148 protein-coding genes, 4 tRNA genes, 5 pseudogenes and 1 riboswitch (1 of these 158 cut by a window edge) are annotated in these 230686 nt (G+C 44.5%); of the genes and pseudogenes, 103 read left to right on the forward strand and 54 right to left on the reverse strand.

All coding sequences use genetic code 11. From position 1 onward, the window contains the following. Positions 1–237: 237 nt before the first annotated feature. Positions 238–405 carry a hypothetical protein gene (locus tag C825_RS07180; protein ID WP_154278419.1) on the forward strand — a complete coding sequence of 56 codons (168 nt, stop codon included), beginning with the start codon at positions 238–240 and terminating at the stop codon, positions 403–405. Between the two features lie 193 nt (positions 406–598). Here C825_RS07180 and C825_RS07185 read toward each other — a convergent pair. The 3 genes from C825_RS07185 to C825_RS07195 all read right to left on the reverse strand — a co-directional run bounded on the left by C825_RS07185 (position 599) and on the right by C825_RS07195 (position 877). After that, positions 599–673: transfer RNA gene (locus tag C825_RS07185), tRNA-Val, on the reverse strand. Between the two features lie 28 nt (positions 674–701). Then, a tRNA-Val gene (locus tag C825_RS07190) sits at positions 702–776 on the reverse strand. Between the two features lie 26 nt (positions 777–802). Further along, positions 803–877 (reverse strand) — tRNA-Val (locus C825_RS07195). A 237-nt stretch (positions 878–1114) separates the two neighbouring features. Here C825_RS07195 and purB point away from each other — a divergent pair. The 3 genes from purB (at position 1115) to asnS (ending at position 5492) form a co-directional block, all read left to right on the forward strand. Then, positions 1115–2458 (forward strand): adenylosuccinate lyase, encoded by a 1344-nt coding sequence (gene purB, locus C825_RS07200; RefSeq protein WP_010801983.1) that lies wholly within the window; start codon positions 1115–1117, stop codon positions 2456–2458. Between the two features lie 60 nt (positions 2459–2518). Then, complete coding sequence (locus tag C825_RS07205) at positions 2519–4018, forward strand: pseudouridine synthase (RefSeq protein ID WP_007654904.1); 1500 nt, start codon at positions 2519–2521, stop codon at positions 4016–4018. Positions 4019–4085: 67 nt separating this feature from the next. Beyond that, a complete protein-coding gene (gene asnS, locus C825_RS07210) occupies positions 4086–5492 on the forward strand; it encodes an asparagine--tRNA ligase (protein ID WP_007654900.1) in 1407 nt (468 codons plus the stop codon). A 78-nt stretch (positions 5493–5570) separates the two neighbouring features. Here the strand turns inward: asnS and C825_RS07215 are convergent, their stop codons facing one another. Beyond that, complete coding sequence (locus C825_RS07215) at positions 5571–6041, reverse strand: Lrp/AsnC family transcriptional regulator (protein WP_007654892.1); 471 nt, start codon at positions 6039–6041, stop codon at positions 5571–5573. Between the two features lie 146 nt (positions 6042–6187). Between C825_RS07215 and C825_RS07220 the strand changes: the two are divergent. Further along, positions 6188–6738 (forward strand): annotated as a pseudogene (locus tag C825_RS07220) (GNAT family N-acetyltransferase). 68 nt (positions 6739–6806) lie between these two features. Here the strand turns inward: C825_RS07220 and C825_RS07225 are convergent. From C825_RS07225 to C825_RS07260, 8 genes and pseudogenes are all read right to left on the reverse strand, one after another. Then, positions 6807–7274: an ExbD/TolR family protein gene (locus tag C825_RS07225; RefSeq protein ID WP_044214796.1), complete on the reverse strand. Its 468-nt coding sequence runs from the start codon at positions 7272–7274 to the stop codon at positions 6807–6809. 2 nt (positions 7275–7276) lie between these two features. Further along, positions 7277–7864 carry a biopolymer transporter ExbD gene (locus C825_RS07230; protein ID WP_007654889.1) on the reverse strand — a complete coding sequence of 196 codons (588 nt, stop codon included), beginning with the start codon at positions 7862–7864 and terminating at the stop codon, positions 7277–7279. A 32-nt stretch (positions 7865–7896) separates the two neighbouring features. After that, the gene (locus C825_RS07235) at positions 7897–8370 is read right to left on the reverse strand and encodes a hypothetical protein (RefSeq protein ID WP_007654888.1); all 474 of its coding nucleotides are present in this window, start codon (positions 8368–8370) and stop codon (positions 7897–7899) included. Positions 8371–8379: 9 nt separating this feature from the next. After that, positions 8380–9117, reverse strand: a complete 738-nt coding sequence (locus C825_RS07240) for a MotA/TolQ/ExbB proton channel family protein (RefSeq protein ID WP_007654887.1) — start codon at positions 9115–9117, stop codon at positions 8380–8382. Positions 9118–9197: 80 nt separating this feature from the next. Continuing rightward, positions 9198–9285 (reverse strand) — tRNA-Ser (locus tag C825_RS07245). A 150-nt stretch (positions 9286–9435) separates the two neighbouring features. After that, positions 9436–10221 (reverse strand): TatD family hydrolase, encoded by a 786-nt coding sequence (locus C825_RS07250; protein WP_010801985.1) that lies wholly within the window; start codon positions 10219–10221, stop codon positions 9436–9438. 4 nt (positions 10222–10225) lie between these two features. Further along, positions 10226–11199: pseudogene (locus tag C825_RS07255) on the reverse strand (polyprenyl synthetase family protein). An 80-nt stretch (positions 11200–11279) separates the two neighbouring features. Next, the gene (locus tag C825_RS07260; protein WP_010801986.1) at positions 11280–11969 is read right to left on the reverse strand and encodes an energy transducer TonB; all 690 of its coding nucleotides are present in this window, start codon (positions 11967–11969) and stop codon (positions 11280–11282) included. Positions 11970–12189: 220 nt separating this feature from the next. Between C825_RS07260 and porQ the strand changes: the two genes are divergently transcribed. The 4 genes from porQ (at position 12190) to pfkA (ending at position 15858) form a co-directional block, all read left to right on the forward strand. Continuing rightward, a complete protein-coding gene (gene porQ / locus C825_RS07265) occupies positions 12190–13191 on the forward strand; it encodes a type IX secretion system protein PorQ (RefSeq protein ID WP_007654880.1) in 1002 nt (333 codons plus the stop codon). Positions 13192–13212: 21 nt separating this feature from the next. Continuing rightward, positions 13213–13902, forward strand: coding sequence for a (d)CMP kinase (cmk, locus tag C825_RS07270; protein ID WP_010801987.1), 690 nt, complete (start codon positions 13213–13215; stop codon positions 13900–13902). Positions 13903–13908: 6 nt separating this feature from the next. After that, positions 13909–14781, forward strand: a complete 873-nt coding sequence (locus C825_RS07275; protein WP_010801988.1) for a 4-hydroxy-3-methylbut-2-enyl diphosphate reductase — start codon at positions 13909–13911, stop codon at positions 14779–14781. A 96-nt stretch (positions 14782–14877) separates the two neighbouring features. Continuing rightward, positions 14878–15858 (forward strand): 6-phosphofructokinase, encoded by a 981-nt coding sequence (gene pfkA, locus C825_RS07280; protein WP_007654871.1) that lies wholly within the window; start codon positions 14878–14880, stop codon positions 15856–15858. Positions 15859–15942: 84 nt separating this feature from the next. Here pfkA and meaB read toward each other — a convergent pair whose 3' ends face one another. The 6 genes from meaB to C825_RS07310 all read right to left on the reverse strand — a co-directional run bounded on the left by meaB (position 15943) and on the right by C825_RS07310 (position 26079). Then, positions 15943–17037, reverse strand: coding sequence for a methylmalonyl Co-A mutase-associated GTPase MeaB (gene meaB / locus C825_RS07285; protein ID WP_010801989.1), 1095 nt, complete (start codon positions 17035–17037; stop codon positions 15943–15945). A gap of 86 nt (positions 17038–17123) precedes the next feature. Further along, complete coding sequence (locus C825_RS07290; RefSeq protein ID WP_044214795.1) at positions 17124–18236, reverse strand: DUF1573 domain-containing protein; 1113 nt, start codon at positions 18234–18236, stop codon at positions 17124–17126. 29 nt (positions 18237–18265) lie between these two features. After that, the gene (locus tag C825_RS07295; RefSeq protein WP_007654868.1) at positions 18266–18643 is read right to left on the reverse strand and encodes a DUF1573 domain-containing protein; all 378 of its coding nucleotides are present in this window, start codon (positions 18641–18643) and stop codon (positions 18266–18268) included. A 155-nt stretch (positions 18644–18798) separates the two neighbouring features. Continuing rightward, a complete protein-coding gene (locus tag C825_RS07300) occupies positions 18799–24474 on the reverse strand; it encodes an alpha-2-macroglobulin family protein (protein ID WP_010801991.1) in 5676 nt (1891 codons plus the stop codon). Positions 24475–24719: 245 nt separating this feature from the next. Beyond that, positions 24720–25217, reverse strand: coding sequence for a dihydrofolate reductase (locus C825_RS07305; RefSeq protein ID WP_007654866.1), 498 nt, complete (start codon positions 25215–25217; stop codon positions 24720–24722). A gap of 67 nt (positions 25218–25284) precedes the next feature. Continuing rightward, positions 25285–26079 (reverse strand): thymidylate synthase, encoded by a 795-nt coding sequence (locus C825_RS07310; RefSeq protein ID WP_010801992.1) that lies wholly within the window; start codon positions 26077–26079, stop codon positions 25285–25287. 1763 nt (positions 26080–27842) lie between these two features. Between C825_RS07310 and C825_RS07315 the strand changes: the two genes are divergently transcribed. From C825_RS07315 to C825_RS07340, 6 genes are all read left to right on the forward strand, one after another. Further along, complete coding sequence (locus C825_RS07315) at positions 27843–32960, forward strand: DUF6383 domain-containing protein (RefSeq protein WP_010801994.1); 5118 nt, start codon at positions 27843–27845, stop codon at positions 32958–32960. A 309-nt stretch (positions 32961–33269) separates the two neighbouring features. Then, a complete protein-coding gene (locus C825_RS07320) occupies positions 33270–39953 on the forward strand; it encodes an MBG domain-containing protein (RefSeq protein WP_010801995.1) in 6684 nt (2227 codons plus the stop codon). Between the two features lie 19 nt (positions 39954–39972). Beyond that, positions 39973–43683, forward strand: a complete 3711-nt coding sequence (locus tag C825_RS07325; RefSeq protein ID WP_010801996.1) for an MBG domain-containing protein — start codon at positions 39973–39975, stop codon at positions 43681–43683. A 109-nt stretch (positions 43684–43792) separates the two neighbouring features. Then, on the forward strand, positions 43793–44764 hold the full coding sequence (locus C825_RS07330) for a T9SS type A sorting domain-containing protein (protein ID WP_010801997.1): 972 nt from the start codon (positions 43793–43795) through the stop codon (positions 44762–44764). Positions 44765–44857: 93 nt separating this feature from the next. Beyond that, the gene (locus C825_RS07335) at positions 44858–45982 is read left to right on the forward strand and encodes an aldose epimerase family protein (protein WP_007654855.1); all 1125 of its coding nucleotides are present in this window, start codon (positions 44858–44860) and stop codon (positions 45980–45982) included. Between the two features lie 499 nt (positions 45983–46481). Next, positions 46482–46841, forward strand: a complete 360-nt coding sequence (locus tag C825_RS07340) for a hypothetical protein (protein ID WP_010801998.1) — start codon at positions 46482–46484, stop codon at positions 46839–46841. Between the two features lie 6 nt (positions 46842–46847). On the opposite strand, the gene porE is transcribed toward C825_RS07340, so the two are convergent. Further along, positions 46848–48839 (reverse strand): PorE family type IX secretion system protein, encoded by a 1992-nt coding sequence (porE, locus tag C825_RS07345; RefSeq protein WP_007654853.1) that lies wholly within the window; start codon positions 48837–48839, stop codon positions 46848–46850. Positions 48840–48909: 70 nt separating this feature from the next. Beyond that, complete coding sequence (locus C825_RS07350; protein WP_010801999.1) at positions 48910–50127, reverse strand: S-adenosylmethionine:tRNA ribosyltransferase-isomerase; 1218 nt, start codon at positions 50125–50127, stop codon at positions 48910–48912. Positions 50128–50245: 118 nt separating this feature from the next. Here C825_RS07350 and C825_RS07355 point away from each other — a divergent pair, with 118 nt between their 5' ends. The 3 genes from C825_RS07355 (at position 50246) to C825_RS07365 (ending at position 54183) form a co-directional block, all read left to right on the forward strand. Next, entirely contained in the window at positions 50246–51319 is a 1074-nt protein-coding gene (locus tag C825_RS07355) for a DUF2027 domain-containing protein (RefSeq protein ID WP_010802000.1), read from the forward strand. Between the two features lie 203 nt (positions 51320–51522). Then, a complete protein-coding gene (locus C825_RS07360) occupies positions 51523–51999 on the forward strand; it encodes a CYTH domain-containing protein (RefSeq protein ID WP_010802001.1) in 477 nt (158 codons plus the stop codon). A 24-nt stretch (positions 52000–52023) separates the two neighbouring features. Further along, a complete protein-coding gene (locus tag C825_RS07365; protein WP_010802002.1) occupies positions 52024–54183 on the forward strand; it encodes a S46 family peptidase in 2160 nt (719 codons plus the stop codon). 123 nt (positions 54184–54306) lie between these two features. Here C825_RS07365 and C825_RS07370 read toward each other — a convergent pair whose 3' ends face one another. From C825_RS07370 to hemW, 3 genes are all read right to left on the reverse strand, one after another. Then, on the reverse strand, positions 54307–54477 hold the full coding sequence (locus C825_RS07370; protein WP_007654848.1) for a DUF8506 family protein: 171 nt from the start codon (positions 54475–54477) through the stop codon (positions 54307–54309). Continuing rightward, complete coding sequence (locus C825_RS07375) at positions 54470–55069, reverse strand: ATPase (protein WP_007654847.1); 600 nt, start codon at positions 55067–55069, stop codon at positions 54470–54472. The genes C825_RS07370 and C825_RS07375 overlap by 8 nt, the downstream gene beginning before the upstream one ends. 115 nt (positions 55070–55184) lie before the next feature. Beyond that, positions 55185–56312 carry a radical SAM family heme chaperone HemW gene (hemW, locus tag C825_RS07380; protein WP_010802003.1) on the reverse strand — a complete coding sequence of 376 codons (1128 nt, stop codon included), beginning with the start codon at positions 56310–56312 and terminating at the stop codon, positions 55185–55187. Between the two features lie 181 nt (positions 56313–56493). On the opposite strand from hemW, the gene fusA2 reads away from it, so the two are divergent. Then, complete coding sequence (fusA2, locus tag C825_RS07385; protein ID WP_007654843.1) at positions 56494–58650, forward strand: elongation factor G2; 2157 nt, start codon at positions 56494–56496, stop codon at positions 58648–58650. An 88-nt stretch (positions 58651–58738) separates the two neighbouring features. On the opposite strand, the gene C825_RS07390 is transcribed toward fusA2, so the two are convergent. Next, positions 58739–59221: a YkgJ family cysteine cluster protein gene (locus tag C825_RS07390; protein ID WP_010802004.1), complete on the reverse strand. Its 483-nt coding sequence runs from the start codon at positions 59219–59221 to the stop codon at positions 58739–58741. A 126-nt stretch (positions 59222–59347) separates the two neighbouring features. Here C825_RS07390 and C825_RS07395 point away from each other — a divergent pair. The 3 genes and pseudogenes from C825_RS07395 (at position 59348) to C825_RS07405 (ending at position 64739) form a co-directional block, all read left to right on the forward strand. Continuing rightward, positions 59348–60153: pseudogene (locus tag C825_RS07395) on the forward strand (UDP-2,3-diacylglucosamine diphosphatase). Continuing rightward, complete coding sequence (locus C825_RS07400) at positions 60150–61304, forward strand: glycosyltransferase family protein (protein ID WP_010802006.1); 1155 nt, start codon at positions 60150–60152, stop codon at positions 61302–61304. Before C825_RS07395 ends, C825_RS07400 begins: the two are co-directional and overlap by 4 nt. 408 nt (positions 61305–61712) lie before the next feature. Further along, on the forward strand, positions 61713–64739 hold the full coding sequence (locus C825_RS07405) for a DUF6383 domain-containing protein (RefSeq protein ID WP_010802007.1): 3027 nt from the start codon (positions 61713–61715) through the stop codon (positions 64737–64739). Positions 64740–65028: 289 nt separating this feature from the next. Here the strand turns inward: C825_RS07405 and C825_RS07410 are convergent, their stop codons facing one another. Continuing rightward, a complete protein-coding gene (locus tag C825_RS07410) occupies positions 65029–66309 on the reverse strand; it encodes an O-acetylhomoserine aminocarboxypropyltransferase/cysteine synthase family protein (RefSeq protein WP_007654833.1) in 1281 nt (426 codons plus the stop codon). A 119-nt stretch (positions 66310–66428) separates the two neighbouring features. After that, a riboswitch (cobalamin riboswitch) is annotated at positions 66429–66631 on the forward strand. 131 nt (positions 66632–66762) lie between these two features. On the opposite strand from C825_RS07410, the gene C825_RS07415 reads away from it, so the two are divergent. Together C825_RS07415 and C825_RS07420 are read left to right on the forward strand one after the other, a co-directional pair. Continuing rightward, on the forward strand, positions 66763–69114 hold the full coding sequence (locus C825_RS07415; protein ID WP_010802008.1) for a TonB-dependent receptor: 2352 nt from the start codon (positions 66763–66765) through the stop codon (positions 69112–69114). Between the two features lie 19 nt (positions 69115–69133). Beyond that, positions 69134–70414 carry a DUF4374 domain-containing protein gene (locus C825_RS07420; RefSeq protein ID WP_007654829.1) on the forward strand — a complete coding sequence of 427 codons (1281 nt, stop codon included), beginning with the start codon at positions 69134–69136 and terminating at the stop codon, positions 70412–70414. 293 nt (positions 70415–70707) lie between these two features. Here the strand turns inward: C825_RS07420 and C825_RS07425 are convergent, their stop codons facing one another. From C825_RS07425 to C825_RS07475, 11 genes are all read right to left on the reverse strand, one after another. Further along, a complete protein-coding gene (locus C825_RS07425) occupies positions 70708–71271 on the reverse strand; it encodes an ORF6N domain-containing protein (protein ID WP_007654827.1) in 564 nt (187 codons plus the stop codon). Positions 71272–71352: 81 nt separating this feature from the next. Continuing rightward, on the reverse strand, positions 71353–72684 hold the full coding sequence (locus C825_RS07430; RefSeq protein WP_007654825.1) for an MATE family efflux transporter: 1332 nt from the start codon (positions 72682–72684) through the stop codon (positions 71353–71355). An 87-nt stretch (positions 72685–72771) separates the two neighbouring features. After that, a complete protein-coding gene (locus C825_RS07435; protein WP_010802010.1) occupies positions 72772–74571 on the reverse strand; it encodes a TonB-dependent receptor in 1800 nt (599 codons plus the stop codon). Positions 74572–74580: 9 nt separating this feature from the next. Then, positions 74581–77580 (reverse strand): tetratricopeptide repeat protein, encoded by a 3000-nt coding sequence (locus C825_RS07440; RefSeq protein ID WP_010802011.1) that lies wholly within the window; start codon positions 77578–77580, stop codon positions 74581–74583. Positions 77581–78070: 490 nt separating this feature from the next. Next, positions 78071–78412, reverse strand: coding sequence for a hypothetical protein (locus C825_RS07445; RefSeq protein ID WP_007654819.1), 342 nt, complete (start codon positions 78410–78412; stop codon positions 78071–78073). A gap of 96 nt (positions 78413–78508) precedes the next feature. Further along, complete coding sequence (locus C825_RS07450; protein WP_007654818.1) at positions 78509–80230, reverse strand: SusD/RagB family nutrient-binding outer membrane lipoprotein; 1722 nt, start codon at positions 80228–80230, stop codon at positions 78509–78511. Positions 80231–80267: 37 nt separating this feature from the next. Further along, positions 80268–83708: a SusC/RagA family TonB-linked outer membrane protein gene (locus C825_RS07455; protein ID WP_007654817.1), complete on the reverse strand. Its 3441-nt coding sequence runs from the start codon at positions 83706–83708 to the stop codon at positions 80268–80270. Between the two features lie 679 nt (positions 83709–84387). Then, positions 84388–84966, reverse strand: coding sequence for a hypothetical protein (locus C825_RS07460; protein WP_007654816.1), 579 nt, complete (start codon positions 84964–84966; stop codon positions 84388–84390). Continuing rightward, complete coding sequence (locus C825_RS07465; RefSeq protein WP_007654815.1) at positions 84947–86302, reverse strand: ATP-binding protein; 1356 nt, start codon at positions 86300–86302, stop codon at positions 84947–84949. Before C825_RS07465 ends, C825_RS07460 begins: the two co-directional genes overlap by 20 nt. A gap of 274 nt (positions 86303–86576) precedes the next feature. Continuing rightward, positions 86577–87095: an NUDIX domain-containing protein gene (locus C825_RS07470; protein WP_010802012.1), complete on the reverse strand. Its 519-nt coding sequence runs from the start codon at positions 87093–87095 to the stop codon at positions 86577–86579. An 83-nt stretch (positions 87096–87178) separates the two neighbouring features. Continuing rightward, positions 87179–88144 carry an ROK family protein gene (locus C825_RS07475; protein ID WP_007654811.1) on the reverse strand — a complete coding sequence of 322 codons (966 nt, stop codon included), beginning with the start codon at positions 88142–88144 and terminating at the stop codon, positions 87179–87181. Between the two features lie 248 nt (positions 88145–88392). On the opposite strand from C825_RS07475, the gene C825_RS07480 reads away from it, so the two are divergent. Next, the gene (locus C825_RS07480) at positions 88393–88866 is read left to right on the forward strand and encodes a GyrI-like domain-containing protein (RefSeq protein ID WP_010802013.1); all 474 of its coding nucleotides are present in this window, start codon (positions 88393–88395) and stop codon (positions 88864–88866) included. 28 nt (positions 88867–88894) lie between these two features. On the opposite strand, the gene C825_RS07485 is transcribed toward C825_RS07480, so the two are convergent. Both C825_RS07485 and C825_RS07490 read right to left on the reverse strand, forming a co-directional pair. Continuing rightward, positions 88895–89272, reverse strand: a complete 378-nt coding sequence (locus C825_RS07485) for a VOC family protein (RefSeq protein WP_010802014.1) — start codon at positions 89270–89272, stop codon at positions 88895–88897. A gap of 18 nt (positions 89273–89290) precedes the next feature. Further along, a complete protein-coding gene (locus C825_RS07490; RefSeq protein ID WP_010802015.1) occupies positions 89291–90013 on the reverse strand; it encodes an MBL fold metallo-hydrolase in 723 nt (240 codons plus the stop codon). 617 nt (positions 90014–90630) lie between these two features. Between C825_RS07490 and C825_RS07495 the strand changes: the two genes are divergently transcribed. The 23 genes and pseudogenes from C825_RS07495 (at position 90631) to C825_RS07605 (ending at position 126300) form a co-directional block, all read left to right on the forward strand. Next, the gene (locus C825_RS07495; RefSeq protein WP_044214882.1) at positions 90631–91320 is read left to right on the forward strand and encodes an ABC transporter ATP-binding protein; all 690 of its coding nucleotides are present in this window, start codon (positions 90631–90633) and stop codon (positions 91318–91320) included. Beyond that, a complete protein-coding gene (locus C825_RS07500; RefSeq protein ID WP_010802016.1) occupies positions 91307–92572 on the forward strand; it encodes an ABC transporter permease in 1266 nt (421 codons plus the stop codon). The genes C825_RS07495 and C825_RS07500 overlap by 14 nt, the downstream gene beginning before the upstream one ends. A 12-nt stretch (positions 92573–92584) precedes the next feature. Continuing rightward, complete coding sequence (locus tag C825_RS07505; protein ID WP_007654795.1) at positions 92585–93850, forward strand: ABC transporter permease; 1266 nt, start codon at positions 92585–92587, stop codon at positions 93848–93850. Between the two features lie 45 nt (positions 93851–93895). Beyond that, positions 93896–95014: an efflux RND transporter periplasmic adaptor subunit gene (locus C825_RS07510; RefSeq protein ID WP_007654793.1), complete on the forward strand. Its 1119-nt coding sequence runs from the start codon at positions 93896–93898 to the stop codon at positions 95012–95014. A 22-nt stretch (positions 95015–95036) separates the two neighbouring features. Beyond that, a complete protein-coding gene (locus C825_RS07515; protein WP_010802017.1) occupies positions 95037–96389 on the forward strand; it encodes a TolC family protein in 1353 nt (450 codons plus the stop codon). Between the two features lie 349 nt (positions 96390–96738). After that, positions 96739–97317: an RNA polymerase sigma-70 factor gene (locus C825_RS07520; RefSeq protein WP_010802018.1), complete on the forward strand. Its 579-nt coding sequence runs from the start codon at positions 96739–96741 to the stop codon at positions 97315–97317. A 130-nt stretch (positions 97318–97447) separates the two neighbouring features. Continuing rightward, entirely contained in the window at positions 97448–98440 is a 993-nt protein-coding gene (locus C825_RS07525) for a LacI family DNA-binding transcriptional regulator (protein WP_010802019.1), read from the forward strand. 150 nt (positions 98441–98590) lie between these two features. Beyond that, positions 98591–101284, forward strand: a complete 2694-nt coding sequence (locus C825_RS07530) for a glycoside hydrolase family 38 N-terminal domain-containing protein (protein ID WP_010802020.1) — start codon at positions 98591–98593, stop codon at positions 101282–101284. A gap of 27 nt (positions 101285–101311) precedes the next feature. Next, positions 101312–102376: a uroporphyrinogen decarboxylase family protein gene (locus C825_RS07535; protein ID WP_010802021.1), complete on the forward strand. Its 1065-nt coding sequence runs from the start codon at positions 101312–101314 to the stop codon at positions 102374–102376. 10 nt (positions 102377–102386) lie between these two features. Continuing rightward, positions 102387–103058, forward strand: coding sequence for a cobalamin B12-binding domain-containing protein (locus C825_RS07540; protein WP_010802022.1), 672 nt, complete (start codon positions 102387–102389; stop codon positions 103056–103058). A gap of 1 nt (position 103059) precedes the next feature. Beyond that, positions 103060–104139 carry a uroporphyrinogen decarboxylase family protein gene (locus tag C825_RS07545; protein WP_010802023.1) on the forward strand — a complete coding sequence of 360 codons (1080 nt, stop codon included), beginning with the start codon at positions 103060–103062 and terminating at the stop codon, positions 104137–104139. Positions 104140–104395: 256 nt separating this feature from the next. Continuing rightward, on the forward strand, positions 104396–105391 hold the full coding sequence (locus tag C825_RS07550) for a FecR family protein (protein WP_010802024.1): 996 nt from the start codon (positions 104396–104398) through the stop codon (positions 105389–105391). A 154-nt stretch (positions 105392–105545) separates the two neighbouring features. Further along, positions 105546–108977: a TonB-dependent receptor gene (locus C825_RS07555; protein WP_010802025.1), complete on the forward strand. Its 3432-nt coding sequence runs from the start codon at positions 105546–105548 to the stop codon at positions 108975–108977. A gap of 12 nt (positions 108978–108989) precedes the next feature. Then, positions 108990–110774, forward strand: coding sequence for a RagB/SusD family nutrient uptake outer membrane protein (locus tag C825_RS07560; protein WP_010802026.1), 1785 nt, complete (start codon positions 108990–108992; stop codon positions 110772–110774). 465 nt (positions 110775–111239) lie between these two features. Beyond that, on the forward strand, positions 111240–112823 hold the full coding sequence (locus tag C825_RS07565; protein WP_010802027.1) for a glycoside hydrolase family 43 protein: 1584 nt from the start codon (positions 111240–111242) through the stop codon (positions 112821–112823). Between the two features lie 113 nt (positions 112824–112936). After that, entirely contained in the window at positions 112937–115429 is a 2493-nt protein-coding gene (locus C825_RS07570) for an outer membrane protein assembly factor BamB family protein (protein ID WP_044214791.1), read from the forward strand. Between the two features lie 7 nt (positions 115430–115436). Next, the gene (galB, locus tag C825_RS07575) at positions 115437–117956 is read left to right on the forward strand and encodes a beta-galactosidase GalB (protein WP_010802029.1); all 2520 of its coding nucleotides are present in this window, start codon (positions 115437–115439) and stop codon (positions 117954–117956) included. Between the two features lie 400 nt (positions 117957–118356). Then, complete coding sequence (locus tag C825_RS07580; protein WP_010802030.1) at positions 118357–120621, forward strand: hypothetical protein; 2265 nt, start codon at positions 118357–118359, stop codon at positions 120619–120621. A gap of 98 nt (positions 120622–120719) precedes the next feature. After that, positions 120720–122615, forward strand: a complete 1896-nt coding sequence (locus tag C825_RS07585) for a right-handed parallel beta-helix repeat-containing protein (protein WP_052334419.1) — start codon at positions 120720–120722, stop codon at positions 122613–122615. Between the two features lie 6 nt (positions 122616–122621). After that, a complete protein-coding gene (locus C825_RS07590) occupies positions 122622–123149 on the forward strand; it encodes a family 43 glycosylhydrolase (RefSeq protein WP_228100040.1) in 528 nt (175 codons plus the stop codon). Continuing rightward, positions 123082–123849 (forward strand): carbohydrate-binding protein, encoded by a 768-nt coding sequence (locus C825_RS07595; RefSeq protein ID WP_228100039.1) that lies wholly within the window; start codon positions 123082–123084, stop codon positions 123847–123849. The genes C825_RS07590 and C825_RS07595 overlap by 68 nt, the downstream gene beginning before the upstream one ends. 367 nt (positions 123850–124216) lie before the next feature. Next, positions 124217–124606: pseudogene (locus tag C825_RS27830) on the forward strand (TonB-dependent receptor plug domain-containing protein); the annotation flags it as partial. Between the two features lie 83 nt (positions 124607–124689). After that, a complete protein-coding gene (locus C825_RS07605; RefSeq protein WP_010802034.1) occupies positions 124690–126300 on the forward strand; it encodes a dipeptidase in 1611 nt (536 codons plus the stop codon). A gap of 26 nt (positions 126301–126326) precedes the next feature. Here C825_RS07605 and C825_RS07610 read toward each other — a convergent pair whose 3' ends face one another. Then, a complete protein-coding gene (locus C825_RS07610; RefSeq protein WP_228100038.1) occupies positions 126327–127280 on the reverse strand; it encodes a helix-turn-helix domain-containing protein in 954 nt (317 codons plus the stop codon). Positions 127281–127416: 136 nt separating this feature from the next. Between C825_RS07610 and C825_RS07615 the strand changes: the two genes are divergently transcribed. From C825_RS07615 to C825_RS07650, 8 genes are all read left to right on the forward strand, one after another. Beyond that, positions 127417–130611 (forward strand): SusC/RagA family TonB-linked outer membrane protein, encoded by a 3195-nt coding sequence (locus C825_RS07615; RefSeq protein WP_010802036.1) that lies wholly within the window; start codon positions 127417–127419, stop codon positions 130609–130611. Positions 130612–130635: 24 nt separating this feature from the next. Further along, positions 130636–132579: a RagB/SusD family nutrient uptake outer membrane protein gene (locus C825_RS07620; protein WP_010802037.1), complete on the forward strand. Its 1944-nt coding sequence runs from the start codon at positions 130636–130638 to the stop codon at positions 132577–132579. A 113-nt stretch (positions 132580–132692) separates the two neighbouring features. Next, the gene (locus C825_RS07625) at positions 132693–134522 is read left to right on the forward strand and encodes a DUF6057 family protein (protein ID WP_010802038.1); all 1830 of its coding nucleotides are present in this window, start codon (positions 132693–132695) and stop codon (positions 134520–134522) included. Beyond that, on the forward strand, positions 134519–135985 hold the full coding sequence (locus tag C825_RS07630) for a TolB family protein (RefSeq protein ID WP_010802039.1): 1467 nt from the start codon (positions 134519–134521) through the stop codon (positions 135983–135985). Before C825_RS07625 ends, C825_RS07630 begins: the two co-directional genes overlap by 4 nt. A gap of 286 nt (positions 135986–136271) precedes the next feature. Next, positions 136272–137759: a glycoside hydrolase family 28 protein gene (locus C825_RS07635; RefSeq protein ID WP_010802040.1), complete on the forward strand. Its 1488-nt coding sequence runs from the start codon at positions 136272–136274 to the stop codon at positions 137757–137759. Between the two features lie 16 nt (positions 137760–137775). Then, entirely contained in the window at positions 137776–138528 is a 753-nt protein-coding gene (locus C825_RS07640; RefSeq protein ID WP_010802041.1) for a glycosyl hydrolase family 28 protein, read from the forward strand. Positions 138529–138542: 14 nt separating this feature from the next. Next, positions 138543–141425: a glycosyl hydrolase gene (locus C825_RS07645; protein WP_010802042.1), complete on the forward strand. Its 2883-nt coding sequence runs from the start codon at positions 138543–138545 to the stop codon at positions 141423–141425. Positions 141426–141461: 36 nt separating this feature from the next. Next, positions 141462–142931, forward strand: a complete 1470-nt coding sequence (locus C825_RS07650; protein ID WP_044214789.1) for a glycoside hydrolase family 28 protein — start codon at positions 141462–141464, stop codon at positions 142929–142931. Positions 142932–143035: 104 nt separating this feature from the next. Here C825_RS07650 and C825_RS07655 read toward each other — a convergent pair whose 3' ends face one another. From C825_RS07655 to C825_RS07665, 3 genes are read right to left on the reverse strand one after another with little or no spacing between them, the layout of a single operon-like run. After that, positions 143036–145354: a glycoside hydrolase family 3 N-terminal domain-containing protein gene (locus C825_RS07655; protein ID WP_010802044.1), complete on the reverse strand. Its 2319-nt coding sequence runs from the start codon at positions 145352–145354 to the stop codon at positions 143036–143038. 37 nt (positions 145355–145391) lie between these two features. Beyond that, the gene (locus C825_RS07660) at positions 145392–147044 is read right to left on the reverse strand and encodes a glycoside hydrolase family protein (RefSeq protein WP_010802045.1); all 1653 of its coding nucleotides are present in this window, start codon (positions 147042–147044) and stop codon (positions 145392–145394) included. 11 nt (positions 147045–147055) lie between these two features. Then, on the reverse strand, positions 147056–149377 hold the full coding sequence (locus tag C825_RS07665) for a GH92 family glycosyl hydrolase (protein ID WP_010802046.1): 2322 nt from the start codon (positions 149375–149377) through the stop codon (positions 147056–147058). Between the two features lie 221 nt (positions 149378–149598). Between C825_RS07665 and C825_RS07670 the strand changes: the two genes are divergently transcribed. The 33 genes from C825_RS07670 to C825_RS07830 all read left to right on the forward strand — a co-directional run bounded on the left by C825_RS07670 (position 149599) and on the right by C825_RS07830 (position 202666). Continuing rightward, a complete protein-coding gene (locus C825_RS07670) occupies positions 149599–151422 on the forward strand; it encodes a glycoside hydrolase family 38 C-terminal domain-containing protein (protein ID WP_135033530.1) in 1824 nt (607 codons plus the stop codon). 177 nt (positions 151423–151599) lie between these two features. Continuing rightward, a complete protein-coding gene (locus C825_RS07675) occupies positions 151600–153861 on the forward strand; it encodes a LamG-like jellyroll fold domain-containing protein (protein ID WP_010802048.1) in 2262 nt (753 codons plus the stop codon). Positions 153862–153879: 18 nt separating this feature from the next. Further along, positions 153880–154575 carry a hypothetical protein gene (locus tag C825_RS07680; RefSeq protein ID WP_010802049.1) on the forward strand — a complete coding sequence of 232 codons (696 nt, stop codon included), beginning with the start codon at positions 153880–153882 and terminating at the stop codon, positions 154573–154575. A 186-nt stretch (positions 154576–154761) separates the two neighbouring features. Continuing rightward, on the forward strand, positions 154762–156105 hold the full coding sequence (locus tag C825_RS07685; protein ID WP_250690566.1) for a hypothetical protein: 1344 nt from the start codon (positions 154762–154764) through the stop codon (positions 156103–156105). Beyond that, positions 156084–157010: a hypothetical protein gene (locus tag C825_RS07690; protein WP_250690567.1), complete on the forward strand. Its 927-nt coding sequence runs from the start codon at positions 156084–156086 to the stop codon at positions 157008–157010. Before C825_RS07685 ends, C825_RS07690 begins: the two co-directional genes overlap by 22 nt. Position 157011: 1 nt before the next feature. Beyond that, entirely contained in the window at positions 157012–158505 is a 1494-nt protein-coding gene (locus C825_RS07695; RefSeq protein ID WP_250690568.1) for a hypothetical protein, read from the forward strand. Positions 158506–158510: 5 nt separating this feature from the next. Next, a complete protein-coding gene (locus tag C825_RS07700; protein WP_250690569.1) occupies positions 158511–159305 on the forward strand; it encodes a hypothetical protein in 795 nt (264 codons plus the stop codon). A gap of 126 nt (positions 159306–159431) precedes the next feature. Then, on the forward strand, positions 159432–161696 hold the full coding sequence (locus C825_RS07705) for a GH92 family glycosyl hydrolase (protein WP_010802052.1): 2265 nt from the start codon (positions 159432–159434) through the stop codon (positions 161694–161696). A 120-nt stretch (positions 161697–161816) separates the two neighbouring features. Next, positions 161817–162470: a glycoside hydrolase family protein gene (locus tag C825_RS07710; protein WP_250690570.1), complete on the forward strand. Its 654-nt coding sequence runs from the start codon at positions 161817–161819 to the stop codon at positions 162468–162470. After that, a complete protein-coding gene (locus C825_RS07715) occupies positions 162467–163552 on the forward strand; it encodes a discoidin domain-containing protein (protein ID WP_250690571.1) in 1086 nt (361 codons plus the stop codon). The genes C825_RS07710 and C825_RS07715 overlap by 4 nt, the downstream gene beginning before the upstream one ends. Positions 163553–163580: 28 nt before the next feature. Continuing rightward, positions 163581–165059 carry a glycoside hydrolase family 2 protein gene (locus C825_RS07720; protein ID WP_250690572.1) on the forward strand — a complete coding sequence of 493 codons (1479 nt, stop codon included), beginning with the start codon at positions 163581–163583 and terminating at the stop codon, positions 165057–165059. Continuing rightward, complete coding sequence (locus C825_RS07725) at positions 165032–166024, forward strand: DUF4982 domain-containing protein (RefSeq protein WP_250690573.1); 993 nt, start codon at positions 165032–165034, stop codon at positions 166022–166024. The genes C825_RS07720 and C825_RS07725 overlap by 28 nt, the downstream gene beginning before the upstream one ends. A 13-nt stretch (positions 166025–166037) precedes the next feature. Then, complete coding sequence (locus C825_RS07730; RefSeq protein WP_010802055.1) at positions 166038–168254, forward strand: glycoside hydrolase family 3 C-terminal domain-containing protein; 2217 nt, start codon at positions 166038–166040, stop codon at positions 168252–168254. 372 nt (positions 168255–168626) lie between these two features. After that, on the forward strand, positions 168627–169175 hold the full coding sequence (locus C825_RS07735; protein WP_010802056.1) for an RNA polymerase sigma-70 factor: 549 nt from the start codon (positions 168627–168629) through the stop codon (positions 169173–169175). 67 nt (positions 169176–169242) lie between these two features. After that, positions 169243–170253 carry a FecR family protein gene (locus C825_RS07740; protein WP_010802057.1) on the forward strand — a complete coding sequence of 337 codons (1011 nt, stop codon included), beginning with the start codon at positions 169243–169245 and terminating at the stop codon, positions 170251–170253. Positions 170254–170587: 334 nt separating this feature from the next. Then, positions 170588–173737, forward strand: coding sequence for a TonB-dependent receptor (locus tag C825_RS07745; RefSeq protein WP_228100037.1), 3150 nt, complete (start codon positions 170588–170590; stop codon positions 173735–173737). Positions 173738–173755: 18 nt separating this feature from the next. After that, positions 173756–175543 (forward strand): RagB/SusD family nutrient uptake outer membrane protein, encoded by a 1788-nt coding sequence (locus tag C825_RS07750; protein WP_228100036.1) that lies wholly within the window; start codon positions 173756–173758, stop codon positions 175541–175543. 125 nt (positions 175544–175668) lie between these two features. Further along, positions 175669–179268: a glycosyl hydrolase gene (locus C825_RS07755; protein WP_010802060.1), complete on the forward strand. Its 3600-nt coding sequence runs from the start codon at positions 175669–175671 to the stop codon at positions 179266–179268. Between the two features lie 158 nt (positions 179269–179426). Then, positions 179427–181691, forward strand: coding sequence for a glycosyl hydrolase family 95 catalytic domain-containing protein (locus C825_RS07760; protein ID WP_010802061.1), 2265 nt, complete (start codon positions 179427–179429; stop codon positions 181689–181691). Between the two features lie 219 nt (positions 181692–181910). Beyond that, positions 181911–182522, forward strand: coding sequence for an RNA polymerase sigma factor (locus tag C825_RS07765; RefSeq protein ID WP_010802062.1), 612 nt, complete (start codon positions 181911–181913; stop codon positions 182520–182522). A gap of 10 nt (positions 182523–182532) precedes the next feature. Next, positions 182533–183489, forward strand: a complete 957-nt coding sequence (locus C825_RS07770) for a FecR family protein (protein WP_010802063.1) — start codon at positions 182533–182535, stop codon at positions 183487–183489. 206 nt (positions 183490–183695) lie between these two features. Then, the gene (locus C825_RS07775) at positions 183696–186947 is read left to right on the forward strand and encodes a SusC/RagA family TonB-linked outer membrane protein (protein ID WP_228100033.1); all 3252 of its coding nucleotides are present in this window, start codon (positions 183696–183698) and stop codon (positions 186945–186947) included. A gap of 11 nt (positions 186948–186958) precedes the next feature. After that, a complete protein-coding gene (locus C825_RS07780) occupies positions 186959–188668 on the forward strand; it encodes a RagB/SusD family nutrient uptake outer membrane protein (protein ID WP_010802065.1) in 1710 nt (569 codons plus the stop codon). Positions 188669–188872: 204 nt separating this feature from the next. Then, entirely contained in the window at positions 188873–189826 is a 954-nt protein-coding gene (locus C825_RS07785; protein WP_010800331.1) for an IS110 family RNA-guided transposase, read from the forward strand. Further along, positions 189823–190131 carry a hypothetical protein gene (locus tag C825_RS07790; RefSeq protein WP_007657317.1) on the forward strand — a complete coding sequence of 103 codons (309 nt, stop codon included), beginning with the start codon at positions 189823–189825 and terminating at the stop codon, positions 190129–190131. Before C825_RS07785 ends, C825_RS07790 begins: the two co-directional genes overlap by 4 nt. Before the next feature lie 287 nt (positions 190132–190418). Continuing rightward, on the forward strand, positions 190419–192308 hold the full coding sequence (locus tag C825_RS07795; RefSeq protein ID WP_010802066.1) for a glycoside hydrolase family 97 protein: 1890 nt from the start codon (positions 190419–190421) through the stop codon (positions 192306–192308). Between the two features lie 15 nt (positions 192309–192323). Then, entirely contained in the window at positions 192324–194168 is a 1845-nt protein-coding gene (locus tag C825_RS07800) for a heparinase II/III domain-containing protein (RefSeq protein ID WP_010802067.1), read from the forward strand. A gap of 31 nt (positions 194169–194199) precedes the next feature. Next, positions 194200–197523: a right-handed parallel beta-helix repeat-containing protein gene (locus tag C825_RS07805; protein ID WP_010802068.1), complete on the forward strand. Its 3324-nt coding sequence runs from the start codon at positions 194200–194202 to the stop codon at positions 197521–197523. A 232-nt stretch (positions 197524–197755) separates the two neighbouring features. Continuing rightward, positions 197756–198211: a hypothetical protein gene (locus tag C825_RS07810; protein WP_010802069.1), complete on the forward strand. Its 456-nt coding sequence runs from the start codon at positions 197756–197758 to the stop codon at positions 198209–198211. Between the two features lie 360 nt (positions 198212–198571). Beyond that, a complete protein-coding gene (locus C825_RS07815; RefSeq protein WP_010802070.1) occupies positions 198572–199048 on the forward strand; it encodes a helix-turn-helix domain-containing protein in 477 nt (158 codons plus the stop codon). Continuing rightward, on the forward strand, positions 199045–200472 hold the full coding sequence (locus tag C825_RS07820; RefSeq protein ID WP_010802071.1) for a replicative DNA helicase: 1428 nt from the start codon (positions 199045–199047) through the stop codon (positions 200470–200472). Before C825_RS07815 ends, C825_RS07820 begins: the two co-directional genes overlap by 4 nt. Positions 200473–200476: 4 nt before the next feature. Further along, a complete protein-coding gene (locus C825_RS07825; protein ID WP_010802072.1) occupies positions 200477–201964 on the forward strand; it encodes a CHC2 zinc finger domain-containing protein in 1488 nt (495 codons plus the stop codon). 249 nt (positions 201965–202213) lie between these two features. Next, positions 202214–202666, forward strand: coding sequence for an HU family DNA-binding protein (locus C825_RS07830; RefSeq protein WP_007654699.1), 453 nt, complete (start codon positions 202214–202216; stop codon positions 202664–202666). A 24-nt stretch (positions 202667–202690) separates the two neighbouring features. Here C825_RS07830 and C825_RS07835 read toward each other — a convergent pair whose 3' ends face one another. Continuing rightward, entirely contained in the window at positions 202691–202942 is a 252-nt protein-coding gene (locus C825_RS07835; RefSeq protein ID WP_010802073.1) for a DUF4248 domain-containing protein, read from the reverse strand. A 100-nt stretch (positions 202943–203042) separates the two neighbouring features. On the opposite strand from C825_RS07835, the gene C825_RS07840 reads away from it, so the two are divergent. Then, positions 203043–203501: a glucosaminidase domain-containing protein gene (locus C825_RS07840; RefSeq protein ID WP_010802074.1), complete on the forward strand. Its 459-nt coding sequence runs from the start codon at positions 203043–203045 to the stop codon at positions 203499–203501. A gap of 359 nt (positions 203502–203860) precedes the next feature. Here C825_RS07840 and C825_RS07845 read toward each other — a convergent pair whose 3' ends face one another. Next, a complete protein-coding gene (locus tag C825_RS07845; RefSeq protein ID WP_010802076.1) occupies positions 203861–204751 on the reverse strand; it encodes an AraC family transcriptional regulator in 891 nt (296 codons plus the stop codon). Between the two features lie 143 nt (positions 204752–204894). Between C825_RS07845 and C825_RS07850 the strand changes: the two genes are divergently transcribed. The 7 genes from C825_RS07850 (at position 204895) to C825_RS07880 (ending at position 212250) form a co-directional block, all read left to right on the forward strand. Further along, positions 204895–205083: a hypothetical protein gene (locus C825_RS07850; RefSeq protein ID WP_010802077.1), complete on the forward strand. Its 189-nt coding sequence runs from the start codon at positions 204895–204897 to the stop codon at positions 205081–205083. Between the two features lie 25 nt (positions 205084–205108). After that, positions 205109–205459, forward strand: a complete 351-nt coding sequence (locus C825_RS07855; protein WP_228100079.1) for a lipocalin-like domain-containing protein — start codon at positions 205109–205111, stop codon at positions 205457–205459. Between the two features lie 29 nt (positions 205460–205488). Then, entirely contained in the window at positions 205489–208383 is a 2895-nt protein-coding gene (locus C825_RS07860; RefSeq protein WP_010802079.1) for a glycoside hydrolase family 38 C-terminal domain-containing protein, read from the forward strand. Positions 208384–208653: 270 nt separating this feature from the next. Next, the gene (locus C825_RS07865; RefSeq protein ID WP_010802080.1) at positions 208654–209910 is read left to right on the forward strand and encodes a uroporphyrinogen decarboxylase family protein; all 1257 of its coding nucleotides are present in this window, start codon (positions 208654–208656) and stop codon (positions 209908–209910) included. Positions 209911–209928: 18 nt separating this feature from the next. Then, positions 209929–210564 (forward strand): cobalamin B12-binding domain-containing protein, encoded by a 636-nt coding sequence (locus tag C825_RS07870; protein ID WP_010802081.1) that lies wholly within the window; start codon positions 209929–209931, stop codon positions 210562–210564. Between the two features lie 4 nt (positions 210565–210568). Next, positions 210569–211246, forward strand: coding sequence for a vitamin B12 dependent-methionine synthase activation domain-containing protein (locus C825_RS07875; RefSeq protein ID WP_010802082.1), 678 nt, complete (start codon positions 210569–210571; stop codon positions 211244–211246). Further along, a complete protein-coding gene (locus C825_RS07880; RefSeq protein ID WP_010802083.1) occupies positions 211246–212250 on the forward strand; it encodes a uroporphyrinogen decarboxylase family protein in 1005 nt (334 codons plus the stop codon). Before C825_RS07875 ends, C825_RS07880 begins: the two co-directional genes overlap by 1 nt. 62 nt (positions 212251–212312) lie before the next feature. Here C825_RS07880 and C825_RS07885 read toward each other — a convergent pair whose 3' ends face one another. The 3 genes from C825_RS07885 to C825_RS07895 form a co-directional block, all read right to left on the reverse strand. Beyond that, positions 212313–214502 carry a glutamine synthetase III family protein gene (locus C825_RS07885; RefSeq protein WP_010802084.1) on the reverse strand — a complete coding sequence of 730 codons (2190 nt, stop codon included), beginning with the start codon at positions 214500–214502 and terminating at the stop codon, positions 212313–212315. Between the two features lie 159 nt (positions 214503–214661). Next, positions 214662–215831 (reverse strand): DUF4934 domain-containing protein, encoded by a 1170-nt coding sequence (locus C825_RS07890; RefSeq protein ID WP_010802085.1) that lies wholly within the window; start codon positions 215829–215831, stop codon positions 214662–214664. 107 nt (positions 215832–215938) lie between these two features. Continuing rightward, positions 215939–218143: a sodium-translocating pyrophosphatase gene (locus C825_RS07895; protein ID WP_010802086.1), complete on the reverse strand. Its 2205-nt coding sequence runs from the start codon at positions 218141–218143 to the stop codon at positions 215939–215941. Between the two features lie 160 nt (positions 218144–218303). Between C825_RS07895 and C825_RS07900 the strand changes: the two genes are divergently transcribed. The 3 genes from C825_RS07900 to C825_RS07910 all read left to right on the forward strand — a co-directional run bounded on the left by C825_RS07900 (position 218304) and on the right by C825_RS07910 (position 221993). Continuing rightward, positions 218304–219143 carry a patatin-like phospholipase family protein gene (locus C825_RS07900; RefSeq protein ID WP_007654675.1) on the forward strand — a complete coding sequence of 280 codons (840 nt, stop codon included), beginning with the start codon at positions 218304–218306 and terminating at the stop codon, positions 219141–219143. Between the two features lie 59 nt (positions 219144–219202). Continuing rightward, complete coding sequence (locus tag C825_RS07905; protein ID WP_044214785.1) at positions 219203–220897, forward strand: alpha-amylase family glycosyl hydrolase; 1695 nt, start codon at positions 219203–219205, stop codon at positions 220895–220897. 154 nt (positions 220898–221051) lie between these two features. Next, positions 221052–221993, forward strand: coding sequence for a ribose-phosphate pyrophosphokinase (locus tag C825_RS07910; protein WP_007654670.1), 942 nt, complete (start codon positions 221052–221054; stop codon positions 221991–221993). An 83-nt stretch (positions 221994–222076) separates the two neighbouring features. Here C825_RS07910 and C825_RS07915 read toward each other — a convergent pair whose 3' ends face one another. The 7 genes and pseudogenes from C825_RS07915 to mnmA all read right to left on the reverse strand — a co-directional run bounded on the left by C825_RS07915 (position 222077) and on the right by mnmA (position 227696). After that, positions 222077–222364 (reverse strand): winged helix-turn-helix domain-containing protein, encoded by a 288-nt coding sequence (locus tag C825_RS07915; RefSeq protein ID WP_007654669.1) that lies wholly within the window; start codon positions 222362–222364, stop codon positions 222077–222079. Continuing rightward, positions 222349–222978, reverse strand: coding sequence for a hypothetical protein (locus tag C825_RS07920; RefSeq protein WP_010802088.1), 630 nt, complete (start codon positions 222976–222978; stop codon positions 222349–222351). Before C825_RS07920 ends, C825_RS07915 begins: the two co-directional genes overlap by 16 nt. A gap of 80 nt (positions 222979–223058) precedes the next feature. Further along, the gene (locus C825_RS07925; RefSeq protein ID WP_010802089.1) at positions 223059–225437 is read right to left on the reverse strand and encodes a TonB-dependent receptor; all 2379 of its coding nucleotides are present in this window, start codon (positions 225435–225437) and stop codon (positions 223059–223061) included. A 3-nt stretch (positions 225438–225440) separates the two neighbouring features. Next, a complete protein-coding gene (locus C825_RS07930; RefSeq protein WP_010802090.1) occupies positions 225441–225818 on the reverse strand; it encodes a DUF2141 domain-containing protein in 378 nt (125 codons plus the stop codon). Positions 225819–226139: 321 nt separating this feature from the next. After that, positions 226140–226310 (reverse strand): annotated as a pseudogene (locus C825_RS27835) (type II toxin-antitoxin system RelE/ParE family toxin); the annotation flags it as partial. A gap of 46 nt (positions 226311–226356) precedes the next feature. Further along, positions 226357–226566 carry a hypothetical protein gene (locus C825_RS07940; RefSeq protein ID WP_007654662.1) on the reverse strand — a complete coding sequence of 70 codons (210 nt, stop codon included), beginning with the start codon at positions 226564–226566 and terminating at the stop codon, positions 226357–226359. 53 nt (positions 226567–226619) lie between these two features. Continuing rightward, positions 226620–227696, reverse strand: a complete 1077-nt coding sequence (mnmA, locus tag C825_RS07945) for a tRNA 2-thiouridine(34) synthase MnmA (protein ID WP_007654661.1) — start codon at positions 227694–227696, stop codon at positions 226620–226622. 138 nt (positions 227697–227834) lie between these two features. Between mnmA and C825_RS07950 the strand changes: the two genes are divergently transcribed. The 3 genes in view from C825_RS07950 to C825_RS07960 are tightly spaced (at most 57 nt apart) and all read left to right on the forward strand, a layout consistent with a single transcriptional unit that may run on beyond the window. Beyond that, a complete protein-coding gene (locus tag C825_RS07950; RefSeq protein WP_010802091.1) occupies positions 227835–229892 on the forward strand; it encodes a dipeptidyl-peptidase 3 family protein in 2058 nt (685 codons plus the stop codon). Between the two features lie 4 nt (positions 229893–229896). Beyond that, complete coding sequence (locus C825_RS07955; RefSeq protein WP_010802092.1) at positions 229897–230580, forward strand: DNA alkylation repair protein; 684 nt, start codon at positions 229897–229899, stop codon at positions 230578–230580. Positions 230581–230637: 57 nt separating this feature from the next. After that, positions 230638–230686, forward strand: partial view of a Fur family transcriptional regulator gene (locus tag C825_RS07960; RefSeq protein WP_007654655.1) — the start only. The gene runs 425 nt beyond the window's last position; 49 of the gene's 474 nt are visible here — the first part of the coding sequence; the start codon lies at positions 230638–230640; the stop codon falls past the right edge of the window.

Consider the following 230686-nt stretch of genomic DNA (forward strand, 5'->3'; position numbering starts at 1 on the left):
CTCCGGTGAAAGACTCCACTCGAAAATCCGAAACTCGCTACGCTCAAACAACGGATTTTCTTAACCGTTCCGTCTTTCACCTACGCGGACGTTCACCCGCTTAGGCCTTTCCAAGGAAGCTATGCTTCCTCTTAGGATGGCTGACACCGATACTTATAAAACAAAAACTTTCGGATTTAACAGGTAGTATCAGCAATCCCAAGAGAATGCAAAGCGTTCTATGAAAGGCCTCAGCTGATGAGCGTTAAACGAAGCATCCGTAGAGAGCGCCCGGAGGCTGTGCTGTTTGAGCGCAGCGAGTTCACAGACGACAGCGAACGTAGGATGCGAAGTAGCGAAGCAGGTGTAGCCTTGATCTTTTGCCTACTTTTCCATCAAGGGAAAAGTAGGTTCAATTATTTCTAGATTTGAATGTATTAGTGTCTGATAAGCCTGTAAGTTATTGAAGTATTGTTGGGTAGGTGAAAAACACATGAATCTTTGTTGTCATCGAGAAATTTTGGTTAGTATTCTTGGATTAATTAAGCAGATGCGTCTATAGCTGAATTATATAGAATAAAAAAAAGACTTACAATTACTTGCAAGTCTTTTTTTTTAGTGGGCGTTGACGGATTCGAACCGCCGACCCTCTGCTTGTAAGGCAGATGCTCTGAACCAGCTGAGCTAAACGCCCGAATTGAAATCAAATTGGTATAAATGAGTGGGCGTTGACGGATTCGAACCGCCGACCCTCTGCTTGTAAGGCAGATGCTCTGAACCAGCTGAGCTAAACGCCCAAGTTGAAATCAATTGGTATGAAAGGTGGGCGTTGACGGATTCGAACCGCCGACCCTCTGCTTGTAAGGCAGATGCTCTGAACCAGCTGAGCTAAACGCCCTTTCATTACTTCAGTAAATTTTGTATGCCTTATCTCTCTAAAGCGCTGCAAAGATACGGCTTTTTTTATTACCTCCAAACATTTCAGCAAAAAAGTCGAAAAAAAATTCATTACTACCATTTAATCTGAAGAAATGTAGTAACTTTGCGTCTCTATATTATTAATGTATATAAGTATTCGATATCATTGGTATATCGCCCGGACACTCAGGGATATAGGTGTATAAACTAAATGAGTATGGTATTTTCAACACTAACTGCCATATCGCCCGTAGATGGTCGATATAGAAATAAAGCCGAAAACCTGGCGGCTTACTTCTCAGAATATGCACTTATCAAGTATAGAGTGCAAGTCGAAATAGAGTATTTTATTACTCTGGCTGAGTATCTTCCACAGCTGAATAATCTGGCTACAGTGGAAAACAAAGAAGCGTTGCGTAAAATTTACAAGGAATTTAGTCTGGAGGACGCAACCCGTATTAAGGAGATCGAGAGCGTAACCAACCATGATGTAAAGGCCGTTGAATATTTTATCAAAGAAAAATTCGATCTGCTGGCTTTGCAGGATTACAAGGAGTTTATCCATTTCGGATTGACCTCGCAGGATATTAATAATACTTCGGTTCCATTGTCTATAAAAGATGCTTTGAACGAAGTTTATTATCCGGGTATCCAGGAAGTGATCGACATGCTGCAAAAGTATGCGGAAGAATGGAGCAATGTTTCCATGCTGGCAAAAACACACGGACAGCCTGCTTCTCCGACCCGTCTGGGTAAAGAGATCATGGTGTTTGTGTATCGCCTGGAACAGCAGGTCGCTTTATTAAAAGCTATTCCCGTATCTGCCAAGTTCGGTGGTGCGACAGGTAATTTTAATGCGCATCATGTGGCTTATCCGCAATATGACTGGAAGGCTTTCGGAAATAAGTTTGTGAATGAAGTGCTGGGCCTGAGCCGTGAGGAATGGACTACACAGATTTCCAATTATGATAATCTGGCTGCCATTTTCGATGGTTTGAAACGTGTTAATACAATTTTGATAGACCTGAACCGTGACTTCTGGCAGTATATCTCTATGGAGTATTTCAAGCAGAAGATCAAAGCGGGCGAAGTAGGTTCGTCGGCAATGCCTCATAAGGTGAACCCGATCGACTTTGAAAATGCAGAAGGTAATCTGGGTATGGCTAATGCAATCCTGGAACACCTGGCTACCAAATTGCCGATCTCCCGTCTACAGCGGGATTTGACAGACTCTACCGTGTTGCGCAATGTCGGTGTACCTTTGGCACACATCGAAATCGCATTCAAGAGCTTAACAAAAGGGCTGGGTAAATTGTTATTGAATGAGAACGCCCTGTACCGGGATCTGGACAATTGCTGGGCTGTCGTTGCCGAAGGTATCCAGACGATCTTGCGTCGTGAAGGTTATCCGAAGCCCTACGAAGCTTTGAAAGCCTTAACCCGGACAAATGAGGGAATCACTGAAAAATCAATCAGTGACTTTATTGGAACGCTGCAGGTCAGTGATGCAGTGAAAGCTGAATTAAAGGCGATTACGCCGCATAATTATACAGGTATTTAGTGTGAAAATAAACGTAACCGTGAGGTTACCAATTAGTTAATTATTTATTAATTTACAACAATGAGCACAGAAGAAAGAGAAGAATCTCAACCGCGTCCTAGAAAGGTGATACCAAGTATCAGACGGGAAAACACAGATCAGGAAGGTGAAAGAAGACCTTACAATCAAGGTTACAACAGACCTGAGGGAAACAACTATGAACGGAGACCATATGACCGTCCGAGCCGGGATGACCGCGGCGGTTATAATTCTTACGGGGATAACCGCTCTTCTTACGGAGATCGTCCGAGCCGTCCTCGTACGTATGACAACCGCGAAGGTGGTGGTTATAACAGCAGACCATCTTATAACAACCGTGGCGGTTATGGAAATAATCGCGAGGGTGGTTACGGTAACAATCGTGAAGGTGGTTACAACTCAAATCGCGAAGGTGGCTACAACAGCCGTCCTTCTTATGGCAACAATCGCCCCTCTTACGGCAACAATGACCGTTCGTATGGTGGTGGCGGTTCCTACAACCGTCCTTCTCGTCCTAACTATGACGAAAGACCAAGCAGACCTTATACTCCTTCGCAGGAAGGTGCAGCTGCTGGTGACGGCATGAAGAAAAGAAGACCGAGAGTGGGTGATACTCGCGTAAATTCGTATGACTCTCGTGATAATCGGGGTGGCGGCAGACCTTCGTACGGTAATAATAACCGTGGCGGTGGATATGGCAACAACAACGGATACGGTAACAGACGTCCGGGTGGCCAGCAACGCCGTACAAACGATTACAACCCGAATGCCAAGTACAACTTCCAGAAACAGTTGAAGTATAAAGAAGTACTGGCTGACCCTAACGAACCGATCCGTCTGAACAAGTTCTTGTCGAATGCAGGTGTTTGTTCACGTCGTGAAGCTGACGAATTTATCACAGCCGGTGCTGTGAAAGTAAATGATGTAGTGGTTACTGAACTGGGTACAAAAATCACCCGCCAGGATAAGGTAGAATTCAACGACAAACCGGTACAGATCGAAAGCAAGGTCTATATCGTGTTGAATAAGCCGAAAAACTGTGTAACTACTTCCGACGATCCTCAGGAACGTCTTACCGTTATGGATCTGGTGAAGAATGCTTGCCAGGAACGTATTTATCCGGTAGGCCGCCTCGACCGTAACACAACTGGTGTATTGCTTCTTACTAATGATGGCGACCTGGCTTCCAAGCTGACTCACCCGTCATTCAAGAAGAAGAAGATCTACCACGTATGGTTGGATAAGAATGTATCTATCGAAGACATGGAAAAGATTGCTAACGGACTGGAGCTGGAAGACGGCGAAATCCATGCAGATGCAATCAGCTATGCCAGCGAAGACGACAAGAGCCAGGTGGGTATCGAAATCCACTCGGGACGTAACCGTATCGTTCGCCGTATCTTCGAATCATTGGGATATCATGTGACGAAACTGGATCGTGTATATTTTGCCGGACTTACAAAAAGAAACCTGGGAAGAGGAAAATGGCGTTATCTGAACGAACGTGAAGTGAACGCGCTCCGAATGGGTGCTTTTGAATAATACAAAGATTAGCCGGTTGACAATACCGGCTATCTTGTTTTGATTATCTAAGAATAAACATATAAACATGGAAACAATTACTAGAACAAAAATTGTAGATGTACTGAAAAGCGAAGCTTACGGTACAACCGTTAACGTGAAGGGATGGGTTCGTACCCGTCGTGGTAGTAAACAGGTTAGCTTTATCGCGCTGAATGACGGTTCTACAATCAATAATGTTCAGATCGTTGTGGATGTGGAAAAATTGGGTGAAGAATACCTTAAACCGATTACGACCGGTGCTTGTATCAGTGTGAACGGTGAATTGGTTAAATCTCTGGGACAAGGTCAGAATGTAGAGATCCAGGCTACCGAAATTCAGATTTACGGTACGGCCGATCCTGCTACTTATCCGTTGCAGAAGAAAGGTCACTCGCTTGAATTCCTACGTGAAATAGCTCATTTGCGTCCCCGTACCAATACGTTTGGTGCCGTGTTCCGCATCCGTCATAACATGGCGATCGCTATCCACAAGTTCTTTCATGAGAGAGGTTTCTTCTATTTCCATACACCGATCATTACAGCTTCAGACTGTGAAGGGGCCGGACAGATGTTTCAGGTGACGACAATGAATCTGTATGACCTGAAAAAGGATGAAAACGGCTCTATCATTTATGATGACGATTTCTTTGGAAAGCAGGCCAGCCTGACTGTTTCGGGCCAGTTGGAAGGTGAATTGGCTGCCATGTCTTTGGGAGCTATTTATACGTTCGGACCGACATTCCGTGCCGAAAACTCCAATACTCCGCGCCACCTGGCCGAGTTCTGGATGATCGAACCGGAAGTTGCTTTCAATGAGATTGCTGAAAACATGCAGTTGGCGGAAGACTTTATCAAATATTGTATACAGTGGGCGTTGGATAACTGTATGGATGATATCCAGTTCCTGAACAATATGTTTGATAAAGAGTTGATCGAACGTCTGCAATTTGTCCTGAAACATGATTTTATCCGCCTGTCTTATACGGAAGGTGTTAAGATTCTGGAAGAGGCCGTAGCCAAAGGACATACCTTCGAATTCCCGATATATTGGGGTGCTGACCTGGCTTCCGAACACGAACGTTACCTGGTGGAAGAACATTTCAAATGTCCGGTTATCCTGACTGATTATCCGAAAGAAATCAAATCTTTCTATATGAAGCAGAATGATGACGGAAAGACTGTTCGTGCCATGGACGTATTGTTCCCGAAGATCGGAGAAATCATCGGCGGGTCACAGCGTGAGGAAGATTACGAAAAGCTGGCAAGACGTGCCTCTGAAATGGGAGTACCCGAAAAAGATATCTGGTGGTATATGGATACCCGTCGTTTCGGTACGGCGCCTCATTCCGGCTTCGGTTTAGGCTTCGAACGTTTGTTGCTGTTTGTTACAGGTATGACAAATATCCGCGACGTGATTCCTTTCCCGAGAACTCCGAACAATGCGGAATTCTAATAAGGGACTTTCGAAAGTAAAAGATATAACTTTCATACATAAAATAAGGGACTTTTGATTTCAAAAGTCCCTTATTTTTTATTCGTCATCCAGGTCGATCGGTATCTGTCTTTTAAAGGCTTCTTTGAAAGATATCAGCGACTCTGTCCGTGCCAGTCCTAATGGCTGGAGTTTGTTATGGATGATATTCAGCAGATGCTGGTTGTTCTTCGCATATATTTTGATGAACAGATCGTATTGTCCCGTCGTGTAATGGCATTCCACTACTTCCGGAATTTTCTTTAATGCTTCCGTAACAGAGGGGAATTGTCCGGGTGATTTCAGGAATAATCCCATATAAGCACATGTTTCGTAGCCAACTTTAGTGTTATCCACAATGAATTCAGAGCCTTTGATAACGCCCAGATTAGTGAGTTTCTGTATTCTCTGGTGTATAGCGGCTCCTGAGACATTACATTCTCTGGCAACTTCCAGGAAAGGCATACGGGCATTACCTATAATCAGTTTTAATATTTTTTCATCCAATTCATCCAGTTGATGGTGTGCCATAATTTCTGTATATTTGTATTTCTGTTATTCTATATAATTACAATTAGATACAAATATAGTCAAACTATAATAATTAGACGATATAATTCGCTCAATTATTTTATTTCGTAAATTTTCTTTTATTAATCAATCAATATTATAAGAATATGAGTTTAAGTGCGGTAATCGAATGCAGGCCGGTAAAAGATTTTTCCGATCCTTTGTTGGATAAAGTAGAAAATACATATAACGATTCCTTTCCGGAAGCGGAGCGACGGGCATTCTCTTTGGTGCGGGAGTTAGTTAAAGATGAGCCTCGTTTTACTGTTTATACCTTATTTAAAGATCAGGTTTATGCAGGTTTTATTACTGCCTGGTCTTTCGGGACGTTTATTTATGTGGAACATTTTGCAATTGACGCCTCTGCCCGTAATGGCGGAATAGGAGGGGAGTCGATGAAGCAGTTTATGGCGCTTTGTGACGCTCCTGTCGTGCTGGAAGTGGAAATGCCTACCGAAGAGATGAGTAAGCGTAGAATAGGCTTTTATGAGCGTTTGGGATATGTGTTGGATGATCATGTTTATTTTCAGCCTCCCTATCGTCAGGGGAACCTTTGCTGGAAATGCGCCTGATGACTTACGGAGCTATCGATCTGAAACAATCATTCGAAGAGGTGAAGAATTGTATCCACCGATATGTATATGGTGTTAATGAGTAAGTGCTGAATTTACTCCAATAAAAAAGGCAGAACGGAAGTCCTGCCTTTTTTTATTATCGTTGAATTAGTTAATCAACAGCTTGTCTAGCTGAGTAACTGATCTTCAATGCGTATGCTTCACGAAGCGCCTGCTTTACGTCTGTGATAACACCCATCTTAGTCTCTTTATCGGCTTTGATGGATACAGTCATAAACGGCTGGTCTTCCTCTTTCATACTTGACTTTTCCTGAGCAATGTAAGTTTCGATTTCGCTTACTTCAGCAAACTGGTCGTTCAGTTGTAAGCGAGTTTCAGAACCCATTTTTGATCTTAATTCCTGAGTCGGTTTACCCACATAAATGAATGTTACCAGTGATTTCTTTTCCAACTTCTGAAGCTCTGTTGCCTGAGGAGCCTGGAAAACTACTTTCAAAGTAACTTCACGCATAGAGGTTACCATCATGATGAAGAACAGGAAGGCAAATACCAAGTCAGGTAATGATGAGGTATTCAATTCAGGCATCTCTCTGCCGCCTGCTTTACTAAATTTTCCCATTATTATTTGCCTCCATAATTTTTAGGTTCTGCTTCTGATATCTTTTGCGGATAAATCATCTGCACAGCCTTTTGTTGATCTTCATCCAAATCAGCGAAAGCTTTACCGAATTTCTTTCTGGAAACTTCATCTCTCAGTTCATTATAGGCTGCTGCCAATTCGTTCTGAACATCGATGTAAGCCTGATATTCAGTACCACGGTCGTTCTGCAAAGAGATAACATGATTTTTTGTTACCATTTGCTTTCCGAAGAATGGTACGTCTACTTCAGTCTTTTCGGGCATATGCTCGTCGTTGTAAGGATTCTCAATGAAATTTCTAACCTTTTCTCTTAGTTGCTTAATATCAATGAATTCATTATTACAGAGAATCTGGTTGTTACTGTTGATCAGTACGACCAGGATATTTCTCTTTTTGATATCCATTTCTTCATTTTTCTTCTGATCTTTGGGTACAGGAGGCGGCAAACGTCTAGCCAAACCTTTATCTGTGTCCATTGATGTAGTAATAAGGAAGAAGATAAGCAACATGAAAGCAATATCGGCTGAAGAAGAACCATTGATTCCCGGTGTCTTTCTTTTTTTACCCATTTCTTTCTTGTTTTATCGATTCGTTATTACTATTATCTATTAAGCATTCTTTTTACAGAACCCCAAACTACTGCTGCAACGATCAAAACCATCAGAACAACAGTGGACATAATCCACATGTCTGTTACTTTCAACCACAAAGGAATGTTGTATTTCTGAGAATCAGCATTCATTCCTCCCAGCGGAGTTGCATCACCCATAGAATAAGTGATGAATAAAATCGCAGCGAAAACAACAATAACGATCAAAGAAGTTATAGCTGATTTTGCATTCGTCTGGAGTAAGGTTATAAATTGCCACACAGCAAATAAAATTGTACTGATAATTGTGACAAAGAATAATACAGATGTCCAGTTAATCAATAAACCGGTGTAAATCGGTTCTTTCATTTCAACAGAAGGGTCAACAACTCCTCCTGCGTAGAACATACCCAGCACTACGAGACTGATAATCGAAACGATTAACAGTGTCCAGCTGGACATTTTTCTTATTTTAGTAACTGCCATAATTCTAAATTATTTTTTGAATTTAAGGTTGTATTTGATAACCATGTCGATCAATGTGATTGAAGCATCTTCCATCTGGTTCAGGATAGCTTCCAATTTGCTCAACAAATAGTTATAGAATACCTGAAGGATCAAAGCTACGATCAAACCACCTACAGTTGTAATCAAGGCCACTTTCATACCACCGGCAACAACCGTCGGGCTGATATCACCAACCTGTTCGATTTTATCGAACGCCATGATCATACCTACTACAGTACCCAAGAATCCTAATGACGGAGCCATAGCGATAAACAATGTGATCCATGACATGTTCTTTTCCAAAAGACCACCCTGTACACCACCGTAAGAAACGATTGATTTTTCAACAACGTCGATACCCTGGTCGATTCTCATCAAACCCTGATAAGCGATAGATGCGATAGGACCTCTTGTATCACGAGCGATAGCTTTTGCTCCTTCTACATCACCTTTATCAAGTGCATCTTCAATACCTTTTAATAATTTGCTTGAATTAGTTTCAGCCAAGTTCAGGTAAATAATTCTTTCAAGGCAGAAAGCCAAACCGAAAATCAAAGCGATAGCAACCAAACTCATGAAGTCGGCACCACCTTCGATAAACTTAGTTTTTAAAGCCTGATACATGCCACCTTCAACAACTTGTTCAGTAGCGTCTTGAGCAAAAGCTACAGTAGAAGTTCCAAGGGCGCAAATACCCAAGAATGTTTTTGCAAAATACTTTTTCATTGTGTGTTTAATTTTTAAGATTAATAATTCTCTTATTTGTTTTTATTTTTGTTGTTAATAATATCCTCATGGTATTTAAGCGGAGAGAGCGGGATTCGAACCCGCGATACACTTTAGGCGTATACACGCTTTCCAGGCGTGCCTCTTCAACCACTCGAGCATCTCTCCAATTTTCAGCCTTCGTCTCCTCTAAAACGAGCGCAAAATACGAAAAAATTCCCATATGCAAACGTTTCAGTGCACAAATCTAAAGTTTTTGCTTGACATATACACAATATCTGAGGGAATAAATTTTGCATCTGACCTTAAAATTTGAAACTAAGCCTTTTTATTTGGAATTTTGAATAAATCCAAGGCGTTTTTTCTTGTTATTTGTACGGTTTCATCAAGCGTAAGACCGAATGTGTCCGCTACCTTCTCTACCGTCTTCCATATATATACAGGCTCATTTCTTCTCCCTCTGTAGGGCACCGGAGCCAGGTAGGGAGCGTCGGTTTCCAGTACTATATGATTCATGTCGGTGCATTGAATAGTTTCCGACAGTTTCGAATTTTTGAAAGTTATGACACCATTGATTCCCAGTTTGAAATTTTTTAGCTTTCCGATCTCCTCCAATTCGTCTGTTGTACCGGTAAAGCTATGAAAAACACCCTTTAATTTGTCCGCACCGACTTTATGGATACTGTCCAATACCTCGGAATAGGCTTCACGGGTGTGGATGGCAACCGGCAAGTCCAGGTCGATACTCCATCGCAACTGTTCTTCAAAGACTATTTTTTGTTCTTTCAGATAGGTTTTATCCCAGTAGAGGTCGATCCCGATTTCCCCGATTCCACAGTAAGCCCGTTTCCCCAAATAGGATTCTGTTGTTTTTAGATTTCCGGCATAGTTTCCGTCCACACTGGTCGGATGTAACCCCATCATTGGATAGGCAAAATCAGGAAAACGATCACATAGGTCATGCATCCGGCCGATAGTTTCGACATCTACATTGGGGAGCAGGAGTGTATCGATGCCCGATTCACGGGCAGCGTTTACCAGTACATCTTGTTCCGGATCGAAATCTTCCAGATACAAATGGTTGTGCGTATCTATTAGTTTCATCTTTTTAAGACTGGCGGTACATTAAACGGTTACTGACCTCTTTTAATATGTTTAATTTCTCCGGGGCAACGTTCAATCGGGATAAATGCTCCATTGCCTTATCGTAATATCCCTGCATTTTTGCTATGGTAATATCTTTCAGATGCAATTCATTATATATAGCTGTGACAGCTTCGATCTTTTCTGCCGCTACAAATGTCGTTTTGCCGATCCAGTCATTCAGGACCGCTTTTTGTTCGGGTGAAGCCAGTTCAAACGCATGTATCAGCAGGAATGTCTTTTTATTGCAGGTGATGTCGCCCCCGATATTTTTCCCGAAAGTGGCAGTGTCTCCATAGACGTCCAGCAAATCATCCTGTAGCTGAAAAGCCAGTCCGATGTTTATGCCGAAGTCATACAGGTTGGCAGCGTCTTCTTTGGATGCACCGCCTGTAATCGCTCCTATTTTTAAACTGCAAGCCAGTAAAACTGCTGTTTTTAACCGGATCATTTCTATATATTCGGGCTCGGTAACATCCATGCGGGATTCAAATTCCATATCATATTGCTGTCCTCCGCATATTTCGAGTGCTGTTTCTGTGAACAGGTCGAATACTTCTTTTAAATAGTCCGGTTCTGTTTTTCCGATCAGTTGGTAAGCTGCAATCAGCATGGCATCTCCCGAAAGGATGGCCGTATTGTCGTTCCATACTTTATGGACGGTCGGTTTATTTCTTCTTTTATCAGCCTTATCCATCAGGTCATCATGAAGTAGGGTGAAGTTGTGGAATACTTCAACGCCCAATGCCGGGTTGATGACGTTATCAATATTTTCTTTATATAAATTACAGGCCATTAAAGCCAGTGCCGGACGGATCCTTTTTCCTCCAAGCGACAGGATATACTCTATTGGATCATATAAACTTTTGGGGGGTATTCAAAACTCAGTTGGGAAATTTCATGTTCTACTTTTTCCAGGATCTCATTGAAAGACAACATATAGATTAAAATTACGGATAAGACGAAATAAAAAAGGCTGCAAGTTCACAGCAGCCTTTTTTAGTATGTTTAAAAAAATATTATTGCAATCTGAAGGTAACAGGTACTGTATATTTAACACGTACTGGTTTACCTCTCTGCTTACCAGGAGACCATTTCGGCATGGTGTTGATCACACGGATAGCTTCTTTATCCAAAGAAGGGTCTACACCGCGGATAACTTCTGCGTCAACGATTGAACCGTCCTTATTAACCACGAATGAACAAGTAACACGACCTTGAATACCGTTTTCCTGTGCAATAACCGGATATTTGATGGATTTGGCGAGGAACTGAAGCAGTGCTCCCTGTCCACCCGGGAATTCCGGCATTGTTTCTACAACGGTAAAGATCTGTTGAGCGGATTCTTCTTCTTCTTCAACGACTGCCGGAGCTACATAGGCTTCTACCTGTGCAGAACTTTGGTCGTCCTCAGATGAGATGATATCCACTTGGTCCAGTTCCACGTCGTCATCCACGATGTTCAGCTGTTCTACGGCAGCCGGTGCAGGGGGTGGCGGTGGAGGCGGAGGAGTGTCCTCCGGTCTTGTAATTTCAATTTCTTCTTCAGCGATGATATCAGCTACGCCTTCATTCTTGACGATTTCGATATCACGGGTTCCCCATTCGAACCCAACGAACAGAACAGCCAAACCCACAACCATACCCATCAGGATACCGAGTGTTTTGCCTCTTTCCAAGTCCGCTTTCGGTGATTTCTTAACTTCCATACTCTTATAATGTTTAAAGATGTGTTTTCCTGTACTGCAAAAATACAAATTATTTTATATCCAAATATAAAAAGGGAGAAATACTTCAATATTTTCACTTTATTTTTGAACCAAAATAAAAATAATGGTGTTTATATACCTTTTTCTTGTTTTTTCCGTTTCTCTTTATGGAATATGTTATAACTGCATTTTATCTTTGTACGCATTTTGTTAAGAAAATATGAGACATACATTAATTATATTGTTCTTTTCTTTCGTTTTACAATCGGTCGCGGCACAATCCGGAGATCAGGTGTTTGAATTTCTGACTTTACCTTCATCTGCCAGAGCTAATGCTTTGGGGGGGCATACCGTGTCATTGGTAGAACGTGATCCGTCCCTTATCTTTCACAACCCGGCGCTGCTTGGAGGTGAAATGGACGGGATGATCAATCTGGATTACATGAACTATATTGCAGATGTGAACGTGGGGAGTGCCCTGTTTACTAAAGCATTTCGTGAACGTGGAGCCTGGGGAGCAGGAGTCCATTATTTCCATAACGGAAAATTCAAGGGAATGGATGAGAATAATCAGTCGACAGGTGACTTCACAGCCAGTGATATCGCTGTGAACGGTTTCTTTTCGTATGATCTGTCCGAACGCTGGCGGGGCGGTGTCTCTATGAAGTTCCTTTATTCCAATTATGATATTTACACCTCGTTGGGGGTATGTTTCGATGCCGGGCTGAGTTATTACAATTCGGAAAAGGAGTTTTCATTCGGTGTCGTACTGAAAAATATCGGGGCACAGTTGAAGCCTTATTATGAAGACCGCCAAAAAATGCCGTGGGATATCCAGATGGGGATTTCTAAAAAGATGAACCATGCCCCTTTGCGTTTGTCACTAACGGCTATGTATCTGAATCGTTGGAAATTTGATTATATAGATAATGCGGATAAAGATTATAAAGGTGATAATTTTGCCAAAGCATTATTTAAGCACCTGGTAATCGGTATCGATTATATACCCAGCGAAAACTTCTGGATTGGGGTGGGATTCAATCCGAAGACTAAAATGGATATGAAACTGCAGGGAGGCGGAAACGGGTTGGCTGGCTTTTCTGCCGGGGCCGGCGTGAAGATAAAGATGTTTGATGTCGGTGTCTCTTTTGCTAAATATCATCCGTCGGCTATGTCGATGATGATGAGTGTTTCGACTACGCTGGCCGATTTTAAACCTTAGGAAATATAAATAAATGTAAGAATGAAAAAGATAGTAATCGCTATAGACGGTGTTTCCTCTACGGGGAAAAGTACTATGGCAAAAGATCTGGCAAAGGAAATTGGTTATACATATATTGATACCGGTGCCATGTATCGTGCTGTTACATTATATTGTATACAGCATAATTTGTTTAAAGGGGATCAGATCGATGAAGAAAAACTGCAGGAATCGATGAATGATATCCATATATCTCTCCGGTTTAATCCGGAAACCGGTCGTCCGGATACTTATCTGAATGGCGTGAAGGTTGAAAAGGAAATCCGTGGAATGGAAGTAGCCAGATGGGTTAGTCCGGTAGCGACTTTGGGTTTCGTTCGCCGTGCACTGGTTGCCATGCAGCAGGAAATGGGCAAGGAGAAGGGTATAATCATGGACGGAAGAGATATAGGTACGGTTGTATTCCCGGAGGCAGAGTTGAAAATTTATGTGACAGCCAGCCCGGAAGTACGTGCACAGCGCCGTCTGGATGAACTGAAAGCAAAAGGTGAGGCCGCTTCTTTCGAAGAAGTACTTGAAAACGTGAAGACGCGGGATCGTATCGATTCTACCCGTAAAGAAAGTCCGCTGCGCCAGGCCGATGATGCTGTGGTGCTGGATAATTCGCATATGACTATCGCTGAACAAAAAGCGTGGCTTCTTGTTCAATTTAATAAAGCTGCGGTGGAATAAATAATCATGATTGAAGTCGAAATAGATAAAGGTTCCGGATTCTGTTTTGGAGTTGTTACAGCTATTGAAAGCGCTGAACGTGAACTGGATAACACTGATATCCTGTATTGCCTGGGTGACATTGTACATAACAGCCTGGAGGTAGAACGTCTTCAGGCACAGGGATTACGCACTATCGATCACCATGAATTTTCGAAGCTGAAAGGAAAAAAAGTCTTGCTTCGTGCACATGGAGAACCTCCTTCTACCTACGAGATTGCAAAGCAGAATGAGATAACGATCGTCGATGCAACGTGTCCGGTCGTGCTCCAGTTGCAACGGAAGATACATAAATGTTATCAAGAGACGCGTGAAAATAATACACAGCTGGTGATTTACGGTAAAAAAGGACATGCCGAAGTAAACGGCCTTGTCGGCCAGACTGATGGTACGGCCATTGTGGTTGAAAAGATAGAAGACCTGGACCGTTTGGATTTCAGCCGTGATATTTGTCTTTTCTCCCAGACGACAAAGTCTTTGGACGGGTTCCGTAAGATCGTGGAAGAAATATATAAACGGAAAACGGAGGATGCCCGTTTTGAATACCACGATACGATTTGCCGTCAGGTGGCAAACCGCCTTCCGAATATAAAGGCCTTTGCTTCCAGCCATGACTGGGTTTATTTTGTGGCGGGAAAGAAAAGTTCGAACGGTAAGATGTTGCTGGAAGAATGCCGGAAAGCAAATCCGAATACTCTCTTTATTTCTGAGGTAAAAGAGATAACCGAACCGCTGCCTGCCGGTGTCCGCCGTGTAGGAGTCTGCGGCGCCACATCAACCCCTAAATGGCTGATGGAAGAGGTTGCCGTGCGTATTCGGGAGTTGAATGCAAGCCGATGATAAAACGGTTAAGATTTCATGAAGTTTAAGAGAAAATGAAAGAATGTTGGTAAATAATTACTATTTTTGCCGCGAATAATTTAAAATAAAGACGCTATGTCTACAATTAAATGTATTGGCATTTTAACGTCCGGAGGTGATGCTCCCGGAATGAACGCTGCCATCCGTGCAGTGACGCGTTCCGCTATCTATAACGGGATGAGAGTTAAAGGTATTTTCCGAGGATACAGAGGATTGATTACAGGTGAGATTGAAGAGTTCAAGACACAAAATGTAAGTAACATCATCCAGCGTGGTGGAACAATATTGAAGACAGCTCGTTGTTTGGAGTTCAAGACTCCCGAAGGCCGTAAGCAGGCATACGACAAGTTAATGGAAGAGGGGATCGACGCCCTGATCGCTATCGGTGGTGACGGAACGTTGACCGGTGCGCGCATCTTTGCACAGGAGTTCAATTATCCGATAGTCGGTGTTCCCGGTACGATCGATAATGACTTATATGGTACGGATGTAACGATCGGTTATGATACGGCATTGAACACGATCATGGAATGTGTGGATAAGATACGTGATACAGCCACTTCCCACGACCGTCTGTTCTTTATCGAAGTGATGGGACGTGATGCCGGTTTCCTGGCTTTGAACGGTGCGATTGCTTCAGGTGCCGAAGCGGCTATTATCCCGGAAATCTCCATGGAAAAAGACCAGTTGGCAGAAATGATCGAAAACGGTTTCCGTAAATCGAAGAACAGTAGTATCGTATTGGTTGCAGAAAGTGAAGTAACCGGCGGTGCCATGGGAGTGGCCGAACGTGTGAAAACTGAATATCCGCAATTTGATGTCCGTGTATCTATCCTCGGACACTTGCAGCGTGGCGGATCTCCGACTGCCCAGGACCGTATTCTGGCTACCCGCATGGGAGTTGCAGCCGTTGATGCTTTGCTGGATGATCAGCGTAATGTCATGATGGGTATCCAGAATGACCAGATCGTATATGTTCCGTTCTCAAAAGCGATCAAAAATGACAAACCGATCAACCGTGATCTGCTGAATACACTGCGTGTGTCTTCTATCTGATCCGGCATTGAAAAAGAGAATATAAAAAGAAAGCCCGTTGAATCATTTGATCCGACGGGCTTTCTTTTTATATATCAATTAAGTTTATTTCTTTGACAGGTTTTCCAGGAACAGGTCCATCATTCTTTTGGCAGCTACGAATGAACTGATCTCATTTTTCAGCACCTGTTGTTCGGTGGAAGACAGCATGCTTTCCACAGCCGGATTGTGATAGAATGTTTCCCGTAATGTATCATTGATGCTTTCGTACATCCAATATTTGGCTTGTTCGTTCCGCTTATAGTCGAAATAACCGTTCTTTTTAGTAAATTCCATATATTCGCCGACCATATCCCAGATTTCCTTGATACCTAAATTATAATATCCGGAGTAAGTCAGCACCTTAGGAAACCATCCGGAATCAGCGGGTGGAAAAAGGTGCAAAGCATTCTTGAACTGGGCAGCAGCCAGCTTTGCCTTATCGATATTGTCGCCATCCGCCTTATTGATGATGATCCCGTCTGCCATTTCCATAATACCACGCTTGATGCCCTGCAACTCGTCACCTGTGCCGGCTAACTGGATGAGCAGGAAGAAGTCGACCATCGAGTGAACAGCCGTTTCACTCTGTCCGACACCTACCGTTTCAACGAACACGGTATTGAAGCCGGCAGCTTCGCACAAAACGATCGTTTCGCGTGTTTTGCGGGCAACACCTCCCAATGATCCTGCCGAGGGGGAAGGGCGGATAAACGCATTTTTCTCACGTGACAGGGCTTCCATACGGGTTTTGTCACCGAGAATACTACCTTTGGATCGTTCGCTGCTCGGATCGATAGCCAATACAGCCAGTTTGCGTCCTTCTTTGATCAGGTGCATGCCGAAAGCATCGATAGACGTACTTTTCCCGGCTCCGGGAACACCCGTAATACCGATACGGACTGATTTGCCTGCATGCGGAAGACATTTTTCAATGATTTCCTGGGCTATTTGCTGATGTTCATATTTCGCACTTTCAACTAGCGTGACAGCCTGGCTGAGGATGGTTATATTACCTTTCAGTATCCCTTCGACGAACTCGGAAGGGGTATATTCTCTGCGTAATTTTTTTTTGAGGTATGGGTTTACAGTCGGTACGTCGGCTACTCCCTTGTTTACCTTTAATCCTCTGTAAAGATCGTCGTTTTCGGGATGTTCCATGATGAATAATTATTTAATGTGCTAATGTGCCAATATGCCAATCGAAAAAGACATTGGCATATTGGCACATTGTTTTAATTGGCTTATTATTTCTCTGCTGTTACCTTTATCAGGCGAACAGGACCGTTCGGGTCGTTACAAACAATATTTACTAGTGCTTCCAGTTTCGTCTTGATCTCTCGCGGACGGACTGATATTTTAAATGTCGCCGTTGTTCCCGGTTTTACTTCTCTTTTTCCTCCTGAAATATCAACCCGTTCATCGTCGCTGGTAAAGCTGTGGATGATAAGCGGAGATTTCCCGGTGTTGGTTACTTCGACAGTACCGGTCACTTTTCCACCGATCAGAGGAATGAAACCTCCTTTTTCCGGTAATTTACCGAAGTCAAGTAATGTGCCGGACAACTGTGCAATCGGTGCCTGTGCCTTTTCCGCAGCCGAAAGTTTACCGAAGTTGTCGATGATATTGGCTGCGACGTGTACTCCGCCGGAAACTTCTTTCTGACCGATACTTTCGATCGTTAAAGGTATTTCTGTTGTAACCCGGCCTTTTCTTTTGGTTGCTTTGGCATCGAGAAGTAAAGTTATTTCACCGACTTCATCCGGTGCCAGTTGGGTTGGACGTACTTCGACAGTCAGGAAATGAGGCACTTTTCCCGGATGGATTGTCAGGGTCGTCTTTCCTTCATTCTTTACGCTGATCTTTTCACCCAGTGTTTCGTCGGGGCGGATACTGCTGTACAGTACCGTCTTGGTCTGCATCTTCAGGTCGCCTATCGAATACGGGTAAATTAGAACCGGTGTAAGCGGTTTCGGTGTCACATTCCCTTTGATTGCCAGTGTATAACTGCCTTTCTTACCATTGCTGAATATGGAAATAGTTTTATAAAAAGGGCCGGGACGACCTTTGGGGTTGTAAGTTACTTTTACATTGCCCGTTTTTCCCGGAGCGACCGGCTCTTTTGTCCATTCCGGTTGCGTACAACCGCAAGACGCTGTAACACGGGTGATGACGAGTGGGCCGTCTCCCGTATTCTTTATTTCAAAAGTATGACTGGCCAATCCGTCAGCTTCAGCGATTGTACCGAAGTTGTACGTCAGTTCGTCTGCACTTATCTGAGCTCCGTTCTGTGCTGCCATATGCACAGCAAAGAATAATATGCTGCAAAGGATAAAGCTCAGTCTTTTCATATTCAGCATTCTTTGTTTTTAGTTTTGCTTGTTGGAAATCAAATTACCTCTCCCCGTATCGTCAGGATAAAACTTCCGGTTTTTCCGTTGCTGTAAACTGAAATTGTTTTTGAGAACGGACCGGGACGTCCTTTCGGATCGTATGTTATCTTGATGTTTCCGCTTGCTCCCGGAGCGATCGGTTCTTTTGTCCATTCCGGGGTGGTACATCCGCAGGAAGCGATGACGCGGGTAATCGCCAACGGCGCATCCCCTGTGTTTTTTACGACAAATGTCGCGGAAACTTTTCCATCAGCTTCTTTTATCTGTCCAAAGTCATGAGAGGTTTCGTCTGCTGCGATAACAGCTTTTTTCTGAGCTGAGGCCATTCCTGTAGCAAGCAGGATTGCCATAAAAATAAAAATAATCTGTTTCATTTTACTTTTTATTTAGCTATTGTTTATTCTACAAAGATAGACAATTGAATTGAAAATTGAGAATTGAAAATTGAAAATTACCTTTGGACGGATATAAGAACATTCTGCTACTCTTCATATTCAATCCCTGATTTTCAATTTCCAATTTTTAATTTTCAATTAACCGTGAGATTATTCCCTTCCGTATGTGACACAAATTCAGGTGCGTACAGGCATTGGATGGAACTTAGTCCTCCGGCATATTCACCGGTGCGGGACACGTAAACCGGATATTCGATCACGAAAGTTCCTTCCGGCAGGCGGCTGAAGAAGAAGTTTTCGGAAACATCCGTAGGCGACTGGTAATAGGCGACTCCGTCTCTGAACTGTGTCCCTGATAGCTGGTTGGCAGGTTCGAAACAGCCGGCGCGCAGGTCTTTCAGGAATACGTAATCCATTTCGCGGTCTGTCCGGATAGTCAGGCGTATGATTACTTTGTCTCCGACGCGGAGTTTTCCGTTTTCTACCGGTACAATTTGTAAACCGCTGCCGCTGTTGTTTTCGATGAATAATTTCTTTTCAACATTGAGTACACCTTTCTGTTTTTCTACTTTGTCGATGTTTTCGAAATACTGTTCGTAAACGGCTCCCCAGGCAGGCGTATTTCCTTCCTTCCGAATGGAAATGGAATTACTACCGGAAGAAATTTCTTTTTCATCCAGTACCACCTTCAGATAACCGGTTGCTGTTTCATCTTCAGCTGTGCTGTATGTTTTGCCGCCCCATGTTACGGTGCAGGTATTATTTTCATTCAGCCAGTCGTTTCCGGTCAGAATTAATGCGTAGATGGCATTCAGCGTTGCAGGAACAGATTCCCAGTTCTGCGTACGTTTCTGGTTCAACAGCCATTGTTTCATACGGTCGGTCTCTTTCTTGTCTTGCGATAAGGTATTGAACACTTTCATCAGCAGGCAATGAGTGTCGATCGGCGAAGTGAAATAACTGTTGCCTCTCCGGTTATTGGCCCAATACATTCCCTGTTCGGCGGTCGTGGTGGCTGTTTTGCGCAACCAGGCCAATATCGTATTGGCAACTTCTTTTTTGCCGTTGCGGTACATCAGCAGGGCGATTTCGCCTTTTCCGTAAAGGGATTGTTCGTTCCAGGTCTTTTCTGCCTGCGTTGTATAGAAACGGATTGCTTCGCGGGCATCACCCAGTTCCGGAATGTCGCGGTAAGCGCTGCGGACATAAAGAAATTCGAGTTGCAATGCGTTCGGAACGCTGCTCTGCCATTTCTTGTTGTTCTTTTGCAGGCTTTCATAATCGGACTGCATTTGTTTGTCCAGGTATTTGAGCGCTTTCATCTGCATTTCCTTTTCCTGCTGTCCGTATTGTACGGCACTCATTTCAACCAATTGTGACATACCTTTCAGGATAGACAGTGTTATTTCGCGGCTTGCCGGGAAACCTTTGAACCAGCTCCATCCGCCATCTTCGTTCTGTAGCTTTACTATTTGTTGCATGGCTACTTCGCGTTGTTGTGCAGCCCGGTTCATATCAAACAACAGGGATAAACGCTGCTTTTGTTCCGTTTCATTCTCGGCAGCCAGCACCCAGGGAGTTTCTTCCAGCAGGATATTCTTCAGCTCTTGATTCTTCTGGAGATTTGAATAAAGGGTAGAAGCGGTTCCGCCCTGTGCCTTCCACTGGCTGATTACTTTTTGGATGCGCGGATTGGCTGTTGCGATATAATAAGCCAGCGTATTGCTATAATAAGAGGCGAACCAGGAAATGACATTGTCATTTGTCGGTTGGGTAAGCGTAGGCAAAGCCTGTACGGCGTACCAGATAGGATTGCCTGTCAGTTCCAATGTCATTCTGAACGGATTGCGGCTGTCCGTTCCATTCTTTCCTGACAACCGGATTCGTTTTTCTCCGTTCTCCATCAGGTAGAAAGGTATGCTTTCCGTTACCAGTATTTGGTTGGAGAGAACCGGAATCAAATGTTGTTCACCGTCACTGCCGGATTCGGAATCTGCTACGATGCGGCAACCAATCAGATTGGTGGTCTCCGGTACGCGGAAGGTCCATGAAGCGGTGGTGATGCTGTCGGCAGACAAGGTAAACGGCTTTTGCGATTTTGTCAGGCAGATAACCGGCTGGTCGGTTGCCGGGTCGAACAATTCAAGGCTGACACGTCCGTTGATAGTCGCTTTTGAATTGTTGATAACCTGTGTGCTGACGGATACTTCGTCACCCTGGCGCATGAAGCGTGGCAGGTTCGGCAATACCATCAACGGTTTGCTGCTGATGACTTCTTTGGTCAGCATGCCGTATTTCATGTCTTCCGTATTGGCCAGTGCCTGGAACTTCCAGGTCGTATTGCTTTCCGGTAACGTGAACTGTACCATGACGTCTCCCTCCTCATTCGTCAGTAATGACGGATAGAAGAAAGCGGTTTCGTTGAAGTTTTCGCGTATCTGGACAACTTGCTGCTCTGACATTCCCTTTTCAGCCGGAGCACCGTCTGCCAGAGAGAAGACAGCCATGCCTGATTCCTCTACTTCATCGTCTGCAACCATTTCTACATTTCCGGTAGCGGTTGCAGCGTCATTCGTTCTGTAACCGATAACCTGTGCTTCAGCAGCGGCCATAGGGGCTGCCGACTTCATCATGATACCTCCGGCATACATTCCCCGGTTTCTGAAATTCATGATTCCTTGCCAGTTCAAACGGTCATATTGATAATCCGGAACATTGACATTTTTCGACTCTTCTGATTTATAGGCTGTCCTGTCATCCATGCCGATACCTCTGTTGAAAGAGGGGGCAGACAAGTAGAAATATCTTCTCAGGTCGAAATTCCATCTGAAGGAACCGGACGGTAATATTTTATCTAATGACGCGTCGTACATGCTGGCCAGCATTTCTGCCATAACAGGCATGGAGTCTGCATCTAAAATCCTGAATTTCCATGTCTCCTTATTGCCGGGTAGCAAGTGGTCACGGAAGGTAATCGGTTTGATTGCCAAAGAGAGATTCGGTTGTTGGCGTTTAATATCAGTTCGTGATGTATATAATTTGCCGTCTTTTACAAAGGTAAATTGTGCCACGACTCCTTCTCCGTAGCTTTCCATGAATGGGATACGGAAGAGATGATTCTCATTACTCAGTACGATGCGTTTGCGTGAAATACATTGGTTGTCCTGGTAAAGTTCATATAAAATATGTGCGTCTTTGTCGGATGTGCCAAACAATATCTTCGCCTCTTCACCGGGAAGACACCAGACTTTTTCATCTAACATCCAGGTATGCATGAATACCGGCGGTCTTTTGTCGCGTAAACTATATAGGATGAAATCCTGCTTTGTAGTAACCGGGCGTCCTTGTGAATCATTTGCATCCAGCTTGATCTGATAACGGCCGGAAGCTAGTTTGGCGAATACATTTTTATCAATCGTTTTGCCGGATGTAAAATTACCGGTTGCCACCTGTTCTTTTACTTCGTATTCAATGATTCCGTATTTGGATGGTTTTTCGGTGTCGCCCAATCTGTTTATCGTATAAGTTCCATTCACTGTTATTTTTTCACCGTTCAGTGTTTGTGCCGATACGGAAGCTTTTACAGAATCTTTGTCGAGTTGTCCGGAAAGGTCGGTATTCAGGACAATACTAGATGTCCCGACAGAGAATACGGAAGTCGCTTCCTGGGTTTCACCATTGCTGTCGGTTAATGTGGCTGTGACCAGATAACTTTGATAGGCAGGGAGATTGCTACTAGATTTTTCCGGACGGAAACTGAAAGAGAATGTCCCGTCGCTGTTCACAGTAACCTGTCCTTCTGCTACTTGTTCATTAGAAAAACTACTGATGTAGCTACGTAACCAGAAGGGACGTTTGTTGATACGGTAAGTAATCTCTCCGCTTTGCAGGGAGATACCGGAAAAAGTCTGTGCCTTTCCCTGGATTGTCACCAGGTCGCCGAACGTAATTTCACCTTTTACGGGAAGTAAATCAATGAAGAAAGTGGGACGTTTGTATTCCTCTACACGGACATTTACACTTTGATATTCGGTAGACAGCGTGAACATTCCTCCAAGGGTTTGCTGAGGCAAAGTGAATTCACCGTTGAAAGAACCGAATTTATTCGTCTTGAACTCTTTGGTGGCCACTTCTTTCCAGTTCGCATCCCTGAGAGTTACTTTGAACGTTTCGCCTTCGATGGCATGAGGCTTGTCGGTCGTATTTGTGTAAGCGATTCCTTTGAAATACATATTTTGTCCCGGGCGGTAAAGTCCGCGGTCTGTAAACAAGGCCAGTTCCGGACGTTTTGTCTGGCTGATTTCCCGTCGTCCGTTCGGATAAACGGCTGTCAGCATTGTTTGTGAATCTCCCGGACGGGCCACTTGATAAGCCATCATATCGCGTTTATGTGGAAAGACAGCGATGCCGTCTTTATCTGTTTTTACGGTTCCCTGTGGTTGCATCTCACGGCGTTTTCCCGAATAATAAGTTACTGAGGCATCAGTGATTGGTTTGCCACTTAAATAATCGGTCACCAATACCTCCGTATTTCCATTTTGCATACTGCGCGAAACGGCAGCCAGGCGGCTTACCTCGAATAGATTGTTCGTTTTCAGCGCCGTTCCGGGAGCAGTAATAACACATTCATACAATCCTGTCTGGTCCATCGGGATGACGAGGCTCGTATCCAGCTCGGTATAGGTATTCGGTACTTTTAATGAAAAAGTAACTTCTTTGACCAGGGTTCCCAAATTGTTTGCAGTATCCTGGGCATTATAATTAAGTGTCTGTTGCGGAGTTTTCAAACTCTTGTATATGCGGGCGGTAATCTGCCGGATATTTTGATATGTGAGTTTTAGAGTCAGTTTTTTCCCCGGATATACAGTATTGTCTGTGTTGACTTGCAGGAACGGGTTTTGCATATTGGCCAGCCTGTTTTTTATCAGGCCGATCCGTTCATAGTTCGGAAAGCGGGCAATTGTTTCTTTGCAAAGTTCGTACTCGGCAGCTTTCAGAGAATCCATATTGGCTTCTGTTCCATATCCGTAAAATCCGTTATTCAGTTTAGCGGCAATAATTTCCACAGAATAGTCTTTATTACCGTAGATAGCTAACAGGCTATCCAATGCGGATGTATAATTTTCTCTTGCCTGTTCGGAATAGCGGGTGGTATATTTGAATCTCAGATAGTCCAGGTTGGCAAGCATGGCTGCTTTTTTGTCCGGTTGCGTGTTCAGATAGGCAATAAGTTCTTCATATATCTCTGTGGAAGGAGCGATATCAAGAGCACGGAACGCCAGAAAGTCATATAATGTAGGGCGTAGGGCTGGCGTGTCTTTTCCAGTCTCCAGTATGGCTTTGAAATCGGATACCGGTGTTTCCTGCAACAGCTTCGCCGGTTGCAGGGATGCAGTCAATTCTTCCTTTATCTTATTCGTGAAAAGGTTTGAAGTCCATTCGCGGATATCTTCGGGAACGTATCCGGCCAGGTCGGTCCGCTGATTAATCTTCCAGCGGTTCATCGTATAATACTGATTGTACATTTCGGCAACCATCGAATGGAGTACGGCTGTAGAAGCCGGTTCTTTACATTCGGCCGCATAGTTTTCCACTTCCTTGATAAGTTTGGGGAAGTCATCGTCATTCACATCCAGTTGTTCTTTCATCCGGCTGATCAGCGCTTTGATGAGTTGCGGTGTATTTTTACCTTGAATAGCCTCGGTAATCATTTTGCTTTCATTTTTAGGTTGTGCCGCATTTGTATACATGATAACCGCTGAAATACAGCATAGTATCAGGGCGGAAACAATAATAGCTTTTATCTTCATATCTATATGGGTTTACATGTTAAACAACGTTCTTTGCTATATAGATACAAAGAAAGGGTAAAAAGATGTAAACTGTTTGTTAATAAGGTGTAATAATGAATTGGCGTGGTAATAAGCAATGAGGAGGTGTAAGGTTCAGGATTTCTATAGGAAGGTTATTGTTTTCGACGTCCTCATAAACATTCACGAGGGCGTCAAAAACATTTATGAGGCCCTCGTGAACAGGAAACTATCTGTACTTTCTTTTATTTCTTGCGAACGTAAGTCAGGAATGTGTACGGATAAGCATGTTTTGCATCAGCCGGGAATTCCTGGCGTTCCACTTCTTCCCATAAATCCCAGTTTACGACCGGGAAGAAAGTATCGGCATCTTTAAACTCACCATGTACACGGGTGATGTACATTTTGTCTGCGATGCGTAAAGCCTGACGATACACCAATGCACCGCCGAGGATGAATATTTCATCTTCTTTTTCACAGATATCCAGTGCCGAACCCATTGATTCGCAGGCGAAGCAGTTTACAAAACCTGCTTCCGGCAAAGTGGTCAGGACTACATTCTTCCGATTTGGAAGCGGTCCTTTGGGCAGAGATTCGAACGTTTTACGTCCCATGATTACGGCGTGGCCGGTTGTCAAATCTTTAAAACGTCGCATATCGGCAGGCAGACGCCATAACAACTTGTTGTTTTTACCAATCGCATTGTTCTCTGCAATAGCGGCAATGATTGAAATAGTACTCATAAACTTATCGATTTATTAGTAATGTGTATACTCTCTCTTTAATTTTCAATTCTAAATTTTCAATTCCCTATACCGCCACTTCTCCTTTGATATGGGGATGCGGGTCATAACCGGTCAGGTTGAAATCTTCGTATTTGAAATCGAAGATGTTTTTTACGTCCGGATTTATTTCCATCCGGGGAAGAGGACGCGGTTCGCGGGTAAGCTGAAGCTTTACCTGTTCGAGGTGATTGCTATAGATATGAGCATCCCCCAGCGTATGAACGAAATCTCCGGCTATAAGTCCTGTCGCTTGTGCCATCATTTGTAATAATAATGCGTAAGAAGCAATATTGAAAGGTACGCCCAGGAATATATCCGCACTGCGCTGATACATCTGTAAACTCAGGCGTCCGTTCGCCACATAAAACTGGAAGAACGCATGACAAGGCGGGAGGTTCATATTATCCAGGTCACCCACATTCCAGGCACTGACAATGATCCGTCGGGAATCCGGATTATGTTTGATCGTTTCGACAGCTTCGCTGATCTGGTCGATAGAACCACCTTTATAGTCCGGCCACGAGCGCCACTGGAAACCGTAGATATGTCCCAGGTTCCCGTCGGGGTTTGCCCATTCATTCCAGATACGCACTCCATGTTCCTGCAAATATTTTGCATTGGTATCCCCTTGAAGGAACCAGAGTAATTCATAAATGATAGACTTCAGATGCAGCTTCTTCGTCGTAAGCAGAGGAAATCCCTCTTCCAGATTGAATCGCATTTGATGGCCGAAAATACTTTGTGTACCGGTACCTGTACGGTCTTCCTTCCTCACTCCCTCGGCTAATACGCGATTCAGCAATTCTAAATATTGTTTCATTTTTATCTCTATAGTAGCTTACAAAAGTACGAAAGTGATTTGTATAAAACAACAGGTAATTTTTTTTATGTTCTTTTCTCCTGGTTCTTTAGTAAGAAAATATAGCTCACATTTGATAATAAATGAACCATTCATAGCTCGTATGTTTGCCAACAGTTGTGCATAACAGTTGTGTCAGCGTGGTGAAATTGTCATCGAATGTTCTCTCATAGGTTACTGGCTATTATATTAAAAGCTACTATCAACTAGTTTATTAGTAGTTAGTTAGTGTTACTGGCCTGTACGGAGGAATTGAATACGGTGTATAGGGTAACCAACTACGGTGTACAGGGTAGCGGGATGAGGTGTACACCCTAACCGACTAGGGTGTACAGGGTAACTTTACAGGGTAAGCACTTAAGAGACAATAGGTAAGGAGGTATGTAACAGTACCTCCTTTGTCTATTTATAAGAGATGAAAGAACTAATTTAAAAAGTCACATTGCCGGATGACAGGTAACGATAACTGATGCCGGCATTGCCGGAACGGAAAGAGATTCATTTTTAACCTCCATTGAGCGAGTCCATCGTTCTGTAAACTGCCCTCCAATAAAGTTTTCAAACTTCACCTTTCAGATTTCAGGATAGATAACTGATTGAAAAATAGCGGATCCGCCTGAAGGATGCCTTACACAGGAAGTTGATTCCGATAAGTAGGTATCCGTTCGCCAACGAATAGTTATCTGTTGGCCGGCGGGAAGTTATCCGTCCCAAAAGCATAGATGTTCCGAATTGTCAAGACTGCTTTTGGGATAACAAGTGTATATATTTGAAGACAAAAGTCTTCTATTTTGCCGGCAGCTATTTAACCTTGAATTCTCGTATACATTTTTTAGCAGTTTCCTCCCTTCAGCCGGACATATTGAAAAACATTCTATCCAGAACATCTGAAAGCTGAAGGCAATAGTCTGCAATTCATAAGGAGGGCGAATCGGATAACAAACAGACTTGTATTATAGACTCTTGTATTTGATTCCGGGAATAGTTGTTTTCCGATTATAGAAATCGTTGAACCTACTTTTCCCTTGATCTTTTGGTTACTGACAAATCTTGAACCAACCCGTATCTCTGTTAGCATGTTGAACTGATTTATTTGATGGGAGGTGACAAAATGATAATCGGGAGATGTAGTCATAGTGTGCATATTACATTTATATAAATGCAAATAATTTTTTATTATACTGCTTGGAGGTATGGATAATTTTGGATATATATTTATTAATATTAAAGTACAGGTACGTTAGTTTTATGTACTTACAGAACACTCCCGTTGAGTAAAAAAAGATGCTTTAACAAATAGGCTGAATCCTTTGTGTGGAATATGAATCAAGGGCGGAGGTCGAATTTCGAATGACTAAAAAAAACGTTCCTTTTTTTCTTGCAGCAAAAATACGCATTCCTTTTGAACCTGCAATTCTTTTCAGAACTTTTTTCACTTTTCTATCTGCTTTCTTATCAGTACGATACGAAAACAAGGACAAAATACCCACTTCCTGTTACAAAAGTAAAAGAATCTTAAACGCGTGGCGAGAAAAAAGGAACGTTTAAACTCGCCAAATCGGTAATCGATGAGTAAAAAAGATGCCTGTATACAGGCATTTAACAGTTCCCCTGAAATGCTTTTTCTTGTGTCCTACGGGTTTAGGCGGTTGAAATGAGCTAAATGGACGAAAAATAGTCAATTTGAGTATAGATCATAATTTTATTAATTAAATGTTTTACGTATGAGAAAAAGTACTTTGGTAAAAGGCGGGTCGGCCGCTCTTTTATGTGCTATGGCTTTTTATGGCTTGTCTCCGATGCTGAATGCAGCAGATGCGGACTATGCTAATATAAAAGCGAAATGGTATGATGGTGTGAGCACCGAAGCTGCGTGGGATGACGAATCGACACTGGTTGGTGAAGGTTTGTATAATTTCAAGCCACTCGACAAGGTGAATGTACACAATCATTGGGAAGCTAATTCAACTTCTTATGGTAACTATGAGTCGTTGATCGATTTCACAAAGATGAATGCAGGTTTAATGAACGGTGCTTTCGTGACCTTCTTCAATCTGGATGACAGTGATACTCCAAACTATTTGAAGCCTTTTACCGGAAAGTATCTGGAAATGGCTTATTCGGATATTAAGAATCACGAAGAAATGAACACTGCCGAATATCTGAAATTTACAGATGATAAAGGCAATACGGGTTTGGGTATTTATCAGAATCAGACAGCCAGTTCACGTGTAGACTTCCTGTATAGCACTAAAGGCTTGACAGGCGTTGAAAGCGTTGAAATGGACGTTCGTGCTTTTGGTAATGTTGATTTGGTAAATCGTAAGATCGACTGGACATATGACGTATATGTTTATGATATGTCTGGTGAATATGTTGGTCAGATGGTTAGTGACCGTGCAATTTTCACGGCAAGCAATCATGAAGTAGCTACAGCGCATACACATCATATTAAAGCGCATGTTTCTGATGCTGATAATACAAATGCTAATTCTTGGCAACAAGGTTCTCTGGATAACAAGATCATTCTTGTTATGTTCAAAGGAGCTAAATCGGTTGCTGACGATGCAGTTTCTTCTACAGGCTCAAAGAACACAGAACCGTTGACAGTATTTACAAATGCTCGTTTGGCGTTCAATCGTCCTGATGTTGCTTTTGGTGCTGCAAATACGAAAGTGTTTGAAGCGGGTGCCGGACGTAATACAGCTTGTGCTGCTGACACGTTGGTTACAAATGTGGAGTTCTGGAACACATTGTATGAAAATAATAAGACTAACAATGAATATACGGCTACTTTCAGTGGTGTTGATCGTGATGGTCTTTATGCAGCAGACAGAGATCCGAAAGAAGAACTGGCATATTACGAATTGAATGTTGAATATCCATTTATAGCTGATGAAATGGAAATTTCTCAGGAAGGTGATTTGACAAAAGTTCAGGGTTGGATTTCTTTGGATCAGATGGTTGCTGACGGTAAGATCGGTAGAACAGGTACACCTGGTAAGGATAAGAAAGTTACTTATCTGATTCCTCGCGAATTCTTCGTTCAGACGGATGCTACAGAAGACCGCGATTGCAAATCAAGCGCTCGTTTCACTTACTACTTTGCTCCGCAAGAAGTAAAAGCATTTGACAAGGATAATTATATCTGGTCTACAATCACAGCTGAAGCTTCAGATACAGCTCGTTACGAACTTCAGGGTTCTTCTATTCCTGAATATAGCGAGTTGAACGATCTTCATTTCGACGAATATCTGGACTTTAAGACTGCTAAGGTTAGCTTCAAGAACTTGCCTTACTTCAATTCGGTAATCGGTCGTACAGACAATTATACTTTATCGGAAGATCTGTTCGGTGGATTGACGTTGGAAAATCGTACCAAAGCTCCGAAGCATTCAACAGGCCGTTATGATGACGACGTGAATCTTAAGGGTTGGAAGATCGTCTTCATAAATGAAGAAGGTAAGAAGGATTCAACTTATTACGAAGGACGTTTCTTGCCTATGTCTCTTTATGGATATAGCTATACCGATTGGAAAACATGGTTGGAAGCAAATGGTTGCCCTGACTGTTGTATCGAAGACGGTCCTGAAGAAGTTGGTAACTATGCAGAAGTCGATGTAATTGATTGTGACGGTAATATCAACAAGAATATCATCAGTATCAATGCAATCTTCAAATATCACCGTGGTGATGTAAACATCGGTGACGACGAGTCTAAATATGTAAATGAAACATATACAATCGCTCCGCGTCTGGTTTACGATGCTTCTGTTGCAAGATATAATGTAAATGAAGATGTACTGTCTGGTACGACTTATACTTACAGCGGTCAGGATCTGATCAACAAAGTAGGTGATGCAGTTTACTCAGGCCCGATCAAGATCTTCGGTAACAATACATTCGTATGGTTCCAGGATACCGACCAGTCTCTGTTAAGCCACGCTATGGGCGTAATGAGCTCTGAATTATTGAAATATTTTGAAAAGATCGACCGTAAGGACTTCTTCTTCGCTCCGTACGATGAGTGGGATGGTTACAAATATGAGTCAAGACCTCACACTGTGAAGGTATTTGCTACAGGTTTGAAACCTGATGTAGAAGGTGGTACAGTTGCTTCTATCAAGATCTTCAAAGAACAATTCTCTAAGACTGAAGGCATTGACGATGCAGTTTATCATACAAATGCATTCATGTTCTCTGCAGAAAGCCTTGATTTTGCAAAAGTATATGTGAAGAAAGGTTCTCAGGAAAAACCGATCGAAGAATATAATGGTGCCGTATTCGGTAAGTTTATCGGTATGAGCGTTGGCGATACTCTGGTTTACAAGGTTGACCTGGATGACGACTATGCAGTACAGTATGTAGAAGAAACAGGTCTTGACATGACTGTTAAGTATGTTCCTTACAATGACGTGAACCTGGTTCCGATCGTTACTGAAAGCTGGAACGAATGTTTCGAAGGTACTCCTAATATCTTCCACCATGTAGCTCAGTTCGGTGCAACTACAGCTAACAATAAGGGATGGAACGAATTCTATACATTCGGTACTACCGACAGAGGTTTGGTAACCACAATGAATGCAGATAAAGTGATCGGTTCTTATACCAGCTTCTATTCATTCCTGACTCAGCAGTTCGGTTCTTGCAACACTTGTGGTGGCGGTAGTCTGCCAACTTTGAATTCTTCCAGCAGTTCAAGTGAAAACTGGGTTCCTGCTCCTAACTTCATCTATAACGAAATGTTCCGTAAGGATTACAAGACTCGTTATGTAAATACTTGCTATCCGGTACGTGACGGTCAGTTCATCATTGCTGGTTTGAACATCGTTGACCCGGTTGACATGGAAGTATTCTCTAACAAGAAAGGCGCATTCGAATATGAAGTAACAGTTCTGGGCGACATGAACGGTGAGGCTTATGGTAGAGTAGATACAGTAGGTACTATGGTTCAGATTTCTCCGAACAAATACGGTGAAGTATTGGCTCTCGTTTCTGCTAAGTTCGATCCGAAAGATCGCAATGGTCTCGAAATGACTATCGATACAATCACAAGTGGTTCTGAAAAGGGCATGTGGGCTCGCTACTATGCGAAAGACTCTATCCGTTTGGCTCCGCAGCAGCATGGTGCTGACGTGGAAAAATACAACCGCGTATACTTCTTCGACCTGGATGATTACAAACATAATCTGACAGTTAACGACCAAAGATGGGCTGATCTGGGTGTTTGGGCTCCTTACGGAATCAATGTAAACGATACGCTGACAGCTGGTATCAAGGGTGACGTGAAAGTTCCTGAAGTATGGTTCAGTTCTGACGCTGCCGGTAAGAATAAGATCGACGCATTCCAGTTCGGTGTTGTAAATGGTGGTGCTTCTAAAGATTCTGTATTCTATATCCAGGGTCGTGACCTGCCTCATTACGGTACTACTGTAAGTGGTGAAGAATCTAAGATAGAACAGGAAATCAACTTGTTGAGTGCTTCTGACTTGTTCACATTCGGAACAAACAAAGCAAAAGAAGTAAAACTGTTCATCCGTGAGAAATCTATGGAACTGGCTGCAACAGCAGAAGAAAATCCTTATACATTCAAGGGTGGTGAAAACGACCTGGTGAACAATGTTCTTCGTGGTGACGTTGCTGCTAAGATCGATGTTCGTGCAACTCCGAATGTAGAAGACCTTTGCGATGTAGAAAACGCATTGTCTCTGTCGGCTGTATGTGATGTACAGAAGGATCTGCCGCTGGCATTCACTGCCGGTCTTGAAATGCCGTATATTAAAGATATGGAACCAGGTGACGTAGGTGGTAGCGATGCTCGTATCAAGTGGACAGCCACTCCGGGTGCTCAGTACTATCAGGTTGCTGTAGGTCGCTTCACTCCGAAGTACACTTCTGAAGATGTATTTATGTCTGAAGTACGTGCTGACGATGCAAGCAAGACTATTTGGGTTGAATTGTTCAACGCAACAGGTGATGTTATCCACCGTGATAACAAAGTTAACTACTGGTTGGAAGTAACTAAAGAATATACAGATGCAGCAGGTAAACCGCAGAAAGAAGTAACTAAGGTAAGTGTAGACAACTTCGAATTGCAGGGTAATACGCAGCCGATCGACAGAAACTGGGGTTATGCTCCGATTGCCCACCAGATGGACAACATGGAACTGACTACAGACATCACGAAACCGGTTAAATATACGATCCGCCTGATGGAAGGATTCCAGACAGATGCACATCAGATCGATATCTATCTGTTCGATACTCCTGCAACATGGATGGTTAGAAAACCTGTTCCGGGTATGCCTATCAACGGTGGCGAGTTCAATACAGGTGACTGGAGAACAGAAGTAGGTTCATTGCCTACAGCATATTACGAATGGCAGGATGATATCAACTTCGACGGTGAAGAATCGTTCAAGGTTTCTGCAACATCCACTTCAATAGCTGTTCATAACCTGATCCCGCAAACTGCTTACACGGCACGTGTACGTGCATTCAACGAATGTGTAGGTGGTGAAGAAATGATTCCGTCGGAAGATTATTATGACTTCGCTACATCTAAGACTGCTACCTCTACAGGTGACATCTACTTCGATGAAGCTGACGAACATGATCCGGTATCTAACGAATCTATCAATACAACTGACGTAACAGTTCTGGGTGGCCAGGGTAAGGTAACGATCCTGAATGCTGCTAACAAGAATGTTGTCATCAGCAACGTATTGGGTCAGACAATTGCTAACACGACAATCAATTCCGACAATGTTACATTCAATGCTCCGGCAGGAATCGTAGTTGTAGTAGTTGATGGAACAACAGTGAAGGCTGTCGTTAAGTAAGACAATGAATAACTATTGATATAAAGAAGTTTATAATCAATAATTTAAAATAGATAACCGCGCGGCGGCAGTAGAGGCGTTGCTTGCAATGCCTCTACCTGGCACCAACTAATCCGTGAGGACGAAAAAGCGGGTATTAATACTAAAGTAATGAAATATAAATTCTTCCGCCCTAGCTCTGTGAAGAATGAAAGCGGATATAAACCTTGGCGGAGTTTCTTTTGTCAGGGTTTATATTATGTTATATAACTTGATTATAAGCACTTACTATCTATTGATTGAAGTATAAACTAATAAAAATAATAGCGTATGAAAAAAGTATACTTGATCGATGTGAGTAGGCGACTACTTATATTCGTGCTACTATTGGGAGGGTATATTACACAAGCGGCTGCAGCAGACATTTATGTCCCCGTAAAAGATGTCCTGTCATATTATGAAGGAACCAGTGACGCTAATGCGGAGCAGTTAAAATCCCATATCCAAAGTTTATTGCAGGGAGTTGTCGATCAGAGTGATCAGGCAGCGATTATATCCGATGTTACTATCAGAGGTAACGGTGGGGATCAGACCGGTGATTTGGTGGCAGGAAGTTATAACTACACTTTTAAAGTGACTTCCACCAGTTCCATTACGTTAAATTTTGAACGGACGATCGGTACAGGGAATATAAATCCTGCAACTCTGTTCGGCGAACTGGATCATGATCAGGTAGTTGTATCAAATGCTATCGAGATCAAAGCCCGCCAGGCAGTCGGTGATTTGAAATTCCCGGCTAACTGGGGTAATTATGTGTATGGAACATCTGTTAGTGATTTACATTCTAAAATACAGGTGCTCGATATGCCCGGAGTTTCATTTAATGATGCTTCGGTTTTTCTGGTTAAAGACGGCGTTTCCGCTCAATATACCGGAAATAATATGTTGGAAGCCGGAAAGTATGATGTGGTTATTACATTTCCTCCGACAGATCAGTTTGCTTATGAACCCGGTTTGACCAATTGTACCAAGCAGGCGACAGGTTCTTATATTTCAACCAAGCAACTGATTGTAAAGGAAAAGCCGATCGATAATACGGTATTCCCTGTGTTTGCGGAAAAGGTTGGAGGCTTAGGCGAACTGGATCCGGCATCCAATCTTAATTTGAACCGGATAAAGAATCTGATCAGGAATAATATAACTTCATCCGATGATTTTATTTCCGAGATAAAAATATATTCAGGTAATGGTTTCACCAGTGAAATAACTACGGGGCGGTTAGTTCCGGGTAATGTATATAGTTATCGCGTGGTGCTTCTACCGAATTATGGTGCAGGCAGCAATGTCTCTGCCGGCGTAGGTGGAGCAAGCGTTTCTTTAAATACTACTGAATGGAGCTATGATATTGTAAGCGCGATTGCGATTGGGAAAAACACGTTACAGGTGAAGTTACCCGATTTTGTTTCAAGCCCGATCCGTATTGGCGACTATGCTGATAACACTGCTACGGCTACGATGCTGAAACGTCTGATTCAGGATATTAATCCGGAGATGGTGGACCAGAACCTGGTTCCTCTGGTTGAGGTAACTGGTGGTACGGTATCTTCCGGTATGGCAGATAACACCTATTTGGGTTATAAAGTGACAGTCCAGGGTGATCTTGTTCAGACAAATTTGAATTTTGTAACAAATGGGAATGTCTCATCTGCTAATCTGGTTGTAAATGGAAATGTTTGTACGTTTAGTAACTCTCTGTTATTCGTAACAACATTGCCAACCACCCATTCATTGATTTATCCGGGTAACTATCAGATCGACTACGAAAAAGATATGCTGCCGAATGCGGTCATCCGCCGTATCAAGAGCGATCTGTTGGTTCGTAATGCCGGCGTTTTAGGAAATGAAACGTTCGTTGTTCGCCTGATCAATAATGACCTGAGCAATAAAAATGCGATAGCGGAAACAGACGATTCGTTCGGTTATAAGATCATCATCACGAAGAGCGCAACCTTGCAGGAAATAGAAACTCCGACTAATCAGCGGATCAATATCGTTGATAAAGGTACGACAATCGAGATCACTTATTCTAAAAGCATTGCTATCGTTCCCCGTCCGGCGATCAATTTTACATTCGGTGAATATACCGTTCAGTATGTGAAGGATATGACCCGGGAACAGGTTGCGGATAAGGTTCGCGAATATATCTATATGGCAAATCCGTACAATATTGAGTACATAGAAAATGTACAGATCACGAACTCCCGTATCAGGGAAAATATGGGTACGGCTATTTACCGGGTAACATTAAGTGGAGACCTGGATGCCCTGTTCTCTGAAGTAACAGTGAACGGACAGCCGCATAGCCCGACAACGTTTGAAGGTACAGTAAATATCACGCCGCGTCCGATCGCAAAAGTGAAACTTTACAAATATGAGTTCAAGAAAGAAGGCGCTTCCAATGAAATGATCGAAAAAGCGATCATGGCTGACCTGCTTTTGAAGAACCCGGATATGAAGGGGGCTTATATTTCTAGCGTAACATTGGTGCCGGCAATCGGTAGAGATCTTTACTCTTATACGGTAGTATTCAATCCGAATGATAATATTCAGAAGATTGAAGTAACGAATGAAGATGGAGGTCTTATCATCCCGATAGAATTGTTCGGTTATACAACAGCTACTTATCTCCGTTCCGTACGGTTGACCGATAACGGCCAGTCGCTGGCTGAATATCCGCTTCCGATCAATGTGCAACTGCCATTGTGGGAACGTCCGTTCGGACAGACGGCCGATGAGTATGCACTGGCTCTGCTGAGTGACTTCAGACTGACTCCAGGTGCTGACCGTGTAACGGTTCCCGACCTGAATAACTGGGGCGTGAAGACCTATCTGATCAACAACGAAACTTCTACAGGCGATGTTCCGGTGCGTATTGCCGGCGAAAGCTATCCGCAGGTTTCCGACTTGTATGGTTACGAAGTGGTGACAAGTTCAAATACTCAGTTCTCGGAATACTATACATTAAATTATACAGCACCAAGCAGTATCCATCTGACTAAAGACGGTAATGATGTAATTGCGAAACTGGCTCTCCGCATCGTGAAAGCGAAACGTACGCTCACTTTGCCGGAAGTAAATGTGACTTATAGGGATATCAATACAAAAGTCGTTTTACTTGACTCTGTAAAGAAGGCTGTATTGGAAGACCCGGCAAACGAAGAGTTCTTTGAACTGGTAACAAAGACGGGTGTTAAGCCTCTGAAGAGTTTCACCGTTACTATTAATAATATAGAAGAAGGAACAACCGCTGTTAAGACATATACTTATTCGGTTGCATTCGTTCAGAAGGTAACTGATAATATCGAAATAAGAGAAACCGGTGCGAAGACATTGGTCGTAAATGCAGCTCCGGTTGTATTCACTTTCCCGACGGATATCTCTTATCGTTACGGAAAACGCAAGGTTGCTATCGAAGCAGACATCCTCAGTCAGTTCCTGGCTGCCAACGAAGGTTTGTTGAGTAGTTATGCTTGTTTTGAAAATCCGGCCGACCTCTTCAAGGTAATGCTGACAACAGCTGATTGTCAGGCTGAGGCAACGGAAACGATGCCGAAGAACGGTGATTACGGTTATAGGGTGGATGTGCTCGACCCGGCATTGTTGTCAAACTTCCTGCTTGACAATCAATTCGGAAGCAACTTCCATAACGTACAGAATTCTGTGCAGATCGGTCAACGTAAACTGACTATTACTTTGCCTACTTATCTGGCTGCAACAGCTGAAGAAGAAACTGCAGCGAAAGCTGTGTTCACCTTCGGTAAGGCGACAAAAGCCCAGATCGTTCAGCAGATCTATGATGATATCGTGGCTCTGAACGGAAGTAAGATCAAGAGTGACTATACATTGGTTGTCGACCTGGTGACTGCCAAAGCTCAACTGGATAAACAGAATCCGGTAATCGGCGAATATGACTATACGGTAGATCTGACATCTGCCGACTATACCTTCGTTTATGCAATTGAAGGTGTGGAAGTTACAACAGAACCTGATACCGAGGTTATTACTGCCGTTAAGGCTGTGAAAGTCGTTGCTCCGGGTATTGTGGTGACATTCAACGAGAAAGAGCTTAAGGGTATCTGGACGATTATGAGCGGTGCTCCTGTTTACGATCTGACTAACCTGACGCTGGCGACTGATGATTACGGTTTTAGCCTGGTTTCCCTGGTGGAAGATCCGGAAATCCCGACCGCTGCAATGACGAAAGCTCGTTGGGATAAGCTGTTCAGTACGAATAAACTGCACTGGGCATTGTACCGCAACGATAAACTTCAGTTCCACGGCAATACGTTGAACAGTGTATTGGTTGACTCAATTAAAAATAATGTAACTCAGGGAACATTCAAACTCCGTATCATAGACGCTTCTACTTTGAAGGCTGCTATCGGTAACTTTGAAATCCAGCTGGATACCGATCTGGCTAACCTCAAAGTGACTCCGGCAACTGTAGAAGTGAAAGCTGCAAAGGATACGTATACAAAAGTATATGGTACAGAGGTAACAAAAGACTCCGACCTGAATGCAAAACTTGTATTTGCAACAGAACCGAAGCTGACTGCTGCAAAATTGCTGGCAGACAAGAATGTAATTGACTTGTTCGAAACGCTTCTGCCGAGTGAGGTTAGTGTCTACGCAGCTGATGCTCCGGTAGGAGACTATCTGATCCGTGCAGTCGATGCAATGGTGAAAGAGATGCTTACTCCGGTAACAGGTGTTAAGTTTACCGCCAGCGAAACGCAGGCAAAAGTAACTGTGACTCCGGCTCCGTTGACAGCAGCAGATTTGACTATCACTCTTTCTGTAACCCGTGAATATGGGGAAGATGCAACAGATGCCGACGTTTATGCCGCTGTGACAGGTGAATTATCTGACGCATTTCAGGCAGAGGTCAGCAAATTGCTGAATGCAGAAAATGTGAACCGTACAAGCTGGCTGGATTTGTCGGGTGTCAATAAGAAAACAGACGTTGGTACGTATGAATTACGTCTGACTTCTTCGGCTGCCGCACAGATTGCAGCATTGCTTCCGAACTTCGATATCACAGGTGCTACTATTGTTAATGCAGGTCTGACGGTTACGAAGGCTCCGCTGACAGTACGTGCGAAGAGTTATAGCCGTCCGTATGGCGGTGGTAACCCGGATCTTGAAATCGAATATATCGGTTTGAAGAATAATGAATATGAAAATCTGGCAGACGTATTCTCGGTAATGCCGAAGATCGCTACGGATGCAAAATCTGATTCACGTGGTTCTTATGATATCTATTTCACAACAGAAGGTGTTGCACGCAACTATACGGTAACGCATGAAAACGGAACATTGTCTATCGACAAGATCCGCCGTACGATCATCTGGCCGGAAGATCAGCGTAATCTGGTTATACCGGTTGGTGAAACTGTTGAGTTGTCCGCTTACCTGAAATCGGAAGCTGACGGCAAGCCGTCTATCAATGATATCCGTTATGAACTGTCGGGCAACGACCGCGAACGTGTTATCCTGTCTGAAGTTGCCAGAGGCAAGTATGCTGTAACAGGTCATGTACGTACGGAAGGCGACGATTATGTAACCATCACGGTATATGCAGACGGTGACGATACATACGAAGATGCAACTCCTGTAACAGGTACGATCAAAGTGATCGCTCCGGAAGGTGACGCAGCTAAAGTAAACGTGATCGTTTCCAACGTAACAAGTATTTACGATGGCAATCCGAGAACTGTCAGCGTGAAGGTGACCGACGTAGAAACAGGTGAAGAAGTGAAAGACTTCAGTATCTATTATGAAGGCGACCAGCTGGGGTCGGTACCGACAACTTATCCGTCATCACAGGATGCTCCGACAGATGCCGGCGTATATACTGTAACGGTGAAGGCTACACTTGGTTCTGTCACTTATGCTTACACAGCTAAGAATAAGATGGTGATTGCTCCGAAAGCTGTTACCGTAACTGCCCGCAGTTTCGACATTAAGTACGGCAATGAATTGCCTTCTTATGCGAATGCTTACGATTACAATAAGAATGACTTCCTGAATGGCGAAGACTTCAAGGTGGGACAGGCTCCGGTTGTACGTATTGAAGCATACAACGGCAAGGCCGGTTCTTATAAACTGACTCCGTATTCGGCACAGGACTTCGGTCGTAATTATGTGGTTACTTATGTTTCCGGATTCCTGAAAGTCAGCAAAGCTGCTTTGACGATCCTGGCAGATAATAAGGAATCGGTTTACGGCAAGGAGCTGGAAGAACTGACTTATACAGCTACAGGTTTCGTGAAAGGTGAGACGTTGAAAGATATTGGTTTCGCTCCGCGTATCAGCTCGACTGTTACAAGAACATCAGATGCAGGAGTTTATCCGATCACATTCTCTGATAACTATACTTCAGACAACTACGAAGTTTCTTACGTGGACGGTAAATATTCTGTTATCGCCGCTTCGCAGAAGATTACTTGGAATCCGGAAAGCGTGATCGACGTAGAAGGTGGAGATGTTATTCTGACCGCTTCTGCTTCAAGTAAACTTCCTGTAACATTCAATTCGTCTAACGATGCAGTAGCCTATGTGAACCAGATTGGAGATGCATGGATTCTGACTCCGGTTACTTCCGGAACCGTAACGGTTACAGCTATGCAGCATGGTAACAAGAACTATAACGCAGCTGAACCTGTAGTGGTAACATTCCTTGTAGACGACGAATATCTGTCTGTCGATAACGAAAAGATCACAGTAACAGACTACATCGAAGTATATCCGAGACTGTTTACCCATTCTGTAACAGTGGCCGCTCCTTCTGAAATCAAGCAAGTTGAATTGCTGTTGATGAACGGTACGTTACAGAAAGTAATTCGCAAACCGGGATCTGTTATTGATCTGTCATCGTTTGGATCAGGTATCTATCTGCTCAATGTAACATTGGAAGACGGAACCTTCAAATCAGTGAAGATCATTAAGAAGTAACCTGTAAAACTAATTTAGTATGAAGAAATATATTAAATCAATATTAACATCGAGGAAGCAGCTTATGCTGCTTCCCCTGATGCTTGTTTCAGGCGGTATCATGCAGGCGCAAACGGCTGTTCCCGATACCATATATGTAAGTTTCAATGCCGCAGATCCGGTAACGATGACATATGGACAGGACATGAATACGGTTGTTTTCGATGCCGGCTTGACAGGTAGTAGTTTTAGTTATCTGTATGTGAAAGCAGAGGACGGTACGGCCAGCGGTTTGAATGGAACCGTATCTTTCAAGGACGGTGCTACCGTAGCCAGTGTATTGAAATTTTCTGCGACGCCGACAGTCGGGGGCGGACAGGCTCTTGGGTTTGTAGCCGATAATCTTTCGGATTATTTTAGCTATACGGCAAATGGTGAGAATGTAGTTTTCTTTACCAGTAATCGGAGTGATGCTACTATAACTCGAACATTGACAGTGAATAAGGCTACATTGAGCATTGCAGCCAAAGACACCAGCCGTTTCTACGGAGACGAAAACCCGGCGACTCCCTGGTCTGCCAAAGACTTTGTGTTCAGCGGGTTCGTAAATGATGAAACGGAGGCTATTTTTACTAATTCACAAGTGAATGTATTGCCGAATGTATCTTTCCCGACTGCAACTAAAACGGCAGCAGCAAATACCTTGCATGTCATTCAGTTGGAAGGTGGACAAGCTCAGAATTATGAGTTGAATCTACAGATATCTACCGGTGGAGCTTCTCTCGGAGGTGTTCTGACGATAAAACAATCTCCGCTGACACTGGCTGTTCCCGACAGCGCACGTTTGTATGACGATGCGAATGTGAAGAACATCTTCGGAAAAGAACTCCTAATCACAGAAGGTACTTTGAAGAACGACCAGACGCTGGAGGCATTATTCGGTACAACCAAACTGCAGGTAGTTCATACGGCTACTTCGGCTGCATTAGGTCAATCAAAAAGTGATGTTGGAACATATAGTTATGAGTTAAATGCTGCAGCAACAACTACAGTGTCGACTACTCTTTCTAACTACGATATCCAGGCAATCGCTGCAGGAAAGTACGAAGTTAAGCAGGATACCATTACAATCACCGTATTCCCGGCTGATGCTGAAGTTATTATCAATGATAAACCGGTCAAGGTAATGCAAAAGATTTACGGTGAACCTAATCCTGACGGTTATTTCTATCTGGCTAAACGTCTGGAAACTGGTAGTGCTCCTTCTTATGCTTTCTCGAAAACAGCTGAGGCAGTAAATTATATTTCTGCGACAGCTGAAGGCGACAAAGGCTTCAAAGTCGCTCCGCTTGCCGGATACTTCGATTATGAAGGCAAGAAAGCGACTGAAAAGACCGAGGTAAACCTGAAGCGTGAGAAACCGAATCAGAAAGAAGACAGCCTGTATGCTGCCAAAGTGGATAACATCGACAAAGTATCTTCATTGAACTACGCATTCAAAACCGTTGACGGTTCGTTCCTTATCAACCAGCGTCCGCTGGCTATATGGAAAGTAATTGTTGACCGTGTATATGGTGAAGCCGATAAGGATACGACCTGGACGTTCGAACCGAATGACGCTGACAAAAAGCGTGGCTTAGCCATCTTCGATGCGAAATATCAGACAACAACAACTCCTGACGATATCATCGACTTCATGCCGAAAGTTGTCGTTAAGCCGGTTGCTGCCGATAATACGTTGCATGCAGGTTCTTACAACGACACACTGCATATCAAGGTGGTTACTGAAGATAAGTCCATCCAGCCTCCGTTCCAGGCAAAGGACCGTAACTATAAGTTGATTATGAACACGCTGGTTCCCGGAACAATGACCAACGACAGTGTCCGCTTGGAAGTGGCGAAAGCTCCGTTGATCATCCGTCTGGATACAATCAAGAGAGCATACGGTTCAGCCGATCCTGAATTTAATAAGGCGGAAGTTCAGAAAGAGTTTATCTCTTACGAAGGCTTCAAGCTCGACGAATCGGCTAACAGCCTGGATTCGACTGCTACCGTAGCTGTCGGAAACCGAATCAAGAATCTGGTTCTAAATAACCGTCCGGCGGGTATCTTACCGGTAGGCACCTATGAACTGACCGGTATCACCGATATCAACAAGGAAAATCCGAACTACGAAATTACAATTGTAGGAAAGGCGCGCTATCAGGTGTATCCGGATAACAGTTATGTCATGGTTTGGACTCCGATACAGAATGAATTGATCGTGGGTGACCTGGTTCGTCTGAATGCCGTTGTAAAACAAGGATCGACCGTGATTGCCGAAGGTTCACAGATTATTTACGAATCATCCGATCCGGCTCTGATCCAGGTAGAGAAGGTGGAAAGCATCTGGTATCTGCGTGCAAAAGCGCTGACAGAAAACGACGGTGTTACCATTACCGCCCGCTACAATGCTGAATCCGGACAGGAAGAAGCGTTGAAGTCGGAAGTATTTAAAGTAGTACGCCTGAAAAACGAAGCAGATTATAATGTTGTATTGGGTAATATGGTCTTTGATTACGATGGTAAAGGTAAAGCTGCCGATGTAAAACTGACCGATCTGAAGGGTATTACCGAATACACTCCGATTGTCACTTATAACGGTGATTACGATCTGCCGGTCGATGCGGGAATCTATAACATCTCCATCTTTGTGAAACATAACGGTTCCGAACTGCTTGTCCGCAAGGAAAAGATGCAGATCAATCCGCGTGAAGTATATGTGAAACCGAAGGATGCACTGATTGCTTATGGCGAGGCTTTGCCGTCTACATTCGAATATACTTATTCCGGCTTTATCGGTAGCGATGACTTCAAGGCGGCTTCTGCTCCTTCTGTAAAAGTTTCCGGCGACATAACCGGTGCCGGTAGTTATACATTGTATGTAGAAGGTGGCGATCCGGGTGCGAACTATACAATCGTAGGAGGTACGGGAACACTTTCTGTATCGAAGGCTTTATTGAAGATCAGTGCCGGAACCGTCAACATCGTTTACGGTGATGAAATACCGGAATTCAAACCTGTATATGAAGGCTTCGTCGGTAACGATAATCCGGATGCCCTGAACTTCCTTTACACGGTGAAAACGAATGTGAAACCGGTCAATGCCGGCACTTACGATCTGGTTATCGACTGTCTGAGTTCAGATGAAGACAACTACGCCGTGACACTGGTTCCTGGCAAGTTGAATATAGCGAAAGCAGCAGCAGGATTACAGTACTCAGTCGAATCGACAACGATTACAGTTGGTGATTCCGTTCTGCTGTATGCGAACTGCGAATCTCCGGCAAAGATATCTTTCGCCGCCGAACGTATCGATGTTGCCGGCCTACGTAACCATGTAGAAGGCGTACACGTTATCGGTAAATCCGAAGGTGTAACCAAGGTATATATCACTATACCGGAATCTACAAACCACTTGTCACATCGTGATTCTGTGACTTTCAATGTGAAGATGGGCGCAGTAGGCAATGAGTCGATCACTTTACAAGGTGTCGGTTTGTATCCTACAATCGTAGAATACAATGCGACAGTCGTTTCCGAAATGCCGGTAGAAGCAATCTATGTGATTGACGCATCCGGTAAACTTCAGAAATTGTTCAGGAATCCTGAGCAGGTTATCGACCTGAGTCAGTTGCGTAGCGGTTACTATCTGGTACGGATCGTCCTGACGAATGGTGAAGCGAAGACTGTGAAGATTGTTAAGAAGTAATATTTCCTGTCTCCCTTTCGGGAAGTGGATAAAAAATCGGAGCCCCTCGGATATTATTCCGGGGGGCTTTTGTATATTTGTCATGTAAACTACTATAAAATAATGTATTATGAGTAAATTTCTACTAAGGATTTTGTGCTGTGTCCTGATTATTAATGGAGCGGCTTTTTTTAGTTATGTGAGTGCCCAGTCTGTTCCCAATGGCGATTTCTCTGCTGAATGGGAGACCGGCTATAATGGAGTCGGCAAGCAACCGGCTTTCTGGAAGGCATCGAATGTCAGTCAGATGGGTGTAAAGAAAGAGTTGGTAACCCGCAATTCGGATGGCTCCGTGCAGTTGACTAACCAGTTTGTCGGTTTGTTTGGAATCGGGTCGAATGCACCGGCTTATATCTCTCTGGGAACTCCCTGGGTATATGCCAATATTTCGGATATATCCAAGAGTGACGGAGGAACAACCGGAGGAATAGAATTTACCCATCGTCCGGATTCTATTGTCGGTGTATTCAAACGTAAAGTCGTTGCGGAAGAAACTGCCTGGATGGTCCTTTATCTCTGGAAAGGAACAGTCGTTTCCCAAAGTCCGGATGGCAAAGAGTTGATCGATAATGAGAAAGACGTGCTGGCGGAGAATGGTTCTGTTACCCTGATCGGTAAAGCTGAATTTGAAATAAAAGACGAGTTATCCGACTGGACGCGTATCTCGGTACCTGTCGACTACCTGTCGGAAGAAGCCCCGGAGAAGATGAATATAACCATATCCAGTGCCGATTACCGTAATCGCAGCCTGATAAAGGAGAATAATACCTTATCGGTGCAAAGTGTGGAACTGATCTATAAAGACCCGGTTTCAACAGAAAAAGTACAATTGCCATCCGATTTGATTTCCGTCGTTGATAATATCCTGTATCTGAATGGTAATTACAAAAACCTGACAGTCTATGCAATGAGTGGAAAACAGGTCTACTATTCTGCCCGTCCGGGAGAAACCGTTTCCCTGTCCTCCCTTCCTGCTGGAATTTATTCCTTGAGAGTCGAAGGAGAACAAGGTGTACAGATGATGAAGTTCCGGGTTCGTTAAAAGATATTATTATTCGGAGGATGAAGGAGATTCTGACTAGAATGGCGTATATTTGCCCTATATCCAACAAACACTTTAATTTATCAATTTGAAATGAAAAGACTATGTATGGCTGTTATGGCAATGTGTTTATTGCTGTCATGCGGCGAAAAAAGAGAAGAGGCTACACTCTCCGGGTTAATGAAGTCTGATTTTGTATCGGAAGTGGAAGGTAAGCCGACCGCCTTGTATGTGTTGAAGAATAAGAATGGGGCAGAGGCTTGTATTACAAACTACGGTGGACGCCTGGTTTCTGTAATGGTTCCGGATAAGAATGGAAAAATGACCGATGTCGTGCTGGGTTATGATAATATCGGGCAGTATGTGCAGTCGGACGGAAACTATGGTGCTTTGATCGGACGTTACGGAAACCGTATCAATCAGGGTAAGTTTACTTTGGATGATATTGAATATACGCTTCCTCAAAATAACGGTGCGCATTGCCTGCATGGTGGTCCGCAGGGTTATCACGCTCGCATGTGGGATGCTAAGCAGCTGAACGACCAGGCGCTGGAGTTAACTTATCTTTCAAAAGACGGTGAAGCCGGCTTCCCCGGAAATCTGGATATCAAGGTTACTTATACGTTGACGGATGACAATGCTGTCGGTATCAAATATGAAGCAACAACCGACAAGAAGACGGTTGTGAACCTGACAAACCATAGTTACTTCAATCTCTCTGGTGTTCCCGGTTCCGATGTGTTGGACCAGTTGGTTATGATTAATGCAGACAACTACACTCCGGTTGACAGCACTTTGATTCCCGTAGGTATCAGTCCTGTTGATGGTACTCCGCTGGATTTGCGTACTCCGGTAGCTATCGGCAAACAGATTAACGACCCGTTCCAGCAATTGCAGTTTGGGCGTGGGTATGACCTGAACTGGGTGCTGAATACAAACGGCGATAAGAATGTTCTGGCAGCCAAGGCGTATTCTCCGACCAGCGGTATCGCTCTGGAAGTATATACCAATGAACCGGGTATCCAGTTCTATACCGGAAACTTCATGGATGGAAAAGATACCGGAAAACATGGTGTCTTATATCCGCATCGTGGTGCTTTGTGTCTTGAAACACAGCATTATCCGGATTCACCCAACCATCCGGATTTCCCGAGTGTAGTGCTTAATCCGGGAGAAAAGTACCTCAGTGAATGTATCTATAAGTTTACGGTGGAGTAAGTAGTTCCAGTTTGTAGTAAGGAATGCAGACGAAGCGCAGAATAACGCAGATACTATTTTAATTAATAAGTCTGCGTTATTCTGCGCTTTCTGCGTCGTCTGCGTCCGGTAATATCCTTTTGGTATATCTTTTTTTCTTGTTAATAATTCTTTGCAAAGAATATATATTCTTGCTTTTAGCTATCTTTGCTTCGTTCAATGGGGAAGCCGTCCTTTGAGTTTCGGTTGCTCTCCTTGGGAACGATATGTAAGCGTTTAAGATATTATCTTTGGAACTGAAAATCGCCAAGTTTCTAGTCGGACAAAGATGATAGACAACTGAACGCTCACGCTTGTTATATATACTCCTGTATGTAGAATAGAGCGTGGGCTGTTGTCTTATTATTTGTTCGATGGGTGTTTGGCGATACCTCAGTTCCGAATAATGGATTAACAGTTTCCACGCTTCTTTATGATATAAAAATGCCAAACGAGGGAAACGGGGCGGCTTGATTGACGTATGAACCCAAAAGAAAGAGAACGGATTGCTGTTTGCCGTGTTTTACTGGATATCGCCGAAGGAACGGATGGCTATGCCTCCGTATCTGATTGTCCCCATTATCAAAAGTTGCAGAATAAAATCCTTTTGACGGAGCAGGATTTTGAGAAGGCACGGGATACTTCGGTCCTGGAAAGCCTGGTAGTCCTGAAAGGGGCGCATTACAACATCAAGATGATGCTGGCACTGACCGTATGTGACCTGTATTCAGAGTATATGGTTATTCCGCTTAACTACCGCTTGGTTTTCGAAACATTGATGAGCGCGATTGACTGGCCCATCTCTTTTTCCGAAGTGCTGGCGAAGAGTAAAACGGAATAACGACTTTTAGAACAGGTTATAGTTTGTTCTGAGTACTTTAAATTCTGTGCGGCGGTTTATCTGGTCTGCTATTTCCTGTTGTTCGGGAGTCAGCGTCAGGATAAACTCTTCCGTCAATACATCTCCTTCATTCAGGAAATCGTAGTTCTTTGCCATCTTCTTATTGATAACTTTCGGTACGCTTTCGCCATAGCCTTTGGCCTCCAGGCGTTCTTTTTCGATACCTCCTGCTATCAGGTAATCCACTACTGATTGGGCACGGCGTTGTGCCAGGCGTTCGTTATACTGGTCGCTTCCTTTACGGTCAGTATGCGCTCCCAATTCGATTGTTACGTTCGGGTTGTCGTTCAGCATCTTAATCATTTCATCCAGGGCCTTCTGTGATTCGGGGCGCAGGGTCGCTTTGTCGAAGTCATAGAAGATGTTTTCGATAACTACCGGTTTGCTTATCGGGGAGAGGTAGAAGTCTACGATATACGTCTCGTTCTTTTCTTCCGGTCCGGTTTTCAGTTCGAAATTTTGGTTGAGGTAACCGCGGGCGCTTGCCATCATTACGTAACGGATATCACGTTCCAGTTCTACGCGGTAGGTACCGTCTTTTTTTGCCAGTACTTTTTCGTTCAGCCCGTCTTTTCCGACGATGCGGACTGTTGCGTCTTCAATCGGATTCTCGTCCACATCAGACACGATACCTTCGATAAAGATGGTTATGACAGGAAGCTCGAATGAGTACAGGTGGTCGTAGCCGCGGGCGTCATTGCGGTTGGAGCTGAAAAAGCCTTTCTCCTTATCTCCTTCGAAGGTGATGCCGAAATCGTCACCCATCGAGTTGATGGGTGCTTTCAGGTTCTCGACATGCCATTTGCCGGTGCTGTCCTGGGTTGCTTTGAACAGGTCCAGTCCGCCCATGCCCGGATGGCCGTTCGAGGCGAAATAGAGTGTGACGGAGTCGCGTACGTACGGAAACATTTCGTCGCCGGGTGTATTGATGTCCGGCCCTAGGTTTTCCATGGGGCCGAAATCATTACCTACGAGCCGGGAGCGGAAAATATCTTTTCCTCCGAAACCGCCGACAGCGTCCGATACATAATACAGGTATTTTCCGTCGGGCGAGACTGCCGGGTGTCCCAGGGCGGTAACCGAGTCTTTCACGATGCTGGCACGCGTCCCTTTTCCCCATTTGGCGCTGCTGCGGGTGGATACATATATTTCTGACGTCCGCGGTCCTTCCGGGTCCTGTGCGCAATAGGTGTAATACATGGTGTTGCCGTCTTTCGAGAAAGAAGGGGTTCCTTCATCAAATTCGGTATTTACTTCATCTTCCAGTTCGACGGGGGCGAGCCAGTTGCCCTGTTCATCCTGTTTGACCAGGAAGAAATCGTTGTTTCGCTGGCCGGTGATGGCACTGATCGTTTCGTCTTTGTCTTTGTTGGCTCCTTTCGGTGTACGGGAAGAGGTGAAGTAGAGCTGGTCGTATTTCTCACCGTAAAGCATCGGGCAGAATTCGCCGCGGCGGGAGTTGAATTTCTCCATCCGCTTAACGATATAACGGCTCGGGTTTTGTTTCCATTGCGGGGCCAGTTCGCTTCCTTTGATACCGTTGAGGGCCAGTTGGCTTTCCGGGTTTAATAACAGGAAGTCGTTGTAATGGCGTATGGCGTCCATATATTTTCCGCTTTTCTGGTACATCTGTCCCAGACGCAGGCTCACGATACTGTCGGGATAATCATAGCGCAGCGCATTCATATAGGCACTGGTCGCCCTCGGAGTGTTATTGATAAGCCGGTTACATTCAGCCATCCGGTAGGCGATATACCCGCGTAGATCCCGTTTCTGCGGAGACGTTTTCGTATACACTTTCCGGTAAATAGCCGCCGCCTCAAAGTATTCACCAATCCGCTGCTTCTCTTCTGCATCGCTCAGCTTCGCCGATTTGCAGGAAAACAGCAGTAATGCGGTTAAAAACAGTAGTATATAGGGAGTAATCTTCTTATTCATCACCGGATAATCTTTATATTATGTAATAACGAACGGATTGATAGGATATTGCCCGGACCGGGATTCATTATTATAATAGCAGCGAACTATCCCCATAACTCAAAAAGCGGAAATCATGTCCCAGGGCATAATCATAGATGTTCTTCCAATCGCCTTTTACGAATGCTGAGATTAACAGCAGCAAAGTGCTTTTCGGCTGGTGGAAGTTGGTGACGATTCCCTTTACAACTTTGAATTCATATCCCGGGGCAATGATAATCTGCGTGGCTGTAATCAGCGTATTCAGCTGGTGTTTGTCCAGATAATCGAGTATGTTTTGCAAAGCCTCGGTCGGTGTCAGACGGTTATTGGCGTCCTCATACGGCATCCATTGTCTGACAACCAGCTCTTCGGAAGTCGCATCCGGATGGGTGGCAAGCGTGACGCCGATATAATACAGGCTTTCGAGCGTGCGGACGGAAGTTGTGCCGACTGCAATGATCTTGCCGAAATTCTGCATCACCCGTTCGATGGTGCTGCGGCGTACGGAGATATATTCGGTATGCATCTCGTGCCCTTCTATCGTTTCGCTCTTGACCGGTTTGAATGTCCCGGCCCCGACATGCAACGTCAGTTCTTCACGGCCGAAACCTTTGGCATCCAGGTCGGCCAGAACTTCCGGTGTGAAATGAAGTCCGGCTGTTGGTGCGGCAACCGAACCTTTTATTTTGGAGTAAACAGTCTGATAAGTCTTTAGATCACTTTCTTCCGTTTTCCGGTGAAGATACGGAGGTATCGGAAGTTCTCCCGCAGCATCCAGTACTTCGGCAAAGCTGAAACCGCCATCCCAACTGAAACGTACCTGATGCGTCTCTCCGTAACTCTGCACTTTTTCGGCAGATAGTCTGACCGTCTGGCCAGCGACGGTAATTTCCCGGGAAAGAACCGGCTCTTTCCATTTTTTCGCATTCCCTATCAGGCAAATCCAGTTACATGCTTCTGTCTGCTGAAAGATAAGTTCATAATCGTGCGGGGCGGCTGGGTCGAGGCAGAACACTTCGATTTGTGCCCCTGTTGCACGTTGGAATAACAACCGTGCCTGGATTACGCGGGTATTGTTGAATACCATCAGTGAGCCTTCCGGCAGATAATCCGTAATATGCTTGAAGACGCTTTCGCTGACCTTTCCGTCACGGTAAAGTAACAATTTGGACTCGTCCCGCTTGGGTAGGGGAAACTTGGCGATTCGTTCATCAGGCAACGAATAATTATAATCTTCAATACTTATCTGTTGAGTTTTTGTAACCATTGCTATCTCTGTTTATCAGGCACATTCTTGTTGAACCCGGGTGCAAAAGTACAAATTTGTATGATATTATGGTATAATGAAGTATCTTTGTCGATACGAAATATAAACGACAAAAGCTATGAGTAATATAAAGGTAGGTGATAAAGTCCGCTTCCTGAATACAACGGGAGGCGGTATCGTGCGTGGTTTTAAAGGAAAAGACCAGGTACTGGTGGAAGATGAAGACGGATTCGACATTCCGGCGCTGATTCGTGAATGCGTTGTGGTTGGCGGAGAGAATGAGATGCAGGTGCATAGTTCGAACCGTCCGAAAGTACAGCCGCAACCGCAGGTGCAACAGTCGGCTCCTAAACCGCAGCCGAAACAGGAGGAAGTGAAAATTGAAGAAACAGCCGAGGGGGAACGGATGAATATCTACCTGGCTTATCTTCCGCTCGAACCGACAAAGGTCATGCAGCAAAGCGGTTATGAAGCTTATTTCATCAACGACAGTAACTACTATCTGTTCTTCAACTATATGAACCGCCATAACAACAGCTGGGTCAGCCGTTACAATGGCCTGATAGAACCGAATACGAAAATCTTCCTGGAAGAATTCGGCAAGGAAGACCTGAACGACCTCGAACGGATATGCGTGCAGCTGATTGCTTTCAAGAAGGACAAACCTTATTCCCTGAAGAACTCCATCTCCGTAGAGTTGCATCTCGATACGGTCAAGTTCTATAAGCAGCATTGTTTTATGGAAAACGATTTCTTTGAGGAAGACGCAATGGTATATCCCATCGTTCGTAACGACGTGCCGGAAAGGGAATTGCTTGTTTCTGCGGCTGACCTGAAAGAGGCGATGTATCAGAAAGTACAGGAAGACCGCCGTGCTCCCCAGACTATCGTGAAGAAGAAATCGGACAGCGCCGTATTGGAAGTCGATTTGCATATCACGGAACTGCTGGACAATACAAACGGATTGAGCAACGCGGATATGCTGACCTACCAGTTGGATAAATTTCATGAAATACTGGGTAAGTACGCAAATCATAAAGGACAAAAGATTGTCTTTATCCATGGCAAAGGGGATGGCGTTCTGCGTAAAGCGATAGAAAAGGAACTGAAAACAAGATACAAACAATACTATTATCAGGATGCATCTTTCCGTGAATACGGTTTTGGTGCCACTATGGTGACTATCAAATAAGAATTACCTCCTGATAAACAGGCGATAACAACCGGGTAAATCTTATTTACCCTTGCAGGAAATCTGTTGCCGACAGTGTCGAAAGCTTTGCCGACAGCGTCGACAATTTTGCTGACAGTGTCGACAATATTGCCGACGTCGTCGGCAACAACTTCCCTGCTGAGGAAAAAGGTATTAGCTCCGGTTTATAACAGCAACAAGCTATGGCAACCGAAATAGAAAGGAAATTCATTGTAAAGGGAGACTTCTCTAAAGAAGTCTGCGATTCACAGCGTATCGTGCAAGGCTACATTTGTTCGCAGCCCGGTCGTACGGTGCGTATCCGTATAAGAGGTGAGAAAGGTTTTCTTACCATTAAAGGCCCTTCCGATGATAAAGGCCTGAGCCGTTACGAGTTCGAGCAGGAGATTCCTTTGCCGGATGCCGAACAGCTTCTGACCCTCTGCGAACCCGGAGCTATCGACAAAGTGCGCCATCTGGTTCGCGTCGGCAAACATACCTGGGAGGTCGATGTCTTCCACGGAGCCAACGAAGGCCTGGTTATGGCCGAAATAGAACTGGCTTCCGAAGATGAACCGTTTGAGAAACCCGACTGGATAGGGGAAGAGGTCAGTGGAGACCGTAGATATTACAATTCGATGCTGACTAAGGAACCCTATTCCCAATGGACAAAGAAATAATAATAATTTAAACAATAAAACACCATGAAGAAAATCTTATTATCCGTTCTGGCCGCCGCTTTGTCATTGCCCGCTGTTGCGGACGAAGGCATGTGGTTGCTTCCGTTACTCCAGCAGCAGAAGTTTCCGGAAATGCAGGCGCTGGGACTTAAATTGCAGGATTACGATATCTACAGTCCTGATTCCGCATCCCTGAAAGATGCGGTCGTTATCTTCGGCGGAGGCTGTACAGGTGAAATCGTTTCGCCGGACGGCCTGTTGCTGACAAACCATCATTGCGGATACGGCCAGATACAACAACACAGTACGCTGGAGCATGATTATCTGACCGATGGCTTTTGGGCGACAACCCGTGAGCAGGAATTACCGAACCCCGGACTGACCGTCACCTTCATCGACAAGATAGAAGATGTAACCGATTATGTAAAGAAAGAACTGGAGAAAGATACAGACCCGCAAAGCATGAACTTCCTTTCCCCGAAATACCTGAACGGGTTGGCGAAAGCCAAAGTCGGAGAAAAGTTCCTGCAGGATAATCCCGGTACGGAAGTAGAGATTAAGGCTTTCTACGGAGGTAACGTATATTATATGTTCACGAAGAAAATCTATTCCGACATCCGCCTGGTCGGTGCTCCTCCTTCATCTGTCGGTAAGTTCGGTGCGGATACCGACAACTGGATGTGGCCGCGTCATACCGGCGACTTCTCCGTCTTCCGTGTCTATGCCGATGCGAACGGTAATCCGGCGGAATATTCCGAATCGAATGTCCCGCTGCGTCCGAAGCGTTGGTTTAAAATATCCGTCAAAGGTGTTGAAGAAGACGATTATGCCATGATGATGGGATTTCCCGGCCGCACAAACAAGTACTATACCTCCTGGGAGGTGGCCGAACGTCGCGACATAGACAATACAGTTCGTATCAATATCCGTAACCTTCGCCAGGAAGTCATGTTGGACGAGATGCTGAAAGACCCTTCTGTCCGTATCCAGTACGCCAGCAAATATGCCGGTTCGACCAATGCCTATAAGAATGCTATCGGAAGCAACTGGGCAATAAAGAAACGTAACTTCGAGCAGGTAAAAAAAGAAGAACAAGACCGTCTGATTGCCTGGGCGCAAAAGAATAACGAATCAAGCTACCCGGAAGCCTTATTGACCCTCGAACAGATAGTTTCCGACCGGAAAGACCTCCGTTTCCGTAGCTGGATGCTGGATGAGGCTATCCTGCGTGGGATTGAATTTACAAAAGTACCGACAGAGGTGCAGTCCGTCAGTGATGCCCTGAAGGGAAAAGACCGCAACGAGCAACAGAAACAAATCCGTCTGCTGGATATGGCTTACCATCGTTTCGCCGATAAGGATTATGCCCCGGAAGTAGACAAGAAGATTGCAAAGGTCATGCTGAAAGAATACCGCCGCCTGGTTCCCGCAAAGTCCCAGCCTGCTTATTTCTCTTTGATTGACAAGAAATTCAAGGGTGATGTAGACCGTTTTGTCGATTACCTGTTCGATAAATCTATCTACGGAAGCGAAGAGAACTTCGACAAGTTTAAAACGCGTCCTTCCGTGAAAGCTCTGGAGCAGGACCCGATGATCTTGTTTGCCAAATCCGTGCAGGAGGAAAAAGCGAATCTGAATGCCGCCCTGGCCGATTTCGACTCCGGATATGCGTTGGCTCATAAAGAATATGTAAAAGGATTGCTGGCAATGTATCAGGATAAAGCCAATTTCCCCGATGCCAATTTCTCTCTGCGCCTGACTTATGGACAGGTGAAAGGCTATCGTCCGAAGGATGCCGTTTATTATAACTGCCAGACCACTCTGGACGGTGTGATGGAAAAGGAAGATTCTACGAATTGGGAGTTTGTTGTACCGTCCCGCCTAAAAGCGCTTTATGAAGCCAAAGACTTCGGCCGCTATCAGATGCCCGACGGACGAATGCCGGTAGCCTTCAGTGCAACGACCCATACTACCGGAGGTAATTCCGGCAGTCCTGTCCTGAATGCGAACGGCGAACTGATCGGTATCAACTTCGACCGTAACTGGGAAGGTGTAGGCGGCGATATCCAGTACTTACCGGACTATCAGCGCAGTATCATCGTCGATATCCGTTATGTCTTATTCCTGATCGACAAATATGCCGGAGCCGGCTATCTGCTGGAGGAGATGGATTTGGTAGAATAATAGGAAAGAAATCTGAATTCCAGATAGCTGGATGTGAACGTCTGGCTATCCGGGATGGGATTAAAGCCATAAAAAAAGCGAATGATTGATACAATCACTCGCTTTTTTTATATTCTGATATAATTAAAACATGCCTTTTTCAAGTTCAGCTGCTTTTACGCGGAAAATATATCCGTTACGTGAGAATACTAATTCTCCGTCTTCTTTCTTTTTCTGGTTAACTAAGCGTTGAAAAGCTATATTGGCTCCTTTAACTATATTCTCTTCAAATTCTCTTACTTCTTGTTCACTCATGATGTTCAAGTTTAGTGTAAATATCCGAATTATATATCTCTTTTTTTTCATTCTTGAATCCTTTGGCGATTACTTCCATCGGAGACATAGAATTGTCTGTTACCATCCAATAATCACTAATGGGGATATATAGTTCAAAAAGATTGTGAATACCCGCCTCGTATCTGCGACGGATAGTACTTTCCGGTATGTTATGACCACCGGCAGCCACTCTCATTTTTACCCGTTCCACTGCCAAATCCGGCGTATTCAACCAGAAATATAACAATGTCACATAATATCCTTCCCTTTGTGCTTCCCTGATCAGGTTTGCGACTGATCGGGTGGCGAGCGTAGTTTCCATTGCAAAAGTCTCACCGGCTGCGATGAGTTCTTTGATGCGCTTATACATAATACGGCTTGCTTCTACAGCTACGGCGATACTATCTGCATTAAAAGGGGAAAGCCCCTTGGCTATCTCGTCGGAATTCACGAACTCCTTACACTTCAACATTTCTGGAAGTATTGTAAAGGAAGCCGTTGTTTTCCCTGCTCCGTTGCAACCTGATATTATATATAAATATGGCACTATTTGCTGCTTTTGACAGGGCAAATATAGATAATAGTTTTATATGTTGTACAATTTATTTCTCAAAAATCGTGAAAATGTGCAGAATTTGTACGAATAACCCCGCATTTCGTTGTTTCGGAGGGCTGTTTTGTTAAAATTAGACCCATAAAAGGTCGCTCATGATACCATCGGAGATAAAAATCCCTTCCCTGGAAAGGAGTAAAGTTTCGCCCTTTTGAATAAGCAGGCCCTGTTTAAGGTAAGGGGCTGCCTGCTTTTGACAGTAGGCAAGTTTCTCTTTTCCGAACTGTCTTTGAATTTCAACTAAACTGACACCCCACATGGTGCGAAGTCCGGTGATAATGAAGTCGTTGTAGCGGGTGTTTAAATCCAGTTCCTCTAATTCTATGTCGGGTGAACCGCTATCGATTCCCCGGAGATAGGCCGGGAGTGAGGATATATTCCATTGTCGACTTATTCCGTTATAGGAATGGGCGGACGGACCTATCCCCAGGTATTTCCTGCCGGTCCAGTACGAACTGTTATGGCGGGAGAGCATTCCGGGACGTGCAAAGTTGGATATTTCATACTGCTGATATCCGTTTGCCGTCAGCCGTTCTATCAGTGAGGTGAAAAGGGCCACGCTGATCTCTTCTTCTACGGGAGAAATCTTTCCGGCTTCCTTTAGTTTATATAAAGCCGTACCTTCTTCATATATTAAATGGTAAGCGGAGATATGTGGAATGTCGAGCCGGATAGTGGTGTCGAGATTGGCTTCCCATTCTTTTACAGTCTGTCCGGGCAGGCCGTATATCAGGTCGATGCTGATATTCGATAAACCATTCTCCTTGCATAACTCGACTGCTCGCAAGGCCTGTTCCCGGTTGTGGCGACGGTTCAGGAAGCGGAGGTCCTCTTCCTTGAAACTTTGTACTCCCATACTGACACGGTTAAAGGGGAGTGAGCGCAGGGAGGCCACATATTCGGGTGTCATATCGTCCGGATTGGCTTCCAGGGTGATTTCCTGACAATGGCTTACATCGAAAAGCCGGTGGATGGCATTGAATATACGGTCGAAATCCTTCGCCTCCAGTTGGGAGGGTGTCCCGCCACCGAAATAAATGGTTTCGACAGGTTCGCCATCCGTATACTCCTTGCGTAATTCCAACTCACGGATCACGGCGGCAAGGTACGGTTCTTTGTACTTCATCTCCGTATTGGAGAAAAAATCGCAGTACAAACAACGTTTTGCACAAAAGGGAATATGGATATAAAGGCCTGCCATACTATACATATATTTAATGGCAAAAGTAGTGAATCTATCTCTGATTTCATAGGCCTGTTACATAACATAGTTCTCAAACACGGGGCAGATAATTGTTTTTTTCCTGTACATTCTCTAATTTGCGGCCTCGTGAGTAATTCACGTAATGATATTTATTGTTAAACTCAAAATACCTGATATCATGAAAGTATACCAAACAAACGAAATTAAGAACATCTCTATCTTGGGAAGTTCGGGCTCTGGGAAAACCACTCTCGCTGAAGCAATGCTTTACGAGGGTGGAGTTATAAAACGTCGTGGCTCTGTAGACGGAGGAAATACAGTGAGCGACTATTTCCCGGTTGAGAAAGAGTATGGATACTCAGTGTTCTCAACCGTTTTCAGTGTTGAGTGGCAAGACAGGAAGCTGAACTTTATCGATTGTCCGGGTTCGGACGACTTTATCGGTGGAGCTGTTTCAGCCCTGAACGTTACCGATACGGCACTGATGGTGTTGAATGCCCAGTATGGTGTGGAAGTGGGAACAATGAACCAGTTCCGGTATACAGAACAATTTCATAAACCCGTTATCTTCGTTGTCAATCAGTTGGATAACGATAAAGCGGACTATGACGGAACAATTGCCCAGCTGAGAGATCAGTTCGGTAGCAAGATTGTTCCTATCCAGTATCCGGTTAGTACAGGAGCATCTTTCAATGCCGTTGTCGATGTATTGAAAATGAAGATGTATCGTTGGAAACCCGAAGGCGGTGTGCCTGACGTTCTGGAAATCCCGGCAGAAGAAATGGACAAAGCCATGGAACTTCACAAAGCGCTCGTTGAGGCAGCTGCCGAAAATGACGATATGCTGATGGAAAAGTTCTTCGAAGAAGGCACATTGAGCGAAGACGATATGCGTGCCGGTATCCGTGCCGGTTTGGTTATCCGCGGTATGTTCCCGGTATTCTGCGTTTGTGCTGGACGTGATATGTGCGTTCGCCGTACATTGGAATTCCTTGGAAATGTGGTTCCTTGCACCGACAAGATGCCTCGTCCGGTAACAACTGACGGCGTGGAGGTTACTCCTGTAGCCGATGGCCCGACAAGTCTGTTCTTCTTTAAGACTACTATAGAGCCGCATATCGGCCAGGTTTCCTATTTTAAAGTGATATCAGGAAAAGTAAAAGCAGGAGACGATTTACTGAATGCCGACCGTGGTTCGAAAGAACGTATCGCACAGTTATTCTCCGTAGCCGGACAGACTCGTAACGAAGTGTCTGAAATGGTGGCAGGTGATATCGGTGCAACAGTGAAGCTGAAAGATGTACGTCGCGGTAATACCCTGAATGGTAAGGGATGTGATTATAAATTCGACTTTATCAAATATCCGGACCCGAAATACCGCCGTGCCGTTAAGCCGGTTAACGAATCGGATGCGGAAAAGATGATGGAAATCCTGAACCGTATGCGTGAAGAAGACCCGACATGGGTTATCGAACAGTCTAAGGAATTGAAACAGACTATCGTTTCCGGACAGGGAGAATTCCACTTGCGTACGTTGAAATGGAGAATTGAAAATAATGATAAGCTGCCGATTGAGTATCTTGAACCGAAGATTCCGTATCGTGAAACCATTACAAAGGCTGCCCGTGCTGACTATCGTCATAAGAAACAGTCCGGTGGTGCAGGCCAGTTCGGTGAAGTTCACCTGATTGTGGAACCTTATTACGAAGGTATGCCGGCTCCGGATATGTATCGTTTCGGCGGACAGGAATATAAAATTAGCGTACGTGATACGCAAACTATTGATTTGGACTGGGGTGGTAAGCTGGTATTTATTAACAGTATCGTTGGTGGAGCCATCGATGCCCGTTTCTTACCGGCTATTCTGAAAGGTATTATGGCACGTATGGAACAGGGACCGTTAACCGGTTCGTACGCCCGTGATGTGCGCATCATTGTCTATGATGGCAAGATGCATCCGGTAGACAGTAATGAAATTTCTTTCATGTTGGCCGGTCGTAATGCCTTCAGTACTGCCTTTAAAGAAGCTGGTCCAAAGATTCTCGAACCTGTTTATGATGTAGAAGTTTCTGTTCCGGGTGATTATCTGGGTGATGTAATGAGCGACTTGCAAGGACGCCGTGCCATCATTATGGGTATGAACAGTGAAAAAGGCTTTGAAAAGTTGTTGGCTAAAGTTCCTTTGAAAGAAATGTCCAACTATTCAACTTCTTTGAGTTCTATTACCGGTGGCCGTGCTTCATTCACAATGAAGTTCTCTGCTTACGAACTTGTACCGTCAGATGTACAGGATAAGCTGTTGAAGGCTTACGAAGCTACTCAGTCAGAAGATTGATTAATAAATTAGTATCTAACTATAAGGCATCCTCTTTGGGGGATGCCTTTTTTGTTTCTTTTAGCTGGTATCGCAAGTTTCTTTTTCCTTAAAACTCTTGTTTTAGCTGCTCTAACGTATGGAATACTGCCGGGCAGGTCTCTGCATTCTTAATTGTCAGTGCATATATCTGGTAGAACTTTTTCCGGTCCGTATGCGGATATTCTCGGCAGGCTTTCGGACGGTCCTCATAAATACTGCAATAATTGTCGCTTCCCAGGAAGGGACAAGGCATTGAACGGAATACATACTCCTTATCTTCATCGATATGCAAATGTCGTTGAACAACTTCATGTGGTTTGATACGCAATGCCTGTGCAATACGTTCGATATCACGGTCCGTGATGCGCGGTCCCAATGTCCGGCAGCAATTCCCGCAGTCCAGGCAATTGATTGAATCGAATACCTCCTGGTGGATGGCATGTATCGTGTCGTCCAGTTCCCGGTGACGGTTCTTCTTGATAGATTTGAAAAAAGTCTTTGTTTCCTTTTCTACTTTTTTAGCTCTCTCAGGGAGGGAGTTAATATCCATAAAATGATTATGTTTTAATTTGAAAGGGCAAATGTAAGCATTTACGGTGGAAAAAGTATCTTCATACGGTTGTTGCAATGCTGTAACAGCGGTTGCGTTTCTTTGTGTAGTGTAAATATCTTACGTATGAAACTAAGAAAATATTATCCGACCGTTGTGCTTTCTGACATTCACCTGGGTTCTGAACACTCCAGGACGAAAGAAGTAACCAAAATTTCCTTAAACATATTGACTGCGACCGTCTGATCTTGAACGGTGACATCATTGATGGCTGGCAACTTCAGAAATCCGGCAAGCGATGGAAACAGGCACAAACCGATTTCTTTAAAGTTCTGATGAAAATGATGGAGAAGAAAGGGACGCAAATCATTTATATCCGTGGTAATCACGATGATTTCCTCGATAAACTGGTTCCTTTCCGGTTCTCCAATATCTCTATCGTAAAAGACTATTTGCTGAACAGCCACGGGAAGCGTTACCTGGTGACCCATGGCGATATCTTTGATACGATAACAACGAATATGCGTTGGCTGGCGATGCTGGGCGATATCGGTTATACCTTCCTGTTGTGGCTGAACAAGATTTATAACAAGAATCGGGAAAAGCATGGTAAACCATATTTTTCCCTCTCGCAGCATGTGAAACACCGGGTGAAGAGTGCCGTCTCTTACATCTCCGATTTTGAAAAGGAACTGGTAAAACTGGCACAAGTCAAACGGCTTGACGGAATTATCTGCGGTCATATTCATCAGGCGGCAAATGTCCGGTACGGCAATGTTCATTACCTGAATTCCGGCGATTGGGTAGAAAGTATGACCGCTTTGGTTGAAAATGAACAAGGAGAATGGAATATTCTGACTTACAATAAGGCAGAGTATGATATGGAGGAAGAATCTGTTTCAAAACCTGTATTATATGCTGAAGTGATATGAAAATGCTGTTTATCATACAAGGGGAGGGTAGAGGCCATCTGACACAAGCCTTGTCTCTCCGGCAGAAGCTGGCAGACGAAGGCCATCAGGTTGTCGGTGTGCTTGTCGGGAAAAGTCCGGCTCGTCGTATCCCTGATTTCTTTATGGAGAAAATCAATGCACCGGTCTATTCTTTTGAAAGTCCGAACTTTCTGCCTACGGCAAAGAATAAACAGGTTAATTTGCTGAAAAGTATAGGATATAATGTATTGAGACTGCATAAATATACGGCTAGTATACACTATATTAACCGGATGATAAAGGAAACAGGTGCAGATGTGGTAGTCAATTTTTATGAGTTGTTGACGGGGCTGACTTACTTGTTTTGCCGTCCGAAAGCGATGATGGTTTGCATTGCTCACCAGTATCTTTTTCTGCATCCTGATTTCTCTTTTCCCAAGCTGAATGCAGTCTCTTTATCTTTGTTGAAATTTTTCACCCGTGTAACGGCTATCGGTGCTACGAAAAAGCTCGCCCTGTCATTTCGGAAAATGCGCGAAGTTCCGGCAGATAAGATGGTGGTAGTACCTCCTTTATTGCGTAAGGAAATAATAAATAAGACTCCCCGAAAAGGTAACTATCTGCATGGCTATTTGTTGAATAGCGGATTCAGTGAAGAGGTGAAAGAGTGGCATACTGCTCATCCGGAGGTTCCGATGCATTTCTTTTGGGATAAGCGGGGAGCCAAAGAAACCACAAAGATTGACGATACACTTTCTTTTCATCAGTTGAACGATATCCGTTTTGTCAAATATATGGCAAATGCCAAAGCGTATGCAACGACAGCTGGTTTCGAATCTGTTTGCGAAGCAATGTATCTGGATAAGCCTGTCCTGATGGTTCCAACCCATATTGAACAGGCCTGTAATGCTCATGATGCCTCTTTGTCGGGAGCGGGTACGGTAGCCGAACACTTCGATTTGGATGCTTTGCTGCATTTATCGGAAACCCACCAGCCAAATCCTGTATTCCGCCATTGGGTACAGCAGGCGGATTGGTTAATCCTGCGTGAATTCCGTGAAGATTTGCTGATGGAGGAGATGCCGTCATCCGTTTGGCATCGCTTGTCTATGCATTGGGTGTATAGGGTGGCGAAGACATTTTCGATTTAACCGGTATCGCATTTTGTTATAAGTTTTTATTGCGTTAAAGCGGTAATGGCTCTTCGCCATTATTTATTCCGGTTAGTTTATATATAATATAATGTACGTGTACATTTTATAATGCTTGCTTATAGCTTTCCTTATCAGGGTTCCCTTTTCATGTTCCTGGTTATAATCCGGAAATGGGAAGGGAAAATAAGGTTTGTCATTTTTATCCCCGATTTTGTACAAACTATCGTATTCAATTGATAAGAAAGGATATGACCTGATAAAAAAATCAATAAAAATAATTGTGGATAAAAAACTATTGTTTACTTTTGCTGAAGTATTTGACGATCGTATGAAAAGCCGGTAGATAAGGCCGGTATTATTAGATAGAACTTTAAATTACTTAGTATTAATATTAAATTTTTGATTATGAACAAAAAGTTTTCTACTTTTTTGGCAGGTGTTGCGTTACTAAGCGCTATGTCTGTTTCTGCTGCTCCTGGTGATGCAGTTCAGTCATTGAAGCTGGGCAAAAATGCTGGCTTATATCAACTGACTGTAGCAGGGGATAAAGTACTTTCTATGGATGCAGATGGTAAGTTGACAGTTGTTGCTGCTCCTACTACTTCTACAGGTTTGGCTAATACTCTTTGGTGTGTTGAAGTTGCAACACAGGTTCAGGGTCAGGCTCCTAAATTCGATTTCGTAAATAAAGGAACAGAACGTCGTTTGGATATTACGATGGCTGGTTTGGAAGGTTTAGCTGAATATGAACATTCTAGCTCTCCTATCGAAGTTGGTGGTGAAATTTCAGGTTGGGCATTTTCTAAAACTTATGAAGAACTTGTACCAGACATGCCTCTTTTCTCTTATTTTAAGGCAGACTCAGTTGTTGGATTTGTTTTAGATGGAGAGAAAGTTGCTGTTGCTAAATCTAGCGCTAAAGATGCTAGTGTAACTACTGCTGACTTTGCAAAGTTTACTTTGAAGAGTTCAAAAGTTGTTACTCTTAATGCGGAAGAATTGAATACAATCTTAGGTATTCAGACTGCAGATAAGGGTGTTAAGTTAACTTTCAAACCGGATACATTGGGTACTTCTTTAGAAAACCCATTCAGCTCACAGAAATTTGTTGCTGAAGATTCTGGTGATCCTACTTATTTGAATGTTAAGAGAGGCGATAACTATTTGAGAGTTGATACCACTTTCACAAATGAAAAGGGTGCTCGCTTCCTTGCATATAAATGGACTACTGCTGCTGTTAAGGCTACTTCTACTATTGCTGAACAGTATAAATTCAAATTTACTTACAGTCCTTCAAATGACAGCTTGACAATTCAGGTTAAGAAAGCTAAATTTGATAATGGGCGCGTTCTTGAAGCATTTGTTTCATTGCAAGACTTGATTAAAAACGAAGCTCGTATCTTAACTGTTGATACACTGGCTCAGAATACAATGATCTCTTTAGGCTTTAAAGGTTGCAATGAAGTATCAAACAGAACTTCAATTGCTTCTGATCTGTATGTTATCAAAAATGCTGCAAATAAATATTTGGCAGTTCCTTTGTATGGTGATAGCACTGCTCAATGGGTAACTCTTGATAAGAATATGGATCCTTGGCACATGCCTGCATTCCAGTGGGTTGTAGAAAAAACTCGTACAAATGCAGAAATGGCTGAAACTTCTCCTATCAAGATTACTAACCGTGAATTTGAAAATGTAGTAGTTGACGCTTCTTTACAGTTATATACTGATGGTCCATCTACAGTAGTTGGATCTGAAATTTCAGCTTCTAATTTCACAAAAGACCCTGCAAATGTAAAAGCTAATCCTTATGTAGGTTACAGATTCCTGGATAAAGATTCTTTGACTGTTACTACTTACAAATTGAGATATTTACATGAATTTGCAGATGACAAATACATGGGTACTTCAAGTGATGCTGCTGATTCAGTTTTATATGTAGGTGCTAAATCTACTTTCGAACTGGCTGCTATGGATGAAGATGGTGTAGGATATGGTTATACTACAAGTGCTATCGCTTCAATGAAAAAGCTTGTAAGAAAAGCTTATACATTGAAACTGAAATCTACAGGTAAATATATCATGGCTGATGCTGAAAAGAGATATGCAGTATCTGCAACAGGTAAACCAGCTGTATTCTATCTGAAAGAAAATAATGACAAAGCTACTCATTACTATGCTTTGATCGATACAGCTTCTTACACTGATGTTCGTAAAGTTGGTGTTGATGATAACAATGTTTATCTGAAAGTTCAGAATTTGAAAGAAACTCGTACTTCTGCATTCTCTGTAGAAATTGATGACGCTCCTTTGTATCGTCGTTTCAACAATGTTGCATTAGGTGAAAGCGCTGTTGATGGTCCTGATAGCTTGAGATTCTACGAAAATATTCGTCACGAATATCTGATGGATGAAACTAACAAAGAATTGAAGAATGAAGGTGTTGCTTACTTAGGTATCTGGACTGCTGATAAGGCAGAAGCTGGTTTGTCATTCCGTATTGATGCAGTTAATATAACAAGCGGTCTTGGTTATATCAAACCTCAGTATTTGATTTCTGTATCTCGTCAGGATCAGGAAGCAGTTGAAGGTACTCCTTGTACTGAAAATTCTCATCACGTAGATGCTGATGGTAATCCAACAGATGCTGCACATTGTGTTCATGCTACTCCTGGAAAAGCTGGATTCGAATATGGTAAATATTTGGTAAGCTTTGCAGATTCTGTTGCTACAGTAGGTCAGGATAAACCTTATACTGATGTTAAAGCAGGTTACACTCGTGTTGGTTTTGTAAAAGCTATCAAGACTGGCGACAGCTTGATCATATTGGTTAATGGTTTTGAAAACATGGATCCGAAAGATCTGAATGTAGAAGAAATTGTTAAGGCTTATACTAAAGCAGGTATTAATACGAAATACATCAATAGTCTGAAGGGTGATAACCATAAGAACTATACTTGGTCATTCCGTTATACAAATCCTGATGGTGCTTCTACTGTAACAGAAGAAGGTGTTGGAAATTCATTCTTGATTGAGTCTAACAATTATGACGGTAAAATTATTGCTCCTGAAAAAGCAGCATGGATCAAGATGCAGAATGGTTGCATTGTATTGACAGACGAAAAATCTGAATTCAACAATGCTAAGACTGGTGGTGACGGTGCTCTTATTTTCAATGTTGAAAACATCGAAAATGATGAAATGGCTACAGATACTGAAGATATCACAACTTCTGCTGTAACTGTAATCGCTGGTAACGGTGACATCACAATCAAGGGTGCTGCTAATAAGACTGTTACTATCAGCAACGTTCTTGGTCAGACAATTGCTAGCACAGTTCTTTCTTCTGACGAAGCAACTATCTCTGCTCCTGCAGGTATCGTAGTTGTAGCTGTTGAAGGCGAAGCTGCTGTTAAAGCAATCGTAAAATAAGAATTAAAGAATAATTAAACAATATAAAGCTTCTCTGCCTTTCCCCTATGGGGAAGGGCAAGTAGCCTGTGAAGGCGAACAGATTGGAAGCGTAATTTTAGTAATAAAAATAAAATAAAGTTCATCCATGAGTATCCCTGTGAAGGGAGGAAATGGACAAAAAAACAACCCCGGCGGTATTTAATACCATCGGGGTTTTGTTTTTAAGGAGCTCCTGGAAATGGAGTTCATTATGTTTAATAGGAAACCGTATTCCATACAATACGATTTCCTGTTGAATAACTATTGATTACTGATTTAAAGCCTGCTCGATATCCGCTATGATATCATCCGCACTTTCGATGCCGACAGAGAAACGGATCAGGTCCGGAGCGATACCGGCTTCCTTCAATTGTTCGTCGGTCAACTGGCGATGCGTATGGCTTGCCGGATGAAGCACACAAGTACGGGCATCGGCCACATGAGTAACGATAGCAGCCAGCTTCAAGCTGTCCATAAACTTGATAGCTACCTCGCGTCCGCCTTTCAGTCCGAATGACAGGACACCGCATGAACCGTTCGGAAGATATTTCTTTGTCAGTTCGTAATATTTATTTCCTTCCAGATCCGGATAGTTTACCCAGGCTACCTTGTCGCAATTCTGAAGCCATTTAGCTACGGCCAGTGCATTTTTACAATGCTGCGGCATACGCAGATGCAATGTTTCCAGTCCGAGGTTCAGCAGGAAAGCATTTTGCGGAGACTGGATAGAACCCAGGTCACGCATCAACTGGCTGGTAGCCTTGGTGATATATGCCAGTTTCCCGAATGTCTTTGTGTAAGTCAGGCCATGATAGGAGTCATCCGGCTGGCAGAGGCCCGGGTATTTGTCTGCATGCGCTTCCCAGTCGAAGTTACCGCTGTCGACGATACAACCTCCTACGGCAGTCGCATGTCCGTCCATATATTTGGTCGTAGAATGCGTAACGATATCGGCACCCCATTCGAACGGGCGACAGTTGATCGGTGTGGCAAATGTATTGTCGACGATCAATGGTACGCCATGTTTGTGAGCGATACGGGCAAACTTTTCAATATCCAGTACCATCACTCCCGGATTGGAGATCGTTTCGCCGAACAATAATTTTGTATTCGGACGGAACGCCTTGCTGATCTCCTCTTCACTGGCATCCTGGTCGATGAATGTACATTCGATGCCCAGCTTTTTCAGGGTAACAGACAGCAGATTGTATGTTCCGCCATAAATACCGGTTGCACTTACGATATGGTCGCCGGCTTCGCAGATATTGAAACAGGCAAAGAAGTTGGCAGCCTGTCCCGATGAAGTCAGCATTGCTGCCACACCACCTTCCAAAGCGGCGATCTTGGATGCTACGGCATCGTTGGTCGGGTTTTGCAGACGAGTATAGAAATAACCACTCTCTTCCAGATCGAACAGTTTCGCCATTTGTTCGCTGGTCTCATACTTGAAGGTAGTACTCTGATAGATAGGCAGAACGCGAGGTTCTCCTTTTTTAGGCTGCCAGCCACCCTGCACACACAAAGTTGCCGGCTTGAATGAATTGCTCATATTATTAAATGTTTGCTATGTAATTATATTCTGCTGACAAAAGTAAAGAATAGTTCGTTCCATTAATACAAATCTATGATCATTTATAAAAAATAGGGTACTGTTTAAAAATAATCTTTACCTTTGCCTCCGGTTTTGGTGTCACAAATCCAGTTCTACGGAAAAGTGATGAAAAGGGAATCAGGTGAAAATCCTGAACAGACCCGCTGCTGTAAGCTCCGCCAAAGTCGTTGAACACAACTCAATCCACTGTTCGCAATGAATGGGAAGGACGTTCAATGACGGAGTAAGTCAGAAGACCTGCCAGAATCAGTAGTTTTAAGCTTTCGAGGAATAAGGCTGAAAAACATGTAAGTAAGGACTTGACTGTATTTGGTAGGGAGTTCCGGCTGTTCATGTGTTCCATTCTGTTTTGTCGAAAGCCTGTCGTTAATATATAATGTTTTTGATGGGATGAGAGGTTTCATACATGTATTTTTGTTGTTTATTTGTTTGTTTCCTGTAAGTCTGGCGGCGCAAGACAGGGTTACGCTGTCCGGAGAGGTGAGGGGAGAAGATGGTGCTCCGCTTCCTATGGTTACTGTTGCTATCGAAAATACGACGGCAGGGACATATACCGACGACCGGGGGCGCTATTCACTAAGTCTGAAACCCGGAAAGCATACTCTTATAATTACCTTGTTGGGTTATAATACAATAAAAACAATTCTCGATATCCGCAGGAACAAGACGCTCGATTTCGTTATGGAAGAAAATTCCGTAACCCTGAACACTGTTGAGGTGTATGGCAAATCGAAAACACAGAAGGTCAAGGAAGGTGCCCTGACCGTCAATGCGTTGGATATAAAACCACAGATCAGTTCCTTGAAGAACCTGAACGAAATGGTTAACCGGACAGTTGGCATCAAGATCAGGGAAGAAGGAGGGGTAGGTTCCGATTTTGACCTCTCCATTAACGGGCTGTCGGGTAATTCGGTGAGATATTTTATTGACGGTATGCCGCTGGATGCAAAAGGTAGCGGTATTTCACTGGCCAATTTGCCTGTAAATATTATTGACCGGGTCGAGATATATAAAGGAGTAGTTCCTGCCAGCCTGGGGGCCGATGCTTTGGGAGGAGCTATCAACATCATCACCAATCAAGACAAGAAAAATTATCTCGATGCCTCTTACGGCATCGGCTCGTTTCACACGCATCGGGCTGATCTGAATGGTCAGTTCGTAGAGCCGAAGACTGGATTGATCATGAAACCGACTGTCGGTGTCAATTACTCGAAAAATGATTATATGATGAAAGGTGTCGAGGTCTGGGATGCAGATAGCCGTAACTATATTGAAGTCAACCGCAAACGGTTCCATGATGATTATTTTTCCTTGCTGGGGCAACTTGAAGCCGGCTTTGTCGATAAGTCCTGGGCAGATGCTTTCTTTGTTTCCGGCTCTTATTCCAAAGTAGATAAGGAGTTGCAGACCGGTTCTATCCAGACTAAGGTCATCGGAGATGCAGAGCGTCGCGGCAGTGCTTGGAATATTTCAGCCCGTTATCAGAAGCGTTTTGATAAGATCAATACCAGTGCATCGTTATCCCATACCTGGGATCGCTCGCTGACTGTTGATACTGCCTATCGTATTTATAACTGGGACGGCGGTTTTACCCCGTCGTCCCGTAATGAGATCAACGGTCGCGGACGATCCATGCGTCATTATGACCGGCCTCTGACAATTTTCCGCGGAGGTGTTGATTATACTATCAACCGCCATCATTCCTTCAGCCTGAACTATTTACTCAACCGTACCGGAAACAATCGCCGCGACGATATTGATGAAACATTTGAACCGACCAATGATGTTTTAACCAAACATATCCTCGGGTTGACCTACAACCAGTCGTTTTTCGACGGAAGATGGGAGAGTACGTTATTTGTCAAGGATTATATCAACGCAACATCTGTCGAGCAGAATGATCTTTCATGGATAACAGGTTCGGATGAGGTTGACAGGAATGCGACTAAAAATTACTGGGGAGGCGGATTCGGCTGGCGTTTTATATGTTGGGAAGCGTTGTCTGCTAAAGCCTCTTTTGAACATAGTGTGCGGCTGCCTCTGTCTCGGGAGTTGCTTGGAAACGGAACGACTATCTATCCGAATCTCGCCCTTAATCCGGAAAGCAGTGACAATATTAACTTCGGCCTTTTTGGTAATTGGCATCCTGCTTCCGGTCATTCATTTTACTATGAGGCGAATGGATTTTTACGCTTTGTAGACGATTTCATCCAGGCAACGGTTTCTGAAAAAGAGGGGATGATGCAATATGAAAATATACCGGCGGTACATATCAAGGGAGCTGAAGGCGAAGTCCGATATAACTGGAAAAACAGCCTCCGGATAGTGGTCAATGCCAGTTACAATGAAGCCCGCGACCAGAAAAAGTACAAGACAGACGGTAAACCTTCGGCTACTTATAAAAACCGCGTACCCAATCGCCCCTGGTTTTATAGTAATGCGGATGTCAGTTATACATTTCATGATCTGGCCCAGAAGGACGACGATCTCCGTATCGGGTATTCCTGGCAATGGATACACTGGTTTTATCTTTCCTGGGAGGCTTATGGTGCTATCGAGAGTAAATCGCGTATCCCGACCCAGAATATATCGAATGTAAATGTGACCTATTCGTGGAATAAACAGCGTTACAATATATCGTTGGAATGTAGCAATCTATTTGACTCTACCGCTTATGACAATTACAAACTCCAGAAACCTGGACGTGCGTTTTTTGCCAAATTCAGATTATTCATTAATTAATAATTAAATATTCATACAAATGAAAAAGTTTCAGTTACTATTTTATGCATTCATTATGGCAATGGTTACATTGTCTTTCAATGCTTGTTCTAACGATGACGATCCTAAGCCGACCCCGGAACCTACTCCTGAGCCAAAGAACTATCACTTTGACATCTGGATTGCTCTGGATAAACATGGTGGCATGGGACGTGATGTTCAAACGCTGGTTAAAAGTATAGATTCTCTTACTGTTGGCTCAACTCCCATTGACTTTAAAGGAGATGGCACTGAGGTTCACTCGGTAATGTCTCTGGAAACCATTGTCAAAGGGAAATATTATTATCAGGTACCTGTATCAGGTGATCGTATATCAAAGTACATATTGTCTGATAATACCATCAAGAATATTCAGTCTTATCCTTTTAGCGAAGGTACGAATACTTATGATACCCGTAAATATACACATGCCTGGATTGACGACAATACGCTGGTGATTATGGCTTCTAACGGGGATGGAGACAAGATTATCTGGACGAAACTGAATACTACTAATATGTCTTTAATTGAAGAAGGTATTCTTGATATACCTCTTCCAGAAGGTGATAAGTTGTTCTCGACTTCCGGTATTTTGTCTTATCGTAAAAGCGATAATAAGCTGATATATTTCTATTTGGGTAAGAAAAGTAAACGTGGCGATACAACACCTTTCTTCTTTACTACTGTGATTAATGCAGAAACAATGGCAGTAGAAAGCAATATCCGGAACACGATAGCTCACCAGATGGTAGGTAGTGCCTATGGTGAATTATTGCAGAAATGTACATTGGTTGATGAATCCGGAAATCTTTATCTGGCTTGCTTCTCTGAAAATGAAGATGGGGTGGAAAAGAGCCATCTGATTCGTATTAAGGCCGGTGAGAAAGACTTTGATCCTACATACAATGCTTTCACCAATGCCGGAAAACTGATTTCTCTTGAATACCTGGGAGACGGTAAAGTGCTTGCTTATGCCCGTCAGGATGATCTTGGCATGGATATTGACAGCTATAGCCATTATTATACAGTCATCGACCTTAATACGAAAACCAGCAGCCGTGTACAATACAACGGAAAGGATCTTCCATACAGTGGTGGCCGTTTCTCTCAACGTACGGCAATTGCTGACGGTAAGGCTTATATCGGTGTTAATCCGGAAAACACCAACCCTTGTATCTATATTTATGATATAAAGACAGGTAACGTTGAAAAAGGCGCTGATATTGCTGAAGGCTATTACTTTGAGCAGATCCGTGTACTTGATAACGAAGATGCTGAATAATTATCTTTCAGGTTCAGCCGGTAGTCATCCGTTGGAAAAAGGGTAACTACCGTTTCCAAGGTATAGGTGTTTTGATTTGTAAATAAGGGACTTTTGATTACAAAACATATATGTTTTGAAGTCAAAGGTCCTATGTTTTTTTCGGGGGTGTCCTGATCCGGCATACTACAAGTTTAAATGTAGGACAGTAGTGTTGTAGATAGCACACCGTGTTAGTCATAGTGATACTATAGTGCTGTTATAGCCAGGTCTATAGTGTTAGAGAGAAAATGTTCGAAATGACTGCACCACAATCACTTCGGCTTTACGAATCCTACCGGATTGCGCGGTTTATCAGATAGCTTCTTTTGTACCTGCAATTCCGCCAGTGTTTTATTGATCAGATCCAATTGTATCCGGGTATCTTCATTGATATCATTGTAGTCGGTAAATACCTCTTCGATGTATTCTTTGAGTTCATTGACTTCCTGTTGAAGTTTTGTTGTTTTATCGACTGTAGGATTGGCTATCATTTGCCGGACAGCCACAAAAGCACGCATAATGTTAATATTGACCTGTATGGCTATATCTGAATTTAACACACCAGAGAGCATTGCCAATCCTTGTTCAGTAAAAGCATACGGCAGTTTGCGGGTACCTCCCCATCTTGATGTCGCAAATTGCGATTTCAAGATTATCCACTCATCGACATTGAGTTGGAACATAAAATCTTTAGGGAATCGCTTTATATTCCTTTTCACAGCTTCATTAAGTCTTCGTGTTTCTACTTGATAAAGTTCAGCTAAATCAAAATCCAGCATGACTCTTTGACCTCTTATTTCATAGATCTTACTTTGAATAATTCGTATTTCATTCATAGCAGGTTTATTTTATGATTATTACTAATCGCAAATGTAATGATATAAATCAATATTACTTCATTTATCAAAATAAACTTCTCACTTCAATATCTTCTTTTGTAAGGCCCTGAACCAGATAAAGGAAACGATTCCTTTCAGCATGCTGGAGATACTGATTGCCCACCATACACCGACGATTCCCAATCCCATGGCGGATAATACAATAGCCATCGGTATACGCAGCGAGTTGAAAGTAATGCTGATGATTGCAGGAGGAACCGTCCGTCCTGTTCCGTAGAACAAGCCCTGCATAGTGATCTCCAGCATCATGAACAACATCGAGTATCCGTCTATCCGCAGGAAAATACCTCCGGCCTCAAAGGCTTCCTTCTGGGGGACGATCAGTGAGAAGACTTCGCTGCCGTAAAAGACGAATAATAAGGTACAAAGGATACCGAATACGGTGGTCATCTTCAATGTCGTGTGATAGGCTTCCAGCACCCTGTTCTTTTCGGAAGCTGCATAGTTCTGGGCGACGAAAGCACTCAGTGCCGTGCTGAATCCCTGGGAAGTGTTCCAGGCTATCGCTTCAATCTGTCCTCCGGCGGTGAGTGTCATCAGGCCGATATGTCCACCGTAAGTGGAGGCTGTGCGTGCCATGAAAATGTTGATGATGGCAAACAGCGTGTTCAGCATGGCTACCGGCAGGCCCAGTTGCAGAATTCTTTGTGAATAGTTTTTCTTTAGTCTGACGAAGAAGGAGAATCCTCCCAGTAACCTGCTTCTCCATTTTAACTGATATACAAAAATGGCACATACCGTTGCTTGCGATAACCAGGTTGCCCAGGCGGCTCCGGCTGTTCCCATATCGAATACAAAAATGAATACCGGGTCGAGTATCATATTAATGATAAGTCCCGTTCCGCTGATGTAAAAGGGTATTTTACTTAGCCCTGCCGCATTATGGATGCCGGTGAAGGCTGCCGAGAGGAATATAAAAGGAAAGGCGGTCGATACGATCCGTAAATATTCGACAGCACTATCTGCAATAGGAGCTTCCAGTTTATAGACACCGATGATCGGATGGGCAAAGACAAAAAGAAGCAATCCCCAGCAAACGGAGATGATCAGGGCAATGGTAAGGTTGTGGGATGAATAGTTCCGTGCATCCTCTTCATTTCGTGCACCTATACTTTGCCCCACACTTACTTCCGAACCGACTTTATTCAACAGAGAGATCGAATTGGTCATCCAGGTCAGGATGCCGACAGCTCCGATAGCGGCAACGGCTTCACTGCCCAGACGCCCTACCCAGGCCATATCGGTGATGCTGTAAGCCATTTGAATAAAAGAAGTACCCATGATCGGCAATGCCAGATTGAATAGCTGCCGTTTGATAGGGCCTTGTGTCAGGTTTTTTGTTCCTTGCATGTTCTGTCTTATTTGGGTGCAAAAGTAGGAATAAAAAAGGAGAACCCGATATTGGATTCTCCTTCTGATCTATGTTTCTTTATCTGATTAGAAATTGATGTTCACTCCGATCATCGCACTGAACTTCTGCAACGGATAACCGTAGTAAAGTTCGTATTTCTGGAACAGTACGTTGTTCAGTTTCAGATACAGGCCGAAGGTATCGTTGATGTTGTATGCTCCGGTGAGGTTCAGTTCGTTGATGTTGTCCATCTTTACGTTCTTTTCTCCTAATCTGGCTTCACGTCCGGTGGCCAGGTAATAGTCCAGGGAAGCAGACAGGTTATTGATCGGGCGGACTGTCACGCCGGCTGTGATCTCCATTTCGGGCATACCCCAGGCTGTAGCATCTTTACCGGCTAAATCAGTCTCTGAATATTTATCACTGTATTCGGCTGTCCAATTATTATAAACACCTTTCAGGGAGATTTCAAATAATTGCTGGTAACTATATTTCAGGTTGGCACCGACCAGTAACTGTTTGGTGTCTATTTCATTCATCATACCGCAAGCGGAACCGAAGTAATCTTTGTCACCGTAAGCAAGTGTCGGTACAAAGAAATAGTTATTGCTGACGATTTTATATCCTCCGAAAACGTCGAACCAGAAACCGGGAGCAACGCCGCTCTTGATACCCAGGATACCATCCAGCCAGTTGCGGGAAGGTGTCAGTCTCTCCAACGGATTGGCATAACGGTTGATCCGGTTCACATCATACATACTGTTGGATTGCAATTTACCATTGGCATTCAGGTATAGTACGGTTTTGTCGGCAACTTCGACGTCGGCAGAGATGTTGGGGGAAGCCATAAACTTCTTCTGCTCGCCGCTGAAGAACATTGCATTTACCCCTAATTTTACATGCCAGTTGTCTCCTTCTATCTTGTAGTAAGGATTCAGGGTGGCAGCAGCAAAGTTGTCGAAGTAGGTTGACGGATCTTTTGTTTCAGGTGATTTTAATTCTGAGGGTAAGCTGTAATTGAAATATTGGAAATTACCGTTCAAGCCAACACGCTGATTGCCTCCGAAACCAGAACTTAACCCGAAGTCAAGATTGAATGTCCCTTCCGACGGTGCATCGTGCTCTTTTGAATATCCGTATTTGTAAGAAAAATTGGTGTAGCAGAGATCGAGCAGGTACCCGACAGGAGCATCAGCTTTGGACTCTACGCCTACGTTCGCCTTAATGGTTTGGGCAACTTGGTTGGTTTCCATGTCAGCTGCGGGGAGAGTAGGGTTTGAGGAGGTGATAGGAGTAAGGCTTTCTATTGGCAATCCGTAATAATTAAATCCGGAATAACCATATTTAACTCCCATCTTCAATGCCAGCTTATCGAAGTTATGTTTGAAGTTTAATCCACCCATATTATCGTTCAGCTTCGCCTTAACCTTTTCATCCACTTGCAGGTATTTTACTTTTCCATTCGTTGAACGGTGCGAGAACCAGATATTCAATTGATCCTTGTCCGTGCTGAGGATATGATATCCCAGGTCGCCGTTCAGATTCAGATAGGTACCGCCGCCGAAGTTGAAATAACCGCGGCGCTTGTTGTACTGAATATCTGTCATGATATTACCTGAAGGAAGCAGGCTGATCTCTTTTGCCGGGTCGGCTGCAATCGTGAAATTGGCATAGTCGATCGGCATTTTCTTTACTTCCGGTTCCTTGATGACCGGAAGGGTGTTTACTTTGCTTGCATCCTGTACGGTCGGGTCGTACTCGCGTTCGAGCGTCATCTCCCGTTCCAGATTCTGTTTCTTCGAAGTATCTTCTTGTGCACTTATTGTGGCGGTAGTCCCAAGCAAGGCTACGACACACAGCGCTTTTACATTATATATAGTCTTCATTGTATTCTATTATTGCTTTAGTTTACCTAATCTGTCCTCAATCATAGCGGCGATTTCGTCATCACCCTTATAGTTGTTCTTCAGGTTGTTCAGATAAGCACGTGCCTGAAGGTCGTCTCCCTGGCGGATATAAATATCGGCCCAAAGGATGAAACCGCGTGCCAGCCAGTACTGGTGAGGCGTGCCGTTCTTGGCGAAGTCTTCCAGGATCTTTTCCGCATTCTTATCGTCGTTGGTATCGTAGAAGTACTGGGCCAGCAGGTATTTAGCTTCGGCACCGTGTACCGTACGGGTGTCTTTGCTGAGAATTGTCAGGTCTTCGACGGCTTTAGCCGGCTGTTTGTGGTCGATGTAGGCTTTAGCACGGATATAACGGGCTTCGGCTTCCACTTCGGGTGACAGTTTCGGATCTTTCAGCAATTCGTTGGCTGCCAGTTGAGCTTCCTCCTGTTGTCCGGTCTGTAAAGCACAACGCATGATGCCTAAACGGGCAGCTTGCTTGTTCTCCGGATTTTCGGCTATGATCTGTAAGCGCTTGAAGCTTTCCAGCGCAGCAGGGAAGTCCTGAGTGAGGTATTGCATTTCTGCCGTGCGGGCCACCGATTCTTCAAGGAATTTGGTATCTCCGCTCTCGATAACCGATTTGAAACGCTGAAGTGCTTCGTCGTATTCTTTCTTGCTAAAGGCGATGCTTCCCAGATAATAGTTCGCATTCGAGCTGAAAGCGCCTTCGGGGAAGGTCTGCAAATAGTTGATCAGGCTGCGGCGTGCTTCTTCGTTGTTGCCACGGTTGAAGAGTTTCTCGGCGGCAATATAGGTAAGCGAATCCTGTTCGCCGACTTCCAGACGGATATTTCCACCCAGTGAGTTGACGTAGTTGGCATACGAATTGATGTCGTTCAGGTCGATGTAAACCGACTTTAAGTCTTGTAAAGCCACTCTGGCTTCTTCGCTACCCGGATAATTGCTGATCACTTGCTTATAGGCTGTAGCCGCTTTTTCGGGTTGGTTGTCGTTGAAGTAAAGCAATCCTAACTGGATGCCGGCTTTACGGGCAAGGCTGCTTTGCGGGAATTGCTGTATCAATGTCTCGAATGCCTGTGCAGCTTGTGAACTGTTTTCAAGCAATACATAGGTACGTCCTTTTTCGAACAACGCATCGTCCACATATTGTGATTCCGGATAATCGCGGAGCAGGCGGTCCATTGCGCTGATCTTCCCCCGGTAATCTTTCTGCAAGCCCAGCAGGAAGCCTTTCTGGTAAACGGAATAGTCGCCGGAAGACGGTTGCAATTGGGCGGCATGTGTATAGTTTTCTTCAGCCTGTGCAAACTGGCGGTTCTGGTACAGGCAGTCGCCGATACGGTTGTAAGCATCTGCCAATGCCGGTGCCTGCTGGTTGTTTTCCAGATTGATATACTGGCGGAAACGGTTTTGTGCCTCTCCGTATTCTTTGAGTTTGAAATAACAATATCCCAGGTTATAATGGGCCAATGCGTACATATCTGTATTCCGCTGGCGGGTGTTGTTCAGATAAGTACGGTAGTCTGAAATAGCTTGGCGATAATCTCCTTTGCGATAATAGGATTCGCCGCGCCAGAAATAAGCGTCATTGCGCGATTCCATATTATAAGAACCAAGGTTGATAGCTTTTGAGAACAGGTCGACCGCTTCATCCAGCTTCATGTTGGTGAAAGCCTGTGTTCCCAGCTGGAACAGAATGTCCTGTTTGGCTTCCAGTATCTTGGTGCTCGGATGATTGATCTTATTGATAGAGTTGAGGGCTGCCTGGTAGTTCTTGGTTGTCAGGTAGACTTCCACCAGGTAGTCGTTTACTTTGTCGGCATATTGAGAGTTCGGGAAATCATTCAGGAAATCTTCGAAGATCGTAACAGATTCGCCGAATCCGGTAAAGGCAGTTTCATGGATCAGCAGCGCATAATTGAACATGGCTACTTCCTGAATCTGTTTGTCGAATGAAGAGGTTGCCGCAGCCTCGAAAGCCATACGGGCATTGTTCTTGTCTTTCAGTTTCAGGTAAGACTGCCCGAGATAGAGGTAGGCATTCTGCGAGAGTGCGTCGTTTTCGCGTACTGTCTGCGACAAGGCGTTTACGGCACTGCTGTAATTCCCTTTATTGAAATAGCAAACACCCAGAATGTACAAATCTCCTCTTAACGGGCTGTCGGTCGACGATACATATTTGCTCAACATGTTGGTCGCCTTGTCCTGGTTGCCCAAATGGTAATAGGAATTACCCAGGATACGGTACACTTCGCTGTTATTCTTGCTGTTCGGATAGGAGGAGAGAAGTTCTTCCCCTTCGCTCACTACCTTTTCATATTTATTCTGTATGAAATAGATCTGTGTAATATAGTACAAGGATTGCTCGCGGTAATCCGGCATCTCTTTCAGGCGGCTGAACTCTACCAACGCGTTATTGTATTTGCCGGTTGCATAATCGATATAGGCCACATAATAGGTGGACGCTTCACGGTACTTGGTACCGATTTGCTGTATCCGCGAAAAATATCCGCGTGCCTTATCCATCTCGCCGGTCTGCAATAATGAATAGGCCAGCCGGAAGCTGTAAGCCTCCTGTTGCTCCGGACTGAGCATGTCTATATCCGATTCGTTGAACCAGAAAATAGCTTTCTGGTATTCCCCGCGTTCGAAATGAATGGAACCGATCAGGAAATTCACTTCATCGCTATGGCGTGAAGCCGGATAATCTTCCAGATAATCTTTCAATAGTTCGTCGGCATTAGGACGTCCCTGTTCATAAGCTGCATATACGATCATATAGTCAGCTTCCTGGATCAGGTCGGCATCTTTTGCATGCTGTTTATAAGCTTCCAGCTTATCGATACAACCCGGATAGTTCTTTAAACTAAACAATTCTTTACCTTCTATGAACAAACGGTCCGGTGCCTCAAACTGGTACGACCGTTGCCCGCTAGCCACATGACTTCCTACCACCAGGCACAGTGGAATAAGTATTCTTTTCATCGCTCCTTCGCTTTAATATACAGATAATAAACAGTCTCTGTTAGTTCTAAGTTGCAAACTTACATAAAAAACACCGATTTATATGCTTGCTTGCTAAAAAAGGGGAATATCCCTACACTCCTTATAACAGCACCTGAAAAAAACGTGTTAAAATCGCGTTAACATAAACCGTCCTTGAAGGCCCCTTTTGTTAAAGTTTTACCTCCATTTTAACACCAATCCCAGGGAGTGGAGTTTAAGTGGAGGTTAAGTGGAGCTTCACTGGAGCTAATACGGAGGTAAAACGGCGATTTTTGTGTTAAAATCGATAAGGATATTTGTGTATATTTAACTGGTTTCCCGTGAACACATTTTTGGCTGAAGGGGGCGTTTTGCGCTTGGTGGGTGGGAGGGATCATAAAAATAAAACCGCCGCGAATCACTTCGGGGCGGTTTCGGTTTCCACATTTACCATCAATTATGTTTTATATAATTATAGTGGAAAATATCGTTATTTCTTGATGAATTGTATTCGGATGTAGCAGTTGTATATATGACCGCTGCTTTCTACTTGAATGGGTAGATCGTAATAACCGGTTTGTTTATTCTTAAAATAAAGAATTTCTATTTCTGTGTCAGAAATAGTTATGCTTTGTGTGTAACCATTTACGATATTAGGTGTTACAAATGAGCTATAAATAGGCAGAACATTATTATTATTGAATTGATAATATAGACTCTGTGTCGGATCTTGTTGGATAACATCAATACAAGCTCCTTCATAGATATATTGTGCTTCTGTTTGTATTCCTATTATTAGGATAAGGGAAAGAATAAAAACAATTCTTCTCATAATTAACTGTATTTAAAGTGTTAATAAAGTTTTTATAAGAGGGTGGCGTGTCAAAGTGAAGTGACACACCACCTTTTTTATTAATGTACTAGTTGTTTATCTAACCATCTTATAATAAGTCTTCTTAGCCCAGAAGAGGTTGGTGTAATAACCACTTGGCTCTTCATAGTTTTTAGCGATAGCAGCTTGGCAGTTTTCGCTGTTGTAAGTCAACTCATTGTTCGGATAAGGCAAACGGTTAGGCGGTGTCGGATAATTTGATATCTGATTGTCTGTTGCAAATTCAACAACTGGATAACCTGTACGGCGTACTACATTCCATGCTTCCAACTTGTTTATGAAACCGAAGTTCAGCCATAACTGTGTACAGATAGCTTCCTGTGTCGGTTTCCAGATGCTTTCGGCATAGGCTGCAATCGCATCGTTTGTCGGCCTTACCAATGGACGGAATCCTCTGTAGCTATCGTTACCATCTTTATGAAGCGAGCTGTTTTCCTTCAAGTTCCAATAGTATTCGGTAGACTGTTTCACTCCTTCAATGAAATTTGCTTTCGCTTTGTTGGCATCGGTTCCTACGCCATATCCCATCAAATAGGCTTCTGCTTTGCTGAAACTTACTTCGGCTGCACTCAGCCATAGACCGAAAAAGTTTTCATTACCCTGGTATTCGGCCCAACCGGCAGCTGCGATTGTGTCGATTTCGCAGAAATAGTTGGCTTGAGGCATGCCTCTTTGTACATATTCTTTCCGTTTTTCGTCTGTTAAAGTTGTGATTTCAGCTTCAGTCATCATAACATCATAAGCGATGTATTGACCGTCAGGATTACAATCGTACATAACTTCCAGACGAGGGTCAGTGTTTTCATCAGGAATGCCGTTTGCCGGCAAGTTCATAGCATCCAGAATAGTTTGTGAACAAGCTGCCATACCGCTTGAACGAAGTGCCTGCGAGAAGCTTTTACCGAAATTGAAATCATCCTTTTGTGTATTAGCTGTTACACCCATGTTTTCTGTATTGTTGTCAATCAATGGGTATTGGCTCGGATTGTTCAGAATTTCAGCAATGGCTGCATGGGCTTCTGCTGTGCAATCGCCGGCAGTAGACAAATGAAGCGCAATACGCAGACGGAGCGAGTTGACATATTTTTGCCATAATGTAGCATCGCCGGCCGCGATTGTGTAGTCTTGACGGCTTAATGAGGTAAGACCGACTGTATTTACATTGCCACTGGCAAAATAGTCTCCAACTTCTTTTAGGTCGACAAGGATCTGCTTGTAAAGTGCTACATCGTCATCGTAAACGCATTTTTCTTTGGCAGCATTGTAGTCACCATCTTTCCAAAGTGTACCGGCGCCATTGTAAGGAACATCGCCGAATATGGACAGCATTTCATGCAATTGCGATTGTACCAGCGTACGGCCCAGATAATAGAATATAATGTTTGAGGGTTTTTCTGTTTCGGAAAGATTTTCATAGTTGTATTCCAACAAGCGCTGCTGGGTTAACATATCGTAAAAGTCTTTCCAACGGTCATCGTAACGTCCTTCACCGGAACCCATATAGCGGGCACGCGAATTGGTTGTACCGATAACTCCAGAGAACAGACCGGAGGTAGTTGATTGTATCCAATGACGATAATAAATTGGGTTCATCCAAGTATTCCCTTTAAACATTACACCGGTAAATACTTGAGGTACACCTACTGTTGCTGTTTGAGAAGGATCTGCATACTTATCGTCATACGCTGAATCGGCGCATGAAGAGGCAAGCGATACTAGTGCGATTCCTCCTGCTAACAATGAAAATATCTTTTTCATAAATTCTTCTTTTTAATCTGATTTAATAAAATGTAAATTAGAAGTTTGCACGAACAGAGAAACCGAATGTACGTGCACTGGCTGTTGAACCGCCTAATTGTGCCTGATAGATCCAGTTAGTACCGTCTGTCGCTTCCGAATCGAACAATTTTAATGTACGATATACATAGAATGGGTTGCGTACGAAAGCAGAGACTGTCAGGTTATTGCAAGCGAACTTCTTGGTCAAGTCTTTCGGCAGTGTATAGCCCAAACTGATTTCACGACATTTGATGTAGCTGTTCTTTTGGATAGCATCTTGATAAGTTTTGGTTGCACTGGTACCCCAACCATATTGGGAGATGTATGCTTCCATCTGGGTTACAACGATGTCGTTCGGAGTACCGTCTTCTTTTACACCTGGTAAGATCAGACCGTTGTCCCAAACGTAATGGCCGTTAATCATTGTTTCGCCGCGTTTGTAGTTGCTTATTTCGCTCGGGTTAACCACATGGATGGCACTTTTGTTGTCCATATTTTCAGCGTCGCTGTAATAGAACAAACCTCCTGTTGTATGGTCGCGAACCCCAACGGCGTCGGTAATATTACCTGCACACATCATGTATTGCCAAGGAGTGTTCAGTACATCGCCACCGAAACGGAAATCGAAAGCCATATCCAAAGTAAAGTTCTTATAGCTTAAGCTTGTACCGAAACCTCCGGTAACTTTCGGCATGGCGTTACCTACTTTGTGGCGTTCAGATGTGTCTGTTATGTACAGACCGTTGCTGCCAACGATATAGTTACCGTTTTCGTCTGTTTTCCAAGTATAGGTGTACCAGTCACCCATAGATTCGCCTACGTGTGATTCAAGAACAGCGGCTCCACCATCAACATCTGAGTGATTTAATACATCCAGACCGTCAGCCAGTTTATTTACTGTATTTTTGTTCCAAGCAACATTGGCACGCAAATCCCACTTCCAGTCTTTGTTTTCAATTGGAGTACCGTAAACGCTAAATTCAACACCCTTGTTGCTCAACTCACCTACGTTCATCAACATGCTTTGGGCACCCATAGATGCGGCACTGGTTGTTTGAAGAATTTGGTCTTTAATAGTATTGCTATAGAAGTTGAATTCCATACCTAAGCGGTTTCCAAAGAATTTGTTTTCCAAACCGATTTCAAATTCATACTTGGTTTCCGGTTTGATACTTTCATTGCCGATTTTCTTGTCAATGTAATTATAGCTATAAGTAGATCCTCTCAGTAACGATTCTTGTTTGAATGCCAAAACGGCGCGGTAAAGTTCAGGGGCATTACCTACAATACCGTAAGAAGCACGTACTTTACCATAGTTCCACCAAGTTGGCATTTGATCTTTAAATAACTCGGTATAGAGTATACTGGCACTAGCAGAAGGATACCAGAATGAGTTATTGCCTTTCTTCAAAGTAGAAGTCTTTTCCTGACGGATAGAACCTTCTAAGAATCCCCAGTCGTTGTAGCCGTAGCTGGCAGTCAGAAAAGCTCCTGTTTTAAGTAAATCTTCTCTGCTCATACTTGCATTCTTTGTTCCGACAGAGGCGTTCAAGTGGAACCAGTTTTCTTGTGTCAGACCTTGGCTGGTGCTAACATCCGATTTGTAATAAGATTCCTGGCGAGCTGTCCAACCCAGGTTGGCTGTTACATTATGAAGCTCATTGAATGTTCTATCGAACATCAACATCACATCGCTATAAACAATCTGGTAGCGGCTGTTATTCAATCCATAAGAGTCGCTATACTGACCGTTGGTAGAGAATACATGTGCGTTGTCTGCACGGTTTTTGTTTTCAATTTTGTCAACAGTCAAGTCGGCAGCTACACGACCGTTCAATGTTAATCCGGGGATGATTTCCCAAGTCGGGTTGACTGCACCAATGAAACGCTGGTGTTCTTCCAGCTGCTCTTTACCCATGATGTTCCAGAAATATTCACTTATTAATGAGGTAGAACCCATTGGGGTGTAAAGGAACTGTTCATCTGGCGTCAATGTATCGCTTGTTCCGCCATTACCGACATAGGTGCTGTTTTGGTAACCGAGACTTGTCACTGTATGGTCGCGCATGTAAGCCACATCGGTAAAACCTCCGAACATACCACTGAAGTTATTGGTCAATCGGCTGATACGATACGGGCGGTTCTTGATAAACTGGTTCTGATATGTAGCCGTATAATTCAACTTGATGGTATTGGTTACATTGAATGTTCCGTTCAGGTTGAAATTATGCTTATGGTTGTTAGAGTTGAGCTGCATAGCCTTCACGTCGTTGTAGGTGTAGGAGAAACGTACGTTGTTTTTCTCGGAACTGTTGGTCAACGACAGGTTGTAAGTTTGGTTTACACCGGTACGGAAGATATCTGCCCATTGGTTGTGGTCAATCGGTGCGAATGCACGCTGTGTACCGTCAAAGTAAGTAACCATTTTGCTGGGATCGTATTTAGCACCCCACGAATAAAAAGTTTCACGGTTAGGTGTAACAATGGTATTGCCGTTGCGATCTACACGTGTTTGGCGGAAACCTGTTAAAGCTTCCATGCTGCTGTTTCCTAATTGCGAGTTGTCGTAACCCGGTCCATATTCCTTTTGTATTTCAGGCATATAAGCGACTTTGTCGAAACTTACGTTTGCACTGAAGTCAATCTGTGTACCAGAACCGGCTTTGGCTTTTTTGGTAGTAATCATCACAACACCGTTGGCTGCTTCCGATCCGTATAGGGCAGAAGCGGCAGCTCCTTTTAGGATAGAGATATTCTCAATATCTTCGGGGTTGATATCTACCATACCGTTGGAGTTGATACGTTGGTTACCCCAGTAGCCATCGTTGTTTGTATTACTGTTATGTACAGGAACACCGTCCATAATAATCAGCGGCTGAGTGTTACCTGTAATAGAAGAAAGACCACGAACGGAGATAGAAACAGCAGATGTACCGCCTCCAGGTGCCGCCTGAATACGTACACCGGTAGCCTTACCATAAAGTCCGGTTGCGATGTTTGAACCGCCAGTTCTGGTTAATTCTTCAGATGATACATTACTTACGGCATAACCTAATTTCTTGGCATCTTTCTTGATACCCAAAGCTGTTACGACTACTTCGTCCAGCTTCTGAGTGTCTTCTGCTAGTTTAATGTTTAATGAAGACTGGCCTGTGTAGGTGACTTCCTGAGTAGCATATCCGATAAAAGAAATCTGGATAATGTCTCCGTTTTTTACTCCTTCCAGGTTGAATTTACCATCCATATCGGTAATACTACCGTGGGTGGTTCCTTTGATCACTACTGACGCTCCGGCAACAGGTCCGAAATCATCTTCTACAACACCGTTTACTTTACCACTTTGTTGGGTAATAGCGGTTTCTTGCTTTTCTGGCGCTGAATTAGCATATACACTTGTAGGAAGTGTTATTGCTCCTGCGACAAGAATTAAGCTGACAGGTTTGAAGTGTTTCAACATAATTAATGAGTTTATTGATAATAATACTAGTGTTAGTGGAGTTACTTTAGATTTGACGTTTATTGATGTTTTTGATCTTAGTTCTAAAAGAACTATGTTGAAACAAGAATAAAAAGACTATAATTATCAATAGCATCGCCATGGTTAAGTAGAGTTAAAAAACTTTTTTTATAAGATTGTTTTTTCAAGTGTTCTATATGTTGCTTTTTGTTCTATTAATAAATATTGCTTAAATAATCTAGGGGATATTACATAAAACCAACTAGTTTATGATTCTATTAAAATATACAATATGAGTGTAATCAAAGGGTGAAGTTTACGTTAAAGTATAGAGGGCATTTATATATACCTTGTTATTGTAAATGTTAAAAATAAAGCATAATCCTTCTTTTGTTGACGTAAAATAACAGTATGTAATAAATTATTAATACATTTGTGCCGAATATTTAGTATGGAGTTCTTTTAGGACTATGATGTTTTTTTATGATTGTATATTCTCTTTTTATAAAAAATAACAAAATGGCTATGTCAGAATATGCTATTCTGTCATCCCGGATCTGATGCGGGATCTCGCTCTACACTAAGATGTATAAACACAGATATAAGGATTGATACCGAACGACTCAAAGAATAACGTCCATTTCTTCTTCCCGTTTATGTCGATAATCTTTTCACAAAGTTACACGTCCAGAAAGTATTGGTCTTTAACTTTAGCAGAATTAATACCTTTGATGATTATGTTTTTGCTTCTTAGTTTTGTCAGTTTAGATTGTGTCAAACTAAAATTTTTAAAAGGCGTATTATTCTGTTTAGGTAATGAAAATATCAAATAAACCAGGTGTCTATTTCCAATCACGCCTTTGTCTTTGTAGTATTTATATGTGTTCCGAACTTGGTTTATAGCCTTATTTGAATTTTTTACCGCATTTTTAAATTCGCAATATTTTAATTCCAGAAACATAATCCATGAAGAGTCTTTTGCTTGTGACGGAAAAACTACACACTCACATTGTGACAGGGACTTTCCTTCTACATCTGTGAAGCTCGATTTATCAAAAATTATGGTCCCAATATTTAATAATTGGTCATTCTGTAAAAAGAACGATTCGATATCAGCCGGTTTTTTTGTATGTATTTCAACCGACCTTTTAACAGATTCTTCCTTCGTTTGATGAGAATAATCGGATATATATATGCTTTGTTCGAAGTTCCTTATCTCATGTTCAGGAAACTCTTCTTTAATCTTCGTTGTTATCATCTCCGTAATAATTCAGCATCTTGTAAAAATCATCCATTACCTCTTTCATATTGCAGTCAAAATAATTGTCGCCTATCAAACCATCTTCTTGTTGAATCGTAGTATTTAATTCTCCATTTAGTCCTTTCAAATAACCATCTTTTATTTCCCACACGGATACTTGTTCCGGATTAATCCATGAATTATGGCAATCAATCTCGTTCCGTGTATCATCCGGTATTCGATCTTTTACTAAATATCCCATCATGCAATTATTTAATGCATATAGAATATAAGGACTATGGGTCGTAAGGGTCAGGCAATCATTTTCTCTTGTCGAAATTAATTTGACCAGTTCATAAAGCAAGTCTCTTTGCGCCAGAGGGAATAAATTCAATTCGGGTTCCTCGATATAAAGGTTTATCGATTGAGTTTTGAACGTATGGTTAATGACAGATTCGAATATTTTCTTCTTTTCTTGAGATTCAAACAGCCGTATTTCTTTTGCATCTGTTTTGACTATGATCTTATTGTCTTCTATTTCGACAACAGGATCTTTCTCACCCGTGTCGATGATGATGGATTTAGTTCCTCCTTCTGATGGAAAATCAAGGTTCTTCAGTTCGAAATATTCTTCGTAAATCTTTTGGATCACTTTACTTTTGGATTGCTCGTCTACAACACTGCTTTGCTTGTCTATCTCCTTCAAATGAGTAATCAGATAGTGGGTTAATACCAGCAATGGGATCAAAGACTGTAATCCGCTGGAAGTATTTGTCAGATCCAACGACTTGGCATCATTAACAGTTACGATGTCCCTGCCTGTCGTATCGTCGAAATAATACTTCATATTCAAATTTATGACATTGAGAGGATTTTCTTTCCGGTAGTTCTTGCGGGAATCATCCCAATCTATCATGAAATTAAGGATATTCGTATTCTTGAAACGAACCTCAAACCAGTTGTTTATGACCGAAACGATATTTCTTTCTCCCGGAATATAAGCTATCTTCGAACGGTGATATCCACACCTGTTTTTCCATGTAATTCGGGGAGCCTCTTTAAAGTCATAAGTCAGCACGAGCGTGTCTGTTTCGTATTGGATATAACTCTCTTCCGATGTATATCCGATTAGTTTATGAAATTCGATTAATCGCTCGTTGAAAAAGGAGGAAGACAAAAAAGGATCAATAGTATGGGATAAACAGCATTTTTTCTCCATCCACATGCAAAAAGAAGTTATTTTACAAATAGTGCTCTTGCCGGAGCTTTGGGGACCCATGATCATGTTCACTTTCTTCAACTCCATTGAAGCTTCTTTTATGGCTCCTATATTTTTTATTGTTAGATTTTTCATTTATCCCAGGCTTTAATTCTTTATTTGCAAAGATATATGTATTTTCGCATAAAACTTAGTCATTAGATGACAAAATCAGTCAACGAATGCTGCTAATCTTTATATGTTTTCCGGATTATCACCTCGATAATGATAGAATATCATAGGGATGACATTTCCTAAAAGCTATAGGTTTCGGGGATAAAATAATAGACTTTAGACGTTGGAAACTATTATCTTTGAGGTTAAAGATATTGTCTTGGGCGTCAAATGAAGATGTCGCCTTGTTGGATTCTTACCTTTTTTTGTAAAGTCTAATAGCCTTCTTTATCGACATCAACCCGAACTCTTCCGCTTTCAACTCTTCCTTTTTCACGATAACGATTTCGGCTGCATCGTCTTCTGCGTGGACACCTGTGAAATCCTTTACATGGCATTCAAAGAACATATCTACCGTGTGCACTTCGAAACCGCAATACATATATAAATTAGGAATGGAAAAAAGATAACGGCATTCGGTAATATCCAGTCCCGTTTCTTCTTTTACTTCGCGGTGTGCCGCATCTTCTGCTGATTCGAACATATCGACGAATCCGCCCGGCAGGTCGAGCGTCCCTTTGGCTGGTTCTTTAGCCCGGCGCACCAGTAGAATCTCTCCGGCGGTATTTCGGATGAAACAGGCTACTGCCGAAGAAGGATTGAAATAGTATACGAAACCGCACGTTGTACACTGTTTCGCTTTTTCATTACGTTCGATGAAAGTGTTGGCTCCACATTTGGGGCAATAGATAAATTGATGCAAAGGATGGTTCATGTCTCTGATAATTAAGTGATATATAAAAAAGAAGGGCGACCTCAGGCCGCCCTTGATCCGGGGCAGAACCCCAGTGAATACGATTACTCTTTCACTTCCCAACCCAAAGCGCTGGCTCCCAATACGGCAGCATCGCTTTCTTTCAATTGAGAGAAAAGAAGTTTTGTTTTACCTTCGTAAACCTTCAGCATGTTCTTGTCCATAGAACGTTTGATCGGATTCATGATCAGATCGCCTGCCTTGGTAAGACCACCGAACAGGATAATGGCTTCCGGGCTTGAGAATGCAACGGCATCAGCAAAAGCTTCACCCAGGATATTTCCTGTAAATTCGAAGATTTCAAGTGCCAGTTTATCATTCTTCATGGCTGCATCGAATACATCTTTTGAAGTGATTTCATCCGGATCCAGATCGCGCAACAGACTTTCGTCTTTGCGGATTTCGAGGTATTCACGGGCTGTACGTGCTACACCGGTAGCGGATGCATATGTTTCAAGGCATCCCTGACGACCGCAACCGCAAGGACGGCCATTGTTACGACGCATAATCACGTGTCCCAACTCACCGGCAAAACCGTCATGTCCGTAAACCAGATTACCTCCGATAACGATACCGCTACCTACACCTGTTCCCAAAGTGATAACGATAAAGTCTTTCATACCACGTGCTGCTCCGTAAGTCATTTCACCGATTGCAGCAGCATTGGCGTCGTTAGTCAATGCAACGGGAATACCGCCGATTTGTTCGCTGATCAACTGTGCCAAAGGTATTTTACCTTTCCATGGAAGGTTCGGGGCAAATTCGATACAACCGTTGAAGAAGTTGCCGTTAGGAGCTCCTACGCCGACACCTTTGATTTTGTCCGGACCTCCGGCCTGGTCGATTACTGATAAAAGACCTTGTCCCAGTTCCGCAACATATTCTTCTATATCAGTATATTTACCAGTTTTGATTGATCCACTGTACAAGATTGTTCCTCTTGCATCTACTACGCCGAAAACAGTATTGGTACCACCTATATCAATACCTACTACATAAGGCTTCTCCATGATTTTATATTTATGATTAATAATGAGTCTTTCTGGATAGCAAATATAAGAGGAATATGCTTAGCTGCAATGATTTTATTAAAAAAAATGCTGAATAGTATCAGTTTTCAAATGTGACAATAAATGTAACTTTACTTAATAACCGGATCAAAATACGTCATTTTCAACTTTTTTCTTTCCGGTGACAACCGTTCTTTAGGTGTTTTTTTTATATTTGGTAGATTCTTAACCCATTAATGAATAACACTATGCCACAGGTTTCAGACATACGGCTTATGGTCCGGGCGGAACAACCTGTTTTATCGACCCGTACGAAAGTCAGTTACAAGGATTTAGAGTGGACGTTTGCCCGAAAACGTCAGGATGCACTGGCCCTTCTCCGGAAAACAGGGGAATATATGACGGATGTGCCTTTTATCATTTACTACGATTATCTGAATATGGATATATATGACCTGGATGTGGAAATTTGTTTCCCTGTGTCCTGCCTGATGGAAGGAGACGAAAACGTCCGGTCACGCGTAATACCGCAATCCAAAGTCGTGCATTGTTTATTTAAAGGCGATTACGAAGAAATTAATTATTTATATGGCGAGATGACTTTCTGGATGATGCAGAAAGGATACGAGCCGGAAGGTACGGCCTATGAATTTTATTACCGGCGGAAAGAGGAACCTTTCGATGACGGGTTAACCAAAATTGTATTGCCGGTGAAGAGCTGATACAATTTTGGTTAAGGTATTACCTTTTTTATTTAGCCGGTAGTATTTCGATCCAGTAATCGTCCGGGTCGTTAATGAAATACAATCCCATGGCGGTATTTTCGTAACATACGCAATCCATTTCCTTATGGAATTTGCGTACTTCATCGTAATCGCCGGCTGCACGGAAACAGAGATGGCTTTCGTTATCTCCCAGTTCGTACGGCTCGTTACGGTCTTTCAGCCAGGTCAGTTCCAGCAGGAAGCCTGTCTGGTCGTCTGTCAGGTAAACGAGAACGAAAGAGCCGTCGGCTGCTTCCTTGCGGTGATGTTCCTTCAGACCCAGCGCTTTGTTATAGAAAGCAATGCTTCTTTCGAGGTCGAGGACGTTGATGTTGAAATGATCAAATCTACTTTTGATTTCCATACTTGTTTTCTTTATAAATTAAAAATCAGTGCTTTCTCCGGGATAGGACAACAGGATATAACGGCATCCCTTCGATTCGGCATAAGGGCCGAATGCTACTACTTCGGCGGGACGCTCCCAAAAGTGCATAGGGACTAAAACGTCAGTCTTTATCCGGTCGACAAACTGTTCCGCTCCCCGCATAAAATCAGTTCCGATACGCGGATCGACCGGAAACATGGCGAGATGCAGATGTCCGGTTGCCTGAGCCAGTATATCCAGTTCCCGCAAATAATCGCCTTCGGCTTTAGCCACTTCCTGTGGTGTCGATTCGTCTTTCCAGTGCCAGTTATTCAGGTCGCCGGCATGAAACAGCAGTTTGCCTTCCGCTTCTATCAGGAAAGAAATGCCTACATCAGTCGAACCGAATGCCCGGATACGGATATTTTCATCTTCAAAAACGTCCCCTTTCTTAAGGTAAACAGCATCTTCGGCTGTCGCCCGGTGGCGTTTCAGAATATCTTTGGAGAAAATATATTTGATATCCGACTTAATCTCTTTCCATTTCAGGACGTCCGGGTTGAAATGATCCGGATGGAAATGGGAGGATAATATATATAATGTACCCGCGCGTCGGAGCAGTTCATCGTGGACAAATCCCGTATCCGGTGTTTTCCCCGTATCTTTAAAATAATCGATCAGGATAGTATATCCTTCTGTTTCGATCGCAAAGCCACTGTGATAAATATATGTAAGTCTCATACTGTATTCTTTTATTTTCATGTAAATAAAACATGATACGGTGTGATTAAGTTGTTTTTGGCGATACAAATATACAAAAGGATGAATGAAACAGATAATAGTTACCGTACGAATGTAAATAATATAGGATACTGGTTTTGGTTTTCTGCCGAACAAACTGATTGTCGATAGCTGTCAGTAATGTTGTTGATAGCTATCGGTAATTTTGTTAATAACTATAAGTAATATTGCTGATAGCTGTCGACAATAACTTACATAACTGTATAAAATTGATAACATATTGTGGGTTAGTCTTGTAGGTAGTGTAAGTATAGTTTGCAAATGTAATATTGTTTTTGGTTATTCCCTGCTATTTTATTTGATGAATTTATAAATAAAATGAATGGGGCAATGCAGTATATTTCGTAGTTGTCGATTTATTTAGTAAGCATTCCTTGATTATTTGTGTTTATCTGATAACAAAACGATAGTTAATATCTTGTAAAAATTAGTACCTTGTGATACAAGGTATCTTATATAAATATATATTTGTTGCGTCAGAGGGTAAAAAAGTTTCTTAAATGTGTAACATTTTTTACAAAGTGTACGTCTAATAAAGAAAAGTAATGACAAATATGATGATTCAGCTGAAAGGAATTAACAAAACGTATTTCAATGGTGCTCCGCTGCATGTCTTGAAAGGCATAGACCTGGAGATCGAAAAAGGTGAGATGGTTTCCATTATGGGGGCATCCGGTTCGGGGAAATCGACGCTATTGAACATACTAGGAATTTTGGATACTTACGATACTGGTACCTATCATTTAAACGGACAATTGATTCAGAACCTCAGCGAAAGCCGTGCAGCTGAACTTCGTAACCAGATGATCGGTTTCATTTTCCAGTCATTTAATCTGATCTCTTTCAAGAATGCGGTGGAGAATGTCGCCTTGCCACTCTATTATCAGGGTATAAACCGTAAGAAACGAAATGCGATGGCAATGGAATATCTGGATATGGTCGGACTGAAAGACTGGGCGGAACATATGCCTAACGAAATGTCGGGTGGACAGAAACAACGTGTAGCCATTGCCCGTGCCCTGATTGCTAAACCGCAGGTGATTCTGGCTGATGAGCCGACCGGTGCACTCGACAGTAAAACGACGGTCGAAGTAATGGAACTTCTGCGTAATGTAAATAAAGAAGGTATGACTATGATTATCGTGACTCACGAGCAATCCGTAGCCAATGTGACCGAAAAGATTATCCGTGTAAAGGATGGTTTGATAGAAAACATCGAAAAAGGAGAAGGATATGTTCGACTTTGATAATTTCCGGGAAATATGGAGTACGATTCAAAAGAATAAGCTCCGTACGTTCCTTACCGGCTTTTCCGTAGCATGGGGGATCTTCATGCTGATCGTTTTGCTGGGAGCTGGCAACGGACTGAAGAATGGTATCATGCACAACTTTGACCGTTGGGCGGGGAACCGTGTGGAGACATGGCCTCGTTATGCCAGCAAACCCTATAAAGGGATGCAGACCAACCGACGGATCGAATATAAAGATGATGACTTGGTGGCCTTGAGACAGCAGAATCCCGAAGTGAACCTGGTATCAGGTGTCCTTTACCAAAGCGATACGCTTTCGTATAAAGAAGAATATAACTCTTATTCTTTACAGGGGGTACATCCGGATAAAGCTATCATCGACAAGATTAAAATGACGGTTGGTAACGGACGTTTTATTAATGAAGTAGATATACTTCAGAAAAGAAAAGTGATAGTTATAAGTCCCCGTATAAAAGAAGTGCTTTTCCGTTCGGAGGATCCGTTAGGAAAATATGTGAATGCTGGCGATGTTCCTTATCAGGTGGTTGGAGTTTATACGGATGAGGACAACAATAATAATGCTCCGGCTTATATTCCTTTCTCTACGGCACAGCAACTTTACCGCTCCGGTTATGGGTTGGATAATATTATTTTCTCCCTGGATGGTATTAATACCAAAGAGGAATACGAAGCATTTGAGAAACGTTTCCGTCAGCAGATGGGGAAACGGCATATGTTTGATCCGGAAGATCTGCGGGCAATCGGTATGTGGAGCACGATTGAAGATTTTGCCATGTTTAACGGGATGTTGAATGGTATAGCTCTGTTTATCTGGATAATTGGTATCGGAACTTTGGCCGCAGGTATTGTGGGAGTCAGTAATATCATGTTGATTACTGTTCGGGAACGAACCCGCGAGTTTGGTATCCGTAAAGCGATTGGAGCAACTCCTTTTTCCATACTGAAACTGATCATCGTAGAGTCTATCCTGATAACGGCCGTCTTCGGTTATGTCGGCATGATTGCCGGAGTTGGACTGACAGAAGGCATTAACTTCATTATGGAAAATGCCAAGATGGGACAAGCCTCTTCCAGCGATGATATGAGTACCTTTTTGAATCCTACGGTCGACCTGACCGTAGCTTTGATGTCAACGTTGCTTATTGTTGCTGCAGGAGTGCTGGCCGGTTATTTTCCGGCTCGTAAAGCAGTGAAAATTACGGATATCGAAGCCATGAGAAACGAATAAATACAGATAGATATGTTCGATATAGACCGTTGGGTAGAGATATGGGTGACTATCACCCGCAACAAGACCAGAAGCCTCTTGACCGGGTTCGGGGTGTTTTGGGGAATCCTGATGCTTGTTATCCTGTTAGGGTCGGGTACCGGCTTCAAGAACGGAGTATGGAAGAATGTGAATGGTTTCGCTACTAATTCAGCTTTTTTCTTTTCCGAACGTACCGGCGAGCCTTATAAAGGCTACAAGAAAGGACGTTACTGGCAGATGCGTAACCGTGACCTGGAAACAATCCGTAACCGTGTGAAAGGTGTGCGTTATTTGTCGCCGATGGCTATGTCATGGGGCGGACAAAATAATGTGGTGAGAGGACAGAAAGCCGGTACTTATAATGTGCGCGGTGTACATTCCGAATATTTTAATATAGAAACGCAGCACGTACTGGAAGGGCGTTTACTGAATGAGGTAGACGTAAAAGAAAAACGTAAGGTTTGCCTGATCGGTAGTATTGTGCGCGAAGTGTTGTTCACTCCCGGTGAAGATCCGATCGGAGAGTATATCCGTGTAAATGGCATTTACTATCAGGTCGTGGGCGTTGTGAAACCTAAGCCACGTGTACAGATCGGAGGACGTACGGAGGAAAGTATCATGTTGCCTTTTACTACCTTACAGCAGGTGGCCAACCAAGGGGATAAGTTCTGGTTCCTGTGTGCAACCGCCGATGACGGTTATTCATGCGACAGGATGGTGGAAGATATAACGGATGTTTTGAAATCACAAAATGAAATATCGCCTACCGACCCGCAAGCCGTCAGCAGTTTTACGATTGCCAAGCAATTCGATAGTTTTGAAACACTATTTACCGGGATCAATATTCTGGTATGGTTGGTTGGAATGGGTACTTTGCTGGCTGGGATCATTGGGGTCAGTAACATTATGATGGTGACGGTAAAAGAACGTACCCGCGAGATTGGTGTACGCCGTGCAATCGGGGCTAAGCCGTTCGATATTATATCCCAGATCATGAGTGAGAGTTTGTTGCTTACGGCTTTGGCCGGACTGATGGGGTTAAGTTGCGGAGTTTTTCTGTTGGATGTAGCTAATAATTTATTGGCAAGCAGCGGATCGGCAGATTCTCAGGGCACTTTCTTCAGTAATCCGGAAATACATATCGGAGCCGCCGTAGCCGCAACCGTTGTTTTACTTATCAGCGGACTTATGGCTGGATTGATTCCGGCCTGGCGAGCCATGCAGATTAAGGCTATTGATGCTATCAGAGAAGAATAAGGGGAATTGAATATTATAAATTGGAAATTGAAAATTAAGATAGTTATGAAGAATCGTATCGTTAAGAAAATCCTGCGAATCATCTTTTTAGTATTGGTGGGAGCCGCCGTGGTCGGCACTTTCTACTTCTTGTGGAAAAAAGCACAACCTGTCATCACCATGTATGAAGTGGTAACTCCCAAACGCGACTCGGTAGAGACAAAGACTGTGGCGACAGGAAAGGTAGAACCGCGTGATGAGGTACTTATCAAACCGCAGATGTCCGGTATCATCTCCGAATTGCTGAAGGAAGCCGGTCAGATGGTGAAGGAAGGCGAGATCATTGCAAAGATTAAGGTAATCCCTGAAATGGTTCAGCTGAACAGTGCTGAATCGCGTGTCCGTGTGGCGAAGATCAGTCTGGAGCAGATAGAAGCTACCTACAAACGGGATGAAGATCTGCACAAGCAAGGAGTCATATCTAAAGAGGACTATGAAACCTCACTGGCTAATTATAAGAAAGCACAGGAAGAAGCAGAAAATGCACAGGATGCATTGGAGATTATCCGTGAAGGTATTTCACGTAAATCGGCATCGTCTAGTACGACACAGGTTCGTTCTACCATTACCGGTATGATTCTGGATGTTCCTATTAAAGTCGGAAACTCGGTGATCCAGTCGAATACATTCAATGACGGTACGACAATTGCTTCCGTAGCCGATATGAACAATATGATCTTCAGGGGAAAAGTGGATGAAACAGAAGTAGGACGTATCCATGAAGGCATGCCTATCAAACTGACAGTCGGTGCTTTGGATAGCCGTACGTTTGATGCCACCCTGGAATATGTAGCTCCGAAAGGAGTGGAAGAAAACGGTGCCGTCCTGTTCGAGATCAAAGCGGCCGTTCAGATGCCGGAAGATGCCTTTATCCGTGCCGGTTACAGTGCCAATGCCGAGATCGTGCTGAAACGTGCGACCGATGTCCTGACCGTTCCTGAAAGTTGTGTTGAATTCAGCGGAGACTCTACTTTCGTACAGATTGTAAAACAGGAAAAGCCGGAACAATTATTTGAGAAACGTGCTGTTACGGTCGGTTTGTCTGACGGTATCAAGATCGAAGTGAAAGAAGGTTTGTCTGAAGGTGACAAGATTCGTGGTGGTATTGTAGCTGCTAATAAGTAATAGAAATAAAAACGAATAAGCGATGAAACAAATCATATCATCCGTAGCGCTGGCCTCATTCCTTTTCTGTCTGCCCGCCGGGGCACAGGAAGCGGCAAAGCAATGGTCGTTGGAGGAATGTATCCGGTACGCTATCGAGAACAATATAGATCTGAAACAAAAGGAATTGGAACAGAAAAGCCGCGAAGTGGACTTACACACCAGTAAATATAGTTGGTTGCCCAGTGTGAATGCCAGTGTGGGGGAAAACTTTGGTTTCGGCCGCTCCGAATCGAAAGATGGTTTGATCGTAGACCGTAACTCGGCCAATACGACAGCCGGTATTCAATTGAGCATGCCTATCTTCGACGGTTTGAAAATACCGAACGATATTGCTGCCCGCAAGCTGGACCTGAAAGCATCTATCGAGACTTTGAATAAGGCAAAGGAGGACTTGTCTATTAATGTGGCTTCTTACTATCTGCAAGTTCTTTATAATAAGGAAATGTTGAAGATTGCCCAATTGCAGGTAGACCTGAGCTCTGAGCAGGTGACAAAAACCGAGGCACTCTATAATGCCGGTAAAATCCCTGTTTCCCAGTTATACGATATGAAAGCCCAATTGGCAAAAGATGAAGTCACATTGACAGAATCGCAGAACAATGTGAAACTGGCTTTACTGGATCTGGCACAAAGTCTGGAACTGGAACGTGCCGGTGAAAACTTCGATGTGCTGGAACCGGAAAACGGTGATGCCATTGAACGTTACATGAGCAGTATCATTCCTCCTGACCAGGTCTATGATCATGCCGTGACATTCAAACCGCAGATCAAGGAACAGCAGTATCTGCTGGAGAGCCAGAAGAAAGCGCTCCGTATAGCCCAGGCGGGATATTATCCGAAACTGAATTTAAGTGCCGGTTACAGTACCGGTTACTATCATAACTTCGGTGACGGCGATTATAATAACGCTCCGTTCAGTGATCAGTTGAAGAATAACGGACAGAAATCAATCGGTTTAAGTCTGAGTATTCCGATCTTCAACCGTTTCCAGGTACGTAACAGCGTCCGTACCGCCCGTCTCTCCATAACTAACCGTGAGTTAATGATGGAGAACAGCAAAAAATCACTTTATAAGGAGATCCAACAGGCTTATTATACTGCGACGGCAGCACAGGAGAAATACATCTCTTCCGATAAATCAGTCGATGCAAGCAAGGTCGCTTTCTCATATGCTGAAGAACGGTATGGTGCAGGAAAAAGTACAGTATTTGAGTATAGCGAAGCAAAGACGAAGTATGCGCAGAGTCTGGCTGAACAGACACAGGCAAAGTACAACTTTATCTTCCGTACCAAGATCCTTGATTTCTATAATGGAACACCAATCACTTTATAGTAATATCGACAATAAGATTAAATCCTATTTTTTAACATAATTGATTAGACACACCAAGGAGGAAGGAAGTTTCCGTGAGGAAACTTCCTTCCGTTTTTGTAAATACACATCAAAGTGAGTGAATAAATATTATATTTGTCGCAGAAAAGGGATATGAAACCTCTAAAAATACATAGTTCATGAAGAACTATGATGTTTTTTCGAATTTTTAATAATCAGAAGTAATATGAATGATAATGTTTTAATTTTTCGCAAAACGCAAACGTATTGATTCTTATAGATATTAAAATTGAAAAGACATAGTTCTTCATGAACTAATATAGATGAAAAAGCGACAAGGAGATGTATTATGAATATAAGCCGTATAAATGAAGATATAATAGAACAAATCAGAAAAGGTTCGGAAAAGGCTTTTTCTGATTTGTTCAGTACTTATTATAGCTACTTGAATGCCGTTGCTTTATGTTACCTGGTCGATAAAGAGGCAGGTGCAGAAATTGTAAATGATGTTTTTATTAATATCTGGAATAGGCGGGATACCTTATCGTATCCGATTCATTATTATTTAGTACGTTCTGTTCAGAACGGGTGTCTCAATTACATTCGGGCACAAAGGAGTCAGCAAAATGTTTTGGATGAACACAAAGAACAAATGTTGGCTTTTCAGGAAAATTATATCCAATCGACTCCGGTTCCATTACAATATGTAGAAATGCGCCAGACGGAAGAAGAGATACGTTTAGCGGTAAATCAATTACCTTCAAAGTGCAGGATTGTTTTTGAAGAGTATTTCTATGCCGGCAAAACTGTGGATGTAATTGCCGATAATATGGGTTTGACTGTTAGTACAGTACGAGTTCAGTTGAAGAATGCGACTGATCGTTTGAAGCAAACTCTTAAACATCTGCTTCTTTTCTTTATCTGTTGAAATCTGTTTACTCCAGCCTTTTTTATTCCTCTTCCCGGAAAAGGATCTTTCATCACTATTGTAGAGTATCGAATTAAATAATATATTTGCATGTATAGTTGATCGGTTAAGTTGTTCAAATTAAAAACAGATGGGAAAATCTCTTAAAGATATTGCAGAAGCTCTTAAGGTCTCAAAAACAACAGTTTCATGGGTGTTGTCAGGGCGTGGTGATGAACAAAAGATAAGTTCGGCTACTCAGAAAAAAATAATAGATTATGCTAAACAGGTAAAATATAGACCAAATTATCTTGCTAAAAGTCTTAGTTCGGGTAAAACGAAAACAATTGGATTGGTTGTTCCCTTCATAGGAGATACTTTTTATGCCCAAGTAGCTATGGAGGTTGAACTCGTGGCAGAACAACTGGGATATACCGTTACTTTTTGCAGTTCCGAATCTAATCCGGTAAGAGAAAATAATATAATCCAAATGTTACGATCGAAGAATATTGATGGATTAATCATTGCTCCTACTAACTATGCCAAAGGTGAATTGGAGAATTTAATACAAGAAAAATATCCGTTTGTTTTAATTGACCGTTTTTTTCCGGAATTGAATACTAATTATATTATTATAGACAATATCGGGTGTAGTTATAATCTGGTTAATAAACTGATAAATGAAGGCCGTAAAAAAATAGCCATTATAACTACGGCATCGGCTCTTTTTACCATGAGTTTAAGATATGAAGGATATAAGACCGCTTTGATCGAACATGATTGTTTTATTTCTCCTCACTTATATGGAGAGGTGTCACGCAATGAGTATGAGTTAGATATCATTCGTGTATTGGATACTATTTTTGATGCGGTCCCGGATGTCGATGGATTCTATTTTACTACGCATTATTTAGGAATGGAAGGACTACGCTATTTTTATAAACGGAATATAGATGTCAGTAAAATAGGTTTGGCTTGCTTGCATAGTACTCCGAGTTTTGAACTTTTGGCTCCTAATATGCATATAGCGTATCTTCCTATAAAAGAGATTGGTCGTGAGTCTGTACGTGTATTAATAGAGAAATTAGAAACTACCGATAATGAAGACGAAAAGGTAAAACTGGTTTTGCCTGTATGTGATTAAAAACATATCGATCGTAAGATAGTATAAGAAAATCGGAATAAATGTCATTGTTTATCTCTGATAAGACACATATGTTTGCAAAATAATATTTTTTTCTTAGTTTACTTAACCGGTAAAGTTGATTAAGAGAGAAACATAATACCATGAAATATGAGAAGGCAATTTATTCTTTCAGTATGGATTTTCATACTATCATTAAGCTCGTTAAAAGCTCAGATTGCGGCTATAGATGTAGACAAAGGAGCCGAAAAGGTTGAAGTTGAAGACATAATCATTGTTTTCAAAATGCATTTCGACATTGGTTATACGGACTGGGCAGAATCTATTCTACAGAAATACACAACCTCTATGATGGATGAAACATTACGTTCAGTAGAGGAAACGGGTAAATTACCTAAAGAAGACCAATTTGTTTGGACTCTTCCTGGCTGGCCGATGAAATATATTATGGAAAATACCTCTGAGGCTTATAAATCCGGAATAGAAAAAGCATTAAAGGATGGACGTTTCAAAGTGCATGCACTTCCATTCACATTTGAGACTGAATCGAGTGATCTTGAAACATTGGTGCGTGGTATGTCCTATTCTTCGCAGATAAATAGAAAATATGACCAACCGTTGGTACGTGGAGCTAAACTTACCGATGTCCCTAGCCATTCCTGGATACTTCCTACATTATTGACACAGGCTGGTGTGAAGATTTTGCATATTGGTTGTAATCCCGGGTCCGTATCACCGGATATACCAACCCTGTTTTGGTGGGAGGGACCGGATGGTTCGAGGTTACTCACTTTTAACTGGGCGGAATATTACGGTTCCGGTGTACTTCCTCCGGCAACCTGGAAATATAAGACATGGTTAGCAATGATACATACGCATGAAAATACGGGTGCTCCGACACCGGAAGATGTTGCTGCTGTATTGAAAGAAGCTCGTGAAAAAGCACCTAATGCCCGGATACGTATCGGTCAGCTGGAAGATTTTTATGATGCCTTGATGAAAGAAAACCCATCATTGCCTGTAGTAAAGGGGGATATGCCGGATACCTGGATTCATGGATATATGTCGATGCCTAAAGAAGTAAAAATCAATAAGGCTATGCAGCGTGTCATTTATAATACGGAAACGTTGAATTCCTTACTCAAACAGTGGGACATAACTCCCGAACCGGTTGAACCTTATGTTGAAAAGGCTATTGAACAATCTTTATTGTTTGATGAACATACTTTTGGGCTGGCAATGAGTCATGGACACCAGGATTTTTGGAAATATGGGGACGATTTTACAGTCAGCAGGGCGCAAGGGCTGTATGATTTTATAGAAACATCCTGGAATGAAAAAGGCAGTAGGGCACACCGCGCTGAACAATATATTATTCCTTCTTTACGAAAGGATTTGAAGAAACTGGCTCAGAATGTAGCTGTTAAAGGACGTAAAGTTGTTGTCTATAACCCGCTTCCCTGGAAACGTTCGGGTTTGGTCAGTTTCCATATGGGAGTTTATAAAAAAAATTACCAGGTTTATGGTTTGAAAGATGAATTGACAGGTAAGATTCTGCCGGTATATAACGACTACAATCACCTGTCTTTTCATGCGGAAGATATTTCATCCCTGGGGTATAAGACTTATACGTTGGTAACATCTCCTATATCTGAGGATTCCCGAAGTTCCCGTATTGATGAAGTAAAAGCTGTGTTGGAAAACAACTATTTCAAAATAGAAATAAATAAGGAAAACGGTGCATTACTTTCTGTTTGGGATAAGCAACAACAGAAAGAAATGGTCGATGGGAAGAATGAATATGGATTCGGAGAGTATATCCACGAGAAATTTGGTCAAGAGGAAATCAACCGTTATAATGCGAATTATGTGAAGCCCGGACATCATGGCTGGGCTGATCAGGAGATGGGGCGGCCGGAAAATCCAGATCTGAAATATGAAATGATAAAGGGCAGATTAAATAAAATCAAATATTTGCAGACCTCTCATTCAGTTAGTGCTACCGCATTCTGTCAGACAAGTGCTGGTGATGGCTATACATTAACCTATACGTTAGAAGATAACTCCCCTTATCTGGAAATTTGTTGGGGGATACGGAATAAACCGGCTGAATCCCAACCGGAAGGTGGTTGGCTTGCTTTTCCGTTTAATCTGTCGAATCCTTCATTCCGGTTGGGAAGAACCGGCGGTGTTGTTAATCCGGCCACTGATTTTGTAAAGAACACCAACCATGATTATTTCTTCCTGAATACCGGTATGGCTATTATTGATAATCAAGGGAAGGGGTTTGGCTTAAATACACCGAATGCCCCGGCTGTCAGTCTGGACCGTCCCGGTCTGTTCCGTTTCTCCGGAGAGTTTATACCACAACGGCCTAATGTTTTTGTCAATCTGTTTAATAATCAGTGGGGTACTAATTTTACAGAATGGATAGAAGGAGGTTTTTCCGCCAAAGTATATCTGTGGTCGATCGATAAATACAGTAATGAGACTTCTCTGATTACACCGACAGAAGAAACGCGTGTTCCTCTGATGGCAACGTATACAGAGGATGATGGAGGTGAACTTCCGTTCTTTTCTGAAGGGATTACATTGTCCAAAAAAGGAATTTTAGTTACTGCTTTCGGACCGAATACAGATGGTGAGGGAGACTTGTTGAGACTTTGGGAACAAGCTGGTAAAAAAGGCAAATGTACTGTTACATTATCCGGAAAATCATATCGGTCTGCTCAATTCTGTAATCTGCGCGGTGAACCGTTGGGAGATTCGTTTCCAATAAAGAATAATGAACTGTCCGTCGAGATGCATGCCTATCAGCCTGTATCGATCATATTAAAAAGGTAATAAGGAATGTAATTAAATTAAGAAAATATGAATACGTTTGAGCCTGACTACAGAAATATTCTAAAGGTATTGTATAATCAGAAACCTGATTATTTGCCTTTGTATGAGCATAATATCGATGCCCCTTTTGTTTCTAAATGTATAGGGGAGGAATTGTCGTTAAATGGCCGTAAAAGCTGCTCTGATTTGGATGAGTATTTTAGTAAATATATTTCTTTCTGGAAAGAAAATACCTATGATGCATTCAGTTATGAAGCTGCGATTTGCGAAATCCTTCCCGGTCATGGGGCCATATTAGGGGGGATGCTCGGTCCTATTCAAACCCGCGAAGATTTTGACAGATATCCGTTTGACGATATTCCCCGTATTTTCTGGGAAACATACAGGCCTCGGTTGGAGTCTATCCGGAGAGTGATGCCTGCCGGGATGAAAGCCTATGGTGGTTGCGGATACGGCATTTTTGAAACAGCTCAGGATCTGGTGGGTTATGAAAGCCTTTGTGTCATGCAGTATCTCGACCCGGAACTTTTTGCCGACATCTTCCGGAAAATCGGTGAACTCTACGAAACATTGTGGACTAAGATGTTGGAGGAGTACGACGATCTTTTTGTCTTCTATCGCATGGGAGATGATTTGGGGCATCGTATGGCAACTATGCTCGAACCGGATACGATCCGTCAGTTTATTTTACCGCTGCATAAGAAAGTGATCGATATCGTACATAATAAGAATAAGAAGTTCTTACTGCATTGCTGTGGGAATATCAAAGAGATCATGCCTGATATTCTTCAGAACGGGATAGATGCCAAACATTCGAATGAAGACCAGATATGTCTTTTTGATGAATGGATCGATAACTATTCGGATAAAATCGGCCTGTTCGGAGGATTCGATATGAACTATCTGATCCTGAATTCGTATGACCAGGTCTTTAACAAGGTTTTGGAGGAAGGTACCCGGTTCCGTAAAAAAGCGAACGGATACGGTCTGGGATCCGGTAATTCAATACCTGATTACATGCAGATAGAGGGGTTCTATGCAATGGTAGATGCCGTAAAAGAGATAAGAAGAAGGGAACAATTGACTAAATAAATAGAATAGTATGGAAAACACATTAGAAAGAATAGCACTTTGTGTCGAAGTGGGTAAGATCAATGCAAAAACTCCTTATCCTCCGGCAATGAAAGGGGAAGACGGAGCAGATGAACTGACACAGAAGGCTTTGGAGCAGGGATATTCCCCCAATGATATTTTAACAAAGGGATTGATCGTTGGAATGAACAATATCGGTGTGAAGTTCAAAGAAAATAAAGTGTTTGTGCCTCAGGTTCTGATGAGTGCAAAAGCTATGAGCGGTGGCATGCAACATCTGAGAAGATATTTTAATGACGGTTCGGTCAAACGTAAAGGTAAATTGATTATCGGTACGGTAAAAGGAGATTTACATGATATTGGTAAGAATCTGGTATGTATGATGGTGGAAGGAAATGGTTATGAGATTATCGACTTGGGGGTAGATGTTACCGAAGAAAAGTTTGTGGACGCTGTCAGAGAAAATCCGGATGCTTTTGTCGGAATGTCTGCTTTGTTGACAACCACAATGGTCAATATGGAGTCGATCAATACAGCTATAAAGGCAGAATTTCCTCAAGTGAAAACATTTATAGGCGGAGCACCTGTGAGCAGCGATTTTGCTCAGAAAATAGGTGCAGACTATTATACAGAAGAGCCTCAGCGGTTAGTAGAGATTTTAAACCAGTTAACATCTAATTGATATGACATCAAGAGAACGTTTTTTGACAGCATTATCGGGTGGTGTACCCGACAGAATTCCTATTATGGAACATCTTTTCAGTTTGAAACTTATGCAGGAGCTGTTGGGATATACAACGGTTTTGTATGATGGTAAAACACAGGCAAAGCTGGCTGCCAAGCTGGGTATTGATGGCATCTGGACGCCGATAAACGGTTTTTGTGGTATCGAAGAAACCCCTCATGAACCGAATGAGATATACAAAGATGAATGGGGCGTTACCTATCAGAAAAACGGCTGGCCGATCATCGCACAAATCGATACGCCTGTAAAATGCCGTGAAGATTGGGAAGCGTATACTTTGCCTCCGGTCGATACGCCTTATCGTCTCAAAATTTTCAAAGATGTGAAGGCTGCTAATACGGAAGACCTGGCAGTCGTGTTGGGAACTTTGGGACCATTCACCATGCTATCCTGGTATATCATGGATTTCGAGACATTGGCTATTACCATGTATACGGATCCGGAAATGGTACATGAAATAAATGAAGCAGTGTTGGAATGGACGTTGGGGGTTATCCGTTTGGCTATAAAGGAAGGGGGAGTCGATTGTGTACAAATATCTGATGACTGGGGTGGTACGAATGCTTTGTTGATTTCTCCGGATGACTTCCGTACTTTCTTCATCCCTTATTTCAGGCGTTTGGTTGCCGGTATCAAAGAATTGGGAGTGCCGGTTATTATGCACAACGACGGGAGAATCTGGGATATCCTCGACGATCTGGTAGATTGCGGTATCGATGGACTTCATCCGGTGGAAAGAGCTGCCGGGATGGATTTGAAAAAAGTGAAAGAGAGATACAAAGGACGGTTGACGCCTATAGGTAATATCAATAACAAAGTAACGATGGCATCTTCCAATCCGGATGATGTTCGTAAAGAAGTTTTGGAATGTATCAGGGAGGCTGCTGCTGATGGAGGATATATAATTGCGACAGATCATAGTATTCACGATCTGATCCCTACGGAAAATGTGCGATGTCTGATAGATACAATCAATAAGTATGGAAAATATCCTATAGACTTGACTTTTTCCCGCTGATTTCAGGGGATAAAAGCCACTTTGGAACAGTCTTTCTAACAATGCCCATTCAAGCAACCTTATAATGCCCATTGTAAGGTTGCTTGAATGGGCATTGTTATGACCTTAGGATGAGCATTGTTAGAATGCGCCAATGGGGGTGGTTGTAGAAATTGTTTCTATTTCTTTTGTTAAAATCAAAAAAAGTTCGATTTTATCTAAATGTTTTTCGGTTGAGATGTGTATTTATTTTAAACAACCGGAAATTTAGCAGTATATGCAAGATAAAGATATATTATTTGAAGAACTAATGAGTAACTATATTTCAGGTTCCATAACGGACGAGGAGAAGGTTTCTTTGTTCGCTTTGGTAGAGGAGTCTGATTTATACAGAGAGCGGTACAACGAGATGGTAAAGTTGTACGCACTTCTTCATATTCCCGCCTTCGAATCTCAGAAAGAAACCAGATATGCCTATTTGAAAGAATGGTTGCATCTAACCTCCGGAGTTACTTTCCGGCGCCGGTGGTTTATCTATACACGAAACGTTGCAGTAATCCTTTTATTGATGGTTTCTGTTTCCATCGGTTCTATTTTTATATATAATGAATTGGATGAATCAGGCGAGCAGCTATATAATGAAATGGCTGTTCCTCTGGGTTCGCAAACCAAAGTAGTTCTACCGGACGGTTCAACGGTAGTCCTTAATTCCGGCTCTGTCTTGAAGTATCCGTTATCATACGGGAAGAAGGAGCGAAACGTTTATTTGGTAGGTGAGGGTTATTTTGAAGTGGCAAAAAATGTCGAAAAAGTTTTTCAAGTCTATGCAGGTGGTATGCAAGTGAGAGTGACTGGAACAACATTTAATCTTCGTTCGTATCCGGAAGACTCGGAGACGGAAGTGGCATTGATCAATGGTGGGGTAGATGTATTGGCTAATAATAAACAAGTCCGTTTGAAACCGGATGAAAAAGCGATATATAATCGTGAAACAGGTGCCTTATATAGCGAAACGACGGAGTCTCATAAATCATCTTTGTGGACAACCGGACGGTTGAGTTTTGTGAATGCTTCTTTTCTGGATATATTGAAAGATATAGAACGGAAATACAATGTAAAGATTTGGGTAGAGAGTGATAAAGTTGCAAATGAATACTTTACCGGAAGCATTAATCTGACAATGTCACTTCAGGAAGTGTTTAATTTTATTGATGTGGATAAAAAGTATCGTTTCGAACAGAGTGGAAGCGTAATCATGTTGAAAGACAGGTAAAACTGCGATTAAAATAGGATGTTTAACTTTAAAAGAGAATATATGGAAAACACAGGTTAAAAAAAGAATCGGAGATGGTTGGCACTTCTCTCCGATTCATTGAATGATTTTTTTGAATTAATTAGTTGTTAACTAACGAAATCGTTACAAAAGTATGAAAAGAAAGTATTTTTCAATCAAACAATTGGGTTTATTTTTGGCGATGGGTGTAATATCCACTTCTGTATATGCCAATACGGCATTACAAAGCGTAAAGGTTACCGTAAATCACAAAAATGCCCCTATTAGTAAAGTTCTTGATGACATAGAACAACAAACAGGTTATTCAATCCTGGTACGTAATAATGATATTAATATCAAACAGAAGGTTACGGTAAATGTAACCGATGAAAACTTAAACCGAGTTCTGGATGATGTTTTTAAAGGAATGGAGGTTAAGTATGATATTGAAAACAAGACAATATCTATTTACAAGCCGAAAGTAACATCTACAATTACTTTAGCTGTAGACCAGAACAAAAAAACAATTTCCGGTGTGATCGTTGACCCGAATGGTGAGCCGGTTATTGGAGCTAACATTTTAGAGAAAGGGACCAAAGATAATGGGACGATTTCTGATATTGATGGAAAGTTTTCATTAAATGTAGAAGACAATGCAACTTTGCTTGTATCTTTTGTCGGTTTTAAAAATATGGAGATTCCGGTGAAAGGGAAAAATTCACTCAAGATAACGATGGCAAATGATACAGAGTTGTTGGATGAAGTGGTTGTAGTCGGTTATTTGACACAGAAAAAGACATCGTTGACGGGAGCTGTTTCTAATATGAAGATGGAAGAAAATCTGACAACCATTCCAACAGCTTCAGCCGCAAACTTGCTGGCAGGAAAAATGGCAGGTGTCAATATCTCTTCTAAAAACGGACTTCCCGGTACAAATCCTAGTTTGAAAATTCGTACCGTTTCTTCCTGGAAAGAGGAAAAATATAATCCGCAGCCGGTAACTTATGTTATTGATGGTGTCGTAAGGGATGCTACTTCCTTTAATGCGATGAGTGCAAATGAAATTGAGGATATTTCCGTCTTGAAAGATGCGGCTTCTGCGGCTATTTATGGATCACGTTCGTCTGGAGGTGTTGTTATTGTAACGACCAAGAAAGGTAAGATTGGCAAACCGACAATCAATTATTCGTATGGTTTCTCTGTTGATACTAGAACCAAAAGTTATGATCTGACAGATGGTGTACAAACTGCTGAGATATATAACCGTGTCAATCCTGAAGCAACTAATAAATGGACGCAGGAAGAAATAGATCATATTGCTTCTATTAATGGTGGATATGGATATAACCAGTTAGATGAAGTATATCAGAATCCGACTACGCAAACGCATAATTTGAATATCTCGGGCGGTAATGACCGGATCCATTATTTTGGTGCGGCATCTTATATGAAGCAAGAAGGATTCTTGGCGCCATTGGGATACGATAAATATAATATCCGTATGAATGTGACCGCCAATGTAACTGACGATTTTGAGTTATATACGGGCTTCTCTTTGACAAATGACAAGATCAGTCGTATTGCTAGTGATGGTACGGATTGGGCATATGATACGTATGGGAAATTGCGTATCTGGCAACCGGAGCAGCCGGTATTTACAGATAGTGGTAAATTAATTGATTATGGTTGGATTGCCAATGTCGGTGCCCGTGTATTGGGATATGACGGATATCGTTATGACAAGCGTTTGAATCCGACTTTCACTGTAAAAGGTACTTATAAAATGCCTTTCTTGAAAGGATTAAGTGCAAGTATTCAATATAACAAGACTTGGACACATAATACGGTAAATGGGTATTATACTAATTATGACATGTATATTACCAAACATACTGGTGCTAACGGACGTATCATGTCTACACGTGATGAAGACATTGTTGGTATCCATCGGTCTGCCCAATATGGTAGGGATTATTTGCGCAAAGATTCTAAGTGGGGAGATACTCAACAGTTGAACTTCTATTTGAATTACGCTAATACATTCAACGAAGTCCATAATGTAGCAGCAGTATTGTTGACTGAGTGGTCAGAAGGGTTTAATGACAGCGTGTATGGTTTTAGAGAAACTTTCCCGACTTATATGACTGACCAGTTCTGGGCGGCAGGTAACTCGCGCGAGTTTACTTCCGGTGGTGGGGATGCTTCCTCAAAGAACGGACGTATGTCATACGTAGGGCAGTTCAGTTATTCGTATGCCAATAAGTATTTGTTAGGATTCTCTTTCCGTGAAGACGGTTCCATGAACTTTGCTCCTTCCCAGCGTTGGGGATTCTTCCCTGCAGGTTCGGCAGGTTGGGTATTGTCTGAAGAAAGTTTCTTTAATAAGAAGTGGATTCAGTATATGAAATTGCGTGGTTCTGTCGGTTTGACCGGTGACGACTCAGTCGGCGGATGGCAATGGCAAGAATCTTATACGGCTGTCAAACTCAATGATAACAATAATGTCTTACCGGCTTACTTCGGCAAGAATCCTTCTAAACATGTCGGTTTGAATTACGGAAATGTAGTCAATCCGAATTTGACATGGGAAAAGGCGTTGAACTATAATGTCGGTTTGGATATGAACTTCTTGGACCATTGGAATTTGAGTGCGGATTATTGGTTCCGTAAGTCATACGATATCCTAGATAACCGCCAAGCGACATTGCCTACTACTTTCAGCCGTGACATGCCTGCTGAAAATTACGGTAAGATGAATGCGCAAGGTATTGACTTACAGTTAGGGTATAAGGGAGCAAGCCACGACTTCAACTACTATGGTAATTTGACTATGTCGTATGGTTGGAATGAAATCAAGTACAAAGATTATGCCGAAAATGCACAATGGATTGATATTCCAATCGGAACATCTACCACTCGTTGGGTCGGTTACGATTTCGACCGTATCATCCGTACCCAGGATGAATTGGACGCTTTCAATGCTGAACATCCGAATTATACGTTCAAAGGTATAAAGCCGGAACTTGGTATGCTTGTCTATAAAGACCATTCCGGACCGGATGGTAAACCGGATGGTGTTATTGATAGTTGGGACCGTGTGGTACTGCGTAGTAAGAACTTTCCTGTACAGTATGGTCTGAATCTGGGCGGCAGTTGGAAAGGTCTTAGCTTGGATATGATGTTCTCCGGTGAACTGGGTAGAGACCGTTCTTTCCGTGATTTGGCTGGTAACGTAGAATGGAACCGTGTTTGGGCGGAATGGTATGATAACAGTTGGACTGAGGATAATCCGAATGCTATGCTGCCGAAACAGGTGAGTGCAAATGCGCCAAGTTCTTATCGTAATGATGATAGCCAGTTCTGGATGAAGAAGACTAATTTCATGCGCTTGAAATATGTAACATTAAGCTATGATCTTCCGAAAAACCAGTTCTATAACAAATTGTTCGATAATGTACGGCTATTTGTAACGGGATCTAACCTTTTTGTATGGAGCAGCTTCAAATATTATGATCCGGAATTGGAACATGGTAACGCTTATCCGATCATGCGGTCTTTCAATTTTGGTGTTGATGTGAAATTTTAAATCTGAGTAACAATGAAACGATTCAAATTATTAGCAGGTTTGTTGTGTGCATTTTTTATGTATGGATGTAGCCTGGATTATGAAAATACAAATGGTATCACACCGGATGGGGTATGGAAGGATGCCAAAATGATCGATGCGTTTCTGTCTAATATATATGGTAATATGATGCCCGGTTGGCCTATCGCTGCCAACAATACGGATGAGGGTATGAATGGACCGACAGAAATGAATCAGTACGTACGTGGAGAATATTCCGTAGATATTAGTGGGCAAGGTTTGGATTATCGGTTTATAGATCGGATCAACTTCTTTCTAACCAATTTGGAAACGGTAGATGCTTCTGTTTTGACTCAGAAAGAAAAAGACCAAATGCGTGGGCAAGCCTTGTTCTGGCGTGCGTGGAATTATTGGGATAAAGTGTTTACATTAGGCGGTGTCCCTTTGATTCTGGAAGTACAAGACGTATCGGACATCAATTCTTTATTGGTTTCCCGTAATTCAACAAGCGAATGTATGGCACAGATCGTAAAGGATTTGGACGAAGCCATCTCTTTGTTGCCCGATACTTGGGATGATGCCAATTATGCCCGGATTGACAAGGGGTGTGCGATGGCATTGAAAGGACGTATCCTGTTGGCATACGCTAGTCTGTTGTTTAATCCGAACCATGATTCTGATCGTTGGCAGAAAGCATACGAAGCCAACAAAGCCGCAGTCGACTTCTTACAGGGCGTAGGTAAAGGTTTATATCAAGGTAAATATGCTGATATCTGGTATGACGAACAGAACTGTGAGGTGATCATGGTGAACCAGTTCTTTGGTCCGGATCATTATCTGGATCAGAAGAATATCCGTCCGCTTCCTTTGACAAGGGATATGGCTGAACAAAACCAAGCGATCTTACCTTTACTGTTGGCTTTCCCAAAAGCCGATGGAACACCGTTGGAGTTGGATGTGAACCGTTTGGCTAACGATATGGATTATAACCAAAAATTTGTAAACGAGTTCTACAATAACCGTGACCCGCGTTTCCATCAGACGGTCTTCTGTCCGGGTATGGAGTATCCATGTGACGACGTACTTTTGGGTGAAAACAAGTATTGGAACGGTTGGCATATACTGGATGATGGAGCTTATGCACACCTTACCATGGATGAATTTGGAAAAGCGGCAGGGGCTAGTTCGAATTTCTATCAACGCAAAGGTCTCGATTATAACATCAATGCCAGCAAGGTTTATGAAGCTCAAGTCGATTGGGTTGAAATTCGTTTCACGGAAGTGTTAATGAATTATGGCGAGTGTGCCAATGAAGTGGGCAAGAGCGGTGAAGCGTTGCAGGTGTTGTATGATGTCCGTAAACGTGCCGGTATAGAAAACACAACTGGTAACTATGGTATTACAGCTACTTCACAGGGTGATATTCGCGAAGCTTATATGACTGAACGTTATATTGAATTCGCTTATGAAGGTAAGCGTTGGAACGATTTGCGTCGTTGGAAACGTTTCGATATCTTGAACAACATAAAATACCGTTCATCCCTTTGGTTGGTCATCAACGATTACAGCATCGTAGAAAAGGGAAATTTCGATTGGACGAAAGACATGCTCGATCCGGAAGTGAACAAATTGTTCCGTTTCAATTACATCGAATGTGTGGATGGCGACAAGGCTCTGTGGCGGTTTAATCTGGATAACAACCATTGGTTCTATCCGATCAAAAAGGATGACTTAGATCGTAACTCTAAGTTGGAACAAAATAATGAATGGGGCGGCACTTTCGACCCGTTGAAATAAGTGTTTGATTTGAATTTCAGTACTTCGGTCACACGTTTGAAACAGGCGCGTCTGATTGACTATCTGGTGACGTTGTATGTCGGTGCGCGTCCGGACAACGGAGAGAGCGACAGGCCTGAGATAGAATAGACTTGGATGAGATAAGCTCCGATACTTAAGCAGGGTATGCTTGGGTATCGGGGCTTACTTTGTTTCTGAGGAGTATGTTAAGGTGGTTAAATGCACTAATAATCCACAGAAAAGGCAGTTTTTTGCTATGTTTTGGCAAATAGCCAACCTTTACTTTTGTTCGGTTGGGAACGTTCCGTTATCCGGCTGTAATTCGAATACGTCTCAATCTTTTCAAACCGATTATTTCGGTATTGATGTTGATTCGTGCGGTTGTTTCAATAAAAGTTTTTGCGAATGACTAAAGTAATAAGTATTGGGGTATATATTGATTAAAATTAACAAGTAATAGAATCTATGAATTTGAAATCAAGTTTAGCCATTGTTTTATCATTGATGGCTAGTTATGTTGTGGAAGCGCAACAGGTTTGGAATCCCGACAACGGCAACGGGACTTTTACGAATCCTATCATGTGGGGTGACTGGCCGGACCCGGATGTTATTCGGGTGGACGATAAGTTCTATTTCGTGTCGACAAGTATGAATTATGTGCCCGGATGTCCGATTGCCGTGTCGAAGGATTTGGTCAATTGGGAAATGGTCGGCTATGCGGTCGATCGTTATGATGAGGACCCGCGTTTTGACATGCAAGGGGGAACAATGTACATGAATGGTTCGTGGGCAGCAACGATACGCCACCATAACGGTAAGTTTTATGTCGGTTTTTGTACGCCTAAAGGGTGGGGAAACAAACAAGGTCATTTCTCGATTTGCATAGCCGATAAGCCGGAAGGACCGTGGGAGCGGACGATATTTCCGGAGTATTTGTATGATCCGGGATTGTTTTTCGATGATGACGGTAAAGTATATGTAGTCCATGGCCAGCACCGGTTGTTCATTACAGAACTGAATGAAGATGTGAAATCTGTTAAAGGTAAACCTGTAGAGATTTGGGAGAAAGGATTTAAAAATAGCCGGACCTGGGGGCCGAATTTCGGCATGGAAGGTGCTCACATGTATAAGATAAATGGCATGTATTATATCACCTGCCCGGCAGGAGGTACGGAAGGTTGGCAGGTCTGTCTCCGTTCGAAGAATATTTACGGTCCGTATGAACATAAGGTGATTGTGGAGGATGCGACCTCTTATCCGCCCAACGGACTGCACCAGGGGGGAATGGTACAATTGAAGAATGGCGATTGGTGGTTTATCATCATGCAAGACCGTGGTCCTATCGGCCGTGTACCTCATTTGCTGCCGGTGAAGTGGGTAGACGGATGGCCCATGTTGGGAGTCGACGGTAAGGATGTGATTACCTATCCGAAACCGGAAGTGGGAAAGAAACAACAGCGGTTGGCATCTCCGGCCACGACAGACGAGTTTAACGGTAAACAGTTGGGATTACAATGGCAATGGAATCACAATCCTGACAATACGAAATGGTCGTTGACGGAATGTCGCGGATATATGCGTTTGAAGGCCTCGCAAGCCCCGAAGTTATATGAAGCCCGTAATACATTGACCCAGCGTGTGCAAGGTCCGTCTTCGGAAGGTTCGGTGGAGATGATCGTGTCGGGAATGAAAGATGGCAATATGGCAGGACTGGGAGTTTTCCAGCTCCCTTATGCTTATGTGGCAGTGAAGCAGGAAGGCAGCAGCCGTAAGATTGTCATGTATGACGGTGACAAGGAGATTGAATCGGTGGATAACTTTAAAGGCGACAAGATTTGGTTCAGGGCACGTGTCATGGACAAGAATTTTACGGCACGTTTTTATTACAGCCTGGATGGGGTGAATTACTCTCCAATCGGTAAAGAACACAAGATGGAGCTGGGATTGCCTTGGACCGGCAATCGTTTCGCTTTGCTCAACTTCACCACGAATGCGGAAGGCGTGGATGGATATGTTGATTTTAACTGGTTCCGGTTTACGAATAAATAGCAAAGGTGACGTTTAATTGCAATAATAATCCACGGAAAAGGTAGCTATTTGTTATTTTAAATAGCGATAGCCGTTTTTATATTTGCATGGACTAATTTGTTAATATTTAAAGCATGAAAAAAATAGTATTGGGAATGTTGTTGGCATTCCCTACCATCGTGTCGGCGCAACATACCGGCAAAGTTTTTGTAGACGCGAACCATAATGGGCGTTGGGACAAAGGTGAAACTTTGATGAAAGGAATATCGGTTTCCGATGGATTAAACGTAGTTTTAACCGATGAAAAAGGATGTTTTTGTTTGCCGGGGCACGAGAAGGAGCGTTTTATTTTTATTACGACTCCTTCAGGGTATAAGACCGAGAATGCGTATTATCACCGTATTGAAGAGGGGCAGACCACCTATGACTTCGGATTGTTGCGCTATGATGCGGTGAAAAGTGATGGAAGCCATAAGTTTATCCATATATCGGATACCGAGATCGGTGAGGAACAAGGGCAAGACGAATGGACGGAAGGAATGCGCGAATATGCCGCCAATGAAAAGGTAGCTTTTATTATCCACACGGGCGATATTTGTTACGTAGGCGGTTTAAATAACCATATCAAGGTGATGAATTCATCGAATATGCCCGAAACACAAGTGTTCTATTCGGTAGGTAACCATGATCTGGTTGCTGGAAAATACGGGGAGGAATTATTCGAAAAGATCTATGGACCTACGTTTTATTCGTTTGAGGTAGGTAACGTGCATTACATTGTCACCCCGATGCCGGGAGGCGACCATGCGCCAAGCTACCGGTTGGATGACGTGTTCACTTGGATGGCGAACGATTTGAAGCATGTCGGCAAGGATAAAGCGGTTTATGTGTTCAACCACACCATCCCCGGCGAATGCAGGTGTCCTGACTTTAAATATACGTTGAAGAATAAAGAAACGGTTGATTTGTTGGCTCATAACCTGAAGGCATGGCTTTACGGGCATTGGCATGTCAACCATATGTATACCCATCCGGATAATGGGGTTGGTGTGATCTGTTCTTCTACGCCGGTTTATGGCGGTATTGACCATGCTTCATCCGCTTTCCGTGTCATGAACATTGATGGCAAAGGCGACTTTACTTCTGATTTCCATTATTCCTATATGGACAAGCACATGGTCATCGCTTCCATTCAGAACCACCAGGCGGCCATTACCCCAGAAGGGACTATCCCCTTGGTTGTGAATGCCTATTCAACCGCTAGCCCGGTAACCAAGGTACGTTATTCTTGTACTTTCGATGGGAAGACTTTATTGACTGGTAAGCCGATGAAACAACAAAGCGATTTTGCCTGGACGGCCGAGATGACTTTGCCGCAAATAGCCGAAGGGCATTATGTGACCGTTATTACCGAAGCTCATTATGCAAATGGGGAGATCGGTAAAAAGACGGCCTCTTTTTTGTATGACAAGCAAAATACGTCCCGGATTGTAGCCGGTGGGGATTGGACGAATCTATTGGGAAATCCGGAGCATATTGGTATTGTGAAAGATACGCTTCGTGCTCCTCGCTTGGCTTGGACGAAAAATGTCGGTTCCAACATTTATATGTCGGCACCGGTAGTTAGCGAGGGCTTTGTTTATGTCGCTTCAATTGATGATAACGAAACAGGAAAAGCGTCTCTGACCAAAATGGAGGCAACTACCGGTAATATCGTCTGGAAATGTTCGCTTAAATCATCCGTTCGCAATAGTATTGCTGTAGAATCAGATTTGATATTTGCTCAGGATGTACAAGGTATCGTGTATGCAGTGAAGAAATCTGATGGTTCTATAGCCTGGCAAAAGGATTTGAAAATTGGCGTGACTCCAGCTTTGAACGATGGGCTAATTGCTAAAGATGGCATTGTTTATGCTGGTACTGGTTATCAACTGACTGCATTTAAGGCTACGACTGGTGAAATCATTTGGCAAAATAAGGACTGGGGACGTGGAGAGGGCTGTGTGGCTACTTTGGCGTTGAGCCAGGATAATGTAATAATTGGTAGCAGACACTGGGGAGGCTTGTTCGGCAACGATGCGAAGACTGGTGAAATGCTTTGGGGCGATTGGGATTCTGATTTGCGCTTCCGTGCGGCTACTCCAGCCGTATGGGGAGATGTCATGTATGTTACCTCCGCCAATTCGTTGTTGATGGTAGAGAATAAGACTGGGCGTATCCTGATGCGTAAGAAATTGGGTGAAGGGGTCGAGGTGGCTTCTACTCCTTTGGTGACGGACGATGCGATCATCTTCGGTACTTCTACCAATGGGGTGGTAGCATTGGATAAAGAGACGTTGGAAGAAAAATGGCGTTTCAAGACCCGTGAAGCGATGATTCTCTCCACCCCTTACCAAGGGAACCATCCGGCAACGGTGGAAGCCAGCCCGGTCATTTGTGGGGATCAGGTCTATATAGGGGCTTCCGATGGGACACTCTATGCAATCAATGCCAAAACAGGACGTTTACAGTGGCGTCATCATATGGGAGCTCCAATCTTTGCAACTGTTGCCGTGTCGGGAAATGGCCTTTTCGCAGTGGATTTTGGGGGTAATGTGTATGGATTTGTCGGAAATTTAAAACAATAGAATCAATATGAGGAAATTTTATTTAATTATTGCATGTATAAACATGTTCGGATTGTTGGCTTGGGGCCAACGCTCCGAATTGAATTTTGATAGAGACTGGCGGTTTGCCCGGTTTGGTTTGCAGGCAGATGGTTCGCGTGTGGAGGAACCGGATTCTTTACAGTCATATTCGTATAACGATTGGGATTGGAGGAGGCTGGATGTTCCCCATGATTGGGGGATCGAGGGGCCTTTCCGTATCGACTTGGATGGGTATACCGGAAAACTGCCTTGGCAGGGGATCGGCTGGTACCGTAAATACTTTGAAGTATCGTCGAAGGATAAGAAGAAACGGTTTTATCTGGATTTCGATGGTGCGATGGCGAATGCCGAAGTGTGGCTTAATGGGAATAAAGTGGGTGAATGGGCTTTCGGATACAGCTCTTTTCGGGTTGATTTGACTCCGTATCTTTTGTATGATAAAAAGAATGTGGTGGCTGTCCGGCTGAATACCGAAAAGTTCGGTTCCCGTTGGTATCCCGGTGCCGGTATTTATCGGCATGTACGGTTGGTGAAAACGAATCCTGTACATGTGGGGCAGTGGGGTGTTTTTGTGACAACACCTGAAATCACAGACGAACAGGCCAATGCCTTGGTCCGTGTCGAAATACAGAATAATTTATCGGAAGCGGTAGACGGACAGTACATGGTCGATATTTATGAACTGGATAAGGATGATGTACCGGGTGCGAAAGTTGCAGTCGGTTTAAAGAAACAATTACTGTTGAAACCAAACCAATTGACTGGCGATACGGTCTCTTTGCTTGTGAACTCTCCTAAACGATGGAGTCTGGAGAATACTAACCGCTATTTGGCCCGTGTGTCGGTTTATAATAAAAACAAACTGGTGGATGTGTATGATGCACCATTTGGTTTCCGGACTATTCAGTTCACGCATGATAACGGCTTTCTGTTAAACGGCAAGCGCGTGCAGATAAACGGGACATGTAACCATCACGATTTGGGGGCTTTGGGGGCAGCAGTGAATAAGGTTGCCATGGAGCGACAATTGCGCATACTGAAGAGTTTTGGTTGTAATGCAATACGTACCTCTCATAATCCTCCGGCACCGGAATTGTTGGAGCTGGCAGATAAGATGGGGTTTCTGGTTATGGACGAATTGTTCGATAGTTGGACAATAGGAAAGAAAGAGTATGACTATAGTTCTTTATACGAAAAATGGCATGAAAAAGATATAGAAATGCTGATTTGCCGGGACCGGAACCATCCATCGGTTATCCTGTGGAGTACGGGAAATGAGTTACCTGAACAATATAATCCGGAACTGGGCATTGTCCGTCATTTGACAGAAGTGGTTCATCGTTTCGATACGACCCGTCCGGCTACGTTTGGAGCTTCTTATCCGAGTAAGTCTGCCGTGAATGGAACGGAATTACAGGTGGATGTCCATGGAATGAATTATGCGGCAGGCGTATATGGAGGACCTGATTTTTATGGAGAGTTTTTGAATAAGAAAGGACATGAGCATTTGTCGGGTTATTCGAGTGAATCCAGTTCGACAATGAGTTCCAGGGGCGAATATTTTCCACGCCAACTCCATGTTTCATCTTATGATTTGACGCAACCCGGATGGGGAGGACTACCTGATTGGGAGTTTGCTGCATTGGATAAATATCCGGCCATTTGTGGTGAATTCGTATGGACCGGTTTTGATTATTTGGGCGAACCGACTCCATTTAATAGTGATGCCAGTGTCTTGTTGAATCACTCGGCTGCCATGACAGAAGAAGAACTGGCTAAGCAGCGTGAAGAATTGAATAAGATAGAACGTAACCGCCCTACGTCGCGGAGCAGTTATTTCGGTATTGTCGATTTGGCTGGTTTCCCGAAAGACCGCTATTACCTATATAAGGCACGTTGGATGCCAGATACGCCGATGGTACATATCCTTCCACACTGGAATTTTCCCGATCGGGTAGGTAAAGTGACACCTGTTTTTGTATATAGTTCGGGGGATGAGGTGGAACTTTTCTTGAATGGCAAGTCGTTGGGAAAGAAACAAAAGCAACCGTATGAATACCGTTTCCGTTGGGATAGCGTGGTGTATCAGTCGGGAGAGTTGAAGGCTGTAGCTTATAAGCAGCATAAAAAGTGGGCGGAAGCTCGTGTGCAGACTACCGGTGATCCCGTTCGTCTGAAAGCCGTACCGGATAAAACATTGATCAAAGCAGATGGCGAGGACTTAGTCTTTGTTAAAGTTTCGTTGGTGGATAAAGATGGATACGATGTGCCGACAGCCGAGAACCGTATCTTCTGTAGCTTGGAAGGTGACGGGGAAATTGTTGCAACTGATAATGGTGACCCGACTTGTTTGATCACCTTTTCGGAACCGTCCCGTCCGGCGTTTAACGGTTTGTTCCTGGCTATAGTCAAAGCTAAACGAGATGGAAATAAACCGCTTCGTTTGACTATCGAGGCGGATGGTTTGGAAAAGGCGACGGTTGATATTGAGATAGATCATGAATAATAAAATAAGAACATATATGGGTTTGAAATTATGTTTAGCTATCGTTTTATCAATGATGGGCTGTCATGTTGAATACGGATGTGAAGTCGGTTAAAGATAATCCGTTGGAAGAAAAGCGTACGTTTTTTTCCAACGGATACGTACGTTATAGGGTGGGTGTGCCATCATGTCAGCACTACTATGTCGTCTGGCTAGCATAGTAGTATCAGTACCATTAGCACTACTTGCAATAATAATCCACGGAAAAGGTAATTATTTGCTATTATAAGGGAAAGCCGAAACCTGTAATTTTGTACCTCTCTGTTTCTAAAAAGGAATTTTTTAACTAGTTTATCTAAATGTTTTTGGTACAAGAAGTGTATTCTTATATAGACAGTAAATAAAACATATAAATTATATCATGAAGAAAACATTATCTTTTGTAGCTGCAACTCTGTTGTTATGTAGTTGCGAGTCGGGTACGCATCAATCGTTCAAAACAGATCGTTTCGGTATCGATATAGATAACCGGGGATATATCACCGGTATGTGGAACTTGACACGCGAAAGTCGTAATTTCAGTCCGGCGGACCAACCGTCGCCCCTGTTGTCTCTTTATGACGAAGACCTGAAACGGTATTATTATCCGCAAAAGGCTCATTACAGCGGAGGCAAGTATCGGTTGGAATACGAGAACGGCTCTGTGGCAACGGTTGCTTTGGATGAGAAGACAAAATATTTCAAGTTGAAGTTGGAAAGTTTGGAACCTCGTAATGGAATCGATGGTATACAGTGGGGTAATTATTATACGAATATTACCAATTTATTGGGGGAAATGATCGGGGTGGCCCGTGATACTTCGGCTGCGGTAGGGTATGCTATCGGAGCTTTGGCGTTGGATGATAATACGATTGGCGGAGAATCACGTTTTACATCCGAAACAGGTCCTTCGGGTTATATTGCCCATACGCCTGATCCGGTGAATCATCCATTACCGTTAACATTGCATGAAGGGCAACAGTTTACGATGGGAGGCGACGGAATCAACGATGTGGCTTTTTATAATCGGAAAGAATCGTATTTCCGTATTCTATATGGTAATACGGCTTTTGTTGATTGTAACGGACGAATTAATATACGCTATCATTCGCGTGATCGCCGGAAAGGTAAAATGATCTATTCTCCGGAAGGTAATCCTATCTTCCAAAACAATGAACCTAACCACATGATGCGTCAGGATGTTCCGGGAGTGGATTTCATCGGTTCGTCTATCGCTTTGTGGGGTAGCCCGGATAGTACGGCTTTGATGGAAGTTATTCAGGATATCGTTTTGAATGAGGGCTTGCCTTATCCTACTTTCCAGGGTAAGTGGGTAAAAGATCCTACAACTTTCATGCCGGATCTATGTACATACGGAGGACTTATGGACAGTGTGGCGTCGTATGCTAAACAGATGGGATTGAAAGTGATTCATACGTACGACCAACCTTTCTTGCATGCCGATAGGGGAAATGGCGGTTTCATTGACGGTCCGCGACATGAAAAGAAACGCTATCATTTCACAGATAAGGACTTGTCTACTCGCGAGTATGCCGACCTGTTGGCTAAAGAGGGGTTGATTTTGGGGCGTACCTCCATATCTAACTCAATGGCACCCGGAACGAAGGATTGTAGTCCGGTACCATCGGACAGTATCTGTATTTTGCACCGTCGTTTTCTTACGGAAAATTTGAACGAGACGGATACGATGATTTATATCGATGATCCTACTCATTTGGAAGAAGTAGCTTGTTGGGAAGGACATAGTCCGGAATTGAATATGGTTAAGATCGGTAAGGAATTGATTCACTATATGGGTGTTACAAAGGAAAAACCATATCGACTCATGAAAGTGACACGTGGTTATTGGGGGACTCGACCTGCTGCTCATGTAAAGGGGGATGCTGTGGATAAACTTCAACCTGCGGTAGGGGGAGCATATGCCGGATTGATTCCTAACCTGGAATTACAAGATGAACTGGCACGCCATTATGCCGATATTTGCAAGAACAGCGGATTGGGCATGTTCGATTATGACGGACAGGAGTTTTATTTCCACACTGGTTTTGGCGGTTATGGCGTGAAATGTTTCTTCCGCAATATGTTTGAGCAAGCGAAGAAGCATGGTTTACCTGATATCCGTTTTACGGGAGCGACTTTGTCGGAAGGCTCCTGGCATTATCAAAGCACTTGGAATGTAGGAGGCGGTTTGAATATTTATGATGTGAAGAAGCGTGTATGGGGAAGTACGACCAGTCAGGGTAAAGACCTTCGCGATGTTACTTACGCCAACTTTTTCCCGTCTTCATTTGGTGGTAACTTCCCGATTACGGCTGAGTCGACGGTGGAAGATTATGAGCATATTGAAGCTACGGCTATCGGTTATGGTTGTACGTATGCGTTCAGGATCGGTCAGAAAGATGTAGAAAGTTGTCCGCAAAAATATGCGATATTCAATGTGGTTCGTACCTGGGAAGAAGCTCGTAGGGCAGATGCTTTTCCGACGCATATTCGTAAGATGTTACAAAACCCGGCATTGAGTTGGCGATTGGAGAAAAAGGCGGATAACAGTGGTTGGACTTTGTATCAGATGGAGAACGGACAAAAAGGACGTTCGTTTGATTTGTGTGAGAACAGTAAGCAATAATAATCCACAAAATAGGCAGCTATTTGCTATTTTAAATAGGAATAGCTGCCTTTATATTTGCGTTATCTAATTAATTGTAATATTATAATTTTTAAACCATGAAAAAAATACTATGCTTGATTTCGATGTTCTGTTTGTGTGGGAATGTGTTATCAGCCAAAGAATATCATGTATCGGTAAAAGGGAGTGATGCTAATAACGGAGATATTTCATCTCCTTTTAAAACTATAAATTGGGCTGCTCAGAAAGCGTTGCCGGGAGATACGGTTACGGTACATAACGGTGTTTATCGTGAATGGGTGAATCCGTTGAGCGGTGGGGAACGGGAAGGAAAACGTATCCTGTATCGAGTGGCCGAAGGTGAGAAAGCTGAAATAAAAGGTTCAGAGTTGGTGACTGGTTGGAAAAAGGAGAAGAAAGCAAAGGGAGTATGGAAGGTGGTATTGCCTAATTCATTCTTTGGAAATTACAATCCGTTCAACGACCGTCTGTATGGTGACTGGCTATGGTCTGAACGGGTTCATCATACGGGAGATGTATATTTGAATGATGTTTCGCTTTATGAAGAATTTAGCCTGGATAAGGTATTTGCACCGGATACGCTCCGTACAATACGTGATCCCCAAGGATGTACGAATGTATGGTTCGCAGAAGTAGATGCGGATAATACGACGATTTATGCAAATTTTGGAGATATTGATCCGAATAAGGAAACGGTTGAGGTCTCGGTTCGTCCTACTTGTTTCTATCCGACACGTGAGGGACTGAATTATATCACGATTCGTGGTTTCCATATAAGTCAAGCCGCCACGCAGTGGGCTGCTCCGACAGCTGAACAGGTGGGGATGGTTGCTCCCCATTGGTGTAAGGGATGGATTATCGAGGATAATGTTATTAAGAATTCCCGAGCCAACGGTATCACTTTGGGAAAAGAACGTGCCAGTGGACATAATCTGGAATGTAACGACAAACGTCTGGACGGTACATTGCATTATGTAGAAGTAATATTCAATACGCTACGTCGCGGATGGAGCAAAGATAACGTCGGTTCCCATATCGTTCGGAACAACGTCATTTCAGATTGTGAGCAAACCGGTATCTGTGGTAGTATGGGAGCGGCGTTCAGCGAGATTTACGGAAACCATATCTATAATATCCTGGTAAAACAACAATTTGGTGGAGCTGAAATGGCTGGTATCAAATTACATGGTGCGATAGATACTTATATTCATCATAACCGGATTCATAAGTCGGGTAATTATGGAATCTGGCTGGACTGGATGGCACAGGGAGCACGCGTATCTTCCAATTTATTGTATGATAACCTGGCACAGGACTTGTTTTTCGAAGTGTCCCACGGACCTTATGTAGTAGATAACAACATTTCCCTTTCACCTCGTACGATACAGGAGAATACCGATGGCGGAGCCTATCTGCATAATATCTTTTCCGGAGACATCAACCGTTTGGACGACCAGCGTTACACTCCGTATCACTTGAACCATTCTACCGAAGTGAAAGGCATACGGACTATCACCGAAGGCGACCATCGCTTCTTTAATAATATCTTTATTGGTGGTGACAACAGTAAGTTAAAATATGGAATGATCGTATTCGATGTATCACAACGTCCTATTTATGCAGAGAATAATCTGTTCCTGAACGGTTCTCTTCCGATGACGAACAAGACGCAGGATTGGGTGGAGAAAGCAGTCAATCCGAAATTGAAAGTAGAGGAAACCCCCGACGGCGAAGTATATCTGGTAAGTGACATTAATCTGCAAGAATTATCTTCATTTAAAGGAAAAAAGATAGATGCCGAACGTTTAGGTATCACTCAACTAACAGGATTCCCGTTTGAGAATCCAGACGGAACACCTTTCAAACTGGAAAAAGACTTTTTCGGTAATGAACGTTCTGCTACTCCGGTTGTTGGGCCGATAGAAAAATTATCTTCTACCAAACGGATAAAAGTATGGCCTAATTTAAAATAGTAATTTATGCTTTATTTATATATGAATTATTTTTTCCTGGTAAGTAGTCTGTTTATAGCAGGGGTGTTTACGGGGTGTCAATTCGATGGAAAACGGCAATCGAACGATAAGGTTACAGTTGTTTCGACTAACAGAATGCTAAATCCTATCGCTCCTCCCGGATTGTATATTGCAGATCCTGAGGTAAGGCAGATGCCTGATGGACGTGTTTATGTCTACGGATCGCGCGACGAACCTGGTAACGCCTGGTGCTCTCGTTCTTATAACGTATTGTCTTCGTCCGATCTTGTGAACTGGAGTGTGGAGCAATTTTCTTTTGCTACTGATGGTCCGGGCAAACAAGTAGATTATACAGATAGGATTTTATATGCTCCGGATTGCATCCATCACAACGGGAAATATTACCTTTATTATTGTCTTGCCGGAGGTGGAGACGATGAAGGTGTGGCAGTATCCTCTTCTCCTTATGGTCCGTTTAAGGAACGGCATCTATTATTTTGTATATGGAAGCCATTCTCAACATGGAGAATCTAACTGTGCAACATTAGATTATGCGACTTCGATATCTCCACTGGGTCCCTACACTTACAGAGGTGTTATTATTGATAACTGGGGAAGCGGAAGGAACCTGGTGAATAACCATGGTTGTATTGTCGAAATCAACGGACAATGGTATATCGCTTATCATCGTCCGACGCATGCGAGTGCGACCATGCGAAAAGCCTGTTTGGAACCAATAACATTTAATCCGGACGGTACTATTCCGCAGGTGGAAATGACCACGCAGGGTATCGGTGGACCTATTTCGCCTCTTTATCGGATGGATGCAGCAAGAGCTTGTCTGATGTCAGGAAATGTTATGGTTGCAGTGCGTCGTCCGGATAACGATATTCCGGTAGAATACTTAGCGAACATTCGCGATGGTGATTATGTCTATTGGAAATATTATGACTTTACAGATACAAAAGTAAATCATTTTGTTTGTAAAACATGGGATAGGAACAAGGCTGCTCAGATAGAAATACGGCTGGATAGCCCTGAAGGGGAATTGATCGGGACGTGTGATATAACTCCAATGGAAGGTGAAACAGCTTATGCTATTCACGAAACAAATATTCAACCAGTTACGGGAAAACATGCATTGGTATTTGTGTTTAAGGCTGTTGATCCTGCTGTTAAAGGGCTGGATTTGATGAATCTGGAGTGGTTTGTTTTTGAGAATAGAAAAGAATAGATGTTTTTGAAAATAGTAAGATAGTGCATCTATTTCGTAAGATATGTCAAGTTCAAATGGTACTTAATACAATATCTTTGTGTTAATATTATGTTGATTTTACGAAAATAGTCTTTTGACGTATAAATGTTTGAAGTACAAGTGATACATTATGTTGATTTTATTGTCTTGATAATAAGTTTATTGGTGTTTCACTTGTGCTTGAATATAGAGTTTTGTTTACTTTATTTTAAGTTCTGTAAGAACTAAGCTTTTTTAATTAAACCAAAACATTAATAATTATACTCTCCTGTTTTTTCTCTAAAAACTTTATTCTAAACTTGTTTTGCTAATGTCTTGATAGACAAAATATAATCCGCAGCCGGTAACTTATGTTATTGATGGGGTCGTAAGGGATGCAACTTCCTTTAATGCGATGAGTGCAAATGAAATTGAGGATATTTCCGTCTTGAAAGATGCGGCTTCTGTGGCTATTTATGGATCACGTTCGTCTGGAGGTGTTGTTATTGTAACGACCAAGAAAGGTAAGATTGGCAAACCGATAATCAATTATTCGTATGGTTTCTCTGTTGATACTAGAACCAAAAGTTATGATCTGACAGATGGTGTACAAACTGCTGAGATATATAACCGTGTCAATCCTGAAGCAACTAATAAATGGACGCAGGAAGAAATAGATTATATTGCTTCTATTAATGGTGGATATGGATATAACCAGTTAGATGAAGTATTGTATGGTTATCGATTGTCAAATTAATAATGAATAATATCAAAAAATAAGGGGTGGTTTTTACATATGCAGATTATTTTTGTCCTATTAGATAAAAGTTTTAAAGGAAAATGAAGAAAAAAGTATATACAGTGTTTGTATTCTTTTGTTGTGCCATGGTGTCTCTCTCAGCTCAAGAGCGCGTAGTAGAATTAACAAATTCGGATGAAAGCTGTACAAGTATCGCTGCTGGTAAATTAGCGACGACCGATGGTTCGGTTATGACTTCCCAAACTTGCGACGGAACTTCGCGTACTTGGATGGAAGTTGTGCCTGCGCAAAACTGGCCGGACACGGCAAAAGTCGACATTTACTGGGATATTCGTCACACGGAAAGTAAAAGTGATCGGTTGGGTGTGATGTTGAAAGGGTCTATTCCGCAGGTCCCTTCTACATTTGCCTATCTGAATACCGGTTACCCTTGTATGAATGAGAAACAATTGGCGATGGGAGAAACGACTATCGTCGGGCGGAAGGAACTGCGTAATCCGAAAGGTCTGTTCCATATCGAGGATTTGCAAGGGATTGCTTTGCAACGTTGCAGTACGGCACGCGAGGCGGTCTTGCTGATGGGACGCTTGGCAGAACAATATGGTTATCGTGATGGGGGGGAATGCCTGACGGTTGCCGATAAGAGGGAACTCTGGTTTTTCGAGATTACGGGTGCGGGTCCGGAAGATATGGGGGCTTTGTGGGTTGCCCGGCGCATACCGGACGACCATGTGACGGTTTCGGCCAATACACCTCGTATTTCCGATGTCGATTTCGGGGACAAGGATAATTATATGTATAGTGAAGGACTGAAGGAGAAAGCACGGAAGTTAGGGTATTGGGACGGGAAAGAACCTTTTAAATTCTGGAAAGTAATCCATGAAACGAGGAAGAAGCCTTTTACCGTCCGGGATTTTTTTGTTTTGAAAACGCTGGCTCCTTCTTTGAACCTGACGATGGACATGGAGGAGTTGCCTTTGTCGGTTAAGCCCGAACAGAAAGTTTCGTTAGCGGATATGAACCGTCTGCTACGTGAAACATATGAGGGAACGGAATGGGACATGACGAAAGATATGATAGTAACGAAGAAGATTAAGGATAAAGACGGAACTGAGCGCGATACGATGTATAAAAGCCCCTTGGCTCAAAATTGGATGACGAATGATATGTTTGAATTCCTGAATGCACAGCGAGGTAAAAAGAAGATAGAGAAACAGCGGACGATATCGGTTGTCTGGTGTGCTTATTCATTTGTGATACAGTGTCGTGATTGGTTACCGGATGAGGTGGGTGGTGTTTGCTGGTGGTCGGAAGATAATCCGGGCGAAAGTCCTAGGGTCCCCTTGTTTGCCGGGATGACGGATGTTCCCGAAAGTTTTAAGGTTTGCGGACATAAGCGTTACCGTCCTGATGCTGCTCTTTGGACTTATCGACGAACGAACCGCCTGGCTCAGGTAAGTTGGGGGCATGGACGTAAATTGATCGAACCTGCTGTCCTCTCTTTCGAGCAGAAGGCGGCAGATGAGATGCCTCTGATAGAAAATAAGGTATCGGCCTTTATTCGGGAAGGCAAGAAAGACGAAGCCCAAGCTTATCTTACCCGTTATTCCTTCGATTTTATCTATTCGACCTTGCGTTGTTGGGAAGAAATGGAAGGACTGCTTTGGCATAAGTTCGGGAGAGGATTTTAATAACTCCTCTCCGATGTCTTATTTAGTTATAGGATCTTTTTCCTTTGCGTTTCTACATGCTTTCTGTATGCGATGGGACTTATGCCTATTTTTTTTCGAAAGAAGTAAGAAAAATAGTCCGGAGATTCGAAATTTAGTTTGGATGAGATGTCTTGAATGGACATTTCCGTACTGTCTAACAGCTCTTTTATTTTGTTTATTTTCAGTTGTAACATATATTGGTGCGGAGCGATTCCTACATGTTTTTTAAAGGTCTTTCTGAAATTGGAGTAACTCATGTTGATTGCTTTTGCGATATTTTCAGGCGTATAATTTTCGTATATATTTTCTCGCATGAGCATGCAGGCTTTTTGTATTTTTTGTGTCTCTTCTGTGCCAAAGTCTTTCGTTTTGTTTATTGAATAGATCAAACTTATGATGTGTAAGGCCGTTCCGCTGAGTAGTTCTTGGAAACCGGGTTTTTCTGCCATGGCAGAATCAATCATTTCATTCAAATGATTGATTAATAATCCGTTTATACCAATATGAAATATAGGATTCGTATCATTTATAATTTTGCGTAACAAATTGTTGCAATAAAAGCCTGTGAGAGTGAAGTAATATTCATCCCATCCGGTTTCAAATGTTGGATGATGGGTGTGCCATTGTTTGGGAAAAATAAAGAAAACATCTCCTTCAGATATTTGGGATATAGGACAGTTTGAAGATACAAAAACTCCTTCTCCTCTGGTTACGTAGACCATTACAAATTCATCAATAATTCTTCCTCTTTCAGGATTGAAGGTATATTTAGCAGAGTGTCCTTTGAGAGGATAATTTTCGTTAGGGTTGATAGATTGGAAACCTATACTGCTAATGGATATTCCCCACGTCGTTTCGTCGTCGTTTATAGGCAAGTACTTGATAATGTTGTGTTTGTTGCGGTTTGAATACATAAAATAAAAATAATAGTATGTTTTTTTTACTTGTTTTTGTTGCAAACAAGCCCTTAAATGTACAGAAATTTTCTTTTTGTGACAAAACTATACAAAAAAATATCATATTTTCATGTTAAGGTTGAAGCTAAAAAATGACTTTTGCAATAAATTTTGTTAAACATAAATAATATATGGTTTTATGAAAAGTCGTATTCTGCTTTTGCTATGTTTCCTTTTATGTGGGATACAAGCTTTTGCCCAGATTTCAGTGTCGGGGAAAGTGGTCGATGCCGGTGGTTTTGAATTACCGGGAGTGAACATTTCCGTGAAAGGGCAAACGATCGGTACTATGACTGGTGCCGATGGTACGTTTACACTTCCTGGAGTTCCGGGAAGTAATTCTGTGTTGGTCTTTTCTTATGTTGGTTTTAAGACACAAGAGGTGACGGTCGGTAGTCAAAGAACAATCAATGTCACGCTGTTGGAAGATTCGGAACAATTGGAAGAGGTCGTTGTGGTTGGTTATGGTACGGCACGCAAGAAGGATGTGTCGGGAGCTATTTCCAATGTGAAGTTTTCTGATAGCGATATGACTGCTTTACCGAATCCGAATGCGATTGCTGCATTGTCAAGTAAAGTGGCTGGTCTGAAATATGCTCCGACAAGTAGTGCAGGTGCCAATAATATGGAGAGTATGACTTTGCGCGGTAAGAATGCAATCCCCAGTTCAGTTGGTGCGAGTAATCAAAGTGTAAACTCGCCTTTGCTTATTGTCGACGGTGTTATTTCCTTTGGTGGAATCAATGAAATCAATACAAACGATGTACAGAGTATTGATGTATTGAAAGATGCTTCTGCGGCAGCTATCTATGGTTCTCGTGCGGCAAATGGTGTCATCATTATTACGACTAAAAAAGGAGCAAGCGAAAAACCGACCATTAATGTTAATACGAACTGGAGTTTTTCGGATTGGACACGTCAGCCTAAAATGGTATCTAATGAAGAAAAGTTCATGAGAAACCGTTTCTATTCGAAACAGGCAATCGGTGAGATTACGGGAGATGCAGTCTGGTCTTCTTCTTTTGATAAAGCACAATTACTGAATACTGTCGAATTGGATGCTTATAACGAAGGTATTTATACAAATTGGATCGATGAAACATCTCGTATTGGTGTCGGACAGAAATATGATGTTAGTGTCTCAGGAAAATCCAAGGCGGTGAATTATTATATTTCGGGTGACTATTATCATCAGGATGGTATTATGAAAGGAAATAAATATGAAAAGTATAACATTCTTTCCAAATTAGATATCAAAGCTAAAGAATGGTTAACCTTCGGGTTAAAAGGGAACTTTCTGAGTTCAAAAGGTGGTGGCATTTCTCCACGAATTCAGAATGCGACTTGGATGTCTCCGTATTCTTATATCCATGCACGCCAGCCGGGATATGAAAATTGGTATAACTCGAATCCTGACGGCAATACCGCAAGCCCGTATTGGGGATCCGGATCAAGTGATTCGTACCTGTGGACCGACCAAGAAAGTCATGCGTTCAATGTCAACGGTGTGTTTTATGCTCAGGTGGACTTCCCGTTCGTAAAGGGGTTATCCTATCGTATTTCATTGAATGGGCAACGCAATTCGTCAACTGCTGATCTTTTCAACAATCCTGAGATGTGGGTAAATACTAATAACACAGCCCAGATGGATAATCCTTCACAATTTGGAAATAAGGCAGGTGGATATTCTTCTACTTCTCTCACTGCGACTTGGAATGTCGATAATATTTTTACCTATACAAAAGATTTTGGAAAACATCATGTTGACTTGACAGTCGGTTACACACGTGAAGCATCTAACAATGAATTTCACCGTACTGACTTTTCTAATTTTTCCGTACCTACAGTTTTAGGGGTTTACAAACAGGATTTAGCAACAACAAAGACAATTCGCCGTGAACGTACTTCGAGTTCGGCTATCGGTTATTTAGGTCGTGCCAGCTATAATTACAAAAACACCTATTATGGAACGTTCAATTTCCGTCGTGACGGTTATTCGGCATTTGCGGAAGGACACAAGTGGGGAAATTTCTATGGCGCATCCGCAGCGTGGGTGATTAGTAATGAAGAGTTTATGAAAGAAAGCACAAACTGGCTTGATTTCTTGAAGTTTCGTTTATCTTGGGGACAGAACGGCAGCCGTTCGGTGAGTCCTTATGCTACGGTTGCTACGGTCAGTACGACTTATACATGGTTCGGAGATACCGCTTCTGGCAGTACTTTAGGCCTAGTTCCAGGGGCATTACCAAATAGGAGTTTGACTTGGGCTACTGTTGAAAAGTATAACATTGGCATCGACTTCGGAACTATGAATGGACGTTTGAATGGAAATATCGATCTGTATACAGGTAAAACAACAGACATGCTGATGAACCGTTCGGTTCCTTATCCTACCGGTTTCCAAAGTGCAAAAGATAATGTTGGAAAAGTAACGAACAAAGGTATTGAGATTTCTTTGAACTCTGTGAATATTGACGGTGATGGTAAAGATAAATTCCGTTGGACATCCGATTTGGTGTTCGACCTTAACCGCAACAAGGTAAAGAGTCTTTATGGGAAAGATTACGAAGGCAAAGAAGCTGACGATGTCGCTAATGCCGTAGCATACGGCTTCGATAACTATTATGCTTTAATGATCGGGCGTGCCATCGGTTCTGCCTATGATTTGAAGAAAGTTGGTATCTTCCAAAGCCAGGAAGAAATTGACAATTATACTTGGACCAATCCGGAGACTGGAGAGGTAAGCAAGATACAACCCAATGCAGCTCCCGGTGATCTGAAATTCCTTGATTATAACAATGATGGTCAGATTTCAGATAAAGACCGCCATTGGATTGGAGATATGGATCCGCTTTTCACTGTTAATTTCGGCAATACCTTGAGTTATAAGAACTTCTCATTATACTTCAATTTCCGTTGGATGCAGGGTAGTGATACACACTTCTTAGGTTTCGACCCGAACGCTTTCGGTACGAACATGGCAAGCGGTGCACAGCTTGATGCCATAGAACCGTGGACCGTTGAAAATCATTCAGACAAATATCCTCGTTACGGTTACAACAACTCGTTGAATTATCTGTATTGGAACTCTCGTACATTCTTGAAGTTGAAAGACCTGGTACTCTCCTACAATGTGGATCCGTCTTTCCTGAAGAAATTGGAAATCTCTTCTCTGCGTGTTTACCTTTCAGCTACCGACCTGTTCACGATCACCGGTTGGTCTGGCTTGGATCCTGAAAACGGAGGTACGATCGCATCAAATGCTGCTTCAAGCCGTTACGGAAGCAATGGTACCTATAAGACGGTTTCTGTAGGACTTAATTTGTCTTTCTAATACTAACATCAAAAAGAAGAAAATATGAAACTCAAAAAATATCTATTATTCGCATTTGCCGGTACATCCTTGGTTGCGAGCTTCACTGGATGCCAGAGCGAGGATGAGTTTTTGACCGAACATTCTTATAAATTTGACGATCAGACGTTCTATAGAAGCCAGTCCGACATGGAAATGGCACTGAATGGTTGTTATCGTCAATTGCAGTCCCTGATGATGGGACAAACTCATGGCGGACACTCTTGGATGATCATGGGCTTGGGATTGGATACTTTCGGAGAAACTGGGGGAAATAACCGTTTTGCTAACTGGGACAATTTGAACTCAAGTGAAGGTCTGACCCGGCACTGGTATGATAACCTTTATACGATGATCAACCGTGCCAACACTGTCATCGACATGATGGACGAACGTAGCGAGATCGCCTATTCGTCTGCCGAGAAAAAAGCGCAATTACGTGCGACTGCCATTTTCTTCCGTGGATGGTCTTATCGTGTTTTGGCAGGTATGTATGGAAATGTCCCTATTTTGGAACATCATGCTACGGAAATCACAACCGGTTATGTTCCGGCCAGTCGCCAGGAAGTTTGGGAGTTTTGTAAAGAAGACTTGACTTATGCGGCACAAAATTTGCCGTTGAAAGCCGAAAAGCCTGGACAGATCGTCCGTGCAGCTGCTGATCACTATCTGGCGGAAATCAATCTTGCCTTGGGTGATTTCAATGGGGCTGTGGATGCTGCTTCTCGCGTGATTGACGGGACTGATGGTGACTTCCATCTTATGACGACTCGTTTTGGATCACGTGCAGGTGAAGCTACCGACCGCTATGGCAACTCTTTGGCTGCTCCTGCTGGTGCTTACTGGGATCTGTTTCGCGAAGGCGGTAATCAGAATTCTCCGAACAACAAGGAAGCCATATGGGTTTGTCAGTATAACTATAATACTCAGTCTACGGGTGGCGGTGGCGACGAATGGTGGCGTATCGCAGCGTGTACGACTGAATCCAACTGGTTGAGTAACCAAGTCCGTGTAAATAAGACGAAAAGAACATTAAAGGATGGTACCGAAGTTTATCTTTGGGGTGATAATGTGGCTTGTTTCCAGCCTGGGATTGTCGGAAGTGCCAAGTCAAGTGTTCCCTCTGCCGAAGGACGTTACGAAGCAGACATCATGCGCGACTCCATCGGAGGAAACGTACCCTACAGCGGTAATATCCTGTATCCGACAAGATACGTTTACACCGATCTTTGGAAGAATTCCAAACAAGGAGATAAAGAAGATATCCGTGGATCGGAAATCATGATCCAGCGTAATTGGTACACACCGGGCGGGACACGTTGGCTCGACGAGAAAGCGGCAGCTTTCGAACGGGCAAATGCTAACGGTTACGAAATTACGGCTGCCGACACGATCGGTATCTTCCCGCGTTTTTGGAAGTTTTCGGACGACAAACACCCGAACGGAGACAACAAAGCATACGATTGCGACTGGTATATGCTTCGTATTGCGGAAACCTACTTGGTTCGTGCCGAAGCTTACCTCGCTTTGGGAGATCGTGCAAAAGCAGCTTCTGACATCAACGTGCTGCATGATCGTGCCAACGCACCGCTCTGTACGGCCGCTGATGTGAATATTGACTATATTCTAGACGAACGTACTCGTGAGCTGCTTGGCGAAGAGCACCGTTGGATCACCTTGAACCGTCTGTCTGTGAACCCGAACGCTACTTATGTGACAGAACTTTATCCCATACAGGATGAAACGACCTCCAACACGGTCTACGAACGTATGCGCAGGTATGGTCTTGGATATGAGAACCTGTCCGGCTCCAACCAACCGCGTGAATGGAATGAGGCGGAACACCGCTATATCTCGAATTTCCACCCATACAATTATCAGTATCCGATACCGATTCAGGTCATCCAGTCCAATACTGGAGTGAAATATCCACAAAATACTGGTTATTAATATAGAAAGTTGTTTTTTATCTCAGAGAGAGGACAGCTGCGTCGCTGCCCTCTCTTGCTATATAAAGATTATTTCTGTACGAATGTTACAAAACCATCATCTGTATCGATATCATGAGCAAAAAAAACATCATATTATTTTTGATAAGCATTTTCTGCTTTCTACTTTTCGGATATTTCCTTCAGGAAACACTTCAATATGCTTTGTTTTGGCGCGAACAACAGCAGCTCTTCTTGTTCGACAAGTCCTATATAGCTGAGATCTTGTGCCGTCCGTCTGGATTAGTTGTCCTGTCCAGCAGTTTTTTGGTCCAATTCTTTTATTCTCCCGTCTTGGCGGTTCTCTTGACTTTGGCTCTCTTGGTTCTTATTTCCTTGTTTGTATGGCTTGCTGTCCGCAAGATGGAGGTATCTTCGCTTATATATCCCCTCTGCCTGTTACCAGCTCTGTTTCTGGTCCTTTCACTTTATGACAGTTGCTGTCATTACGAAACCGTGACCGCTTATCTGTTTTCCGTTTTTTCCCTTTTCGTTTACAGTCGGTTGGGATGTCTAGGTTGGCAGTCGAGGCTGGTTGTCGGAAACTTTTTTGTCACGGTGCTGTCCTACGCTGCCGGATCGGTTGCTATCCTGTTTTCCGTTTCGATCTTTTTATACGATATTTGGGTGAAACGTAATCACGCTTCATGTTCCTTGTTCTATCCTCTACTTTCTTTATTCATTGGCTATGTCGCTGTACGCAAAGGAATGGTTGGTACCTATATGTATGTTTATTCTCCTCTTTGTTACTATGAAATGGGCGAGAGCATGCCTTTTATACATTATCTTTCTTGGCTTATGTTGCCGCTTTGCTTGCTGGCAGCAAGGATATTCCGATCGGTAAGCGACGGTCATCGCCTCCTTTTGGCGATGACCAGCCTTGTTCTTTTCGTATCGGCCTTGTTCTTTTTCCGTAACAAGTATCGGGAGATCTGCAATCCAGATCTCCACGACAGCTACCGCTATGAATACCTTGCTGTCAACGAACAGTGGGGCAAACTTGTCGAAGTCGCCTCGGCAAACCTCCATACCGGCACGGCCCTGAACTACCTGAACCTTGCGTTGGCCCAGCAAGGTGTGCTTGCCGAACATCTGTTTCGCTATCCGCAATACGGGCCTAATTCCCTTATCTTCATACCCAAAGACAAAACCCCGGATGTGAAGCTCGCCCGTATCCTCTTCGCGATGGGCAATATGGCGGCGGCACAGAATGTCGCCTTCAACGCCTGTTTCACCACAGGCGGCTACAACCCCTCCATGTTGAAGATGATATTGCAGATCGATCTGATGCGGGGCGCATACCCCGTCGCCCAGAAATATATCGGGCTGCTCGAAAAGAGTTTCCGCTATTCCCGATGGGCGTCGGCCCAGCGGAAGTTCCTCTCCGACGACCAAGCCGTCGAAGCCGACCTCCTTTTGGGAACCGGCCGGCGGGATTTCCCCCGCGAAGAAGCTTTCGTTCTGACCGGTCCCCCCCTGGACGATCTCTACAGGACGCTCGAAGCCAATCCCGCCGACCGCATTGCCCTGCAATACGCTCTCGCCTACCTGCTCCTGTCGAAAGACATCGACCGGATCGGTCCCTTCGTTTGGCAATATCACGGCTCGTCGGCGCTTCCCGTCCTGCCGCTTCCCGTACAGGAAGCTCTACTCTTCTGCCAGGACTATTACCGAGCGATGGATGACGACTATGCTCACCGGCACGGCCTCTCGGAAAGGCGTCAGCTTGCCCTGCAGCTCCTGACCGATGATTTCCTGCACCGGCATGGCGTATCCGGCGAAACGACCGCCCGCTTTTCGGCCTTCAAGGCCGCCTACGGTAAGGCGCGGCAAAACCCTGAAGCGCTTTCGGCCTATAAAAACACCTTCTGGTATTATTTACTCTTTATACGAATCGACGCATGAAAAAGAACCTTTTGCCCCTTCTCCTTTCCGCCGCCCTGGCCTTCGCTGCGGCCTGCGGAAAGACCGACATACGGATCGCGGAAGAAACAACCAGGACAGCCGACATCTTCCCCGACTATCGGGACGTGACGATCCCATGCAACATCGCCCCTTTGAATTTCTCCTATCAGGGCAAGGAAGAATGTCGCCTGATCGTTTCTGGTACGGACGGCGAGACGCAGCTGGAGGCCGAAGACGGCCTTATCGTCTTCCCACCCGCTTTCTGGCGGCAGCTGACCGGGCACAACAAGGGAAAGGACGTGAAGCTGACGCTCGCCATCCTGAGCGAAGGCAAGTGGAAGGCCCTCAAGCCCTTCCATTTTCATATCGCTGCCGATCCGATCGACCCCTACCTCTCGTACCGCCTCGTACCGCCTGGCTATGAGGGATGGAAAAAGATGGGAATCTATCAGCGCGACCTACAAACCTACGAGCAGACCCCGCTCTACGAAAACCATCTGACGGACGGCAATTGCGTGAACTGCCACGCCTATTGTGACCGCGATCCCGGCCGGATGCTGTTTCACGCACGGGCCGGCTTCGACGGGACAGTCGTCATCCGCGGCGGGGAGGCTGTCCGGCTGGACACGCAGAGCGATCCTGTCTCCGGCCCGCTGGCCTATCCCGCCTGGCATCCCTCCGGACGCTATGTCGCCTTTTCCGTCAACCGCACGCGCCAGAATTTCCTCAACAGCCATCCCGACCGGATCGAAGTCTACGACACCGCCTCCGATGTAGTCGTCTACGACCTTGAGACCCGCCACCTTGTCCGCTCGCCACTCCTTGCCTCGCCCTCGGCTTTTGAGACTTTCCCTGTGTTTTCACCTGACGGGAAAAGCCTCTATTTCTGCTCGGCACGCGCCGTCGAGCCGTTGCCGGCCCGTTATAAGGAAGTCCGCTATGACCTCTGCCGCATTGCTTTTGATCCCGCTGACAGCTCTTTCGGGCCAGTGGTCGACACGCTCTGCAACGCTTCCTCCCGGGGCAAGAGTGTCTCCTTTCCGCGCGTCTCTCCCAACGGTCGTTTCTTAGCCTTGGCCTTGCACGACCACGGGACCTTCTCCATCTGGCACAAAGACGCCGACCTCTATATGCTGGATCTCCGGACCGGCGATTTGAGCCCGCTTGCTGAGGCCAATTCGGACGATGTTGAAAGCTACCATTCATGGAGCGACAACAGCCGTTGGATGGTTTTCAGTAGCCGGCGGACGGATGGCCTATACACGCGCCCTTTCATCACGTACATTGACAGCTGCGGTCGGGCATACAAACCGTTTCTTCTTCCTCAAAAGGATCCATTGGTTTATTACATGCGGTTGATGTATTCTTATAACATCCCGGAGTTGACTTCGGGAAAGGTGGAAATAGACAAACATGAGATTGTTCGTCTGTTGAGGAATTGTACCCCGAAACGGCTTAAATAGTTTTTTGGGACCTGGAGGTAAGCAGCACGGACACTTAGGTGTAAAAGGTATACAGATCCGGATCTCAATGGAGTCCAAGTGAGAATGTACGGTTGTTTATCTGTCTGGTCTGGAAAAATTTCATGTTTTATGAAGATAATGTGGTCTTGGATTGCAATTTTGCCAAAATTTTAATTATAAATATCAAAAGCATAGATAATATTTCCATCGGGGTAAATATTTTTGTCAAACATGGAGAACGCATAAAAGCATGGATGAACTTTATCCATGAAAATACTATATAATGATGAACAGATACAGACTTTCCTTTTTTGCTCTTAGCTTGGCGTATTGCTTGTGCGCCTCGGCTAAGGATTATTATGCCTCGGATTTCGGTGTGAAAGCAGATGGCAAAACGTTGAATACGAATTCCATTCAGAAAGGAATCGATTTTGTGAATGAACAGGGTGGCGGACGTTTGGTTTTTACCGCCGGTAATTATCTGACAGGTTCTATTTATCTCAAGTCGAACGTGACGATCCATATCGAAGAGGGAGCGGTTTTACTCGGTTCGACCAACCCGTGGGATTACGAAAAAGATCCCTATATCCGCTGGATGGCCATGATTTTTGCAGTTAAACAGAATAATATTGGTATAACAGGCAAAGGAACGATCGACGGGTGTGGATTCCAGACCGCTAATAATATGGTAGACTATATCCAGCGGGGTATTTATGAAGATCCTTTGAAGCTGGGCCGTCCGAATGAAACGAACCGTCCGCAGAACATCACTTTCCGTGAATGCGAAAACGTGACGATCAAGGACATAACCTTGCGGAATCCGGCAAGCTGGAATCAGACTTACGATCAATGCAAGAACGTGTATGTCGATGGCATACACGTTGATAGCAAGTCTTACTGGAATAATGACGGTATTGATATCGTGGATTGTGACGGCGTTGTGTTGAAAAACTCTTTCATTGATGCGGCGGATGATGCCTTTTGTTTCAAGTCGCACGATGCTAAGTGTATGTGCCAGAATGTGGTAGTTGAGAACTGCGTAGGTCGTTCGAGTGCCAATGGATTGAAATTCGGGACGGTATCACGCGGTGGTTTCCGCAATTTTAAGGTGAAGAATATCAAGATATATGATACGTATCGTTCGGCCATAACGTTTGCTGCGGTCGATGGTGCCTTGATTGAGAATATCGAAGTAGACGGAGTTCGCTCTATTCATACCGGAAATGTGATCTACCTCCGTATCGGTGATCGCTGGAGTGCGGGGAAGAGACCAGTTATGAAAAACATCATGATCAAGAATATTTATGCTGAGATCCCGATGGATAAACCGGATGCTGGGTATAATTATGAAGGACCGATCGAGGATCTCCCACGTAATATCTCGCCGGCCAGCATTATCGGACTGTCGGATTATAAGATTAAGGACGTGACGTTCCAGAATATCGAGATTGTTTCTCCTGGTGGCGGTAATCCTTATTATGCATATCGAGGATTGACTCCTGTTGATCTGGATAGCATTCCTGAAATGAGGACTTCCTATCCTGAGTTTTCGCAATTTAAGGAATTACCTGCCTGGGGTTTCTATATCCGTCATGCAGAGGGGATCACGTTTGACAACGTGACGTTCAAAGCTTTGAAAAAGGATTACCGTCCTGCTGTCGTGACGGACGATGCGGAAGGGGTGACATTTAAGAACGTCCGCTTTGTGGAGCCGGAGAGCGAGGGGAAGGAACAGATATTCCCATATAAGTCTAAAGTAATGAAACTAGATTAGAACAAAAGTAAAAAATATGAACAGAAACAAGTTATTTGCAGGTGTGATAGGATTGCTGTTTTTTGCGACGGGGCTTTCCGCTAAGGATTACCAGGCTGTGATGTTCGGCATCAAGTCAGATGGGGTGACGCTCAACACTCGGTCTATTCAACGGGCTGTCGATTATATCAGCGAACAAGGGGGGGGACGGTTGATCTTTTATGTCGGTCGCTACCTGACTGGTTCGGTCGAGTTAAAATCCAACGTGACGATTCGTGTCACAGAAGGGGCCGTTCTTGTGGCTGCTCCGTCAGTTTATGATTTGAAGGGTACGGATGGATGCAATGCGCTGTTTTATGCCGTTAAGCAGAAAAACATCGGGATCGGCGGCAAGGGCATCATCGATGGCTGCAATGTGGCGGTACGGGCCAGTATCGAAAAGCAGTTGCAGAAAGGGCATATCAAGGGGGCAGTTTCCGATTATGAACCAGCACTCGTCTGCATGGTGGGGTGCGAGAATGTAAAAATTGAGCAGATCACCTTGCAAGATGCGGGCAATACGGCCGAGGTGTATAAGGATTGTCGGAACGTAGCGGTCGACGAGGTAGTTGTGCATGGAGGAACGTCTCGGCGGAAGGCGGTGTCACTCTCCGGTTGCGACGGGGTGGCAATGACGGACTGTTATTTCGATATGGAGGCAGAACCGTTGCAAACGGATGGCACGTCGCGGCGGCTTTCGTTTGTGAACTGCGTGACGCTGGATGGCAAAAATGTTTCGTGTGAAAAATAAGGGGAGGAAAAACGATGCAAAGAAGAACTTTTATCAAACAGAGTGTTTTATGGACGGCAGCTTGTGCTGCGGGTAGTCGTATGCCGTTATGGACGTTTACGGATGCGGCAGGTGTGAAGGCAAGTGTCGGTTTGCGTTCCGGCGAGTTATATGGATTGTTTCGCGATCCGCAATCAATTTACCGTCCGTTCGTGCGTTGGTGGTGGAACGGAGATAAGGTGGAGGCCGACGAGCTGAAGCGCGAGCTGCATATTTTGAAGGATGCCGGTATCGGTGGTGTGGAGATCAACCCGGTGAAGTTCCCCGGTAATGATACGGATGACTTGGGGAAGCGGTCTTTGTCTTGGTTGAGTGATGAGTGGATCGACATGCTGAAGGTGGCGTTTGACGAGGCAAAGTCGCTTGACATGACGTGCGACCTGATCGTCGGTTCTGGCTGGCCTTTCGGGGGCGAGTTCCTGGAGGGGGATGAGCGGGCGGATCTTGTGGTGAATTATTCCCGGAAGTTGACGGGGCCGATTGATTATGAGGTTTCGCGCGACGGACTGTTCAGTACGGCGGACCCTGCCATCAGTTCACCGTTCCTGGGCAGGAAGATGGAGTTGCTTTCCTTGCAGCTGGTGCCCGAGCCGTTCGGAAGCCTTGACCAGGCCATCGACTTGATGGGCAAGGAGGTTGACGGATCGTTCAAGTTCCGGGTGCCCGACGGCAAGTATGTTCTGTTTGCGCTTGTCAAGATACGGGGGTTCCTGGAGGTGATCAATGGGGCTCCGGGAGCGACCGGTCCAGTGTTGAACCATTACAACAAACCGGCCGTACAGAAATATCTGAACAATATGTCGGACAAGATCCAGCAGCGTCTGGGGCCGTTGTCGGGTCATATTCGGGCGTTGTTTACCGACAGCATGGAGCTGGAGGGGGCGAACTGGTCGTACGACATGGCGGATGAGTTCAAGCGGCGTCGCGGTTATGACGTGCAGCCTTACTTGCCGTTTATCCTTTTCAAGATGGGCAGCATGGGGAATGTGTTGACTTATGAGCCGAAAGTGAAGTTTACTCCGGAATTGGACGACACGATCCAGCGTGTACGGTATGATTTCGAATATACGAAGGCCGAATTGTTGCTCGAACGTTTTACAAAGACATATTTAGACTGGTGTAAGGGGTTGAATGTCAAATCGCGTGCACAAGCTTACGGTCGTGGGTTATTCCCGCTCGAAAATAGCTTGGATTATGATATTCCCGAATGCGAGTCCTGGACGATGACTTGGCTACGGCATCGCTTGGGTGAAGAAATGTCGGAAGAGGATTATCGTCGGGGTCGTGCCTACACAATGGTCAATAAGTATGTGTCATCTGCCGCCCATTTGCGTGGAAAACGCTTGGTGAGTTGTGAGGAGATGACGAACACTTATACCGTGTTCAATATGACATTGGAGTTGTTGAAGATCGGTGGCGACCAGACGGCTATCTCTGGTGTGACACATTCTATTTTCCACGGTTTCAACTATTCTCCAAAAGAAGCTCCGTTCCCCGGATGGATTCGTTATGGGGCTTATTATAACGAGAATAACAACTGGTGGCCGTATTTCAAGTATTATACAGCCTATAAAGGACGCTTGGCTTCTGTTTTGCAACATGGTTCCATGTATGCCGACATTGCCGTCCTGCATCCTGTGGCCGATATGTGGAGTACGTTGGGGATGCAGAACGAACCTTTCCCCTCGACCACCAACGTGATGTATAAGACATTGGTATGGGAAGCGATCCATAAAAACGGCAGCGGTTGCGATTATGTTTCCGAATCGATCATCCGGGATGCCGAGATGAAAGAGGGGTGCCTGTGCTATGGTCCACGTAGATATAAGACGCTTTTTCTGATCGAAGTGGAAAGTATGGAACCTGCTACCGCGCGTAAATTGTATGATTTTGTGGTCTCTGGCGGGCGTATCTTCTGCATTGAGGCTTATCCGCATAAATCTGTCGGCCTGAAGGATCATGACAAGCACGATAAGGAAGTGCAGGAATGGGTGGAAAAGATGAAGCAGATGGACGGACGTTTTATATTGCTTCATAAGCCGGAAAAAGACTTTGTTGGTTGGTATCAGGATGTTCAGAAAGAGTATGGGCTGACTCCGTATATGACGATCGAAAAACCTGATCCTTATCTGATGCAGAACCGTTATCAGGGGGATAACAGGGAAGAAATGTTCTTTTTCAGTTATGCGCATCGTTATAATTCGCATCAGACCCGTATTTCCTTCAGCAACGAAATTGTAAAAGGTCGTCAGGGGTGGGTGTGGGATCTGGAAACGGGCAAACGGTACCGGTTGCCGTTGGATGCTGCCAACAGTTTCCTGTTCGACTTCGGTCCGGCTGATTCTCTCTTGATCATGTTCGATAAACAGAAGAGAGGGAATGATTATAAGCCACTGCCCGCTTCTGGCGAGGGTTTAAAAGATCTTTCGTCCGACTGGGATGTTGAGTTCCGTCACAGCCGTGAGAATACAGTACAGAATACTCATTTCGACAAACTGAAGGATTTGAAGGATACGGACTATGTGAACTTTTGTGGAACGATTGTTTATAGAAAGAAAATCAATGTATCTTCACCTGCCGGAATGGTGCTTAACCTTGGGTTGGTGCATGGCGTGTCGGAAGTGTTCGTGAACGGGCAGAGTTGTGGTGTCAAATGGTATGGTCGCCGTATCCATCCGGTTGCGGCCAAGTTGAAACAGGGGGAGAATTCGGTTGAGGTACATGTAGTAACTGTTATGGGAAACTATATGAAGACGCTGAAGGATAATAAGATTGCTCAGGCGTGGACCCGTAGGCAGGATGTTGTGCAGTCGGCGGGATTGGTCGGACCGGTTACTGTTTATAGTATTGAAAGTTGAGAATTAAAAATTAAGAAATTAGGAATTTGAAGAGCTATGAATGTGATTAAAAAAATAATGATCCTGTGCTTACTGACGGGAATGGTGATTCCGGTGTGGGCAAAAGATTACCAGATGACTATGTTCGGGATCAAGTCGGATGGGACGACCATGAATACCCGTTCCATACAAAAGGCGATCGACTTTATTTCCGAGAGCGGGGGTGGACGTCTGGTGTTTACTGTCGGACGTTATCTGACCGGCAGTATTCATCTGAAGTCAAATGTGACGATCCATTTGGGAGAGGGGGCTGTGTTGGTCGGTTCCACTAATCCTTATGATTATGATATGGAACTGAATGCTTGGTATGGCTTGATCCTGGCGAACAAGCAGGATAATATCGGTATCACTGGCAAAGGGGTGATCGACGGTCGTGGACGTGAGCTTGCCAATAACTTTATCAACCAGGTTTATTCAGGGGTGATCAAGGATAAGTTGCAGTTGGGACGTGTTGCCAACCGTCCGAAGCTGGTTTATCTGCGTGAATGCAAGAACGTGGAGATAAAAGGAGTGACGATGATGAATCCGGCTTTCTGGACACAGACCTATGACCAGTGCGAGAATTTATTGATTGATGGGATCACGGTGCATAGCCGTGCTTACTGGAATAACGATGGGATGGACATTGTCGATTGCAACGGCGCGTTAATCCAGAACTGTTATGTAGATGCGACCGATGATGCAATCTGCTTGAAATCCCATAGTGCCGATGCCGTTTGCCAGCATATCGAGGTGCGCAATAATACTGCTTGTTCAAGCGCAAGCGGTATCAAGTTCGGAACGGCTTCGACGGGTGGCTTCAAGAACATAAAGATCATCAATAATACTGTATTCGACACGTTCCGTTCGGCCATAACGATCCAGGCGGTTGATGGCGGGCAGGTTGAAAATGTGGTAGTGGATAGCCTTCGTTCCATCAATACCGGAAATCCCATCTATTTGGTCGTGGGAGAACGCCGTGAGGGACGTCGCAGCCGAATGGACAACGTGCATATCTCGAATGTCTATGCCGAAGTTCCGGCGACAAAACCGGATGCCGGGTATGAATATGAGGGGCCGACGGAAGATAATCCGCGCAATGTCTCACCTTCCGGTATTGTCGGCTTGCAGGATAATATGATTACGAATGTTTCCATCGAGAATGTCGAGATCGTCTATCCGGGTGGTGGCAATCCGTTGTATGCCAAAGTGGGTTTGAATGAATTGGACAAAGTACCGGAAATGCCGAAGGCCTACCCGGAGTTCTCTCAGCATAAGGAGTTGCCGGCCTGGGGATTCTATGTCCGTCATGCCAATAGGGTCGTTTTCAAGAATGTAAAGTTGACGGCTTTGAAGAAAGATTATCGTCCAGCCATTGTGTTGGATGATGTGCATAATGGTATCTTTTCTAAGATTAAAGTGAAAGAACCATCTGTTGGCAAAAAAGAAAAGATTTATGTTTATAAGTCGACAGAGATCAAGAAGTAAATAAAGCATACTTGTAAATTTGAACAAAGCGTAGCGAATCAGGAAACATCTTCGTTACGCTTTGTTTTTCTATGTCATCGAACCAACAATACCGGGTATGGACGTTATTCTACTGTCAATGTTAGTTTCTGTAAATCCTCGTCTGCGGATGAAGAGCCGACCATAATTGTAAAATCGCCGGGTTCGACCTCCCATACTTTACGGCTCGTATAAAATTTCAGGTCATCTGGGGTAATCGCAAACTCGATGTTCTTGGTTTCACCTGCTTTCAGAGATACGCGTTGGAATCCTTTCAATTCTTTGACAGGCCGAGTAACGGATGCATATTCATCCCGGATATATACTTGTACGATTTCTGTTCCGTTCATCTCCCCCGCGTTTGTTACATCGAAAGAAAGTGTTATCGACTCGTCTTTTTTGATTCTATTTTTCGAAAGAACGGGTTTCCCATATCGATAAGACGTATAACTTAATCCATATCCGAATGGGAAAAGATAACCGGTATGTGTCAGAGCGAACTGACGGGAATATTGGGAGGACTTGTGGTTGTAAATTGTCTGGACTTGTCCGACATTATAAGGAACTGTTACCGGTAGTTTACCGGAAGGATTCACATCGCCGAACAGCACTTCCGCAATAGCCTGTCCGCCCATCATGCCTGGTTCCCAGGCTTCGAGGATGGCCGACAGATGTTCGTTCGCCCAAACTACGCTTAACGGCCGACCGTTAAGCATTATCAGAACAGTTGGCTTCCCTGACGCGTAGATTTTTTCAAGTAACTCCTGTTGTAGTCCGGGGAAATCCAGATTATCCCGGTCACAGTTTTCGCCGCAGGTACGTCCTTTACTTTCATAACGTTGGGCGTTTTCACCGATCACGACAATGTTCAGATCTGCTTCCTTTGCCTTGTGTCCAGCTATTTCGATGTCTTCCGGCTGGATGTTTGTGATTACACCAGAGAAACATAGTGAATCGATAGCAGCATCCGGACAGGCGGCGCGAATGCCTTCATAAACTGTTATCACGTTATCGTCCGGTTGCGGCATTACCCAATCACCCAAAATTGTCTGGCTATCAGCATTGGGGCCTGTGATGAAAATCTTCTGATACACTCCTTTTTTTAGGGGAAGCAACCCGTCGTTTTTCAATAAGACGAGTGACTGCCGTGCTGCTTCCAAAGCTGTCTGTCGGTGCTTGGAGGGGGCAATCAGGGCACGAGTACCCGGAATGTCCACTACTGGATTTTCAAACAACCCTAACAGGAATTTCGCTTCTAATATTTTATGGACAGCCTTGTCAATCCGTACTTCCGAGATGTGACCGTCTCGTACGGCAGTCAGGATTGTTTCGAAAAACTTGTCACCTTGCATGTGCATATCGATACCGGCCTCTACCGAAACTCGAAAAGCCTCTTCTTCACTTGGCAGATAATGGTGCATGGAGTACATGCGCTCAATGTCCATCCAGTCGCTGACGATAAATCCCTTGAAACCTATCTCATCGCGAAGCAGATCATTCAGCAACCAATAATTACCGTGGCAAGGGATACCGTTCAACTCGTTATGAGCCGCCATCACAGTAAAAACGTTTGATTGGACCGCCGAGATGAAAGGTGGCAGGAAAACTTCGCGTAATTTTTGTTCCGACATATCCATCGGAGCAGCATTGATGCCTCCCATGGGTTCACCACCGCCTATCAGGTGCTTGGCACATGCTAGTACGCGTTCTGGTTCTACACCGTAACGGCCCTGTAAACCATAAATCAAACTTGTCCCCCTTTGGGTAACCAAATATGTATCTTCGCCGAACGTCTCCCCGATACGCCCCCAACGGGCATCGCGTGCCACATCCAGATTCGGATTGAAAGCCCAGTGCATACCGCTGGCACGCATTTCACAGGCAGTTTCCTGACCGCTTTTTTCTAATAGGTCGGGGTTGAAAGTCGATGCCATACCAATAGCGGTCGGATAGATTGTACAGCCAGCATGAAGCCCATTGCCGTGAATTGCGTCAACACCAATCAGAAGAGGTATTTTCAGCCGAGTTTGTCGGGCAACCTGCTGCAAGGCGTTCGCTTCTTCCACTGAGAGGACATGAAGGAAAGAGCCGATTTCGCCTTTCCGCACTTTGTCTATGATTGTCTGAAATTTTAGTCCGAATGCGTTGGAGTCGATATTTCCCATGTCATTGCTGTTTTGATCGGACTTTTTCTCGTTCTGTTTGACATGACCGGGACCTACGTACTGGCACATTTGTCCGATTTTTTCTTCTAGTGTCATCTCTTTCAGCAACAAGGCTGCACGTTTTGCAGGAGGAAGAGATGTGTCATGATAATTTTTTTCAATAGAAGCGGACATCAAGAAGAAACTTCCCGCAAATACTGCTCCACAAAACAGGGAGTGACTGACAAGCTTTGTATTCATGTTACTGAATTTTTTTATTTTCGTGATAAAGATAACTTTAGAAATATCCGTGTGTTTTCACATCTCCATATTTGAGAGCAATCTCAACCCGTTTAACAGTGAATATTTTATCTTTTTCAGACTGGAAGCCGATGCGGTTATATCCTTGCTTGAGAACTTTTTCTGGCAAGATAAAGGCATAATCTTTTTCTTTCCCTTCTAGGCCACGTTCTTTGTCGTACAAGTGAACGTAGGTTGGCATTTCTTTTTCAACCGTTTTCCCATTTACTGTCAGTTTGCAAGTTATCGGATGACTGGTACGGATGAATAGGATTACTTCTTCCGGATAGCCTTCTTCTACAGCGTCACCAATGTAAATATCTACATCTTTTTGTTCTCCATTCTTTATTTTTAGAGGGAGTGGGGAGTTGTGATTTATTTTATATTCATTACCAACGTTTGACAACATATAGATTTTATTACGTCCTTTCAATGTCTCCAGTGAACCTAATTCCTGAAGTAGCTCCGGCATCATGACTCGGCAAACTTGGTCGCCATCTTCTAAGTACAGTTTCCCATCATGTTCGGTATTAAACGCGCCGAAATAATAATTGAACAGGTAGATTCCGTCTGCCCCTTGTGAGAGAATGTGAGAACACATGCCCCTGTGCATACCGTGTGACCAAGGTTCTCGGGGACGGTATCCTCCATCGTCGATCGAGCTATAGAACGGAATATTGAGGTCTTCCCCTAATTCTTTTCGGAATTGGGCTACCGGCATGGCAGGGTCTCCTCTCCAATGAACACCTGTACTGATGAAGTCCAGTAGTCCGAGGCGAAGCCATTCACGTATATCCAGTCCTTTCATCATGTTTTGTTCGACCGTAGGCGCTACACGTGCAGAGAGCAGGATTTTTCTACCTTGTTTAATCGAAGTTTCATCCACTTTTTGTCGGATATCTTTTACTAATTGTGTCATAAGTGGTGCGTTCTGAGGTCCGGTTCCTGATTTGAAGTAAACGATAAAACGCATGAAGTCGAGATCATATCCGTCGATTATATCGCTATAGTTTTCCAATTGTTCCGTAATAATTGCTAGTTTACGATCACGTACTTCTTTTATTGTGAAGTCGAGAGCTCCAGCACTGTTGTAACCTTGTGTTGTGTCGTTCAGCCAGTATTCCGGATGTTGAATCCAGAAATCGGTGTATAAGATAGGGCAATGTGTTGTCGTATCATTGAAATGAAGGTCGTTCATTCGGTAAGTAATAAATGTTTCCATTCCTTTTGCCTTGGCTCTTCTTAGGGTGTGGTCAATAATATCTGTACCTTCTTTTTCCAAAGCCAGGTGATTCAGATAGTATTGGCGGAAAGAGTTATATTGAGCCGTGTCACAACCGCAATCCAACGTTCCGTTTAGATCGTCTCCCATTACGTGCCCATATTTGGATCGGGTATAGAAGAAATCGCTACCAGAACACATCATATAGGTTGTGACCTGTGAGTTTGCTACCATGTCAACACTGGAGTCCAGATCGGCGAGCGTAAGTGGACGGTATTTGAACCAACGGTTTCCTAAAAGATCTGAACCATCATTGTTGTGGATAATTCGAAATGTCCGTTCTGATGTTTTTTTTACATCGGGTGTACAGGCAAAGAATACTTGTACACAGAAAAGAATTGAGAGATAGTTAATTATAAGTGATTTCATATGATATGTAATTAATTTTTCAGTGAATATGCTTTTTCATCTTCCGTAAACAGCCTTTTCTTATTAGGGCTCGATGCCATCTGGAAGACAAGTTCGCCTCCGTTCATGATGTCTTGGTGGGTGATATACGCCTTTTTGTAAGGTTTACCGTTCAGGGTGACAGATTTGATGTAACGGTTCTTGTCGTTGACTTTATCCGCTCTGATTGTAAATGCTTTTCCGTTTTCCAGGTTTACCTTCATATAAGAGAGGTAAGGAGCTCCAATGACATACTGGTCGGTTCCTGGACATACCGGATAGAATCCCATAGCCGAGAAGATGTACCAAGCGGACATCTGACCGCAGTCGTCGTTGCCGCATAAGCCGTCGATATTGTTGCGGTACATACGGTTCATGATCTCACGAATCCAGTATTGTGCCTTCCACGGTTCGGTAGTCCAACTATATAAATAAGGAATGTGGTGACTTGGTTCGTTGCCGTGAACATAAGTGCCGAGTAGACCTTCGCGTGTCACATCTTCAGTTTTGGAAAAAAACTTATCCGGTAGATGCATGGTGAACAAGGAGTCCAGTTTCTTGATAAAGCAGTGGTTACCTCCCATCAACCGGATCAGATCGGACGGAGCCTGCGGAACATAGAAAGAATAGTTCCAGGCATTTCCCTCGATAAAACCTTGTCCGTGTGTGCTGAGTAGGTCGATATTCTCCTTCCAGCTACCGTCTTTGTATCGTGGACAAGCGAAACCAAGACTGGGTTTAAACACGTTCTGGTAGGAGAGGGCACGTTTCTTGTAAGTATTGGCAATCTGTTTGTCTCCTAATAAGAGAGCTGTATGATAGATCGTCCAGTCTTCATATGCATTCTCCAACGTGATGGAGGCGGAAGTGGAGGATTTGTCGAAAGGAACATATCCTAATTGTTTATATTCATCCGTGTGATCATAATACGGGATGTTTGAACTGCTGACCATCGCCTTGATTGCCTCTTGTTTGTTGATCGGTAAACCTTTGGTGATGGCGTCGGCTAGGACTGAAACTGAGTGATAACCGATCATACACCAGTTTTCGTTTCCCATGTGCGACCAGACTGGAAGCAGGTGATGCACACTTTGGTTGTAATGGGTGAGCATCGATTTCACAAGGTCCGTGCTGACATCTCGTTTGATGATGTTGAATAATGGATGCAAAGCTCGGTATGTGTCCCAGACTGAAAATACGGTGTAGTTTGTAAAGCCTTCAGCCTGGTGTATATTGTGGTCGATCCCTCGGTATTTTCCGTCGACATCCATATAAATAGACGGGTTGATCATCGTATGGTACAAAGAGGTATAAAGCATGGCTAGCTGGTCGTTACTGCCCTTCGCATCAATGATGGACAGTGCGTTTTCCCATTTTTCGTTCGTTTCCTGGTGGATCGTATCAAATGATTTACCGCTAACCTCTGCTTGCAGGTTCTTTACGGCTCCGTCTGTTCCGACAGCCGAAAGTGCCACTTTGATTTCAAGTGGGGTATTTCCTTCTTTGAACTCGAAATAAGAAACAACTTTGCGTCCGCCGATTTCGGGAAAGTTTTCTGCTGTCTTGAAACGTCGGAAACCACCTGGGTAGTTGACCTTTTCCCGATCTATATATCCGTAATGGATGATCGGCTGGGAGAACGAGATTGCAAAATAGGTATAGTTTACACGGCTCCATCCATTAGTGATGCGGTAACCGGTAACCAATGTGTCGTTTTCGACCCGTAGATTCGCCCACAATACCTTACCGTCGTAATTGTAGATACCGTGATTGAGGTCGAGTATCAGTTGCTTCTTTTGATCGGTTGGATAGGTGTATTTATGAATACCGGTCCGTTCGGTTGCCGTCAGTTGCACTTTGATCTGGTTGTCAACCAGTAACACTTCGTAGTAGCCCGGACGGGATATTTCGGTATCATGGCTGAATCGGGAACGATAGCCGCTGTCCGGATTATCGGCCGTACCGGGATTGATCTGCAATTTCCCGGTGAAAGGCATCAACAGGATATCGCCGAGGTCGGAATGTCCTGTTCCACTGAAATGCGTATGGCTGAAGCCGACGATGGAACTGTCCTTATGTTGGTAGCCTGCACAGTATTCATACACGCGAGGTTGATAGACACCGTTGATGTTGTGAGGAATGGTATCGGTATCAGGACTTACTTGTACGATGCCGAATGGGGCGCAGGCACCAGGAAATGTATGTCCCATCCCGTTTGTTCCGATGATCGGGTTTACCAGATCGGTCTTTTGCGCCATAACCGGCATAGTCATGCAGGTAAGAGCGATAATCAGTGATTTCATTTGTTTTTGCATATGTGTTTTTCTTATTTTCTGGAATATTCAAAAATAAGCAAAGTCGCAAATATGTAAATGTATTTTTTGTCAGATTTATTTAGATATTTGGCTAAATGGCGGAAAACTATAACATATCTGTGAATCGACTCATAATATATGATTTAGTTTAGCTGGTATAAGAATAGGGAAATAATGCTGATTTTGCAGAAGCTGTTTTTGCTGAGAATCCCGAGTTGCCGGTGGTACGTGGAGATATGTCTGACAGTTGGGTACATGGCGTAATGTCTAATCCGCAGGCAACCCGGACTGCAAGAAGAGTACGTCCCCTGATGCCTTTGCTGGAAACTTTGCATACACAGGAAAAGGAATGGGGAATCATGCCTTACGAAATTGATGAAGACTTGGCTTATATATATGATAAAAGCCTGATGTACGGCGAACATACCTGGGGACTTGCCAACCAGCATTTTGTTCCCGGCTTAACCGGCAAAGACTGGTATAAGATGTATGTTACCGGTTTGGACCCTGCGTATGCCCGGATGAAAGAGTCATGGAAAGAACATATCGGGTATATTGAAGATGCTGAGCAGGCTTTGCGGCCGGAACTGGAGAATGAACTTGCTACGTTGACAGAGAATGTTGCTCAGGAAGGTTTCCGTTTCGTTGTATACAATCCGCTTCCATGGGAACGTGGAGGGATGGTGAATTTTGTATTACCGTCACAAGGTTCTATCAAAGAGGCTTATGTGAAAGAAGTGGGGACCGGTCGTATCTATGACCTGAAAGTGTATGGTGCCGATTCAAAACGCCTGGGTACTTTCTTCGCCGAAGGTATACCGGCAAATGGCTATAAGACATATATCCTGACAGATGAGTCACCTGCCCAAGTCGAAAACTCATTAAAAGGGGAAGAACAGGCTAATTATATAGAGAACAAATGGTACAAAGTCTCATTTGACAAAAAGAAAGGATGCATCAGGAGTATCTGGGATAAGACAAACAAGCGGGAATTAGTGGATGACCAGTCTGAAAATGGTTTTGGCTCTTATGTGTATGAAAGATACGACAAAGAGCAATCATACCGCTATCTGAAAGAATATATATATGACAAATACAAAAATTCTCATTATCAGATAACAGGTAAAAGTACCTATTTGGATGAACGGACAAAAGGCATACATGAATCTCCCCGGGATATGGAATTTCATGTGGAGTACCATAAGTCATCCATCCGTGGCGTGTTAACTCCTTCTGCATTTGTCGGAGAGGAAAAACATACGGCTGGCCTGACCGTGACGCTTTACGAGAATATGCCTTGTATAGATGTGAAACTTTCCGTAATCAATAAGCCGGCAACGGAAGAACCTGAAGCCGGATGGATTGCATTGCCGTTTAAAACAAAATCTCCGGAATATCGGGTTGGACGTATCGGTTCGGTTGTCGATCCGGCCAAAGATTTGATAGAAGGCAGCCAGTTTAATTATATCTGGTCCAATTCGGGAATAATGATAAAAGATGAGGAGTATTCCGTTGGTGTTTGCCCGATAGATGCACCTGCATTTGTTTTGGGCGATTTGGATTTTATGCATTATGCCGATACCTATGAAAATCCCCGGTCGCATGTGTACTTCAACTTGTTTAATAATCGTTGGAATACAAACTTTGCTTCTTTTTGGAATGGCAACCTGACTTCGGAAGTCCGTCTATGGGTGAACCCGAAGAATGCAGATGATGAGTCCGGTTTAATAACTCCCGCATGGGAAACCCGTCTGCCTTTGCAGGTCGGAATCGCCACCTGTCCTGCCGGTAAATTGCCGATAATGAACGAAGGCGTGAAAATATCCCGTAAAGGAGTACTGTTAACGGCTTATGGCAATAATCCTGACGGTGGTGGCAAATTATTGCGTGTATGGGAACAAAGCGGTGAAAGTGGTCTCTGTGAAATCTCTTTGCCGGTAAAGAGAGATGGAGTGGCACAACCTGTGAATTTGAGAGGCGTTCCCAATGGAAATCCAGTCAAGATACAAAATGGTGTATTTAAACATAGAATTGAGCAAGTTTGAACCTGCCAGTTATTTGATCTATTAATTAAACTACCGTATCGGGAGAAATGGGATATTTTCAAGTGTGACATCAGTAAGCAATAATAATCCACTGATTTAGCAGTTATTTGCTATTTTTTAATAGAGATAGCAACTTTTATATTTGCGTTGTTAAATCTGTACATAAAGTATATACCAATGAAAATAAAGAGAACAACATTAACAGTAGCATTAGTCGTCCTATGTTTTTTCGCAGAAGCGAAGGTCAAACCTGTCGTACATTATAATTTCGGTAAATCGGGAAATGTGACCTATGCGGTGGCTCCCGATAAATTAAAACCGGTAACCGGAACGGGAGAGCTAACCGCTTTAGGCCGTCCTGTTTTCTATGCCGATGCTCCCGGTAACAAAAAAATGAAGGGAGAAGGAGGTCTTTTATTCAATGGTGACGGGGATGGTTACAGATTGGCGAATCCATTTGGAACACCTGCGGAGAATCAAATGCTGGAAGTGTGGGTGAAGCCGCGTCATAATAGGCAAAGAGAGCAGAAGAAGCATTCGTCCCAGGTTGTTGTGGCTAATGGTAACGGAAAAGAAGGATATGTAATTGTCCGAAAAGGAGATAAATGGCAATTAATCTCCGGAAGTTCCGGTGTTGTGACTATCGGCGAGGTTGCCGAAGATGTATGGACCCATCTGGCAATGGTAGTGGATGGCGAGAAAGGTTCCGTATGGCTGAACGGAAAGAAGACCGGTATCTTTAATCCTACCAAGGCGATTGCTTCCAACTTCTCGATTGCTGTATCTGAAGAAGGAAAGGAGGCATTCTATGGTGAAATATATGAGGTCAGATATAGTACGTTTACCGCAGGGAAGTTTGACCCTGACTCTGATTTTTTATTGGATTACAAGAAGATAAAGGAACAAAGCAAACAGCGTCTGGCTGAGCGACAATCCCTGGTTCGCCAACTGGAACAAGAGGGGGCGGGTAAGGAAATCGTATCGGAATTGCCGAATCTCCGCCAACAAAAAGATTGGTTGATTGAACCCGTAGAAAGCCAATGCCGTAGGTACGTGCAGAAGTCGGACGATGGAGTGACTTCGATGTTTCAACTGAACAACGGACTGATTTCCCGTACTTTTTATGTCGGTGAGAACCTGGCTTGTGTGGGGTATAAGAATCATTCCAACGAAGCGGAGTATCTTCGGGCCGTAAAACCCGAAGCCCGTGTATGTATCGACAGTGTATGGTATGAAGTCGGAGGGCTGAAAGAACAGCCGGAGTTATCCTATTTACTGGATAGCTGGTATCCGCAACTGGAAGCATCCGACCTGGCATTTACATTGGAAAAGGTGGAAACAGGAATGCCGCTGGAACGTTACCCATGGACCCGGAAGTTTAATGCTGTTTCTACCGATTGGCCCGCCAAAGGGTTGCGTATGGAAATGACATTTGTCCCGACAGGGAACATGCCCGCCGTAAAGGATGTAAAAGTGAAAGTCATTTATGAGATTTATCAGGGTTTGCCGGTTATGGCAAAATGGATTGAAGTTATCAACGAAAATGATACGAATATAGTGCTGAATGATATGGAATGCGAGGTATTGGCTGTTAATCAGGACCAGGTAAAACGCATCCATGTCGAAAGCGATTTCTCTTTTGCACTGGTGAATGCCGATATAGAAGGCAGTGCACTGATGCATTATGCCGGAACTCCCAAAATCTACCATGTCGGCAGTTCTACGACCAGATGGATGGTGGATAAGGAGTATAATACCTGGGCCAGCCACAATCAGGCGGAGGATAAGTTTTTAGGATTTCCTCATCATAATCTGTTGATAAGCACATTGCCGATGGGGCCCAATACCCGGATAGGCAAGGATAGCCCGTTCAAATCTTATATCACTTTCGAGTTGTTGCAGGATAGCGACGATCGTGAAAGGCAATCGTTGGGACATCGCCGGATGTATAAGAAACTGGCTCCCCAGACAACCGAATCGTTGATTGCGGGAGGTATTACCTCTCACGATGAGGAGAAACTGAAGTCTTTCATCGACCAGATGTCGGAATTGGGACTTGAACAGCTGGATATTCAGGCGTGGCCGGGTGTCAGCCATGATAATCTGGATTCTGCTTATGTGCAATTATGGCGTAGAGTCGCTTCTTATGCCAAAAAACGGGGTATTGTCATGGGTGGTTATGAGTTGCAGGTCGCTTCCCGCGGACGAGGAAAAGAGGTGGATTGCATCCATCCGGAGACGGGAAAACCGGGTAGTCTTTTCGGACAAAGTGTTTGTATTGCCAGCCAGTGGAAAGATACCTATTATCCGAAGATGTGGGAGTTCTTCGATAAGACGGGTTTTATGACTTACAATATGGATGGCCCGTATCATGGCGACCCTTGTGCTTCAACCGTCCACCTGCATCATGCCGGCTTGGAGGATTCACAGTGGCAATAGTGGAAAACGCAGGTGGAAGTGATCCATGAATTACAGCGCAGAGGCATGTATATACCTATTCCCGACTGGTATTTCCTGAACGGACAATGTTCGACAGGAATGGGATATCGTGAAGCGAGTGCTAACCTGACTCCGCAACAGCAGTTATTATTAGGACGTCAGTATATCTATGACGGAACCTGGCATAAGATACCGCCTATGGGGTGGATGACCTTGCAGTTAGTCGGTTTCTATACGAATGATCCGCGTGTCGGTCTGGAACCGTTATGCGAAAATCTGGACCGTTATGAGCAACAATTGATTCAGTTTCTGGGAAGTGGTTGCCATCTGACTATCCGTGGAAATCGTTTATACGATACCCCGGAGACAAAACAGTTGGTATCTAAATGGATTAACTGGTTTAAAGAGTACCGTGATATTCTTACGTCGGATATTATTCATGTCAGCCGACCGACCGGACGCGATTTGGATTGCATGATGCATGTAAATCCGTTTATCAAACACAAAGGGATGGTTATCGTCTTTAATCCGACCGACCGCGATATAACGAAAGAAATGCGTCTTCCGTTGTATTATACCGGATTGAAAGGAAAAGTAACGATTATAACCTCCGATGGCTCTAAAAAGAATTACCCGTTGGATCAGAACGGAAATTTACTTCTTCCGGTATCTGTAACAGCACAGGGTACTTCTTGGTTTTTAATAGAGGAGTAATGTAAATAGCCGAACAAACGAAATTAGGTCGGTTTGAACCTTAAAAATGTAAAAAAAGACTGTTGCATATAAATCTTACCGGAGTGGTAGGTGTATTTATTATAGAATGGTAATCTTATTGGGAGATAGTTGTTAGTCGATAAGTGGAATTTGTAAAATGCGTTTAAAGTAATAATCAGGTTTGATATGAATCTATACAAGTGTGTTTTTATATGTGCTCTTTGTCTTTTGTCGGGAGCTCATGTTGGTGTCATTGCACAACAAGCTTCATGGCTTCCGGAAGTAAAGAATGCGAATAAGCCTATTCGTTTACTGGAGTGTACATACAATGAAGCAGAGTTAAAGCAAAGTAAGGAGGTTAGTACGACCACCGATTGGGATGTCCGTACGGAACAGACTGCGGTGAAAGATGGTAAAACGTATACCTTCACCTTTACCGCCAAACAGGATATGAAAGATGCCGGAGTGGCCGTTGCTTTCGACCAATATGGCTGGACGAGCGATAATTACGTGATGATTCCCTCTTCCGTGTACAATGGAAACCGGCAGCGTATCGTCAACCGTGCGTATGCGACCGGACTGGATAATACCGATTACCGTCGGAAAGATCTGGCACTGACCTCTAACCCTATTCCTCAATTGTCCCCGGAATATGGTGCCGGTTCCCGCCTGGAAGTGAATATAAGTAATACGGCAACTCCGGCTATCACGATCCTGGACCGGGCAAAACAAAAGGGTATATTCCTGTTGACCGACCAGGGTATAGACTGGAATAACCAGGTGTTGGACCATGCCCTGATCGTGGAGGAAACTCCCGACAGAAGTGTGGCTTCATTTATCATCAGTGCTCCGGGGGTACGTGAACGGAAGCCTGAATTTATCGGTTTCAGCAAAAGTCCCGACCGGGGCGTACAGGTAAAGAAAGGCGATCAGATCGTTATCCGGGTAACGGAAGTGACTTTCCCTTGTAAAGATGTACCTGAACTGCTGGCCCGTTTCATGAAAGACCGTAAGTCGCATGCGGGCGGAGAAGCGCCCCGCAACCTGATGCCGATGAGTGAAGTGTTGACCCGTATGGTGAAAAATATCGATGACCGTTACTATATCGGCGACCAGTGGCAATACTATTGCCCGGAAAATGCCAATTGGATGTCGTACGGTTGGATAGGCGGCCTGATGAATACGTATCCGATGCTGGCTTTGGGTGATGCGGAACATCTGCAAAAAGTAAAGAACACATTCGATTTCGCCTTGCCGCGTGCCAAAGGGAAAAGCGGATATTATTATGATGTGCTGGGAGCAGACGGAAAGCCTTTTTCCCGGGATGCCGCCGCCAATCATCCGGGAGTCGGACTGACCCGTAAGAACGGGGATATCCTGTATTGGATGGTTAAGCAGTTTATGTTGCTGAAAGAACAGGAAAAAGCCAATGCTATCGACCCAGAATGGGAAACCAATGTACGGCTTCTGGCGGATGCCTTCGTCAATACCTGGAAGAAACATGGGACATGGGAAATTACCTGGACGTAGAATCCGGCGATATCGCTGTTTACAATACGACCAGTGGGGCCATGGCGGTGGCCGGCCTGGCATTGGCCTCCGGCTATTATAATAATCCGGATTATCTGAAGGTCGCTTGTGAAGCGGCAAAAGATTACTATGATAGTTTCGCATTGGTCGGTTTTACTTCCGGTGGTTGCGGTGATATCCTGCAAAATGCGGATTCGGAGACGGCAGTTGCTTTGATGACTTCCTTGATGACATTGTATGAAGTAACCGGTAAGGAACAATATCTGAAACAGTCGGCCGACCTGGCAAACCTGTGTGCCACCTGGACTGTCTCTTTCCCTTACCGCTTGCCGGAGAATACTCCCCTGGCAAAGTTGGGGGCAAACCTGACCGGAGCCGTATGGGCCAGTACGCAGAATAAGCATGGTGCTCCCGGTTTCTGTACCCAGTCCGGCGATGCCTTGTTCAAATTGTATCGCTCGACCGGCGATGCCTCGTATGCCGAACTGTTGCGTGATGTCATCCATGCGCATGCCGAAGGTATCCAGCCGAATGGAAAGATTACGGAACGTCTGACCTATTGCGATGCCGACAGCCGGGGTTCACGTGGCGACGGCGGACAGACGGGTTGGAACGAGACGAACGGTGCCCTGATGGCGTTGGAAATCCCCGGTATTTATGTGCGTACCGACCTCGGTTCGTTGTACATCTTCGACCATGTGGAAGCGAAAATAGTAAAGCAAAACAACAAGCAGACGGTTCTTCAAATTACAAATCCTACTGCCTATGACGCCACCGTAACAATCTTTGCCGAGAATGCGGAACAGGCTTCCCGCCCTCTGGGTGATAACGCTTTCCTGCAATGGAAAGACAAGGTGACGGTAAAGGCCGGTAAAACGGTAAACTATAAAATGAAAACAAATTAATATGATACCTTATATGGATAATATGTGTAAGAAATGTCTCTCTCTCCTGGCTGTATCCTTGACGCTTTTCGGTTGTACGACCGAAAAGACATGGGATTTTCAGACCGATTATTTCAGTATCGGCATTAACGACAAGGGGTATATCACGAGTATGAAGAATACGACTGTCTCCCCGAACCGCGAGTTCAGTCCTGCCGACAAACCCTCTCCGTTGTTGTCGCTCTATGATAGTGAAAAGAAAGTGTATTATACGCCCCAAAAGGCCGTTTATAATGCAGAGGCTGATTGCTTTACCCTCGAATACCCGAACGGTTCGGTAGCAACGATAACCCTGCAACCGGCCGATAAATATTTCAAACTGACCCTGAACAGCCTCGAACCCCGGAATGGCATCGACTGCATCCAATGGGGTTCCTATTATACCAATATCGACAACCTGTTGGGCGAAATCATCGGAGTGGCCCGCGATACCAGCGATGTAGTCAATTACAGCATCGGTATGCTTGCCCTCAACGACAATACCATTGGCGGTACCGCCGATATAGAAGGGGATGCGGCTCCATTCCAATATATCATTCACACGCCCGACGCGAAACGTTTCCCGTTGCCGGATAGCCTGCATGAAGGACAGGTGTTTACACTGGGCGGAAACGGTATCAGCGACGTCGCTTTCTATGCCAATAAAGAACCTTATTACCGCATCATGTACGGAAATGCCGCGATGGTCGATAGTCTGGGACGTATCTTTTTGAATTATCAGTCGCGCGACCGTACGAAAAGCCGTCAGGTTCATTATTCCCTGATACCCAATATGCCGGCCAATATTCCGAACCATATCGATGTGGAGCCGATTCCGGGAGTCGATTTTATCGGTTCTTCCATCGCCTTGTGGGGAAGTCCCGACAGCACGGCTTTGATGGACGTGATACAGGATATCGTCCTGTCCGAAGGATTGCCTCATCCGACTGTCAATGGGAAATGGATTAAAGACCCAGCTGCCTATTCGCCCGATGTTATGACCAGCGGAAACCAGTACGACAGCATCATTTCCTATACCGCCAAACTCGGTTTCCCGGCTATCCATGCCTACGACCAGGGCTTCTTGCGTCCCGACCGTGCCAATGAAGGTTATCTGGACGGCAGGAACCAGGAAAAGAAACCTTTCCGCTTTCACTCTGGTAACAAATCCCACCGTGAATTTGCCGACATGGCGGCCGCGAAAGGCATCATGCTGGGACGTGTCAATATAACGAATTCACTGGCACCGGGCACGAAGGATGCCAGCCCTGTCCCGAGCGATAGCCTGTGTTATCAGCAGAAACGCATCTTGATGAAAGACCTTTCTCCCGAAGATACCGTTATCATTGTGGACGATCCTACCTATCTGGAAGAAATAGCCAGCTGGGAAGGACATTGTGAAAATCTGAACATGGTAAAGATCGGCGGCGAACTGATTCATTACCTGGGTGTCTCCGAAACGGCCCTTATACCCTGAAGAATGTGACCAGAGGCTATTGGGGAACCAAGCCAACCGCACATAAGGCAAATGATACCGTCTATAAATTGCAGGTAACCATCAATTACGGTTACGAAGGTATCATCCCGAATCTGGCCCTCCAGGACAAGATCGCCGAATATTATGCCGATGTATCCCATCTGTGCGGTTTGACCCTTTACGACTTCGACGGGCAGGAATTCCTGTTCAATAACGGTCACGGTTACTATTCCGCCAAACGTTTCTTCCGGAAAATGTTCGGTCGGGCGAAAGAGTTGGGAGTCCCTTATATCCGTTTCTCCGGCGCTACCCTGTCGGAAGGTTCGTGGCATTACCAGAGTGTATGGAATGTCGGTGGCGGACGTAACCTCTATGACATCGATACCCGCGAGTGGGGTAGTGCCACCAGCCAGGGAAAAGACTTGCGCGATGTCACTTATTCCAATTATTACCCGGTCTCTTTCGGTGGAAACTTTGCCATTAAAGATACCTCTACCGTTGAGCAGTATGAGCATGTACAGGCAATCTCGGTCGGTTACGGGGCCACTTACTTCTTGGCGATCAACCAGAAAGACGTGGAAAGTTGTCCGCAGAAAGATCAGATATTTGCTGCGATCCGCACCTGGGAAGATGCCCGCCATGCCAACGCTTTCCCTCGTGCGATAAAGAAACTCCTGCGCGACCCGTCCTATGATTGGCGGCTGGAAGCAGGCGCAGACGGTAACAGTTGGACGCTTCATCGGCTTGTCGATGGAAAAAGTGTGGAAACCTTTGATCTGAAACGGGCGAAGGGTTATTAAAATAGCACAGTAGTGCCACTAAGGATAGCATTATAGTGTTACATATAGTAGCTCTATAGTGCTATGCATAGTGGCACTATTGTGTTATTTGTCGTTTGAATCTTGAATCTTTTTAAATAATAATCTATGTATATTTCTTCATCATCTTTTAGCTATCGTCTGTTAAGCGGCTTGCTTTTCTGCCTGCTGATTGCCTGCCGGAATGAGGCAGACAGTAATAATCAATATGTAAATAAATGGATTGGGACCGGTTTGGAAGGAAGGGTGGCTCCTGTAGCGTCTGTTCCGTTCGGGATGATGCAGATAGGAGCGGATACGCGTCCGTATGGTGCCGGCTATCATTATGACGATCCCTCTATCCTGGGCTTCAGCCATCTGCATAAAAGTGGCGGAGGATGTGCCGATTTTCTGGATATCTTATTTATGCCCTTACCTTTGAATAGCGGTATGGCGGACGAAGAACTTTATTCAAAACAGTATCAGGCGGTATTATCCCATAAAGACGAGAAGGCCGAACCCGGATATTATTCTGTCGGTTTATATGATAAACAATTGACGGTTGAACTGACGGCTTCCCGGCGCTGTGGCCTACAGCGGTATACGTATGCCTCTGAAGGTGAGATACCGGTGATTGTCGATTTAAAATATGGCTCGGAAAGTGCTTGTACCATACAAAGCGAGCATGATGTCGATACGGTGTATGCGTCGGCTTTTGAATGGGTTGATCCGTATACCGTTCGTGGATATCGTTGCTCGAACGGGTGGACGCCGGGGCAACAGGTTTATTTTTATTCCACCTTTTCTTCCCCTATTAAAGAGTGCGTTTTATATGTCGACGACCGGCGATTGGAAGGGATGACTTCGGCGGAAGGAACGAACATAAAGGCTTTATTGACTTTTGAGAGTAATACGGGCGAATTGGAGGTCCGGACGGCACTCTCTTCGGTGGATACACAGGGAGCTGCCAAGAATCTTTGGGCAGAGACAAAAAATAAAACATTTGATGCCATCCGCGAAGAGGCCGCCGGCAAGTGGCACGATGTGTTAGGGCAGATAGAAATCGAAACGACAGACCGTAAGAAGAAAGAACTGTTTTATACTTCTTTACACAATGTGATGCTGTATCCGTTTTTATTTTCTGATGTGGATCATTGTTTCAGGGGACCGGATTGGCAGGTTCATCAGACGGACGGGTTCGATTATTACGGGGGAGTCATCGGTTTTTGGGATACGTTCCGGGCGGCCTGCCCGCTTCTTTCGGTGCTTCATCCGGAGGTGGCCGAAGACTATGTAAAAACATTGCTGGAACATTACAAGTATGCCGGTCAATTGCCTATCTGGACGTTGTGGGGCATTGAGAATTATCAAATGACCGGAATACATTCGCTTCCCGTAATTACCAACGCTTATTTGAACGGTATTATCGGTTTCGATACGGAACTGGCTTTCAAAGCAATGACCGAATCGGCGATGAAGGATACGTGCGGGTATTCGATGGGCTATTTCGTCGGATTGGAAAATTATAGGAAATACGGTTACGTACCTTGTGATATGGAAATGGAATCGGTGGCCCGCACGCTCGAATATGCTTTCGACGATAGGGCGCTGGCACGTTTTGCCGAACAGATAGGAAAAAGCGAAGAGGCTGCTTATTTCAATGAACAGTCTTTCAATTATAAAAATGTATTTGATGCTGATATTTGCTTTGTCAGGGGAAAGACAAAAGAGGGTAAATGGCGTACACCTTTTGCTCCGTTGGCCTCTTCGCACCGTAAGGATGATTATTGCGAGGGGAATGCCTGGCAGTGGTCTTTCTTTGTTCCTCACGATGTGGAAGGGTTGGCGGCTTTGATGGGCGGAAAGGAACGGTTGGCTGCCCGCCTGGATTCGCTTTTCACGATGTCTTCTGCATTGGAGGGCGACGATGTATCCGGTGATATCTCCGGCCTGATCGGACAATATGCCCATGGCAACGAACCCGGTCATCATACGATTTATATGTATAATAAAGTGGGGCAGCCATATAAAACCCAGAAGTATGTCAATCAGGTACTGACAACCTTGTATAATAATACGCCGGATGGCATATGCGGGAATGAAGATACGGGGCAGATGAGTGCCTGGTATGTCTTTAGTGCTTTAGGTTTATATCCGATGGACCCGGTTTCCGGCCAATATGAGTTGGGGGCTCCTTTGTTTGAATATGCAAAGATCAAATTGCCTTCGGGTGCGGATTTTATTATAAAGGCCAGGAATCTATCCGATAGCAATATCTATGTCGATAAAGTCTTTTTGAACGGGGAGGAATTGAAGCGAACCTATATTACTTTCGAAGAAGTATTACAGGGAGGAGAACTGGTATTCGAAATGAAGGGAGAAGATACGTTATAGATGTTGTTGTGTGTACAATAAATGTATGTGTTTTTATTGCTTATATAATTGATAGTCTGTATATTTGCAGTAGTAGATGTTTGAAAAACATAATAATAAGATGTAATTTATACAAGAAGTATGAAAAGTTTGTTGCTAACCTTTCTGATTGCACCGTTATTGATCGGTTGCCAGGATACTCATCCGATAAAGGCAAAGATTGCCCAGTCTCCGAAAACCTTTTGTAACCCGGTCAACCTCAACTACCGGTTTATGAAAATAGATGGAGGTGAGGGGATTCGCGAAGCTGCCGACCCTGTTGTGGTGTCGTTTAAAGACAAATATTACCTGTTTGCCTCTAAGTCGTCCGGCTACTGGTATTCCGAGGATTTTACGGATTGGAAACATGTCTTCATCACCGATTCCGTGTTGCCGATAGAAGATTATGCACCGGGGCTTTTTATACATAAAGACCATCTCTATTATGTCGGTTCTACACATGGAAAAGGCATGCTGTACCGTTCGGCTGCACCGGAAACGGGCGAGTGGGAACCGGTGAAGGAAATCTGGTCTTACTGGGACCCTGCTTTTTATGTGGAAGGGGATAATCTCTATATGTACTACGGCTGTTCGCCCGTAGACCCTATCTATGCACAGGTTTTGGACCTGAACACCCTGGAGGCCCGGACAGAAGTGATTACCTGTTTCAACAGTAATAAAGAAGAATATGGCTGGGAACGGACAGGCGAGCACAACGAATTGCCCGCCGCCCTTATATCGAAGGAGCCTGGATGACGGCTCATCAGGGGAAATATTATTTACAATATGCCGCTCCCGGAACCGAATGGAAATCGTATGCCGACGGAACGTATGTCAGCGACTCTCCCTCGGGTCCTTTTACCTATATGGAAAACAGTCCGGTCTCTTATAAGCCGACAGGCTTTATCGGGGGAGCCGGACATGGCTGTATGTTTACCGTAGGCAGCGAAAATTACTGGAAGGCGGCGACCAATTCCATTTCCGTCCGGCATATGTTCGAACGGCGCGTCTCTTTCTATCCTGCGGGTTTCGATAAAGACGGCTATCTCTATACGGATACTTATCTCGGCGACTATCCGATGTTTTTACCTACGGAAAAAAGACAGGCTTCCGATAGTTTCCAGCCGGGCTGGATGCTGCTTTCTTACGGTAAGACGGTTACGGCTTCCTCTACGTTGGATGGTTTTCCGGCAGAGAACATCGTGGATGAGGATTCGCGTACGGCCTGGGTTGCCGCTACCAACAACGATACGGAATGGTTGCAGGTGGATTTGCAACATCTTTCGTCTGTCAATGCCATTCAGGTCAATTTCGATGAATATGGGGCCAAACAGAAGGGCTTCGTTCCGGGTGTTTACCAGAGTTATGTGATTTATGCCTCGGTGAATGGGGAGGACTGGTATCCGGTAGTGGATTACAGCACGAAAAAGACGGATACCCCGCACGATTATATCGAGTTTGAAGAACCGTTCAAAGCGCGCTATATCAAACTACAGAATAAAGAATATACCGTATCGTCCAACCTCTCGGTCCGCGATTTGAGGATATTCGGAAACGGTTTGGGTAGCAAACCCCGTCCGGTGAATGGCTTTACGGTTAAGCGGAATGAAGAAGACCCGTGTATAGTCAGCCTGGCCTGGAACGAAGTGCCGCATGCCCAGGGGTATATTGTCCGTTATGGCATTGCCGAAGACAAGTTGTATAGTAATTTCCAGGTGATGGGAGAGACCTCGCTGGAGATCGGCAGCCTGAATAAAGGTGTTACTTATTATTTCACGATAGATACTTATAACGAAAACGGTATTACCCGGACCGAACAGGTGGAGGTCTGCCGTTAATCCATTTAAGAAACAATAGATCAGAGAAATGAAAAGATTGATTTTTACAGTGATGTTATTACTCCCCTGCCTTTGGCTGGGTGCCCAGTCACAGCGGGAGAGAGAGTTGTTGAATCAGGATTGGCTTTTTGCTAAAGGGCATGCGGCTAATCCGGAGAAGGATTTTAATTACGGGCAGGCATTGTCGTTCTCTAAGATTGCCTTTTTGCAGGAGTCGACTATGCTGGATGCAGACCAGGAATCACGTTTGGCTATTCCTCATACGCAACGGTTTGACGACAGCAAGTGGGAGAAGATCTCTTTGCCTCATGACTGGGGGATGGCTTTGGGATATAGCCAAGAGCAATTCAAGATGAAAGGATACCGTAAGTTGGGCGGACGTGCACCCGAAAACAGTGTGGGCTGGTATCGGAAACGGTTTACTCCCGAGTTGGTAAAAGGGAATCGGTATACGCTGGAGTTTGAGGGTATCTTCCGTGATGCACAGGTATGGATGAACGGTGTCTATTTAGGACGCGGTGAGAGCGGTTATGTGCCTTTGGTCTTCGATGTAACGGAATGCCTGAATTATGAAAAGGATGCGGAAAATGTGATTTCCGTCCGTGTAGATGCGACTCATTCCGAATTATGGTCGTATGAAGGTGCCGGTATCTATCGGAATGTATGGTTGACCCGCACGGCTCCCGTGCATATCCCGCAATGGGGGACGTTTGTCACCAGCGAAGTGGATTTGCAAAAGAAGGAAGCCCGTGTGAAGGCACAGATAGAAGTGACGAACCAAAGTGGTAAATCGGTCGATCTTATTGTGCAAAACAGTATAATCGACTGTCAAGGGAAAGAAGTAAACAAGTCTGGTACAACCCTTACCTTACCCTCGTTGGAAACGAAAGAGGTGGAAACATACATGGATGTACGGCAGGTTGACTTATGGTCGTTGAAGACTCCGACGCTTTATACGTTGCATACTGATATTTTGTTGGATGGGGCAGTTGTCGATAGCTACGATACCTCTTTCGGTATCCGTGACATCCGTTTCGATGCCAACGAAGGTTTCTTCCTCAATGGCGAACGAGTACAGATTCAGGGGGTATGCTGCCACCAAGACCATGCCGGTGTGGGGATTGCTGTTCCGGACCAGCTGAATGCGTGGCGAATCGCCCGTCTGAAAGAGTATGGAGTAAATGCATACCGCGCCTCCCATAATCCTCCGACGGAATCTGTCTTGAATGCTTGCGACACGCTGGGTATGCTGGTCATGGATGAACTGCGTGTATTGAGCTCCAGTGATGAAGGTCTGAGCAAGCTGAAGACAATCATTCGCCGCGATAGGAATCATCCGTCTGTTATCATTTGGTGTTTGGGAAACGAAGAACCTGCCATACAGGGAACAGAGAAGGGGCGTATGATTGTTGAGCGCATGAAAGCCGTTCAGCGCAAACTGGATCCTACTCGTCCGTGCACGGCTGCCATGAACGGTAGTTGGGGGAAGGTTTTACCTATGCCGTAGATGTACAAGGTTCTAATTATTATAAAATAGGCAATATCGACGCAGTTCATGAAAAGTTCCCGAATCTGCCTTGTATCTTCACCGAAGAGGCAAGTACGGTGATGACGCGTGGTATTTATGAGACTGATGCGAAGAAGGGTTTCCATCAGGCTTACGATCGTGATGTTCCGGGATGGGGAGCACGTGCACAGGAATGGATGCGTTATGTCGATGCACGCAAGTTTGTCGCCGGTGCTTTCGTATGGACCGGGTTCGATTATGGAGGTGAGGCACAGTTGCATTTCTGGCCGGGTGTAGTTTCTCATTTCGGCATATTAGACTATTGCGGTTTCCCGAAAGATGCATTCTGGTATTACAAGGCTTGGTGGACGGAAGAACCGGTGTTGCATGTGCTTCCTCATTGGAATGGAATCGGTACGGATTCGGTCGATGTACATCTGTATACCAATATGGATGAGGTGGAATTGTTCCTGAATGGCAAAAGCCTGGGTAAAAAGACGGTTGAAAAGTTCGATATTCCTGCTTGGCGTGTTAAATATACCCCGGGTAAGCTGTTGGCCAAAGGGAAGAAGAACGGAAAGAAATACACCGAGTTGGTGGAAACTACCGGAAATCCGGCTTCCTTGCAACTGGTCAGTGAAAACGGAACTTCTATCCAGGGCGATGGTAACGACGTTGCTATCATTACCGTAAAAGTGTTGGATGCCAAAGGACGTGTAGTACCTACTGCTGAAAACGGAATTCATTTCGATGTCCGTAACGGCAAGATTCTGGGAGTGGGTAATGGTAATCCTTGTAGCCAAGAACCGGATGCCTTCCCTGCCGGCAGCGATGTACACCGGAATGCATTTAACGGCTATGCCCAGGTACTTGTCACCAGTGACCGTTCCGGACAACCGATCGAATTGACTGCTGTATCGGAAGGGTTGAAAGAGAGTAAGATTATTGTAGAAGTAACTAAATAAAATAGGCAATTACATGAAAAGCAAACTGAAAAGTATCGTGTTACTGGCCGCTCTCTCTTTGGGCGGCCTGATGGCACAAACGTACGACTATCCGTTTCGTAATCCGGACCTTCCGTTGGATGTCCGGGTACAGGATATCATTTCCCGTCTGACGCTGGAAGAAAAAGTCCAGTTGATGAAGCATGCCGCCCCGGCTGTTCCCCGTTTGGGTATTCCTGCTTATAACTGGTGGAACGAAGCGTTGCATGGCGTGGCTCGTACGAAGGAAAAGGTGACTGTTTTCCCGCAGGCGATCGGTATGGCTGCCACCTTCGACACGGAAGCCCTTCAAAAGATGGGAGATATGACCTCTTCGGAAGGACGCGCCCTGTTCAATGAAGACCTGAAAGCAGGCAAGACCGGCGAAATCTATCGTGGACTGACTTATTGGACTCCGAATATCAATATCTTCCGTGATCCCCGCTGGGGACGTGGACAGGAAACCTATGGCGAGGACCCGTACCTGACAGCCAAAATGGGTTCGGCGATCGTTCACGGCCTGGAAGGAAATAATCCGGAGTATCTGAAGTCGGTGGCTTGTGCTAAACATTATGCCGTACACAGCGGTCCTGAACACAACCGCCATTCTTATGACGCCCGTGTTTCCATGTATGACCTTTGGGATACTTACTTGCCCGCTTTCCGGGAACTGGTGACTAAAGCGAAGGTACATGGTGTGATGTGCGCCTATAACCGTTTTGAAGGAACTCCCTGTTGCGGGCATAACGAGTTATTACAGGATATTCTTCGTAACCAGTGGAAGTTCGACGGATATGTGACGTCCGACTGCTGGGCAGTCAGTGATTTTGCCAAGTATCATAAAACACATAGCAACGATACGGAAGCCGTAGCCGATGCCGTTCTGAACGGTACAGACCTTGAATGCGGTAATCTTTATCAGAAATTGCAACAAGGGGTGGAGAAAGGCTTGATCTCCGAGAAAGATATCAATGTATCTTTGGCTCGCCTGTTCGAAATCCAGTTTAAGCTGGGTATGTACGATCCTGCTGACCGGGTGCCTTATGCATCTATCGGTCGTGAAGTGATCGAATGTGATGCCCACAAAAAGCATGCCTATGAGATGGCGCAGAAATCAATGGTGTTATTGAAGAATAATAAGAATATCCTGCCGTTGAATGCCTCCAAGATCAAACGTATCGCCCTGATCGGTCCGAATATGGATAATGGCAGCACGCTGTTGGCTAACTATTTTGGTACGCCGAGCGAAATCATTACCCCGTATAAGAGTTTGCAGAAACGCTTTGGTAACAGTATTCAGATCGATACGCTGACAGGTGTTGGTATTGTTCAGAAACTCGAAGGCGCTCCTTCTTTTGCTCAGGTGGCTGCTCAGGCTAAGAAAGCAGACATTATCATTTTCGTGGGTGGTATCAGCGCTGATTACGAAGGCGAAGCCGGTGATGCCGGAGCTGCCGGTTACGGTGGATTTGCCAGCGGTGACCGTACAACGATGAAACTGCCTCCCGTGCAGACCGAACTGATGAAGGAATTGAAAAAGACGGGCCGTCCGCTGATCCTGGTCAATATGTCCGGTTCCGTGATGAGCTTCGACTGGGAGAGCCGCAATGCCGATGCGATCCTGCAAGCCTGGTACGGCGGACAAGCTGCCGGCGATGCCATTACCGATGTTCTCTTTGGCGACTATAACCCGGCCGGCCGTATGCCGTTGACTACCTATATGAATGACGAGGATCTTCCGGATTTCGAGGATTATTCGATGGCAAACCGTACGTACCGTTATTTCAAAGGCGATGTAAGATATCCGTTCGGCTATGGTTTGAGTTATACTACCTTCGGGTATGCTCCTTTGCAGAATGCCTCCACCGTCAAGACCGGAGAAAGCATTCAGGTAACCACAACCGTAACGAACACCGGAAAGCGTGCCGGCGACGAAGTGGTTCAGTTGTATGTATCTCATCCGCAGAACGGCAACACCCGTGTCCCCTTACGTGCCCTGAAAGGTTTCAAACGTATTCATCTGGATACAGGTGAAAGCCGGCAGGTAACCTTCACCCTTTCTCCCGAAGAACTGTCTTTGGTGGATGAAAAGGGTAACCAGGTCGAGAAAGAAGGCACAGTCGAATTATATATCGGCGGCGGCCAGCCTTATAAATCGGAAGGTAGCTTCGGGGAACTGAAGATTGAAGGGGAGAAATATGTAGTTTATTAATTTCTATTGCATATCACAACTGTGCTCCTTTCATATCACAGTTGGATTCCGTTTGTTTCACAGATGGATTTCTTTTGTATCACAGCTGTGATATGCAAAAAGAATCAGATGTAAATAACAAGGGAAAGCAGGCAAACAGCACTGCCTCCCTTGTAATAACCAATAACCGGAAGGGAGATAGAACACTCCGGTATACGAGCTTGCAGGCGATTGATCCGTTTTCATATCTGTTGGGATCAATTACTGCAAGCTTTGTTATTTTTACCCCGATATTGGTTGTATAATTATTTATTTACTTATTTTTGCGCGGGGATATTAGGAGATGAGACATCCGCTTTTTACTATTATATACAGAGAAAAAACTATATTGCTATGATTATTAACGAGAGTACATTCAAAGATGCATATAATGATTATTTTGAAATTATATGCCGCTTCCTGAATTATTATACCCGTGATTATCAGGTGATAGAAGAAGTTGTGCAGGATGTCTTTGTAAACCTTTGGGAAGATTATGAAGGAAAGGATGTTCAGTACATCAAGACCTTTCTTTATAATAGTGCCCGTAATCGTATGTTGAACTACCTGCGTGATGAAGAAAACCACAATGTCTTGTTAGAGAAATGGGCCCGCATCGAGTTGGAGAAGAACGAATCCATAGATTGTGTTGACCGGGAGTTATTCTATCAACTATTGCAAGCCGCCGTTGAGTCTTTGCCGGAGAAATGTAGAGAAATATTCATCTTGAGCCGCGAAGAGCAACTAAGCTATAAAGAAATAGCACAAGTAAAAGATATATCCGTAAAGACTGTTGAAAATCAGATGGGGATAGCACTTAAAAAGATCCGGGAGTATCTGGCTGCACACTCTGATGAAACCATTGCCCTTCTCTTCCTTTTACTGAAACTGACAGAAGAATAAAAAAATATTCATATCCTTTTGGGGGTTTTGTCCCTGCCCATGTGTCTACTGAATAAAATAGCAGAACATGGATAAAAAACAGATACCTTACGAACTATTGGCGAAATACCTCTCCCGGCAATGTACGACCGAAGAGCAGGAACAGGTTATCCGCTGGCTTGATGAAGAGCCAGGACATCACCTTTTACTGGATAAGTTAAGAAAGCAGTGGGAAGCTGTCCGTTTGGACACTTCTGCTTATGTGATACCGGATAAGAAAATGGTTTGGGGAAAGATACAGGACCGTATCCGGCATAAAGTGAAACAGGTTCCGTTGTATTCACGTTCCCTGTTGATCCGCGTCTCTTCCGTAGCGGCTGTCGTGGCGTTGGTTCTGGGTTTTGCTTTGTCTTCTCTGATCAATAACCCGGAAAAATCCTGGCAGGCTACTCAGTTTGAAAATGTGATAATAGCTCCTCCCGGACAAAAAACACAGCTTGTCTTGCCCGACGGGACGCTTGTCTGGTTGAATTCCGGTTCCCGTTTATCTTATAATTATCAATATAGTACATACGATCGTGTCGTCAATCTGGAAGGAGAGGCATTCTTTGATGTAAAGAAAGATACTCAATATCCATTTATTGTGAAAGCCGGGGAAGTAGATGTCAAAGTGCATGGCACGGCCTTCAATGTCAGTACCTATGCGGATGAAGAGAATATTATGGTTGCCCTGCTTCGTGGTAAAGTAAGTCTGTTATCGGCTACCGGCCAGAATTTACTGACTTATTTATCTCCTAATCAGGAGGCCATAGTTTCTAAGAAGAATTTGTCTTGTCGGGTTGAATCCTGTGATGCGGAAATCGAAGCTAGTTGGCGGCATAACCTGTTAAAGTTTGATGGTGCTCCAGTAGAAGAAGTATGGAAGAAATTGGAGCGTTGGTATGGAGTGGATATTACATTATCTAATGTGGATACCCTTAAGTCTTATTGGTTTACAATTAAGACGGAATCATTGACGGAATTATTAGAGATGATCAATAAGATATCTCCGATAGAGTATAAACTGAACGGAAAGGAGGTGACGATCAGATATAAATAGAGAGTCTTTTATCAGACGTGTTTTGCCTTATGCGTAAAAGGCACAGAGACCCCTAATCTCCATGCCTTTTGAAATATATATACCTGTACTTTTATCCTGCCGAAAATTAGACAGAATAACTAATTGATATATAAAGGCAAAGATATAATATATTTTATAATCTTAAAGCTATTACATAATGTTTAAATTAAGAAGGAAGTTAATTCCGTTATTACTTGCGTTATTTATATTCAATTCTACTTATGCCCAAAGTGAAAAAATTGATTTATCAATAAAGAATGAATCGCTTCGGCAGTTAATTAAACAGATAGAAACAAAAACTGATTATTCCTTTATGCTGGATCAGACAGTAGATCAGTCACAAAAGGTATCAGTGGAGGCTCGCCAGGAAAGTCTGGATGCTATTTTGAAAAAAGCCTTTGCGGGAAAACAAATCAGCTATGAAGTGGTAGGGAAACAGATTATTCTGAAGATATCGCGTAACAGTCAAAGTAGTCAATCCCGAAAAATTAGTGGTACAGTCAAGGATCAGAATGGGGAATCTGTTATCGGGGCGAATGTCTCTGTAAAAGGTACGACAATTGGAACCATCACTGATATTGATGGAAATTTTATACTGGAAGTGCCGGATAATGTGGTAATTCAAATTTCCTATATAGGATATATTACCCAGGAGATCAGTTTGGGAAACAAAGAGCATTTGGATATTCTGTTGAAAGAAGATTTACAATCTTTGGATGAGATCGTTGTGATTGGTTATGGAACAGCTAAAAGAAAAGATTTTACAGGTTCCGTATCTTCCGTCAAGCTGGAGAATTCTCCTATTTCTTTGGCGACAAATACAAATGCATTGGAATCCCTGAAAGGAAATGTGACCGGACTTGATATTGGTGCTACAAATACGGCCGGGGGAACTCCTTCTATGCAGATTCGGGGACAGAATTCCATATCTGGTTCAAACGATCCGTTGGTGGTAGTAGATGGAGTTATATTTATGGGAAGTGTTAATGATATTAACCCTAATGATATAGCTTCTTATGATGTCCTGAAGGATGCTACTTCAGCTGCTGCATATGGTTCCCGTTCTGCTAACGGAGTAATTATTATTACAACTAAAAAAGGTAAGCAAGGTAAGCCGGTTATCCATTTTAATGCAAAAGGAAGCATGCAGTCGTGGCATCTTAAACCGGAACTGATGAATGGCGAACAGTGGCTTGATGCAACTTCTGCGGCAAACGGATATTCTGATTATAGTTTTTTGGTTCCCCAGGAAGAACTGAATTTGAATTCAGGGAAAGAAATCAATTGGCTGGATGAAATCTCACGGACAGGATGGACCCAGGATTACCAAGCTGCCGTATCCGGAGCAGGGGATAGAATGAATTACTATTTGTCTGCTTCTTATACTGAGAGTGGTGGTGTGATAAAAGGAGATGATTATGAACGTGTTTCAGTATTAGCTAAGATAGATACCGATATTACAAGTTGGCTGCAGATCGGTCTTGATGCTGCATATACCCGAACAGATTATTCCGGCCTTGGCGCTAATATCTGGTCTGCTACAATATTATCTCCGTATGCAATGATGTACAGACCGAATGGGATGCTTGAAGCTATACCTGACGGTACACGTGGTAGAGGTAATCCTTTGTGGGGGATCGATGATGAGTCGAAGAAAGAAAATGTAGACTTTCGTGATAATCTTCGTGCAAATGCATATGCCGTAGTTAAATGCCCATGGATTTCCGGTTTAAGTTACCGTTTCAATTATGCAGGAAATCTTAATTACAGGAAGTCCGGTGACTTTACGCATGAGTCATACAATGTTCCGGTCGGATCGTATGATGATGATTCGCGTTACTCTGTTGCAACTCAAAATAGTTATTTAAGTAGTGCCGGAGGTAGTATGGCAAACGAAAGAACAACCAGTTATGTGATTGATAATATTTTAAATTATAACCAGGTATTTGGAAAACATAGCATTGATCTGACAGCTGTAGCGACTCGTGACTATCAGAAGTATGAATCTCAGACTTTGTCGGGTAGTGACTTTGCATCGAACGGGAATACGGCTTTAGGGTTGAACGGCCTTCATTACGCTTCTACACAGAAAATTTCTTTGAATAATTGGAAAAGAACGAATATCGGATATTTTGGACGAGCATCTTATTCGTTTGACGACACTTATTATATGACAGCATCTTATAGGAGAGACGGTTCGTCTGTTTTTGGTGCAAATAACAAATGGGGTAATTTCTGGGCCATAGGAACAGCCTGGCGTATCACCAATGAACCGTTTATAAAAGGTGTGGCTTTTCTGGATGATATGAAGATAAAACTTTCATGGGGTAAAAACGGGAATCAGGGTTTAACACAATATTCCACATTGTCACAGGTTGCAACCGGCCATTCCGGGGGAATATATTATCCTTTTGGTAATTCTGGAAAACCGTCATACGGTATTAACCAGAGTACTATCGGTAATTCAGACTTGGGATGGGAAACAACCGAAGCATGGAATATGGGATTTGAATCAACCTGGTTGAATAGCCGTTTGTTTGTCGATGTAGATGTTTATTTCTCTAAAACATATGACCAGATCTTCTCCCGGTCGATTCCTGTTATGACGGGATTTGCAAGTATGTATTCTTCTATGGGAGAAGTCAAAAACAGAGGTGTGGAAGCTACTGTACGGACTGTCAATATTCAGAATAAGGAATTTAACTGGACTACGGGACTAACATTCTGGTTGAACCGTAATAAGTTGGTTCATCTGTATGGTGAGGATCTTGATGGTGATGGAAAGGAAGATGATGATATTGGAAATGGCCTGTTTATAGGGGAGTCGATACATTCTATTTTCGGATATGAACAGGATGGAATTGTTCAGACGGATGATACTGAATATATGAAAGCCAATGGTGTTTCTGCCGGAACTCCTAAGTATGTGGATAAAAACAACGATGGAGTGATTAATGAAAAAGATCGTTCTATCATAGGGAATAAAGCTCCTAATTTCAAACTAAACTTAAGTAACACTTTGCAATATAAAAACTGGGAATTATATGTTATGATTGCCGGTGTATTCGGAGGTAACGGTTATTATCAGGCCGGAAATACGAACGCTTATATAACAGGCGGGGATAGAAAGTGGTTTGCCTCCAACGGTCTGTATATTCCTTATTGGACAGAGGCGAATCCGAGTAACAAATATCCGTCTGCAACTTTTACAGGAGATAGCTATTTCCTGGGATTACAAAGCCGAGCTTATGTTCGTTTGCAGGATGTAACACTTTCATATACATTCAACCAACCATGGGTGAAGAATATGGGAATTAATAATTTTAAAATGTTCATTACAGGGAAAAACCTGGCAACGATTACCGGCTGGGACGGTGGTGATCCGGAAACCGGTAGCACTGCATTGAGTCAGACATATCCGATAATGACGAACGTTTCTTTGGGTTTGAATTTAAGTTTCTAAATTTTACTTTATAAAACAATGGAAAGAACATATATATATAAAACGTTATTGCTATTAATGACAATCTTTACTGTCGTTAGTTGTGATTATAATAAATTTCTGGAAGAAGATCCTGAAACATTTTACACAATCGACAATGTATTTACTACCTCCGAACAGGTAGATCAAGTACTTACTACTTGCTATATCAAAGTACATAATATATATTGTCCTTATAATAACTTTGGGGAATTGAATTTGTGGTCGTATGGAATGGGAAACGGAACTGATGTGCTGGATGTACCGACTATACGTTATTCTTACCGGTTTAATGATTATAGTATAATTAATTCGGAATATGGGGTATTCAAAGATACATATGCCGCATTTTATTATCTGATTAATGCTGCCAATACCGCCATTTATGCCACAAATTTAGAGCATATAATGTGGAATTCGGAATCCGACAAAGCTTATATCATTGCTCAGGCCCGATTCTTCAGAGCTTTTGCTTACAGAAATTTAGGAGAACTATTTGGAGGAGTTCCGTTGGTAACAGAAATAACTTCTACTCCTAAATATGATTATAAACGTTCGACACGTATGGAGACCTATCAATATGCTATCGATGAAATGGAAGATATCATAAACGATTTGCCTGTTACGACAGCGGAAGCCGGACGTTTGGTAAGGGCGGCTGTTCAGCATAATCTTTGCCAATTGTACATTGATAAGGGAGTGTTGCTGGAAGCGGAAGGCGGTGATGCTGCCAGTGCATATAATAAGGCTATTTCGTATGCCAATGATATTATAGATTCTGGTACTTACAGTCTTATGACAGAGCGCTTCGGTGCACGTAAAAATGAAGGTCCGGAGTTCTATTATGCAACTTCGGCAGTAGAACAGACTGCTGACCGGACTTATTCATCAGCAGGTTATCCTATAGAAGGAAATGTTTATTGGGATCTTTTCCAGGTAGGAAATCAGGATTATCAGGATGGGAACACTGAAGCTATATGGTGTGCTCAATCAGATTATGAGGTATATAAGTCCGACGGAAGTTTGGCTTGTTTGGATTACCCTGCTATTTATGGACCTGTTTTCAGAGATCAGGGAGGAGCGCATATCGGTGGTCAGATGGAAGACGTCGGGGGTTTTGGTTGTAGCCAGGTAACTCCTACTCCTTATTCTCGTGATGGTGTTTATGAAGGAAAATGGGGTGAAGATATACGTAATTCGGAGGCTGTTTTACGCCGTGTCTTTTTGGGAAATATAAAAACATCCGAATACTATGGAAAACAGATTCCATGGGATGTTCTTTATAAAAAAGATCAAAATGGTAAATATGACGATGGTGCTTACACCTTGATATATCCGATATCATGTAAAATAGGTCCTGATTTTTATACATTGGCGGCTGATGGTAGGGTATTGCGCAGCATTTTCCGTGATGATTATCTGATACGTTTACCCGAAACCATTTTATTGCGTGCCGAGGCTAAATTGAGAGTCGGAGACAAGTCTGGTGCCGCATCTGACATAAACATGTTACGTTCACGGGCAAAATGTAGTTACCTGGTGACTGCTAATGATGTTAGTCTTGATTTGATCCTTGACGAGAGAACCCGTGAATTGATGTATGAAGAGAGTCGTTGGAATACTCTGCTGCGCATGGGAGGAACAGTTGCTGCCGATCGTATAAAAAAATATTCATATTGGGACTATCCGAGATTAACATTGACAAAACCCTTTAATCTTTGGCCTATTCCTCAAACGGTTATTGATACGAATAAAGATGTAGTACTGGAACAAAATCCCGGTTGGTAATAATCTTGTCGTCATTTAAAGACAAGAATAAATTAGTAAAGAGGTTTCCCGTGGTAAAAAGGGAAGCCTCTTTATATGACCAGATGTTTATGATTTCGAATAAAATACAAAATAATAATTTATTTATGAGGAAGATAGTCGTTCTTCAAATAGTTGCTTTTTACTTTTTTTCCTGTCTGGTAACTTATGCTCAGTCACAAAGATATAAGGGATATCCGAAAAAAGATACGGATATCTTTTCTGAATTTGCCAACCCTCCGAAGGGATATGGAAACGTTCCTTTTTATTGGTGGAATGGTGATAGTTTGAATAAGGAAAGAATGAAAGAACAGCTTGACATTTTATCTGCATCTGCGACAGATGGTTTTGCTGTAAGTTATATACACATGGACCCTGAAGTGGATGTTGGGGAAATGAAAGACGGATATGGACTTTCCGGAAAAACAGAAGCAGGAAAGCCTAAGGTGTTCTCCGGAGATTGGTGGAATTTCTGGAATTGGTTTGCCAAAGAATGTTCCCGGAAAAACATCGGTTTAGGTATGGATGATTATACCATAGGATGGATTGGCAATGGATATTATACGGATGAGTTGTTGAAAGAAGAAAAATTTCAGAATTATCAAGGTGACTTGGAGATTGTGTCTGATTCTGTTCGGGGAGGGACCACTTTTATTCATGACATTCCGGAAAGATTGGTCGGTGCTGTTGCCTGGCCAGGGAAAATAGATCTGACAGAATATATATCAGGCGGAAAACTTTTGTGGAGAGCTCCGGAAGGGAAAGACTATAAAGTATATATTCTTTCAACGAAAAAAAGTCATTTGTTGCATCCGGATATCGGAAGAGAATATGTGAACGTGTATTTCGATCGTTTTGAAAAGAATATGGGAGATGCAGCTTCGGGGGGGATGAACTATTTTTTTCAGGATGAATTGTCTTATCCTATTAAAATAGGGTCCTGGTCGGAGGACTTTAAGGAAGAATTTGAAAAAAGGAAAGGGTATGATATCACACTTTATCTTCCTGCTTTGAAAGAAAGTATCGGAGATATAACGCCAAAGATACGTTTGGATTATTGTGATGTATTAATGGATTTGGCGGAAGAACGCTTTTTTCAGCCCATTTATAATTGGCATGCTTCACGCGGTTTGATTTATGGAAGCGATAATTTTGGACGTGGAATGGAACCATTGGCATATATTGATTATTTCAGGGCTAATTCTTGGTACACAGCTCCGGGGAATGATGCTCCATCGACCGGCTCTAGTTTTTTGCAAACGAAAGTATCCAGTTCAATAGCTCATTTATATGAACGTCCGCGAACATGGCTTGAGGCTTTTCATAGTATGGGATGGGGAAGTACGGGCTCATGGCTGACCAAACAAATGGACCATCATTTTATGGCAGGTGGAAATTTAGTCTGTATGCATGGATTATATTATTCCACACATGGTGGTTGGTGGGAATGGGCTCCGCCTTGTTTTCATTTCAGAATGCCTTATTGGCCGCATATGAAACAATGGCTTCAATATACAGAGAGATTGAGTTTTCTGATGAGTCAAGGTACTCATGTCTGTGATATAGCCTTGATGTATCCTACGGAATCGATGCAGGCCTATCCGGATGCTAGCACAAAGATTGCGTTTGAACAGGCAATGAAACTTAGTAATTCCGGTTTGGATTATGATTTTATGGATTACAGGTCCTTGCAAAAATCAAAAGTAGAGAACGGCTGTTTGAATATCTCGGGAGAAAAGTATCGTATATTGATTTTGGCAGATATGAAAGCGATGCATTATTCTTCTTTATTAAAAATACGGGACTTTTATCGTTCGGGAGGGATAATAATAGCAACAGGCGAGTTGCCGAAGGCCAGTACCTGCATGGGAGAAAACGATTCGAAAGCGGATGCAATAATCCGGGAAGTATTCGGTGCGACATCCCTGGAAGTTTCTCAAGGAAAGAAAGTAAAGAAACAGGTTCATGATTCGGGGGGAGTAGGATTGTATATGTCGGAGGATAAGGTGTCGGAGCAGATAAAATCTTTGATTGTTCCGGATTTTATATCAGGTACCGGAGAAGGGAAGGTTTTACATAGATATGTGGGAGAACGTGATGTCTATATGGTTATGGACGTGCCTGAAGGTACAGAATGTTTTTTCAGAGCTACGGGTAAAGTTGAACTTTGGAATGCTTCTGACGGAACAATCTCCGATTATCCGGTTGTTCGCCAAACAAAAGAAGGAACATGGCTCCGATTGGATAAAGAGTCGGATAATTCGTATTTGTTTGTCTTTTCAAAAGGAACACCCATTGTAATGCCTGAAGGCAAAAAGGAATCGAAGTTGATATACCGATCCTTAATTACAGGTTTGTGGGAGACGGAATTGTTGCCGACATTAGATAATAAATGGGGGGATTATCGTTTTCCGGTTTCGGATGTTATCGGTGCTGAGGCGCGTTCTTTTAAACATCGACCGGCTGCTTTTTCTCCTCAAAACTGGATGTCGACAGATTTCGATGATTCGGAATGGCCTGAAAGTGTGTATGGGTTTGGACCTCAATTTGTCACAGAATGTACGTCCACGGATATCCCGTTGGATAATGTGTTACAAGGAAATGAATCGTCAGGAGAGATGTTGGAGTTTTCATGGCAATATGGTGTTTTTGACAATCCGGGATCACAAGGATGGCATGGTTTGAAAGGTAAAGTCAGCGACGGCTTTTTCATTTTGGACCAGGGAGCGCATCAAATATACAAAAGTAAAGTCTATGTCCCTGTAACAGGCTCATATAGGATCGAAATAGATGGTGTTCAACCTGATTCTCTTTTGATCGACCAGAAGCCTGCGAATGAAAATGTCTGGTTGGAAGAAGGATGGCATCCATGTACTGTAGCATATGCAAATACAGAGAAAGGTAAATTCAAGTTTCAGAAAGGTACGTATCGGGATTTTAGAAAGAGAAGTTCCGTTGTATTTTTTCCTGCATCATCCGTTACCCCGGCAAAGCCGTCTTCATACGACAAAATAATTTCTACACGCTGGGCTTTAGGAGATCATTTGTTGTATGATCCTTACGGAGGAGAGAATCTTACTTGGAATTATCGTTTTAATTCTGTTCCGGGAATGCAGGAAATGGACATGATGATAGCCGGAAGCGATTTGAAAGTATGGTTTAATGGGAAAGCAATAGAAAAAGGGAATATCCGATTTCTATCTGAAGATTCTTCGGGGATGAGAAAGTATCGGGTAATCTTTCCTGAGACCCGGAAGAAAGTTGGCCTGGTCGCTTTTTCGATCAAACGAAAACCCGGTTATCAGGGGACTGGTGTGATTTGTGAACCCGTTAAAATAAAAACAGGGAAAGGGCTTTTGGATGCCGGTAATTGGTCGGAGACCGGAGCCTTGAAATATTATTCAGGTGGAATGTATTACAGAAAGCAGATAACAATACCAAAAGCCGAAGCATCCGGTAAAGTCATTCTGGACCTGGGCAATGTAAATGCTTCCTGTGAGGTAAAAGTTAATGGTAAAGAGGTGGGCATACTGATGAGACCGCCATACAAAGTTGAGATAGGCAAGTATGTTAAACAAGGTGATAACCAATTGGAAGTCTTAGTTTATAGCACATTGTCGAATCATTATCAGACGATTCCGACTCCATATAGGGGAGATGGGGTTGCCGGACTTTTAGGCCCTGTCTCGTTGAGTATATGTGAATAATCAGAGAGCTTGTTATTATTGTAAAAGCAATAATAATCCACACAATAAGCAGCTATTTGCTATTTTTTATAGCGATAGCTGCTTTTATATTTGTGTTTGAAATGAAGAGACACATAATTGAACAGCATATCCCTTAGCGGAGCACAATTTATTTACAAATGAAGAAGATTTTAATACTATCCCTGTCCGTATTGAGTACACTCTTATTTTCTGCTTGTACGGATCAAGCTAATCAGCCGGAAAGTCAGGCAGAAAATATCATAGGAAAACACACCATCCGCTTTACGGAACCTCCTAAACGTATACCCGCACCGCATTCGGTCGATGCACCTTTGTTGGGGAATGGTTTTACCGGGGTAGCCTTGTCGGGAACACCGGAGTCGCAGGTCTTTTATGTCGCCAGGAATGATTTCTGGAGACTGAAGTCTGCTTTGGACGAATCATTTCCTCTTGTCCTGGGTAAGATAGAGCTGGATATCCCTCAATTGAAAGATGCCTCCTATCTGGTGGAACAACAGCTATATGATGCCGTATCGACCGCCCGTTTTACCAAAGGGGATATTTCCGTTTCCTACAAAGCCTTTGTTCCTGCCACGGAAGATATGCTGATAGTGGATTTGAATATGGAAGGGAATGGGGCTGTAGAAGGTTCTGCCGGAATATCTTTCTTGGGAAAAGAAGAACAGATTGATAAACCGCCTCTTGAACGGATATTCCCCGATGTCAGGGAGCATGAGATGAAACCGAATGGTATTGAGTATCTGTCCCGTGCCTTCGTAGACTCTGTCGATATACCGACTAAAGGTGCTATGGCGTTACGGGTAAGCGGATCTACGGATGGCAAATTTACCCTGGAACCGGAAAAAACGGTCCGTTTGGTGTGTGCCTTCTCCAGCAATTTCAAGAGTGACGATTGTGTGGCTACTGTCATAAAAAAAGTGGAAGACTTTACTCCGGCACGACAGGCTGAGATAGAGAAAAGCCATAAAGAATGGTGGCGGAACTATTGGGAAAAATCGTATGTCAGCATACCGGATAGTGTAATTGAAAAACAATATTATCTCTCTCTTTACGGTATGGGTGCCTGTAGCCGGGATATGGATTTCCCACCCTCTATTTTTGGTACCTGGATCACGAAAGAACGTCCTTACTGGAATGGGGACTATCATCTGAACTATAACCATATGGCCCCTTATTATGCGCTTTACTCAGCCAACAGGATCGAGCAGGCTGATCCCTATATTTCCTCTATGCTAGCACAGATAGAGAGAGGAAACTATTACTCGGAGAAAGTCACCGGTATTCCGGGAGGCATTTTGCTGCCTGTAGGTGCGGGACCTTTGGGTGTTGAGACGACTCGCAGGACTCCGTTCATGGATACCTATTATTATGACTGGATTAAAAGCGGAAATATAGAAGACGAAGGTATGTTCTGGGGACAAAAAAGCAACTCTGCCTATGCTGTCGTTAATATGTCTATGCAGTTTTATCATACCTGGGATGAAGCCTATACCCGGAAAGTGTATCCTTTCGTAAAAGGGGTTGCCACCTTTTGGGAGAATTACCTGACACGTGAAGGTGACCGCTATGTCATTTATAATGATGCGATCCATGAAGGTACGGTCGGGACGATGAATCCTATTCTTTCATTAGGACTGGTGCGGATGGTGATGCAGACCGTTTCTGACATGAGCGCTCTTTTAGGAGTCGATGAAGAAAAGAGAACGCAGTGGCAGTTTATCGAAGAACATCTTCCTGATTATCCGTTGCAGGAGCGAAACGGTAAGACAGTCTTCCGGTATACGGAAAAAGGTTGCGACTGGTGGGACGGAAATACACTGGGAATCCAGCATATTTATCCCGCAGGCCAGATCGGTCTGAACAGTGATCCCAAGTTGCTGGAGGTCGCTTATAACACAGTCGATGAAATGCAACGTTGGCTGGATTCTAATGGAAGTAACAGTTTTTTTCCGGCAGCCGTGCGGATCGGTTATAAGCCGGATAGCATCCTGGTTCATTTGAACACTTATTCAAAACATACCTACCCGAATGGCTTCCAGTTAAATAACCCGCATGGTATTGAAAACTGGAGCACGGTACCCAATACAATCAACGAAATGCTCTGTATGGGACATCAGGACATTGTCCGTGTCTTTCCTGTATGGCCCCGCGGTAAGGATGCCTCGTTCCATCAGATCCGGGTAGAAGGTGCCTTTTTGGTTTCCGGCGAACAGAAAGGCGGAGCAGTCACATCTTTGACTCTTGTCAGTGAGAAAGGCCGCGATTTAACTTTGCAGAATCCGTGGAAAGGTAAGAAAGTTGAGATTACAGACCCGGTTGCCGGTAAGAGAACCGTGGACGGTGATTTTATAAAAATGAAGACAGAGGCCGGTCAGACGTACTTGTTTACCATGGGGAAATAAAGGTCTGCAATAATAATCCACTTAATAAGCAGCTATTTTTTATAGTAATAGCTGCTTTTATATTTGTATGGTAACGCCACCATTTTCCAGTCCGTTACCTCGCTTATGCAAAACAATGTTAAATAACTGTACTCGAATCACGGAAACTATAACGGTATAGTATCCTTAATATAGATTCGGTAATAATGCAATGTATCATTTATAGAAAAAATACCACGAATGCACAAAATTGAGCAGTTATCAGACCAACAGTTAATGAAAGAGATTATGTCTGATAACTTTAAAGCTTTTACAGAGCTTTACAATAGATATAAACATACTCTCTTTCAGTTTGTCATCCGGCTTTCGCACGGCGATTATTCGATGGCAGAGGAAGTTGTGCAGGAGACATTTATCATTATCTGGGAGAACCGGAAGAAGATTGTGGTTGAATTTTCATTTCAGGGTTATCTGAAAAAGGTATCTCGTAACCTGTTCCTGAAAGAAACGGCAAAACGTATTCAGGAACAGTTGATGATCTCACAGATTGAGAATGTCAGGGAAGCCGAGAATTGTGTGGAGGATGAAGTCGAGTTGAACCTGTTGCTGGAGGAAGTGGAGCGTATCATCTCCATGTTGCCACCCGCCAGGCAAAAAGTCTATCGCTTGAAACACATCGAGCATCTTTCGCAAAAGGAGATAGCCAGCCTGTTGGATATTTCGGAAAACACGGTGGAGAGCCATCTGAAACAGTCGACAAAGTTCCTAAGCCAGATGCTGAGAGCGAACAGGGGTGACTTGCTGAATGGCATAGCTTTATTACTTTATCCTATTTTTTCATTCTTATTTTAAAGGAATAACTATGAGCAGACAAATTGAATTATTAGATAAATTCTACGATAATAAAGCTACTGAAAGTGAAAAACGTCAGTTAGCCGGGCTGTTGAATGACCCGGACAGGTGGACGGATGATTTTGATAAAATATGGGATCATTCCTTCGGTCATATGCCTGATTCGACAGACGAGCGGATTTTTAAGGCTATCACTGCAACGGCTAACCCAACAAAGATAAATATCAGAAAGTTTTTTATGCGTATGGCTACCTGCGCGGCTGTTTTCGGTGCCGTCGCCATATCGCTATTCTATTGGAACGAAAACCGGTTGTTAACCAAATATAACGATATGACCGTAGAAGTAGGTCACGGACAAAAGTCGGATATTTCCTTGCCGGACGGCACAATAGTCCATCTGAATGCCGATTCCAAACTGCGTTACGGCAGTCATTTTAACGGGAAACAGCGTCAGGTCGAACTGACCGGCGAAGCCTATTTTGATGTAGCAAAAGATGCCCAATCTCCTTTCATCGTAAAAGCCGGCGATATCCAGGTACGTGCTTTAGGAACTTCATTTAATGTCCATGCTTATCCTGATGATGAAAATATCACGACTTATCTGGCAGAAGGTTCGGTTATAGTTTCATCGCCGGACCAGTCCCTTCATTTAAGTCCGGGGGAAGTGGCTGTCTATTCGTTGGCAGATACCCGGATGACAAAGAAACAAGAGGAGGATGACCGGTTGTTTATCGCCTGGATGAATAATGAAATGGTATTCAACGATGAGCCGATCCTGAATATTATCAAGCTGCTGGAGCGTAATTATAATGTGAAGTTTGAGATTAAAAGCGATAAGCTGAATAGCATAACTTTCACCGGTACACTGAAAAATGCCAGCTTGCAATCAACGTTATATGCTTTGCAATTTACCTCTTCTGTCTCTTATAAGAAAAAAGAGGACGTGATAGAACTCTATAGTGATTAACCCTTTAAATATTATCAATATGACATAGAAAAAACACATGTACGCAAAAAGGGAAAGTGCTTGCAACACCTTCCCCTTCATTAGTCAATCAAGAGAGTTGAATATTCGCAAGTAGTCACTCTCTGGTAATTAACCATTTAATACTACACAAAAGTATGAATAAAAAATCAGAAACTATTTCTTCCTTTCCGGAAAAAGGAAATATTATGAAAAAGATAGGAGCTATATGTATAGCAGGCTTTCTATCCACTTCGGTTTTCGCACAGGTAACAGTCAACGTAAAGCAACAAACGATCAAGCAGGCGTTACGTACTATTGAGAAAGCCACAGATTACCGATTTTTTTACAGTAATCAACTTCCTGATTTGGATAAAACAGTATCCTTTGAAGTCAATAATCAGTCGATAGATGCAGCTATGAGCCGTCTGCTGAATGGGACTGGACTAATCTATGAGAAGAAAGATAACAATCAGATTTATCTTGCTGTAAAGAAAGCTGGTGCTAATCCCATAAGAGTCTCCGGAGCTATCGTCGACGATAATAACGAACCGATTATCGGTGCCAATGTCTCGATAAAAGGGACTACAACCGGAACAATAACGGATGTGGACGGAAAGTTCAATCTCGAAGCTTCTCCGGGCATGACTTTGCTGATTTCATATATCGGATATGCAACCAAAGAAGTAACGGTAAGTAATCAGACTGTCTATAAGATAAAAATGCAGGAAGATACACAGGCCCTGGATGAAGTGGTCGTAATTGGATATGGTACGCTAAACAAACAAGCGATAACCGGTTCTGTTACTAAAGCGAATATTGATACCTACCGGGATGTACCGACAAACAATATTATGGAAACGCTTAAAGGTTCGGTTCCCGGTCTGAATGTCGGAGGTGTGAATAAAGCCGGTAGTGTGGCAGGATTCAGTATACGTGGCCAGAATTCAACCCGGGACGGTGGTAATAATCCGTTGATCGTATTGGATGGAGCTATCTACGACGGTTCGTTGGCAGATATCCCCTCTGAAGATATCGAGAGTTTTACGGTTTTGAAAGATGCCAGCGCTGCGGCTGTTTATGGTAGCCGTTCGTCGAATGGGGTTATCCTGATTCAGACGAAGCGGGGTAGAAGCAAAACTTCTAAGCCGGAGTTCTCTGTGAATTTGTCGTATGGGATAAGCAATGAATTGAAACGTTTGAAAGTCTATGATGCGCAGGGGTATCTTAAAAAATTGTTAGACGTGCGTGAGGCTAACGGATTGGATGCCGATCCTGAGAAGATAGCTATTTATCTCCAACCGGAAGAAGCTGACAACTATAATGTCACTTCGGACCATCGTCCGACCTTTAGCGATCCTTATGAATTGTTCCGTCAGAATGCTTATAACTTAAAGGCTAATGTCAGCATATCAAACAGTTCGGATTTTGCCAATTATTATATTTCAGCGGCACTGACCGACCAGAAAGGTGTTGTCATGAACGACCGTTATAAAAACTTTTCCGGACGTGTCAATATCGACAGCAATTTGACAAGCTGGCTGAAAGTAGGAGTAAAAACAAATTATAGTATTCGCGATTATTCCGGCGACTCTCCTTCGATGACTAAAGCGGCACAATTCAGTCCGTATGCCTCTTTATATGATGATGAAGGCCGTTACCTGCAATATCCGCAAACAACGACTTCTTTTGAAAGTCCTTTCTGGAGTATGAAGACCGATGATACGGAAAAATACAATATCCTGGGAGCTATCCTGAATGCTAAGATAACCGTTCCCTGGGTAAAAGGATTGTCTTATGAAATGGTTTATTCGAATACGTTACGCTGGTCGGAGAAATACTATTTCTATGACGAATATACAACGGCCGGCCAGGGGAAAAACGGTAAAGGTGAACGGAAGCATGAGAACAACTACAACATGTTGCTGGATAACATGATAAAGTATAATAACACCTTTAATCAAAAACATAATGTCGATGCAACCTTCCTGTACTCGCGGGAACGTCGCACCTGGGAAAGTACAACTGCCTATGCTGAAAACTTCGATAATACGGTCCTGGGGGATAATAAACTGGAAGACGGTAAAACGCAGACGGTAAATACCGGTGCCGGCGAAAGTGGCGCGATAGCTTGGATGGCACGTGGTACTTATACTTTCGACGGGCGTTATTCAATTACGGGAACGGTTCGTCGTGACGGATGTTCAGCTTTCAGCATTAACCGGAAATGGGCGACATTCGCTTCCGGCGGTTTGAACTGGAACATTTCCAATGAGTCTTTTATGAAAGATGTTGAACCTATTAATAATCTGGCTCTGCGTGTTTCATACGGCTCAAACGGTAACCAGTCGATTGACCCTTACAGTACGCTGGCTAAAGTGGGTACTAATAAGTATATTTTTGCCGGAGACCCTTCTTATTCGATTACACAGGGTATCAGTTCGTTTGCCTTGAATGATTTAGGATGGGAAAAAACAACCGGATTTAATGCGGGAGTAGATTTCTCTCTGTTGAAGAACCGGCTTTCCGGTACTGTAGATGCCTATTTCACCAACACGACAGATTTGTTGTTTAGTTTATCGTTGCCGTCGGTTTCCGGTAAAACGTCTATGTTATCTAATTTAGGAAAGATCAGGAACAAAGGTGTGGAGATTGGATTACATTCGGTAAATATAGAATCGAAAGACTTCAGATGGACTTCTGATTTTGCTTTCTCCCTGAACCGGAATAAAGTGGTTACTATTTATGGCGAAGATAATGATGGTGACGGAAAAGAGGACGACCTGATCAGTTCCGGTTACTTTATCGGAAAAACATTAGGTACTATTTACAATTATAAAGTAAATGGCATGTGGCAACAGAAAGATGTGGACAATGGTACAATCATGGAAGGTATGCGTCCCGGTGACTACAAATTGGAAGATGTGGATGGTGATGGGAAAATCAGTTCTGACAAAGACCGTCAGTTCCTGGGTACTTCTAAAGAAAATTTCCGTTGGAGTCTGACGAATACGTTTGATTATAAAGGATTCTCCCTGATGATTTATATTAATTCCATTTGGGGTGGAAACGGTTACTTCCTGTCAGGCAACAATACGCCCTATTATGATGAATATATAAACAGCGGAGCCCATAACCGGACTGTTTTCGACTATTGGACACCACAGAATACGGGAGCGAAGTACCCCCGTCTGGACTATAATTCAAATGCACGATACAAGGGTACCAAATATATGGACCGCAGCTTTATTAAATTGCAGAAGGTTGCTTTAAGCTATGATTTGTCTCCTTACGTGAAACCGTTCGGATTTAATAACATGCGTTTGTCCCTGAGTGCAGACAACTTGTTCACATTCGCGCCTCATTGGGATGGATTGGATCCTGAGACGGATTCCGGATTGAAGATTTCGTCTTCTCCTTCTATCCGTACATATCAAATGACTTTATTGTTTAACTTCTAATCTGATTAAAAATGAAAGTAATAAGACAACTATTTATAGGATTGGTACTTGCCGGGTCCATGACTTCATGTTATGATTTGCTGACAGAGGTACCTAAGGACTTCTTAACACCGGAAAACTCATATACGGATAGAAAAGGTTTTGAGGCTGCCCTGGCGAATATCTATCTGAGCATACGAAATGATTTTTATGCTAATTCAGACCAATGGCAGAATTTTGACCTGATGGGGGTTGATGTTGATTTGAATAATCCGCGAACGTCGAACGATGTATATACGGAATATTTCTATTGGAATACCCTTAATGCGGATAATGGAATTGCAAAGAAATGGTGGCAGCGGTTATACGGATATATTTACAGTTGTAATGTGATTATCGACCGGGCTGAAAGTTCTCTGGTAAAATGGAATACCGAAGAAGAGAAGAATGCGATTGTCGGAGAAGCTAAATTCTTGCGTGCTTTTGCTTATCGCTTTTTGGGTAATATGTGGGGAAAGGCACCGATTGTGTTGGAAGAGACTACGTCTCCCCAATTCAATTATCAAAGTGCTACCCAGGAGGAAATTTATAAGCAATGTAAGGAAGATTTATTGTTTGCAGTTCAATGGATGCCGGAAATAGATAATCAAAAAGGAGGGAGAGCCTCCAATGTTGCAGCCCGCCATTTGTTATCGGAGATTCTGATTTGCCTGAAAGATTATAACGGAGCGGTGGAACAGGCCACAGCTGTTATAAACAATCCGTCTATGTCTTTGATGACGGAGAGATTCGGCAAACTGAAAGATTTTACATTTGAAGGTTATGACTATCAGGGTGAAAAAGAACCTTGGGGAGATGTCTACTGGGATCTATTCAGGGAGAATAATTTCAACCGTATCGATGGAAATAAGGAATGTATCTGGAATGTACAGTTTGATGTTGAACTGCAAGGGGGTGGCAATACAGGTGTTTCTGGCGGTAATTTCGGATTGGAACGTTGGTTTGGTGCCGCGTGGTGGTCGCAAAAAGATTTGGACGGCACACCCAATTGGTTGAAGGATATTTTGGGAGGACGACCGGTCGGTGCTGTTTCTCCTACGAAATATGCAGCCGAGCAAATCTGGCAATACAAAGATAGCTGGAACAAGGATATCCGTAATTCAAAATACAATATGAAGCGGGAATATTACTGGACGAATCCTAACGGCCGTTTTTACGGTCAGCTTATGACTGAAGAGACTCTGGGAGATAAAGCCACATCTTTCCAGGTTACCGATCCTACTTATATGAAGATAATTGCTGCCCAGCATCACGGACAGTTCAAAGATGCCACGAGTGGAGAAACCCATGACAATGGCCGTATTTATAAAGACTGGTATATTATGCGTCTGGCAGAAACCTATTTATTGCGTGCCGAAGCAAACTTGCTGGCCGGAAAAGCAGATGCTGCTGCCGCAGATATAAATGCGGTACGTAATAGAGCAAACGCAACTCCGGTAACAGCTTCCGATGTAAATATTGATTTGATTCTGGACGAACGTGCCCGCGAACTTTATCTGGAAGATTTCCGTCTGAATACCTTGATGCGAATGAATAAGCTGGTCGAATACCTGATGAAATATAACCCGAAGGTTATCCAGGCCGGGTATAAATTAGATGATCATCTGAATAAATTACCTGTCCCCAATTCTGAAATAGAAGCAAACAAGGAAGGTGGTCTGGTTCAGAATGACGGATATTAAAATTTATTCGTTCCTTTGTAATACATATTGAAAGAGGGTGTTGTGACAGCGTCCATTGCTTGTACAACACCCTTTTAATTAGGCAGATGTTGGTAGTATGAAAAGAAGTATCATGAAACATCCATGAAATAAATTTCGTCCAAGAGAATGTAAATAGGGGGGTATTGTTTACTTTAGTGTCATTCACTCGAAAAAACGAATGCAATGAAAACAGTACCTTTTGAACAAGTCATCCTCCGGGGTTGTGGAATAGATGTCCACAAGGACATGGTAGTTGCTACGATAAGTGGCGAAGGTCTCAAAACTGAAACCCGCAGTTACAAGACCTTCAGTAGTTCTTTGACAGAATTAAAAGAATGGTTATTATCCAGTGGCATTACGCATGTAGCCATGGAAAGTACCGGTGTTTACTGGAAGCCGGTTTATAAGATTCTTGAATGTCCAGATATGAAAGTCTGGATCGTGAACGCACGGCACATCAAGTATGTTCCCGGGCACAAAACGGATAAAAAGGATAGTGCCTGGATTTGCAAACTGCTTTTAGCAGGTTTGTTGAAACCGAGTTATATCCCGGAGCGTGAACAACGTGAGCTTCGTGATTTAACCCGTTACCGTAACAAGTTGATCCAGCATGTATCTTCTGAGAAAAACCGTATTGTTCGTATCCTGGAAGATTGTAACATCAAACTTTCCAGCGTGGTGTGCAGCCTGGACGGAGTCGTGGCGAACAAGCTGATAGATATGTTGATCGATAAGGGTCATGTAACAATGGATGAGATAACTTGCATCTATCATAAAAAACTTGAAGCCAGTCCGGAACTTCTTTATCAGGCTTGTGAAGGCTTTATAGAACCGCATCACATCTATATGTTGCAGACCATCCGTAAAGATATGGAACAGACGAAAGCCATCATAGCTGACCTTACCTGCCGTATAAAAGAGGTTTTATCTCCTTATGAGAATGTGATGGAACTCTTGCAGAAGATCCCCGGACTTAGCCGGAAAACGGTTGAAGACCTGATAGCAGAGATAGGTGTGGATATGGAAGCCTTTCCAACCGAAAAGCACCTGGCTTCGTGGGCCGGTGTCTGTCCAGGCAATAACGAGAGCGCAGGTAAAAAAAAAGTGGTAGAACCACCCATGGCAACAAACAGTTGAAAGCCGTAATCACGGAGGCTGCGTGGGCAGCCACCCGTACCAAGAACACCTTTTACAGTGCACGTTATCACCGTTTAGCCGCCCGTCGAGGGAAAAAGAGGGCTTTAGTAGCAGTAGGACACTCGATCCTGAAATCGGTATGGCATGTACTGAAAGAGGCTTGTGAGTATAAGGAACTCGGTGCGGAATATCTCAACCAAAGGATGGAGCAGAAACGGAAAAATTACTTGAAGAAAGAGCTGGAAGCACTTGGCTATAAAGTTAAAATCAGCCGTGATGATGGTCCAATCCCAGAAGTAGGTTAAAAACATAGAGAAGGTCGATTTTTACTGGCTTGTTGTCGTAAGAAACAGCAAGAGGTCGCTCATGAAACTGATCTCAACTGCTAAGCGGTCAAGACTGCGAGTCCTTTAACGCGTGTATGAAATTTTTTTTCTTAGCTGTTGTAAAATTATAAAATGCCCAAAGATAATAGCCAACCGCATTTGTATCTATACAAGTGCTCTCTTTTGTTTTGTCTGAACTCTAAAAAAATCAATTTATTAATGGTTTAAACGGCTCTCTTGAGATAGGGAGCGCAATTTATTTACATATGAAAAGAGTAAATTTATTATTGTGTGCCTTATTACAACCCTTATGGATTTGTGCACAAACGATGTTGCCATTGACAAGCCCTTCGGAAACATTGAAGGCGGATATCCTGGTGAATGAAAAGTCTGTACGGATTGCATTGTCCGACAAGGGGGAGAAAGTCATGGAAGCGAAAACATTACAGCTGGAGCTGAAAGAAAACATGTTAGCCGGAAACTGGCAGGTAACCGGTCAGGCGAGAACTTCGGTCGACCAGACCTGGCAACCGGTTTACGGGGAACGTTCGCTGGTGACAAACCGGTATAACGAACTGGAACTTTTATTGCGCTCCGATCAGAACCAAAAAGAAATGACCCTGTTCGTTCGCTTGTATGATGAAGGGTTGGCTTTCCGTTATGCCTTCGATAAGCTTGATTTCTGGAATTGTACGCTGACTGCCGAAAATACGCAGTTCCTCTTCAGCCGCGATTGCGATACCTGGGTGACCGGTATGGCACAAGGCGCTTATTCTAAAACGAAACTGAGTGCGCTGAAAGGTGTAGGAGACCGTCCGCAGGTGATACAGGTAAACGGCCGAAAGTTCGTGGCAATCGGCGAAGCTGCCTTGGTGGATTATTCCCGCATGAAGCTGGGCAAGAGTAACGAGGGGATAGGTGTACAGTCTGTCTTGTCCGGTCATGTGAATCTCGATTTAGCCGGTTACCAGTCTCCCTGGCGTTATGTGATGGTTGCCGACCATCCCGGACAGTTGGTGCAGAACAATGATTTGGTGTTGAATCTGAACGAACCGAACCAGATTCAGAATACCAGCTGGATTAAACCGGGAGAAGTGCTCCGTGAGGTGACTTTAACCACTGCCGGCTCTTTTGCCGCCATCGACTTTGCCGCTGAAAACAATATTGCTTATGTCGAGTTCGATGCCGGCTGGTACGGTGCAGAAGAAGATACGCTTTCGGATGCAACAACCGTTACCGTCGACCCGGCGCGTTCCAAAGGACCGCTCGATTTGCCGAAAGTGATTGAATATGCCAACGCTAAAAACGTTGGGATCCTGGTCTATGTAAACAAAAAGGCCTTGCATAAACAGTTGGATGAAATCCTTCCTCTGTATAAAAAATGGGGAATCAAAGGTATCAAATTCGGTTTTGTGAATGTCGGCGACCAATATTCGACAGCCTGGCTGCATCAGGCAATTCGTAAAGCGGCCAAATATGAACTCATGGTCGATGTTCATGACGAATACCGTCCGACCGGTTATTCCCGTACCTACCCGAACCTGATTACGCAGGAAGGTATCCGCGGAGATGAGGAAAGCCCGAACTTGAATCAGGCGATTTATACGTTATACAACCGTATGATTTGCGGGGCAGGCGATTATACGAACTGTTTCTTTGCCGAACGTGTGACGGAAAAGATGGGCGGACGTGCGGCTCAATTGGCTAAACGTATTGCCATTTATAGCCCGTGGCAGTTTATCTTCTGGTATGACCGTCCTTACAACGCTCCGTCCCGTGCCGGTGGTGCCGGTTCTGCCGAATCGGTGATTAAGACGGATGCTATAACCGACTTTTATTGTTCGATTCCTGTTGTATGGGATGATACCCGATTCTATGAAGGCGATATGGATTCGTATGCGGTAGTTGCCCGCCGTTCGGCATCCGACTGGTATGTCAGCATCCTGAATGCCGGCGATAAACGGCAGGTCGTATTGCCGCTTGATATGTTGAAAGACCAATCCCGATATAAAGCGACCTTATATTATCAGGCACCGGGTAAAAAGAAAGCGGTTGTCAGCGTAAAGGAAATCAAACTACAGGGACAGGAAAACCTGACGTTGGATGTGGAAGGTAACAGCGGTTGCGTATTGTACCTTACTCCGTGTAAAAAATAAACGGGAGATAAAAAGATGAGATTACGTATCATCATTTGCCATATATTGCTTCTCTGTATGCCGGGAGTCTTGTCGGCACAGAAAGAATATGTGGGTAAAACAGATAAATTATCAGTGCATCCCCGTATTTTATTGCCTAAGGGAGAAGAGAAAGAACTGAAGAAACAGATTAGAAAAGATGCTATATGGACGGATGTCCATATGGCTCTTTTGGAAGAAGCTGATTCTATCATACAGCAGCCCTTGAATGAATGTGTTATTATCGGTTGGCGTTTACTGGATGTTTCAAGAGACAACCTCAGGCGGATATTTATCTTGAGTTATGCATACCGGATGACTGGCAATGTAAGGTTTGCTAAACGTGCAGAAGCCGAAATGTTACAAGCTGCTTCCTTTCCGGACTGGAATCCACAGCATTTTCTGGATGTCGGTGAAATGACAATGGCGTTGGCTATCGGTTACGACTGGCTTTATGACCGGTTAGCGGAAAAGTCGAAAGAAATAATAGCAACAGCCATTATCGAAAAGGGGTTAAAACCTTCGTTCAATACTAAATATAATTGGTTTGTCAATGCGGTTAATAATTGGAATCAGGTCTGTCATGCTGGTGTCTCTTATGGTGCGTTGGCTATATGGGAGAAAGAACCGGAGTTGGCGCGAAAAGTAGTCAATCGTGCAGTGGAGAAAATCAGGAATCCGATGAAGCATTATGCTCCGGACGGAGCTTATCCGGAAGGAATTGTTTACTGGGATTATGGTACATCTTTCAATGCTTTATTTATTAGTGCAATAGAAAAGATATTCGGCACAGATTACGGGTTGAGTGAATTACCCGGATTTTTGGAATCCGGTGAATATTGTCTGCAAATGGTTACTCCTTGTTTAAGAAATTTCTCTTATTCTGATAATGGGGAGAAAGCCTTCCTGATGCCGGCTGTCTATTGGTTTTACGACAAGACAAAAGATAAAACGCTTTTATACAATCAATCTCGGTTGTATCCGGATAACGGACGCCGGCAGATACAAAAAAATCGATTGGCCCCGGCTATGTTGATATGGGGAGCATCGGCCTCTTTGGCAGAGCCTCGGAAACCGGAAAAGTTGTTTTGGCAGGCACAAGGAGATAATCCTGTTTGTGTGATGCGTTCTTCCTGGAATGAATCGTCGGCTGCTTTTGTAGGAGTAAAGTTAGGTTCACCTTCCATTAACCACGGTCATATGGATGTCGGTAGTTTTGTTTTTGAGGCTAATGGCATCCCTTGGGCAATCGATTTGGGGTTTGATGATTATGACCGTATTGAAAAAAGTGGAATCCAGTTGTGGAGTAATGCACAGGATGCACAACGCTGGGATGTGTTCCGTTATAATAATTTTGCACATAGCACATTGACATTCAATCATAAGAAGCAACGTGTCGATGGTGCGGCTCATATTACCTCCTATTCGGATACGATAGATAGTATGTGGGTAGCATCTGATCTCACCCCGGTATATAGGGACCAGGTGAAAAGTGTAAAAAGGTCTGTATCGTTGGTCGATAGACAATATGTTGTGATAGAAGACTCGATAGAGACAGGCAATCGATTTACCAAGTTGACCTGGACTATGGTTACTCCGGCTTCGGCAAAGGTTATTTCCGATCATGTTATGTTGCTCGAGAAAGAAGGGAAGAAACTATATCTGAAAGTGGAAGGCCCGGAAGAGATTAAATGGAATATCTCACAGGCTCAGTCTGATTATAGTTATGATTCTCCCAATCCGGGTATTTCGCTTATTGGATTTGATACGGATTTGAAGTTAGCAGCGAAACAGCAGGTCCGGGTATATTTATTGCCTGATGAGAAAGACTGTTTAAAATAATATATAGTAACATTTTATCTTGATATAAGATATGAATTACGAAAAACATAAACTTGTCCACCTTTGTGTTGCCCTCTTGTTCTTTGCAACCTTTGCAGAAGCAAAGCAGATCCTTATCGTTTCCCCGAAAGGGAATGATAAAGGCCGGGGGAGTTTATATTCTCCCTTTGCTACGGTAGAACGTGCCTTGTCGGAAGCCGCCCGGTATGCCGGCGATTCGGTCGAAATTCGTATCCGGGAGGGCATGTATCCTCTCGGCCGGACGATTGATGTAAAAGGGTATTCTAACCTGCTGATAGCTCCTTATCAAGGGGAAAAGGTCTCTTTTACCGGCAGTATAAAATTGCAGCCGAAACATCTGCGCCCCGTATCGGAACCGGAGGTGTCCGGGCGTTTGCAGCCCGAAGTGAGGAAGCAGGTACGGGAGATAAACTTGCAGGAGCTGGGATATACGCTGACCGGACTGACTCCAAAAGGCTTTGGCCGTCCGGCTTTGCCGTCGTGGAGCGAACTGTTTATTAACGGTCAGCCGCAACATATCGCGCGATGGCCCAACGACAGCACGGTACTGATAGGAAAGGTACATTGTACCGGCGATATACCACGTGAACAGAAATATGGTTTGGGAGACCCCGTGTTCGAGTATGCCGAGCAACGTCCGTCGGAATGGAAGTCGGTGGAAGATGCCTGGATTGCAGGCTATTTTGCTTACGGATATGCCGATGATCTGTTACCGGTAAAAGCTATAGACCCGGAACGGAAAACAGTAACGGCTGCCCAAGCCACTTTATACGGTTTTAAGACCGGTGCTCCTTTCCGCCGTTGGTATGCCTTGAATTTGGTGGAGGAAATCGACCTTCCGGGTGAATATGTGATAGACCGGAAAAGAGGGAAAATCTATTTGCTTCCGCCGGATGAGCCTGTCCGGGAGATTCAGGTTAGTTTGTTAGGGACTCCGTTGTTTGCCTTCGAGGGGTGCAGGAATGTAACTTTGCAGGGAGTGACACTCGAGTATTCGCGTGGAATGGGTGTCTACATCGAACAGTCGGAATATACGAAAGTGGATAGCTGTGTAATTCGTAACCTGGGGTATGTCGGTGTCAGTATCGGTCGGGGAGATATGCCGGCTGATGACTTGTCTGATCCCCGGCATAGCGCAGACTTGTCGAATCCCGAAGGTGTGCCGGCTGTTATCGGTAATTTAAGCTCACGTCTTTATGACGACCGGCTGTTTGACCGGAAAGCCGGTCGTCATAACGGGGTAAGTAATTGCCTGCTTTATCAGTTGGGTTCCGGAGGTGTCAGTGTGGGTGGAGGCCAGCGTGCGACGCTTACCCCGGCATTCAATTACGTGGAGAACTGCCGTATTTACAACTTTAACCGCATAGAACGCTCCTACCGGGCGGGTGTTTCGTTGGACGGTGTTGGAAACAAAGCCTCCCATTGCGAAATTTACGATGCCCCCAGCATGGCTATCCTGCTTAACGGAAACGACCACATAATCGAATATTGCGATATCCATCATGTCTGCCAGGAAGTAGACGACCAGGGAGCGATTTATTACGGGCGCGACCCTTCCGAACGCGGTATGCTTGTCCGCTATTGTTATTTGCATCACATGAAATCCGAACATAGGGTTTCTGCTACGTATCACGATGACGGAGCCTGTGGCATGGAGGTATTCGGCTGCCTGTATTATAAGGCGGGAACCATACCGGTCCTGATTGGCGGAGGACACGACAATATCTATAAAAACAACATATTTGTAGATGTCCCCCAAGCCTTTCATATCGACAACCGGATGGAGGGATGGAGCAAAGCGACAATGGATAAAGGAGGAATTTTCGAGCAACGCCTGAACACGGTTCATTACGACCAACCTCCTTATGTGACTGCCTATCCTTTACTGGCCGGTTATTGGGAAAATAATCCCCGTATACCGCGTGGCAACCAAATCAGTAGTAATTTGTTTTTCCAGGTGAAACGCATTTTAAATGGCCAGCCGGCCTGGGCTGAATGGTCGAACAATTACATTACAAACCTGAATCCAGGCTTTAAAGACTCGGATGACCCCATAAAAGGATTTTTACCGGATGCGGCGGTATATAAATATATTTATGATTTCAGCCCGCTTCCTTTTGAAGAGATGGGATGTAGTTTGCCGGAAGACTGGTCTCAACACACTTACCAGGCCGGACCTGTCGACATGGAGGTTGTGCAGCGTGGAGATTCGGAGTTTCCTGTCGGTTTTTCGGCATTTTCGCTGGAGAGCCATTTTGTCTGGTGCGGTTCGGCTATCCGGGCGGAAGAGGATGGAAGATACTATCTGTTTTATTCTGCCATGGAGTCGGGAACCGGACATCCGCCTTTTGTCGATGCCTGGCTGTTAGGGTCGAAGATAGGGGTCGCTGTTTCCGATTCTCCTTATGGGGGATACAAAAATATTGGTTTTGTCTATAATAAGGACGGCTATACTCCGGACCGGAGTTCGTGGGATGCCCAGACCGTTTCGAATACACATATCAAGCGCTTTAACGGGAAATATTACCTGTATTACTGCGGTTCGGTAGACCCCGGAGAGAATGCCCGTATAAAAGGAACGCTGAGTAAAAGGGACCGTATCCAGCAAAACCAGAAATTGGGAGTGTTGTGTTTTAACTCCATAAAAGACTTGCTGGAGGGTAAATATACCTGTAACGAACAACCGTTGCTTATTCCCCGTTCGCGGGTAAAACCGAATAATGTGTTGGAACCGTCGCCGGAAGGAACAGCGGTGAAACCGGATAACCTTATCATGGTGAATCCGGCTGTCGTCTATTGTCCGGCAAACCGGAAATATTTCCTTTATTTTAAAGGGAATGTCTATGACCCCGGCTGGCGTGGTGTGCATGGTGTGGCCATCTCCGACGAACCCGCCGGCCCTTTCCGGGTATTGGACGATAATGTCTTTGAATTTGAAACAGGTACGGATCAGAAATTGAATGCCGAAGACCCGTATGTCTGGTATCACCGCAAAGACCGATGCTTCTATGCTGTCTTCAAAGATTTTACCGGAGGATTTACCCAAGGTAAGCCCGGTCTGGCTATCATGTATTCAAAAGACGGCCTTCATTGGGAATTGCCCGAGCACTCTTTATTTATGAACAAGGAGATTATCCTGAAGAATGGCGAACATGTCGATGTGGACCGTCTCGAACGTCCCCAATTGTTTTTAGATGAAAACGATGACCCTATAGTCCTTTATTCCGCCTGTTCCATCACCCCGTTGAATCAGAAGAAAGATGGTAGTTCGTTTAATATACAGATTCCGGTTTTATGTTCTTCGGGCAATCCGGTAACCCGTTTCCCTCGATAAAATCGTGGTTTTTAATAAAACAGGACTATAGTGCCGGATAAGGCAGCACTATAGTCCTACTTGTATCAGCACTACTGTGCTACAACCGATTAGACCATATTGTCGCCTCTCAAATCCGCCTTGATGCATTTGTCAACAAATTGTCAACAAAAAAACAGACAAGTTGTGTAATTGCCTTGTACCTTTATTCGGTAAGGGCTCCGGAAGAAAAAGGCTATAATAAATTAGTCGAATGGAAAAGCAAATTACACATCTTTGTGGCGGGTACTATCGCTCGTTCAAGCAGTTTAAAATACATGTAGAAATGATGGATAATAATATGACTTTTTTGCAGGAATGCGCGCGTTTCCTGCTGGAAACGCATGAGGAAAAGAACGAGTTGAAGCAACGTTTCACGAACCTTTTCTTTGAAACCTATGGACAACAGATCGCCGGAGACTGCGGCTGTTCACACCTGGTTTTCGATCATCAACTGATCCCGGTAAGACAACCGGAATTTTTAATCGACCTGATGCACACTACCCTGGATTTAGGGGTAATAGATTGTTCTTCAGATCATTTAGGCCGAAATCTTAATGCCGTTTTCAAAACGAAATTCTCCTTGTCGACCTTCCAGAGAAAGTTGCGCGCCAATACCCTCAGGGAAAGTATACTGTATAAAAAAATCAAATCATACAAGGACAAATAACCGGTCTGTACATAAAATAATCAACAGTAAACAGTAAGTTAAAAACGGCCGTTTTTCTTTCGGATACCTTCTTTTTTACGGTCTTAGCTGCAATATAATTATACTCTTTTGCCTTTTCCCGTTTACTACCTTTGCCTCTGTGATCTTTTAAACGATGAAAGAGGAAACCTTTATAAGAGTCTTTATATAAGATATTCTTTATATATTAATAAGAGTGTCCCGCCGACTGTCCCAAAGGTTTCGTCTGTGTAGGGTTGAGTGTTTGAAAATGAGATATTTATGCAACTGTGATGCTGTCCCGTCCCTGTCCAGGTGACTGTCCCAGACTGTAACATGATTGTTTAACTTAAATCGCAAGAGATGAAAGGTGAAGATTATCAGAGTGTTAACTCTGGAAAAAGAAAGAAAGGTTTTTTGTGCGTCCCCAATTATTGGCTGGACGACTTTTACTCCGATGAACCGGAGCGGCGTAACAAGGCACGTATTTACCTCTGTTTGCTGAAACATGTTTATTTCGCGGACGGCGAGATCGTAGTCAACGGGCAGCGGATGCCTTGCCGTAAAGGGGAGTGGGTGACCACCTACCGGCAGCTGGAACAGAAGACCGGGGTGGCGCGGACAACGATCAGCCGCTTGATCAAGCTGCTGGCAGAAGAGGGGAACATCCGTATACGCTACGACGGGCATTTTACCTTCGTGCAATTTCCTCCGGAAGGAGTTCCGAAAGATGTTCCCGCTTCCGACGGAAAAGAGTCGCCTCCCGCCAAGCCGGCGAAGCCTCGTACTCCGCCTGCCGGCCGACCGAATTATAACAGATTTAAAGATAAAGAATCATGAAAAACGAACAACCGAAAAACGCCGGACAGCCAAAGACAGTCAGTGTCGCAGCCGGCAATTACACGAGTACAGACAATGGGATGCCTTCGTCCGAAGAGATGGAACAGGCCGTCGTATTGGCCATCCTGACGCAGAGCACTGCCATTTGCGAAGTGGGCAACCGTCTGCGTCCGGAGATGTTTACCAATCCTGCTTATTGCCTGGTTTACCGGGCGATGCTGGCGCTTTACCAGCATGAGGCGGATATCGATATGCTGAGTGTGGAACGGGAGATGCGACGGATCGACCCGGAGCATGCCACGCAACTGAACGGGCTGGCTTTTATTGCCGATGGCATGTTGAAGGTGCGCAATGCCCGTTTCATCAAGACGTATGCCGCCTGGGTGATCCGTTGCTGGGTGTTGCGACAGGCCATTGCCGGGATGACTGCGCGTATGGTCGAAGCGCGTGAACCGGGTGTCGACGTGATGGCATGGCTCAATGCTTCGCGTAAGGACCTGGAGAAGCTGGAAGAGGAATTTGCCGTGCATAGCACTACCCGCACGGCGGCCGAAGTGGGCGACCGGGTGCTGGCGGAGATTTATGACGAGCAGGAGCGGCGCCGTGCAGGCGAGCAATTGCAAATCACTACCGGCATCGACGAGTTCGATCATTATCTGGGCGGACTTTATCGCGGCGAACTGCTCGTGCTCGCCGGGCGTCCGTCGATGGGGAAGACGGCGCTGGCCCTTCACATGGCGTTGGCGGCGGCCCAACAGGGAAAGAAGGTTTGTTTCTTCAGCCTGGAGATGACCGAACGCCAGCTGATCAGCCGCCTGTTGTGTACGTTGAGCGGCGTGGAACCGGACAAGCTGCGTTTTAAACTGATGGATGCCGATGACCAGCAGCGGCTGGATAAGGCGGCAGCCGAACTGCGCAAGTTGCCTCTTTTCCTCAATTATTGCAGCGGTTGCGGGTTGGCGGAGATACGGGCGCGATGCATGGTGCTGAACCGCAAGCACAAGCTGGATCTGATGATCGTGGATTATCTGAACCTGGTCAACGTCAGTGCCGACCGGGGAGAGGTGAAGGACACGATGGACCTGGCCCTGGGCGAGGTGGCGGGCGGATTGAAGACGTTGTCGATGGAACAAGACGTCGCCTGCCTGGTCCTGGCACAGCTGAACCGTAACTGTGAAACGCGCACCGACCATATCCCGATGATGAGCGACCTGCGCAACTCGGGTGAGATCGAACAGATCGCCGACAGTATTGCAATGGTTTACCGTCCGGAACAGTATGGCGAACTGAGTGACCCTGTTACCCGCGAATCATTTTATCATGTGGGCCGCTTTTTCGTCATCAAGAACCGTAACGGCGGCACCGGCGAAGTGCGTTTCCGTTACAACGACAGCCTGACACAGATTTATCCGTATAAAAAATAAGATCATGAATATGCAACAACTGAAAGCCGCCAATCCGATAGAACGGGTGGCGGCACGCTACGGCACCTTACTGCGTTCCGGAGCCAATTACAAGATGCTTTGTCCTTTCCACGACGACCATCATCCTTCGCTCGGCATCCATGTGGGCGGACAGTATTTCAAATGCCATGCCTGCGGGGCGGGAGGCGATGTGGTCGGGTTGGTGATGGGGCTGGAGCGTTGCTCCTTTGCCGAGGCGGTGAAACGCCTGGGTGGGGATAGCCGTGGCGAAGCGGTCCAGGCAACCCGTAACGTACAGGAGCGTACAAAGCAAGCTGTGCCTGAGCCGACCTCGGAAGCGACCCCGGAACAGGTGCTTGCCCGGAAACAGGGGATGGAGGCGAATGTCCGTTTTTTATCCTCCCTGGTCCCCTGTGCTTCGGGCCATACGGAATTGTCGGCTACCTGGCTCGACTTCGGTGTGGCGCAGGCAACGGCGTTTGTACCCGATGACTATCGTTACCTGCGTAGCCGTATCGTTTTTCCCATCTATAATGCGGCTGGCGGGTTGACCGGTTTCGGCGGTCGGCGTCCGATGGCGGCTTCGGAGGAGGAACCTAAATACGTGAATAGTCCGAACAGCCTTTGGTTTGACAAGAGCCGGATGTTGTACGGTATCCACCGGGCGGCGGAGGCGATCCGCCGGGAAGGGTTTGCCTACCTGACCGAAGGGTATAAGGATACGCTGGCGATGCATGCGGCAGGGTTGACGAATACGGTGGCCTTGGGTGGTACGGCTTTTACGGAAGGACAGGCGAAGGTGTTGCGTGGTTTTTGTGGACGGGCGGTCCTTTTGCTGGATAATGATCCGGCCGGGCGGTCGGCGACGGAGCGTTTGTTGGCGCAACCTCCCGGCGGCTTATCCCTGGACAGCCTGCTGTTGCCTACGGCGAAGGATGCCGACGAGTTGTTCCGCCGGCTGGGGCGTGATGGTTTTAACCGGTACATGCGATTGCTTACGGAAGAGGTGGGGAAAGGGGAGAAACGTCTGCTGGCTTTCTGCCTGAAATATCCCGAAGTCGCCTCGCATGTGGAACGGATGCTGGAGGAGGACGATCTGCCGTTTATCTCGGAGCCGTATCGGAATTTATTGCATTTCACGGCGCAGGGTGTGGCTGTTTCCGACCTGTCGGTCCCCGAATCCCTGTTGGCGGAAATCCTTTCCGTTCTTCTTCCGGAGCTACCGCTTCCGGCCGGAGTACCGGCATCCCTGTTGAGTGAAGAGGAAGGTACGGTCTGCCATGAACTGGCCGGACATTTCCGCCTGGAATATTACGAAGAACGTATCCTGAGCGAAACCGCCTGCCTGAACGGACAGCTTCGGGCGGCAACGCCTGCCGACGGCTTCCGTCCCGCCTTGCTGGCAGACCTTTCCCGCCATATATCCCTGCTGGTCCGCCTGGGGGAAGACCTCCAGCGAACGCCGGTGGTGGAGAGGAGGTGGTTGCAGTGAATGTTACCGGATGCTTCGCTTGACGCTCACCAGATGAGGCCTTTCATAGAACGCTTTGCGTTCTCCAGAGATTGCCGATACCGATTATCTCGCAAATACGACAAACAAGTAGAAATACCGACAAATAAGTACAACCGCCGACAGCCACCGACAATGGCGGACTGCGCCTTTCCGCTGGGGCGTATCTTTACGATGTAATATTACAAGAGAGAGTAAAACAGATTCAGTAACTTTTTAAATCGTAAAATTATGTCAGTAAAGTATCGATTGGTATTGCGGAAGGATATGACCAAAGGGGCGGCAGCCGATGCAAAGTTGTTTTATGCAGCGAGCAGTTCGAATGGAATGTGTGACCTGGCTAGTTTGTGTGAAATCATTGCCGACCGTTCGGCAGCTACCGCCGGAGATGTGAAGCTGGTGCTCGACGGACTTCTGTTTGTGGTAAAGCAGAAGTTACAGGACGGGCAGACGATCCAGCTGGGTGACCTGGGTTATTTCCAGGCTGTGCTGGGAAGTAAGGGGTCGCCTACGAAAAAGGAGTTTACCACAGATTTGGTGAGGCGGCCGCGTGTCGTCTTCCGTCCGGGCAAGACCCTGTTGGAGCTGGCCAAGAAGTTGAAGGTGGAGCGTATGGTGCTCGATAAGAACGAACCGGATTCGGGGAGTGGCAGCGGTGGCGGAGATCGCCCGGAAATAGAATAGGCACCGTAGCCGGGATGCGGTCTGTCAGCATCCCGGTGGTCCCAGGTGGCGGAAGATACAGGCTGCCTGTTTAGGCGTCAGTAGCTTACGCCCGGGTTTCCAGCCATTGGCAGCCAGCTGGGACAATAGTTCCTGGCTGACCCCTATCCAGCGGGCGAGTTGCCTGGAGGCACTTTCGGGTTTGACATGCGGGAAATAGAGGATAGCCAGTTCTTGGTAACCCCATGACCGTTCTTTCCCGTAATCGGATTCGGTAGTCTGTTCTTCTGTATTCATAATATACTTTTCTTGAATGATTTACTGTTTCAAATATAGTGAATTATTCTTTGAATGTCAAGCTTTGTGTGATGTTTTATCCGGCTAAATTGAGTTTTTTATGACAAAATATGAGTTTGTAAAACGTTTCCTTCCGGAAGCCGAAGCTGCGGAGAAACGGTTCCATCTGAATCCGGTCGTTATGCTGGCACAGGCTGCCATCGAGTCGGGGTGGAATGAAAGTAACCTGGCGAAATTACATCGTAACCTGTTCGGTATTACCGGATATGGCCCGTCCAACGAGTTCTGGCACGGTTGCCGGGTGGAATTGGTCCCGCGCGGATTGCCTTTCCGCAAGTATTCCGATACGCAGAGTAGCTTTCTGGATTATGCCCGGCTGATCGTTACGGCTTATCCGGCCGCTGCCGCAGTCAGTTATTATCCTTCTGCTTTTGCGCATGAAATTGCGTACAGCAAATATATCAGCGAAGTAAACGGTGATAACCGGACCGCTTACTGTCATTTGCTCGACCGTCTGTCGGTTGCGATCGGCAAGCTGATCAAAGCACCGGTGTGTTGATTATCTTCTACCAGTAAATTTTTATCGTATGAAAACACTTCGTATTGTTTGTAATTTCCTTTTATCCTTGGTGCAGGCCCTGTTTCCCCGTGGCCTGAAAGGGAGGCACAGCTGCCCAGGCGATCCCGTGGCTGGCGCTGATAGCACTGTTGTCGCTTCTTCTGAAGCAGACGGAGGTGGCGCTGGCAGCCATCGGCGCGATCTTGTCGATCATCCGTCCGGGGAGTCCGCCGGGGACCCATCCGCCACAGAATCCGCATTAGAGGAACCTCCTCCGGCAACCACGGCTGGTAATTTGATGGGGTGGCTGTTGATCGGGGTAGTGGCGGTGAAACTGTTCTGTTGAAAGGAATGTATATTTACAACCTGAAATTCTGCCTCCTGAACTCCATCGGCGAAAGCCCCATCACATTGGAGAATGTGCGGGAGAAATATTGAGATTCTTTAAAACCGAGCTTGTGAGCGATCTGATTCACCTTCATATCAGTCTGGATCAGTAACTTGCAGGCTTTGTTTATTTTCAGGCGTGTGAAATAATCCATAGGGGAGTGGCCTGTCTCCTTAACGAATTTGCGGTAGAAGTATGATTCCGAATATCCGCAGAAATTAGCGAAATCGGCCAGCTTGAGGTTACTCTCGATATTATCGTTCATAAAATGTACGACGCGGTTCATCACATTTTCAGAATACTCTTTGGGACGGAAGTTATTCCGGTAGACATCGATGAACAGGAAAGAACCCAGGAAATGGGCAAAACACAGATTGGCGTAATGCATATGATCCATAGAGGTACTTTCGTTTAGCGTAAAGAAAATCTCCTCAAACAGGTCGAGCCGTTCTTCAATGCGTGACTGGGCGGAAGGAGAGACCGTCGTCGGCTTATCGAAACGGCTGGAGAAAAGAGGGGCTTTGCTTCCCCGGAAATGAATCCAGTAGATCGTCCAGGGACTGGTCTCATCGGCTCCGTAAGCATGCGGGATATTCCGGGGCAGGATAATGAACTGGTTAGCCTCCAGATTTTGCCGTTTCCCGTACAACTCTATCCAGCCGCATCCTTCCTTACAATAGATGAAAAGAAACTCATCGCATCCGGTTGGCCGGTTAATATAATGATGGGAAGCCCTTGAGAAGTATCCCATCGAATAAAGATACAAGTCACCTGTCAGTGGACTATCTTCCATCAGATTGATCATCGGGATAGGAAGATATATGAAACGTTCGCCGGAAAATCCTAGTTCTACTTTTGCCATTTTTCATGTATTTCGCTATTCACAGCATAAAATAAGCAATAATAATCCACAAATAAGACAAGATTTTGCTATTTTTTATAGGTTGGTAGGACTTTATATTTGTAACTTACTTAAAGTGTGGCCTACAATAAGGGGAAGATCGTATGATGAAAAGAAAATATTCAATATTTGCAGTGTTTATTTTATTGGTAGTTGCAGCTTGCGGAGAGAGTAAGTATGTGCTGCAATCTCCCGATGGCAGTCTGTCCGTAAAGGTCGGGCAGTCGGATAAAGGTAATCTTATCTACCGTTTGGAAAAAGTAATAAGTATGAAGCATTTCAAAATGCTTTAAAGTTGAATTATTTAAATATGATGTTATGATGATGAATATATCAAAAGGTTTGTTTACTCTTTTTACTGTAGTCGGTTCGGCAGCTTGCAGCAATGTGCAGATTGAAGGTTCCTGGATCGAGCCTGTCCCCGGTATGCCTGAGATGGTACAAGGTATTACGTTAGAGAATGGAGGGAAGGCTACTTCCATCAATATGGCCACCCTGCAATATGAGTCTTGGGAGAAAAATGGAGATAAACTGGTGTTGTCGGGTAAAAGTATAGGTAACCACCAGACTATATCTTTTTCGGACACATTGCAGATAGAAGAGCTTACGACTGAGAATTTGGTGTTGAAAAAAGGTGATTTAGTTATAAAATATCAGAGACAAAACTAGAGTTAGGGGAAGAACCTAAATTGAATACAATGAAAAAGAAAATAGCTTATTGTTTGTTTGCATCTGTATTATCTTCTGTGATTTATGCAGATGTTGTTCCGTCTTCAGTCGATTATGTGGTGCGTCCTCTCTACGGTTACAGGGCGGACGGAACTCCCGGGCGTATTGTGACGGTTAAATTGAAAGGAAAGGAACTGAAAGGAGAGCTTTCCGTAGATGTGATAGCCAAAGGAAAAACAGAAAAGAACCATTTTGCATTGAATGCGAAAGATTCGACGGAGGTTGAAATTCTGTTACCTTCCACAGTACCTACAGGGAAGAAGTCGGAAGTCACCATGGTTCTTCGTGGGGCGGATAAGGTGTATAAGCAAAAAGTCAGTGTTATGCCTATGCGTCATTGGAATGTTTATCTGTACAACCATGCTCACGTAGATATAGGATATACCAATACGCATAAGAACGTAGAACAGCTTCACAAGAATAATATCATTGAAGGGATAAAACTTGCAGAAGAGACGAAGAACCATCCGGAGGGTGCCCGCTATGTGTGGAACCCTGAAATTGGATGGCCGCTCGAACGCTTATGGCAATCCAATCCGGAGATGCGGGATGAGGTCATCGATGCAATCAAGAAGGGACAAGTGTGTGTGGATGCCAGTTATCTGAACCTGAATACTAGCATTTGTACAGATGAAGAGATGTTCCACATTTTTAAATTTACGCGGGAAATGCAACGGTTAAGCGGGCAACCAGCAGACGTTTTCCAACAGTTCGATATTCCGGGTATATCGTGGGGACTTGTTCCGGTAATGGCACAGGAAGGAGTTCGGTATATTATTTCCTGGCCTAATTCTGACCGGGCGGGAAATGCCCATGCCAATATGGATGGTAAGCCTTTTTGGTGGTTGGGGCCGGATGGAAAATCGAAAGTATTGTTTTTCCAACCTGGCAGTTATGCCAATAGCGGGAGTATGGGAAAAGGCGGAGAGACGGGACGTCCGTGGTTCGGCCAACGTGATCCGGAAAAGGTTCCGAAAGTAATACGTACCGGATATGCGAATGTAGACTTTACCAAGCAGTTGGAGTCTATGGAGAAAGATAATTACCCCTACGATTTTGCCTTGTTCTCCTGGTCCTTGTGGGACAACAATCCCTTGGATGCCGATATCCCTTTTGCGGTGAAGGAGTGGAATGAAAAATATGCCTACCCGAAGATTCGTATTTGTGGTGGTCACGAAATCATGTCGATGATAGAGGATAAATATGGAGACCAGTTGCCGGTCGTATCCGGCGACTATACGGAATATTGGACGGACGGTTTAGGTACGGCAGCCGGCCTGACCGCCAAAAATCGAAATGCCAAAGAGCGGTTGACACAGGCGGAAACAATCTGGTCCATGCTGGCAGATGGCGGGAAAGCTCCACGTGACGATTTCGATGAGGCTTGGCGTTATATCCTTTTAGGTTCGGAACATACCTGGTGCTTCGAGAACCCGACCGAACCCTATTTCCAGGATGCCATCTGGAAAGTGAAGCAGTCTTACTTCCATGAAGCCGAAGATCGCTCGATCGATATGCTGGATGAATCGCTGGCTCCTGCCACAGATAAGTCGAATGGGGCGCTGGGGCCTAAGGAAGGTCCTTCCAATGGAGGTATCGCCGTCTTTAATACGCATTCATGGCCGCAGAGCGGTGTGATCCGGTTGACGGCAAAAGAGAGTTTGAAAGGGGATAAAGTGGTCGACCAGCATGGTAAAGAGGTACTTTCCCAACGCCTTTCTACCGGTGAGCTGTTGTTCTATGTTCCGGAAGTACCGGCATTGAGTTCCCGTCATTTTCGGGTAGTGGAAGGCAAATGTTCTTTGTCGGGCAGTTGCAAAATAGAGGGAACGACACTGGAAAACGATTGTCTGACGGTGCATGTGGACCAGGCAACCGGTAATATTGTTTCTTTATTGAAGAAAGGTTCTGAATATAACTATATCGGCGAGGGGGCCAATACATTCTCCTGGTTGCCGGCGAATGTGGATGCTCCGCAGGCGGATACGGTATTATCTGTTTCCGTAGTGGAAGAAGGTCCTTTGGCTGTAGAACTGCGTGTGGTATCGAAAGCAACCGGTTGCCGGAGCGTCTCTCGTTCTGTCCGTTTGTTGGCAGGCCAGCCATGGGTGGAAATCTCCAATGTCGTAGATAAATTGCCTTTGGTGGAGAAAGACGGCATTCATTTTGGCTTTGCCTTCAATCTGCCGGACTCAAAGACCCGTGTCGATATTCCCTGGGGAGTGATGGAAGTGGAAAAGGACCAGTGGCCGCAGGGTAACCGTAACTGGCTTGCGATGCAGCGGTGGCTGGACGTATCGAATGCGACTCATGGCGTGACTTGGTGCTCGTTGGATGCTCCTCTCTTTGAATATGGAAACCGTACAGCCAATATAGCTTTGGGCTGGGGGGATAAAGGCAATTGGTTGAAAAAACTGGAGCCGAGTTCGACTATCTATTCCTGGGTTATGAATAATCATTGGCACACTAATTTCCCGTTGACGCAGGACGGTCCCGTACGTTTTCGTTACCGCTTATTCCCTCATGAAGGATATGACGTGGTAAAGGCTAACCGATTCGGTCTGGAACAATCACAGCCGCTGGTTTATGCAACGGCAGACAAAGTTCAGGTCGTAAAGCCAGTTATTGCTATTGGTAATGATCGGGTATACACAACGATTCTGAAGAGTACGGATAAAGAAAAGGAACTGATTGTTCGTCTCCGTTCTTTGTCGGATAAGGAAGAGTCTGTAAAGCTCTCTTTCCCGAAAGCCGATCCGAAAAGTCTTATGATTTGTGATCGTGAAGAGAACCCGTCAAGGTCGACTAATGGGGAACTTACAATGAAACCTTACGGGCAAGTTACATTGCAATTAAAATATTGAACATAGATAAATATGTCTCCCTGACGTTTATTTCCAGGGTTTTAAAGCTGATATACAGAGACCGGACTTGTAAGCTTTCTGTTCCTTTTTATACTAATTAGGAACGGTTGTTTGCAGGTCCGGTTTGTTTTTGGATACGTGAAATACGTTTGCAATAATAATCCACAAAATAAGCAATGTTTTGCTATTTTTTATCGGGTAGGCAGCCTCTATATTTGCATCACACTTACAGTGCGATATACAATAAAATAATCTTAAATACACATGAATATGACATCAAAACAACGTGTTCAAAACGCATTGAACCATAGCACCCCCGACCGGATACCGGTGGACTTTGGAGCCACTTCCGTTACCGGTATCCATTGCAAGGTCGTGGAGGCGCTGAGACAACATTACGGACTGGACCCTCACCCCGTCCGTGTCATCGAACCCTTTCAGATGCTGGGTGAGATAGAGGAGGATTTGCAGGAAATAATGGGTATTGACTGTGTTCCCGTCTTCGGACGCAAGGACATGTTCGATATCGACGAAACCCAATTACACGAGCAGGTTACTCCTTGGGGGCAAAAAGTAATGATTGCCTCCGGTATCGATCTGACGACGGATAAGGAAGGCGACGTGTACATTTATGCCGGTGGCGACCGTTCCTATCCGCCCAGTGCCATCATGCCTTCGGGCTGCTATTTCATCAATGCGACGGAAAGGCAGGAATATGTGGACGACGAAGCCATTACTCCGGAGGATAACCTGGAAGAGTTCGGCCCTGTTTCCGAAGAAGATTTGCAATACTATAAAAAGACCGTGGAGCAGGCCGCAGCAACCGGAAAGGCCGTTGTTGCGAGCTTCGGCGGGACGGCTTTGGGCGATATCGCTTTTGTGCCCGGCATGGGATTGAAGAATCCGAAAGGTATCCGCAACGTGGCCGAGTGGTATATGTCGACCGCCATGCGCCGCGACTATGTGCAGACGGTCTTTGAGAAACAGACCGATATAGCTATTGCAAACTACCAACGGTTGTGGGATACCGTCGGCGAGAAGGTAGACGTGGTCTTCACCTGCGGGACCGATTTCGGTACCCAGGATTCCCAGTTCTGTTCGCTGGATACCTTCAGGGAACTGTGGCTTCCCCATTACAAACGGATGAACGACTGGATTCACCAGCATACCACCTGGAAAGTATTCAAACATACCTGCGGAGCTATCCTGCCGATTCTTCCCGGTCTGGTGGAGGCGGGTTTCGATATCATCAACCCGGTACAGATTAATGCGAAGGATATGGACCCTGTGGTCCTGAAAAAGGAATACGGCAGCCAAGTCACTTTCTGGGGTGGCGGTATCGATACCCAGCGTATCCTGCCGAATGCAACACCCGAAGAAGTGCGCAGCCATGTTTTGCAGGAATGCGAGATACTGGGAAAAGACGGAGGATTCATTTTCAATGCCGTCCATAATATCCAGGCTAATGCGCCGGTCAGGAATGTGGTGGCAATGATTGAAACCCTGCGTGAATTACGGAATCAATAATTTAAAAGAAATAAAGTTATGGCAGATTTAGAGAGTTTGTATGAAGCTATTTTGAAAGGGAAACTCGATGTCGCCAAGGCTGTGACAACCGAGGCGATAGCAGAGAATGTAGACCCGCAAGAAATTATTAATGGTTATATGTCGCGGGCGATGGAGGATATCGGAAAACGTTTTGAGGAAGGAAAAGCCTTTGTCCCTGAACTGTTGATGGCGGCCCGTGCCATGAAAGGGGCGCTCGATCTGTTGAAGCCGCTGATGAAAGGAGCTGCTTCGCACCGGTTGGGCAAGGTGGTAATCGGTACGGTGAAAGGCGATTTGCACGACATCGGAAAGAACCTGGTCGCTTCCATGCTGGAAGGTTGCGGCTTTGAAGTGATAAATCTGGGAACGGATATCTCTTCAGAGAAATTTATCACGGCGATCAAGGAAAACCAGGCGCAGATTCTTTGTCTTTCCGCCTTGCTGACCACGACGATGAATTATATGCAGGAAGTGATCGACGCCCTGGAAAAGACCGGTATCCGCCAGGAGGTGAAGGTCATGATTGGTGGTGCCCCTGTATCCGAATCGTTTGCCCGTCAGATTGGAGCCGACGGCTACAGTGATAATGCGAATGCCGCCGTGACGCTGGCAAAATCATTGTTATCCGCTTAATTGTATGTTTGATTGTAGTTTGGATTTTAGCACGTTGTCCCTGACGGCAAACGACCTGTTTGCAGAGATGGGATACGGCAACACAGCCCCGGAAGAACCTGTGGAGGCACTGGCCCTTTCCATGCTGAAGGAGGTTTCTTCCCGGACTGTTCCCCGTTGCACTTTCGGCTTGTTCGACGGTACGGTGGATGACGGATATGTTACCCTGGATGGCGGAGAACCCTTTCCCGTAGGGGGGACAATCGCTTCCCTGCTGAAAGGCTCCGAACGGTTCGCCCTGTTTGCCGCCACGGCCGGGATGGCTTTTCAAGAATACCAGGATAGCCTGAAAGCAGAGGGAGATATCCTGAAATGCTTCATTGCCGATATTATCGGGACTTGCATTGCCGAGAAAGCCGGCGACCGGATGGAACGCCTGCTTGAAAAAGAACTGAGAGGCGAACGGCATACGAACCGCCTGAGCCCCGGCTATTGCGGTTGGCACCTCACCGGACAGAAAACGTTGTTCCGGCTGATGGGAGGCGCCCCTTGCGGCATCAGCCTGTCTGATGTCTGCCTGATGACTCCTATCAAGTCGATTAGCGGAATAATCGGCATCGGTCCGGAGGTAGATGAGAAAAAATACGGTTGCCAGTATTGTGAACTGGAAACCTGTTATAAACGAAAAAGAAAGAAGAAATAATGGAAATACAAGAATGGTTGCAGGAGACAATCAGGCAAAAAGAACGTAGGGCTATTCCTATCATGACCCATCCGGGCATTGAACTCTGTGGAAAAACAGTGAGAGACGCAGTCACCAGTGGTATGGTGCATGCAGACGCTATCTGCCGGTTGAACGAGCAGTATCCTTCGGCCGCCCCGACCGTGATTATGGACCTGACGGTAGAGGCGGAGGCTTTCGGTGCAAAGGTGGTCTTCCCCGAAGACGAGGTGCCCAGCGTAACGGAACCGCTGGTATCCGATAAGGAGTCGATTGATAATTTACAGATACCGTCTCTGGATACCGCACGTGTCCCCGAGTATCTGAAAGCGAACCGTCTGACGGCGGAACGTGTGAAGGATAAGCCTGTTTTTGCCGGCTGTATCGGTCCGTTTTCACTGGCGGGACGTTTGTTCGGTTTGTCCGAACTGATGATTGCCCTTTATGTGGAGCCGGAGAACATCACTGTCCTGTTGGAGAAATGTACCCGTTTCCTGATCGATTACTGCCGTGCGATTAAGGAGACAGGCGTTCATGGCGTGATTATGGCGGAACCGGCTGCCGGGCTGATTTCAAATGAGGATTCGCTGCTTTATTCGACGACCTATGTCCGCCAGGTGGTAGAGGCCGTGCAGGACGAACATTTTATCGTAATCCTGCATAACTGCGGAAATGCAGGCCATTGTACGGAGGCTATGGTTCAGTCGGGAGCGGCCGCACTTCATTTCGGCAATAAGATCGATATGCAGGATGCCCTTGCCAACTGTCCGGAAGACCGTCTGGTGATGGGGAATCTGGACCCGGTCGGTCTTTTTAAACAGTCCTCGTCAGAAGAAGTATATACCGCGACTATGAATCTGTTACAGCAGACCAAAGCATGGAAGAATTTCGTTTTGTCGACAGGTTGTGATGTCCCGCCCCATATTCCGGCTGAGAATATCGAGGCATTTTATCAAGCACTTACTAATTTTAACAGGTCAATGTAAAAAAAGGGAGGTGTATCAAAATAAACTTTTGATGCACCTCCTATTTTGGATTCTGTTACTTTTTACCGGATAAACAGCAGTTCGCGGTATTTCGGCAACGGCCACATCTGGTTGTCCACCATCAGTTCCAGTTCGTCAATATGTTCGCGTATATCATCCAGGAACGGAACGACTGTGTCATGATAAGCGATCGCTTTGCTGCGGTAGTCGGTGATAACGTTCGCCTTCTTGCGGGCTTCGATCATCTCGTCCGTCATGCGTGTTACGGCATTTACGTGCTTGGATATTTTGCGTACCAGGCGGCGCGGTTCGGCAGACAGGTCCTCATATTCTTCCGGACTGAACGTTTCCTTCAGCTTGGTGATATTGCTCAACAGCAAAGACTGGTAATGCAATACGACCGGGATGATATGGTTCATGGACAAATCTCCCAGGACGCGGGCTTCGATTTGTACTTTCTTGATATAGATTTCCCATTTCACTTCGTTGCGGGCTTCCAGCTCCTTTTCGCTCAGTACGCCTGTTTCCCTGAACATGCGGATTACTTCCGGCTTCAGGTAAGCGTCGTATTGCAATGGAACGCTGTTTTCGCAATCCAGGCCGCGGCGGGCAGCTTCCGCCTTCCATTCGTCGCAGTAACCGTTGCCGTCGAAACGGATGGGTTTGGATTCTTTGATATAAGCCTTCAATGTTTCGAAGATAGCCACTTCCTTGCTCTTGCCTGCTGCCTGGAGTGCTTCCACGTCCTTCTTGAACTGTTGTAACTGATAGGCTACAGCAGAATTGACAGCCAGCATGGCCGAACCGCAGTTGACGGACGAACCCGGAGCACGGAACTCGAAACGGTTGCCGGTGAAAGCGAACGGCGACGTGCGGTTGCGGTCCGTATTGTCCAGCAGCAGTTCGGGAATTTGCCCGAAGCCGAGGCTCAGGCGTTTCTTGTCGTCCACCTCGATGGCATCTTCAATCGAACTGTTTTCGAATTTATCCAGTACCTCGCTGATTTGTGTACCCAGGAAGGACGAGATAATGGCGGGAGGCGCTTCGTTGGCCCCCAGGCGGTGGGCGTTGGTTGCCGAAGCGATACTGGCTTTCAGCAGCCCGTTGAATTTATAGACGGCCATCAGCGTATTGACCACGAAGGTGATGAAACGCAGGTTGTCTTCGCGGTCCTTGCCGGGCGAGAACAGGTTGATGCCCGTATCGGTTCCCATCGACCAGTTGCAATGTTTACCCGAGCCGTTCACACCCATGAACGGTTTTTCGTGAAGCAGCACGCGGAAGTTGTGGCGGCGTGAAACACGTTTCATGACCGACATCAGCAACTGGTTATGGTCGTTGGCCAGGTTGCATTCTTCGTAGATGGGCGCCAGCTCGAACTGGTTCGGGGCCACCTCGTTATGACGGGTTTTTACCGGGATGCCCAGCTTGTAGCATTCCACTTCCAGGTCTTTCATGAACTCCTGTACGCGTGAAGGGATGGCGCCGAAATAATGGTCGTCGAGCTGCTGGTTCTTGGCACTTTCGTGTCCCAGCAACGTGCGTTCCGTCAGTGAGAGGTCCGGACGGGCGGAGTAAAGCTCCTCGTCCACCAGGAAATATTCCTGTTCCCAGCCCAGGTATGTGATTACTTTGTGAACATCTTCATTGAAATAGTTGCAAACCTCTTTCGCCGCTTTGTTGAGTGCTTCGACAGAGCGTATCAGCGGTGTTTTGTAGTCGAGAGCTTCGCCGGTATAGGCGATGAAGACTGTCGGGATACAGAGGGTGTCGTCTACAATAAATGCGGGGGAGGAGGGGTCCCAGGCAGAATAACCGCGGGCTTCGAACGTGTTGCGCAGTCCGCCGTTGGGGAAGCTGGACGCATCCGGTTCCTGCTGTGCGAGCAGTTTGCCGCTAAATTCTTCAATCATACCGCCGTTACCGTCGTGTTCGACAAAAGCGTCGTGTTTTTCGGCTGTCCCGTCGGTCAGGGGCTGGAACCAGTGTGTATAATGGGTAACTCCTTTTTCCAGTGCCCACATACGCATACCGGCTGCCACATGGTTGGCTATTTCGCGGTCGATAGGTGTTCCGTTATCAATGGCGTGGGTCAGGGCTTTGTACGTTTCCTTGGAGAGATACTTTTGCATAGCCTTGCGGTTAAATACGTTCTCGCCATAGTACTCGGATACTTTCTGTTTGGGAGTGACGGCTTCTACGGCCTTACGGTTGGAAGCTTTCTCCACTGCATTAAAGCGTGAGATTGACATATGGATTATTTTAATGTTTTACCGGCTGCAAAGATACAAGCAAATCTTCATTTATGCTTTCAACGGGTAGTTAAAAACAATTTCATGGAACATTTTGGTAGCGGCCGGAGATAAATTGTCCGGCGGGTTGCATGGAATAAAGTTCTTCTGTTCTATCTTTTACTCCTTCACTTTCCCGACAAACAACACATTATTATCATTCTCATCCAGCGTCGCTGCCAGTTCCTCGAGTTTCTTTCTGTCCTGGCTGGGGCATTTGCCGGAGGCGAGATGTTTTTCTATCTTTTCGATCAGCTGTCCCGGTTCCATATTCCGGATAAAATATCCCTGGTAGAAATTGTGGCCTGTTCCGGAGATGGGGAGGTTTCCGTAGAAGTCGTTTACCAGACGGAAATGGGAGGAAGCATTCTTCTTTTTATCAATCAGGATATCTCCGCCATTTTCCGGACCGTTTTTCCCCCAGAAATAATAATTGACCATGAAGTGATTCGGGAGCCGGTAGTATAGATGTATCGGTTTCTCTTCCGGATTCGGGAAAGTCATGGTAAATTCAGGCAATAACCGGTTGCCGACAGGATCGTAGACAAAAAGAGTGTCTATGCTGGTGTGGAAGAAATCGAACCCGTTGCCGTTTTTGTAAGAGAAAACTTCTCCGTTGAAGTCCGACACTGTCCTTTTGGCGGTTGCCGGAATCTGTTTCAGGATGTTTCCTTCCATATCCACTTGGAAGGCAAGCGGTTCCCCTTCCTGAAATGGCATGTGTACGACGGATAATGTGCCGTCCGCATTGAGCGATAATTTAGGTTTGTTGATCTGTCCCGGAAGCGGGATGTCTTTGATCCATTTGCCATTCGTGCCGTACACCATGATCTTCCGGCCATAGAAAGGTGAGAGGAAGATACGGTCGTTCTTTTCGTCGATGACTTCATCGTAAATGGATATGGCATATTCTCCGGCTCCATTGCCTACGGAGCCGATGTCGTGCAGGAATTTACCCTCTTTGTCGAAGAGTTTGAACGGTCCGCCGCTTCGTTGCCGTACCCCGATATACTGGTCGGTGACGAGGGTGAACCAGGCTTTGAACATGGCGGAGTCAGAGTTGTCGAAACGTATGATGCGGCAGTCTTCGACAAATTCGCTGAGCGGCACGTCGATAGTGTCTTTCGCCAGGGCGAAGTCGCACACGGTCAGTTCGTTTCCGCCTGTTTCAACGGTGGTGATACTTCCGTCGTTCGTTTTCAGTGCTTTTTGTTTCTGGGTGAAAATGTTGCAGGCGGATAAACATCCCAGTAACAAGACGGAGGAGAGGAGCAGACAAGTTGTTTTCATACAGGATCTATTTAAAGTTGTTTACTATCAACAAAAATACGAATAGCTCGTAATTACGAACTATTCGTATGAAAGTATTTGATCCCGGTTAGATTATATTAACTGTTTCAGAACAAACTCCACGCTACAGTCAACCCCGCCATCACGATAGCCACCATGCTCATCAGCTTGATCAGGATATTGAGGCTCGGACCGGAAGTGTCTTTGAACGGGTCGCCGACGGTATCGCCGACAACGGTTGCCTTATGGGCTTCGCTGCCTTTGCCGCCGTGGTTGCCTTCTTCGATGTGTTTCTTGGCGTTGTCCCAGGCACCGCCTGCGTTGGCCATGAAGATGGCCAGTACGAAACCTGTGCTCAGTCCGCCGATCAGCAGGCCGATCACGCCGGTCACACCGAATATCAGTCCGGTCACTATCGGGGCGATGATCGCCAGCAACGAGGGAACAACCATCTCATGTTGTGCCCCTTTCGTCGAAATCTCTACGCAACGGGCGTAATCGGGTTCCGCTTTTCCTGTCAGGATACCCGGTATTTCGCGGAACTGGCGGCGTACTTCTTCTACCATATGTCCGGCGGCGCGTCCTACGGCGTTCATCGTCAATCCGCAGAACATAAAGGCCATCATCGACCCCAGGAACATGCCCGACAGTACTTTCGGATTCATCAGTGTCACATCGTAGTAGATCATAAAGTCGGAGAAAGAAGCCTTCGATACCTCCATTGTGCGCCCGTCGGCAAACGACAAGACGTTTTCTCCCAGGCGCAGCAGGCCGATCTTGATCTCTTCTATATAAGACGCCAGCAACGCCAATCCCGTCAGGGCGGCAGAGCCGATGGCAAATCCTTTACCGGTGGCGGCTGTGGTGTTACCCAGCGAGTCGAGGGCGTCGGTGCGTTTGCGTACTTCTTTGCCCAGACCAGACATTTCGGCATTTCCTCCGGCATTGTCGGCAATCGGGCCGTAAGCGTCGGTAGCCAATGTGATACCCAGGGTGGAAAGCATGCCGACGGCAGCGATGCCGATTCCGTAAAGTCCCATTCCTACATTGCTAAAGTCAAATCCCGAGGCAAAGAGGAAAGAGCAGATGATACCTACCACAACAGCCAGCACGGGGATAGCGGTAGAAAGCATTCCCAGTCCTAATCCGGAAATGATAACGGTGGCCGGCCCTGTCAGTCCCGCTTCCGAAACCCGTTTGGTCGGGTTGTAGGATTGTGAGGTGTAATATTCCGTTGCCTGGCCGATCACGATACCTACCAGCAAGCCGATCACTACCGAGCAACTGATCCAGAACCAGTTGTCGAGGTCGAGCAGGTAAAGTATCCCGAAGGTGGAAACAGCGATCAGCACCGAACTGAGGTTTGTACCGATAGCCAGCGCCTTCAACAACTGCCGGATATTAGCATCCTCTTTCGTCCTGACGGCAAAAATACCCAGGATAGAGAGGACGATGCCGACAGCCGCGATCAGCATCGGTGCGATTACTGCCTTATATTGCATTTCTATATTACCGGACGAAACGAAAGCGGCAGCGCCCAGAGCGGCGGTCGCCAGTATCGAACCGCAGTAAGATTCGTACAGGTCGGCACCCATACCGGCCACATCGCCTACATTGTCACCCACGTTATCGGCGATGGTGGCCGGGTTACGCGGGTCGTCTTCCGGAATGCCGGCTTCCACTTTCCCGACAAGGTCGGCTCCCACATCGGCGGCTTTCGTATAGATTCCGCCTCCCACGCGGGCAAAGAGCGCCTGTGTAGAGGCTCCCATGCCAAAGGTCAGCATGGTCGTAGTGATAATGGTCAGTTTATGGGTAGGGTTCAGGGCTTCATCCGGAATGAAAGCGTTCAGCAGGACGTACCAGAAAGAGATGTCGAGTAGTCCGAGGCCGACCACCACCAGTCCCATGACGGCGCCGCTGCGGAAAGCGACCTGCAACCCCTTGTTGAGCGATGAACGGGCGGCATTGGCTGTACGGGCGGAGGCATAAGTCGCCGTCTTCATCCCCAGGAATCCCGCCAGTCCAGAGAAGAAACCGCCGGTCAGGAAGGCGATCGGCACCCATTCGTTCTGCACGCCGAAGCCGTAAGCCATAATGGAAAACAAGATAACCAGCACAAGGAAAACCGAGGCTACTACCTTGTACTGTTGTTTCAGGTACGACATCGCACCTTCACGCACATAAGAAGCGATTTTAGCCATCGTTTCCGTTCCTTCACTCTCTTTCATCATTTGCCGAAAGAAGAACCAGGCAAATACCAGCGCCAGAACCGACGCTACGGGCACAATCCAGAAAATACTAGTTATCATAGTCGTTAGATTTAAAATGAATAACCACCCCTTAGGATCGTTATTTTGTTTCCCGTAAATGTAAGAAAAATAAAAACGTAGAGAAACTTTTTCGTAAATAATACTGTTTCATTCTAAAAAAAACAGCATATTTGTCACCGTAAAAGAGAGAAAACATACAATGACGCAAGAATCGAACCATAAGACCTATAGATTGGGATTGGCCTTAAGCGGCGGAGGCGCGAAAGGTTTTGCACACCTTGGGGTATTCAAATTACTGGAGGAGTGCGGACTGAAGCCGGATATCATCGTTGGGACGAGTGTCGGTGCGTTAATGGGTACTTTGTTTGCCGACGGCTATTCGGCAGACGAGTTGAAAGAACTCTTTACAGGCCGTGAATTTTCCGAATTTGCACAACTCCAGCTTCCCAAGTCCGGCTTGTTCGACAGCAAACGTTTCCGGTATTTCCTGAAACGCCATCTGAGAGCCAAGACATTTGAAGAACTGAAAATCCCTATGATTGTGGTAGCGACCGATCTGGATAACGGCGAAAGCCATGAGTTCGATAGCGGGCCTATCGTGGAGGCAGTGACTGCTTCGTGCAGTATACCGATCATTTTCAGTCCGGTAGTGATTAACGGGGTACATTATGTGGACGGCGGTTTGTTTCATAACTTCCCGGTTTCCATCATCCGCGACAGGTGCGAGCGGGTGATCGGGGTGAATGTCAGCCCGCTGGTTCCCCAGAAATACAAGCAAACGATATTTCATATTGCAGAACGTTCCTATCATTATATGTTCCGGGCCAATACGCTGGAAGATCGTGAGATGTGCGACGTGTTGATCGAGGCGGAAGAATTCGGCATGTATAAAACTTTTGATTTGGAGAATGTGGAACAGATTGCCCGCATCGGTTATGATGCAGCGATCCGCGCATTCGAATTGGTGATACAAGAGAATAAACATGAAACACTGGTGAAAGCGATTATGGCGCGGAAGAACAATATGCTTCTGCCATAGCTTTGTCCGGCGCTTGCCCGGATAACTTTTACCGATAATATTTAAAGTTGATAAAAGCGATGAAACAAATGGATAAAATGATCATTTATCAGGTATTTCCCCGTTGGTTCGGAAATCTGAAATCTCCGTTGGTAAAGAACGGTAGTGTAAGGGAAAACGGAGTAGGAAAGTTCTCCGCCTTTTCACCGACGGCCCTGGCAAAGATCAAGGAACTGGGTACGACGCATATCTGGTACACCGGAGTGATAGAACATGCTACCCAGACCGATTATTCCGCTTATCAGATACGCAAAGACCATCCGGACGTGGTGAAAGGCAAAGCCGGTTCCCCTTATGCAATAAAAGATTACTACGATATAGACCCCGACCTGGCAGAGAAGGTACCGAACCGTATGAAGGAGTTCGAGGCGTTGGTGAAACGTACGCACGATGCCGGGATGAAGGTGATCATTGACTTTGTGCCGAACCATGTGGCACGCGAATATTACTCGGATGCCCGCATGTCGTATGTCGAAGATCTGGGACAGCATGATGATACGACCAAAGGGTTTGACCGTAATAATAACTTCTATTATATTCCGGGATGCCCGTTGCACCTGTCGTTTGCCGAAGCGCACGGGGATTACGATTATAGCGAGTTCCCCGCTAAAGTGACTGGGAATGACTGTTTTAATCCGTGTCCGGGAAAGAACGACTGGTACGAAACGGTCAAGCTGAATTATGGCGTGGATTATGTGAATGGCCGGATCGGTCATTTCAACCCGGTGCCCGGCACCTGGACGAAGATGCTGGATATCCTGCTTTACTGGGCGGATAAAGGCGTTGACGGTTTCCGTTGCGATATGGCGGAGATGGTACCGGTGGAATTTTGGAACTGGGTGATTCCGAAGGTAAAAGAAAAACATGCTGTTGTTTTCATTGCCGAGGTTTATAATCCGGCAGAATACCGTAACTATATTTTCAACGGTCATTTTGACTATTTGTATGATAAGGTAGGACTGTACGATACCGTGCGTGCGGTGATGTGCAATCAGGCTGCGGCCAACACGATCTCTTACTGCTGGCAGAGCCTGGAAGGTATCCAGTCACATATGTTGAACTTCCTGGAAAACCATGACGAGCAGCGTATCGCCTCTTATTTCTTTGCCGGCGATCACCGTCCGGGTATCCCCGGCATGATTGTTTCGGCCATGATGAATACGAACCCGGTCATGATCTACAGCGGTCAGGAGTTGGGCGAGCCGGGTATGGACGAGGAAGGTTTCAGCGGACGCGACGGGCGTACGACGATATTCGATTACTGGAGCGTGGAGAGCCTGCGCAAATGGATCAACGACTGGAAGTTCGATGGCGCCGGTTTGACGCACGAGCAGCGTGAATTGCGTGAGAAGTATGCCCGGATACTGAACGTGGCGAAATCGGAGCAGGCCATTACTCAGGGGGCTTTCTTCGACCTGATGTATGCCAACTCGCGGAATCCGTATTTCAATTCGAATAGCCAGTATGCCTTTATGCGCAAATACCGTAACGAGGTCGTACTGATTGTCGTGAATTTCGATAAAAGCGAACAGACGGTGCGGGTAAAGATTCCTTCCGACGCATTTCTTACACTGGGTTTTGACGATAACAAGGCCGCTACGCTGACGGATTTGTTGACGGGAGAGACCAGTATCAGTACGCTGACGGCGGCGTGGCCGTATCAGCTGGTTTTGCCGGCTTATTCGGGTAAGGTTCTGAAGTTTACGTATAAGTGATGAGTCTTTCATTTCGTTAGAAAAAGTAACAGGGGCGGGGTTGACTCGCCCTTATTGTTGAAAGTTTTCCGAAGATAAAGGGATAATTGCAAATAAGTTTTGTACTTTTGCAGCACAATTCAAATCTATTTACTTAAGATAAATATTCGGAATAATGAGTGCACAAACTCCTTTCTTGGTGTTTTCGGGAACCAACTCCCGGTATCTTGCAGAGAAAATTTGCAATAGTCTTGGTTGTCCTCTGGGGCAGATGAACATTCAACATTTTGCTGACGGTGAATTTTCAGTATCTTATGAAGAGTCTATCCGTGGTCGTGACGTGTTCCTTGTTCAATCAACATTTCCTAACTCGGACAATCTGATGGAGTTGCTCCTGATGATTGATGCGGCTAAACGTGCTTCTGCACATTCTGTAATTGCTGTTGTTCCTTATTTCGGTTGGGCCCGTCAGGACAGAAAGGATAAACCCCGTGTGTCTATCGGTGCAAAATTGATCGCAGATATGTTGAGCACTGCCGGTATCGACCGTCTGATTACAATGGATTTACATGCAGACCAGATCCAGGGATTCTTCAATGTTCCTGTCGACCACCTGTATGCTTCTTCTATCTTCCTGGATTATATCAAGGGAGAACTGCCTTTGGATAACTTATGTATCGCAACACCTGACGTGGGTGGTACGAAACGTGCCAGCAGCTATTCCAAATACCTGGGATTGCCGATGGTTATCTGCCACAAGTCACGCCTGCGTGCCAATGAGGTAGCAGAAATGCGTATCATCGGAGATGTGGAAGGGCTGGACGTTCTTCTGGTGGATGATATGGTGGATACAGCCGGTACAATCACTAAAGCCGCTAACCTGATGATTGAAAACGGCGCTAAGTCTGTACGTGCAATCGCCAGCCACGCTGTTATGTCTGACCCGGCTTCTACCCGTGTAGACCAGTCTGCGTTGACGGAAATGATCTTTACCGATTCTATTCCTTACGCAAAGAAATGTGAGAAAGTAAAAGTATTATCTGTTGCCGATATGTTTGCTGAAGCAATCCGCCGTGTTTGCAGTGGCGAATCTATCAGTTCTTTATACGCTATTTAATTAGCAGGGATTAATGATATAAAAAGGCTGCCGTCGGATTGATGGCTGCCTTTTTTATTGGTATGCGGTGACTGGCGGAGGGATTAGCTTCCTCCGATATAGTCTTTCAGGGCATTTACGTAATTCTCGAATGCCTGTCGTCCTACGGGTGTTATCCGGCAGGTGGTACGGGGTTTCTTTCCGACAAAGCTCTTTTCGACTTCTATGTAGCCGGCTTCGCTCAGTTTGTCTATCTGCACACTCAGGTTTCCCGCTGTCGCCTGTGTCTTTTCCCGCAGATAGACGAATTCAGCCTCCTCGACCGAAAGGAGGATGGATATCACGGCGAGCCGCAATTGTGAATGAAGTAACGGATCTAGTTCTTTAAACATTGCTTCCTGGCTTTATTATTGACGATATGTCCGGGTATGATCATCATAAACACGAATGATAAACCGAAGTAAAGATACCACAAAGTTGTCGCTTTTTCACCTATCAGTAGCATGGTTAGCATATATATTGCTACAATAAACGCAATGAGGGGGGCGTAAGTCATCCAGCGCTCCTGTATTATAATGCCTGTAATGGAAGTGCCGAGTCCGCAATAGACCAGGGAGAGCGGTAGCATAAGCAGGAAATCTGCATGTCTGGCGAATGTAATCTCCATAATGCCGATCGTCAGAAAAGTAATGATAAACATGTATCTCATCACTTGCCATACCTGTGAGATCACTTTGTCTGTATAGGTAACGACCTTCGGTTTGTTTTGTCGTTTTCTGTAAGAGATCACCGGCCATACGGCGAACATCAGCATCCAGCCCCAACTCCAGATGAAGTTGTGTGTGAAGTTGATCAGCAGAAACAGCACAACCGATAAGGCTGTCGTAAAATATCCCCAGAACAGCATTATGTTTCCCTGTCCCACCTCCATATTCTTTTTGCTGGAGTTTATCATCTGTGTGATGAGTTCCAGGCTTTCTTTCTCGTTTAAAAGTCTTTCTTCCATGATTTTATTTGTTTTTATATTGTTCGTACTATGTTTGTTCAAAGATAATGTCATTGTTTTTAACAGTCAATCATTCCGGTCTATTTTTCGTTCAACCGGTTTCTTTCAGAGTTTACGCCCCGTTCGATTGTCGGCTTCTTTACTTTCCTGCCGCTGTTGAAGTTCCAGGTCAGTGTCGCTTTGAAGGTACGTCCGAGGTATCCGCTTTCGAAGTGGCTTTGTGACGTGTAGGCTTCGATATGGCTGGCAAAGTCATTATAGCGGTTGAAGATATTATCGGCCGAAACAGTTATCAGAAAGTGGTTGCCGGCCAGCTTCTTCCGGGCAAACAGGCTGACGATGTGCCGGGGAGCCACTTCGCTGTTTCCTGAATACAGGCGGCTGGTTCCGCTGTATTGTCCTTCGATCGTGATGTCTTTCGGCAGCGTGAAGGTTGCGGTCGCGTTTGCGAATGCCAGGTAATGGTGGGCAAATGCGGCTTTCTCCGTCATACGGATATCCTGGCGTACACCGACGAAATTGGCTGCCAGGTTAAGCCATGGGACGGGTTGAACCGGGATACTGGCGGCAACGAACCAATGGTTTTCGACGTCATGGTTTTCGTAGGTGATATACGAAACGTCCGGGTCGACGACGTCTACCTTGCAGAATTCGCGGATCAGGTTGCGGTGCAGGCTGCCTCCGATTGTTAGCGTGTAACGGTAATTATAGACAAGGGTCGTGCTGAAACGGTGGATATAGGTCGGTTTCAGGTAGGGATTGCCTATGTTGTAGCTGTAATCGGAGGTCTGGAGCCGGTTCGGGTTGAGCGTATAGAAGGCCGGACGTTCGATGTTGCGCGTGTATTGTCCGACCAGCATCCAGGTCTTCAGGTTGTTGAAGGCATAGGTGGCGCTCAGGCTCGGGAACAGGTCGAAGTAATCCCGTTTAATCCGGTCGCTCTCGTTCGCGGTCCGGGTATATTCACCCCGCAGTCCGGCTATGAACGCCCAGCGATTGATTTCTGTTGAAAAAGATGCATATACTCCCATGATGTTTTCCTTGTATTTGAGTGCGTAGCCGTAAGCCGGACTGATACTCCATTGTTGGTCGGCCGAGAGATCTTCGTAGCAGGAATTATCGTCCATGAATGTATGCGTGTACTTCAGACCGGTGTTCAGCGACATTCCTTTCCGGAAGTATTTATTCATTGAAATATCGGTGGTGACGATCTTGTAGGTCGCATCGCTGTTACTTCGGTACGTACTGTCTGTATCCCGGCCTGCTGTCTTTTGTATGACATAGTAGTTGTTTTTCCCCGTCGACTTTTTGTCGGCATAATCAACAATCCATTTGAGCAGGGAGCCTTTGTCGTCGAGTTTATGCAGGTAGTTGGCGGTAGCGGATAAAGTGTTGTAATCATCCTTCTGGTTATAATCGCCGGTACTGTTTATTAGCCATTCCTGCTTGGTCAGTTCCGTTTCGCTGTAAGAGTTGCCCTTAGACAGCTGTCCGACATATTCTATCTCCGCTCCGATGCTGTTGACGGTATCGATTTCGAAGATGGCTCCGATGTGTCCCGTACCATAGTCCGATCGTGTGTCGAACCTGGAGAGGCTGGAAAAGCGGTTGTCGTTGTCCGGATATTGCCTGACGGATGTCATCATGCTCTCATTCTTCGGTGTGAAATTGCCGGAGGCGGCAGCGTTTACGGTCCATTTCCCGAGACGTGCATTGAGTGTTCCGGAAGGCATGTAACGGGTAAGGGTAGAAGATAAGGCGGTCCCGGCCGTGACACTCCCCTGGATACCGTCCGTTTGCCGCCGGCGGAGTGAGATCAGGATGATTCCGCCCCGTGAGCTGGCTTCATATTCTGCTCCGGCTATCGGGATGACTTCTATTCGCCTGATATCTTCCGATTTCAGCGAACGAAGGTAGGTGAGAAGTTCTTCGCCGGTAAGTTTTATTTCGCGGTTATCGACGAATACCTTTGTGCCCTGTGCTCCGTTGATGGAGATATTATCTTCTGCCAGCCATACGCCGGGAGCCTGCGACAATAACTCGGTTCCGTCTTTCCCGGTGGAAGGGGAGACGGACAGGACGAAGCGGTCTGCCTTGCGTTCGATATTTTTTGCCTGTACCACAACCTCTTTCAAGGCATAGGAAGAAGCCTTCAACGAAAGGGTGTCGTGCATGGATGCGGGCAGCAATAATTCTTTTTGCAGCGGCTCATATCCGATACACCGGACGATTACTTTATATGTTCCTGCTTTTGCTTCCATGGTGAAATAGCCCTTGTTGTCGGTTGTCGTACCTGCTTTTTGAATCTCATCCTGCAAGAGGACGATTGTCGCGTATTCAACTCCGTTTCCCTGCCCGTCGGTAATGTGGCCGGAGTAAATCTCTGCCGTTGCCGGCTTCCGGGCCATAGCCGGAAAGCCGGTAGCAAAGAAGAGTGTAAAGAATAACAGCCATTTCATGTCTTACTCGTTTGCCGGGTAATATAATTTCAGTTTGACCGTCTCTTCTTCCTGTTGCGTTTTACACTTTTTCATGGCATACCCTTCAGCCGGCTTTTTGTCTTCGGTGAAGTCCATTTGGTAATTGCCGTTTTCGTCATGGAAGACTGAGATATCGAACTGTTCCCATTCGACGTTTTTAAGCGTGATAGTTGCTTCTCCTTTCTCCGGTTTGGCCATGCCGTATACCGGTTTTGTCTCTTTTCCTGATTGAGCCATGACGAGGATTGTTCCGTTTTCTCCGCGTATGTTACTCACTTTGACGATGATTGTCCGTGCTTCGGCAAGATTGCAAGTAAAGAATATTGCCAGAATAAATAGTATGATTCGTTTCGTTTCCATGTTTTGTTTACTTTAAAAGTGAATGTAAATAAGTTTATAATATAAACCATATATGGATTAAAAAAGTGCAAGGAGCTGCGCATGTCTCACCTACACGCTGCAAATATAAAATGGTTTATGTTATAAACCAAATTAAAGGCGAAAAAAATGAAACAATAGGGTGAAATAGTTGAAATAAAGGCGGTATACCGGGAAAATGGTTGCGGCAATTGTAAGAAATAGCTGCCGCAGTGGTAAAAAACAGGTGCTACAATCATATAAAACGACTGCGGCAACCATTCGAGATAGTTGCCGCAGTCATTCTAATTTTGAATTTTTCTATTAAAACAGATCGGCATGAGTGCCGGTATCTGTAAACAGAAGCATAAGTTCCGTATCATTTTGATTCCAAACCAGTAACCAGTCGGATTGAATATGACATTCCCATAAGCCTTCGTATTTGCCGCTTAATTTATGCGGGTGATATTCGGGTGGGAGGGCACCGGTTGTTTCAAATCTTTCTTGAACTTACCCGTATAATTGAGTGTATATTTCTTATTCATCCGAAGATTTGTTTCATCATATCTTCTGTGCTTTCAGCATGATATACTCTTCCAGCCTTCACATCTTCCAATGCTTCATCCAGGCCGCATTTCTTTTCTTTGCGGACTTTGATGCTTCCTCCCATACTTTTAACCAGTGAGCGTATGGCGGATGCGTATTTTTCGGGAATGGATATCTCGAATGTTTTTAATGTTGTTGCTTCCATAGTCGTATATATTATAGTCTGATACAAAGATACATATAATTATTGACAAAGACTTATTTTTCTTCGTCAATAATCATGCCGCTACCCAGGCAGAGATGATGATCCTTGTCGTAGACAACACCGTACTGGCCGGGAGCGATACCCTGTATTTTGTTTTCTGATTCGATACGGTAAAGGTCACCGATACGGCGGATGCGTCCCGGTGTGAAATCGGGGGTATGGCGTATCTTGAAGGTGATTTCTTTTTCATCGGTAAATTCTCCCCACGGATCTTCGGTGATGAAGTCGAAACCATGCAGGTTGATTGTCTTCCCGTATTGCGTTTCCGGGTCGTAGCCGTTGGAGACGTAGATGATGTTGCGCTTGATATCCTTCTTGATGACGAACCACGGACCGCCGCTCAGGCCCAGTCCTTTCCGCTGGCCGATGGTATGGAACCAATAGCCGTTGTGCTTGCCCAGTACCTTGCCCGTTTCCAGTTCGACGATTTTTCCGACACGTTTGCCCAGGTAACGCTCGATGAAGTCGTTGTAATTGATTTTACCGAGGAAGCAGATGCCTTGGCTGTCCTTGCGCATGGCGCTGGGGAGCTTTTGTTCGGCAGCGATGGCACGGACTTCCGCTTTCATCAGGTGGCCGATCGGGAACATCAGCTTCTGGATTTGCAGGCGTGTGATTTGTCCCAGGAAATCGGTCTGGTCCTTCACCGGGTCTTTGGCGGTGGAGAGCCATACTTTTCCGTCTATCTCGGTCGTTGTGGCATAATGGCCGGTGGCGATTTTATCGAAGTCTTTCCCCCATTTCTCTTCGAAGCAGCCGAACTTGATGAATTTGTTGCACATCATGTCCGGGTTGGGGGTGAGGCCGCGCTTCACCGAGTCGATCGTGTAGCTGACCACCTTGTCCCAGTATTCGTCATGCAGGGATACCACTTCCATGCGACAACCGTATTTGCGTGCTATGTAAGATGTAATTTCTATATCCTCTTCGGCGGGGCAGTCGATATATCCGTCTTTATCTTCCATACCGATACGGATATAGAAGATGGTAGGATCATATCCCGCCTCCTTCAACTGATGGACAACTACGGAGCTGTCCACACCTCCTGATACTAATGCTGCTATTTCCATTCTTTAATAAATATATCGGTTGCAAAGGTACAAAATATTAGGGTGATATTCCTATGGCTTCGATTTATTCGTTACCTTTGCGGGAGAGCCTTTCGTTGTAATACTTCAGAAAAAAACAAAAGAATTAGTATAAATAAAATGAGAAATACAATTGTATCGCTTATGACAGCAGTGGCATTAACCGCCTGTGCAGGCCCGAAAGAAAAGAATGTTCAGGCGCCGCAGGAGGATTTTAATTATGTGGTAGACCAGTTCGCAGACCTTCAGATACTTCGGTATCAGGTTCCGGGATTCGAGTCTCTTTCGTTGAAACAAAAACAGTTATTATATCATCTGTCGCAGGCTGCGCTGATGGGGCGCGACATATTCTTTGACCAGAATTGTCGTTATAACCTGTCGGTTCGCCGCGCATTGGAAACGGTTTACAAGGAATATAAAGGAAATCGCGAGGATGAGCAGTTCAAGGCCCTGGAGACGTACCTGAAACGGGTATGGTTCTCAAGCGGCATCCATCATCATTATGCAGAGGATAAGTTTGTTCCCGGCTTTACCCCCGAATTCTTTCAGAGCTGTCTGGAGCAGGTGAATGTCTCTGAACTTCCTTTGCGTGAAGGACAGACTCTGGAGCAGTTTGTTGCAGAAATCTCTCCGGTGATCTTTGATCCGGCTGTATTGGCTAAACGTACCGTACAGAGCGGCGACCGGGATCTGATCCTGGCGTCTGCCAATAACTACTATGGCGGCGGTATTACCCAGAAAGAGGTAGAAGATTATTATGCCGCTATGAAAGTGGGTAAAGATACCGTCACTCCGATCTCTTACGGACTCAATAGCCGGCTGGTGAAGGAGAACGGAAAGATTGTCGAGAAGGTATGGAAAGTAGGAGGCCTTTATTCGGCCGCTATCGAACAGATTGCAGGCGAATTGCAGAAAGCCGTTCCTTTTGCCGAAAACGATACCCAGAAGGCTATTATCGAAAAACTGATTGAATACTATCAGACCGGTGACTTGAAGACATTCGACGCCTACTCCATCCTTTGGGTAGAGGATACGACTTCGGAAGTGGATTTCGTGAACGGTTTTATCGAAACGTACGGTGATCCGCTGGGTATGAAAGCCAGCTGGGAGTCGACCGTAAACTTTATCAATAAGGAAGCGACCAAGCGCACAAAGATTATCAGCGATAATGCGCAATGGTTTGAAGATCATTCTCCGGTCGACAAACGCTTCAAGAAGGAAAAGGTAAAAGGGGTGAGTGCCAAAGTGATCACCGTATCCATGTTGGGAGGCGATTGTTATCCGGCAACGCCGATCGGTATCAATCTGCCGAATGCGGATTGGATTCGCCGCGACCACGGCTCAAAGTCCGTTACGATTGAGAATATAACCGAGGCTTACGACAAGGCGTCGCAGGGCAATGGCTTTAACGAAGAGTTTATCTGGAGTGATGCGGAGCGTGAAGCCCTCGCAAAATACGGCTTCCTGACTGACAACCTGCATACCGACCTGCATGAATGCCTGGGGCATGGTTCCGGCAAACTTCTGCCCGATACCGAATCGGGCGCACTGAAAGCCTACGATTCCACTTTGGAAGAAGCACGTGCCGACCTCTTCGGCCTTTATTATCTGGCCGACCCGAAGCTGGTTGAATTAGGTCTGGTTCCGGATGGCGAAGCCTATAAGGCCGAGTATTATAAGTATATCATGAATGGCCTGATGACACAGCTTGTCCGTATCGAAGCCGGCAAAGACGTGGAAGAAGCTCACATGCGTAACCGTCAGTTGATCGCCCGGTGGGTCTATGAGAACGGTAAAGCCGATAACGTTATCGAATATAAGAAGCGTGACGGCAAGACATATGTCGTTGTAAACGATTATGCCAAACTCCGCAACTTGTTCGGCACCTTATTGGCAGAAGTGCAGCGCATCAAGAGCGAAGGCGATTTCGCCGCCGGAAAGAAACTGGTGGAAGACTACGGTGTGAAAGTAGACCAGACCTTGCACGACGAAGTGCTTGCCCGCTATGCCAAACTGAACCTGGCTCCATACAAAGGTTTCGTGAACCCGGTGATGAAAGAGGTAAGGAACGACAAAGGCGAAGTGACCGACATCGTTCTCGATTATACCGAAGGATACGCAGACCAGATGCTTCGTTACAGCCAAGATTATTCATTCCTGCCATCTTATAACGATTAAAGATATGTTACAGGACGAACTAAAAGAAATACGTACCCAACTGCGCATGGCAATGAACGGTGTCATAGCCACCAGCATGCGCGAAAAGGGTATCGACTATAAGCTGAACTTCGGTGTCCCTCTGCCCGAAATAAAGCAGATAGCCGCCCGGCACGAACCTGGTTCGGATCTGGCAGCCGCTTTGTGGAAAGAGGATATCCGCGAGTTTAAGATACTGGCATCCCTGTTGCAACCTGTGGATGATTTTCCTTTTAAACAGGCGGAACAGTGGGTGAAAGAAATACCCTATCTGGAAATAGCGGAACAATGCAGCCGTAATTTGTTCTGCAAATTGCCGTATGTTGATAACCTTCTGCTCGGGCTGATTTTTAATGTGGAAGACGAATATGCCCGTACGGTGGCTTACCTTATCTGGATGGAACTGTTCAGGGTAGGGAAGACGGTGGTTGCGCCGGTGAGAGCCGCATTCATTGTGGAATGTATGCGGACGATTGCCTGGCCCGACTTCGGCGCTTCCTGGAAAGAGAAGCAGGCAGCGATAAAAGCAATGAAATTTTACGGTCGCCAGTCGGCCGATCATGCGAAACAAATGTTGAGTGGTTTCGATGACTTTCCGGAGTTTATGAAGACACCGGAAGGGCAGGAAATCTATAATGATTTAAAATTTGAATTTGAATATTATAGCTAAGGCTTTGCGTTTAAAATAAATGCGCTAACTTTGTCGGTCGCGTAGAGTCGCAACGAAATGGATGAGAAGAAGTACATAGAGATGAAGCAGTCGTTTACGGAGTATC

It is taken from the genome of Parabacteroides sp. ASF519 (assembly GCF_000364265.2).
Classification (GTDB): domain Bacteria; phylum Bacteroidota; class Bacteroidia; order Bacteroidales; family Tannerellaceae; genus Parabacteroides; species Parabacteroides goldsteinii.

Excerpts from the sequence above, each read along its gene's own strand:
- C825_RS07180 (WP_154278419.1), top strand. The coding sequence starts at position 238 with ATGAGCGTTAAACGAAGCATCCGTAGAGAGCGCCCGGAGGCTGTGCTG.
- purB (WP_010801983.1), top strand. The coding sequence starts at position 1,115 with ATGGTATTTTCAACACTAACTGCCATATCGCCCGTAGATGGTCGATAT.
- C825_RS07205 (WP_007654904.1), top strand. The coding sequence starts at position 2,519 with ATGAGCACAGAAGAAAGAGAAGAATCTCAACCGCGTCCTAGAAAGGTG.
- asnS (WP_007654900.1), top strand. The coding sequence starts at position 4,086 with ATGGAAACAATTACTAGAACAAAAATTGTAGATGTACTGAAAAGCGAA.
- C825_RS07215 (WP_007654892.1), bottom strand. The coding sequence starts at position 6,041 with ATGGCACACCATCAACTGGATGAATTGGATGAAAAAATATTAAAACTG.
- C825_RS07225 (WP_044214796.1), bottom strand. The coding sequence starts at position 7,274 with ATGGGAAAATTTAGTAAAGCAGGCGGCAGAGAGATGCCTGAATTGAAT.
- C825_RS07230 (WP_007654889.1), bottom strand. The coding sequence starts at position 7,864 with ATGGGTAAAAAAAGAAAGACACCGGGAATCAATGGTTCTTCTTCAGCC.
- C825_RS07235 (WP_007654888.1), bottom strand. The coding sequence starts at position 8,370 with ATGGCAGTTACTAAAATAAGAAAAATGTCCAGCTGGACACTGTTAATC.
- C825_RS07240 (WP_007654887.1), bottom strand. The coding sequence starts at position 9,117 with ATGAAAAAGTATTTTGCAAAAACATTCTTGGGTATTTGCGCCCTTGGA.
- C825_RS07250 (WP_010801985.1), bottom strand. The coding sequence starts at position 10,221 with ATGAAACTAATAGATACGCACAACCATTTGTATCTGGAAGATTTCGAT.
- C825_RS07260 (WP_010801986.1), bottom strand. The coding sequence starts at position 11,969 with ATGGAAGTTAAGAAATCACCGAAAGCGGACTTGGAAAGAGGCAAAACA.
- porQ (WP_007654880.1), top strand. The coding sequence starts at position 12,190 with ATGAGACATACATTAATTATATTGTTCTTTTCTTTCGTTTTACAATCG.
- cmk (WP_010801987.1), top strand. The coding sequence starts at position 13,213 with ATGAAAAAGATAGTAATCGCTATAGACGGTGTTTCCTCTACGGGGAAA.
- C825_RS07275 (WP_010801988.1), top strand. The coding sequence starts at position 13,909 with ATGATTGAAGTCGAAATAGATAAAGGTTCCGGATTCTGTTTTGGAGTT.
- pfkA (WP_007654871.1), top strand. The coding sequence starts at position 14,878 with ATGTCTACAATTAAATGTATTGGCATTTTAACGTCCGGAGGTGATGCT.
- meaB (WP_010801989.1), bottom strand. The coding sequence starts at position 17,037 with ATGGAACATCCCGAAAACGACGATCTTTACAGAGGATTAAAGGTAAAC.
- C825_RS07290 (WP_044214795.1), bottom strand. The coding sequence starts at position 18,236 with ATGCTGAATATGAAAAGACTGAGCTTTATCCTTTGCAGCATATTATTC.
- C825_RS07295 (WP_007654868.1), bottom strand. The coding sequence starts at position 18,643 with ATGAAACAGATTATTTTTATTTTTATGGCAATCCTGCTTGCTACAGGA.
- C825_RS07300 (WP_010801991.1), bottom strand. The coding sequence starts at position 24,474 with ATGAAGATAAAAGCTATTATTGTTTCCGCCCTGATACTATGCTGTATT.
- C825_RS07305 (WP_007654866.1), bottom strand. The coding sequence starts at position 25,217 with ATGAGTACTATTTCAATCATTGCCGCTATTGCAGAGAACAATGCGATT.
- C825_RS07310 (WP_010801992.1), bottom strand. The coding sequence starts at position 26,079 with ATGAAACAATATTTAGAATTGCTGAATCGCGTATTAGCCGAGGGAGTG.
- C825_RS07315 (WP_010801994.1), top strand. The coding sequence starts at position 27,843 with ATGAGAAAAAGTACTTTGGTAAAAGGCGGGTCGGCCGCTCTTTTATGT.
- C825_RS07320 (WP_010801995.1), top strand. The coding sequence starts at position 33,270 with ATGAAAAAAGTATACTTGATCGATGTGAGTAGGCGACTACTTATATTC.
- C825_RS07325 (WP_010801996.1), top strand. The coding sequence starts at position 39,973 with ATGAAGAAATATATTAAATCAATATTAACATCGAGGAAGCAGCTTATG.
- C825_RS07330 (WP_010801997.1), top strand. The coding sequence starts at position 43,793 with ATGAGTAAATTTCTACTAAGGATTTTGTGCTGTGTCCTGATTATTAAT.
- C825_RS07335 (WP_007654855.1), top strand. The coding sequence starts at position 44,858 with ATGAAAAGACTATGTATGGCTGTTATGGCAATGTGTTTATTGCTGTCA.
- C825_RS07340 (WP_010801998.1), top strand. The coding sequence starts at position 46,482 with ATGAACCCAAAAGAAAGAGAACGGATTGCTGTTTGCCGTGTTTTACTG.
- porE (WP_007654853.1), bottom strand. The coding sequence starts at position 48,839 with ATGAATAAGAAGATTACTCCCTATATACTACTGTTTTTAACCGCATTA.
- C825_RS07350 (WP_010801999.1), bottom strand. The coding sequence starts at position 50,127 with ATGGTTACAAAAACTCAACAGATAAGTATTGAAGATTATAATTATTCG.
- C825_RS07355 (WP_010802000.1), top strand. The coding sequence starts at position 50,246 with ATGAGTAATATAAAGGTAGGTGATAAAGTCCGCTTCCTGAATACAACG.
- C825_RS07360 (WP_010802001.1), top strand. The coding sequence starts at position 51,523 with ATGGCAACCGAAATAGAAAGGAAATTCATTGTAAAGGGAGACTTCTCT.
- C825_RS07365 (WP_010802002.1), top strand. The coding sequence starts at position 52,024 with ATGAAGAAAATCTTATTATCCGTTCTGGCCGCCGCTTTGTCATTGCCC.
- C825_RS07370 (WP_007654848.1), bottom strand. The coding sequence starts at position 54,477 with ATGAGTGAACAAGAAGTAAGAGAATTTGAAGAGAATATAGTTAAAGGA.
- hemW (WP_010802003.1), bottom strand. The coding sequence starts at position 56,312 with ATGGCAGGCCTTTATATCCATATTCCCTTTTGTGCAAAACGTTGTTTG.
- fusA2 (WP_007654843.1), top strand. The coding sequence starts at position 56,494 with ATGAAAGTATACCAAACAAACGAAATTAAGAACATCTCTATCTTGGGA.
- C825_RS07390 (WP_010802004.1), bottom strand. The coding sequence starts at position 59,221 with ATGGATATTAACTCCCTCCCTGAGAGAGCTAAAAAAGTAGAAAAGGAA.
- C825_RS07400 (WP_010802006.1), top strand. The coding sequence starts at position 60,150 with ATGAAAATGCTGTTTATCATACAAGGGGAGGGTAGAGGCCATCTGACA.
- C825_RS07405 (WP_010802007.1), top strand. The coding sequence starts at position 61,713 with ATGAACAAAAAGTTTTCTACTTTTTTGGCAGGTGTTGCGTTACTAAGC.
- C825_RS07410 (WP_007654833.1), bottom strand. The coding sequence starts at position 66,309 with ATGAGCAATTCATTCAAGCCGGCAACTTTGTGTGTGCAGGGTGGCTGG.
- C825_RS07415 (WP_010802008.1), top strand. The coding sequence starts at position 66,763 with ATGAGAGGTTTCATACATGTATTTTTGTTGTTTATTTGTTTGTTTCCT.
- C825_RS07420 (WP_007654829.1), top strand. The coding sequence starts at position 69,134 with ATGAAAAAGTTTCAGTTACTATTTTATGCATTCATTATGGCAATGGTT.
- C825_RS07425 (WP_007654827.1), bottom strand. The coding sequence starts at position 71,271 with ATGAATGAAATACGAATTATTCAAAGTAAGATCTATGAAATAAGAGGT.
- C825_RS07430 (WP_007654825.1), bottom strand. The coding sequence starts at position 72,684 with ATGCAAGGAACAAAAAACCTGACACAAGGCCCTATCAAACGGCAGCTA.
- C825_RS07435 (WP_010802010.1), bottom strand. The coding sequence starts at position 74,571 with ATGAAGACTATATATAATGTAAAAGCGCTGTGTGTCGTAGCCTTGCTT.
- C825_RS07440 (WP_010802011.1), bottom strand. The coding sequence starts at position 77,580 with ATGAAAAGAATACTTATTCCACTGTGCCTGGTGGTAGGAAGTCATGTG.
- C825_RS07445 (WP_007654819.1), bottom strand. The coding sequence starts at position 78,412 with ATGAGAAGAATTGTTTTTATTCTTTCCCTTATCCTAATAATAGGAATA.
- C825_RS07450 (WP_007654818.1), bottom strand. The coding sequence starts at position 80,230 with ATGAAAAAGATATTTTCATTGTTAGCAGGAGGAATCGCACTAGTATCG.
- C825_RS07455 (WP_007654817.1), bottom strand. The coding sequence starts at position 83,708 with ATGTTGAAACACTTCAAACCTGTCAGCTTAATTCTTGTCGCAGGAGCA.
- C825_RS07460 (WP_007654816.1), bottom strand. The coding sequence starts at position 84,966 with ATGATAACAACGAAGATTAAAGAAGAGTTTCCTGAACATGAGATAAGG.
- C825_RS07465 (WP_007654815.1), bottom strand. The coding sequence starts at position 86,302 with ATGAAAAATCTAACAATAAAAAATATAGGAGCCATAAAAGAAGCTTCA.
- C825_RS07470 (WP_010802012.1), bottom strand. The coding sequence starts at position 87,095 with ATGAACCATCCTTTGCATCAATTTATCTATTGCCCCAAATGTGGAGCC.
- C825_RS07475 (WP_007654811.1), bottom strand. The coding sequence starts at position 88,144 with ATGGAGAAGCCTTATGTAGTAGGTATTGATATAGGTGGTACCAATACT.
- C825_RS07480 (WP_010802013.1), top strand. The coding sequence starts at position 88,393 with ATGCCACAGGTTTCAGACATACGGCTTATGGTCCGGGCGGAACAACCT.
- C825_RS07485 (WP_010802014.1), bottom strand. The coding sequence starts at position 89,272 with ATGGAAATCAAAAGTAGATTTGATCATTTCAACATCAACGTCCTCGAC.
- C825_RS07490 (WP_010802015.1), bottom strand. The coding sequence starts at position 90,013 with ATGAGACTTACATATATTTATCACAGTGGCTTTGCGATCGAAACAGAA.
- C825_RS07495 (WP_044214882.1), top strand. The coding sequence starts at position 90,631 with ATGATTCAGCTGAAAGGAATTAACAAAACGTATTTCAATGGTGCTCCG.
- C825_RS07500 (WP_010802016.1), top strand. The coding sequence starts at position 91,307 with ATGTTCGACTTTGATAATTTCCGGGAAATATGGAGTACGATTCAAAAG.
- C825_RS07505 (WP_007654795.1), top strand. The coding sequence starts at position 92,585 with ATGTTCGATATAGACCGTTGGGTAGAGATATGGGTGACTATCACCCGC.
- C825_RS07510 (WP_007654793.1), top strand. The coding sequence starts at position 93,896 with ATGAAGAATCGTATCGTTAAGAAAATCCTGCGAATCATCTTTTTAGTA.
- C825_RS07515 (WP_010802017.1), top strand. The coding sequence starts at position 95,037 with ATGAAACAAATCATATCATCCGTAGCGCTGGCCTCATTCCTTTTCTGT.
- C825_RS07520 (WP_010802018.1), top strand. The coding sequence starts at position 96,739 with ATGAATATAAGCCGTATAAATGAAGATATAATAGAACAAATCAGAAAA.
- C825_RS07525 (WP_010802019.1), top strand. The coding sequence starts at position 97,448 with ATGGGAAAATCTCTTAAAGATATTGCAGAAGCTCTTAAGGTCTCAAAA.
- C825_RS07530 (WP_010802020.1), top strand. The coding sequence starts at position 98,591 with ATGAGAAGGCAATTTATTCTTTCAGTATGGATTTTCATACTATCATTA.
- C825_RS07535 (WP_010802021.1), top strand. The coding sequence starts at position 101,312 with ATGAATACGTTTGAGCCTGACTACAGAAATATTCTAAAGGTATTGTAT.
- C825_RS07540 (WP_010802022.1), top strand. The coding sequence starts at position 102,387 with ATGGAAAACACATTAGAAAGAATAGCACTTTGTGTCGAAGTGGGTAAG.
- C825_RS07545 (WP_010802023.1), top strand. The coding sequence starts at position 103,060 with ATGACATCAAGAGAACGTTTTTTGACAGCATTATCGGGTGGTGTACCC.
- C825_RS07550 (WP_010802024.1), top strand. The coding sequence starts at position 104,396 with ATGCAAGATAAAGATATATTATTTGAAGAACTAATGAGTAACTATATT.
- C825_RS07555 (WP_010802025.1), top strand. The coding sequence starts at position 105,546 with ATGAAAAGAAAGTATTTTTCAATCAAACAATTGGGTTTATTTTTGGCG.
- C825_RS07560 (WP_010802026.1), top strand. The coding sequence starts at position 108,990 with ATGAAACGATTCAAATTATTAGCAGGTTTGTTGTGTGCATTTTTTATG.
- C825_RS07565 (WP_010802027.1), top strand. The coding sequence starts at position 111,240 with ATGAATTTGAAATCAAGTTTAGCCATTGTTTTATCATTGATGGCTAGT.
- C825_RS07570 (WP_044214791.1), top strand. The coding sequence starts at position 112,937 with ATGAAAAAAATAGTATTGGGAATGTTGTTGGCATTCCCTACCATCGTG.
- galB (WP_010802029.1), top strand. The coding sequence starts at position 115,437 with ATGAGGAAATTTTATTTAATTATTGCATGTATAAACATGTTCGGATTG.
- C825_RS07580 (WP_010802030.1), top strand. The coding sequence starts at position 118,357 with ATGAAGAAAACATTATCTTTTGTAGCTGCAACTCTGTTGTTATGTAGT.
- C825_RS07585 (WP_052334419.1), top strand. The coding sequence starts at position 120,720 with ATGAAAAAAATACTATGCTTGATTTCGATGTTCTGTTTGTGTGGGAAT.
- C825_RS07590 (WP_228100040.1), top strand. The coding sequence starts at position 122,622 with ATGCTTTATTTATATATGAATTATTTTTTCCTGGTAAGTAGTCTGTTT.
- C825_RS07595 (WP_228100039.1), top strand. The coding sequence starts at position 123,082 with ATGGTCCGTTTAAGGAACGGCATCTATTATTTTGTATATGGAAGCCAT.
- C825_RS07605 (WP_010802034.1), top strand. The coding sequence starts at position 124,690 with ATGAAGAAAAAAGTATATACAGTGTTTGTATTCTTTTGTTGTGCCATG.
- C825_RS07615 (WP_010802036.1), top strand. The coding sequence starts at position 127,417 with ATGAAAAGTCGTATTCTGCTTTTGCTATGTTTCCTTTTATGTGGGATA.
- C825_RS07620 (WP_010802037.1), top strand. The coding sequence starts at position 130,636 with ATGAAACTCAAAAAATATCTATTATTCGCATTTGCCGGTACATCCTTG.
- C825_RS07625 (WP_010802038.1), top strand. The coding sequence starts at position 132,693 with ATGAGCAAAAAAAACATCATATTATTTTTGATAAGCATTTTCTGCTTT.
- C825_RS07630 (WP_010802039.1), top strand. The coding sequence starts at position 134,519 with ATGAAAAAGAACCTTTTGCCCCTTCTCCTTTCCGCCGCCCTGGCCTTC.
- C825_RS07635 (WP_010802040.1), top strand. The coding sequence starts at position 136,272 with ATGAACAGATACAGACTTTCCTTTTTTGCTCTTAGCTTGGCGTATTGC.
- C825_RS07640 (WP_010802041.1), top strand. The coding sequence starts at position 137,776 with ATGAACAGAAACAAGTTATTTGCAGGTGTGATAGGATTGCTGTTTTTT.
- C825_RS07645 (WP_010802042.1), top strand. The coding sequence starts at position 138,543 with ATGCAAAGAAGAACTTTTATCAAACAGAGTGTTTTATGGACGGCAGCT.
- C825_RS07650 (WP_044214789.1), top strand. The coding sequence starts at position 141,462 with ATGAATGTGATTAAAAAAATAATGATCCTGTGCTTACTGACGGGAATG.
- C825_RS07655 (WP_010802044.1), bottom strand. The coding sequence starts at position 145,354 with ATGAATACAAAGCTTGTCAGTCACTCCCTGTTTTGTGGAGCAGTATTT.
- C825_RS07660 (WP_010802045.1), bottom strand. The coding sequence starts at position 147,044 with ATGAAATCACTTATAATTAACTATCTCTCAATTCTTTTCTGTGTACAA.
- C825_RS07665 (WP_010802046.1), bottom strand. The coding sequence starts at position 149,377 with ATGCAAAAACAAATGAAATCACTGATTATCGCTCTTACCTGCATGACT.
- C825_RS07675 (WP_010802048.1), top strand. The coding sequence starts at position 151,600 with ATGAAAATAAAGAGAACAACATTAACAGTAGCATTAGTCGTCCTATGT.
- C825_RS07685 (WP_250690566.1), top strand. The coding sequence starts at position 154,762 with ATGAATCTATACAAGTGTGTTTTTATATGTGCTCTTTGTCTTTTGTCG.
- C825_RS07690 (WP_250690567.1), top strand. The coding sequence starts at position 156,084 with ATGGGAAATTACCTGGACGTAGAATCCGGCGATATCGCTGTTTACAAT.
- C825_RS07695 (WP_250690568.1), top strand. The coding sequence starts at position 157,012 with ATGATACCTTATATGGATAATATGTGTAAGAAATGTCTCTCTCTCCTG.
- C825_RS07705 (WP_010802052.1), top strand. The coding sequence starts at position 159,432 with ATGTATATTTCTTCATCATCTTTTAGCTATCGTCTGTTAAGCGGCTTG.
- C825_RS07710 (WP_250690570.1), top strand. The coding sequence starts at position 161,817 with ATGAAAAGTTTGTTGCTAACCTTTCTGATTGCACCGTTATTGATCGGT.
- C825_RS07715 (WP_250690571.1), top strand. The coding sequence starts at position 162,467 with ATGACGGCTCATCAGGGGAAATATTATTTACAATATGCCGCTCCCGGA.
- C825_RS07720 (WP_250690572.1), top strand. The coding sequence starts at position 163,581 with ATGAAAAGATTGATTTTTACAGTGATGTTATTACTCCCCTGCCTTTGG.
- C825_RS07730 (WP_010802055.1), top strand. The coding sequence starts at position 166,038 with ATGAAAAGCAAACTGAAAAGTATCGTGTTACTGGCCGCTCTCTCTTTG.
- C825_RS07735 (WP_010802056.1), top strand. The coding sequence starts at position 168,627 with ATGATTATTAACGAGAGTACATTCAAAGATGCATATAATGATTATTTT.
- C825_RS07740 (WP_010802057.1), top strand. The coding sequence starts at position 169,243 with ATGGATAAAAAACAGATACCTTACGAACTATTGGCGAAATACCTCTCC.
- C825_RS07745 (WP_228100037.1), top strand. The coding sequence starts at position 170,588 with ATGCTGGATCAGACAGTAGATCAGTCACAAAAGGTATCAGTGGAGGCT.
- C825_RS07750 (WP_228100036.1), top strand. The coding sequence starts at position 173,756 with ATGGAAAGAACATATATATATAAAACGTTATTGCTATTAATGACAATC.
- C825_RS07755 (WP_010802060.1), top strand. The coding sequence starts at position 175,669 with ATGAGGAAGATAGTCGTTCTTCAAATAGTTGCTTTTTACTTTTTTTCC.
- C825_RS07760 (WP_010802061.1), top strand. The coding sequence starts at position 179,427 with ATGAAGAAGATTTTAATACTATCCCTGTCCGTATTGAGTACACTCTTA.
- C825_RS07765 (WP_010802062.1), top strand. The coding sequence starts at position 181,911 with ATGCACAAAATTGAGCAGTTATCAGACCAACAGTTAATGAAAGAGATT.
- C825_RS07770 (WP_010802063.1), top strand. The coding sequence starts at position 182,533 with ATGAGCAGACAAATTGAATTATTAGATAAATTCTACGATAATAAAGCT.
- C825_RS07775 (WP_228100033.1), top strand. The coding sequence starts at position 183,696 with ATGAAAAAGATAGGAGCTATATGTATAGCAGGCTTTCTATCCACTTCG.
- C825_RS07780 (WP_010802065.1), top strand. The coding sequence starts at position 186,959 with ATGAAAGTAATAAGACAACTATTTATAGGATTGGTACTTGCCGGGTCC.
- C825_RS07785 (WP_010800331.1), top strand. The coding sequence starts at position 188,873 with ATGAAAACAGTACCTTTTGAACAAGTCATCCTCCGGGGTTGTGGAATA.
- C825_RS07795 (WP_010802066.1), top strand. The coding sequence starts at position 190,419 with ATGAAAAGAGTAAATTTATTATTGTGTGCCTTATTACAACCCTTATGG.
- C825_RS07800 (WP_010802067.1), top strand. The coding sequence starts at position 192,324 with ATGAGATTACGTATCATCATTTGCCATATATTGCTTCTCTGTATGCCG.
- C825_RS07805 (WP_010802068.1), top strand. The coding sequence starts at position 194,200 with ATGAATTACGAAAAACATAAACTTGTCCACCTTTGTGTTGCCCTCTTG.
- C825_RS07810 (WP_010802069.1), top strand. The coding sequence starts at position 197,756 with ATGGAAAAGCAAATTACACATCTTTGTGGCGGGTACTATCGCTCGTTC.
- C825_RS07815 (WP_010802070.1), top strand. The coding sequence starts at position 198,572 with ATGAAAGGTGAAGATTATCAGAGTGTTAACTCTGGAAAAAGAAAGAAA.
- C825_RS07820 (WP_010802071.1), top strand. The coding sequence starts at position 199,045 with ATGAAAAACGAACAACCGAAAAACGCCGGACAGCCAAAGACAGTCAGT.
- C825_RS07825 (WP_010802072.1), top strand. The coding sequence starts at position 200,477 with ATGAATATGCAACAACTGAAAGCCGCCAATCCGATAGAACGGGTGGCG.
- C825_RS07830 (WP_007654699.1), top strand. The coding sequence starts at position 202,214 with ATGTCAGTAAAGTATCGATTGGTATTGCGGAAGGATATGACCAAAGGG.
- C825_RS07835 (WP_010802073.1), bottom strand. The coding sequence starts at position 202,942 with ATGAATACAGAAGAACAGACTACCGAATCCGATTACGGGAAAGAACGG.
- C825_RS07840 (WP_010802074.1), top strand. The coding sequence starts at position 203,043 with ATGACAAAATATGAGTTTGTAAAACGTTTCCTTCCGGAAGCCGAAGCT.
- C825_RS07845 (WP_010802076.1), bottom strand. The coding sequence starts at position 204,751 with ATGGCAAAAGTAGAACTAGGATTTTCCGGCGAACGTTTCATATATCTT.
- C825_RS07850 (WP_010802077.1), top strand. The coding sequence starts at position 204,895 with ATGATGAAAAGAAAATATTCAATATTTGCAGTGTTTATTTTATTGGTA.
- C825_RS07855 (WP_228100079.1), top strand. The coding sequence starts at position 205,109 with ATGATGATGAATATATCAAAAGGTTTGTTTACTCTTTTTACTGTAGTC.
- C825_RS07860 (WP_010802079.1), top strand. The coding sequence starts at position 205,489 with ATGAAAAAGAAAATAGCTTATTGTTTGTTTGCATCTGTATTATCTTCT.
- C825_RS07865 (WP_010802080.1), top strand. The coding sequence starts at position 208,654 with ATGACATCAAAACAACGTGTTCAAAACGCATTGAACCATAGCACCCCC.
- C825_RS07870 (WP_010802081.1), top strand. The coding sequence starts at position 209,929 with ATGGCAGATTTAGAGAGTTTGTATGAAGCTATTTTGAAAGGGAAACTC.
- C825_RS07875 (WP_010802082.1), top strand. The coding sequence starts at position 210,569 with ATGTTTGATTGTAGTTTGGATTTTAGCACGTTGTCCCTGACGGCAAAC.
- C825_RS07880 (WP_010802083.1), top strand. The coding sequence starts at position 211,246 with ATGGAAATACAAGAATGGTTGCAGGAGACAATCAGGCAAAAAGAACGT.
- C825_RS07885 (WP_010802084.1), bottom strand. The coding sequence starts at position 214,502 with ATGTCAATCTCACGCTTTAATGCAGTGGAGAAAGCTTCCAACCGTAAG.
- C825_RS07890 (WP_010802085.1), bottom strand. The coding sequence starts at position 215,831 with ATGAAAACAACTTGTCTGCTCCTCTCCTCCGTCTTGTTACTGGGATGT.
- C825_RS07895 (WP_010802086.1), bottom strand. The coding sequence starts at position 218,143 with ATGATAACTAGTATTTTCTGGATTGTGCCCGTAGCGTCGGTTCTGGCG.
- C825_RS07900 (WP_007654675.1), top strand. The coding sequence starts at position 218,304 with ATGACGCAAGAATCGAACCATAAGACCTATAGATTGGGATTGGCCTTA.
- C825_RS07905 (WP_044214785.1), top strand. The coding sequence starts at position 219,203 with ATGAAACAAATGGATAAAATGATCATTTATCAGGTATTTCCCCGTTGG.
- C825_RS07910 (WP_007654670.1), top strand. The coding sequence starts at position 221,052 with ATGAGTGCACAAACTCCTTTCTTGGTGTTTTCGGGAACCAACTCCCGG.
- C825_RS07915 (WP_007654669.1), bottom strand. The coding sequence starts at position 222,364 with ATGTTTAAAGAACTAGATCCGTTACTTCATTCACAATTGCGGCTCGCC.
- C825_RS07920 (WP_010802088.1), bottom strand. The coding sequence starts at position 222,978 with ATGGAAGAAAGACTTTTAAACGAGAAAGAAAGCCTGGAACTCATCACA.
- C825_RS07925 (WP_010802089.1), bottom strand. The coding sequence starts at position 225,437 with ATGAAATGGCTGTTATTCTTTACACTCTTCTTTGCTACCGGCTTTCCG.
- C825_RS07930 (WP_010802090.1), bottom strand. The coding sequence starts at position 225,818 with ATGGAAACGAAACGAATCATACTATTTATTCTGGCAATATTCTTTACT.
- C825_RS07940 (WP_007654662.1), bottom strand. The coding sequence starts at position 226,566 with ATGGAAGCAACAACATTAAAAACATTCGAGATATCCATTCCCGAAAAA.
- mnmA (WP_007654661.1), bottom strand. The coding sequence starts at position 227,696 with ATGGAAATAGCAGCATTAGTATCAGGAGGTGTGGACAGCTCCGTAGTT.
- C825_RS07950 (WP_010802091.1), top strand. The coding sequence starts at position 227,835 with ATGAGAAATACAATTGTATCGCTTATGACAGCAGTGGCATTAACCGCC.
- C825_RS07955 (WP_010802092.1), top strand. The coding sequence starts at position 229,897 with ATGTTACAGGACGAACTAAAAGAAATACGTACCCAACTGCGCATGGCA.